The following is a 230,686-nucleotide window of genomic DNA, read 5'->3' on the forward strand; positions in this document are numbered from 1 at the left end:
GGACGGTGACCTACTACCTCGCGCCCTACATGGACACCACGTACGTGACGACCCCGCAGGTCACGGCCTTCGGCGGCACGTACGTCAACTCCCGTGACGTGACGATGAAGGCCACCGGCGGGAACGTCTCGGGCGAGCGCGTCGCGAGTGCGTACGAGATCTGGAACTGGTCCAACGGACAGAACACGTCGGCCGTCGCCAACGCGCTGTACAGCGCCTACACCGCGACCGGTGGCTCGTACACGTTCCGCGGCCTCGCCGACGGCACGTACGCCTGGCGCGGCGTGATCCGCAGCGAGCAGGGAGGCATGTGGTCCGGCTGGTCGCCCTGGCAGGTCTTCACCGTCGACGCCACCGCGCCGCCGAAGCCGACGATCACCTCCCTGGAGTTCCCCGGCTGGAACTACGGAGCCGCCTACAGCGATCAGGGCACCTTCAACCTCACCACGTACGACGTCGACAACGTCGCCGGATACGTCTTCGTCCTCGACGGTGACCTCGGCGCCACCACGTGGAGCCAGCAGTCGCAGCCGCCCACGTGGGTGGCCGGACAGCCCATCGTCCGTGGCAAGCAGTACTGGGTCGCGGCCGCCAACACCCTCGCGGCCGTCCGGTTCGCCCCCGGCCTCGTCGGACCGCACCACCTGAACGCCAAGGCGGTCGACAAGGCGGGCCTCACCTCCGCCCAACAAGGCGACCACTTGTTCTACGCCGGCCTGACACGCGCGGAGTACGTCTACGGCAGCCAACTCGCCAACGGCTACGCGAAGGACGGCATCGCCGCCGGGCCCAGTACCTGGACCACGGCCAACGGGGCCTCCGTCACGGTCCAGAACGGCTGCTGCGGCATCGCGTGGGGCAACGGGACACAGGCGATGCTCTCGGGACCGGTCGCCGTGGGCGACAAGGCCGTCTTCCGTTTCGTCCTGCCGCAGACCGGCTACTGGAACTTCGGCGCCAATCTGACCACTTCGTACGACTACGGCCGCTACAGCCTCACCCTCGACCAGGGCACCGGCACGGAGGCGCTCCTCGCCGGTGACGTCGACGGCTACAGCTCACGTGTCCTCACCACGTACCGGGACCTCGGCACGGCGAAGCGCGCGAACGACCAGCCGATCGAGCTGGCCGCGGGTGTGCACACGCTCACCCTGAAGATCATCGGGAAGAACGCGTCCTCGGGCGGGCACCAGGCCGGCCTCGACACGCTGCGCTTCTCCCTGATGAGCCCCACCTGCACGCTCACGGACCTGAGCAAGTGCCGCAACAACATCGCCGTCAGCCCGGACAACAACCACGACGCGGCCGACGCGGACGGAGGCGGAGTGAGCTTCTCCGCCGGCGAACTCGCAGCCGCGGGCTGGACGCCCGGAGCGGCGATCACCGTCAACGGCGCACCGATGTCGCTCCCCGGATACGGAGTCGGCAAGGCGGACAACATCCTGGCGAGCGGGCAGACGGTCACCGTCGACACCACTGGACCGGCGAACAGCGGCAACGCGATCGTGTTCCTCGGATTCTCCACCGCGGGCGCGGTCGAGGGGGCCACCGGGTCCATCACGTACCCGCTCGACCCGGACGGCACCAGCAGCTGCGGAGCCTCGACCACCCACACGTACACGATCGACAGCATGCCCGACTGGACCCAGGGCGATCCCGCGGCCAAGACGGCCGGCTTCGCAACGCGGAACCTGCGGGGCGGCGCCACCGACGCGTACAAGCCGCAGCTCTTCGCGGTCTCGGTCGCGCTGCCGTGCCCGGGCAAGCCGATCAGCGCCATCCGGCTTCCCGTCGTTACCGACAAGCTGACCTCGGGTACCAGGGCCCTGCACATCATGGGCGTCGGCATCCGGACCGCCTCGTACGTCCCGGGCACGGGTGACGGCCAGAACTGGAACGGCACCTGGGCCGCCCGACAGGACGGCAACGCTGGCACCTGGACCGACCAGACCATCCGGGTGCCCGCCCGGATCACCGTCGGCAACAGCGAGGGCGGCAAGGTCCGCATCCGGCTGTCGAACGCGTACGGCACCACTCCGGTGACCTTCCCGCACGTGTCCGTCGCCCCGCAGGCGGCCGCCGGCAGTCCGGCGGCCGGCGCACTCCCGCTGCCGGTGACGTTCGGCGGCTCGGCCTCCCTGACCATCCCGGTCGGCGGCGAGGCCACGAGCGACCCGGTGGAGCTGACCGCAGTACAGCAGAGCACCCTGCTGGTGAGCCTCCAGCTTCAGGGTGCCGTGCCGAACATCCCGGTCCACAACAACGCGCAGGCGAAGATCTGGGCCTCCGCCGCGGGAACCGGCGACCACACGGCCGACACGGCGGCCGACGCCTTCCCCGTGACCATGCCGTTCATCCCGTACCTGACGGCCGTCGACGTCACACCCACCGAAGGCAACACCGGCGCCTTCGCGCTCTACGGCGACCAGACGATCAACAGCGACACCGTGGTCGGCGACAACGCGCACCACCTGTCAGCCCTCATCTTCGACAACGTGGCCGCGCAGTACGCGGCCGACCCCATCGAGAACCCCACGCCGTACGGGGTGCTCAACCTCGGCCGGAACAGCTGGAACCTGTACAACAACTACCTTCCGGCCCTCTCGGGAAGCGCCAACAGGCTCAGCCCGCCGAGCGCCGGCAACCCGATCGACCGCGCCGTCCTGACCAACTCCAACGTGCGCGCGGTGCTCATCTCGACCGGTGCCTCGGACATCCTGAACAACGCCACGACCACGGACGTCCAACAGCGGCTCGTCGCCCTGGCCCAGCAGATCCGGCAGCGGTACATCGATGACAACGGCGTCTCACGCAAGATCGACGTCCAGGTCGCGACCATCCCGAACAGCCTGGCGATGACGACGGCCCAGGACACCGTCCGCCGCACGGTGAACAACTACATCCTCTGCGGCAAGTCCGACCCGACCGCCGGCGCCTGCACCACCGACGGCCCCGCGCTCGGCGGCAACGCCGACGGAACGGTCGACTTCGCGGCAGCGGTCTCCACCGACGGCTCCGCGACCGGCCCGCTGGACGAGAGCAAGTACATCTTCGTGGACTCGACCACCGGCAAGAAGTATCACGCCACGTCGTATTTCCAGGCCCTGGCCAACCGCTTCACCCTGGAGGTACGCGGCATCTGACCGAGTCGAGCCCGGGGGTGGCTCCGCACTTGCGGAGCCGCCCCCGGGCTCAGGCGAGACCCGTCAGCGGGTCGGTGTCACTTGCCGAACCACGCGTTGTGGATCGACAGCGTCGACTTGTTGCCCTGCTTGTCCGTGACCTCGGCGGAGAGCGAGATGCCGCTGTCCTTCGCCGGGCTCTTCACGGAGATCCGGCCGTTCGTGACCTTCACGGGCTGCCAGGTCTTCCCGCCGTCGTAGCTCACGGACACGGCGAGCTTCCCGAGGTTGCCGCCGGCCGCCGCGCCCTGCACGGTCACCGGGACCAGGACCGACAGGCCGGCCGGGGCGCGCGAGGCGAGGTCGACGGGGGCCGCGAAGCGGACCGTGGACACCGGAAGCGCCGTGGTGGCCGCGACCTGCTGGGAGCGGAACGTGAAGCTGGTGTCGATACGGCTGGAGGCCCCGGCGATGTTCGCCGGGCGTTCCGCGGAGGTCGTCAGCCGGTACTCGGCGTCGGCGGCGGCGACAGTGAAGGGCTTCGCGCCGGTCAGCGGGTCGTCGTTCTCGGCGATCCTGACGCCGTCGCGGTACAGCGTCGACGTGGCCGAGGTGTCCGTCGTGTAACCCGCGTGACCCTTGCCGTCGGCGAACAGAGGCAGGGAGCCGACGAGCTGCTGCTCGCCCGTGTCCGGGTCGGGAGCGGTCCTGAAGACACCCATGTTCTCGCCCAGCAGCGGGCCGAAGACGCCCGTGTTGAACGTCTCCCGGTACGTCGCGCCGGCCTCGTAGCGCTTGGGGCGGACCATCTCGTAGTTGCCCTCGAAGGCCGGGTACCCCCACTGGTCGGGCTCGCCGACCTGGTTGAACCTGGTCAGCCACGTGACGCCGTCGGCGGTGGAGACGTGGAAGGTGCGCGTACCCGGAGCCGGCTGCGGCGCCGAGAACCCGTTGCCCTCCGGCGCACCGGGCAGCTGGGCGTACGGGGAGACGAGCGTGTTCTTCCCGGAGGCGGAGGCACCGAGGCCGACCTTGACCGTGGCCAGCTCGTTCGCCTTCACGTGCTTGGAGTAGCCGGTGGCGACCCTGCTCGCCTTGCCGCCGAAGGCCACCGAGTACTGAGTGGTGTCGTCCTTGAGGAAGTGCGCGTCCCAGGTCTGCAGCAGCGAACCGTCGGTGACGGCCGGGCCCATGTGGGCGGTGCGGAAGCCGGTGAAGCCCCTGAGGACCCAGCCGTTGCCGACGCGGCCGATGTCGGTCGCGCGCTCGTAGTACGTGCCGCCGTAGTCGACACCACTGATGCCGGGCACGGTCATGTCCACCGGCTTGGTCGTGCGAGCGTCGGCGGTGACGGTGGTGTCGGCGGAGACGTCCAGCTTCGGCTGGGCGATCCAGTCGGTGCCCTTGGTGAAGTCCGACGGGTCCTCGTAGACGGCCGTGTCGAAGGTGTACGAGCCCTTGGGCACGCGGAGGGTGTGCGCGCCCGGCTCGCTGTCGATGCGGGTCTGGAAGCCCTTCGCGGGGCCGGAGACGCCGATCAGGGTGTTGGCGAAGTTCTCGGCGTCGGTGCCGTCGCGGCCGAGGGTCCTGACCGTGAGGTCGTAGGACTCCGCCTCGCGTACGGCGACCGCGGCCGAACGGACGGACTGGCCCGCGCCGGTGGCGGTGACGTAGCCCGAGTAGGTGCCGTCGGCGTCACCGATCCGGGTGTCGGCGATCAGGTCGACCTCGGCCGTGCCGCCGGCCGGCACGGTCACCTTCGAGGCGCCGAGTGCGAAGAACCCGGCCGGAGCCGGCTTGCCCGACGGGTCCACGGTGGACACCGAGAGGTCGAGGGTGACGTCGCTGGTACCGAGGTTGCGGTAGACGACCTTCTTGGTGAGGGGCTTGTCGTCGGTGTGGGGCCACAGCGCCACGCCGTAGTTCAGCGAGCCCGAATCGGCGATCACGCTCTGCGTCAGCGCCTTGTCGAGCTGAACGCGGCCCGTGCCCTGCTGGAAGGCGGTGTAGGCGCCGCCCTGGGCGGACGCGGTCAGCGCGCCCTTGAGCTCGGCGGACTTCCACTCCGGATGCCGCTGCTTCAGGATCGCCGCCGCGCCCGCGACGTGCGGGGTCGCCATGGAGGTGCCGTCGATCTGCAGGTAGCCCGGAGCCGGGTGCGGTGTGCCGGGCCGCGTGTCGATCGCGCTGCCGGGGGCGGCGGCCGCGGCGATGGCGACGCCGGGCGCCGTCACGTCGGGCTTGACGGCGCCGTCGCCGACGCGGGGGCCGACGCTGGAGAAGGCCGCCAGCTTGTCGTCCTTGTCGACGGCGCCGACGGTCAGCGCGGCGTCCGCGCTGCCCGGCGAGCCCACCGACGACTCGCCGCTCTCGCCCTCGTTGCCCGCCGCGACGGCGAACAGGATCCCCTTCTCGGCGGACAGCTTGTCGACCATCGCCTCCAGCGGGTCGACGCCGGGGTCGTCGGCACCGCCGAGGCTGAGGTTGACCACGTCCGCGCCTTCGGCGGCGGCCCACTCCATGCCCGCGATGACGGCGGAGTCGTCCCCGTAGCCCTCGTCGTCGAGGACCTTGCCGCTGATCACCTTGGCGCCGGGGGCGACGCCCTTGAACCGGCCGTCGGACAGGGCGCCGGTGCCGGCGGCGATCGACGCGACGTGCGTACCGTGCCCGACCCGGTCCACGGCGTCGGGAGAAGCGGAGAAGTTCTTCTCGCCGACGACCTGCGTCCTGAGGTCGTCGTGGGTCTTGTCGACGCCGGTGTCGAGGACGGCGATCTTGACGCCCGTGCCGTCGTACCCGGACTCCCACGCCTTGTCGGCGCCGATCTGCCGGACGCTGCGGTCCAGGCTCGCTCCGCGCACCCCGTCCAGCCACACCTTGCCGATGCCGGAGGAGGTGGCGCGCAGGCCGCTCTGCTGCGGGTTCGTCAGCGCGTCCCACACTCGGGCCACGTCGTCCTGCGACGTACTGATGGCGTCGGCGTTGAGGGTCGGGAACGTGCGCCGCAGTTCGGTGTCACCGGCCGCACGCACCTCGGCCCGTGCGGCACCGGCACCCCCTTCGTACTGCACGATCAGCTTGAGCCCGGCGCGGTGGCTCTCGCGCAGGCGCGGGTCGGTGAGGACGTCGAGGTCGAAGAGCCGCTGGTCCAGTCGGCCCGTGGCGATCAGGCGCCGCGCGTCGCCGGGCACCACCAGCGTGCGGTCCCCGGTGCGCTGCACCTGTACGGGTATGTGCTCACGGCCCGCGGCGGACTCGAAGCCCACCATCCGGCCCTTTGCGTCCACCACCACGCGGTCGCCCGTGACGAGCGGGATCCGCCGGCTGCCGTCGACGGGTGGGGTGGCGGGTGCGGTCGTCGCGTTCGCGGCGATCGCGGTCATGGGGCCGGTCATGCCTGCCACCAGGGCCACCGATGTGGCCGCTGCGATGGTGAAGGCGTGTGCCCTCTTCACATGTGCGCGCAAGTCTCCCCCAGGAGCTTGGGATGAGGTCGAGTGGTCGATTCCGGCCAGGGGCGCAACGGCGCCCGCCGGCGGTCAGCGCAGTATGTGAGGTGAGCGAGGTGTGATCAACGGCGGTACGGGCGTGGGGGATTGAATCGCATGGTTTCAAGCCATCCTGAAGTCCGCGAGTTCGATGGGACGACGACGGCGGTGTGACGACCGTGTGACCGCCGACCGATGCTTGTGCGACACCGGGGCATGACAGCCCCTCAGGATCGCGCCCCGGGCAGGCCCCGCCCGCTTTTCGAGGGCCGGCACCCTCGCGGTCGGAGCGTGCCCCTCCCATTGGCCCGAACTGCACCCGGAGGGAACGGCTCTCCCTCCGGGGCGCGGGAACACGGTCCGCCGGGCTGAATCCGCGCTTCTTCGGAGCCGGTCGGACCTGCCTGCCCTGTGCCGGCCGAGCATGGCGAGGTCCGGTCGGCACAGGGGCTGTGCCGACCGGACCGGGAAGGGGTGCGACCGGGAAGAGGGCGGGCCGGGAAGGGGTCAGGCGAGGGTGAGGAAGAGCTTCTCCAGTTCGTCCTGGGTCATGGGCGGGGCGTCGGAGTCGTCGGCGAGGCACTGCCGCATCCCGCTTGCCACGATCTTGAACCCGGCCCGGTCCAGGGCCCGGGAGACGGCGGCCAGCTGGGTCACGACGTCCTTGCAGTCACGGCCCGACTCGACCATCGCGATCACCGCGGCCAGCTGTCCCTGGGCCCGGCGCAACCGGTTCAGGACCGGCCGTACCGATTCTTCGTCCACGTGCACGGAGTTCCTCCTTCGCCCCCCTGACAAGAATACCCCAAGGGGTATAAATCGGGCCTTTACTGCGCTCTCTGCCGAGGGGTCCGCCACAGCCGTACCGCGATCGCGGCGGCGGATACGGCCCCGAGCCCCGCCCAGGTCGCCGGGTGCGCCCACACGGCGGTGTCGAGCTGCTGGGCGAGGACGAAGACGCCCATGACGACGACGAACCATCCGAACGCCGTGCGCAGTACGTCCTGCGGGATGCGCCCCGCGAGACGGCCGCCGGCCAGGCTGCCGACCACCGCGGCGGCTGTCACGGTGAGGGCGAGGCGCCAGTCGATCTCGACGCCCGAGAGGTGCCCGGCGAGTCCGGCGAAGGACTTCATGGCGATGACGAGGAGCGAGGTGCCGACGGCGATGTTCATGGGGAGCCCGCCGAGGAGGGCGAGGGCCGGCACGACGAGGAATCCGCCGCCGGAGCCGACCAGGCCCGTCACCGCGCCGACGACGAGGCCCTCGACCGCGATGTGCTTCAGCGGCAGATCGCCGTGCGCGGGCCGCTCCTTCGGCCGGCCGCGCCGGGGCCTGCGGAGCATCGCGACCGCGGTGGCCAGCATCATCAGGGCGAACGCGACGAGCAGGGCCGTACCGGGGACGTACGCGGCGAGCCGCCCGCCGCCGTACGCGCCGGCCATGCTGAAAGCGCCGAAGAGCAGCCCGGTCCGCCAGCGGACCCGCCGGGCCCGCGCGTGGGGGACCAGGGCGGCGAGGCTGGTGACGCCGACCACGAACAGCGAGGTCGCGATCGCCTCCTTCGTGTCGAGACCGGCCAGGTAGACCAGGATCGGCACGGTGAGGATCGAGCCGCCGCCACCGAGGACGCCGAGGCTGACACCGACGAGCAGGGATGCCGCGACGACGAGGGTGGTCACGGCGTGCCCCGCAGCTCCGCGATCACCGTGCGGAGGTCGGGGCGCGGCCCGCGGTTGTACGGCAGCTTGGACAGCAGGACGCCCATGGCGCAGGAGTTGCTGAGCGCCGCGTAGGTGAGCCCGGCGCCGATGGCGGTGCCGATCAGGTGCGCGCCGGGCACGAACACGCCGACGACGCCGGTGGCCAGGACGATCGAGCCGGCCACGAGCCGCACCTGACGCTCCATGTCCCACCGCTCGGGACCCCGGTTGACGGGGGCGCCGACGGTCTCCCAGGCGACGATGCCGCCTTCCAGGACGCGGAGGTTCGGCAGGCCGGCGTCGGCCAGCGCCTTCTCGGCCTGCGCGGCGCGGGCTCCGGAGCGGCAGACGAGCACGACGTCCTCGTCGAGGTGGGCGAGGAGCTCGGCGCGGTGCTCCCGCAGGGTGTCCAGGGGCACGTTGTACGAGCCCGGGATGTGAGCCGTACGGAACTCGCCGGACGTACGCACGTCGAGCAGGCGCGGCGCCCGCCCCTCCTGGACGAGCCGGTGCAGAACGGCGGGGGTGAGGGAGGGGGAGGGGGCGGGGGTGGTGCTCATGGGGTTCCATTCGATGTGCCCCCTTGAATACCCCGGGGGGTATTCAAGGGGGCGTGAGGTGCCCGGGCGCGGTGGGCCACGGGGTGAGCGGGGGACCGGTCAGGCGCTGACGGCCTGGGCCGACAGGGCCCAGGCGGCGTATCCGCCGAGGATGTCGGACACGTCGGTGAACCCCCGGTGGCGCAGCAGACTGGCCGCGATGGAGGAACGGTGCCCGCCTGCGCAGTGCAGGACGAGGGGCTGGTCGGCGGGCAGCTCGCCGCTGCGTGCGGGCAGTTCGCTCAGCGGGATGTGCAGGGCGGACTCGATGAAGCCGTTCGCCTCGCGCTCGCCGCAGGTGCGGACGTCCACCACGACGGGAGGCTCGTCGCCGGTGAGGGCGGCACGCAGCTGCGCGGCGGTCACGCGGCTCGCGGGAGCGACCTCGTCGGCGAGTTCCTCCAGGGCGTCCTCGGGGTTGCGCAGGTATCCCACGGCGCGGTCGAAGCCGATCCGGGCGAGGCGCGTGACGACCTCCTCCTCCCGGTTCTGCGGGGCCATGACGACCAGTTCGTCGGCCGGATCGAGCACCGTGCCCGCCTGCTCGGCGAACCGCCCGTCGGCGGGCACGTTCACCGCGCCGCGCAGGTGTCCGGCCGCGAACTCCTGCGGGTCGCGGGTGTCCACCACGACCGCGTCGGCGGCCCGAAGCTCACCGAACTCGGCGAGCGTCAGCGGGCGTGGGGCGGTGGAGGCGTCGTACCGGACCCGGTCCTTGCGGTTCAGCTCGGCGTCGTAGGCGAAGTAGCCGGGCGCGGTGGGCTGGCCGGCGGTGACGAGTGCGACGAACTCCTCCCGACCCATCGGCGCGCAGGCGTAGTTGGTCGCGCGCTGCTCGCCGATGGTCGACTGCTTCTCCGTCGAGAGGTTCTTGCCGCAGGCGGAGCCGGCGCCATGCGCGGGGAAGACCCGCACCTCGTCGGCGAGGCCCATCAGTTTGTTCTGCACGCTGTCGTGGAGCATGGCGCCCAGCTGCTCTGCGGTGACGCCGACGGAGGCGAGCAGGTCGGGGCGACCGACGTCGCCGATGAACAGCGCGTCGCCCGTGAGGACGCCGTACGGGACGGGGTCGTCGGCGTGTTCGTACACGAGGACGCTGATCGACTCCGGGGTGTGCCCGGGCGTCTCCATGATCTCCAGGGTGACGGCGCCGAGCGAGATCCGCTCTCCCTCGCCGAGCTCGCGGATCGGGTACTCGGTCTCGGCCCGCCGGCCGTAGCCGATCCAGGCGCCGGTCTCGTCCGCCATCTCCAGGTGACCGGCGACGAAGTCCGCGTGGAAGTGCGTGTTGATCACGCCGACCACCGTGAACCCGTGGGCGGAGGCATCGGCCAGGTACTCGGAGACGTCCCGGCGCGGGTCGACGACCACGGCCCGGCCGCTCTCCTCGTCGGCGATCATGTACGACGCCTGGGAGAGGCAGTCGAGGTAGTACTGGGTGAAGAACACGGCAATCCCTTCGTGTGGAACGGGCACCCCGAGTCGGGTGCGCCGGCCGCGCGCCGCGTACTCGTCGGACTCGCGGAGGTCGACGGCGAACGCGCCCTGAGCGGGTCGGCCGCGACGGCGTCCGGACCTGCTTCACGCATCGAGACATCCCTTGCTGGCGATACCCCCATGGGTATGTACGCCCTCGACCGTAAGGTGGCGCCACAGGGAAGTCAAATACCCCCCTGGGTATCCTGGATCGCGGTGTGGCGTACGCCTCGAAGTCTGGCTTCATATACCCTGCGGGGTATTCTGATCTGCAGGTACGTGCTTCCTGGCAGACAGGACTTCCTGGATGCCCCGGAGGGCCGGCGCCGTATGACCGCCCTCGCACGGCGTGCGCGTGCACGCGCTTCGGTGGACGACCGGGACCGTGTCCGGCGCCCCCGCGCCCGCAGCCCGCCATCCCGTCAAGGCTCGGAGGAGTCCGCTCGTGAATGCCACGCCCACGGTCGGCGCACCGACCGAAGCCCATCGGCGTCCGGTCCGCCTCGGTCTGCGCGAGAACTGGCTCCAGTTCTCCCTGCTCGTCGTCGTCAACATCGCCGTAGGCGGCCTGGTGGGCCTGGAACGAACCACCGTGCCGCTCATCGGCACCGACACGTTCGGCCTGACCAGCGACCTTGCGGTCTTCTCCTTCATCAGCGCCTTCGGCCTCACCAAGGCGCTGACCAACCTCGCCGCCGGAGCCCTGACGGCCCGCTTCCGCCGCAAACATCTCCTCGTCGTCGGCTGGCTGATCGGCATCCCCGTGCCCTTCGTCCTCGCCTGGGCACCCGCCTGGGGATGGATCGTCGCCGCGAACGTCCTGCTCGGCCTCAACCAGGGCCTGACCTGGTCGATGACGGTCAACATGAAGATCGACCTCGTGGGACCCGCCCGCAGGGGCCTGGCCACCGGCCTGAACGAGGCCGCGGGCTACACAGCCGTCGGCGCCACCGCTCTTCTCACCGGCTACCTCGCCACCTCCTACGGGCTGCGCCCCGTCCCCGAGCTGATCGGAGTGGTCTTCGTCGTCGCCGGTCTCGCCCTGGCCCTGGTCGTACGGGACACGGCCGCGCACGTCGCGCTCGAACTCGCCCAGCAGACCAAGCCCCTGCCCGCCGGCGAGAGCTCGGGACTGGCCGCCACGTTCGCCCGCACCTCCTGGCGCCACCGATCCCTGCGCGGGACCAGCCAAGCCGGGCTGGTCAACAACCTCAACGACGGCCTGACCTGGGGCGTCTTTCCGCTCCTGTTCACCGACCACGGCCTGGGCCTGGCCGCCGTCGGCCTCATCAAGGGGCTCTACCCCATCGTGTGGGGCATCGGCCAGATCCCCACCGGTCACCTCGCCGACCGCATCGGCCGCAAACCCCTGATCGTCACCGGCATGTTCGTCCAAGCCGCCGGACTCGTCCTCGCCCTCACGCTGCTGGACACACCACTCCTGGCAGGAGTCCTGTCCGCGATCGCCCTGGGACTCGGCACCGCCATGGTCTATCCCGCACTCATCGCCTCCGTCTCCGACCACGCCCACCCCGCCTGGCGCGCCAACGCCCTGGGTACCTACCGCTTCTGGCGCGACATCGGTTACGCCGCCGGTGCCCTGGTCGCCGGGGTCCTCGCCGGCATGGTCGGCCTCCACGGCACCGTCATCGCCGCCGCCGTCCTCACCGCGGCGTCCGGCCTCCTCGCCGCCCGCTGGATCACCGACACCGAGAAGGCCTGACGCCTGCCTCCTCCGGCGCCCCCAGTCGCAGGCCTCGGAGTTCGCCGGATTTCCTTTGCCTGCGCCGTCGATGGCGGTCTATCGTCGAGCGGTCCGATTCGCTTTCGTCCCGAAGGCGGCCCATGCCCCTCCGCCCTGCGATCGCCGGCGACGCCGACCTCCTCTGGAGCGTCCTGCTGGAGGCGTACAACTGGAACGGCGAGCAGAGGTTCCACGTCGAGGAGCTCGTCGCCGATCCGTATGCCGCGCGCTACCTCACCGACTGGCCCCGGGAGGGTGACTTCGGAGTGGTCGCCGAGACCGACACCGGCGAACCGATCGGAGCGGCCTGGGCGCGATACCTGTCCGAGGACAGGCCCGGGTACGGCTTCGTCGCGCCGGACGTCCCCGAGCTGACCCTCGGTGTGCTGCCTGGCCATCGTGGTCGCGGGCACGGGCGCGCGCTCATGGAGGAGCTGATCCGGACTGCCGCCGAGCGGCCGACTCCGGTCGCTCGGCTCAGCCTCAGCGTCGAGGACGGGAACCCCGCCGTACGCCTCTACACCTCTCTCGGCTTCACCCGAGTCGGGCGCAACGGCGACTCGGACACGATGGTGCTGACCCTCGGCGCGAACGGGCCGCTCGGGATCTGAGGCCGGTCCGCGACACCTCACCCCTTGCCCGAAGGCTCCGGGGAGGTGCGCCGAGCGCGGGCGTAGAGGCGGCCGACGGGCTCGGCGCTCAGGCCGTGCAGCACGATGCTCACCATGACGGTGATCACCATCACCCGGGAGACGAAGTCACCGCCACCGGCAGCGGGCAGTTCGATCGCGGCGAGGAGGCCGAAGACCACCGAGGTCACTCCTCGGGGCCCCATCCACCCCAGGAACAGCCTGTCGGACAGGGACAGATCCGTACCGATCAGCGCGATCATCACGGGCACCAGGCGCACCAGGGTGACGGCGAGGAGTGCGTACAGGACGACGGAGAGGTGGAAGCCGTCCCAGAACTCGTCACTGACCAACTGACCGAACAGGAACCACAGACCGAGCGTCAGCAGGGTGACCAGATCGTCGGTCATCTTCACGGTGTCCTCCGGCAGATGCCGCATCGCCGGCGCGATGCAGACGCCGGCGACGAAGGAGGCGACGAAGCCGTTGCCGCCCAGTGCCGTGGACAGGGTGTACGCGGCGATGGGCACGCTCAGCACCGCGAGCCTCGTCGCGGCGGACAGCATCCAGCCCCGCGCCCAGGACCGGCGCAGCAGCGACCCGGACACGTAGCCGACGAGTGATCCTGCTCCGACGGCCCAGCCCGCCGCTCCGACGGCGCCGAGGAGGGCCTCGGCGTAGTCGTCGCCCGCCGTGGGGGACTCGGCGGCGGCGGCGACGCAGAGCAGGAACACCGGCGAGACGATCCCGTCGCTCAGGCCGCCCTCGACGGTGAGTACTTCCCGGAGGCGTGCCGGGATGCGCTCGTCCCGCACGACGGCCGCGGCGGGCGCCAGATCGAGGGGGACGACGACGGTCGCCAGCACCGCCAGAACCCATCCGGGCCGGTCGGGGAAGAAGGCGAGCGCGACCAGAAAGGCGGCGCCCAGGGTCAACGGCAGCGCGGCGCCCAGGAGACGGGCGACGACGCTCCTCTCCCGTCGGATGACTCCCGCCGGAACCTCGGTCGCGTCGACGAAGAGCAGCAGGGCGAGGACGACCTCCACCGCGTGCTCGAAGCCGGCCATGTCACCGAGGTCGAAGACGAGGGGCGGGTCCGAGCCACTGGTGAGGGCGATGCCCGCCACCATCATGGCGATCGGCGCGGTGACGCTCCACAGCGCGAGCCGGCGCGACAGGACGCACCAGGTGAACAGAATGCCCGCGATGACGGTGACGGCGATCAAGACCATCCGCGCTTTCGGAGGGGTTCCCGGAGAGACGCAGCGTATGGCGAACTCCGGGCCGACTCGCGTCAGCACGCCGACAGCGGCCCTTCACGCCCGCGACCCGCCACCCGTCGGGCGACGCCCCGCGCCTGTCACCCGGCGCCCGTCACCCCGCTACCGCGGCGAGCACGTTTATCGGCTCTGGCCGGAGTTTCGTGATGTCCCGGTTCGCCCAGACCTGGCCACAGCAGATCCCCGGTGCGCCTATACGGGTCACTTCCGGGCGTCCCCCGAGCGAAAGACGCTCGGTGGGGGTAGGTCGCTTCGCGCAAGGTGACCTTGGGATCCGTGAGGAGATCAGCTGTGTACGCAGTAATTCGGCGTTACGAAGGAGTGACTGACTCTGCCGAGGCGGGACGCCGAGTGGATGAGGGATTCGTGCCTCTCCTCCGCCGAGTCCCCGGCTTCGTGGCCTACTACTGGGTGGACGCCGGGGACGGAGTGATGGTCTCTACCAGCGTCTTTGAAGACCAGTCCGGGGCCGAAGAGTCGATCGAGCGGGCGGCGGACTTCGTAAGGGACAACCTCGCGTCGCTGCTCCCCAACCGTCCTCAGGTCACGGCCGGCATGGTTGTGGCTGCTGGGTAGCGACCTACGAAGGGGGCCGCTGGATCCCAGCCACCTCCACTCCGACGACCTGGCCCTTCACGAAACTCCGGCCAGAGCCTCGAGTTTCCCCAGGCCCGCTCTCACTCCCCACTTGGTTGCGGACTTAACAAAAGTGATCATGTCGGGGTGACTCAACAACCTGGCCCGTCCCGGCAGCCGCTCCAACCCGATCCCGAGCTGTACCCCGATGTTGCTGCTGCGGGGAGTCTCCGTGCAGCCCTCGCCCAGTGCGCCGCCGAAAACGACCTGGACGTCGGTGAGGTTCGGTCCTCGTCCGACGGTTCGTCGCTCATCCACGCAGGGATCATCAGCCGCAGCCCACGGCTGGACCGATTCAGCGTGGACCTCGGATCCGCGGAGCGGGTGTTCCTCACCGCCGCGTGGGGTCAAGGTGTGAATCTCACCAACGGCTCCACCAGCGACCTCGCTGAACTCGCCGAAGCAGCCGCGGCCTGGCGTGCAGGCGTCACCCTGGCCGAACTACAGACCGCGGCACCATTCCTGGAAGTCAGCCCCCTCGCTCTGGCCCACGAACGCGGTCCCGAGTACGCCGTGGCAGAGAAGTGGAGTCGCTACCTGACACCGGACCCCTACGAAGACCTGGAAATGCTCCATGCAGCGCACGCCGAACCCAGACTGAGGGCACTCTTCCCCTTCACCAGCCACGGGGCCCTGATGTTCAGCAGGTGCACCGGGTTCCCGTTCTCCCAGGACGTCTCGGCGATCTACCCGCTCGGTGACCGCCGCTATGCGGTTCATCACCGCAGCGAGCCATTCTCGCGCGAACCCGGCTACACCGCCCAGGAAGCCGCAGCGGTGGTCGTCGCCCACATGCCGGAGACCTGGGGGCCGGCGGTCGCAGGTACCCAACACGACCTGCGTGACCGCGACGGCCAGTGACCACACAAGGGCGCCCCCAGCAAAGAGTGCCATCAGCGCCGCCCGACGAAGCGCTGGTTGTCAGTGCCGCGTGCCACCCTGGCGGGGCCCGGCGGCGCCCATCCTTGAAGTCGATGCTGCCGCCGGGTCCCACCCCAGGACAACGGAGGATCGCATGGACGTCTATCGGCTGACATAGGCGCGGGCGGGGCGGGACGAGCGGCAGGTCTCGGTCGTCAACTACGACGCGCCGAGCGCCGAGTACTACAAGGCCCGGAAGGCGGCCGAGGACGGCGTCAGCGACGTGGAGATCGTCCCGGTGGGACCGGGCCAGTAGCCCGCCTGGCCCGGGTTGTCGGTGCCGGCTCGTAGCGTCGTGAGCAGGAAGGCCGGTTGTGTCGACGGTCAAGTAATTCGGCTCTGTCGGGGATCTTGTGATGCCACGCGGCTGAGCTGGGCAGTCTCCGAGTGTGCGGTTCAGGGAATTTGGGGCGGTTGCTACCGCATTTGACGGGTGTGGTCGTGGAGTCGATCGAGCGGGTGGCCGGAGTGGTCACGTTTCGTACGTCGTGCCGGACGCTCCCGGCGAGATGTCCGGCATGCATGATGCCGTCGTGGCGAGTGCACGGTCGGTACTTGCGGCGACTCGCTGACGCTCCCGTCGGCGGTGCCCCGGTCGCGATCGAGCTGACGGTACGCCGTTTCAAATGCCTCACCGCCCGTTGTTCAGCGGTGACGTCCGCCGAGCAGATCCCCGGGCTGACCAGACCGCACGCCCGCTACACCCCGCTGCTTCGTGCCGCGCTCACCTCGATCGCGCTGACGCTGGCGGGACGACAAGGGGCGCGGTTAGCGGCCGAGCTGAGCATCCGGGTCGCGAAGGACACCCTCCTGCAGCTCCTACGCGCCGTTCCCGAACCACCTCCGACCCTGGTCAGAGTGCTTGGAGTGGACGATTTCGCACTCCGCAAAGGCGACTCATACGGCACCATCCTGGTCGACCTGGAGGCCCGGCGGCCGCTCGACGTGTTGCCCGGGCGGGACGCCGCGTCGTTGGCCGTCTGGCTGCGCGGCCACCCTGAAGTGGAGATTATCTGCCGGGACCGGGCTGGCGCCTACGCGGAGGGCGCCCGGGCCGGAGCTCCACAGGCCATGCAGGTCGCGGACGGGGGGGCATTTGTGGCGGAACCTCGCCGAGGCCGTGGAGAAGACGGTCGGCGCCCATTACGGCTGCATCCGGGCGGCGTTCGCGATACCCCCGGTCGCGAAGGAGTCCGCCGCGGGGGACCTGGCCACGAAGGAACCACCTACCGTCGAGACCACCTCATTCGTTCCTCAGGACGGAACACTCGACTCCTTGGGCCGCCCACGGTGCCTGGTGACTCGCACCAGCGAGCGATACGAAGCAGTCCAGCAGCGGCTAACCGAAGGGAAGACGCTGGCCGCGATCCGCCGTGAGCTGCGGCTCGACCACTCCACTGTGCGCCGCTTCACCCGAGCCCGCAGCCTCGACGAACTCCTGGTCAAGGCCACCAACCGGGCAACCATCCTGGACGAGTACAAGACCTACCCGCACCAGCGGTGGAATGCCGGATGCCACGACACTCCCCAGCTGCACCGTGAACTGCGCGAACGAGGCTTCACCGGAGACGTCCAACGCGTCCGCCGCTACTTCCGCCCGTTCAAAAAGCCCCACAGCACCCGGCCCAAGCACCCGCCCGCGCCCCTCCCGAGCCTCGGCCGGCACCGAAGCCCCGCCGTGTCGTCCGTTGGATCATGACGAACCCCGGACATCTCACCGAGACCGATGCGACCGAACTCAAGGAGATCCGGGCCACCTGCCCCGAACTCGACGCCGCCGCACGGCACGTCCGCGACTTCGCCCACATGATGCGTGACCTCCGCGGCGAGCTACTGCCCTCCTGGATGGAACGCGTCCTCGCGGACAACCTGCCCGCCTTGCATAGTTTGGTCAACGGCTTGCGCCGTGATCACGACGCGGTCACTGCTGCCCTGACCACCTCATGGAGCTCGGGCCAGGTCGAAGGCCAGGTCACACGCGTCAAGCTCCTCAACCGCATGGGCTTCGGCCGAGCCAACCTCGAGCTCCTCCGCCAACGGGTACTCCATAGTCCGTGATCTTTCCGAGGCCGCTCTCAGCTGCACGGACGAGGCCGGGATGATGGAGCAATGTTGGTCCACACGGAGAAGATCCCACAGCGGCCCACGGCAGTTCGGGTTCACACACCCATCGGATCCGCCGTGGTCCTCTGGCGTGGTGATCCGCAGGAAGCAGACGGCCACCACCTCGTCGAATGGACCATCGACGATGGTATCCACTGGGGGAAGAACACGCATTCAGCCTCTTGCGCCGAGCCGGGCATCCGGCAGGACGGCGACCGGCTGGTCCTGCGCGGTCGCCTCCAGCTCACGGGAGATGACGCGGCCTATCTTCAGATGGGCTACTGGCCGGTCCTGTTCGATGTCGCGTCACCGATCCCCGACAGCGTCGATGGCGCCTGGGTGGAGATCAGCGTCGAAGCAGGAAGCGTCGCCCTCCACCCCTATCAGACCTGACATCACAAGATCTTCGACAGAGCGCGTTTATCCTCTACTCCCCTTACGCGCCGGGGTGTTTCCCCTTAGCCTCTCCACTGCTCGCAAGTTACCCGCCGGTCAATGAAGCGTTGACGGGCGCCCTGGGCCCGGAGGTCGACATGAGTTCCGCGCAGTACCTTCTCGAGAACCGGCCGCACTCGGTGGCACACCTCTTCCTCTCAAGGGTCGAGGCCACGCCCGACAGGGAGGCCTACCGCTTTCCGGTGGCGGCCGACCACGGTGCTCCCGGCGCCGAGGAGTGGACCTCGCTGACATGGGCGCAGACCGCGGAGCGCGTGAAGGCGATCGCGGCCGGCCTGCTCTCCCTCGGGCTGCGACCCGAGGAGCGGGTGGCCATCTCCTCCTCGACCCGGGTGGAGTGGATCCTCGCCGACCTGGGCGTGATGTGCGCCGGTACCGCCGCGACCGCCGTCTACCCGAGCACCGACGCCGAGGAGACGGCGTACATCCTCGCCGACTCCGACAGCCGGGCGATCTTCGTCGAGAACGCCGCCCAGCTGGCCAAGGTGGCCGTCCACGCCGAACGCCTGCCCGAGCTCGGCCACGCGATCCTCTTCGACGCCGAGGGGGACATACCCCGGATCGAGGGGGTGGACGTACTGACCCTCGCCGAGCTGGAGAAGCGCGGCCGGGCTCACCTGCAGGAGCATCCGGACGCGATCGACACGACGGTCCGGGCCATCGAGCGGGATCGACTCGCCACCCTGATCTACACCTCCGGAACGACCGGCCGCCCGAAGGGCGTGCGCCTGGTGCACGACTGCTGGTCCTACCAGGCCGTCGCGCAGGAGGTCAGCGGGCTGCTGCTCCCCGAGGACGTGCAGTTCCTGTGGCTGCCGCTGTCCCATGTCTTCGGCAACGCCCTGATCTCCGGTCAGGTGAGGACCGGCAGCGTGATCGCGGTGGACGGACGCATCGACCGCATCATCACCAACCTGCCCGCCGTCCGGCCCACCGTCATGGCCTCCGCACCGCGGATCTTCGAGAAGGTCTACAACGGCATCGCGGCCAAGGCCAGGGCCGAGGGCGGCGCCACGTACAAGATCTTCCTGTGGGCGGCGAAGGTCGCCCGCGACTACGCCAGGACCGGGCAGGAGCAGATGGTCGCGACGGGAAGGCGCAAGGTGCCGCTGTCGCTCACCGTGCAGCACGCCGTCGCCGACAAGCTGGTCTACGGCAAGATCCGCGCCGCCTTCGGGGGCGAACTCCGCGGCAGCGCGTCGGGAAGCGCCGCGCTCGCCCCCGACATCGGCTACTTCTTCGCCGGCGCCGGCGTGCCCGTCCTGGAGGGCTACGGCCTGACGGAGACCAGTGCCGCCTGCACGGTCAACCCGGTCGACGACTTCCGGGTGGGCACGGTCGGCAGACCCCTGCCCGGCACCGAGGTCCGCGTCGCCGAGGACGGGGAGATCCTCCTGAGGGGCCCCGGTGTCATGCGCGGCTACCACAACCTTCCGGAGAAGACCGCCGAAGTGCTGGAGAGCGACGGCTGGTTCCACACCGGCGACATCGGCGAGGTCGACAAGGACGGCTTCGTCAGGATCACCGACCGCAAGAAGGACCTCTTCAAGACCTCGGGCGGCAAGTACATCGCCCCCACGGAGATCGAGAGCCGCTTCAAGGCCGTCTGCCCGTACGTCAGCAACATCCTGGTCATCGGCAACGGCCGCAACTACTGCACCGCCCTGATCACGCTCGACGAGAGCGTGATCATGCCCTGGGCGGCATCCCACGACCTGGGGGGCCGTGGCTACGCCGAGGTCGTCACCTCACCGGAGGCGCACGCGCTGATCGAGGGCTTCGTCCAGCGCGTCAACGGCGACCTGCAGCGATGGCAGACGATCAAGAAGTTCTCGGTGCTCCCGCGCGACCTCGACGTCGAGCACGGCGAGCTCACCCCCAGCCTCAAGGTCAAGCGGCCCGTCGTGGAGCGCCACTACGCCGAGGACATCGAGACCATGTACGAGGGGGCCCGCGAAGCGTGACGTCCCCGTCGACGGCGGTCTCCCTGTCGGCCGGCGGTCTCCCCGCCGTCGGTCGGCCACCCTGTCGGCCGGCGGTCTCCCCGTCGTCAGGCGCCGACGGCCGCACGCCGGATCGCGTCGAGCGTGCGCCGCACGTCGTCGTCGGTCGTCGACCAGTTGCTCACCGAGATCCGCATCACGCGTCTGCCGTGCCAGGTGGAGCCGCTGATCCACGCCGTGCCGTCGTCGAGCAGCCGGGCGAGGACCCGGTCCGTGCGTTCGTCGCCGCCGAACTCGGCGCAGACCTGTGTGAACACCACGTCGTTGAGGACCGTCGCGCCGTCGATCCCGGCGATGCCGGCGGCGAACGCGGAGGCATGACGGCACAACCGCTCGACGAGGTCGGTGACCCCTGACCGGCCGAGGGACCTGAGGGCGGCCCACACGGTGAAGGCTCTGCCGCGTCGCGAGAGTTCGGGCACCTTGTCGATGGGGTCGCCGTGTTCGTGCTGGATGAGGTAGTCGCCACGCTCACCCATCGCCGCCCGGACCGCGGACGGATCACGCACGATCGCGAGTCCGCAGTCGTAGGGGACGTTCAGGGTCTTGTGGGCGTCCGTCGCCCAGGAGTCCGCGTCCGCGCAGCCCGCCGTCAGATGGGCGTAGCGCGGTGAGGCGGCCGCCCACAGGCCGAACGCGCCGTCGACATGGACCCAGGCGCCTGCCTCGCGCGCGGCGCGCACGCTCTCGGCGAAGGGATCGAAGGCGCCGGAATGGATCTCGCCGGCCTGGAGGATCACGATCGTGGGGCCCTGCCCCCCGGCCGCCAGCGCGTGCCGCAGGGCCACGGGCTCGATGCGTCCCTGATCGTCCGCCTTCACCGGCTCGGGCCTGCCGAGCCCGAGGTAGCGCAGCGCCAGGTCGATGGCCATGTGCCGGGACTCGCCGGCGACGACACGCACGGGCGGGCCACCGGTGAGGCCGTCACGCGCGACGTTCCAGCCTCCTCGCCGCAGCACCTCGTCCCGTCCGGCGGCGAGGCACGTGAAGTTCGCCATCGTCGCACCCGTGGTGAAGCCGACGGAGCTGTCGCCCGGCAGGCCGAGCAGATCGAGCAACCAGGCGCCGGCGATCTCCTCCGTCGCCGTGTACGCGGGCGAGACGGCGCGCATCACGCAGTTCTGATCCCAGGCGCTGACCAGCCAGTCGGCGGCCAGCGCGGCCGGTTCGGTGCCTCCGACCACGAACCCGTAGAACCGGCCACTGGGGAACGCGGTGAGTCCCGGCTCGCAGGCCGTGGCCAACAGGTCGACGACGTCGGCGGGCGCGCTGGGTCCGTCAGGCAGGTCGACACCGAGCGCGCGCACGGTCTCGTCGACCGAGGCGCGGGCGGGAACCCGGCGGTCGGACAGACTCGCGAGCCACCGGACAGCATGGTCGTGCGCCTGCCGGAGCGCCGCTTCACGCGCGTCCATACCTCGGACTATGCGACCTCCGCCGGCACCACGCAACATCGGCGGGGTGGCGGGCGGGCCGCGTCGTCGAGGAGTCCGGCCCGCCGAGCACGCTCCGGCGGCAGGTGCCTCCGGAGCGGAAGGCGGGTGGCCGAGTGGCCGAGCGGCGGGACAGACTGGTCGCATGGGCGAGACCGGCGCCATCGAGCTGAGTCGGCTCTCGAAGCGCTACGGATCGGTCCTCGGGGTCGAGACGCTGTCCTTGACGGTGAGGACCGGGGAGGTCTTCGGCTTCCTCGGCCCCAACGGGGCCGGCAAGACGACGACACTCCGCTGCATGGCCGGGCTGCTCAGACCCACGTCGGGCCGGATACGGGTGCTCGGTCTCGACCCGGTCGCGGACCACTCACGGCTCGCGCCCGAACTCGGCTACCTCCCCGGTGAGCTGCGGTTCTACCCCGAACTCACCGGGGAGCAGACACTCGACCTGCTCACCGCCCTGCAACGGGCTCCGTCACCCCGCCGCGAGGAGCTCTGCTCACGCCTCGGCCTCTCCGGCGGAGACCTGCGACGTCCCGTCCTCGGCTACTCCCGGGGCATGAAGCAGAAGCTCGGGCTCGTCCAGGCCCTGCAGCACGATCCCCGCATCGTCGTCCTCGACGAACCGACGGAAGGCCTCGACCCGCTCGTACAGGAGACGTTCTACGCGCTGATGGCCGAGGCGGCCGAGGCCCGGCACACGGTGCTGCTCTCCAGCCACGTCCTGCCGGAGGTGCAGCGGGTGTGCGGCAGGGTCGCCATCGTCCGGGAGGGGCGCCTCGTCACCGTCGAGCGGGTGGACGCCCTGCGGGAGGCCCGGGCCCGCAGGATCCGGGTCTCCCTCGCCGGTGGATCCGCCGACCGTCCCCGGCGACTCGGGAGGGCCGAGCGCTGGAACCCGCGCTGGCAGGGCGACCGTGCCGAGCTGCTGGTCCCGCCGAGCGAGGTCACGGGCACACTGCGTGACCTCCTGGCGCTCCCCGTCACCGACATCACGGTGGAGGAGGCCGGCCTCGACGAGGCGTTCCTCGATCTCTACCGGGACCACACGTCCGAGGAACCGCCGTGAACGCGCGCCTGCCGTTGCTGTGGCTCGCGCTGCACCGCAGACGGCGCATGCTCGTCGCCGTCCTGATCGGCATGGTGGTGTTCGAGACGCTCATCGTCGTCGTGACGAACACGATCCCGCCCGGGCAGCTCTTCTCCGGCGGCCGGAAGGGGCCTCCGGCGGCGTACCGGGCGTTCAGCGGCTCCAGCGGTGACGTGTCGATCGCCAGCTACCCGGGGCTGCTCGGGGCGGGCCTCGTCCACCCCTTCTGGATCGCCCTCCAGCTGACCGTGATCGGCTCCCTGGCGGCCGCGGCCGTCGCCGCCGACGTGGAGTCCGGCACGATCGAGCTCGTCGTGGTCCGCCCCGTGACCCGCACCCGGCTCCTTGTCGAACGCACCGCCGCCCTCCTCATCGCCAGCGGAGCCCTGACCGCCGCCGCCACCCTGACCGTCGCCGCCGGTGTGGCGCTCTCCCCGGCGATCCACGCGGACGTCGGCCTCGGCGGAGTGTTCGCGGCCGGACTCATGGGGTACGCCTTCGCCCTGTGCCTGATCGGACCGGCTCTCGCCGTGTCGGCGGCCGGGCGAAGACGGTCCCAGGTCCTCGGTGCCGTCATCGGAATCGGCGCCGTGGGCTTCGCCGTCAATTTCATCGCCCTCGCCTGGGAACCCGCCGCGCCGCTGCGGTACGCCAGCCCCTTCCACTACTACGCCCCGGGAGACGCCCTCGCGCGGGGAGCCGTCCTGTGGCCGCAGCTCACGGTCCTGCTGGGTGTCGGAACGGTCGGCTTCCTCCTCGCCCACGCACTGCTCCGCCGCCGTGACCTGGCCCCCTGAAGGGCGGAACCACAGCGGCCTCCGCCGTCGGCGGCCCGCGCCGAGGGCCGTTCCCGCGAGTACCGGAATCCATGTCACCCCGGCACCGTCCGCCCCGCACCCGTCCGCGCCTCGATGCGGTGCCGGACGACGGTCGTCAGTGCCGAGAGCCGTGTCGACACCACCGGGACGGGCGGCACGGGCGCCTCGATGCGCCGGGCCTCGTCCGGCAGCGCGGCGAGATCGGCCTCGAAGCGGGCACGGGCGGTGTCCAGGGTCTCGGGCGGCTCGGTACGCAGTCCGCCGCGCATGACGGTCCGGAGCATGGGCTCCATGCCCTCGGGCGGTTCCTCGTTCGCCAGGCCGATGACGTCGCGCAGGCCGGGGCCACGGAAGACCTGCTTCAAGCCCGGCGCCGTCACCTTCGCCGACGACAGCTTCATGACCGGCCGGCCGTCGTACTCGACCAGCTTGTACGCCGCGTCCAGATAGGGGGCGTCGGCGGCCGTGCCGACCTTCGACCCCAGGGCGTAGGCGTCGATCGGTGCCCCCTCCCGTACGAGTCGGTCGACGCCGTACTCGTCCAGGCCGCCGCTCGCGATGATCCGCACGTCACCCAGTCCCACCGCGTCGAGGGCCGTACGGGCACGGCGGGCCAGCGCGCCCAGGTCACCGCTGTCGAGGCGGATCCCGCACCCCGGACCCAGCCCCAGGTCCACGAACACGCGCGCGGCCGTCGCGACGCCGCGCTCGGTGTCGTACGTGTCGACCAGGAAGGTCACCGGGCCCGGATGGGTGCGGGCGAAGGCCCGGAAGGCCTGCTCCTCGGAGCCGAAGGCCTCGACGTACGAGTGGGCCATCGTGCCCGCCGCAGGGATGCCGTACCGGCGCGCGGCGGCGACGTTGCTCGTGCCGGCGAAGCCCACCAGGGCGCACAGGCGGGCCGCCTGCATGCCCGCTTCCGGCCCGTGGGCACGGCGCAGCGAGAAGTCCACCAGCGGCCGCCCCGCTCCGGCCAGCACGCACCGCGCCGCCTTCGACGCGACCGCCGTCTGATGACACAGGAGGGACAGCAGGTACGTCTCCACGAGCTGCGCCTGCGGCAGTGGCGCGGTCACCTCCAGGAGCGGCTCACCGGCCAGTACGAGCCGGCCTTCGGGTACGGCACGTACCTGGCCGTCGAAGGACAGGCCCTGGAGCGGCGCCAGGTCCTCCACGGGCCGCCGCAGCGCCTCGGCGAACTCCTGGACGTCCGAGCGGCCGACGCGGAAGCGGGCGAGGTAGTCGAGGGCCGGTTCCAGCCCGGCGGCGACGAGGAACCCGCGGCCCGGCGGCAGCTCGCGCACGAAGAGGCTGAAGGTGGCCGACGCCCGCATGTCCTCCCGCAGGTACGAGAGCGCCATCGTGGCCTCGTACAGATCGGTGGTCGTCACCTGGGACATGCTTCGATGATGCGCGGGCGGCCGGTGCTCCGCACGGGGAGCACCTGCTCGACGGCGTTCCGGCGGATCTCGGTGTCGCGGTGGCCGGGTATCCCGGCGGATGTTCAGTCGAAGGTGAGTACCTCCGAGACGGGTCGGCGGGGGGTGGCCCGTCCGGGAGGGCCGTACCCCAGGCGGATCACCATGTGCACGAAGCCCGTCGTCGAAGCCGGATCCCGTACGACGGGGCGGAGCTCGGACCACTCCAGGGGCTGGGACATGAGGGAGGTCGACAGACCGTCGAGGGTCGCCCGGAGCAGTACCCGCTGCAGGGCCTGCCCCGCCTTCAGCCACTCCTCGGGGCCGTCCTCCGCCGTCCCGAGGAGCGCGATCCGGGGTCGCTTCTCGAAGGAGGCCGCGTCACGGGCCGTGACGCGGCGGGAGGGGTCGAAGTCACGGATGGGAGAGGTCACGTCGTACTGCCGCGGGCCGAAGGCATACGAAGGGATGCCCTCGGTCCCGGGGCCCTCGTCGGCCGCACCCGTGCGCGTCCAGGCGGCGATCTCCTCGCGAACCGCCGCGTGCGCGGCCTCGAAGTTCTCGGAGTCGTGGACGAGTCCGAGGACGGCTTCGGTGTGCCACGCTCCGGGAAGGACCAGTCGGCAGCCTTCCAGAAGGGCCGCGGCACAGAGCGCGTCGGTCACCTCGGAGGGGATCGGTTCCTCGGTGAAGGGGAACCGGCTGGTGTGCCGTCGTGGCAGAGCGGCGTGAAGCTCGACGAGATCGCGGTCGATGTCGTCCGGCCCGTGGAGTTCCACGTCGGCGAAGTGCCAGGGGTCTCCCGGGCGGGGGAGCAGCCTGACCTCGGCGTGCCGGTCCCTGTGCGCTGCGGCGACCCGCAGACCGAACAGGGCGGCGCCGCAGCCGAGGTGGAGGGCGCGGTGGTCGGGGTCCTCGTGAGGCATGCCGCGCAGCGGATCGCCATGCAGCTCGATGATGCCGGCGTCCGCCCTGCAGACGAACTTCCAGGGCTGTGCGTTGTGCATCGAGGGGGCCGTGACGGCGTCCTTCACCAACGACGTCACGAGGGGTGGGGTGAGATCGGTGGGGGACACGATGGGTCCTGTCTGTGAGGAGTCACCAGGAGATGTCGTGCGCAGTCCGTCACAAGGATTGTCCGTCAAGAAGCATCCGCATGGGCACTGGGAGGATCTCTTCGAGATCGTCCTCGGTGGCCGGTACGTGCTGCTGGACTCCGCGATGGGCGGGAGCGACGTCGACGAGGCGGACGTCCTCCGTGTCGACATCCCGGAGGGGCGGTATCGAGTGCAGTCCCTGGTGATCGCTCCGAGCGACGAGGCGGAGTTCCGGTTCGACCGGCTCGTCTCCGTAGACGTTACGCGTCAGGGTGCCCTGGGTGGTGTCCTCGATGATCCAGGGCGGCTCGTCGGAGTCGTCCCCGTAATGGTTGAGCTTGCTGGTCGAGTTGGCCCAGGTGCCGTCGGGCTGCTTCGTCTCGGTGGTGAACGCGGTGAAGCGGTGTGCCGGGTCGAGGCTCCGGGACTGGCGCTTGTCGCCCACCGCCAGGCCTTCCGCCGGGCCCGCGACCGGCGGGACATCGGGGCGTCGCCCATTTCATCTGCCGTACATGGAAACGGTGTTCCCGCTCGCCTACTCTCGTCGCCATGGCAGCAGGAATCCTCACTGCGCGCCGCCACGTCGACCAAGGTCACGTGGCGAGCGCCCTGTGTACGGTCGCCCCGGCGCGCTGAACGCGCCCTCTCCCCCCACGGGATCCCCACCTGGCGCCCCCGCCTGACTCCCGTCTCTTCCCTTCCGCATCGCGGCCGACGGCTCGTCCCTCGTCCGTTCGTCCGCCGTGCCCCCATGCGCAGACGCCCCAGGAGGAATGGACATCATGAGCGAGAACCAGCGCCCGCCGGTGAGCCGACGAGGCTTTCTCGGCGGTGCCGCCGCCGTCGCGGCCGCGACCGCCGTACCCGCCCTCGCGCAGGTCGCCGGAGCCGGGCCCGCCGCTGCCGCCGGCCGTCCGAACATCCTGCTGATCGTCACCGACGACCAGCCCAAGCACACCGAGTGGGCCCTGCCCAAGACCGTCGCCTGGCTCGCCGACCAGGGCGTGAGGTTCACCAACGGCCATGTCACCACGCCGCTGTGCTCGCCCTCGCGCTCCAGCGTGTTCTCCGGCCGTCACGCCCACAACCACGGCGTGCGCAACAACAAGGCCTCGCACGCGCTCGACCAGAGCACCACCGTGCAGAAGTACCTCAAGCAGGCGGGCTACCGCACCGGCCTGTTCGGCAAGTACCTCAACTCCTGGACCCTGGCGGACAACCCGCCGCACTTCGAGGAGTTCGCCCTCCTCCAGCCCGGATACGTCGACGCCCAGTGGAACGTCGACGGCGCCGTCCAGACGATCGACGGCTACACCACCACCATCGTCAAGAACCGCACGCTGAAATTCCTCGACAAGGCCGCCACCGACCCCCGGCCCTGGTTCGCGTACGTCACGCCCTACGCCTCCCACGGCCCCCGCACCCCCGAGGCGAAGTACGCCGGCACCCCGGTCCCGGAGTGGAACGGCCGCCCCTCCGTGCCCGAGAACGACCGCAGCGACAAGCCGGCCTACATCAGGAACGCGACCGGCACCCTCGCCGACGGCCGGACCATCCGCGCCCAGCAGCTGCGCACCCTGCTCTCCGTCGATGACGCGGTGCAGGCGTTCAAGGACAAGCTCCAGGCCCTGGGGCAGCTGGACGACACCCTCGTCATCTACATCGGCGACAACGGCTTCGGCTGGGGGGATCACGGCTGGACCGCCAAGTCGGTGCCCTACCGCCCGGCCCACGAGGTGCCGTTCTACCTCTCCTGGCCGGCCGGCGGGCTGGGCGCGGGAACGGTGGACGACCGCATCGTCGCCAACATCGACATCGCGCCGACCGTCCTCGACGCGGCCGGCATCACCCCGAGCGCCCCGCAGGACGGCCGGTCCCTGCTCACGACCCACAGCCGTGACCACCTGCTGGTGGAATGGTGGAAGCAGGGCACCGGCACCGGTGGGGCGCCCACCTGGTCCTCGTACGTGGCCAAGGACAAGCAGTACACGGAGTACTACGACCTGACGACCGACGTGAACGGCACCGTGTCCGGCACCGGCCAGGTGAAGTTCCGCGAGTACTACGACCTGGTGGACGACCCGTACCAGCTGACCAACAAGCTGTATCAGGCCACACCGGCCCAGGAGCAGGCTCTCGGCGTCCCCGCCCTGGCCGCCCGGCTCGCCGCCGACCGAGTGTCCTGACCCGCACGCGGTACCGCAGGCGGGCCCCCGTGCCTCGCGACACGGGGGCCCGCCGCCCATCGGGTGCGGCTACGTCTCCAGGAGGCCGGGGACGGGACGCGGCCGGCCGTCGGCGTCGATGGCGACGAAGCTCAGCCGGGCGGTGGCCATTTCCGTGGCGGGGCTGGTGGTGACGTTCCAGCGTTCGGCGGTGACCTGGACGGCGACGGTCATGGAGGTACGGCCGGCGCGTTCGAGCGTGGCGTGGACGGTGAGCAGGTCGCCCGTGCGGGCCGGGGCGAGGAACGTCATCCGGTCCACGGAGACCGTGACGGCGGGGCCGTCCGCGTGCCGGCCGGCCGACGCGGCCGCCGCGTCGTCGATGAGCTTCATGACCACGCCGCCGTGGATGGTCCCGTACAGGTTGGTGTCGTGCTCGCTCATGATGTGGGCGAGGGTCACACGGGAGTCGGCTGGCGCCTTGTGGGCCCGGGTGCCTGTGGTGATGTCCGCGGTCACGGAACTCTCCTTCGCGAGTCGTGTGGGGCGAGCCCGATGACGTACCGCGGACGCGAAGGAACGGCGGGCACGAGAGTGCCCGCTGCCGCCGACCCGCCCACGAGGCCACCGAGATGTCCGTGCGCATCCGTCGCGCACGGGCAGTGGCAGGTCTTCGGACTCGCGGGCACGCCGACGTACGCATGGCACGTACGGGGCATCTACTGGCCGTCGCTTCCCGGACCCGTTCGGGTCCAGTGCGTATGACGGCGGTCGTTCCCGCTCACCGCTGCGGGGCAGTCCCGGATTCCCACCGGGTTCCCTCTTACGACGCATCCCGCCTGGCGGACGGGGCGAACCAGCTGCACCTCACACCCTAGGCGGTGCCTTCGCGGGATCGTTCGCCGCTCGTACGTGACGCCCACCTCACCGGGGGCCTCTCCGGGGTCAGTCCGCCGGTAGTTCCTCCGCGGGCAGCCTGCCCGCGCGCACCGCGTCGACCAGGGCCTGGTGGTCACGCTCGTTCTGGTCGGCGTACGCCTCCGCGAAGGTCGCGATCGCTCGGTCGAACGAGGTGCCGCTGCCCAGGTACGCGGCGATCGCGATCCGGTCACCGGATCGCGCGTGCGCACGAGCCAGCGTGACCCCGCACAGTTCCCCGAACGCCTGCATGTCCTTCGGCCCCATCCGCTCGGGCATGGCGATGCCCTTCCAGTCGCGCAGCTGGCGGACGTAGAAGTCGCGCTTCTTGCCGTCGATCCCGTCCACGCGCTCCCAGCCGAGGAAGATGTCGCTCGTGGCCTGCATCAACCGCTGGCCCGAGACCACTCGCTCGCCCTGGTTGCGGTACGTGCTCGCGCCGACGTGCGCGGCGAGCACGGAGGTGTCCGCCTCCTTGGCCTGGAGGAAGAGCGGGTCCTGATCGTCCCGGCCGAGCAGGAGGAAGATCCAGCAGCGGGTGCCGACGCTGCCGACGCCGACCACCTTGCGCGCGACGTCCACCAGTCGGTAGTCCTCCAGGAGCGTGCGCCGGTCGGAGGCGAGAGTGCGGCCGTACCGCTCGACCAGGCCGCGGAACTGGCGCTCCAGCGCGCTGCGCTCGACGTCCGGCAGCAGGTCGCCGGCCGGGACGAGCAGCGGGGGATCCGCCGCGATCCTGGGTCGGCCGTCGACCGTCTCGGTGAGCTTGTCGAAGGCCTGCAGGCTGTCGTGGGTGCGGGCCTTCGCCATCGCGTGGGTCAGGTTCCTCCGACCGCGCTTCGTTCCGTGGAGCCGTCCCGCGAGCAGGGACTCAAGGAGGTTCGCGTCGATCTTCGCGTACCAGACGTCGATGGTGCGCATACCCGCGAAGCGGATCATCGCCTCGCGGTACGCACGGACCGTGCGCCGGACGATGCGTGCGCGCTCCGCGTCGTCGAAGCCGTTCGCCCGCGCCGCGATGACGAAGCTCGTCGACAGCCGCTTGACGTCCCACTCCCAGGGGCCCGGCAACGTCTCGTCGAAGTCGTTGATGTCGAACATCAACTGCCGTTCAGGCGAGGCGAGCAGGCGGAAGTTGAGAAGGTGGGCGTCTCCGCACAGCTGGGCCGTGAGTCCCGAGCGCGGGGTGCCGGCCAGGTCGGAGGCCATGATCGCGGCGGCCCCCCGGTAGAAACGGAACGGGGACTCCGTCATTCGGGCGTACCGGATCGGTACGAGTTCGGGCACCCGTGCCGCGGACTGCGCCTCCAGGATCTCCAGGGGATCAGCCCTCTCGGGGAACGGCTTGTACTCGGCGTGACTCGATCGCGGCACGCTCCCTCGGGCTTCCTTGCCGAGGGCCGCGCGTTCCTCGGGTGTGGCGTGGGCTGCCGCGCGCATCGCCGTGGTCGGGTTCTGGGGCATCGAAGACTCTCCTGCCTGGCCCTGCGGCCGTTCGGGGTGTCCGGCACAGGGCTGGGGCCTGTCCGGCAGATCAGTCGGACAGGCCCCAGCCCGCCTGGACGGCTCCGCGGGCCTCCGCCGATGTCGGCCGCGCCGAGTAGTCGATGCCGGTGGGCCTGCTGCCGTCGGATCGTCAGTCGGAGGTGTGCGACCAGCTGGAGCACAGCGCCCAGATGATGAACACGTCGATCGCCAGGAGGGTGATCGCCCACCACGGCTGGTACGGCAGCCAGAGGAAGTTGGCGATCATGCTGAGGCCGGCCAGGCCGATGCCGGCCACCCTCGCCCAGTTCGCGCCGCTGAACAGGCCCACTCCGGTGAGAACGATGACGATCCCGAGGATGAGATGGATCCAGCCCCAGGACGTCAGGTCGAACTCGAAGACGTAGTTGCCGACGCGGGCGTACACATCGTCCTCGGCGATGGCCGCGATGCCCTGGAGGAGGGCCAGGACGCCCGAGACGGACAGCAGCACCGCGGCGAACACCGTGCCCCCGTGGGCCACGCCGCCGCCTCCGGACCGGGGCGCACTGTTCGGCGTGGGGCCGGTGTTCCTGTGTCCTCCGGTCGGTGTTTGCTGGCTCATGGAAGTCACCTCGCAGCTTTCGATCCGGTGCCGGGCATCCCGTCGGCGTTGTGATCCGCGCGCGCCTCCTTAGGCATGCCGGTCCAAGGTGCCTAGCTCCGAGTATCGCAGTTGCCGGGCAGGCGTGCTCGGCCGCCGAACGGCCGTGGGGCGTATACGGAGGACGCCCGTCCGCGCGGCTCGGGCGCTCGGGGGAGGCGCCCGGTAGCGTGGATCGAGGGGAGGGCGAGACGCACCAGCCGCCGAACCGAAGGACAGGCCCTCATGCCCTGCCGCGACCCCGACGAGTGCGAGCGGCGTGAGGGACGAAGTCGTCGTGCCGGGGGCGATGGTCCACGGGGCCGACGCCTCGGACGGATCGGCACCTGGCCGGCCGTGGGACTCACGGTGGCCGTGCTCGTCGCCGCCAACCTGGCCTTGCACCGCTGGAGCGGCCTGTTCGGCCTGGTGACGGCTGTCGTCGTCAGCGTTCTGCTCCTCGGTGTACTCCGCTGGGCGGGGGGTACCTGGGCGGACGCCGGCCTGGCGCGTGGCACGCTGCTTCGCGGTACCCGGTGGGCCCTGGTCCTGATCGGCCTGGTCGGCGCCGTCTACCTCGTCGGTGCTCTGCTGCCGGCCACACGGACGTTGTTCGAGGATCGACGGTACGACGGGATGAGCGGGGGCGAGCTGATGATGCGCGTTCTCGTACGAGTCCCCGTCGGCACCGTCCTGGTGGAGGAGATCGCCTTCCGCGGCGTGCTCTACGGGCTGGTGTACCGCGCCCGGGGGGCGGTGTGGGCGACCACGGTGTCGAGCCTGCTGTTCGGCCTGTGGCACGTGCTGCCGTCCCTGGACCTGGCGACGGCGAAGCCCGCACTGAACACGGTCTTCGGCGACTCCGCGTTCGCTGCCGTTCTGGCGGTCGTGGGGGCCGTGCTGTTCACGGCGGCGGCGGGCGTCCTGTTCTGCGAACTGCGCCGCCGTAGCGGCAGCCTGCTGGCTCCGATGGGCCTGCACTGGGCGGTCAACGCACTCGGCTACGTGGCCGGGTTCGTGCTCAGTCTTCCGGGCGAATGATGTCCCTCAGCCGCTCCAGGTCGGGCTCCGTGAATCCGGCCGGCCGCATGACGGCGTTCCATCCGTCGACGTACGCGGCCTTGTACGTGTGACCGTGACCGTCCGGCACGCCCGTGGAGAACGGCAGGTCGGCGGTGACCTGCCAGAAGGTCACGAAGGGCATCCAGACCATGGATTCGAGCACGTCCGAGCCGGGGCGCTCTCCGATCCAGTCGGGTTCGGAGAAGGCAAGGCCGGGACTCCACCAGACGATCGGGTCGGAAGGGTGCATGAGGTAGAGCACCCTCGTCCCGTCCCAGGGCTGGTTCGCCGGAAGTATCCCGGTGGTCGGGTCGTCGGTGAACCGGACGGTCCGCCCCTCCTTGTAGACGGGCTCGATCTCGGGGCTCCCCGCGTCGCGGTGATCACTGAACTCGCGGAACAGGGTGTTGAAGTTCGGCGGACCGGCGAACAGGGTGCCGGCGGTGCGGTTGCGCAGGTCGTACTCCCCGCTGAAGGCCGTCTCACCGCCGAACGACCCCAGGCTCTCACCGGCCACGTACAGCCGTGGACGCTGGTCCTGGGGCAGCTTCGACCAGACGTCGTAGACCGCGTCGAAGAGTTCGCGGCCGGCCTCGCGCGCCTTGGACTGGTCGACGAGATAGGACAGCCACGACGGCAGGTACGAGTACTGCATCGCCACGGTGGCCGAGTCGCCGTTGCCGAGGTACTCGAACGAGTCCACAGCGGCGGGATCGACCCAGCCGCTTCCCGTGGTGGTCATCACGAGCAGGTTCTCGCGTGTGAAGCCGCCGGCCCGTTCGAGGTCCGCGACGGCTCGTTCCGCCCGGCTCTCCGCGTCGTCGGAGGTCGAAAGGCCGGCGTAGGCCCGGACGGGCTCCTGCGCCGTGCGGTGGGTGAACGCGCCGATGTCCCGGGCCGACGGTCCGCTGCCGGTGAACGCCCGGCCCTGCCTGCCCAGCGTGTCCCACGGCACCACAGAACCCGGCCCGCCCGAGCGCAGAGTGGACGTGGGCTGGTGCACGCCCTCCGGCGTCTCGGTGTCACGTACGGAGAACGCCTCGTTGGCCGCGTTCACGAAGCCGCCCAGCAGCACTCCGCTGAACACCGACCAGGCCAGTCCCGCCACCAGCACCCAGCCGACCACCCGTGCCGCGCGTGGGCCGATCCAGCGCCCGAGCAGGCGGGCGGCCCAGTGGTACACGCGTCGTAGCCCCCGCCCGGCGAGGAGGAGGAGCCAGAACACGAGAGCGGCGATGAACGGGCAGGCGACGACGGTGAGGACGTTGAAGTCGGTGACTCCCATGAGTTCACGGATCTCGTGCTGCCAGTACTGCCCGAACCCGAACGAGAGGCCGAACAGCGCGAGGGCGCAGACGAGCAGGACGAGCCATGACCTGCGCGAGGGGGTCCGAGGGTCCCGGTCGGCGAACGCGCGTCCCACATAGGCCGCGAGGACACCGAGCCCGTACCCGATGGCCGCGGTGATGCCGCAGATCAGCCCCTGGAGGACGCCCCCGCGGGGCAGCAGCGACGGAGTGAAGGACAGGCACGCCAGTACGAGCGCGCCCCAGCAGCCGGGCAGCGTGACCTGGGGCAGTCGGCGCGGCTTCCGCGAACCGGGGGACGGTTCGGTGCCGGAGGGGGGCGACGCGTCGGTGCCGGACGGGGGAGACGGCTCGACGTGCTCGGCACCCGACTTACCCGAAGCGTCCCCGGCGGCGCCGCTCCCGGTCGCGTCCATGCCGCCGGGCCGGTCCCGGCCGCCGCCCTCGCGCGATGGCGGACCGTCCGACGGAGACACTGGCGGGTCCTGGTTCATGGCTCTCCTCCGGGACAATCGTCGCAAGGACCTGCCGGCCGTGCCATCCGGGCCACGGCGCCTTGACCCCCACGTGCGGTACGGGTACGACGACGCCCCCGGCGCGCGGTCACTGCTCGTCGGCGGGCGGCGGGGGAGCGGCACCGGGGCCGGGCTCCGGGGGCTCGACGGGCTCGGACGGTCCCCCTGCGACCGGCGGCGCCCATTGCGCTCCGGTGCGCTGACGGAAGGCGGCGACCGCGGCCTCCACGGTGGGGAAGAAGTGCCGGGGGTCGATGGTGCGGGTGAGCTCGTACCGTTCGATCTTGCGCCGCACCGGGTCCTTGAGCTCGGCGAACACGAGGTGGACGTGGTGCGCGTTGAGCGTCTCGTCGAGCTCTTCGAGGACGTCCGCTGCGGTGGTGTCCACGTCGGTCATGGCCTCCGCCGCGATCACGATCCAGCTCGGCCGCGGGTCCGCCTCGGCGAGGCGTCTGATCTCGTCGCGGAAGGCCTTGGCGTTGGCGAAGAGGAGCGGCGCGTCGAACCGGTGGATCACCAGGCCCGGAAGCTGCCAGGCCTGCGGGTAGGAGCGGACGTCGTGGTAGCCCTCCAGGCCCTGCACCCGCCCGAGCACGGTGTGGTACGGCCACCAGGCGCGACGGAAGACGTTCAGCACGGACAGGGCGACGGCGATGCCGATCCCGGGCAGCACACCGAGCAGGGCCACGCCGAGGAACGCCGCGCAGCACAGCAGGAAGTCCGTCCTGCGCTGCCGCCACAGCCGTACGGCCCCCGGGATGTCGGCCAGGGACAGCGACGCGGTGATGACCACGGCGGCAAGGGCCGGTTGGGGGAGATTGCGGAACAGGCCCGGAGCCAGCACGAGCATGAGGACGATGAGAGCGGCTCCGACGACCCCGGTGAGCTGACTCCTCGCTCCCGCGCGCTCCGCCACCGCCGTACGGGAACCGCTCGTGCTGACCGGGAAGCCCTGGAAGAGGCCGGCCGCCAGGTTGGCCACACCGATGCCCGCCATCTCCTGGTTGCCGCGGACTTCCTGCCCGGTGCGGGCCGCGAAGGCCGACGCGTTCGAGATCGTGTCGGCCAGGGACACCAGGGCGATGCCCAGCGCACCGCCGAGCAGCAGCGACAGGTCGTCGAGCCGGACATCGGGGATGGTGAACGGGGGGAAGCCCTCGGGCAGTTCTCCGACCAGGCCGACGCCGTGCCCGCCCAGATCGAAGACCGTGGCCGCGGCGATCGCCAGGACCACCATCACGAGCACGGCGGGGACCTTCGGCAGCAGGCGTTGCAGGACCAGGATCAGGGCGATCCCGCCGCAGCCGACCGCTGCGGCGGCCGGCACCGCAGCCCCGTCGGCGAGTCCCCGCACGAAGCCTGCGCATTCGCCGATCAGGTTGTCCGCCTCGACCTTGAAGCCGAGCAGCTTGGGCAGCTGACCGATCAGGATGGTCAGCGCCAGGCCGTTCATGTAGCCGATCATCGTCGGCTTGGAGATCAGGTCGGCGATGAAGCCGAGCTTCGCCACCGAGGCCAGGATCATGACGGCCGCCACCATGAGCGCGAGGACCGACGCCAGCGCGACAGCGCGGCCGGGGTCCCCGTCGGCCGCCACCAGGGGCAGCACGGTGGCGGCGATCATCGGCCCCAGCGAGGAGTCCGGGCCCAGCACCAGGATGCGGGACGGCCCGGACACCGCGTATCCGAGCAGGCAGAGAATCGTCGTGTACAGCCCGGTGATGGGCGGCAGCCCCGCCAGCTCGGCGTACGCCATTCCCTGTGGCACCAGGAGCGTGGTCAGGACGACTCCCGCCACCAGGTCCTTGACCAGCCACTCCCGTCGGTACGACGTCACCGCCCGAACCCCGGGAACAGCCCGCAACCGCGCGAGAGGCTTCCGGCTCTTGTGGTGGCTGGTCACATGCCGTCCCTCCGTTCGGTTCCGCTGTTCCGGTCCTGTCCGAGGCCGGGCCCGACCCGCGACGAGGCGGGGTTCAGCCCGAGAGCTGGTAGAGGCTTCTGCCGACGAGCCACAGCCCGAGGACGAGGCAGGTGACGACGATCGCCGGGTCCTTGTGGCGTTCCAGCCACGAACGCAGGTTGGTCAGGGCGAGCAGGGCCTTCGTGGGCGCGAACACCATGTACAGCTCCATGGCCAGCAGAGTCGCGGTCGCCAGAACACAGAAGCCGAGGAGAGCCAGAAAGGACTCGGCATGGGACAGGTCGGCCTGCACGACGGTGGCCGCCGCGGCGCTGACCATGCCCCAAGGCTGCAGGAGAACGGCGAGTGCGGCCGCGGACCATCCGGTGGCCTGGTCCATCCGGGACGTGAGCGAACGCCCGGACCCCTTGGACCGCTTGCCGGACGCGGACGCGGACGCGGACGCGGATGAGGGGGAGGGGGAGGGGGAGGGGGAGGGGGAGGGGGAAGCGGAGGAAGCGGAGGAAGCGGAGGAAGCGGAGGACGGATGCGTACGGCGGCGCCTGTGCTCGCTGTAGACGATCAGGCCGACGCCGATGACGAGGGTGGCCGCGAGTGCTGCGATGGAGGGGGGAGAGCGGGGCGCGGGCGGTACCCCGCCGGTGAAGAGCAGTACCAGGGCGATCACGGCCACGAGGCAGCCGAGCCAGGCGAGGATGAACGCCAGCCCCTTGAACACCCCCCGGGGCGCGGACACGACCAGGACGAAGGCCATGATCGGCAGGGGGTAGAGCGTGATGACCAGGCCGATGAGGAACAGGTCAAGCACCATGGCCGCCCACCCTGTGGCCGCGGTCCTCTCCGGCGGGTGGGAGGGGCCGGTCAGTCGCAGCTGCCGCTCTCACCGAGGTGAGGCATCCGACCATGGGGTCCTCTCCCTCCGGGTCCGGCCCCGAGTCAGCCTTCCGCGTCGATGTCGGCGACGGCGATGGCGATGCCGAGCGCGGCGGTGATGTTGCCGGCTGCCGTCATCACACGGGCGGTACCCACGATGGGGGCGATGGCGACCAGCACGTCCTGCAGCTGCTCGACGGTCAGGCCGGCCTTGAGGGCGGGATCGACGTGGGCGAGGTAGGAGACCGGCGGAGCGTCCGAGGCGGCCAGGGCCGCGATACGGGTGAGCAGGAGCATGTCCGGAGCCAGCCCACACCGCTCGAGCGAGTCGTCCGTCATGGCGATGATGGTGTCCAGAACCGGGGTGTCGGATGCAGTGGCCATGGGGAATGTCCTCCTGGAAGGCCGGAGAGAGGGAGTGACATGAAAGCGGCGGATGCCGGCAGGCCGCCGGCATGCCTGTTCCCCAACTCTAGGACTCCTCCTGATCCTGCGCGCGGGGTGCGTGTCCGCGCCGAGGCGTTCCGCCGCCCCCGGCGAGCAGGGCGGGAAGGTCCGCGAAGGAGTCGAGGACGTGATCGGGCGTCCCGGATGCGGCACGGTGCGTCTCGGGGAGGTACTTGCCCGTCCTCACCAGTACGCCGGTGATGCCGGACCGTTGGGCGGCCAGCACGTCGGACTCGATGTCGTCGCCGATCATCAGCGCCTCCGACGCGTCGGCGCCGAGGTGGGCGAGTGCGCTCGCGAAGAACGCGGGAGCCGGTTTGCCCGTCACCTCCGCCTCGGTGCGGGCGGCCCTCTCCAGCCCTTCGAGGAAGGCCCCGGTGTCCAGGTCGAGGCCGCCCTCGGTGCGCCAGTACAGGTTGCGGTGCATCGACACGAGCCGCGCCCCGCGCTGCAGTTGCCGGAAGACCCGGTTGAGAGCCTCGTAACCGAACTCGGCCCCCGCGCCCCCGAGCACGACGACATCGGCGTCGCCCTCCTCGACGAGCGTGACGCCCGGCAGGTCGTCCCGTACGTCTCCGCTGTTGAGCAGGAGGCAGCGAGCGCCGGGGAAGTGCTCGCGCAGATACGCCGCCGTGGCCGCCGGGGCGGTCAGGATGTCCTCGGCACCGACGGGGAAGCCGAGGTCGGCCAGGCGCGAGGCGATGGCGGCCCGGGTGCGGGAGGTGTTGTTGGTGACCAGCGCGACGTGGAGGCCCGCGCCGCGCAGCTGCTCCACGGCCGACACCGTTCCCGGCAGGGCTTTCCAGGAGACGGTGAGGACGCCGTCGATGTCGACCAGGACCGCTCGGATTCGCTCCATGGAGCCGACGGTAGCCCCCGCACGCCCCGCACGCCCCGCACGCCGCGGTCGCCACGGCCACGGCCGCGGCGCCGCAGGTCGCGGCGTGCCGCGGTCGCTCCGTGAGGGGCGGACACCCGCCCCGTACCCGCGTCGACAGCGCTACCCGTCACCGCACCCTGGTCGTACGGGCGAGGGCGTCGCGGGCCGCTTCCTCGGCTGTGGCGCGGTCCTGCGGTACCAGGCCGATGCGGGTGCGCCGGTCGAGGAGGTCGGAGGTGTCGAGGGCGCCTTCGTGGCGGACGGCCCACAGGAGTTCCGCGCCGGTGACGGGATGGCCGGGTACGACGGGCTGGGCGAGGGCGGGGTCCTCGAGTCCGAGCGCGTGAACGGCCGGTGCCTCGACGCCGTAGCGGTGCACGAGGCGGGCCGGGACGTCGAGCCCGGCGAGGGTCTGCGGACGGGCGGCGCCGACGAGGGGGACGGACGCGGTACGGCACGGGCCGGCGGTCAGGCCACGGGCGGCCACGGCGGCGTCGACGGCGTCCTCGGCCATGCGGCGGTAGGTGGTCAGCTTGCCGCCGACGACGGTGACGATGCCGTCGGGGGAGGTGAGTACGGCGTGCTTGCGCGAGATGTCGGCGGTGCGGCCGCCCGCGTCCCGGGCGTCGAGCAGGGGGCGCAGGCCCGCGAAGGCCCCGACCACGTCGGACCGGTGGACGGTGACGTCCAGCGCGGATCCGAGCACGTCGAGGAGGAAGCCGATGTCGGTCTCGGGGACGTCCGGCACGTCGGGGACGTCGCCGTCGACGGGTTCGTCGGTGAGACCGACGTACACGCGTCCGTCCCCCTGGGGCAGGACCAGGACGAAGCGGTTCGTCTCGCCGGGGATCGGGATGTGCAGACCGGCGGAGAGCCGGCCGAGGGTCTCGGAACGCAGGACGAGATGGGTGCCGCGCGAGGGCCGCAGGCGTACGTCGTCGACGAGGCCGCCCGCCCAGACTCCGGCCGCGTTGATGACGGTGCGCGCGCGGATGCGCAGCTCCTGGCCGGTGGTCTCGTCGCGGACCGACGCACCGTCGCGGTGGAGTTCGAGGGCTCGGGTACGGGTGAGGACGCGGGCGCCGTGCGCGGCCGCGGTGCGGGCGATCGCGGTGACCAGACGTGCGTCGTCGGAGAGCCGGCCGTCCCAGGAGAGCAGTCCGCCGCGCAGTCCCGTGGGTCGCAGGGCCGGTGCGAGGTGGCGGGTCTCGACGGCGGAGAGCGTACGAGGCTGGGGCAGCGTGCCGCGCGAGGTGCGCGCGCCGACGCGCAGCAGGTCGCCCGCGAGGAACCCGGCGCGGGCGAGGGCGGCCTGGCCGCGGCTGACGAGCGGGGTCAGGGGCAGCACGAAGGGCTGGGCGCGTACGAGATGGGGGGCGGTGCGTTCCATGAGGATGCCGCGTTCGACGGCGCTCTCGTGGGCGACGTCGAGCTGTCCGGACGCGAGGTAGCGCAGTCCGCCGTGGATCAGCTTGGAGCTCCAGCGGGAGGTGCCGAACGCGAGGTCATGGGCGTCGATCGCGGCGACGCTGAGCCCGCGGGTGGCCGCGTCGAGCGCGGCTCCGGCCCCGGTGGCACCGAGTCCGACGACCAGTACATCGACCACGCTGTCGGCATCGCCGTCGGCGAGCCGGCCGAGTTCGCGCAGGCGCCGCTCGGCGTTGAGCGAGGAGCCGGGCAGGGCGGGGCTGCTCGTGGGGTTCATGGAACGAGGGTCCTCTCCAGCAGGGTGCGCAGCTCGTCGAGGAAGGCGGCTTCGCTCAGTTCGGGATCGGTCTCGTCGGTCATGGTGCGCAGCGAGAGCGTGAAGGACTGGACGACGAGCAGCAGGGACCGGGCCTGCAGGTCCGGCCGGACGCGGCGTACGGAGCCGTCTTCGTGACCGTCCTCGAGCGCCGTGTGGAGAAGCCCGAGCAGGGCGTCCTGGCTGGCACCCCGGCGGTCGAGGATGTACGGCAGCAGCAGCTCGGGGTCGACGTCGAGGATCTTGTGGAAGAGCGGGTGGGCCCGGAACGCCGCGGCTCCCGCGACGAGCCCCTCGACGATCCGGGCCCGTTCCGGCCGGTCCTCGTCGGAGGGAGGCATGGCGCCGGCGGCGACGGCGATCCACTCACGGGTCATCAGGTCGCCGACGAGGCTGCGTACGTCGGGCCAGCGCCGGTAGATCGTCATCCGGGACACGCCCGCGCGCCGGGCGACGTCGGTGAGGGTGGTGCGCCGTACGCCGACGGCGAGCATGCAGTCGCGTGCGGCGTCGAGCACGGGATCTGCGTCCGTATGGTTGTGACGAATGAGCGTCATCTGTCACAGTGTAATGCCAGAGCGGGCCGAGTGGCAGCGCCGTCCGTGGAACAGACCGTGAGGAACCCTTTCGACGTGGACATGTTGTGGAGCGGCTGGGGCGACCCGGCCAAGGCGGCACCCCTGCCCGACTCGGTGACCGGCTTGCTGCGGGACCTGCTCGGCGTCACCCCGCGCGAGAGCGGCCCGTCCGCCCTCGCCGACATCGAACCGCCCGCCCCGGCGCTGACCGACGAGGCCCGCACCGCGCTGCGCGCGGCCCTTGGCGCCCCCGACGACCTGCGGGAGGACGCCGAGAGCCGTATCCGGCACACCCGCGGCAAGTCGACCCCCGACCTCCTGCGCATCCGCGCCGGCGAGGTCGACGACATCCCGGCCGCCGTCGCGCTCCCGGGCAGCCACGACGAGGTCCTCGCCGTGCTGCGCGCCTGCGCCGACCACGGCGTCGCCGCCGTGCCCTTCGGCGGCGGCACCTCCGTCGTCGGCGGTCTCGCGCCCACCACGAAGCGGCCGTTCGTCGCCCTCGACCTGCGGCGGCTCGACCGGCTGCTGGCCGTCGACGAGGTGTCGCGTACCGCGACGCTGCAGCCCGGTCTGCGCGGGCCGCAGTGCGAGGCGCTGCTCAACGAGCAGGGCTGGACGCTCGGACACTTCCCGCAGTCCTTCGAATGGGCATCCGTCGGAGGCTTCGCCGCGGCCCGCTCCAGCGGCCAGGCATCAGCCGGATACGGCCGCTTCGACGAGATGGTCCTCGGCCTGACCGTCGCCACCCCCGAAGGCACCCTGGAGACCGGCCGTGCCCCGCGCTCGGCGGCCGGACCCGACCTGCGCCAGCTGATCCTCGGCTCTGAGGGCGCCCTCGGAGTGATCACGGCGGTGACCGTCCGCATCCGTCCGCTCCCCGCGAAGCGGATCTACGAGGGCTGGCGCTTCGCCTCCTTCGAGGCCGGCACGACGGCACTGCGCCGACTCGCCCAGGACGGCCCGCGGCCCACGGTGCTGCGCCTGTCGGACGAGTCGGAGACCTTCATCGGCCTCGCGCAGCCGGACGCCATCGGCAGCACCGAACTCCCGCAGAACCCGGGCTGCATGGCCATCGTCGGCTACGAGGGTACGGAAGAGGACACGGCCGCCCGGCGCGCCGCCGCCCGCGAGGTCCTCCTCGCCTGCGACGGCGAGTTCATCGGCGAGGAAGCCGGCGACCGCTGGGAGCACGGCCGGTACAACGCGCCCTACCTGCGCGACGCGCTGCTCGACGCCGGTGCGTTCGCCGAGACGCTGGAGACGGCGGCGTTCTGGTCCGCGATCCCCGGCCTGTACGCGGCGGTGCGCGACGCGCTGACGAACACCCTCAACGAGGCCGGTACCCCGCCGCTCGTCATGTGCCACATCTCGCACACGTACGAGAACGGCGCCTCGCTGTACTTCACCGTCGTCTCCGCGCAGGGCGAGGACGCCGTCGCGCACTGGGAACCGGTGAAGCGGGCGGCCAACGACGCGATCCTGGCGGCGGGCGGCACCATCAGCCACCACCACGGCGTCGGCACCGACCACCGCGACTGGTACGCACGCGAGATCGGCCCCCTCGGCATCCGTATGCTGCAGGCCGTCAAGGCCGAGGTCGACCCGACCGGCGTGCTGAGCCCCGGAGTCCTCATCCCCGTCCGCTGAACCCCCTCTTCTGCCGCCCGGAGGCCAGACCCATGCGACAGTTCACCGCCGTCGTCAACCCCACCGCAGGGGGTTCCAGCGGCGCCGCGGGCCTGCTCCCGCTGGCCCGGCTGCTGCGGGAGGCGGGCGCGCGGCTCGACACCGTCTACAGCCGCAGCCTGGAACACGCCCAGGAGCTCGCCCGGGACGCCGGAGCGAAGGGGCACGTCGTGCTCGCCGTCGGGGGCGACGGGATGGCCGGCTGCGTCGGCGGTGCGCTCAGCGGTACGGACACGGTCCTCGGCCTGGTCCCCGCGGGCCGCGGCAACGACTTCGCCCGCGCCCTCGGGCTTCCCACCGACGCACCCCGGCTCGCCGAGATACTGCTCGGAAACGAGCCGCGGGCCGTCGACACCATCGAGGTGGAGTCCGCCGCGCACGAGCGGATCTGCGTCCTGGGCAGCGTGTACGCGGGCGTCGACGCGGTCGCCAACCGCCACGCCAACGAGTCCCGGCTGCTGCGGGGCGCGGCGTCGTACTACGCGGGCGGCCTGCGGGCGGTCCTCGCCTGGAAGCCCGCCGCGTACCGGATCACCATCGACGGGGTGCTCCACGAGCGCACCGGGTACACGGTGGTCGCGGCCAACTCCGGCTTCTACGGCTTCGGGAGGAACATCGCACCGGGCGCGCGCCTCGACGACGGGCTGCTCGACGTCGTGGTCATCAAGAAGGCGCCGAAACGCCTCTTCTTCGCCATGATGAACGAGCTGAAGACGGGCGCGCACCTGAGCCGCCCGGAGGTCGAGATCCTGCGTGGCAAGGAGATCCGCATCGAAGCGGACCGCCCCCTCCCGTACGGCGCGGACGGCGAGGTCGACGCGGCCCTGCCGGTGACTCTCCGAGTGCGGCCCACCGCTCTGCAGGTCCTGGCCTGACCTCGGTACGGCGCACGGGGAGCGTCAGCTCCGCAGGAAACGGAGTGCTCGTCGGGCGTCGACGAGCACTCCGCGTCGTCCGAACCTAGCGTGGATGGGGGAACCGACCGATAAGACGGAGGTACCACGGGCATGAGTGGCGCCATGGACAAGGCCAAGGGCAGACTCAAAGAGATCACCGGAAAGATCACCGGCCACGAGCGACTGGAGGCCGAGGGCAAGACGGACCAGGCGAAGGCCAAGATCCGGCACACGGCGGAGAGCCTGAAGCACCGTGCCGAAGGGATCATGGACTCGCTCAAGCGCGACCGCTCGTGACGCGCCGACTCGCTCAAGCGCGACCGCTCATGACGCGACCTGCACATCGCGGGGTCGGGTCGAAGGCCGAGGGCGTCGACGTCGTCGCCGCCCCGCCGATGGGGCGACGAGTGATGTCGTGGAGGGAACCCCGGGTCACGGCCGGAGTCCGACGCGTTTGAGTGCGACCGCGCTGAGGTCGGTGACGGCCTGCCGGTCCCCCCGACGCCAGGCGTCGGCCCATCCGCCGGGCGGAGCCGGCAGCTTGGCGAGTGCGCCCGGAGGGCCGGTGAGGGCGCGCAAGGCGAGCAGGTCGGCCCCTCCGGGAGCCTCGGCGAGCCGGCGCAGAGTGCTGCTGCGTCGGATCCACAGCAGGCGTGGCGGGAGCCACAGCAGCAGGACGAAGAGCACCGGAACGACGATGAGGGCCGTCGTGATCACGTTGGCGACCTGGGTAACGGTCTCCTGGAGCGACACGCCGGCGTCGGCGAGGCCGGAGCCGGCATCGGCCGCGGCGTGGAGCGGCTTCTTCAGGACGCCGCCGATGAGCGGCACGTCCGACGCCGCGTCCCCCGCGTTGCCGAGCTCCCTGGCGAGGCTCTCACCGGAACTCTCCGCCTTCCGCCCCGGTTCGGCCAGCAGCATGATCGTCTCGCGGACGACGAAGGCCGCCCACACCGCGGTGGCGATCAGGGCCATGGCGAGCAGGTCAACGAGCACCTGGCGGTTCCGTCGTGCGGGTGTCTGGGCGTAGAGGCGCAACGGAAGGCTCCCGTTCGAAGGGTGCTGAGGAGGTCCGGCCGCCCCGGCCCGCGACGCGGCCGACCGGTCGGATTCAACTCTTCCACCGCGCCTCACGGGCAAACGTGCGAGACACGAGGCACGCCGGGAGTCCTCGCGTGGGCGCCCCGCCCCCACCGTCGTCCAGGAGCCGCTCCGTGAGCGGAGGAGATGCTCGTACGTGTCCCGGCACGGAGCCGACAACGCCGGTTCCCGCCTGAGGGCGGAAACCGGCGCCTCCACCGGCGGCTACGGGCCGACGCAGGCGATCGAGCCGACCGGAAGGTCGTTGCCGGTCGACGTCGCCGTGAACCCGAAGGTGACACTGCCGTCCGGCGGGACGGTCCGGTTGTAGTCGAGGTTCCTGACCGTGAGCGTGCCGTCGGATCCGGTGGTCAGCGCACCGTTCCACAGGTTGTCGACCCGGGTACCAGGCCCGGGCGTCCATCTCACGGCCCAGCCGTCACGCGCTGTCGTGCCGTGGTTCATGACCTCCACCGCCCCCTGGAAGCCGCCGCTCCAGGAGTTGGTCACCTGGTAGACGGCCATGCACCCGGTGTGCGGGTCGGACGGTGTGGTCGTGGGTGTGGGCGTCTGTGTGGGCGTGGGCGTGGGCGTGGGTGTGGGTGTGGGTGTCGGAGTCGGGGTAGGCGTCGGTGTGCTGCCCGAGCCGCGGATGCCGGTCACCTCTCCGTTGCCGCCGTCGAAGACGATGTCGGAGCAGGAGAAGAAGTTCTCCTGGCTGTCCGAGCGCACCCACTGGACGAACATCACCGCATCACCCGAACGGCCCGGGGGCAGGGGCAGATCCCAGTGGTAGTGGCCGCCGTTCGTGCCCGGCGAGCCCGTCTGCGGGGGATCGGTGACGGTCTGGATCAGCTCCAGGTCGTCCCAGCCCAGCTCGGTGTCGGGCGAGTAGCCGGGCTTGGACATGTACACCCGGAAGGAGCCCGGGTGCGCCGCCCAGTTGCTGTGCTTGACCTGGATCGTCCTGCCGGACGTCAGGTGCGTTCGGGGCCAGTCGGCGCGGGCGGCGTTGTAGCCGGTGAAGTCGTACGGCGACCGGTCGCCGGCGCTGCACAGCTTCCCGTCCGGGACGTAACCGGGGCCGCGTCCGCCCGCTTGGGAGTCGAGCACGGCGAACCAGTTGTACAGCGCGGTCGCGCCGCTCTGGTCGAGCGCCGCCCTGCATGCCGGGTTGGTCGGGTCCAGGGCACCGGTGCCGGTCCTGGCGTCCAGCAGACAGAGGTAGGTGCGCGATCCGGGCATCATCGTGACGCCGTGGGCCTGCGCGCTGCCCTGGCTCAGTAAGGTCAGGCCGATCCCGCCGAGCAGGGTCGCGAGTGCCGCGGCCAGGGAGGCGAGGAGTCTCTTGCGTCCAGCCATGGTGTCTCCTGTGCGTGGGTGGGGGACAGTCGTCCGGTGGGTGTTCTCCTCCTGCGGTGAGGGTCGGGTGGGGGAAGCCCCGCCCTTCCGGGGAGCGGTGCCACCGGAAGGGCGAGGTCATCCGTGGAGGGCTCGCGCGGATCGGATCACGCGCAGAGGGTGCCGTTGAGGCTGAACCCGGACGGCCGGGCGAACGGGCCGCTGGAGGTGCCCTGGAAGCCGAACGTCTGGCTGGCCCCGGCCGCGATCCGCCCGTTGTGGGCGAGGCCGGTCGCCGTCACGGCCCCGGAGGCCGGAGTGACGGTGGCGTTCCAGGCCTGGGTGATCCGCTGCCCGGAGGGCAGCGTGAAGGACAGCGTCCAGGGATCGACGGGGACGGAACCGGTGTTGGCGATGGTGACGTCGGCGGTGAAGCCGCCGGTCCAGACGTTCGTCGCGTACGTCACCCTGCAGGCCGTCGACGGCTCGGGTTCGCCGGTACCGGGGTCACCGAGGTTCACGGCCGAGGAGAAGGAGTCCACCGTGAGCCCGGCGCCGTTCTGCCACGGCTCGAAGCCCGCCTGGACACTGGTCAGGTACCAGTCGTTCCCGGCCATGCCGCGGGAGACGGTCTCCCTGACGAAGTCCATGACGTCGAAGCTCCAGCCGGTGATGGCCGACGGGGCGACGAAGGAGATGACGTCGTTGGAGCCGTTGCCGCCCGTCCACACCTGCCAGGCGCGCCCGGCCACGGTGGCGGTGCCGACCGGTGAGCCGATCGGCTGGATCGGACCGGCCTTGTGGAACCAGATCATGATCTCGGTCCGGTTCACCCCGTCGGTCCTGGGCGTGGGGTCCAGCCAGATGTCGTACGAGGCGTTGTACACGGCGTCGCCGACGTAGCCGTACGAGATGCCGGTGGGGGCACTGGCGATGCCGCTGACCTTCGCGGGGAGGACGGTCCCGGGCGAACAGTTGGTGTAGTGGCAGCCGTTGAAGACCGAGGGGTACGACTTCGGGGCGCCGTCGGTGGGCACGGCGCCGTCGGCTCGCGTCACCTGGAAGCCGGTGGCGGTGGCGGTGACGCACTGGGTGGCTCCCGTGCCCCAGCGGTTGTTCTGGACCACGTAGCGGCCCTGGATGGTGGTCGAGCCGTACTGGTCGCAGATCGGGGTGGCGGCCAGGGCCGCCGGCGCGGCGGTCAGGAGAGCCGCGACGGCGGCGAGAGCGAGGAGCAGCGCGCCGAGCATGCCGCGCGCGGCTCCGGGGCGATGCGATGACGCTTGCATGCGGGGGCCTCTCTGGGAGGGGGACCGATGGGGGTACGGGGAACGGGGGCGGCTCCGACCGTCCATGTTTGGGAGCGCTCCCACGACGGTTTCGGGGCACTGTAGGAGCTTGCGGTGCCCCTGACAACCCATCGGGCGAAGGTCTCGCCGGGGTTCGTCCGGATCGGTGCGCGGTCCGTGCGACCGGCTCGTCGACCGCGTCCAGGATCGCTTCTTGTCCGGGCCGTTGACGTTCCCGCACTCCGGCCGCGACGATGTCCATCGCCCGAATGGGAGCGCTCCCATCCGCAGCGCTCCGCACCCCCTACGAGGAGCCCAGACGTGAACAGACGCAGAACCGCCCTGCTGTCCCTGACGGCCCTGCTGGCGACGGGTCTCACCGCGGTGCCGGCCGGCTCTGCGGGGGCGGAGGAGGTCGAACAGATCCGGAACGGCACCTTCGACACCGCCGCCGACGCGTGGTGGACGAGCGGCGTCACCGTCGGGCTGTCCGACGGCAGGCTCTGCGCCGCCGTGCCGGGTGGCACGGCGAACCGCTGGGACGCCGGCGTCGGCCAGAACGACATCACCCTCGTCAAGGGGGAGTCGTACCGGTTCAGCTTCAGCGCGACGGGCGCCCCCGAGGGCAACTCCGTCCGCGCCGTCGTGGGCCTGCAGGTGTCGCCGTACGACGCGTACCACGAGGTCACCCCGCAGCTGAGCGTCTCCGGCAACACGTACACCTACACCTTCGCCTCCCCGGTGGACACCACCCAGGGCCAGGTCGCCTTCCAGCTCGGCGGCGGCACCGACCCCTGGGAGTTCTGCGTCGACGACGTGTCCCTGCTGGGCGGGGTGCCGCCGGAGCGGTACGAGCCCGACACCGGTCCCCGGGTCCGGGTCAACCAGGTCGCCTACCTGCCCCGCGGGCCGAAGAACGCCACCCTCGTCACCGACGCGACCGAGCGGCTGCCCTGGAGGCTCGAGAGCGCCTCCGGCGCCGTCGTCGCGCGCGGCTGGACGCTGCCGCGCGGCGTGGACCCCTCCTCCGGGCAGAACGTCCACTCGATCGACTTCGGCGAGCACCGCACGGCCGGAGCGGGCCTCACCCTGGTCGCCGACGGCGAGACCAGTCGCCCCTTCGACATCGGCACCGCCGCCTACGAGAAGCTGCGTCTGGACGCCGCGAAGTTCTACTACACCCAGCGCAGCGGGGTCGCCATCCGCGACGACCTGCGGCCCGGTTACGGCCGCGAGGCCGGCCACGTCGACGTCGCCCCCAACCAGGGGGACGGGAACGTGTCCTGTCAGCCCGGAGTGTGCGACTACACGCTCGACGTCACCGGCGGCTGGTACGACGCCGGGGACCACGGCAAGTACGTCGTGAACGGCGGCATCTCCGTATGGCAGCTGCTCGGCACCTACGAGCGCGCCCGGCACGCCCGCACGGGGCAGGCCGAGAAGCTGGGCGACGGCACGCTGGACATCCCCGAGAGCGGCAACAAGGTCCCCGACATCCTCGACGAGGCCCGCTGGGAACTGGAGTTCCTGCTCAAGATGCAGGTCCCGGACGGCAAGCCGCTCGCCGGCATGGTCCACCACAAGATCCACGACGAGCAGTGGACCGGGCTGCCGCTGATGCCCTCCGCCGACGCGCAGAAGCGCGAACTGCACCCGCCGACCACCGCGGCCACCCTGAACCTCGCGGCGACCGCCGCCCAGGCGGCGCGTCTGTACAAGCCGTACGACCCCCGGTTCGCCGCCACCGCGCTCGCGGCGGCCCGCAAGGCCTGGGCCTCGGCCCTCGCCCACCCCGACGTGCTCGCCTCCGAGAGCGACGGCGTCGGCGGAGGCACCTACGCCGACCGTGACGTCACCGACGAGTTCTACTGGGCGGCCACCGAGCTCTACCTGACCACGGGCGGCAGGGAGTTCCAGGACCACATCCTGAACTCTCCGCTCCACAGCGCCGACGTCTTCGGGCCGATCAGCTTCGACTGGGCGCGCACGGCCGTCCCCGCCCGGCTCGACCTGGCCACCGTCCCGAACCGGCTGCCCGGCCGCGACAAGGTCCGCCGGTCCGTCCGGCAGGGAGCCGACGGCTACCTGGCCACGCTGAAGGCGCACCCCTACGGCATGCCGTACGCCCCTGAGGGCCAGCGCTACGACTGGGGCTCCACCCACCAGATCCTCAACAACGCCGTCGTCCTGGCCACCGCCTACGACATCACCGGCGGCGCGAAGTACCGCGACGGGGCCGTGCAGAGCATGGACTACGTCCTGGGCCGCAACGCCCTGAACATCTCCTACGTCACGGGCTTCGGCGAGGTCAGCGCGCAGAACCAGCACAGTCGTTGGTACGCCCGCCAGCTCGACCCGAAGCTGCCCCACCCGCCTGTCGGCTCACTGTCCGGCGGCCCGAACTCCGGCATCCAGGACCCGCTCGCGCAGAGCAGACTCCAGGGATGCACCGGTCAGTTCTGCTATGTCGACGACATCCAGTCGTGGTCGACCAACGAGCTCACCATCAACTGGAACTCCGCCCTGACCTGGATGGCCGCCTTCGTGGCCGACCAGAGCTGATCCGACCGGGCCCGGTCCGGTTCCTCGGCGGAGGCCGGGGCGAGCGAGAGGCGCCTGACGGGGACGAGCCCGGCTCAGGCGCCTCTACCGGCCTTTCTCCCCGGGGAGTTGGAAACCCGCGCAGCCCGCACGGAGGTTCGCCCCCCCCGTATCGAAACTCGTTGACCGCTCCACATTGGATCGCCTTCATCATTGAACGGTGTGCAAGATCGGCACCCCAACTTGCGGGCAGGATTCAGGAGTGCTGGTCTGGAAGAGGTAGGGGGCGCATGGTTCGCGTGCAGGCCCGAGTATGTAGTGCGCGGCGGATCGAGACGTCGTCGAGGCCATGAGGGACTCCGATGTCGTCCGGCTACACGGGCCTGCCGGTCGAAGCGACCGCCCGCGCTGCCGTCCGGGCGGATGCTCTTCGGGATCTCGACCGCACCGGTGAGGGAGCCCATCGGCAAGACACGCTGCACGCGTCGTGTGACCACGGGATTGCCCCGCGCCGCCACCCGCCACCGGAGGTTCACGATGACACACGCCTCTTCGGTCCGCCGTCCGCTCCGCCAGATGATGGCCTTGCTCCTGACGGCCGCCTTGACGCTCTCCCTCTCGGTCCTGCTGTCGCTCAGCTCGGCGAAACAGGCATCCGCCCTGTGTGTCGCAAGTGGGTTCTCAGGAACATGGCGTTCATCCGATGACAGGCTGAGCCGCATCGACGTATGGCATGGCGAAGACTGCCGCCTCTACGCCAGAGCCTGGTCCACCTGCGAGCACGATGCGACGCGTGACTGCAGGTGGGGAAACAAGGAGCTACAAGCCACCGAGTCGAGGAACTTCCGGTTCTTCTCCTACAACTGGAGCAACGCGAACGAGGTGCTCCAGCTGAGGCTGAAGGACAAGACTCATATGTCGGTGTGGGACCACACCGACTACAACTCCGGCAAGAAGGTCAGCTTCACCGTGTTGATGGTCAAGAGCCGCTGAGTGCGCGTCGGCCCGATGCCCGGGTTGCACCGGGCTGCAGGCCTACCGCGGCGGGACGCACGGGCTCCGCGGTACGTGATCAATCGATCGGTGCGTGCTGTCCGCCGATGGTGGGGGGCTCGGGTTCCCACGGCTGGAACCACGGGTCGGGCCACGCCTCGGCCGCGGCGAGCAACGGGTAGTGAGTCGCGCCGTCGATGCTCTCGCGGATGACGTCGGCGTGACCTCCGTGCCGTGCCGTCTCCTCGATCAAGTGCAGGAGGACCCATCGGACCGACCATTCCTCGACCTCGGCGGGAAACCAGGGAAGCCCCCGCGGCACCGGAACGGCCTGCCCGAGGTCGGGAATTCCGGCGATCACCGCGTCGGTCCGTTCGGCCGCCTCCGCATACGCGACCAGGGCCTCCGCCAGGCTCTCGTCCGGAGCGAGCCGGAATTCGTCGGCGTCCGACTCGTCCGCCTTCCGCTGCGGCCCGCGCTGCTGATGAAGGATGAGGTCGGTCCAGAAGGTCTCGCACCGTGCGGCGTGCTTGACGAGTCCGCCGATGCTCAACTCGCCGGCGGAGGCCGCCGTACGGGCCTGCTCCTCGGTCAGACCGTGGGCGGTGACGCGCAGCGCGCGCCGCTGGTGGGCAAGGTAGGCGGTCAGTGCCGTGCGCTCATCGGCGACGGGCGGGGCGAATCCCGGCATGGCTGGACCTCTCGACGTTGCAAGAACTTGCAGCAAGTTTCGGCGGGACTCTACTGCCAGGTCCTGGCCGACGTACACCGGTTTGACCGATCCGCCGCGAACCCTGGCGCGGCGGTCCTGTTCGGCGGCCCCTGTGGCCACCGTCCTCCGGATCTCCGGACAGACCGAGGCGATCTCCGGCACCGAGGAGGGGCTCCCGCGCTGGACATGGCACGGAGGCCATGCCGCAGGGCTGGTCTCAGAGTCCTGCGAGGAGACGCCCGGTGTAGCCCAGCATGACGGTCCAGAACAGGCCGGTGTACCCGCGTTCCCCGATCTTGTTGTTGAACCGCCTGCCCAGGAACGTCGCGAGCAGCATGAGGGGCACGCACGCCAGGGCGACCAGGTAGTCCCCGCCGGTGAGGAGGGCCGCGTCCGTCCAGACCGCGGTCTTGGTCACGTCCCCGACGAGTGAGACGAGCGACAGGGCGCCCACGAGGTGCATGCGGTCCAGGTCCAGCCCACGGACGGCGAGCCCCTTCAAGGGCCCTGACGTACCGCTGAAACCGGAGGTCGCGCCGGACGCGAACGCCAGCAGCGGGGATCCGATCCGCCGGAAGCGGGTGAGGTCGAGGGATTCGACCAGGAACGCCAGCGCGAAGCCGACGATGACCGCGATCGTCACCCACTGCTCGGGTGCCGAGACGAACAACTTGGCACCCAGGAAAGTTCCGACCATGACGAGCGCGATCACCGGAAGCGCCTTCCGGTAGGGCAGGCTGCTCCGGTACGCGAAGACCTTCACCAGGTTGTTGGCGGCCAGAAGCAGCGCCGCCAGGGCCACGCCGGACTTCGTACCGAGCGCGAGGGCCAGCGTCGGCACGAGGATGAGACTGCCTCCGAACCCGGCGGAGGCGGACAGCGCGAACGCGGCGAAGACCGCCACGAACACGACCGGAAACAGATACGGCTCCATCGGCCCTCCTCGGTCGGTCGGCCCCACTCCATCGCCGCCCGCACCCCCGTCGTCACCGTCTGCGACCCCGAGCGGTGCGACCCTCTTCCTCCACGATGGAACGGTCCGCGTCGCCGCGCCACAGGGGCGGGCGGCCAACGCGCTGCCCGCCCCCAACTCGGCTGCTCCCACTGGTCAGCCGCCCACTTCCCCCGGTCGCCCACGGCGCGGGGCGGCATCGCACGGCTGATCGGCCCCGGGGCGCCTGGAACGCCACGGAATCCCGATGGTCCGCCGGACACCCCCTAGGTGGCGGCCCCGCCTGAGCAGCGCCTGGAGTCGGCAGCGGGTCACCCGCAGGCGGTGGCCAGGGCGGCGGTGAACTCCTCGGCCAGTTCGGTGATCACGGGGAGGTCGAAGGCCAGTGCGTTGTACTGCAGCCAGCACCGCAGGCCGCCGTCCGGCTGCTCGACGACGGTCAGCTCGGGCACGCTCCGGTCGCCGCCCGGCAGCGGCCAGGGCACGGTGTTCCCCCGCGGCAGCTCCCAGGGCTCGCAGGCCAGGCCGGGCAGGTGCGCGGGCGCGGCCCACGCCTCGTAGCGGAGCCAGGCCGCGAACGGCACGGACGGACTGAACTCGGCGAACGGGTACAGCTGGTGGTCCAGTGCCTCGCTGTAGACCACCCGCAGCCGGTCCACCAGCTCGGCGAAACCGGGTCCTCCGCTCGTGTCGACCCGGAGCAACAGCGACTGGACGAGGCAGCCCACCGTCCGCTCGGCGTCCGGGCGAGGGCGGCCGGGCACCGGGGTCATCACCACCAGGTCGGGATGGCCGCTGCGGCTCGCCAGCAATCCGGTCCAGGCCGCGGTGACGGCCAGGAACGGGGTGGCGCCCAGCTCGGCCGCCCGGGCCCGCAGGGCATGGGCCAACGGCGCGGACACCTCGAACTCATGGGCCGTCGTGAGCACTTCGTCCACCGCGCGGAGGCCGGCGAACGGCTCGACGGCCTCCGGCGCTCCGGCCAGAGCGGTTTCGAAGTGGGCCCGGGAGGCCGGCCAGTGCGCGTTCGCCCAGTCCACCAACTCCTGGTAGCCCGGGCCCGAGCGGGCGGGCGGCGCCGACCGGCCCCGCCGCAGCGCGGAGTAGAAGACGCCGAGGTCGGTCAGGAGCACACCGACCGACCAACCGTCGGACACCATGTGGTGCGTCGCGACCAGCACCACGTGGTCGGTCTCCGATCGGCTGACCACCAGGAGACGCGTCATCGGGTCGCGGGCCAGGTCGGAGTGACGGTCGCGTTCGGCCAGCAGCAGGGCGTCCACCTCCGCGTCCGTGGCCCCCGGGGCCCGGGTCAGCGTGATCCGCACCCGGGGCTCCTCGTCAAGCACCGCCCGCACGACCCCGTCCCCCACCGCCTCGAACCGGGTTCGCAGCGCCGGATGGCGCCGGACCACCTCGGTGAGTGCCCGGCCCAGGGTCTCCGGTTCGAGCCGGTCGGCGACCCGGAACAGCGCCGTCACCACGCCGGCGTCCCGCCCGGGGGCATCGGCCATCCAGCGGAAGAAGTTCTCCTGCTGCGAGGTGAGCGCGACGACGTGCGGCTGCGCACGGAGCGCGGCCAGGTAGGGCGTCACGGTCTCCGTCCCGGCCGACGCCCCGTCAGCAGAGGCCAGCCGCCGGTCGGGGTGGTCCACCCAGGCCGCCTGGGCCCGCAGCGAGGGCCGCTCGAAGATCACGGCGGTGCCCGCCCGGATCCCGAACTCACCGCTGATGCCGGTGGCGAGCTGGACCGCCCGGAACGAGTCGCCGCCGAGCGCGAAGAACTCGGCGGCCACGTCGGTGACCGGTCGGCCGAGCAGGCGCCGCCACAGTCCGGCCAGCCGCAGCTCCGTCGGGGTGGCCGGAGCGACCGCGGGACCGGTGGACTCGGCGGCCACGTCGAACAGCGGGCGGAGCCGGTGCTTGACCACCTTGCCGCTCGGGTTCCTGGGCAGGTCGCCCGCGAGCAGGATCCGGACCGGCAGCTCGGGCCGGCTCAACCGGGCGCTCAGGAAAAGCCGCAGCTCGTCCAGGTCCAGACCGCCGGGCCCGGCCACCACGACCGCCACCGGGACGGCACCCATCACGGGGTGCGGCAGGCCGAGCGCGGCGGCGTCGGCGACCGCGGGGTGCTCGTGCAGCGCCTCCTCGATCCGCAGCGTGGAGACCTTCAGCGCACCGCTCTTGATGACGTCCGTCTCCCGGTCGACCAGGTACAGGTAACCGTCCGGGTCGAGGCGTCCGACATCGCCCATCCGTACCCAGCCGTCCCGGAACACCTGGGCGCTCTGCCCGGCGGCGCCCAGGTAGCCACGTGGCGGTCCGGGCTGGCGCAGCCAGACCTCGCCGACCTGTCCTGCGGGCAGCGGCAGCCCGTCCGCGTCGAGGATCCGGAGGTCGCGGGGGTCCGCCGGGCGGCCCAGCGAGCCGGGGCGGCGGGTGTCGACCACGGTCGAGATCTGCGCGGGCGAGGCCTCGGCGGAGGTGTAGGTGTTGACCAGCGTCGCGTCCGGCAGTGCCGCGGCCAGCGCGGCCGCCACCGGCACGGGCAGCGCGGCGGCGGAGGAGTTGACGAGGCGCAGACTCCCGAGGTCGTACCGCCCGGCGGTGCCCGCGTTGACCAGCTCGATCACCATCGAGGGCACCAGGAAGGCGGTGCCGACCCCGAACTTCTCGACCGCGATGCCGAACCGGTCCGCGTCGAAGCGCGGCAGGCTGAGGGTGGTGGGCGCGGCGGTCAGCGCGTTGAGCAGCATCACCTGACCTGCGTTGGTCCCGATCGGGAAGGCGTGCAGGGCGTGCCGCGAGTGGGCGTAGGCGCGGCGGCGGGGGTGCGCGGTCAGGCCGGCGGTCAGGTTTCCGTGCGCGGCGACCACGCCCTTCGGCGCGCCGGTGGTGCCGGAGGTGCCGATCACCTGGGCCGGGTCGGCCGGGCCGACCCGGTGGGGAGGCTCGGCCGGCGGCTCGGGGTGCGCCGCCAGCAGGGCGTCCAGACGCAGCTCCACCAGTCCCGGTACGGCGGGCAGCCCACCGTCCGTCAGGACCGTGCCGGCTTCGGCCAGTGCGGCCAGGGCGGCGGCATCGCTCTCGGAGAGGTCCTCACGGACCGGGACGGGCACCGCGCCCGCGTACTGGACGGCGAGGAAGCCGACGGCGTACCGCTCCCAGCGCGTGTTGGAGAACCGCAGCACCACCCTGTCGCGCGGTACGACCCCGGCGGCGGCGATCCCGACGGCAGCGCGCAGCGCCTCCTCGCGCCAACGGCGGTAGCTGAGCTCCCCGCCGCCGACGACCTGCAGCGCCGTGTGGTCCGGGTGTTCGGTGGCCCGCGCGTCGAGGAGCTCCGGGACGGTCGTCGCGGCGGGCGGTGCGGTGGTGGCCATGGCGTTCTCCGGTGCGATTCGGTGGGAGGTCGGACAGGCGGAGTCGACCCGGCCGCCCGGCAGTGCCGAACGTCCGGTGGGGCGACGGGCCGCGAGGGAGGGGGCTGTGCCGAGGGGTCGGCGGCTGGTGAGGCTGTCGCGCCTCGGTGGTCCGCAAGAGGGAGCGGACCACACGGGGAACCGGCCGTGGAGTCCGAGCACGGCTGCTCGGACTCCACGGCATCGACGAGAGCCGTACCGGGATCCGAACGCGGAGTCAGTCCAGCCGGTCGGCGGCCTCCTCCTCGCTGAGGGCGTCGATCTCGGCGATCAGCAGTGCCTCGACCCGGGCCGCGAGGGCTGCCGGGGTGGGGCTCTCGAAGACGTCGCGGATCGGCACGTCGAGGCCGACGTCGGCCCGGATGCGGGCGGCGACCCTGGTGACCAGGAGCGAGTCCCCGCCGAGGGCGAGGAAGTCGTCCAGCACGCCGACCTTCGGTACGCCGAGCACCTCCTGCCAGAGATCGACCACCAGGGCCTCGGCCTCGGTACGGGGCGCGAGGTACTCGGCGGCCGCGCCCGCCGGGTCCGGGTCGGGCAGAGCCGCGGCATCGAGCTTGCCGTTGACGGTGAGCGGGAGGGTGTCGAGCAGCACCACGGCGTCCGGCACCATGAAGGCCGGCAGCCGCAGCGCCACGTGTTCGCGCAGTTCGCCCGCCTGCGGAGCGGCGGCGGACCGCTGTCCTGCGGTCGGCCGCAGGACGGCATAGGCGATCAGCCTGCGGCCGTCGCGGACCACCACGGCCGCACGGCCGACGGCCGGGTGGGCGGTGAGGGCGGCCTCGATCTCGGCGGGCTCGATCCGGTATCCGCGGATCTTCACCTGGTCGTCGGCGCGACCGAGGAACTCCAGCTGCCCGTCGGTGCGCCACCGGACGCGGTCGCCGGTGCGGTACATCCGGCCGTCCGGGGCGTCGGCGAACGGATCCGGCAGGAAGGCCTCCGCCGTCAGCTCGGGCCGGTTCAGGTACCCACGGGCGAGGCCGCTGCCGCCGATGTACAGCTCGCCCTCGGATCCGGCGGGCAGCAGGCTGCCGCGCTCGTCCAGGACGTAGAGCCGTACCCCCGGCAGCGGACGGCCGAGCGGCGGGCGCTGCTGGGCGGCGGGTCCGCCGACGGGGCGGCCGCCGAGATCGCCCGCGGTGACGATGACGGTGGCCTCGGTCGGGCCGTAGGTGTTGACCAGCCGTACGGTGTCGCCGTGCCGCTCCCGCCACTGGGCGAGGGTGACGGCGCGTGCCTCGGAACCGCCGAGGACCACCAGACGCAGCGCCGGCGGCCACGGGGTCAGGTCTCCGAGTGAGACCAGTTCCTGCCAGTACGCGGTGGGCAGGTCGAGTACGGTGACGGACCGTCCGGCCTCGCCGCGCAGCAGGTCGGGCAGGGTCCGGCCGCCGCCGGGCAGCAGGACGACGCAGGCGCCCGCGGTGAGGGCGGGCCAGATCTCCTCGGCGTGGGTGTCGAAGCCGATGGAGGCGAACTGGACGATCCGGTCGCCCGGCCCGAGCCGGTATCCGTCCGGTCCGGCCATCCACCGGACGCGCTCGGCCAGGGCGGCGTGTTCGACGGCGACGCCCTTGGGGGCGCCGGTGGAGCCCGAGGTGTAGAGGACGTACGCGAGGCCGTCCGGTTCGGTCCCGGGCAGCGCGGCCCCTGCGGACCCCGTACTCCCGGGCTCGGCGCCGGCGGCTCCGGCCCGCCCGGCCTCGGCGCTCGGATCGCCGACGGCCAGCACCGGGACCCCCAGCTCCGGACGCTCGCCTCCGGTGAGCAGCAGGGCGGCGTCCGCCTCGTCGAGCATCAGCCGCTGGCGCTGGGCCGGGTGCGCGGGGTCGAGCGGCAGATAGCCGGCGCCGGCCTTCCAGATCGCCAGCAGGGCGGTGACCAGGTCGAAGGAGGGCTCGATCCGGACGCCCACCGCACGGCCGGCGACCGGACCCAGTCGATGAGCCAACTCATCGGAGGCGCGATCGAGTTCGGCGTACGTGAGGACGCTTCCCGCGCACTCGAGAGCGGGAGCGTCGGGGCGGGCGGCGACGTGGTCGGCGAAACCGCGCAGGATCGGGCGGGCGTCCTCGGCGACGGCGGGTCCGGCGCCGAGGGCGAGCAGCGTGGCGCGCTCCTCGCCGGCCAGTAGCCAGTCACCGTGCAGCGGGACCTCCACGTCCTCGACGGCTCGGGCGAGCAGGTCGCGGACCCGGCGTGCCAGGGCCTCGACCGTGGCGCGCTCGAAGAGCTCCCGGTCGAAGCAGAACGAGAGCGTCATCCCGCCATCCGGTGTGCGCCAACTGTCCAGCAGCAGATCGGTCTTGGACCGATCGAAGCCGGAGTCCATGCTCGCCGTCCGGACGCCTGCGGGCAGTTCGGTCCGCTCGTCGGCGCCGGCCAGTTGGTACTGGCTCTGGTGGACGAACACCGCCTGGTAGAGGGGGCCGACGCCGGGCAGCACGGGCAGCCCCAGTGCGGCGGCCACCCGCTCGACCGGGACGTCCTGATGGGTCAGCGCGGCCATCGTGGCGGAACGCACCCGGCGCAGCACGGTGCGGAAGTCGGGGTCGCCGGTGAGGTCGGCGCGGATCACCCCGGTACGCGAGAAGTAGCCGAGCAGGGCTTCGTGGGCGGTCTCGTTGCGGCCGGCCAGCGGGGTGCCGACGGCGAAGTCGTAGCTGCCGCTCCAGCGTGCCAGCACGCACTGGTAGGCGGCGAGCAGCACCATGAACGGGGTGCAGCGCTGCTCGCGGGCCAGGGCGTCGAGTCCGGCGACGAGGTCGGACCCGAGGGCGAGGTCGGCGAAGCCGGCCGGGTGGGCGGGCTCGGCGGGCCTGGGGTGGTCCAGCGGCATCCGCAGGGCGCCGACGCCGGCCAGCCCTCCGCTCCAGTACCGGAACGCCTCCTCGGCCGCACCGCCGTCCAGCCTGGCCCGTTCGGCGACCGCGAAGTCGCCGAACTGGAGCTTGAGCTCCGGCAGTTCGGCCGGGCCCTCGCCGATCTCCTCGCGGTACAACGCGAGCAGTTCACGCCACAGCACGGTGAACGACCAGCCGTCGGAGACGATGTGGTGGACCACCACGCTCAGGGCGTGCTCGTGCTCGCCTGCGCTGACCAGGACGGCCCGCAGCGGCGGGCGCTCGCCCAAGTCGAAGGGCGTGTTGACGAAGGGGGCGCAGGCCGCGGTGAAGGACTCCTCCGCGGCGTCCGGTATCGGGACCAGGGTGAGTTCGACGTCCCGTACGGGCTCCACGAGTTGGACGGGCTGCTCGCCGTCCAGGGCGAACCGGGTACGCAGCACCCGGTGCCGTGCGGTGAGCCGGGTGAGCGCCGAGCCCAGCGCCCGCGGGTCGATCGGGCCGCTCCAGCGTCGGTTCAGGTACATGTTGAACCCGGCGTCCTCCGGGTTCAGTTGCTGGAGGAACCAGAGGCGGCGCTGCTCGTCGGTCAGCGGATGGCGGGCGATCGGGGTCGGGGAGGTCATGCGTTCATCTCGCTTTTCGCGCGGGCCTGCAGGGTCTCCAGGCCGATCAGGTCGTCGGACTCGGCGTCCGGGACGTCCCGGTCGAAGCGGGCAAGGACGGGAATGCAGAGACTGATCAGGACCAGGGCGGCCATGGCGAGGCCGAACACCAGATAGAGCAGGCCGATGCCGCGCCCCTCACCGGTGCCGATCAGCGCGCCGACGCTGGAGGCCAGCGCGCCGCCCTCGTCCATCAGGGGCTGGAGCAGCTCGGGGCCGGCCGGAGCGACCAGGGCGAAACCGATCGGCAGGGTGGACCAGGCGACCATGGTGTTCACCGCGATCACCCGGCCGTGGAAGCGCATCGGCACCTTGGTCTGGACGACCGTCGCGTATATGCCGTTGAGCAGCGCCAGCCCGTAGGTCATGCCGAACGCGCCGATGGCGACCACGGTCACCGAGGGCCGCAGGCCGGTGACGACGCAGGCGGCCGCGAGGCCGAGGGTGGCGAACAGGACGCCGCGCAGACGCATCCGGCGCGGGCCGCCCCAGACCAGCAGGGTGAGGCCGCCGAGGACGGCGCCCAGGCCGGCCGCGGTGGAGACCCAGCCCGCCGCGGCGGTCGAGGAGAAGGAGAGCACCAGCGGGGTCACGAGCAGGAAGAGCGGGGAGAGGAAGATGTTCAGCACCGCGAACCAGAACAGCATGGCCCTGAAGTGGCGACTCCCGAGAGCCCGTTGGAAGCCGGCCCGGATCTCGGCGCCGACGCTTTCGCGGCGGGCGGCGGCCATCGCGTCGGGGAAGCGCACCGCCAGGGTGACGCCGGTGGCGATCAGGTAGCTGACGACGTCGAAGACCAGGATGCCGCCGAGACCGATCACGTGCAGGATGCCGACCGCGATCAGCGGAACGAGGAACTGGGCCAGACCCAGGGCCATCTGGACCACACCGTTGGCGCGGCCGAGGAAGCGCTTGGGCACCAGCTGCGGCACGGCCGAGCCCCAGGCGACGCGCTGGAAGGCGAGCGCGGCGGAGAGCAGGGAGATCATCACGTAGCAGTGCCAGATCTCCAGCGAATCGCCGAGATACAGCACCAGCAGGACCGCCTGGGTCAGGCCGGCGGCGACGTCGCCCCACAGCATCACCCGGCGGCGGTCGCCGCGGTCGACGATGGCGCCGGCCAGCGGGGCGACCACGATGCCGGGCACCAGGCCGAAGGCGGCGAGCAGGCCGAGTTGGAACAGCGAGCCGGTCTGCAGATAGATCCAGATCGGCAGCGCGAACTCGGTCAGCGCCGAGCCGATCATCGAGAGCTGCTGGCCGGTGGCGACCGCCAGGAAGCGACCCATGGTCGGGCGGACGGGACGGCGCTCGCGGGACTTCCCCGGTGTCCCGGATCGCTCCGGCTGCCCGGGCTCCGCCTCAAGGGCCGGTGCCGTCTCGGCGGCGCCGCGGGACAGGCCTGCCAACCACCAGGTGGCGTCGGCGGTGCGTTCGTGGCGCGCCTCCTCGCCGGCGGCGATCGAGCGGTGCACCCCCGTCAGGATGTCGGCCAACTCCGCGGCGCGGTACTTGAGGTAGAAGTGGCCGGCTTCGTCCAGGACCACCACGGCGGCGGTCCCGGTGATCCGGTGCCACTCGCGGAACCGCTCCTGGTAGAACTCCGTCGCCGGATCGCGGTCGCCGCAGACGGCGATCACCGGCGCCGTGAGAGCGCCGCCCTCGCTCTCGTACAGCTCGCCGAAGTAGCGCTCGGCGCCCACGGTGCCGACCCGGCGGTTGTGCACGATCAGCCGCAGCTGCTCCTCGTCGACCTCGTCCACGTCCAGGCCCGCCGCGGCCAGGGCGTTGATCATGCCCTGGTCACTGCGCAGGCGGGCGGACAGCTCGGCGAAGCGCTCGGCCCACGCGGCGCCACGGCCCTTCGGGCGGGCGAACGGGAAGATGCCTCCGAGGTGGACGGCGTCGATCTCCCGGCCGGCCGCCTCCACCCGTCGGGCGATCTCCACGGTCAGCCGGACGCCGACCCCGCAGTGCCCGTAGAGCACCAGCGGTCCCACGACGTTCGCGACGATCTCCTCGGCGCAGAGCCGGGCGACCTCGTCGATGTCCATCGCCTCCTCGCCCAGCTCGTGGCCGGGGACGGCGATGGAGTGCAGGGCCCAGTCCGCCGGCATGGCCTCGGCGAGCGGCTTGTAGATCAGTGCGCTGCCCCCGCCGTAGGGGGCGCAGACCACACTGGCTGCCACCTCGCGGCGCTCGGGGGTGAGCAGATGCAGCAGCCGCCGCGGGCCCCGCTCGCCTTCGGGGGTGGCCACCAGTGCGGCGAGCCGACGGACCGTCGGGTACGTGAAGAGGTCCATGACGCCGACCGGGGTGGCCAGGTCGGGGAACGCCCGACGCATCCGGGCGACCACCTGGGTGGCGAGCAGCGAGTGGCCCCCGAGCTCGAAGAAGTCGTCCAGTGCGCCGACCCGGGGAAGATCCAGCAGGTCCGCCCACATGGCGGCGATCACCTGCTCGGTCTCGCCCTCGGGGTCGACATGGGCTCCGGCGGCCGGGCCGTCCACGGGCGCGGGCAGCGCCTTCCGGTCGACCTTGCCGTGGGCGAGCAGCGGCAGCCGCTCAAGCACCACGTACCGGGCCGGGACCATGTAGTCCGGCAGGACCTCGCCCAGGGTGGCGCGGAGTTCGGCGGCGGCCGGCGGTTCGCCGCCGGCGGGGCGCTCCAGGTAGGCGACGAGGTTCTGCTTGACGCCCTCGCCACGGGCCAGGACCACCGCCTGGGTGATGCCGGGCAGCGCGGTCAGCGCGGCCTCGATCTCGCCGGGCTCGACCCGGTAGCCGCGGACCTTGATCTGGTCGTCGCAGCGGCCGAGGTAGTCCAGTGCCCCGTCCGTCCGCCAGCGTGCCAGGTCACCGGTGCGGTACATCCGCGGACCGCCGCCGCTCCCCGCGGCGTCCCGGCCGGTTCCGGACGGATCGGCCCCGGACGGGTCCGCGCCCGCCGGGACGGCGTACGGATCGGGCAGGAACCGCTCGGCCGTCAGGTCCGGCCGCCCGAGGTAGCCACGGGCCAGCCGGTCCCCGCCCAGGTACAACTCACCCGTGACTCCCGGCGGAACGGGGTTGCGGGCCTCGTCCAGCACGTAGCAGCGCCCGCCGGCCAGCGGGCTGCCGATCGGGGTGCTGCCCGGCGCGTCCGGGCCGTCGGCGGTGACCTCGTGGACGGTCATCCCCACCGTCGCCTCGGTCGGCCCGTAGTGGTTGAACACCGCGCACCGGCCCAGCGCGGCGATGCCCGCCGCCCAGGACCGACTGCTGGCCTCGCCGCCGAGGACCAGCGCACGGCGCGGCAGCAGCCGCTCAAGCGGTGCGTCAGCGGTCAGCGCGGCCAGGTGGGAGGGCGTCATCTTCAGGTAGTCGATGCCGGCCCGCTCGATCTCCGAGGCCAGTTCCACGCCCGCGATCCGGCGCGGCAGCAGGTGCACCCGGCCGCCGGTCGTGAGCGCCAGGTAGAGCATGGTCATGCTGAAGTCGAAGGAGAGCGACTGCAACAGCCCGAAGGAGGCCCCGGGCTCGATCCGCAGACGATCGCCCGCGCCCGCAAGGTAGTTGAGGACCTGGCGGTGCTGCACCGCGACGCCCTTGGGCGCGCCGGTGGAGCCCGAGGTGTAGATCACGTACGCGAGGTGGTCGGCGCCGGAGACCTCCTCCAGCGGTGCCCCGTCCCACTCCGCAGCGTCGGTGCCGTCGTCGGTCAGCAGGTCGACCGCCGGGTGATCGCCGAACCGCGGTCGCAGCACGGTGTCGGTGATCAGGACCGTGGCTCCGGCGTCGGCGACCAGGTGGGCGAGCCGGGCGGGGGGCTGCTCGGGGTCGAGCGGCAGGTATCCGCCGCCGGCCTTGAGGACGGCGACCAGGGCGATCGCCAGCTCGGCGGACTGCTCCAGGCAGACGGCCACCCGGTCGTCCGCACCCACGCCCAGCGTGCGTAGGCGTCGGGCCATGGCGTTGGCGCGGCGGTCGAGGTCACCGTAGGTCAGCGTGCGGTCCTCGAAGACCAGCGCCGAGGCCTCGGGCGTCAGGGCCGCCGTCCGGGTCAGCGCCTGGGTGAGCGTGGCGGGACCGCCGTCCGGAAGGGCGGGACCGACGGCCCAGGTCTCCAGCACGGCCGTCCGCTCGGCCGCGGTGAGCAGCGGGAGCCGGTCGACCGGCAGCGCGGGGTCGGCGACGCCGGCCGCGGTCAGCAGCTCGAACCGCTCGGCGAAGCGCTCGACGGTGTCGGCGTCGAAGAGGTCGGTGCGGTAGGTGAACAGACCGTAGAGGCCGCCGTCCGACTCCTCCCGCATGTAGAGGGCGAGGTCGGCGTGGGTCGTGGTGGCCTCGTAGCCGAAGCCCTCGGAGTCCAGGCCCGCGGCGGGGGTGGTGGCGCGGTCGCCGTAGTTCTGGAAGGCGAAGGTGGTCTGGAAGACGGCGGCGCGGCTGACGTCGCGTTCCACCGCGAGATCGTTGACCATCTGCTCGAACGGAATCTCCTGGTGCGCGTACGCATCGAGCGTGGTCTCGCGGACCCGGCTGATCAGCCGGCCGAAGTCGAGCTCGGCGGAGAGCCGGGCGCGGATCGGCAGCATGTTGACGAACGCACCCACCACGCCTTCGAGTTCACGATGGAGACGGCCGGCGACGGCGGAGCCGACGGCGAAGTCGCGCTGGCCGGCGTGCCGGCCCAGCAGAGCCTGGAACGCGGCCATCAGCACCATGTACGTGGAGGCGCCGTGGGCCCGCGCCACTGCGCCGATCCGGCGGGAGAGTTCGGGGCTCCAGCGGAACTCGGTCGCGGCCCCGTCGAAGGTGAAGAGCGGTGGGCGGGGCCGGTCGGAGGGCAGCTCCAGGGCCGGGACGCCGTCGAGCTCGCCGCGCCAGTACGCACGCGAGGCGTCGAGCTGCCCGTTCTCCAGACGGTCCCGCTGCCAGGCCGCGTAGTCCCCGAACTGGACGTCGAGCGAAGGCAGTTCACCCGAAGAGTCGTGGGCGTGATGGGCGTAGCGGATGTCGAGCTCGCGGTTGAGGAGGTCGATCGACCAGCCGTCGCAGATGATGTGGTGCATCACCAGGGCGAGGACGTGGTCGTCCTCGGCGATGCGGACCACCAGGGCGCGCAGCAGCGGACCGACCTGGAGGTCGAAGGGTTCCGCGATCAGCGCGCCGAGTTCGGCGGCGGCGCGCGCCTCCGGGTTCGGGTCCGCGGTGGCATCCAGGTGCAGGGCGGTGAACGGCGCGGGCTCGGCGACCCGCACCTCGGCGGTGCCGGCCTCGGTGGTGCGGAAGGTCATCCGCAGGCTCTCGTGCCGGGCCACCAGGTCGGTCAGCGCGGCGTCCAGCGCGGCGCGGTCGAAGGTGCCCCGGAACCGGCGGGCCGGTGCCAGCGTGTAGGCCGTGGAGCCGGGAGCGAACTGGTCCATGAACCAGAGCCGTTCCTGACCGCTGGAGAGCGGCGGTGCGGTGTCCGCCGGGCGGGGGTCCACCACCCGGGCGGGGGCTGCGGCGCCGCGCAGCCGCTGGCTGAGCAGGGCGCGCTTGGCTGCGGACCAGCCGGTGGGCAGGTCCTGGGTATCCGTCATCGGGTTCCTGTTCGGGCGTACGGCGGGGGAGTCGGAGGGTGCGGGGCACGGACGTGCGGGAACGGAGGGTGCGGGCACGGAGGTTGTGGGCATGGAGGGGCCGGGCGCGGAGGTCGTGGGCACAGGAGGGGCCGGGCACGGCCGAGCGGCCTGTGCCCGGCGAAACGGGCGCGGGGCCTACTGACGCTCGCGGACCGCGGCGGCGATACCGGCAGGGGTCGGGACGTCGAAGAAGACGTCGAAGTCCACTTCCACGCCGAGCGCGTCGCGGATCCGAGCAGCGATCTGAATCACCGTCAGTGAGTGCCCGCCGAGGTCGAACAGGTCATCCTCGGGGCCGACATCGGGCAGGTTCAGCACCTCGGCCCAGATCCGGCGGACCGTCCCGGTCGTCTCGTCGCCGGTATCGGCGGCCTGGGGCACCGGAGCCTCGCGTGCCGGTACCGGCAGGGCCCGCCGGTCCAGCTTGCCGTTCGGGGTGAGCGGCAGACGTTCCATGGTGAGCCAGCGCTGCGGCGCCATCGCGGCCGGCAGCGTACGCAACAGGTGGTCGCGCAGGTCGGCGGGGGCGGGCGACCGGGCGCCGGCAACCGGGACCAGGTAGCCGGCCAGGAAGGGCTCCCCGTCTTCCTCGGTGTGGACGGCGACGGCGGCCTGGGCGAGGGCCGGGTGCTCCAGGAGGGCGGACTCGATCTCGCCGAGTTCGATCCGGTGACCGCGGATCTTGACCTGGTCGTCGATCCGGCCGAGGAAGTCGAGGTCGCCGTCGGGTGTCCGAACGGCCTGGTCTCCGGTGCGGTAGAGCCGGGTGCCGGGCGGGCCGAACGGGTTCGGTACGAAGCGTTCGTCGGTGAGTTCGGGTCGGCCGAGGTAGCCGTGAGCGACGCCGTCCCCGCCGATCAGCAGCTCTCCGGGGATGCCGAGCGGGGTGGGGCGCAGCTGCTCGTCGACGACGTAGGTCTGGGTGTTGGCGATCGGGTGGCCGATCCGGACCTGTTCGGGTTCGGCCGGGAGCTCGGCGCAGGTGGACCAGATGGTGGTCTCGGTGGGCCCGTACACATTGAACAGCCGGGCGGTGCGCGCGCGCAGTTCGCGGGCGAGCGGGAGCGGAAGCGCCTCGCCGCCGGCCAGGCCGGTGACGGAGGTGAGCGCGTCGACGCCGGTTCCCGCCGTGAGCATGACCCGCCATCCGGACGGGGTGGCCTGGACGTGGGTGACGCCCTCGGCGCCGATCAGCGAGAGCAGTCCGGGGCCGTCGACGGCGAGACCGTCCGGGGCCAGGACCAGGCGGCCACCGGTGATCAGTGGCAGGTAGAGCTCCAGCGCGGAGATGTCGAACGAGAGCGAGGTCAAGCCGAGCCAGGCGTGCCGAGGGCCGGAACCGAGCCGGTCGGCGAAGGAGGTGAGCAGGTTGACCAACGCCCGGTGGCCGACCGCGACGCCCTTGGGGCGGCCCGTGGAGCCGGAGGTGTAGAGGACGTACGCCACGTCGTCCGGACCGGGGGCGAGATCGGGGGCGGCGTCGGGGGCGGCCTCGGCCGGCTCCTGCGCCGATGGCGCCGGGAGCCGCAGGACCGCGGGGGCGGCTTCGGCGACCACGGGCGAGGGCTCGCGGTCGGCGAGCACCAGAACGGCTCCGGAGTCGCGCAGGACGAGGGCGAGGCGCTCGGCCGGATAGCCGGGGTCCAGCGGCAGGTACGCCGCGCCGGTGGCGAGGGTGGCGAGCAGCGCGGCGGGCAGGTCGGAGGTGCGGTCCAGGTGGAGAGCGACCAGATCGCCGGGCCGGACGCCCCCGGCACGCAGTACTGCCGCCAACTGATCGGTACGGAGAAGTAGTTCGCGGTAGCTGAGGTGGCGGCCGGCAGCGCTGACCGCGATCGCGTCGGGGGTGGCGGCGACCTGGGCGCGGACCAGGTCGAGCACGGTCCGATCGGCCGGATAGGGCCGGTCGGTGGCGTTCGGCGCGGTGGTGACGGCCCGGAGTTCGTCGGCGTCCAGGAGCGGCAGGTCCAGCAGCCGGGTACCGGGCGCGGCGACCGCACCGGCGAGCAGGGTGGCGTAGTGGCCGGCGATCCGGCGGGCGGCGGCCGGGGTGATCACGGCCGCGTCGTACTGGAGACTGAAGTCGATGCCGCCCCCCGGGGTGTCGGGAGTGTCGGGGGCCTCCACGATCTGGAGGTGGAGCGTGTTTCGGGCGGTGCGGTTGTACACGGCCCAGGCGATCCGGGCGCCGGTGTCGGCGAAGTCCGGGTCCGGTCCGCGCCGGCGGTAGCCGAGCGAGACCGCGGTCAGGCCGACGCGGGGGCCCAGTCCGGCGACGGCGGCGCCGAAGGGCACGCTGCGGTACGGGTATCCGGCCCGCAGCTCGCCCCGCACGGCGGCGGCGAAGGCGGTGAAGGTCTGTGACGCATCGGCCGCCGGTGCGTGGACGGGGAGTTCATTGACGAACATCCCTATTTCCCCGCTGAGTTCCGGCGTCCGCGTGGAGAGTGGAACGGACACCGGGACCGCCTCGCCGCCGTAGCGGCGCAGCAGCCCGTGCAGGGCCGCGAGCAGGAACTCGAAGACCGTGGTGCCGGCGAGGGTGGCCGCGGCGGCCAACTCACCGGCCTCGACGCCTTCGAGACGCCACTCGACCGCCTCACCGACCCCGGCCCCGACCCCGGCCGGGGTGCGCGGCGCGCCGGGGAGGACCGGTTCGGTGGCGGTGGCCCAACGCGGCCCGTACCACTCGGCAGCCCGCCGTACGGTGTCCGGTTCCGCTGTCGCTGCTCTCGCCGCCGTCGCCGTGGCCGGTGCGGTGGTCACAGGCAGGGGCGCCGAGCCGTACGCCGCCGCGAGGTCCCGAGTCAGGACGTCCTTGGAGTTGCCGTCGAAGACCGCGTGGTGAGCGGTGACCAGCAGCTCGGCGCTCCCGTCGGCGCGCTGGTGCAGGGTGAAACGGCTGAGCGGACCGGTCTCCAGAGCGAACGGACGAGCGGCTTCCTCCTCCAGACGCTTCTCCAATTCGGCCTCGTCCGCGGGTGCTTCGAGCCTCACCAGTTCGGGACGTCGCGCCGCGGGTTCCTGCCAGACCTGGCCGTCACGCTCCATCAGACGGGCGGCAAGGGCCGGATGACGCCTGGTCACGGCATCCACCGCGCGGACCAGCGCCGCCGTGTCGACCCGGTCGAAGGAGATCCGCACGGGCATGTGGAACGCCTCGCGCGCCAGCCCCAGCCGATCGGTCAGCCAGACCCCCTGCTGAGCCGGGGAGGCCGGAAATCGGTCGGGCAGGGAGAGGACTTCGGACATCGGCGGCTCACTTAGGACGTCGGAGCAGAGTGGAGGAGCAGCACGGGTGAACGTGCGGACGCGGGCTACCGCACGTCGGTGCTTCGGACGCCGACGGCGGTCTGTGGCAGCGGGGTTCGGTGACGGCATCGGCCGCCGTGTGACGCAGGCCCACCCCCCGTGGACCGGCCGACGGCCGTGAGCGGTCTGGGCCGCCGGACATTCCAGGATGCCCCGAGGCGTCTGGTATCTCCGGCCCCGCCCGATGAAGACCATTGGTCCAGACCTGTCGAGAGATTCGCACACCGCCAAAGCACCGTCAAGAGTCGTCCACCGCCCGGAATCAGCCTCCATGTCCGCACCGAGCTCTACCGACTTGCACCCAAACATCCGTGTGTATGATCGGCTCTGACTGTGCGTCAACATCCATGCGTCCAAGGGGAGATCGACCGCTTCCCGGACCGCCTCCATGCCGCCGTCCGGTCGTGCGGCCTGTCACCCACCGAGTGGAGCGATCTCTGCCTCAGGTCGTACCGCGTCGAGACTTCAGACAGATGCGCCCAGGGTGCTGCGGCAGCCACGGTGGCCGCATGACGAACGACAACGTGATGACACCTGCGGCCGGGTCCAGGCCCGTGCCCGTGGCCGTGAGTGCCGTGGGCGCCGCCGCTACCCTCGTGGCCTGTACCGTCCAGCCCTACCTGCCCGGCGGGCGGGACTACCTCAGTTCCCTGGGCATCGTCCCGGACTGGGCGCCCTGGGCCGCGGGCGTCCTGGGACTCGGCGTGGCGCTCGCCATCGCGCGTGGGGTGGCGCGGCGGCCCGTGGTGACGGTGGGCTGGATGGCGTCCGTGCTGCTGCTGTGGGCTGCGGTCGGTGTCGTCTTCGACGCCTTCCGTGCCTTCTTCTGGGTCACCGGTATCCCCGCCGGTGACTTCGCGCAGGTCGACTGGCCCGGGTTCCTGACACGAGCGGTGGCGTTCGTCGCGGCCGTGGCGCTGGCAAGGGTCGTACTGGCGTACCAGCGAGTGACGGGCGCCGGTTGCGACAGGTGCGGCCGCACGGCAGGCGCGGTGGCGTGGCAGGCGGTCTGGCCGGGATACGCGGCCTGCGCGGCGGCGTGCGTGTATCCGGCGGTGAAGCTCTACTGGTGGCTGGGCGGTGAGTTCGGCCGTTCCGCGGACTTCAAGGAGACCGGCGCCCCGGTCATGTCGGCGCTTCTCCTGGCCGGGAGCGTGCTGCTCGCTCTGGCGCTGGTACGGCCGTGGGGCCGCAGGCTCCCTCGGTGGATGCCGCTGCTCGCCGGATGGACCCTGGCCTCCGCGCACATCCTGCAGGGTCTGATCCCGGTCTTCGCCGGCGTCAACCGCATGCTCGGCGGACCCGAGCTGCCGTTCGGGTCCGAGGGCGACGACTTCCTCGTCATCATGGCCGTGTACGGCAGCTGGTCACTGTTCGGCCTCTCACTCGCCGGGGCCGTCCTCTCGTACGGGCGCCGCACCAGGACGGAGTGCACGCAGTGCGGCTACTGACACCACGTCCCGCTCCGAGGGACATCCTGCTCGCGGCCGCCGTCGCCGTGCCGGTCGGCGCCTGGTCCCTGACACTGCTGTGGCTGGCGGTACCGAGGAGCCGACTGCTGCCGCTCGCTATCGCGGTACTCGTCGGACATGGCGCCCTGGCCTGGCGACGCGTCGCGCCGACGCTGTCGTTCGCCGTGGTCACCGCGGCGGGAACCGCGCAACTCGCCGGAGCCGGAGGGCTGCCGCTGCTGCCCTCACTGCTGGTCTTCCCGATCGCGCTGTACGCCTACGCGGTCCATGGGGGAGACCGGTCCCGGCTCGTCGCCCTGGCCGTCGGCGCGATGGCAGCCGTCACGGCCGCGGTCTGGGCCGCCGCCGCAGGACCCGGACGGATGCCGGTCCCGGCGGCGTACTTGGGCGGCCTGCTCCTGGCCGTGGTAGCGGTCGCGGTCAGTCTCGGCGCGTACCGCCGTATGCAACTGGCCTACACCGAAGAGTTGTTGGCCCGCGCCGCACGTGCCGAGGCCGACCGCGAGGAACGGGCCCGCAACGCCGTGCTGAGCGAACGGGCGCGTGTCTCACGGGAGATGCACGACGTCATCGCCCACTCCCTGTCGGTGATCGTCAGCCAGGCCCAGGGAGGCCGCTACGCGGCGCGCACGAGGCCCGAGCGCGCCGCCGAGGTGCTCGGGCGGATCGAGGAGACCGGACGGCAGGCACTGACCGACATGCGCGGGTTGCTCGGGGTCCTGCGCTCCGGCACTCCCGAGGCCACGGAGGGCTGGGATCCACAACCCGGGCTCGCGGAAGTGCCGATGCTGCTGGACCGGGTCAGAGCCGCCGGGCTGACGGTGGATCACACGGTGAGCGGGGAGCCGTACCCGATGAGCGCTGCGGCCGGGCTGGTCGTGCACCGCGTGGTGCAGGAGGCTCTGACGAACACCTTGAAGCATGCGGGGCGCGACGCCCGGGCCCGGATACGGTTCGACTGGTCGGGCGGGGCGCTCGTGGTCGAGGTCAGCGACAACGGACACGGGCCGGGCGTGAGCGACGGGGCGGGGCAGGGGCTGATCGGGATGCGCGAGCGGCTGGCGGTGGTCGGTGGCACGGTGCACACCGGTCCTGCGGGCGAGGACGGCCGCGGCTTTCTGGTTCGGGCACGGCTGCCGCGGCAAGGGGGAGGGGAGACGCGATGACGATCCGGGTGGTCTTCGTGGACGACCAGGTGATGGTGCGGGACGGCTTCGTCATGGTGGTCGAGTCGCAGGACGACATGGAAGTCGTCGGCGAGGCGGGTGACGGCGTCGAGGCGCTGGATCTGCTCGCCGGCCGCCGTGCCGACATCGTTCTGATGGACGTCCGCATGCCCCGACTCGACGGGGTGGAGGCGACCCGAAGGCTGTTGGCCCGCCCTGACGCGCCGAAGGTGATCGTCCTGACCACCTTCGACCTCGACGAGCACGCCTTCGCCGCACTCCAGGCCGGGGCGAGTGGCTTTCTGGTGAAGGACGCGCCGGCCGAGGACCTGCTCGCGGCGATCCGTACCGTGCACCGCGGCGATGCGGTGATCGCCCCCTCCACCACGCGCCGCCTGCTCGACCACGTGGCCGCTGACCTCCCGGTAGGACACGGTGCGGGGGACCCGGTCGCGTCGCTCACGGACCGGGAGCGCGATGTGCTGCTGCTGATCGCGCGCGGCGCCTCCAACGCGACGATCGCTCGTCACCTGTTTCTCTCCGAGGGAACGGTGAAGACCCACGTCGGACGCATCCTGGCCAAGCTGGGGCTGCGCGACCGGGTACAGGCGGTGATCTACGCATACGAGCACCGCTTGATCCGGATCGGTTCCTGACTGCGGAAACCGGGCTCCCGGGGCGGGTACTCCGCATGGACGACGGTGCGAGGATGTCGCGCAGAGCCCGGAGGTCAGGAACCCGGCGGCCGCCCCGCGACCAGTTCCGCCGCCGGCTCCGGCGGCAACGGCCGGGAGCGCCCCAATCGGCCGGGAAGAGGTGCATGCTGGGCATGAGCGGGGGTCGAGTTCGCGTCTGGAGGCCGAAAGAGTGAACGGTGGTAAGGGGAGACGGCGCCTTGCAGGCCGTGCCTCGGCCGGGAAGAGTACCGCGGCGCACCGCTCGGCCGGTGCCCGCAGGCGGCTCGGCCGGAGCGGCGGCGAGGTCCCCCTCGACCGGCTCACCACGCGCGGTCGGCTCGCCTGGCTGAACTCCGCCGGCTCCAGGATCGGCACCACCCTCGACCTGGAGCGCACCGCTCAGGAGCTGGCCGAGTTCACCGTGCCCGGCTTCGCGGACGGCGCCGCCGTCGATATCCTGGAGAGTGTCCTGCGGGGCGAGGAGGGCTCACGGTGGACGGGCACCGGCGTCCCGCTCATGCGGGCCACCGCGCTGTGCGCCGTCGAGGCGCTGTCCTCCCTGGAGCCCACTCCGGTGGGTGAGACCTTCGCCCGCCCCGAAGAGGCGCACGAGACGCTGCTCCACCGTTACTGTCTGCGACAGGGCAGACCGGTGCTGGTGAGCCGCATGAGGCACGACGACTTCATCAAGGTCGCGCCGACGGAGAGCGCCGCGGCGAAGATGCGGGCCGCCGGAGTGCACAGCTATCTCGCGGTGCCGCTGATCGCCCGCGGGCTGCTGCTCGGCAGCGCGGACTTCGTCCGAGCCCCCGGAACACCACCCTTCTCCTCCACCGACCTCGCACTCGCGGAACACCTGGCCTCCCAGGCCGCCGTCTACATCGACAACGCCCGGCTGTACGGGCGCGAGCGCGAGCACGTCGTCTCGTTGCAGCGGACTCTCCTGCCGCGTGCGACCCCGGTGACGCCCGGGCTGCGTGTAGGGGCCGAGTACGCGCCCTCGACGGCCCACCACGGCGTGGGCGGGGACTGGTACGACGTCATGGCCCTGCCCGGCGGACGTACGGCCCTCATGGTGGGCGACGTCATGGGCCACGGGCTGCCCGCGGCCGCCACCATGGGACGTCTGAGGACGGTCGCCCGCACCCTGATGACCCTGGACATGGCCCCGGAGCGCGTCCTGGCCCGGCTCGACCTCGCCACGCGCGACCTGGAGGACGAACAGGTCGCCACCTTCCTCTGCGCCGTGTTCGACCCGGCCGACTCGACCTACACACTGGCCAGCGCCGGGCACCTGCCGCCGCTGCTCCTCGACGGACACGGTTCTGCCGAGTTCGCGGACGTACCCGTCGGAGCGCCGCTCGGCGTGGGAGTGATTCCGTACGACCCGATCCGTCTGAGAGTCCCGGCGGGCGGCAATCTGGTCCTGTACACGGACGGTCTCGTCAAGTCCCGGCACGAGGACCTGGACCACCAGTTGGAATGTCTGCGCTCGGCGGCGCGCGGCCTGGCACCGGAGGCTCTCGAAAGCGGCGGCCTGATCGAGTGCGCCCCCGCCGGCGACGCTCGTTTCGACGAGGCCGTGCTCCTCGTCGCGACGACCGACTCGACCGCCTCGGGCGCCTCGGCGGCCTCGGGCGGCCCGGCCGACCTGCGTGAGTGGCAGTTGCCGCAGGAAGGCCGCGCGGCGTCCGTCGCCCGGGGCCTGGTCACCGACCAGCTCGCCGCGTGGGATCTGACGGAGCTCGCCGACGTATGCGAACTCGTCGTCTCGGAGCTCGTGGGCAACGCCCTGCGATACGGCAACGGCCCCGGCCGACTCCGGCTGCTGCGCGGCGAGCGCCTCGTCGTGGAGGTCTCGGACACGGGCCCCGACCTGCCGCAGATCCAGCACGCGGACCTCAGCGACGAGGGCGGCCGGGGCCTCCAGCTCATCAACATGCTGTGCCGCCGATGGGGCTCCTGCCGCACCGTGAGCGGCAAGGTGGTCTGGGCGGAACAGAACCTGCCCTCCTGAGAGCGGTACGCACGCACCGCACCGTCCGGCGGCCACACGCAGGTCCGGCCGCACAGGGCTCCTCCGGAACCCACCGTCACCGAGGCGGCTGCACCCTCGCGGGACCGCCGAGCGAGACATCCGAATCCGCAGGCAGTCCCTTGGAACCCGCCCCGCGCCCCGCGGCCGCCATGTGCAGCGCCCGCAGGGCGACCAGAAGCACGCCGATGTCGTCCAGGTAGACCGGGTCCGGGATCAGGTCGATCGGCGAGACCGTGTAGAAGACCGCCGCCCAGAACAGGGCCTTGGACTGCAGCGGGACGCCGGCGTCCATGAGCAGCCTGCGGGCCCGGAAGACGCGCACGAGGAGAACAGCCGCGAATCCCGCCACCACGAGCAGGAGAACCACGACCACGATCAGCCAGAGGGCACTGTCCACGATGCTCTCCTACCCCGTGAGATCCCGATTGCGCCGGTCGTCGCGGCGATGACGACAAGCGTACGACGGAAGCCGGGACCTACGACGTGAACGCCGCCCCGCAAGCGGTGCGCCCGGCTGGACGTGCGGGACGGTGGCCTCGGGCGGCGCCGGTCGGCACGGATGCGGCGGACCGTGGTCCCGGTCCGCCGACCGTCGGCCGACCGGGACCACGGGCTCAGGCGAGGTCGAACCGGTCGAGGTTCATCACCTTGTCCCACGCCGCCACGAAATCACGCACGAACTTCTCTCCCGCGTCCTCGGACGCGTAGACCTCCGAGACCGCCCGGAGCTGGGAGTGCGAACCGAAGACGAGGTCCACGGCGGTGGCCGTCCACTTGGTCTTTCCCGTGGCGCGGTCCCGGCCCTCGAACACGTTCTCCGCCGAGGTCGACGGCTTCCACTCCGTACCCATGTCGAGCAGGTTGGCGAAGAAGTCGTTGGTCAACGTCTCCGGCCGGTCGGTGAGGACGCCGTGGGGGGATCGCCCGAAGCCGGTGTTCAGTGCCCGCATGCCGCCGGTCAGAACCGTCATCTCGGGAGCGGTCAGTGTCAACAGGTTGGCGCGGTCCAGGAGGAGGGTCTCCGGCGACAGCTTCTCGCCCGCCCGGAGATAGTTGCGGAACCCGTCAGCCCTGGGTTCGAGCACGGCGAACGACTCCACGTCCGTCTGCTCCTGCGAGGCGTCCGTGCGCCCAGGTGTGAACGGGACCGTCACGTCGTGCCCGGCGTTCTTCGCGGCTTGCTCCACGGCCGCGCACCCGCCCAGGACGATCAGGTCGGCGAGCGAGATCTTCGTTCCGCCGGAGTGCGAGCCGTTGAAGTCCTGCTGGAGCTGCTCGAGGGTCTGCACCGTCTCGGCCACCTCCGGCAGGGCATTGACCTCCCAGTCCTTCTGCGGCGCGAGGCGAATCCGCGCCCCGTTGGCCCCGCCGCGCATGTCGGTGCCGCGGAAGCTCGCCGCCGACGCCCAGGCGGTGGCGACCAGTTGGGAGACCGACAGTCCCGAGGCGAGGATCCTCGCCTTGAGGGCGGCGATGTCCTCGTCCCCGACCAGCCGGTGATCGACCTGGGGTACGGGGTCCTGCCACAGCTGCGGCTCGGGGATCCACGGACCGAGGTAGCGCGAGAGGGGGCCCATGTCACGGTGCAACAGCTTGTACCACGCCTTGCCGAACGCGTCCGCGAGCTTGTCCGGGTTCTCGTGGAAGCTCTTCGCGATCGGTGCGTAGATCGGATCCAGCTTCAACGAGAGGTCCGTCGTCAGCATCATGGGAGCGTGCCTCTTCGACGGATCGTGAGCATCGGGCACGGTGCCCTGCGCCGAGGGATCCTTGGGAGTCCACTGCTTCGCACCGGCCGGGCTCGTCGTCAGCTCCCAGTCGTACCGGAACAGGTTGTCCAGGTACCCGTTGTCCCACGTCGTCGGCGCGGAGGTCCAGGCGCCCTCGAGCCCGCTGGTGAGCGTGTCCGCGCCCTTGCCGCTGCCGTACGTGTTCTTCCAGCCGAGGCCCTGCTGCTCGATGGGGCAGGCCTCGGGTTCCGGACCGATGTACTCGGGGTCGACGGCGCCATGGCATTTGCCGAACGTGTGGCCGCCGACGATGAGCGCGACCGTCTCCTCGTCGTTCATCGCCATGCGCGCGAACGTCTCGCGAATGTCCTTGGCGGCCGCGATCGGATCAGGGCTGCCGTTGGGCCCCTCAGGATTGACGTAGATCAGTCCCATCTGTACGGCGCCGAAAGGACCGGTGAGTTCCCTGTCGCCGCTGTAGCGCTCGTCTCCGAGCCAGGTGTCCTCGGGCCCCCAGAAGATCTCCTCTGGATCCCAGATGTCCTCTCGCCCGAATCCGAAACCGAACGTCTTGAACCCCATGGATTCCATGGCGCAGTTACCGGCGAAAACCAGAAGATCAGCCCAGGAGATCTTCCGGCCGTATTTCTGCTTGACCGGCCAGAGGAGGCGACGCGCCTTGTCGAGGCTCGCGTTGTCCGGCCAACTGTTGAGGGGAGCGAAACGCTGGGCGCCGGTGCCGCCACCGCCTCGGCCGTCGGCGATGCGGTACGTCCCGGCGGCATGCCAGCTCATGCGGATGAAGAGCGGCCCGTAGTGTCCGTAGTCGGCCGGCCACCACTCCTGCGACGCCGTCATCACCTCGATGACGTCGCGCTTCAGCGCGTCGACGTCGAGGGTCGCGAACGCCTTCGCGTAGTCGAAGCCCTCGTCCATCGGATTGGCCTGGGGCGCGTGCTGGTGGAGTACCTGAAGGTCCAGCTGGTCGGGCCACCAGTCCCGGTTCGTTCTGGGCCGGGTCGGCGTGGGAGTGGGTGCGGGGATTACCGGGTTCTCGCTTTCGCTGCCGGACACGTTCGTCCTTCTTTCTGTCTCGGTGTTCGCGTCTGCCGTCTGTTTGCTCTGGATGTCGTACGTACTTCTCCGGTGCCGAGCGTCACGATTCGCGTCAGTCCATGCCATGACGCCCGTCGGCGTCCGTATGGTCGCGCACCGTGGACCGCACGGGCAGGGGAACACGCAGAGCGCCTCCGCATAACAAAGTAGAAATCCGGCGGATCCGGAGAATCGCTCTCTCCGCCTCCCTTCGGAAATCGGGCGGCTACCGGTAAACTCCCGTCACCCCGCCGAGTCTGAACAGGTGACCCCACATGAGCGACCTGCTGGAGCGAATGCGAGGGCGCGGCTGGCGGATGACGTCCCAGCGGCGTGTCGTCGCCGAGGTCCTCGAAGGCGAGCACGTACACCTCACGGCAGACGAGGTGCACGCCCGTGCCGCGCAGCGGCTGCCCGAGATCTCCCGAGCGGCCGTCTACAACATCCTGGGCGAACTGGTCCTGCTCGGTGAGGTGGTGGAAGTCTCCGCCCAGGGCCGCGCGAAACGCTACGACCCCAACGCGCACCGCCCGCACCAGCACCTGGTGTGCTCCGGCTGCGGCACCATCCGTGACGTCCACCCGACCGGCGATCCACTGACCGGCCTCCCCGAGGAGGAGCGCTTCGGCTTCACGGTGTCCGAGGTCGAGGTCACCTATCGCGGGCTGTGCCCCCGGTGTGTGTCCGGTCTGCCGCCCGTGTGAGGCGCTGTGCGCCCGGTCTCCCGCCCGTGTGAGCCGCTCCGGTCCGCTACCGCGCGCACACCGCCCGACAGCGTGAGCCGTAAACCGCCCTGGAGTGGGAGGCTGAAAGGTGAGGGCCCGTGTCGACGAGACCCGGGAGATCCGAAGGGGCGACGCCCCGTCTGCTGCGGCCGGCGGGAGGAGCACCTTGGAGGGCCGAGGACGTGACGCGTGCAGAGTGGTTCCTGACATCCGGTGAACGCGGTAATTCCGCGACGCGCCTGGACACGCGCCGCCAGGACGGGAAGGCCTGGTCCGAGGGGAATCAGGCGCGCCCCTTGGTTCACGGCGCCGCGTACTTCACGGAGCTCCTGGAGGCCATTCGCGTCATGCGCTCCGGCGACCTGCTCCTGTTCACCGACTGGCGCGGCGATCGCGACGAGCGGCTCGCCGGTCAGGGCACCGAGGTCGGCACGGTTCTGTGTGAGGCGGCCAGACGTCACGTCGTCGTGAAGGGGCTGTTGTGGCGCTCCCACCTGGACGGTCTCCGGTTCAGCCAGAAGGAGAACCGCCGCCTCGGCGCGCAGATCGAGGAGGCGGGCGGCGAGTGCCTGCTCGACATGCGGGTGCGGCCCGGAGGCTCGCACCACCAGAAGATGGTGGTGTTGCGTCACCCCGGCCGCCCGGAGCTGGATGTGGCGTACGTCGGAGGAATCGATCTCTGCCGCAACCGGAACGACGACGCCACCCACTCCGGCGACCGCCAGTCTCTGCCCCTGGCCTCCGCCTACGGTCCGCACCCGCCGTGGCACGATGTCCAGCTCGCCCTTCGCGGCCCGGTCGTCGGCGACGTCGAGGCCGTGTTCCGCGAACGGTGGCAGGACCCCGCTCCGCTCAGTCGTAGCCCGGCCACCCGCCTGCGCGCGCTGCTGCACCGCGAGGACACCGACGCGGATCGCCTCCCGCCGCAGGCCCCCGATCCCGTTCCGTACGGCACGCACACCGTGCAGCTGCTGCGCACGTATCCGAACCGACTGCTGCGCGGCTATCCCTTCGCCCCCGACGGAGAACGGAGCATCGCGCGGGGGTACCTCAAGGCGCTTCGACGGGCCAGGGCCCTGATCTACGTCGAGGACCAGTACCTGTGGTCCCCCAGGGTGGTGGCCTGCTTCGCCCAGGCTCTGGCCAGGCACCCCGGACTGCTGATGATCGGCGTCATCCCCACGATCCCGGAGCAGGCCGGCCGGCTCACGCTGCCCATGAACCTGGTCGGGCGGATCACGGCCATGGAGGAGTTGCGTCGCGCCGGCGGCGACCGGGTCGCGGTGTACGGGCTGGAGAACCATGCCGGGACCCCCGTGTACGTGCATGCCAAGGTGTGCGTGATCGACGACGTGTGGGCCTCCGTGGGTTCCGACAACATCAACCTCCGCTCGTGGACCCACGACTCCGAACTCAGCTGCGCCGTCGTCGACGAGATCCTGGACCAGCGGCAGCCACGCGACCCCGGAGGGCTCGGAGACGGCGCGCGCGTCTTCGCGCGAGAGCTGCGCCTGGGGTTGATGCGCGAGCACCTGGACGTGCAGGGGGCCGCGGGACAGCGGGCAGTGGCGGCGCCGGACGCGCTGTGCGACCCGGCGATCGCCTTCGGTGCCTTCGAGGAGGCTGCCGCGGCACTCGACGCATGGCATCAAACCGGCCGCCGTGGTCCACGCCCGGCGGGCCGTCTGCGCGGGTACACACCCCCGGATCTGTCCGGCGCGCAGAGGGCGCTGGTGACTCCGCTGTACCGCGTTCTGGTCGATCCGGACGGCCGTCCGCTGAGGCTGCGGCGCCGCAACGCGTTCTGAACAGGTCATTCCGCGGCTCGGTGAGGAAGACGTCAGGCCGCCACGGTCCATGTCCTCATCGTCCCGTCCCGTCGACGGGCGGGATTCCCGGTGCGTGACTAGCGTGACGTGTGGAACCAATCCGTAGGAAAGGGGTAGTCCCGTCATGGCTGGCAAGGGTACGGAGAAGGCGAAGGGCAAGCTGAAGGAAGTCGCCGGAAAGGCGACGGGCAACAAGCGCCTGGAGACGGAAGGCAAGACGGACCAGATGAAGGGCAAGGCCCGGGAAGCGGGCGAGGCGGTCAGTGAGCGCGCCAAGGGCGTCCGCGACTCCCTGGACCCCGAGAAGTAGACCGGCGCGCAGTCCAGGCGTCGAAGCGCCCGCAGCCCCCGCCGCCCTCTGAGGAGGCGGGGGCCGCATCCGCGGGTGGGCCCCCGGCTGTGAACGGGATCGCCCGCTCTCACATGTGCGGCTGGCCGTAGTACCGGGCGAACTGCTCAAGGTAGGTGGGTTCGCCGCCGTACGCGGCCTCGTCGAATTCGGGGGCGTCCTTGATCTGGTCCTTCGTCCGGTCGACGTAGACCTTCTTCTCCACGGTGTCGATCAGCTTGATGGTGCCGGCCGGCAGGAGCACGTGCTTGCCGAAGATCCACATCCCGGTATCGACGACCAGGTAGGAGGAACCCACCTCCTCGGAATGCTTGTCGATCTTCCCGATGCCACCGTCGGTGGCCTCGACCTTGTAGCCGATGAGATCGGTTCCCTGCTGGTATCCCGCCCTCGGGTGGTAGACCCAGATGTCGATGTCGCTCACGGCGATGCCTCTCCGTAGGTGATGGATCGCGGAGAATGTGCCGGATTTCGGCAATGGCGAAACGGGAGCTCGGAACTCCCACACGACTGCCCGCACGTTGTCACCGCTGCCGACGCGCGTCCGGACCCGCGTCCACGGGCGCCGGGGATCACCCCCGTCGCTTCGGCGCGGTCGTCAGGCGGGGCAGCTCGCCCTCGATGAGGCGGCCCGTCAGCGCACCGCCGAACACGACCACGCCCACGGCGACGAGCCAGGTCTGGATGACGAGGAACGCTCCGAACGGGCCGTAGGTGACGGCGCTGGACGCTATCAGCGGGGAGAAGACGAGCCGGGAGAAGATCCTGAGCCCAAGCAGTCCGAGAACGGTGGCCACCGCCCCGGGAAGCAGGGCGAGCCACGCGACCCGGCCGCCGAGCAGCAGTCGCTGTGACCACCAGAAGAACAGGACGCCGCTCAGCAGGGTGACGACGCCATGGGCCGGGCTGTCGCGCCAGAAGGAGGGGACCGCGAACAGGTAGAGGACCGCTATGAGGACCGCGAGCCACAGAACGTGCCGCCACCGGGCCCACCAGCGGGCCGGAGGGAGGTCCCAGACCTGCTCGTAGGCGCTCTGCACCACGGTGCCGAACGACAGGCCGAACACAGCGAGAAGGGCGAGGCCGAACGCCGTCGTGGTCCGCCGCACCTGGCCCGGCAGCGCGAACAACCGCTCGATCTCCGCCCTGGCCGCCTCCGACACTCCGAGGCCGTCCCCGAGCCACTGCGCGAACCCCTTCCCGCTCCCCGCACCCGCCGCGGACACGACGATCAGAAGCGGGACGAGCGTGAGGAACCCGAGTGCCGCGAACCCCAGCGCACGCTGCCACAGCTCGAGATCGCTCACCGGCCCCCATCGGTGCCCGGCCCGCAATCGGCGGAACACGCTGCTCACCCGCTGCAACGGAGACCGACGCCCGTCGGGCCGGGAGCCCATCATCGTGCCGGCGCCTGGCCAGGTGGGTCATGAGGGGCGACCAGGGTGAAGTGCGCCCCCTCCGGGTCGGCGAGATCGACCCATCGGCTCATGGGGGACGTGTGGACGGGAGAGGCGGTGCTGCCCCCCGCCCGGTCGGTGGCCTCGATCGCCTCCTCAAGATCGGGCACGGGAAAGCGGACGTGCCAGTCGGGGCGGACCTCGGGGTCCGGTGCCTCGTCGAGAGCTCCGCCGCCGATGAGGGCGACGGTGTCGTGTCCATGGCGCACAACGACATGATCGTGTTCGTAGGACGCCACGCAGCAGCCGGGGCGCTCACCGGACCAGTCGAAGACCTCGCCGTAGAAGGTCGAGGCGGCGTAAGCCTCACGTGTACGCAGTTCCAGCCAGGCCGGAGCACTGCCACGACCGACCGACCAGTCCGGGACCACGGCACCCTCCCAGAAGCCGAACACGGCTCCCGTGGGGTCGGCGGCCAAGCCCGCACGGCCGGTACCGAAGGCGAGGGGACCCACGGCCATGGTGCCGCCGCGTTCGAGGATCCGGGCCGCGGTGACGTCGGCGTCGACGACGGCGAAGTACGGCGTCCACGCCACCGGGATGACGAAACGCTCGGTGAGCGCCCCGATACCCGCCACCGGAGCCCCGTCGAGAAAGGCGACCGCGAAACCGTCACCGAGCCGACTGGCTCTGAACTCCCAGTCGAGCACGCCGCTGTAGAAGTGCTGCGCGGACACCATGTCCCGGGACATCAGGCTGACCCAGCACGGGGCCCCCGCGATCTCATGGCTCGACGTCGACACGGCCGCCACCCTTGTACGTCGCTGTCGGCCGCCTACCAGTAGTGCCGGCGCCCGCCGACCTGGTGACCGACCGCACCCATGATCCAGAGGATGGCGCCGACGGCCACGAGGATGATCCCGATGGTCCAGAGAATGCTGATGCCGGCCACGAATCCGATCACGAGCAAGATAATGCCGAGGACGATCATGGTGTCCTCCGATCCTGCTGAACGCTCCCTTTCAGGGTAGGTGTCTCCGCCGCTCGCAGCCTCCGGGAGCACGCGGCCTCACCAGGGAAGATCAGTGAGCGTGCTCCCGAAACGCGCGGGCGCCCCGCCCCCCTCAGGACCCCAGCACCTCCACGTGGTCGCCGATCGCGACCACCAGGACCCGCGAGCCCGGCTCGGTGGTACGCCAGCGGTGCCGGACACCGCCGGACAGCAGCAGGGTGTCCCCGCGCGTCAGTCGGTGGACCCGGCCGTCGGCCTCCACCTCCACCGCGCCGTCCGCCACGTACATCAACTCGTCGTTGCGGTGCCGGAACTCGCGGTCCGCCTCGTGCTCGCCGACGAACTCCAGGGCGTGCAGCTGGTGGCGGCCGCGTACCACCGGCCGGACGCCTGCCTCCCGGTCGAGGCCGCTGTCCTCGCCGGCGCGCACCACGTCGATCGTGCGGGTCTCGTCCGAGGCGGCGAGCAGATGTACGGCCGTCGTGCCGAGCGCGTCCGCGATCCGCTGCAGGGACCGCATGCTGGGGCGCGCCCGGTCGTTCTCGATCTGGCTGAGGAACGGGGAGGAGAGCCCGCTGCGTTCGGCCACGTCGGCGAGCGTCAGGTCGAGTGCCCGTCGCCGTCGGCGTACAGCGGCACCCACCCGCGGTGTGTTCACGGCCTCCATGGTGTCCCGTCCTTCCCCCACCCCACGGTGCCGTTCTCCCTGGTCGACGGCGCCTGACGGCACCCTACGCGGCGCGCGCCGGGAACCCGGAGACGGTTTCGTACTGCCGACACACGCCCGTCACACAACGTCTCTACCGTCAAAGTCGATTGATCACATCAAAGAAACTTTGATGACCGGCACCTGACGACTGACGACCGACGGCTGCCGACGACTGACGACTGGAGTTCCGACATGCCCCCGATCGACCAGAACTCGCGCCGCCGACGCCCCACCGGCCTCATCGCCTGCGACGAGACGGCGGTGTACGACGGCTACACCCTCTACGCGCCGCTCACCGGCACGGGAGAGGTCCACCTCGTCGACATCCACGGCCGTACCGTCCACCGCTGGGACCTTCCCTACCGGCCCGGCCGCCACGCCCGGCTGCTCGCCGACGGAAACCTCGCCTACAACGGCGTACTCCCGGGCGAGAGCGCCCTTTTCCCGATGTGGCACAAGTACCGGGGCGGCGTCATGCTCCGGGCGGCACCCGACGGAACCGTCCTCCGGGAGTACCGGGACCCCCTCCAGCACCACGACGCCCACCATCTCGACGACGGCCGCATCCTCTACACCGCTCTGGAGCCCCTGACCGGGGCAGAAGCAGCGACGGTACGAGGCGGGGTGCCCGGTTCCGAAGCCGCGGACGGCGTGGTCTGGGCCGACACCATCAGGGAGGTCGGCCCGGACGGCGAACTCCTGTGGTCGTGGCGCGCCGCCGAGCACCTCGACCGCGCGTCCTTCGCGCTCCACGAGGCGTACGCCCGCGAGCACTGGCCCCTGATCAACAGTGTCACGCCCCTACGGGACGGCAACATCCTCGTCAGCCTGCGCAGCGTCTCGGCGGTCGTCGTCATCAGCCGCGACACCGGCGAGATCCTCTGGCGCAGCCGACCCGGCACGACCAGCCAGCAGCACGCGCCCACCGAACTGGACGACGGGCGGCTGCTGGTCTTCGACAACGGCGTCTTCCGTCCCGGGCACGACGTGCCCTACTCCCGCGTCATCGAGATCGACCGGGGCGACGGCGACGTCGTATGGGAGTACCACGACCCTGCCCGCGAGTTCTTCTTCGCGCCCTTCATGGGCTCCGCACAGCGCCTGCCCAACGGCAACACCCTCGTCACGGACTCCCCGTCCGGGCGGCTCTTCGAGGTGACGAAGGACGGCTATCTCTGCTGGGAGTACGTCGTCCCCTACTTCGCCGGATACGAGGAGAGCGAGGTCCGCGGTCTCTTCCCGTCCGAACCCAACGCCGTCTTCCGCGCCTACCGTTACGCCGCGGCCGACATCCCGTGGCTGGAGGCGACGGCATGACGACCACCAGGGACACCCACTCCGCTTCCGCTTCCGTCTCGCCCCGGTCCGCCGCGGCCGCCAAGGCCGCCAAGGCCGCCAAGGCCGCCAAGGCCGCCGAGACTGCCGAGACTGCCGAGACCGGCAAGGTTGCCGAGACCGGCAAGGCTGCCGAGGTCGTCGAGTCCGTCGACGCCGTCCCGGCCGTCGACCCCGTCCAGGCGCGGGTTCCGCTGCGGCGACTCGCACCGCTGGCGGCCCAACACGTCCTGGCGATGATCGCCGCGCCGGTCTCCACCGTCTTCCTCGTCGCCGGCACCCTGAAGATGCCGCCGGGAGCCACGGCCTCACTGCTCAGCGCCGTCCTTCTGCTGTGCGGAGCGGGCGCCCTGCTCCAGTCCCTCGGCGTGTGGAGGATCGGCGGCCGCCTGCCGTTCGTCATGCTGCCCGGCGGCGCCGCGACCGCGCTGTTCCTCCAGATCGCCCAGGAACACGGCGCGCCGACCGCCACCGGTGCCGTCCTCCTGGCAGCGGCGCTGCTGCTCTCCGTACTGCCCTTGTACGCCCGGGTCGTTCGCCTTTTCCCGCCCCTGGTCATGGGCGTGACCGTGCTGCTCATCGGGATCGCGATGATCCGGGTCGCCGCCCGGCTCATCACCGGCCCGGACGGCACCGGGGAACCGCGCGCGGTGCTCCTCGCCGCGCTGACGGTCGCGGCGACCGTCGCCGCGTACGTGTTCCTGCGCGGCGTCTGGCGCCAGACCTCCGTCCTCATCGGGATGGTGACCGGCACCGTCGTGGCGGTGACGACCGGCCTCGGGACCTTCGGTCCGGCGGCCGGCAGCGGCTTCGCCCTGCCGGACCTCCTGCCGTTCGGGGCGCCCCGGTTCGATCTCGTGGCCGCCCTGCCGCTGCTCGTGTTCAGCCTCACGACCCTGGCCGAGATCACCGGACAGACGGTGCTCAACAGCGAGAACGTCGGCCGGACTCCCGCCCCCGAGCGTGACGTTCCGCGCGTCGCCCGCGCCGACGCCCTCGTCTCGATGGCGGGCGGACTGTTCGGGACGTCGCTCATGGTCACCAGCGCGGAGAACATCGGCATCGGCCGGCTCACCGGAGTCCGCAGCCGCTTCGTGACCGCCGGGGCAGGAGTCCTCCTCATCGGCCTCGGGCTCGCCACGCCGGTCTCCCGCGCCCTGGCCGGCATACCGGAGGCCGTCGTCGGCGGCTCGTCCCTCGTCGTCTACGCCGTCATCGCCGTGATGGGCGTCGAGATGCTCCGCCGGGCCGACCTGTCGGGCACGGGCACGGGCAGTCTGACGGCCGCGCTCGCACTCACCGCGGGACTGCTGCCGCTGCTCACCCCGGACCTGTACGCGGGATTCCCCGCCTGGGCTCGTACGATCCTGGGCAGCGGCGTCGTCGCAGGCACACTGGCGGCCGTCCTCCTCACCGCGCTCCTGCGCCCCCTCCGCGGCCATCCTGAGCAGGACGAGGACGAGGGCGAGGACGAGAACGAGGACGCCGACGTGGGAAGAGGCGACCGCTGACCCACCGGGGGAGTGGCGAGCCGGGGAGAGCCACGCGGCGCGTTCAGTGCACAGCCGGCCGACGCTACCCCTCCGTGTCGAACTCACCGCGCCCCTGCGGATACTTGACCGGTGATCTGCGAAACGGCTGTGTGGTGAACTGCTCCTCGGGACTGCTGGGATTCGCGGCCGGGCTGGCGATCTCGGTGGTGACGGCTCCGGCCGGAGTGTCCGGCGCGGTGTTCCTGCTGCCGGTGCAGGTCAGCGTCCTGGGCGTGCCGTCCCCCGCGGTGACACCCACGAATCTGCTCTACAACGTCGTCGCCGGTCCCGGCGCCCTGGTCCGGCACGCCCGCGCGGGCAGGCTCGGCGGTCCGCTGACCCGCCTCCTGCTGGCCGGAACCGTCCCCGGGGTCGTGGTCGGCGCGGTCATCCGCGTGTTCGCGATCCCCGGTCCGACGGTGTTCCGCCTGCTGATCGCGGCCTTCCTCCTGCCGCTCGGCCTGTGGCTGTGCTCGCGGACCCTGCGACCGGCCGCAGGGGAGAGGCCGGCACGCCGGCTGTCCGCGCGGACGACCGGCGGCCTGGCACTGGTGGTGGGGACGGTCGGCGGGATCTACGGCATCGGCGGAGGCTCCCTCCTCGGCCCGATCCTCGCCGGACGCGGGATGCCGGTCGCCGAGGTGGCTCCGGCAGCCCTCGCGTCCACGTTCGTGACCTCGGTCGTCGGCGCGGGCACGTACGCGCTGCTGTCCCTGACCACCGAGGGCGCCATCGCCCCCGACTGGCCGTTGGGGATCGCCTGCGGACTGGGCGGGCTCGTCGGCGGCTACCTCGGAGCCCACCTCCAGCCCCGTCTCCCCGAGACCTCGCTACGGCTCCTCCTCGGCACCCTCGCCACCGCCCTCGGCACGCTCTACGCCGCCCAGACACTCACCTGACCCGCCCCGCCCCTGACAAGGCGGGGCGCCAGAAACATCCACGGCCTGTCCGACAGCTCGTGCGAGGTGACCCGCCAGCATCTGTGCCCTCGGCGTCGAGCCCGACGGTCCGCGGGGGCCTAAAGCGGGTGTGCACCGGTTGCGGCGGCCGCGCGTTCATCGCGGATAGCGAGGAGTTCTGGGAGGACGCGGATCCTGGCGGGGCCTGCTGCCCGTGCGAGAACGAGGAGTTCGAGACCGCGGTCGCGTTCTCCCTCGCCGGTGACGGGTCGGTCCGCTGGGTGACCGTTGGGCTGCGGTGTCAGAAGGACGGTTGGTTCGCTGCGGCGTCTACGGTGCGCTGGGCGGAGTGCTCGACAAGTCCATGGCCGGGTTCTGAGCCGTTCCGGCGCAGGGCGCCTGTCGTTGTTCGGTGGCGAAGCGGGACAGCCCCGAGGTTCAGCGGGCGAGCCCTATCACGCTTGATGCCAAAGCCAGGGGTGCTCACAGAACTCTCTCGGGCAAGGGGCGTCGGGGTGGTGGGGTGTCCGTATATACGCCGGACATCCGCAACTCATGCACGAGGTGGGGCCGTCATCGATGCCCACTGCCTTCAGCCTCGCACGGGCCTGCTGTTGGGCCATCCGCAGTTGCTCCTCGGCCTTACCGAGGGCGGCAGCGTTCTCCTCGTACACGTCCTTTTGGGCGCCTGTCAGATCACTTTCACTTGCCATCGCTCTGTTCCTTGCCTGGGTGCCGGTATTAATCCTCGGCTGATATGAAGGCTAGATTGAGAGGTACCCCCAGCTCTCCACTCTGAAGGGCTCCGGAATCAGAGATGGCAGAGCCGTCCCGCGCGGTGTGCGAAGGGGTGCGGGATCGCCGGCCCCTGCCGTCCTGCGCGCCGGTCACGCGCCGGTCACGCGCCAACCTCCTTACAGAACGCCTGAAGGTTGTCCTGGTAGAAATATCCGACGAACACGGGATAGGCCTCTCGCATACAATTCTTGGGGTCCTCGTCATCGATGCCGCGTTCAGTCGCCAAATCCAGTAGCCAGTCAGCCATCGACGCGCCCGACTTGGAGGGTTTGCTGCCCACGCGGAACTCAAGTGGCAGAGAATGTGACTCGGCGACAGATCCGTAGAGATTCTCGTCGGTCTTGAGAATGCGAACGATGAAACCGCGGCACCCCAAGGCGAAATGCTCATCGCTTTCGAAAATTTGCGAAACCTACTCAATGTCTGTCATGAGGAGATCGAGCGCGATCGCTTCCTCTTTCTCGGACAGAACCCATGTCGGGTTTCGTATGCCGGAGAATATATCTAGTTCAACTTCCAGCATGACGGCACTCCTGGATGTTGGTTTATTCCAGTGTCACCCCGCAGACAGAGGAACTCCACACGTGAGTCTGCCCGTGAGATGGGGTCATGCTCCCGCCCCGGACAGAGTGGCCAGCACGGGCACCAACCCGTTCCGCCGGCACCAGCCCACGGTCTCCGTGATGCCCGAAGCCAAGGGAAGCCCATCGAGCCAGCCGGAGACTTGCTCTTCGGACACACCCGCCCAGCCCTTGGCGTCCAGCTCCGAGACTTGTCGATTGTCCAGGTCGCCGGAGGCGTAGGCATCCTCGGCCTTGGCCAACTCGTCCCGATGGCCAAGGAGGCCGGCCGGATAGGCCGACGAACTCGTGCCTGGGACGAGGGTGCCATCGGCATCGCAGAACACGGCGCCCGCATGATCGGATGAGGCCTGGCGGACTTCCTCCGCACCTGCAACCACCACCGCTGACGACTGCCTCGCGCATCCACGGCTCGTCGCGATCCACGATCCGCTCGACCGTTCACCCAACGGCGGGCCGGGGGAGGGCACCCGCGTCGGCCGTCGGTTCGCAGGACGCCGGTGCGAGGGCTCGGACGTACGCGCCAAGGGTGACAGTCACCCGTTTCCGCCGGTCAGGACTCTCACGTTGTCAGACTCCTGGGAGAGAACGCGCCGGTGGGGCGTGGGCGAGGCGGGGGCGGCGAGACACGGTGGGCGTGACCGAGCGCGGTACGACTGGACGTGCCGCTCCGGATGGGACGGGGCCGGGCGTGACGGACCACGGCGTCCCGAGCGCACGCGCGGTGACGGAGGACCGGCCGGACCGGCGACGCCGCGGCGAGGAGCCCGGCGGGCAGCGGCAAGACGATGGGCCGGGCAGGGAGGAGCGGAGCGAAGGGCCCGGCGAGCAGCGGCGGGACGACGGGCGGGTGCGCGCCGTGCCGCGGCACGTGGCCTGTGTGATGGACGGCAACGGCCGCTGGGCACAGCAGCGTTCGCTTCCTCGGACGGCGGGTCACCGGGCCGCGGAGACCACCGTCATCGACATCATCGAGGCGGCCCGGGCGGCCGGCGTCGAGTGGCTCAGCCTGTACGCCTTCTCCACCGAGAACTGGAACCGCCCTGGCGCCGAGGTCGACTACCTGATGCGCCTGGTCCGCCGGGTCGTGCGAAAGCACGCGCCGCTGCTGCTCGCCCGCGGCATCCGCTGCCGCTTCCTCGGGGCCGCCAACTCGCGCATCCCCCGTGAACTGGCCCAGGACTTCGAGGACTTGACGACGCTGACGGCCGACAACCGGGGGATGACGCTGACCGTCGCCTTCGACCACGGCGGGCGCCGGGACATCGTCGAGGCCGCAAGGTCGCTGATCCGTAGTGGGACGCCCGCAGGCGAGGTGACCGAGCAGCTCTTCGCGGACCACCTGCCGTTCCCCGACACCCCCGACGTGGACCTCGTCATCCGCACCTCCGGTGAGCAGCGCATCTCCAACTTCATGCTCTGGCAGGTCGCCTACGCCGAGTGGGTCTTCCCCGAGGCGCTCTGGCCGGACTTCCGGGCCCCCGACTTCCTCGACTGCCTGCACACCTACCGGCGCCGCGACCGCCGCTTCGGCGGTCTGCCGCTCCGGACGAACGGAGACCCATCATGACGACCGGAACCACGGGAACGGCCGACGAGGCAACCTTGTTCGGCCCGGATTCACAGTTCCGTGCCTTCTTCGACGACCCGCGCTGGGCGCTGGCCGTGATCCGCGCCACCGTACTGGAGGCCGCTCACCCGCAGATCGCCGCCGCCCTCGCCGACAACTCCACCTTCGTCGCCCACCCCTGGCGCCGGCTCCGCAACACCTTCCTCAGCATGCGGCGCATGTTCGACGCCGACCCGGCGGTACGCGAGCGGGAGGCCGCCCGGCTCAACCGGCTGCACACCCGCATGAGCGGCTCCGACGCCCGCGGCCGCGCCTACGACGCCATGGACCGCGCGACCCGCGCCTGGGTGGTCGCCACTCTCTTCGAGAGCGCCGTCACCATGTTTCGGCTGAGCGGCCAGCCGCTCGACCAGGACACCATGGAGCGCATGTACGCCGAGTACCGCGCGTTCCTCGCCGCGCTCGACGGCGACGCCGGGGAACTCCCGGAGGACCTCCACGACTTCTGGCGGTACTTCGACAAGGTCGTCGAGGACGAGCTGGAGAACACCGAGGCGGTGCGCATCATCCTCTACCGGCTCTTCGACCACCTGCCCGCCCCGGCGCTGCTCGACGGCGCGCCGACGCTGTGGGCGGCCGGCCGGGCCGTCGCCGGTCCGCTCCTCGGCGCGATCACCGTCGCCTCGCTCCCCGAGTCGTACCGGCGCCGGGCCGGCCTACCGGAGATGCCCGGCGCCCCGACCCTCATGCAGGGCGCCTACCTTGCCGCCGGGCTCGCCCGCTTCCTTCCCGTGGGCTGGATCAACGCCGAGAGCATCATCGACGTCCTCTCGCTCTCGCCCGGGAGCGACGACCCCCGCGCCCGGACCGTGACCGCCCTGCGCGCCCGTATGAAGCGGGCGTCGGCCCTGCTCCGCCTCCTCGCGCCGCTGGGCGGCGAGGCCGACCCCGACCCCGGCCCGGCACCTTCTGCGGCCACGGGGGAGGGCCGACGCTCGGCGGAGGAGTTCTTCCGCCGGGTGCTGGACCAGACCGGCGACGGGTACCTCGACTGGCCTGACCTCGCCGCCATGGCCCGCGAACTCTCCACCCGCCTCGACCTGGACGAACCCGAGGAGACCCGGCTCTACGACGCCTTCGCCGCCTGGTGGCGCGAGCTCCAGGCCGCCCTCGACACGGACGGCGACGGCCGAGTCAGCGCCGAGGAGTACGCCGCCGCCGTCCCCTCCCTCGCCGGACCCGCGCTCATCCGCGTCGCCGAGGTGCTCTTCGACGCCACCGACAAGGACGGCAGCGGGACCATCGACGCGGACGAGTACCGGACCCTGTTCCGCACCGCCTTCCACCGCGACCTCACCGCCACCGACGGCGCCTACGGCCGGAGCGCCTTCGTAGGCGACTTCCTCTCCTTCATGTCGGGCCGCCGCACGAGTGCCCAGTACGACCCCCTCCTCGCCGACGCCTGAGGCGTTTCGTTCGGATCACCGGGCCGGACCGGAGCAGGCCTTGGCGGCGTGCGAACGGGAGATCGTCGACATCGTGGCTGAGGGCCTCACCGTGCCCCTGGCTGCCGGGTGGCCCCACACCCGGTCGGGCAACGTTCTCGTACCGCCGGCCGGGGTGACAGACGTCGGGCCCGGTCCGTCGCGGTTTCTCGCGGTGGACCGGGCCCGGGGTCCCACGTGTGTGGGGTGCGGCGTGGGCGAGCGTTCAGATCGCTGCCGGGGAAGGTGCGATGGCGGTCGGCAGGTCGATGCGGATCGTCCGGTCGCAGAGGCGTTCCACCTGTGCCGGGTCGTGGGAGACGAGCAGGACGGTGCGGTTGCCGCGCAGGGCGGCCACCGACTCCTCGACCGTGTCGCGGCTCCGCTCGTCCAGGGCGCTGGTCGGCTCGTCGAGCAGGAGGGCCGCCGGCTCCAGGGCCAAGGCCCGTGCCAGGCACAGTCGTTGGCGCTGGCCGTTGGAGAGAGTCTGGGCCGGTGTGTCCAGGCGGTTGGAGACCTCGCCCCACAGGCCCGCCTCGCGCAGGGCCTGCTCCACGCGGTCGTGCATCTCGCTCCGGGAGGCTCGTACCAGGTGGCGGAGGCCGAACAGGGCGTTGTCGAGGATGCTGCCGCCGAAGACGACGGGGGTCTGCGGTACGAGGACGACCGTGCTACGCAGGCCGGCGTCGCCCTTGCCGTACAGGACGGGACGGCCGAGGACTTCCACCTCGCCCTGACGGCGGAGGCCGTGGGGCAGCAGGTCGACCAGGGCGCGGAGCACGGTGGACTTGCCGGCGCCCGAGGGACCGCACAGGCCGGTGGTGGATCCGGTGGCCAGCTCGAACGTCACCGGTCCGACGAGGCGCTTGGTGCCGGCGAGGATCTGCAGGTCGCGGACCGCGATGACGGTCTTGTCGACCGGGTCGTCCATGGTCGAGGCACCGGTTGTCACGTCGTCCATCGTCGTGCTCCTTCGAAGCGGTTGCGCAGGAAGACCGCCAGGCTGAGCAGGCCCGCGGTGATCAGGACCAGGACGAGGGCGCTGCCCCATGCCTGGGCGATCGCCTCGGGGGCGCCCGAGTCCTGCGACAGGGTGAAGATGTGTGTGGGCAGGGCCTGGACCGGAGCGTTGACGATGCCGGTCGGAAGGGCGGGTGCCCCGAAGAACACCGTGGCGGTGAAGATCAGGGGAGCCGTCTCGCCCGCCGCGCGGGCCAGGCCGAGCAGCAGACCGGTGAGCGTGGCCGGCCAGGTGTACGGCATGACCACGGAGCGGATGTACTGGGAGCTGGTGAGGCCCAGGGCCAGTGCGGCCTCGGTGATCTCACCCGGCATGCTCCGGATCCGGCCCGCGGTGGTGAGGGCGACCACCGGCACCACCACGGGCACCAGGACCACGGCGCCGGCCAGCCAGGAACGGCCCCATCCCATGGTCGTGCAGAAGAGGACGTACCCCGCGAGGCCCAGCAGGATGGTGGGCGTCCCGCCGATCGCCACGGTCAGCGTCTCCAGGACGCGGGCGGTCTTCGCGGAGGCACGCGTGCCGAGCACGATGCCCGCTCCGTAGCCGAGCGGCAGCGCGATCAGCGCCGTGGTCGCGAGGAGGAGGAGCGTACCGAGGATCTGGTCGCGTATGCCGCCACCCGCCGCGCCTTCGGAGGCCGAGAACCAGAAGGCCGGGTTGAGTGCCGCGCCGCCGCGGGCCAGCAGGATGCCGAGCATGCCGATGAGCAGGGCCCCCGGCAGCAGCAGGGCCCCGAGCCGGAGGACGGTGGTGAGCCGGTCCTTCGGAGTGCGCAGCCACGCGGCGGATCGCCGGGCACGTGGAGCTCGCGCCGCCCGCCCCGTGGAGCCGCGCGTGCCCCACACGGTGGCGACGGCGACCAGGGCCAGCAGGATGATGCCCAGCCCGCACAGGGCCGCGAAGTACGGGCCGGAGGTGCCCGCGAGCATCGGCTCGGGGCCGGCCAGCTTGGTGGTGAGAGTCTGGCCGGGGCGCACGAGGGAGGAGAAGGCGTCCCCCGGCGACTCCGGGAACCGCCCGTCGGCGCGGCCGATGACCATGAAGACCGCGATGGCCTCACCCAGGGCCCGGGCCAGTCCGAGGAGGACGCCGGCGCGCATGCCGGGACGGGCCTGGGGCAGGACGGCGGATCGGATGACCTCGCGGCGGGTGAGACCGAGGGAGTACGCGGCCTCGCGGTACCGGCCGGGTACGGCGGCGAGCGCGTCCACGCTGACGGCGACGATCGTCGGCATGATCATCACGGCGAGGACGATGCCGGCGGCGAGCAGACTGTCTCCGCCCGGCACGTCACCGAGGTCCGCGACGAACGGCCGGATCACCATGATGCCGATGAGGCCGTAGACGATGGAGGGGACCGCTGCCAGGAGCTCGATGCTCAGGCGCAGCGGCTTGGCGAGGCGGACCGGCAGGTACTCGGACAAGGCGACCGCCGCCGCCCAGCCGACCGGGACGGCGAGCACCAGTGCCAGGACGCACACGACCGCCGAGCCGTAGATCATGGCCAGGCCGCCGAAGGCGAGGTTCCCCGGACTCCAGGTGGACGAGGTGAACAGGGCCGCCCAGTCGACGGTTCCGCTCGCGATGCCCGTGACCAGGTAGCCGAGCAGGACCGCGAGGGTGAGCAGCACGGACAGGACGCCGCTGTACGCCCAGCCCCAGACCCATCTCGCCCGGCTGCCGCGGCCGCTCCGGGAGGAGGGCCGCGACACGGCGGGTCCGGGCGCCTGGGCGGGGCGCTCCAGAGTGAGACCCATGGTCAGAGGCCCATCTGCTCGCGCGTGAGGTAGCCGTGCGTGGGCAGCAGCTTCTGGCCCTCGGGCGAGAGGATGTAGTCGATGTACTGCTTGACGGTGCCCTGGGGCTTGCCGTTGGTGATCATGTACAGCGGACGGGTCATCGGGTACTTGCCGGACGCCACGTTCTCCAGGGTGGGCGCGACGCCCTCCAGGGGTACGGCGACCAGGTCGGGGTGGCCATCGATGAAGCCGGTCGACAGCGGGGCGATGGAACCGCGGGTGGACTTCAGCTTGTTGCGGGTCTCCAGGTTGCCGCCGACGACCGCGTAGTTCGCGGACTTGGGCGGGGCCGGCGGCTCGCCCTTGCCGTAGATGAACTTGTCGAGCACCTCACGGGTGCCGCGGCCGGGCTCCTTGTCGTACACGAAGACCTGGAGGTCGGGGCCGCCGACCTCCTTCCAGTTGGTGATCCTGCCCTCGAACAGGCCCGCCACCTGAGCCTTGGACAGGGCCTTGACGCCGCCGTCGGCCACTTCCTTGGTGATGATGACGCCGACGGCGTCCGCGCCGATCTGCGTGGTGACGAAGTCCGTGTCGGGGTAGGCCTTGTGGTCCTTGTCGGACAGGGGCTTGGAGCTGAGGGCGATGTTGATCTGTCCGGTGCCGAGCTGGGAGATGCCGCCGGCGGAGCCGCCCTGGGTGGCGACGGTGATGTTCAGGCCCTTGGCCTTCAGCGCCTCGGCGGCGTCGGAGGCGACCGGGGCGACCGTGGTGGAGCCGCTGGCCTGGATGGCGTCCGAGCCGGCCTTCGCGGAGCCGGCGCAGCCGGTCAGGGCGGCGGAGAGGAGGAGGGCGGCGGAGGCGACCGAGGCGCCCTGGCGGACACGCCGTCCGGTGAGGCGCGGTGCTGCGCTGCGGGTTTCCGTGGACAGGAAAGACATGGCGGTGCCTTTGCGGTGAGGGAAGGGGTGGGAATCGGGGAACGCGGCGGCAGTTCGCCGGCCCCGTGGACGTACAGGCCTGCTGTCGGCCGTCGGGAGCGAGTAGGGGAGTGGTCGAGTGCCCTGGCGATCCTTACCGCGTTCCCCGTCGAACTCACTCAGGACCGTGAGGGGCGCCGCATGGCGCTCATGCGCCTGAACGGCTGGTGACGGGCCCACTCCCCTTTGACGGGCCCAAGGCATCAGGCATCGGCCACCGTTCACCCGCTGACCCCGGGTGCGGACCGCGATGCCGTGGGCGAACGTTACCGCCTACGTGTCCTCCTGGCGATATCTCGACCGCTGAAATCATCGATGATCGGCGATTGAATTCGGGTCACGCGCCGGTGGGGCAGGTGCGTCGGATGGGGCCGGCAACTGATTTCGCAGGCGCCTGGATCGCCGCTCGAACCCTTCGCCCCGGACGGCTTCAAGCTGTGTATACGAACCGAATCAAGGGTTCGGCATCTCTTCGCAACCAGCAACAGACGAGGGCGAATCGGGGCAGCAGCGTTCCGTGGCGACGGTGGGGTGAAGAGGTGGCCTTCCAGGCCTTCATCGATCTATTGACATACATCGCTCAACGCTGGCAGGGTTCCGGCCGTCGGCCGACAGCGTCGTTGCCGACCTGGGCCCTGACCCGGCCCGATCTCGATCCGTCACGCTCCTTGATCACTCCCTGGGGGGAAGTGTGAGTAGTCCCCGTGTTCTGGTTGCCTCCGCGTTCGAAGCGGAGCTCCAGCCCTTGACGTCCGCGTGTGCGGCTGCGGCTCTGCAGCACCACGGTGCCGATGTCGTCGGCTGGGACGCGCACCTGCTTCCCGACGCCATCCCCGAAGGCCCCTTCGACCTCACGCTCGTCTCGGTCCAGCAGTTCGAGGGCCTGGAGCGCGGGATCGCCCTGGCGCGCCGGGTGTCGGAGGCGTACGGCACCACGGTCGTGACCTTCGGCCAGTACGCCCAGATGAACCACCGGGAGTTCCTGGAGGTCGCCGACGGCATCATCATGGAGGAGCCCGAGCTCATCAGCGAGGAGCTGGCCGGGCTCGCCGCCGGCACCCTCGCGCTCGACGAGGTGCCCGCCCTGATGACCCGTACGGGCATGCGACCCAAGCCCCCGCGTCGGCGCATCTCGGTCACCAGGCCCGCCCGCGACCTGTTCCCCTCCCTCGTGCACTACCCGGCGCACCACTCGCCGTTCGGCCTGATGGGCAACATCGAGGCGTCGCGCGGCTGCCACCACAAGTGCACGTACTGCTCCGTCTACGGCGCGTACGACGGCGGTGTCGCCGCCTACGACGCCGACAGCGTCCTGGCCGACGCCCTGCAGCTCGCGGAGGAGGGCGTCCGGCACTTCTGCTTCATCGACGCCGAGTTCTTCAACTCCCGCACCATCGGCATCGGCGTGGTCGAGCGACTGGTCGAGGCCATCGGCCCGATCACGTTCGAGTTCACGACCCGTGTCGACCACGTCCTCGACTACACCAAGGAGCTGGAGAAGCTCGTCTCGCTCGGGCTGCGCCGCGTCACCTGCGCGCTGGAGTTCCCCTCCAACCGCATCCTGCGCATCTTCGACAAGCACATCGACGTCGACCACATGCGCGAGGCGGTCGCCGAGGCCGAGCGGATCGGGTTCGAGCTCTACCCGACGTTCATCCCGTTCACCCCCTGGATCGAGTACGAGGAACTCCTCGGCTTCGAGGACTGGCTGGTCGAGACCGGGCTGGCCCGGGTCACCGACCCCACCGCCCTGCAGACCCGCCTGCTGCTGTTCAAGGGCTCGCCGCTGCTCTCCTCCCCCTGGATGGAGGACATCGCGACCGTCGACCGCGGCTTCTGGGTGGAGTGGACGCACCCCGACAAGCGCGTCGAGGAGCTCTGGCAGGAGCGCCGGACCGACGCCGAGGACGCGGGCAAGATCCGCTGCTGCGTGAAGTGCTGACCCACCCGCTCGACAGACAAGGACACTGACATGGGTGGATCACCCCGCGTCGTCATCTCCACCGGCCAGACCCTCCCGGACATGGACTGGACCGGCGAACTCGCCGGCCTCACCGACTCGTGGCCGTACCTCGGCCCCACGTGGCTCCGCGCCACGGAGAAGGTGCTCCCCGACATCCAGCCCTGGCACACCCTCGCCCACCGCGCCCGCGGCGAACTGGCCCTCCTCCCCGGCTACATCCTCACCACCCCGCCGGTCGTCGACCACGAACCGCGCACCTACCTGGGCTGGCAGGCCCCCTCCGGTGAAGAGGTGTGCTGCGGCGCCGAGACCGACGCCGCGCGCAGCGCCGAGGTCGACGCCCTGGGAACCGAGCCCTTCTTCCCGACGCTCCTGCTCGGCTCCCCGCTGGGCTACCGCACCGAGGTCGCCTACAACTTCTGGACCCCCACCCTGATGGGGTCCATCGTCGACAAGCTGGTGCCCGCCGCGTTCGAGGCCGGCATCAAGTGCATCGTCGCCCCCTGGATCCCCGCCCGGCGCGGCAACGACGCCCTGGTCGACGCGCTCGACGCGGCCGGCGGGCACAGCACGTTCTGGGGTTACGAGGACTTCATGAGCCTCGACGCGCCGAACTGGGAAGGCCACCTCGCGGCCCTGCCCCTGAAGAAGCGCCAGCGCATCAAGGGCGACGTCCGCCGCGCCGAGGCCGCCGGCGTGACGATCGAGCGCGTCGACGGCGCCGACATCCGCCCGTTCGTCGCCCGCATCGCCGAACTCACCTGCCTCAACCGGGAGAAGAACGGCGCCGGCGAGGAGCCCGGACACATCGTCGGTGTCCTCTCCGCGCTGATCGACGAGGGCGCGGACGTCCGCGCGTACCTCGGATACAAGGACGGCGCGCTCGTCGCCACCTGCGTCACCATCCGCAAGAACCACCGCCTCTTCCCGAAGTGGGCCGGCTTCGACTACGCCGCGATCGGCGAGCGCAGCGGCATCTACTTCGCGCTCGTCCTCGACGCCCCCGTCCGCGACGCCTACGCCGAAGGCCTGCGCACCGTCGAGTTCGGCGCCGGCGCCCACCAGGCGAAGGCCCTGCGCGGCTGCACCCCGCGCGCCGTCACCACCTCGATGCTGCTCGCCGACCCGGCGCTGCGGCCACGAGCGGCGGCCTGGCTCGACGCCTTCGGGAACAGCAGGCGCGTCGCGTTCGGCGCCGCCTCCGCCCCGGCCCAGCCCGCGAGCCTGCCCCTCCTCGGTGGCTCCGGCGACAGCGGCTGCTGCGCCTGATCCCGCCCGGCTCCACGACAAGGACGAGAAGGACCACATGATCACCTTCATCCCCCTGACCGGCTTCCTCGGGGCGGGCAAGACCACCACCATGACCGCCGCCGCCCTGGCGCTCCAGGCGCAGGGCCGCAAGGTCGCCGTCATCACCAACGACCAGGGCGTCGAGCTGGTCGACACCAAGCTCGTACGGAGCAAGCTCGACAGCGTCGCCGAGGTCACCGGCGGCTGCTTCTGCTGCAAGTTCGAGGACCTCGTCGAGGCCATCGTCGCCCTGGTCGCCTCCGACAGCGTCGACACCGTGATCGCCGAGGCCGTCGGCAGCTGCACGGACCTCCAGGCCACCGTCGTACGCCCGCTGCGTCAGTACTACGGCGACGACATGGTCGTCGCCCCCCTGACCACCGTCGTCGACCCGCTGCGACACCTGGCCTTCGCCCGCGCCGCCGAGCGCGGCGAGCCGGAGTCGGACCTCTCGTACCTCTTCCGCCAGCAGGTCACCGAGGCCGACGTCATCGCCGTGAACAAGCTCGACACCATCAAGGTGGACCGGGTCGAGGAGCTCCTCGCCGCGCTCCGTGCGAGCAACCCGAAGGCGACCGTCGTCGGCTACTCCGCCACCACCGGTGCCCACCTGGACACGCTGCTCGAAGCGTGGCAGGCACCCGCCACGAACGAGGACGTCGTCCTCGACATCGACTACGACCGCTACGCGGCCGCCGAGGCCCAGCTCGCCTGGATGAACCAGGAGCTCGACCTCACCGCCGTCGAGGGCGGCTTCGACGCGACCGCCTGGGCCCGCACCGTCCTGGAGAACCTGTCCGCCTGGTCCGCTGAGCACGACGCCGTGATCGGCCACGCCAAGATCACCGTGGAGACGGCCGACGGGGACTTCGCCAAGCTCAGCCTCACCGAATCCGGCGCGCAGCCCACGCTCGACCGCGCCACCGAGGCCGCCGCACCGACCGGCCGCGCCGTCGTCAACGCCCGCGTCGCCTGCGAGCCCGACGCCCTGGACGCCGCCGTCACCGAGGCGGTCAAGGCCGCCGACCTGGCCACCGCCGTCACCTCCTCGGCGACCACCCCGGTGTCGTTCAAGCCCTCCTACCCGCGCCCCGTGCACCGCCTCGCCCCCACCGGCGCCTGACCGAGAAGGACCACCTGTCATGAGCGAGACCACCACCGCCGGCAGCCTGCAGGAAGAGGTCCGGGAGTACTACCGGGCCAAGGCCGCCGAGGCCGAGACGAGCGGCGCCTGCTGCTCGCCCGACCCGCAGACCTTCGGACCCGCCGCGTACGACGAGATCGGCCCCGGCACCGCGCCCGACACCGCCCTTCTCGCCAGCCTCGGCTGCGGCAACCCGAGCGCCGTCGCCGAACTGCGCGAGGGCGAGACGGTCCTGGACCTCGGCTCCGGCGGCGGCCTGGACGTCATCCTCAGCGCCCGGCGCGTCGGTCCGGACGGCCGCGTCTTCGGCCTGGACTTCCTGGAGGAGATGCTCGCCCTCGCCGCCCGCAACGTCGCCGACGCCGAGGTCGACAACGTCGTCTTCCTCAAGGGCACGATCGAGTCGATCCCGCTGCCGGCCGACACCGTCGACGTGATCATCTCCAACTGCGTGATCAACCTGTCCCTGAACAAGCCGGCCGTCTTCGCCGAGATGGCCCGCGTCCTCACCCCCGGCGGCCGGCTCGGCATCAGCGACGTCGTCGCCGAGGACCGGCTCAGCCCCGAGGAGCGGGCCGAGCGCGGCGGACACAGCCAGTGCATCGCCGGCGCGCTGTCCGTCGCCGAGTACAAGGAACTCCTCGACGCGGTGGGCCTGAAGGACGCGGAGGTCGTCTTCACCCAGGAGGCCGCCGACGGTCTCCACGCCGCGATCATCCGCGCCCACAAGCCCCTGGACGCCGACACGCAGGAGTGCGCGCCCGGCGGCACCTGCTGCTGATCCGGCCGTAGGTCGTGGCCGGAGTCGAGACTCCGGCCACGGCCCGCACCGACGTGCACGCACGCATGCCGGTTCCTCCGCTCGCCGCCGGCCGGAGCGGCGGCGGTCTTCCACCTGGTCCGCAAAGGATTCCCATGTCCGAGACCTCGCTCGACCAGGAGACCGCCGAGGAGTACGCCGGCTGGTTCCGGGCTCTGGCCGACCCCACGCGCATCCGCATCATGCGGTTCCTGAGCGGCCACACGGACTCCGTGCCGGTGGGCGAGATCGTCGCCCACCTTCGACTCAACCAGTCGACCGTCTCCCATCACCTGAAGATCCTCCACACCGCTCGATTCCTGACCAGGCGCCGTGTCGGCGCCAGCATCCGGTACGCGGTCAACCCCCGCTGCGTCACCGAGTTCCCCAGCGCCGCCGATATCCTCCTCGGCGCCCCGGTCCGCTCCTGTCGGGAGCCGGGATCCAGCTGACGCTCCCTCACTCCTCCCTCGAGCATCGATGGCCGGCGAGGGAGAGCGCGTGGCGACGGCTTGGTCGCGAAGGCCGTCCCTTCGCGGTCGGGGCCGTCGCGGTGCTCACGCCTCTTGTCGCGCGTCGATCTCGGCGATGAGGCCCTCGATGAGGTCCTTGATCTCGTCGCGGATGGGGCGGACGGCCTCGACGCCCTGGCCGGCCGGGTCCTCCAGGGCCCAGTCGAGGTACTTCTTGCCGGGGAAGACCGGGCAGGCGTCGCCGCAGCCCATGGTGATGACGTAGTCGGACGCCTGGACGGCCTCGGTGGTCAGTACCTTCGGCTTCCGGTGGGAGATGTCGACGCCGACCTCCCGCATCGCCTCGACCGCGGCCGGGTTGACGCGGTCGCCGGGGACCGAGCCGGCGGAGCGGACCTCGACGCGGTCGCCGGCCAGGTGGTCCAGGAATCCGGCGGCCATCTGGGAGCGGCCCGCGTTGTGGACGCAGACGAAGAGTACGGAGGCGAGCGGAGCAGTGGGCATCAGTGGTTCTTCCTTGCCGTCAAGGGGTCGGCTCTGACTGGTGATCAGTGAATGGCGTGTGCCTGCTTGCACGTGAGCCGCGGTGGACGACTCATCTCCTCGGCGGCCTGGCCGGCGGGGGACGGGAAACAGCCCCGGCGCGGCATCCCCGCGGCTGAGGACCCGGACGCCACGTCTTCGGAGCGCTCAGAACTCGACGTCGCCTCGCCCGTGACCCGGCGGGCTGGGGACCGTGATCCGTGCGCGAACGGTACTCCCTCACCGCCCCCCTGGCGACCCTTGTGCCGACGGCTTGATCACGTCGGCCTCATGCTGGGCGTGGTCGCACCGGGGCCGCCTGGCCGCTCCTGGGGTATCGACAAGTGCCGATTGATCCCCGCCGTGTGTGACGCGGTTCGGGCAGCACCCCTTGGTGATGGCGCCCGACTCGGGGCGTCATGTTTCGTCATTCATCGATCTATTGACATACATCGCTTAATGCTGGCAGGGTTCCGGCCGTCGGGAGACAGCGTAGTTGCCGACCTGGGCTCTGACCCCGCCCCGTCGGCCGGCCCCGGCCCCGACCACACGTCGACACGAAGGTTTCCCACCATGGCCGCCACGTCCCACCCGCAGTCGTCCACCACCGAGGCACCGGTCCTGCTCATCATGGGCAGCGGTGACCGCCGCTACCGGGAGTACATCGTGGCGGCCGTCTCGCGTCACTTCCGACTGTGGCTCCTCGACGCGCACGAGCCGAGCTGGCAGCTGCCGTACGTGGAGGGGACCTCGCTCCTCGACACCAAGAACCTCGACGACCTTCTCGCCGAGGCGAGGAAGGTCGCGCAACAGCTCCCCGTCGTCGGGGTCTTCACCTACGACGAGTCGCTCGTACACGTCGCCGCACGGCTCGCCGAAGCCCTCGGCATGCCCGGAAGCGCACCCGACGCGGTGCTGGCGTGCCGCGACAAGGCGGCCACCCGGTCGCGCCTCGTGGCGGCGGACGTGCCGCAGCCGGCCTGCACGCCGGTCGCCACGGCCGCCGAGGCCCGCGCCGCGGCCGACAAGACGGGTTACCCCGTGGTGATCAAGGCCCGTGGCCTCGCCGGCAGCCTCGGCGTCGTCCGCGCCGACGACGGCGACGCCGTCGAGGCGGCCTTCGAAGCCGCAAGCTCCGCCAACTGGCCGGGAGTCCCCCGTTACGAGGCCGACGTCCTGGTCGAGGAGTACCTGACCGGTCCCGAGATCAGCATCGACGCGGTCGTCGTCGACGGTGTGTGCACCCCGATGATCGTGGCGCGCAAGCAGGTCGGCATGGACCCGTACTTCGAAGAGACCGGTCACACCGTCGACGCCGCCGACCCCCTGCTCCAGGACCCGGAGCTCCTGGACCAACTGCACCGCATCCACCAGGCGCTCGGCTTCGCACACGGCGCCACGCACACCGAGTTCAAGCTCACCCCCAAGGGACCCCGACTCGTCGAGATCAACGCGCGCCTGGGCGGTGACTTCATCCCTCTCATCGGCATGCTCGCCACCGGCACCGACCCGGCCGTCGCCGCCGCCCAGGTGGCGGCCGGGCTCACCCCCGACACCGCGCCGAAGACACAGAAGACCGCGGCCATCAGGTTCCTCTACCCGGAGCGCGACTGCGAGGCCGTCGAGGTGACCGTGCGCACCGACCTCTTCGGGCCCACGGTGCACAGCGCGGTCGCGACGGCCGGTCCCGGAACCCGGCTGGCCCTCCCGCCCCGGGCGTACATGAACCGCTACGGCTACGTCATCGCCGTCGGCGAGGACCGCGACCAGGTGACCGCCGACGCGGATGCCGCGCCCGCGCTCGTCGAGCTGCGCTCGCGTCCCCTGGCCGACTGACTCGTACCACCTCTCGGACCGAAGGAGCAGCCGACCGTGAGCATGGCCTCCGACCAGCCGTCACTGCGCTGGGACGGCGACGCGATCGTCACGCTCGATCAGCGCGCACTGCCCCACGAACGTCGACTCCTGCGTCTGACCACCGTGGACGACGTCATCACCGCCATCACGACACTCGCGGTACGGGGCGCCCCCTCCATCGGACTCGCGGGCGCCCTCGGCGTCGCGCTCTCCGCCTACGCCCACTGCTCGCCCGGCGCCGCCGACCACGGGCGGGAAGCCGTACACGCCGATGCTCGGCGGCTCGCCGCCGCCCGACCCACGGCCGTCAACCTCGCGTGGGCCGTCGACAGGGCTCTCGCGAAGCTCGCCGACGGCCCGGACGCGGTACTCGCCGAAGCGACCGTCATGATCGACGAGGACCGATCGGTCAACCGGCAGATGGTCGCCCACGCGGTCCAGGCCGTACTCGACCGCTGCCCTCAGCGGCCCCTGCGGATCCTCACCCATTGCAACACCGGCCGACTCGCGACCGCGGCCGTGGGAACCGCCCTCGGCACGATCCTCGCCCTCGCGGACGCCGGGAAGATCACCGAGGTCCTCGTCGGCGAGACCCGACCGCTCCTGCAGGGCGCCCGGCTGACGGCCTGGGAGCTGGCCGAAGCCGGCGTGCCGCACCGCGTGTGCGTCGACAGCGCGGCCGCCGCGGCCATGAGCCGGGGACTTGTCGACTGCGTCCTGGTCGGAGCCGACCGCATCACCGCCGGCGGGGACGCCGCCAACAAGATCGGCACCTACGCACTGGCGATCGCCGCCGCCCACCACGGCATTCCCTTCATCGTCGTCGCCCCCGAGTCGTCCTGGGACAGATCGCTCGCCGACGGACGGGACATCGTCATCGAGGAACGCGACGCCGACGAGGTGACCTCCTACGGAGGCGTCCGCACCACCCCGGTTGGTACGCGTGCGTACAACCCGGCCTTCGACGTCACCCCTGCCTCCCTGATCTCCGCCACCGTCTCCGAACACGGTGTGCACTCCGCATCCGAGGTGAGCGTATGAGTTACGCGCCGTCCACCGCCGCCGGCAAGCAGTCCGCCCAGCAGCTGGCCGACCTCACCCGCACCCTGTACGAGCGCGGATGGATGCCGGGCACCTCCGGCAACGTGTCCGTGCGACTGCCCGAGGATCCCGACAGGGCGCTGATCACGGCGAGCGGCCGGGACAAGGGCGAGCTGACCGCACGGGACGTGGTGGAGGTCGACACCCGCACCGGCGAGGCGTCCCTTCCCGGTCAGGCCCGCCCCTCGGCCGAGACCTCCATCCACGCGGCGGTCTACCGCGTCACCGGAGCCCGCGCCGTCATCCACGCACACTCTCCGTACGCCACCGTGATCGCCCACCGCGTCGGCGCCCACGGGGCGGTGTCCTCACTCCGGGTGGAACGCTTCGAGCTGCTCAAGGGACTGGGCCTCACGGACCCGGCAGCCATGGACCTGCCGGTGTTCCCCAACTGGCCCGAGGTGGAGCGGATCTCCGAGGACGTCGCCGCCCACCTCGCGGCGTACGGGGAAGGCCCGCCGGGGCTCCTCCTGGCCGATCACGGCATCACCGCGTGGGGCGACTCGCTCAACCAGGCCAAGAACAGGCTCGAATGCCTGGAGTCACTCTGCCAGCTGCTCGTGCTCGCCCAGTCCGAACTGCGCGTCTCCCGTGCCTGAAGGACCCGACGACAGGACCTCACCATGACATTGCTGCAGATCATGCCGGACGACGCACCGGACACCGTCCTGCTCCGTACGCGGGATGAGGCCGCCATCGCGCAGGCCCTGCGCGAGCGGTCGGTCTCCTTCACACGCTGGCCGTTGCGCACCCGCGTGACGCCGGAGACGACGTCCGACGAGCTGCTCGACGCCTACCGGCACGAGGTCGACGAGCTCTGCGCCCGCCAGGGGCTGCGCCTCGTCGACGTCGCCAGGCTCCACCCCGAGGAAGGGCCGGAGTGGCGGGAGCGAGCGACCAAGGCCCGGTCGACCTTCCTCGACGAGCACCGGCACGCCGAGGACGAGGTCAGGTTCTTCGCCCAGGGCACCGGCTGCTTCTACCTCCACCTCGACGACCGCGTCTACGCCGTCGTGTGCGAGGCCGGCGACCTGCTGTCGGTTCCCGCCGGCACCCGGCACTGGTTCGACATGGGTCCCGACCCGGACTTCTGCGCCATCCGCTTCTTCGAGAAGGAGGACGGCTGGGTGGGCGACTTCACCCAGGAACCCATCGCCGGCGGATTCCCTCGTCTCGACGCACTCCTGCGGGAAGACTGATGCCGGACAGCCGACTCGACCGGGTCCCCGACAACGGGCCGCGTGCCGTCGTCCTCGACATCGAGGGAACCACCGGGTCCCTCAGCCACGTACGCGACGTCCTCTTCCCCTACGCCCGCGCGCGGCTCGCCCCCTGGCTCACCGAACACCGCGGCACCGCACCCTGGCGGCAGATCCTCGACGCGGTCGCCGCCCACACCGGGGCGGCCCAGGACGAGGCGAGTGCTCTGGCGCTCCTGGAGCAGTGGGCCGACGCCGATGTGAAGGCGGCGCCGCTGAAGGCGCTGCAGGGACTGATCTGGTCCGGAGGCTACGAGGCGGGGGAGCTGTCCGGCCACGTCTACCCTGACGTACCGCCCGCCTTGGAGCACTGGAAGGCACAGGGCACCGGCCGCTTCATCTACTCGTCCGGTTCCGTGGCCGCTCAGCGCGACTGGTTCGGCCACACCGCGCACGGCGACCTGCGCCCGCTGCTCGACGGCTACTTCGACCTGACGACGGCCGGCCCGAAGGCGCACACCGACTCCTACCGCGCCATCGCGGCGGAGCTCGGGCACGACCCCGGGGAACTGCTCTTCGTCAGCGACGTCGGTGCCGAGCTCGACGCCGCCGCCGACGCCGGCTGGCAGACCGTGGCCGTGCGCCGCCCCGACGACGAACGCCCCGCCGTGCCCGGGCACGAGGCGGTCGCCTCCCTCACCCCACTCGTCTCCCGACCCGGCGCGGGCAGGCCGACGGCGCCGGATCGCACGTACACACAGGAGGACCGGAACCATGAGTGATCCATCCGAGGAGACGGCGAAGGCGGAGATCGCGGTCATCGGCGGCAGCGGCTTCTACGAACTCCTGGAGTCGGTGCAGCGGGTCGAGGTCACCACCCCGTACGGCGCGCCATCCGACGCGGTGTCCGTCGGCACCGTGGGCGATCGCCGAGTGGCCTTCCTGCCCCGGCACGGCAGCCACCACGAGCTTCCCCCGCACCGCATCAACTACCGCGCCAACATGTGGGCCCTGCGCTCGCTGGGGGTGCGGCAGGTCCTCGCGCCCTGCGCCGTCGGTTCCCTGCGCACCTCGCTCGGCCCCGGCAGCGTGGTCCTTCCCGACCAGCTCGTCGACCGGACCACGGCCCGCGTGCAGACGTACTACGACCACGGCGCGACGCACGTCTCCTTCGCCGACCCGTACTGTGACGCCGGACGAGCGGCCGTGCTCAAGGCCGCGGGCGAGGCCGGAGCCGACGTCCACGACGGCGGGGTGATGGTGGTCGTCGAGGGCCCCCGATTCTCCACCCGGGCGGAGTCCCAGTGGTACGCGTCCGCCGGCTGGTCGCTCATCAACATGACCGGGCACCCCGAGGCCGTCCTCGCCCGTGAACTCGCCCTCTGCTACACCTCCATCGCGCTCGTGACCGACTACGACGCCGGCGTGGAGCGGGGAGAGGGAGTCTCGCAGGACGAGGTCTTCCGCGTGTTCGCGGCGAACGTGGAACGACTGAAGGACCTGGTCCTGCGGACCGTCCCCGTCCTGGACCGCGACAGGGAATGCGCGTGCGCGGCGGCGCTCGACGGGATGGACCTGCCGTTCGATCTCCCCTGAGACGGCGATCGCCGCGTACCTGACCCGCATCGATCAGACCATCCGGACCGATGCCGGTCATCCGGGCACGTACCACCATGCGTGGTGAGACGGACGGTGATCGGCATCGCCCCCACCCCGGCCACCACGTGAGCATCCGGCCGCATCAGTCCTCCGGTGTCCGCACATCCCAGACGTGGAGGACGTCACGGGACTCGGACACCGTCGACCAGGCGCCGTTCCCCAACGCGGTCGGCTCGCAGGAGACCGGCGAGGGATAGGCAATCGGCACGAAGCCGAACGACCCCGCGATGTCGATCAGCCAGTGTCGGCCCTGACCCCACTGGTCGTCGCTCTCCGCAGTGGAGACGACGAGGGTCGTCTCGTCGAGGAAGCCGCCCGCCCAGTCCCAGCAGGCGGGCGGTTCGTCCTCATCGCCGGAGGTGGCATCAGGGTGTCCGGGGATGACTGCCTCGGCCTCCCATTCCCATGTCTCCATGACGGCTCCACGGGAGTCGCGTACGGCGAGCCGGTCCTGGTCGTGGGAGATGGTCATGAGCCGGTCACCCGAGGGGCTGACGCTCAGCAGGCAGAGGTCGCCTTCCAGGCAGTCCACGGCCGGCTCTTCCCCGTCCCATCGGCCCCAGCGCAGCGGAGCCCCGTCCTGCCCTTCGCCGATGCTCAGTCCCATCTGACGCGGATCGGTGGGGTGGGGCAGGTGGAAGCTGCCGGCGGCGGCTGCCTCGGCGTCGGCGCGTGCCAGCACGCGCCCGCTCACAGCGTCGATGACCAGCCACTCGTCGACCGCGTCAGGGTGCAGTTCGCCCTCGGGCAGCGGGCCGCGTACGTGGGCCCAGACGATGGTGCCGTCCGCCGAGAAACCGACGGAGCCGCCCTCCGGGTACCGATGGTCCGGCCGGTCCGCGTACTCGTCGTACGACGTGTGCATCTCCCGGCATGCGCCGTACCAGCATCCGTGCCGGACCTCCCAGCGTGTCGCACCCGACGGTTCCACCACCCGTACGGCGTGAACTCCGGCGAACACGACCACACTCGCGTCCGGCGCCACCTCCCACGTCCCGCGATGGCGCGGCCAGGGCGCGGGAAAGCGGACGTCCGCTCCGGCACGCGGGACGAAGGCGTCGTCCAGCGGCCGGGCCACGACCTCGTCGTCGTTCCGCTGGACGAGCATGCTGCGCCCCGGCAGTCCGGCGATCGCGGGTGGGCCGGCCTGTGAAGCGGGCATGAGGGAGGGAAGGGCGACACGGAGCCGAGCACGAACGGACAAGCGAACCTCCCAGGGCGATCAGACGCGGGGAAGACTACGACGCGCCTCGGACATCGGGCTGTTTGGGCGGGGAGGAGGTTGCGCGGTCACGCGTTCGTCCGCGGTGTGATCGGGCGCGCGCGGAACAGCGCGGACGCGGCCCACACCAGCCACGCCGTGCCACCGAAGCGGACGACGGGCAGCAGGTAGCCGAAGTCGATGGCGAGGAGCGTGAGGGTGGCCGCCAGTCCGGCGGCGGCGATGACAAGCCCGGTGATGACGCAGGCGCGCGGCAGCAGCCCGCTCTCACGGGCTGCCAGGCAGGCGCCTGCCGCCAGGAGAGCGAAGGACACGGCGTATCCGACACCGCCGGCGAGGAAGGACAGGTCCGCCAGGGTGCGGGCCAGGGCTGCGGGTGCGTCTTCCGGAAGCCGGCCGAGGGTCCAGGTGAGCGCGGCGCTGGCGCCCAGTGCGCCACTGGCCAGCAGCCCGCCGGCGAGGACCGTTGCCGCCGCGGCACCCTGCTCCCGCCCCCGCCGCACCAGCCGGGCCAGGGTGGCGGCCACGGGCACCAGGAGAACGGCGGCGACGAGCAGCAGGAAGGCTCCCAGGTCGATCGCCGTGCCGTGTTCGCGTACGTACTGGCTCAGGATGTCGCGGCCGGAGGCGTCGGGCTGTGGGGTGGCGCGGTTGGTGACGACGTACGCGGCGGTGAGTACGGCGTAGGAGAGCGAGACGGTGAGCAGCGCGACGGCGCCGCGCGGGCGCGGGGCCGCGTCCTGGAGCGAGGTCGTCCGGGGTGCGCTTACTGATGTGGGCATGACATCTCCTGTGGCGTCGGTGAAGGGATCCGGCGGGGACCGCGGCGGGTGGCGCGGGCAGGGAACCCCGGTGCGCGACAGCCAGAATGCCGCTGCGGGGGCGCCATGGTCGTCCCCCGGCGGAAGGCGCTGCGGCTACTCCGCGGGGAGTAGCCGCAGCGGTACGCGTCCGTCGACAGCGGCCGGCAGCCGCCGGGCAGTCGGTGTCGAGGCGACCGGGCCGAACACCTCGCCCTGGTTGCGTAGTACGGAGTGAACCCTGACGGCCTCGCAGCCGCAGGCGAGGATCACCGAGAGGCCGGTGGCGATCCGGCCCGGGTCATGGCCGGTGCCGCGTGCCCGAAGTCCCCGTGTCGGGCTCGTAGTCGTCCAGCTCGCTGCGCAACGAGCCTGCCCCTGAGGTGGGTTGCTCCCGGACGAGGTCGAGGAAGCCGCTGAGCGGGTGGTGTTGGGGGCGCGCGTCGTAGTCGATGCCCTCGGCGTCCTCGTACTCGTGCAAGCGCGTGAAGGGCACGATGACATAGGGGCGCTTGGACCAGGGGTGGGTGTCGGCGGGTTCGGGGTCCATCCGCCACTCGGTGCCGCGGGTGCGGTTGTGGACTTCACCGACGTACCAGCAGGCGACCTGAATCATCGGGGTGTGTTCGCGAGCGAACAGGTCGTCGACGGATGTGACGTGCTCACGGACGAGGGCTTCCATGCGATCGAGGGAGCGCTCGGTGAAGTCCCATCCGCCGCCGTGGCGGTGGTTCCAGCCGTCGAAGCGGTCTTGCTGCTCGGCCAGCCATGCCGCGAGGCGGGGGTTGTCGGCGTGCGCCGTGTCGATGCGCTCGGCGACGGCGTACTCATCCTCGTGGTCCCAGATTTCATCGCTCACAGCAGCTAAGCCTAGCCTGCGATGTGACACCAACAACCTTGGATCTGCACGCTTCTGACACATGAACTCCTCTTGATGCGCCGTTGCGGGGGCAAAGTGAGGCTCTAGGATCGGGTGCTTGTGCGGCGCTCACGTGAGCATAGGGGGCCCTGGCGCCGCACAGCCTGAATCGGACCGTGGGGCTCCCGGGGGAAAGCACTGTGAAGCCGGCTCGAACAACACGCCGCTGGCGTGCGCTCAGGAACAGTCTGATAGCGCTCGCCTGCGCCACCGTCATGACCCTCACCGGGCAGCCCGGTATCGACATCGCCGAGGCCGCGCCCAGGCCGCCGAAACCCGGCAAGCGCTGTGACGAGATGTACGGGGTGAGGAACGTACCCACCGGCGGTCTGCCCCAGGGGGACGCCTCCCGTGCGGTGGACCGCTGGGACACCTACGACTACACCAACCCGGGTCTCCAGTTCGACGGCCTCAACCCCACCCAGGCCGAACTGGACGCCGCGGGCAGCGACTACAAGAAGTACGACCACAGCGACCCGCGCCGCATCTACGCCCGGTTCAACGCGCAGAGGCGCTGGAAGAGCTTCGACGACTACCTGAAGAAGGTCTACATCCCGAACCAGGGATACGACGCCCGCGGCAAGGCGTTCATGGCCAAGGTCGTGCGGGAGATGGGTCTGACGGGTCCGGACTGGATCTGCGAGAAGGAGTTCTACTTCGTCGACCCCGACACCGGCGAACGCCATCTGCGCAGGCTGGACGCCTACAACAAGAGCACCCGGGAGATCGTGGAGGTCAAGTCCAACGGAAGCCCCGACGGCCGCGAGAAGCCCGCGGACCGGGCCTGGGCCAAGAACAGGGGCTGGAGCTCCTACAAGTACACCTACGTGTTCGCCGAGAACCAGACCGGCGACGCGAAGAAGTTCATGCAGGAACTGAAGGACAGCGCGGGCAAGGACTCGCTCGGCCGTGACCGGGTCCGTTCCTACGACTACCAGTCCCATCACAGGGGATTGCCCCCCAAGGGCACCGAGAACGGCCCGTACCGTGCGAACGGTACGACGATGTCGCCGGGCAACGGCACCTCCACCGGCTCCCGCGGCTCCGGCAACCAGGTGATCAACCAGTCACCGCCGAACCCCCAGACCCTCAAGGATCAACTCGACCGGCTGGGCAAGACCGGGCAGCGGTCATTGATGAACCGTGGACTCGGGGGCATCGACTTCACCACCCTCGACCTGCGGTACATCGGCAAGGGCAAGGGCGGTGAGGGCCTGGACTACGCCTTCTCCGCCAAGTCGGTCGAGGACGAGTACGCGGCCGGGTGGGGCGGCCAGGAGAAGGGCAACCTGATCTCCGACGCCTTCTTCACCTGGCTCGCCCTGGACCCGTCCACGTTCTGGGTGAATCTCAATCCGGACGAGCCGAACCGCATCATCGACGCCGACTTCGGCAAGACCGACGCCGGCCGCGTGCTTCTGGAAGCGGACCTGGAGCTGAAGCACGACATCTTCAAGGCCATGGACCCCGAGACGGAGGTCGGCCGCAACTTCATGAACGCCCTGCCCGAGCGCGACGGCTTCCCCTGCTGGGCCGGTTTCCGCTACTGGATCGAGCCGGAGACCGCCGTCGTGCGCGAGCAGGACGGCGGCATCCACATCCTCGACACCCCGCTGAAGCTGTCCACGGTGCCCCAGGAGACCGACACGCAGCCGCCCGGCGGCAAGGGCTGCGAGCTCACCGAGGCGGAGACGCAGCAGTCCGACCGTGTGCTCGACCGTTACATCACCCCCCTGGTCGAGGAGAAGGTCAACAACGGCGACTACTACGCCGACCTGCGCCGGGTCTACACCGCCCGCGTCGCCGCCGAGTGGGTCCGGCAGAACGCCTCCGACATGCCCGCCGAGTACCGCGAGATCATCAACAGCGGCGATGTGAAGCGCTGGTCACTGCGCGCCCCGCACAAGAACTGGACCGGCAAGCAGGTCTGGGACCGCTACTACAAGGCCTTCACCGAGGGCACCTTCAAGTACAAGTGGTCCAACGGCGAGGACGTCTACGTCTACACCGTGGGCGGGGTCGACTTCTCCAAGCAGCCCAAGCGCAACATGAACCCCGTGCGCTTCCGCACCGAGCAGCGCTACAAGCCCCGCACGGTCGGCTACGCCGTCGACACGATCGCCGACGACCCGCACAAGGAGGGCCACCTGATGTTCGGCGGCAACAGCGCCGGACACTCCGACGGCGGCACCCCCACCCCTACGCCCACGCCCACGACGACCCCGACTCCGACCCCCACTCCGACCCCGACCGCGTCCCCGTCCGGTACGGGGCAGCCGGAGCCAACCGCGACGCATCCGGCACCGACGGTCAGCCAGTCCCTCGAACCCACCACTCCGCCGGGCCCGAAGGACCCTGACGGCGACCTCGCGGACACCGGCAGCGACACGCCCGTGGCCCTGATCGGCGGCATCGCCGCGGCCGCGGTCGCCGCAGGCGGCGCACTCGTGTGGTGGCGCCGCCGCCGGACGCACACCGAGGGCTGACCTGCGCGCCGTCGGTGGAGCACCGGAGGGGCCCTTCCCGGGTGGGGAAGGGCCCCTCCTCATCTGGTGGGGGCACGTCGACCGCGGCGACTACGCGGTGCTCGATGACCGGCGCTCGGCCTTGAAGCCCGTGACGACCACCGTGACGAGGCAGAAGGCGATCACGGTCTCGGCCCAGAGGAAGGCGATGTAGTCCAGGAGGCAGCCGATGGGCGGTGTGCCCGGGGCGGTGTTGCGGAAGGCGGCCAGGGCGAAGAGCGTGGCGGCCATCCAGCCGAGGGCAGGCCAGGTCAGACCCTTCCCGCGCGTGACGAGGAACCATGCTCCGATGAGTACCGAGACGGCCAGGGCCCACATGGCGACCATCATGAAGACGGCGAAGATGAGGACACTGTCGGAGCGTCCCAGCGAGACGTCGAAGATCGCGGTCCCGGTGTCCTCCGAGGCGTCCACTCCTGCCGAGAAGAGCGCGTCGCCGTTGGTCAGCGTCATGTGGACGGGGACCTTCTCGCCTCCTTGGGTGGCGCTGAACTCGATGGCCGCGTCGTAGGTGTCGAAGGGGTAGTCCGTGATCGACCCGCCGGTCAGGGTGACGGGCAGGTCCATGGTCGCGATGCGGCTGTGCGCCTTGAAGGACAGGTCGCCCCGGGTGGAGGTCGAGGTCTGGAGCGTCAGGTCCTCGGTGGGGGAGACGCCGCCGGCCTCGGCCAGTTCTCCTCGCGGAGTGACCAGGACGCGCAGGACCAGCTCCCGGCCGGCGGCGTCGACGCGTTGGATCGAGGCCTGGACGTCCACGCGGTCGGGCGCCGAACCGCCGGCGCTGTACACCCTGTCCAGGGTCTGGCGCTCGCCGAACTGGAGCCAGGTTCCCAGGGCGATGGCCGCCACGATCAGGAAGCAGACCAGCGCGGCGGGGAAGACTCTGCCCCGGCCCGGTCGGTGGCGTCGGGTGGTGGACACTGAGGCTCCTTGGATCGCGGTCAGTCGACCGGCTTGCCGGGCTGATCGTGGGTGGCGCAGTGGATCCCGCCGCCTCCGGTGGCGATGGTGTCGATGTTCACCTGCACGATGTCCCGCTTGGGGAAGTGCTCCCGCAGGATTCCCCGTGCGCGGTCGTCGGCCTTCTTGTCGCCGAACTTGGGCAGGTACACCGCGTCGTTGCCGATGTAGAAGTTCGCGTAGGTCGACAGGAAGTCGTCGCTGTACCCGGAGATCCGGTCGGGGTCGGGCTGCGGGAGGTCGATGACCTCGAAGCCGCGGCCCTGGGCGTCGGTCGCCTCGCTCAGCACCGTGAAGGCCTCGTCCGAGGAGCGCGACCAGGAGTCGGCGGGCGTGCCCGGGAAGGCCCGGTCGAGGAGGATCACTCCGGGCGCGGTGAACCGTACGAGACTGTCGACGTGGGCGTCGGTGATGTCCTCGCCGCGTACGCCCTTCAGCCAGATCACCTTCTCCATGCCCAGGAGCTCCTTGAGCTCGGCCTCGATCCGGTCGCGGGACTTGCCCCGGTTGCGGTTGTCGTTGACGATCGAGCTCTCGGTGATGAGGAGGGTTCCCTCGCCGTCGGTCTCGAAGGAGCCGCCCTCGGCGACGAGAGGTGCCTGGATGCGGGGGATCCCGTACTTCGCCAGCAGCTTCCGGCCGACCTGGGCGTCGTTGTCGTGGACCTGCTTGTCGCCCCAGCCGTTGAAGTTGAAGTCGACTCCGAGGACCTTCCCGCCTTCCTCGACGAACACGGGGACGGTGTCACGGGCCCACAGGTCGTCGACGGCGAGGGGGATGACCTCGACGGCGGAGCCGCATGCCTTCTGGGCCGCTGCCCGCTGGTCCGGCCGGGCCATCATCACGACGTACTCGTACTCCGCGATGGCCCGTGCGATGCGCGCGATGTCCTGGCGTACGTAAGGGAGGTCGTCCTCCCAGACGGACTCCAGCGCGGGCCACGACATGAAGGTGCGGGCGTGGCTCTCCCACTCGGCGCCCAGGCGTCGCTCCTCGTCGGTTCCCGCGGTGGGGCCGGTGGAGCCTGCGGCAGGTGACGGGCCGGGGTCTTCGGGTCCGCAGGCCGCGGTGCCGAGGGTGAGCGCTCCGATTCCGGCGAGCACGCGCAGAGCCGATCGGCGGGAGGGGCGGAAGTCGGACATCGGGGTCTCCGATCGTGAGGGTGCGGGACCAGAGGGCTTCCGGTGGCGCTGCCGTGGGGCGAGGGGTGTCGATCGCCGCCCTGTGCCCGTGAACAGGGTGCATGCACGGTCCCTGGAATCGCCGGTACCGCCGGGCCGGACATGGTCGTCGTGTCGCCACTCTGGCATTGACTGAATATTCAGTCAAGTTTGCCTCCGTGTTGATGTGCCATGAAGTCGCCCCGCCCCGACTGAAGTCGCCTCACCCCGATGCCCCCATCGGGCCGCGTCATGGCCGATGCCGCGTGTCCGCTACTCCAGTCGCCGGATCTCGATGGAGACCGCCTCCTTCACCAGTTCGCGGGCATGGGTCAGGGGAAGGGTGCCGCTGAGCCAGCGCGTGCTGAGCCCCTCCAGGAGCCCGGTGAGTCTCTCCGCGGATGCCGTGAGGGCCGGGGCGGGGGCCGTCGGACGGATGCAGCTCATGAGATCCGCGACATCGTGGATCCAGGCCAGCGTGGCTCTGGCCAGGTCGCCGCGCAACTCGGGCTCGAAGACCGCGCTGGCGCGCAGCTCGCCCCACGCGGTGCTGTTCTCGCGCACGTCCGGGAGGTCCTGGAACTCCAGCAGCAGGGTCTGCTCCAGTTCCTGCCGGGCGTCGCGCGGTTCGCCCGGGGCGGTCTCGTCGGATGTGTACCGGTCGGCCCGGTCGCTGATGAACTCCAGGGTGTGGCGCAGGACGCCGGCCCGGTCCTTGAAGTGGTAGTAGATCAGCGCGGTGGACACCCCGGACTCGGCCGCCAGCTCCTCCATGCGCAGTCCGCGTACGCCTCGCCGGGCTATGACTCGGGCGGCACCTTCCAAGATGGCCCTTCGGCGGTCCGTCGCCACGTGTTCCCCCTCCTGAGTGGTCTGATCCACCAGTGTCGCATATTGACTGAATCTTTAGTTAGAGGCACTATGCGCCAGTGTGGTGTCAGCCGACACGCGCCATCCGTCCGCCGTGCCAACATCGTCGAAAGAGCCACCGCATGTCCGCTCAGCTTTCCGGTGCACAGCCCGCTCACGCGGCGCTGACGGCCGACGACCCCCGAGAGATCGGCGGATACCGCCTCCAGGCCCGACTGGGCTCGGGTGGCATGGGTGTGGTGTACCTGGCTCACACCCCCGGAGGCCGCCCGATCGCGTTGAAGGCGGTACGGGCGGAGTTCGCGGGAGATCCCGAGTTCCGCCTGCGCTTCGCCCAGGAAGTGGCCAGCGCCGAGCGCATCCACGGCCTGTTCACCGCGCAGGTGGTCGCCTCGGGGGTGGACGCCCCCACGCCGTGGCTCGCCACCGCCTATGTCCCCGGACCGTCCCTGCAGCAGGTGGTCCAGCGGCACGGCCCGCTCCCGGTGCGGACGGTGCTGCTGCTCGTGGCCGGCATCGCCGAGGCCCTCCAGGCGATCCACCGGGCCGGGGTCGTTCATCGCGACCTCAAGCCCGCCAACGTGCTGATCGCGGAGGACGGGCCCCGCGTCATCGACTTCGGTATCGCGCGTGCGGCCGACGCCGTCGCGCTGACGGGGAGGGGCATGAGCATCGGGACCGCGGCGTTCATGGCTCCTGAGCAGGCGCTGGGCCGTCCGGTGTCTCCGGCCACCGACGTCTTCGCACTCGGCGCGCTCATCGCGTACGTGGCGAGCGGCACGGGTCCCTTCGGGCCGGGGCCGGAGTCCGCCGCTCTGTACCGGGTGGTCCACGAGCAGCCCGATCTCACGCGCGTGCCGCACGACCTGCGGGATCTGCTGGCCTGGTGTCTGTCCAAGCAGCCGGAGGGCCGCCCCACGACGGTGGACCTGATCGCGGCCGTCCACGCCCATCCCCTGGTGGGACCCCGTCCGGAGTTCGCCGAGGGCTGGCTGCCCCGGTCGATCAGCAGCGAGGTCGCGGGGCGGGCGGTCCATCAGGCGCCGGTTCACGCGCAGCCCACCCTCGCCGCCCCGGCGTCCCCGGCCGCTCCGCCTCCGCCCCCCAAGGCCGACATCCCGGTCCGGCCCTCCTCGCGCCGGGCGCGGAACGGCGGTCGGCGGCGCCCGCTCGTGACGGCCCTCGCCGCGCTCGTGATCCTCGTGACGGCCGGTGGCGCCGTGTATCTCCTCGACTCCCCGCCGTGGGCGCCGGGCCGGGCAGGGGGTTCCGACGCCGACTCCGGTCCGTCGTACCCCGCGGCGGACTCCTATGTGCCGGGCAACAAGGAGGTCGAGCTGACCTCGCCTGATGCCTCCTACGAATTCGACCTGAAGGCCGGGAAGGTCGTTCCCGTGGACACGGCCGCCTGGTACCTGGCGCGAGACCGGTCGGAGTTCGTCCTCCCCGAAGACAGTGACGCCTTCGTGTCTCCCGGGGGAGATCTGGGACCCGCCGACTGCGTGCGGGGTATCGACACGGAGCCGGTCACCCGGATCCCCTTCGCGGACCTGGCCGACGAGCGCCCCTTCTGCGTCCGTAGCTCCGACGGGAAGGACCTCGTCATCGTGCGGCTGATAGAAGCCCAGGCGGATGGCGGGCCGGTCGCGGCGGCGTTCGAGCACTACCGCAGTGATCGGTAGAGAACGGGGTTCCGGTGGGAGCATGGTCCCGAAGTGATCATTGACTGAATTTTCAGTCTGCGGGAGCATGCGGGAAACATCCACCCCCTCCCTCAGACAGGAACCCCATGGACACGCCCACGACGTCTCGGCGCCGACTGCTTCGGCTCGGTGCGGCCGCTCTGCCGCTCGCGGCCCTTGGATCGGCACTGCCCACGGCCGCCCGCGCCGCCACCGGCCCCTCGGGCGCCACGCTGCGGATGCCCGCGGAGACCGACGCCCACGTGCGCACCTTCATGGCCTGGCCGGCGCTGTCGTCGGTCTGGTCCACGCAGCTCGGCGGCGTCCGCAGGGACATCGCGAAGGTCGCCGACGCGATCTCCCGCTACGAGCCGGTCGTGATGCTCGCCCGGCCCTCGCAGGCGGCGGACGCCCGGTACGCCTGCGGAGCAGGGGCCTACTACGGCATCGACGTCGTCGAGATCCCCAACGACGATCTGTGGATACGTGACTTCGGCCCCACCTTCGTCGTCGCCCCCGGCGTCGTCGCCGGTGTGGACACCAACTTCAACGGCTGGGGCAAGACCGGCACGCCGTACGCGCAGCCCTATGCCAACGACGCGGCCGCGGCCGCGACCCTGCTCGGCCACTACGGCGTCCAACGCGTGCGGGCCGGGTTCGTCGGGGAGGGCGGCTCACTGGAGACCGACGGCCAGGGCACCCTGCTGGCCACGGTCAGCTCGATGGTCAACCCCAACCGCAACCCGGGCATGACCCAGGATCAGGTCGAGCAGGCGATGAAGTCGGCGCTCGGCATCGACAAGGTGATCTGGGTACCGGGACTCGCCGGCCAGGACATCACCGACTGCCACATCGACTGCCTGGCCCGCTTCGTCGCGCCGGGACAGGTCATCCTGGACCAGCCCGGTCCCGGCACCGACCCCAAGTGGGTCGCCGTCTACAACGAGACCAAGCAGATCCTGCTGGGCGCGACCGACGCACAGGGCCGCCGCCTGACCGTCACCGAGCTCCCCGGTCCGGACCGCCTGTACATCCGTGGAGGAGGCTCCGGCTTCCTGTCCAGCTACACCAACTACTACACCGCGAACGGCGCTGTCCTCGTCCCTCAGTTCGGTGACACCCATGCCGACAGCGTGGCCTACGGCATTCTCGCGGCCGCCTACCCCGGCCGGAGCATCGTTCAGCTGAACATCGACAACATCGCGCGCGGCGGTGGCGGCATCCACTGCGCCACCCAGTCGCAACCGGTCGTTCCCCCGGCTGTCTGACCGGGCGACACCGGATGACCCGGCCGGCCGCTGCCCCTCGGCGGCGACCGGCTGGTCAGGGAGTGATTCCGGGCGCGGGAGGTGCCCGGTAAGGTTCGGGCCATGGCGTCTCGCAGCACTCAGATCCTCGAAGCCGCCGCGCGGGTCATCGCCCGGCGCGGGGTCCGCGGCCTGCGCGTGGAGGAGCTCGCCGCCGAGGCGGGCGTGTCCACCGCGTTGATCTACTACCACTTCAAGGACCGCGCCGGGATCCTGAGCAAGACGCTGGAGTTCATCAACGACCGCGCCGAGCGCTACACGACCCACCGCGATCCGGACGCCGCACCGCTCAGCCCGCGCGAGGAGCTGGAGGAAACGCTCCTCCTCGAACTCCAGGACTCGACCGAGGTCAGGGAGAACAGCAGCGCCTGGGGTGAATTGAGGGCCAGCGCCGTCTTCGACGATCTCCTGCGTGAGGACCTCGCGAGAGCCACCCTGATCTGGGTCCAGGAGGTGGCGGCCCTGCTCGGCCAGGTCCGGCCGATGGCCCCGGCGGTCGCTCTCACCGCCGCCGCCGAGCGGCTCACCGCCCTCCTGGAGGGCCTGAGCATGCGCTGGCTCAGCGGCACGCTCCGGATCGCCCACGCCCGGACCCTGATGAGCGAGGCCATCGACGCCGAGGTCGCGCGCCTCGGCCGTCCGTGACGCGGTCCCCGAGGGCACGCGTGTACGCCCCATAGGTGCTCACCGGTCGACACCCGCTGCCTGCCAGGTGCTGATCGCGTAGCCGGCTCGAACGCCCGCCCGCTGCGCCGGTTCCGTCCCCGTCGGCGGCCATATGACGCGGCGGCCGAGGTCTGTGACGGGCGGAACCCGGTCATCCGTCAGATCCAGGACAAGCACGCGCTGAACTCCGTCGAGCAGGAACGCGCAGTCGCTGTGCAACGGCAATCTTGACTGACATTTCAGTCAATGGGACAGTGGCCCCCACCCCACTTCTGACACTCCGTAGAAAGGAAGGGACTACTCATGCGTACGACCAGGCCCTTCAGCCAGGAGGCGACATGCCTCTGACCCCTACCGAGCGCGACCGGCTGCTCCTCTTCACGGCCGCCGAGCTCGCCCGTACACGTCTGGGGCGCGGGCTGCGTCTCAACGTGCCGGAGGCGACGGCGCTGATCGCCGACACGGTGTGCGAGGCCGCGCGTGACGGCCTCCGGCTGGCCGAGGCGCTCGACCGCGGCCGCGGTGTGATCGGTCCGGACGACGTACTCCCCGGTGTCACCGACATCGTCACGGAGATCCAGGTCGAGGCCGTGTTCGACGACGGCACCCGGCTGGCCGTCATCAGCGCCCCCTTCGGCGACGTGGAGCACGACGACGGCGCCCCCGGGGCCGTCCTGCCCCACACGGACGTCCTGCCGGAACCGGAACCGGCGATCACCCTGACCGTCCGCAACACGGCCTCGGTCCCGGTGAGCGTGACCTCGCACTTCCACTTCTTCGAGGCGAATCCCCGCCTGGACTTCGACCGGGCCGCCGCCTACGGCATGCGGCTCGCGGCCCCGGCCGGGTCGTCCACGCGGTTCGACCCCGGCGCCGCCGCGCAGGTCGGCCTCGTCCCGATGGGCGGAGAGCGGATCGCGATCGGCTTCGCGGGACTGGTCGACGGGCCGCTGGACGCGCCCGGCGCGAAGGAAGAGGCCCTGCGGCGCGCCGCCGCCTGCGGCTACCTGGGAGCGGAAGGTGCGGAGCGATGAGCAAGCCCAGCAGACACAGTGACCACTGCACGCCGGGGAGCAGCCGGCACATCGACCCGCACGAGTACGCCACCGTGCACGGCCCCCGCGCGGGGGACCGGGTCCGGCTCGGGGACTCCGGGCTCGTCGTACGGGTGGAGTCGGACTCGCAGGCGTACGGCGACGAGTTCCTGGCCGGCTTCGGCAAGACGGCCCGTGACGGGATGCACCTGAAGGCCGCAGCGGTACGCGACACCTGCGACGTCGTGATCACCAACGTGCTGGTGATCGACGCCGTGCTCGGCGTCCGGAAGGTGTCCATCGGTATCCGGGAGGGCCGGATCCACGCGATCGGGCGGGCCGGCAACCCCGACACCCTCGACGGCGTCGACGTCGTCGTCGGCACGGGGACGACGATGATCCCGGGGGAGGGGCTGATCGCGACCGCCGGTGCGATCGACACCCATGTCCATCTGCTCTCCCCACGGATCATGGAGGCGTCACTGGCCTCAGGCGTCACCACGATCATCGGGCAGGAGATCGGGCCGAGCTGGGGCGTCGGCGTCAACTCCCCGTGGGCGCTGAAGCTCGGGTTCAACGCGTTCGACGCGTGGCCCGTCAACATCGGCTTCCTGGCCCGGGGCTCCGCCTCCCACGAGGCGCCCCTGGTCGAGGCGCTGGCCGAGGGAGGCGCCTGCGGTTTCAAGGTGCACGAGGACATGGGCGCCCACACCCGGGCCCTCGACACCGCGCTGAGGGTGGCCGAGGAGCACGACGTCCAGGTGGCCCTGCACAGTGACGGCCTGAACGAGTGCCTGTCGGTGGAGGACACCCTGCGGGTCCTGGACGGCCGGACCATCCACGCCTTCCACATCGAGGGCTGCGGTGGGGGGCACGTACCGAACGTCCTGAAGATGGCGGGCGTGCCGAACGTCATCGGCTCCTCCACCAACCCCACCCTGCCCTTCGGCCGCGACGCCATCGCCGAGCACTACGGGATGATCGTCTCCGTCCACGCGCTCAAGACGGACCTGCCGGGCGACGCCGCGATGGCGCGTGACCGGATCCGGGCCGGGACGATGGGCGCGGAGGACGTCCTGCACGACCTCGGCGCGATCGGGATCACCTCCTCCGACGCGCAGGGGATGGGAAGGGCCGGCGAGACCGTACGCCGGACCTTCGCCATGGCCGGGAAGATGAAGGCCGAGCTGGGCCCGCTGGAAGGCGACGGCGCGCACGACGACAACGCGCGCGTCCTCCGCTACATGGCCAAGCTCACCATCAACCCGGCGATCGCCCACGGCCTCGCCCACGAGATCGGTTCCATCGAGGTCGGGAAGATGGCCGACATCGTGCTGTGGCGCCCGCCGTTCTTCGGGGCGAAACCGCAGATGGTCATCAAGAACGGCTTCCCCGCGTACGGGGTGACCGGCGATCCCAACGCCGCCACCGACACCTGCGAGCCCCTCGTCCTGGGCCCGCTGTTCGGCGCCCATGGGGCAGCACCCGCCGAGCTGTCCGTCGCCTTCGTCAGCCGCGCCGCCGCCGAGTCGGGCTCCTTCGGCTCGCCGTACGACACGCTGGGCACCCGGCGGCGACGTGTGGCCGTGCGGGGTACCCGTGGCATCGGCCCGGCCGACATGGTGCGCAACGCGCGGCTCGGACAGGTCGACGTCGATCCGCGTAGCGGCCTCGTGACCCTCGACGGCGCTCCCATGCGCTCCGAGCCCGCGCAGGACGTCTCGCTGAGCCGTCTGTACTTCCTGTGACCTCGTGTCCTGGCCTGACCTCGTGTCCTGGCTGATCTTTCAAAGCCATGCCCAAACTCTTGACTGAATTTTCAGTCGAGAGGATGCTGTTCACACCGCGTACCCGTTCCCGCGCTTCCGCCAGGCTGAGCCGGCCACCGCCGACGGGTACTTCTGGCGAAACGAAGAGAGACCCGTGATGACCGCATTCCGTATGCCTGCCGAATGGTCCGAGCACGAGGGCTGCCTGATGGCCTGGCCCGTCCGCGAGGATCTGTGGGGCAGTGTGCTGGACGACGTCAAGGAGGAGTACGCGAACGTCGCCCGGGCGATCGCCGAGTTCGAGCCGGTGACCATGGTCGCGCCGCCCGGCCACGGCGACGAGGCCCGCACGAGGTGCGGCGACGGGATCACCGTGGTGGAGCTGGAGCAGGACGACTCGTGGTTCCGCGACTCCGCCCCGCTCTTCGTGCTCGACGGTGACGGACACCGCGCCGGGGTGGACTTCCGCTTCAACGCGTGGGGCCGCAAGCACCACCCGTACGACTCCGACGACCTGGTCAGCGGCCTGCTCCTGGCGCACCTCGGAGTCGAGCGCATCCCCTCCGACATGATCCTCGAAGGCGGGGCGATCACGGTCGACGGCGAGGGCACGCTGATCACGACCGAGCAGTGTCTGCTCCACACCAACAGGAACCCCGGAATGAGCCGGGACGAGATCGAGACGGAGCTGAAATCCCAGCTCGGCGTCGACAAGGTCGTGTGGCTCCCGTACGGCGGTCTGCTGGACACGGAGACCGACGGGCACGTCGACGGCGTCTGCGCCTTCGCCGCCCCCGGCAAGGTCGTCGTCTCCCTGCCCGACGACCCCGCACACCCCGACTACGCCAGGATGCGGGCCAACCGCGCGGTCCTCGAGAACACCACCGACGCCCAGGGCCGACCGTTCGAGATCATCGACATCCCGCAGACGTCGTTCGTCGACATGGTCGACGGCGAGGTCGAGGTCTCCTACCTGAACTACTACGTCGCCAACGGCGGCGTGGTCGTCCCGGTGGCCGGTCTGCCCCGGGACGACGAGGCCCTCGCGGTCATCGCCACGGCGTACCCCGGTCGCAAGGTCGTCGGAGTGCGGGCGCTCGCGATCGCCTTCGGCGGTGGCGGAGTCCACTGCATCACCCAGCAGATCCCCGCCACCGCCTGAACCGGAAACGGTCCGCTCCCGGAGGGCCGCTCCTGCGACCCTCCGGCCCCCGCACCCCTCACGGAAAGAGAGCGCGACATGACCACACCCCAGCCCCCCGGGAGCAGACGCCTCCTCGGCAGGCGCGGCAGGCTCGCCGCGACGACGGCCGCCCTGACCTCCCTCGCCGCCCTCGCGGCCTGCTCCGGCCCGCCCAAGGGCGCCGACGCCGGCGGCACCGAGGTCAAGCTCTCCGCGTCCACGCCGAAGGCCCGCGGCGAGATCGACTCCTTCACCTGGGCCGTCTACGCCGAGCCGCCCACCCTCGACTACACGGTGGCCTTCGACTATCCGCAGAACACGGTCCTCTCCAACGTGTGCGAGAGCCTCATGCGCTGGACGCCGGGGCTCACCCTTGAGCCGGGCCTGGCGCGGAAGGCCTCGAACCCGGATCCCACCACCTGGGTCTACGACCTGCGCTCCGGTGTGCGCTTCCACGACGGCAAGGTGATGACCGCCGACGACGTGGTCTACAGCCTCGGCCGACAGCGCGACCCGGACAACGCCGCCGCCTGGGCCCAGAACTTCCAGAACGTGACATCCGTACGGAAGACCGGACCGCTCCAGGTCACCGTCAAGCTCACGAAGCCCGACTCCCAGTTCCCCCAGTACATGGCGACCGCCGCCGGAGTGGTCGCCTCCCAGTCCGGTGTCGAGGCGGCGGGCAAGGACTACGGCACCACCGGTGACCTCGCCTGCACCGGCCCGTTCAAGCTCGGCACGTGGAGCAAGGGCCAGTCGATCGAGCTGGAGCGCTTCGACGGCTACTGGGGTACCAAGGCCAAGGCGAAGAAGGCCGTCTTCCGCGTACTGACCGACCCCTCGGCCCGTACCAACGCCATGCTCAGCGGGGACGTCGACGGCGGCTACCTCATCCCCACGGAGAGCTACGGCCGCCTGCGCGAGAGCGGCCTCGGCACCCTGTACTTCGGCGAGGGCCTCAGCACGGTCAACGTCAACATCACCGACATGAAGGGCCCGCTCGGCGACCTCCGGGTACGCAAGGCGCTCTCCCTCGCCCTCGACCGGTCCGGGTTCGTCAAGGCCGGCCTCGGCGGCGCGGGCACCGTCACCAACTCCCTCACCACCCGAGCCGCCTGGGCCGGAGCCTCGGAGCAGACCCGGCAGGCCGCCTTCGACACGCTGCCACCGACCACCCGGGACATCGAGAAGGCCAAGGCGCTGATCAAGGAGGCCGGCGCCACGGGCACGTCCCTGACCGTCGCCACCAGCTCCATCGGCCAGGACGTCTCCCTCCTCGCCACCGCGATCCAGGCGGCCGGCACCCAGATCGGGCTGAGGATCAACCTCAAGACGATCGCCCCCAACGCCTTCACGGCGCTCTTCACCGACCCCGAGGCGCGCGAGGGCATCGACATGTTCCCGCTCACCTACTACGACTCGATCACCGACCCGCTGGACCTGCTGCAGAACTTCAAGACCGGCGCCTACATGAACTTCGCCGGCTACAGCGACAAGGGCTACGACGGGCTCGTCGACCGGGCCACCGCCGTCTACGAGCCGGACCAGCGGATGAGGATCGAGGCGGAACTGCAGAAGCACGCCGCCGAGCAGCTGCTGTGGATACCGGTCGCCGAGTGGCCCACCGCGGTCTTCCTCAACAAGCGGATCACCGGCGCCCCCACCACCATCGCGTACATGTACTACCCGTGGGCCGCCGACGTGGGGGCCGCGGAGTGAGCTTCCTGAGGTTCGCCGTACGCCGGGTGGCGGAGATGGCGGCCACCCTGCTCGCCGCGTCGTTCGTCGTCTTCGGCGCCATGTACCTGGCGCCGGGCAACCCGGCCAGCTTCCTGCTCTCCGGACGCTCCGCCTCGCCGGAGGCCCTCGCCGCGATCAACGCCCAGTACCACCTGGACGACCCCTTCCTCGTCCGGTACCTGCGCTGGCTCGGCGACGTCGTGCAAGGGGACTTCGGGCGCTCCATCACGTACCGCACCGACGTCTCCCGGCTCCTCGCCGACCGTCTTCCCACCACACTGCTGCTCGTCGTGATGGCGCTGGTCGTGGTCGCGGTGATCGGCCTGGTCCTGGGCTGGATCGCCGCCGTGCGCGGCGGCGGCACCGACTCCGCCGTCCTGGTCGGGACCACGTTCGCCGTCGGCACCCCGTCGTTCGTCGCGGCCGTCCTGCTCCAGGGACTCTTCGCCGTCAACCTCGGCTGGTTCCCCAGCAGCGGATCCGGCGACGGCTTCCTCGACAAGGTCTGGCATCTGACCCTGCCGGCGATCGCCCTCGCGCTCTATCTGATCGGCATGCTCGCCCGCGTCACCCGCTCCGCCATGCTCGACGCGCTCGACAGCGAGCACGTCGTGGTCGCCCGCAGCCGGGGCGTCCCCGAGAGCCAGGTCATCCGCCGCCATGTGTTCCGCAACTCGCTCGGCACCGTCCTCACGACCGGCGGACTGATCGTCTCGACCCTGCTCGTCTGCACGATCCTCGTCGAGACCGCCTTCAGCATCGGTGGCGTAGGCCAGCTCCTGGAACTGTCCACCACGACCAAGGACTTCCCGACCGTCCAGGCCATCTCCCTCATCATCGTGGCCCTGTTCATGGCGGTGAACCTGATCGTCGACCTGGTGCTGCCCCTGGTCGACCCCCGGATCACCCTCGGAACGAGGAGCACCTCCGCATGACCGCCGTCCTCACCCGCCGGCCCGGCCTCTCCAAGGTCCGCACGGCCCGGTCCCCGCTCTATCCGGTCTGCCTCGGCTTCGTCGCCCTCGTCACGGCCGCCGCTCTCCTCGCGCCGTGGCTGGTGCCGTACGACCCCAACGCGGTCGACCTCGGCAACGCACTGGCCGCTCCTTCCGCCGAGCACCCGCTCGGTGTGGACGCCGCCGGCCGGGACACCCTCTCCCGACTGCTCCTCGGCGCCCGCACCTCGCTCCTCGGGCCCCTCGGGGTCGTGGTCTTCTCCACCCTCGCCGGAGTCGCGATCGGCATGGCCGCGGGCTGGCGGGGCGGCTGGCTCGACTCCGTCCTCTCCCGCTCCACCGAACTCGTCTTCGCGTTCCCCGGCATGCTGCTGGCGATCCTGATCATCTCGATCCACGGCGAAGGCATGCTCGCCCCCGTCGTCGCCCTCTCCGTCGCCTACCTGCCGTACGTCAGCCGGCTGACCCGCTCCCTGGTGCTGGCCGAACGCGAGCGCCCCTACGTCAGCGCCTACCAGGTGCAGGGCCACTCGGCGCTCCAGATCTGCCTGCGCCACGTCCTGCCCAACATCGCCCCCGTCGTCCTCGCCCAGTCCACCATCAACTTCGGCTACGCCCTCATGGACCTCGCCGGCCTCTCCTTCCTCGGCCTGGGCGTGCCCGCGCTCACCCCGGACTGGGGCCGCATGGTCTTCGACGGCCAGACCGCCATCCAGCACGGCTACCCGCTGTCCGCGATCCTGCCCTGCGTGTTCATCGTGCTGACGGTCGTCGCGTTCAACGTGGTCGGAGAGCGCTGGGCCGACCGCGTCGCCAGGAGATCCCCATGAGAACGCTGCCCCCACCGACACCCACGCTCGACATCCAAGGGCTTCGGATCACCCTGCCCGGCAGCGCCCGCCCCGTACTCGACGGCGTCGACCTCCATGTCTCCGCCGGCGAGACCGTCGCGCTCGTCGGGGAGTCCGGCTCCGGGAAGACCCTGACCTCACGCAGTGCCCTCGGGCTGCTGCCGCCCGGCGCCGAGGTCGAGGGCGCCGTCCGCGTGAACGGCCAGGACGTGCTCACGATGAACGGCGACCAGCTGCGCGCCCTGCGCACCGGCACGGTGTCCATGATCTTCCAGGACCCGCGCGCCGCCCTCAACCCGCTGCGCCGCATCGGCGACTTCCTCACCGAGAGCGTGACCCTCACCGGGAGCATGAGCCGGACGGACGCCACCGCGCGCGCCACCGAACTCCTTCAGGCGGTGGGTCTCGACGACTCCGCCCTGCGCAAGTACCCCGGCCAGGTCTCCGGTGGCATGCTCCAGCGCGTCATGATCGCGGCCGCGCTGATGGGGGACCCCGCCCTCGTACTGGCCGACGAACCGACCACCGCGCTCGACGTCACCACCCAGGCCGAGGTCATCGCCCTCCTGGCGCAGCTCCGCCAACGCTTCGGCACCGGCCTGCTCTTCGTCACCCACGACCTGGAACTCGCCTCCGCCATCAGCGACCGCGTCTACGTCATGTACGCCGGACGGATCGCGGAAAGCGGCCCCGCCGAAGCCCTCTTCGCCGGGCCCCGGCATCCCTACACCTCGGCACTGCTCGCCTCCACCCCCCGGCTGGACGCCCCGCTGGGCAGGCTCGCCGCCATCGACGGCCAGCCCCCCGACCTGCGACAGGAACTCGCCGGCTGCCCGTTCGCCGCCCGCTGCCATCTGGCCACGGAGATCTGCGACCACCAGGCTCCCGCACCGCTGCCCGTGCCCGGGCGGCCGAACCACTCGGCGGCCTGCCACCACAGCGACCGTCTCGAAGGGAGCTCCGTCGATGCCTGAGACCGTCCTGGAGGCCGTCGGCCTCCGACGCGGATTCGGTGGCGTCCGCGCCGTCGACGACGTCTCGTTCATCCTGTCCGAGGGCGGCGCACTGGGCATCGTCGGCGGATCCGGTTCGGGCAAGACCACCACCGCCCGCATCATCGTCGGCCTGGAGCGGGCCGACGAGGGAGAGGTACGGGTGCGCGGCCGGGTCCGGCCCGTCCGTGTCCGCGGCAGGGCGCAACGGCTCGCCCGAGCCCGCGAGGTCCAGATGGTCTTCCAGGACCCCTATCTGTCCCTCGACCCCAGGACCAGCGTCGAACAGGTGCTGCGCGAAACCCTGCGCCTGCACTTCCCCGACACCGACCACGACCGACGGATCGGCGAACTCCTCGACCAGGTCGGCCTGGGAACCCGCGCCGCCGACGCGCGTCCGCGACAGCTCTCCGGCGGCCAGCGCCAGCGCGTCGCCATCGCCCGCGCCCTCGCCGTCGAACCGGCCGTACTCGTCCTCGACGAGGCGGTCGCCGCACTCGACGTCTCCGTACAGGCGCAGATCCTCAACCTCCTCGCCGACATCCGCGAGGAGACCCGGATCGGCTACCTCTTCATCACCCACGACCTCGGCGTGGTCCGGTGCGTCACCGACGACGTCATCGTCATGCGCCAGGGCCGCGTCGTCGAGGCCGGCCCCACAGCCGAGGTGCTCGCGGCGCCCCAGGACCCCTACACGCGGCTGCTGCTGGACTCCGTGCCCCGGCCCGGCTGGGACCCCGAAGCGATCGCCGCCGCCCGCAGGGCGCTCTGACCGCACCACACCGACGAAACCCCCACCGTCGTCTGACACAGGAGATCACCCATGAACGACTCCGTCGCCGGCCGTCACGCGCGCCGAGGACTGAGCAGGCGTCACTTCCTCGTGGCCGCCGGCCTGACCGCCGCCGCCGGCACCGCACTCGCGACGACAAGCCAGGGCAGCGCCAAGGCCGCCCGTGGCGCCTTCAGGGTCCCGGTCGAGGACGTCCGCCACACCCGTACGTGGATGGCGTGGCCGGACAGCACCGCGATCTGGCGCGGGAAACTGGGCGGCGTCCAGGCGGACATCGCCCTCATCGCCCGGACCATCGCGAAGTACGAGCCCGTCGTCCTGTGCGCGAACCCCGGCAGCGCCGCCAAGGCCCGCTCGATGTGCGGCCCCACGGTCACCGTCATCAGCGCCATCCCCGTCGACGACTGCTGGATGCGCGACACCGGACCCGTCTTCCGTACCGACGGCCATGGCGGCCTCGACACGGTGGGCCTCAACTTCAACGGCTGGGGTGACAAGCAGACCCACGCCAAGGACGGCCTCGTCGCCGAGCGGATCGCCGCCCATGTGGGCGTACCGTTCACCTACGCCGACCTCGTCGGCGAGGGCGGCGCCATCGAGCAGGACGGCGCCGGCACCCTGATGGCCACCCGCAGCAGCCTGGTGAACCGCAACCGCAACCCCGGGATGTCGGAGCGTCAGCTGGAGCGGGCGATGTGCGACGCGTACGGCGCGTCCAAGGTCATCTGGTTCGACGGCGTGTACGGGCAGGACATCACGGACGACCACGTCGACGCGACCTCCCGCTTCCTCGCCCACGGCGAGGCCCTCGTGCAGATGCCTCTCGCGTCGGACAACGACGCCTACGCCCGCGACGCCCGCCGGCAGTACAGCGCCCTGTCCGCCTCCACGACCGCCACCGGCCGCCCGATGGACACGATGCGCCTCCAGGGCCCGGACTACAACAAGATCCGCTCCACCGACCAGGGCTTCCTCGCCTCCTACGCCAACTTCTACCTGTGCAACGACGCCGTCATCAGCGCCCAGTTCGGCGACCGGAGGGCGGACGAGGCCGCCAGGGCGACCCTGGCCCGCCTCTACCCCGACCGTTACATCGAGCAGCTCGACATCGACCGCCTGGGCACGGGCGGCGGCGGCATCCACTGCGTCACCCAGCAGCAGCCCGTCGCGTAACCGGAACGCCGAGGGCACCCCGGGTCGGGCGGGGTCGCGGAGTTTCGAGCGGGGAGCCGTCCGCGCCCCTTACTGAAAATTCCGTCGATCCCTCCTGCTCGGACCATTGACTGAAATTTGAGTCAGTCTCTACGGTGAGCGCACCCGTACGGCGCCGCAGGGTCATGCACGCCGTACGGACTCATGGACACACCCTGGACAGGAGCCCACATGGGGCCAGTTGCCTCACACCCGCACGACTCCGCACCTCTCGCGGGCATCGAACAGCACTCGATCGACTGGGTGCCCCTCTCCGAACGGCATGGCAAACCCTCGAACGTCGGGGCCATCTGGTTCGTGGGCAGCCTCAATCTCACCGGTCTCGCGACCGGCGTCGTGACCCTGTCCATGGGAGCCTCGCTCGTGTGGACGGTGATCGCCACCGTCCTCGGATCGCTCTTCGGCACGTTCTTCATGGCGTTCCACTCGGCCCAGGGCCCCCAGTTGGGACTTCCCCAACTCGTGCAGTCGAGGGCGCAGTTCGGCTACCTGGGCGCCGCGCTCACGGTGTGGGTGTTCGCCTTGGTCAACTACATCGGCTTCAACACCTCCGACGCGCTGTTGTCCGGCCAGGCCATGAACCTGCTCACCGGGATCCCCAACGGGCTCGGATACGTGCTGGCCGCCGCGGTCGCGACGGTGATCGCCCTGTTCGGGTACGAGTGGATCCACCGGCTGAACAGGTGGCTCACCTGGCCCTTCGTCGTGGTCACCGCGGCCGTCACCGGATCCGCCCTGTTCGGGGGAGGGCTGCCGGAAGGCGTCTGGGACGCCGGCCCGTTCGACCTCGCGCCGTTCATGCTCGTGTTCGTCTTCGTCGCCGGCTTCCAGCTGGGCTGGGCACCGTACGTCTCGGACTACTCGCGCTACCTCAGACCCGACGTCCCCGTACGCAGCACCTTCTGGTGGACGTACCTGCCCAGTGCGATCTCCGGGATCTGGGTGTTCCTCCTCGGCGCCGTGGTCTCGGCCGGTGCCCCCGAGGGCACCGATCCGGTCACCGCCCTGAAGCTGTCGGCCGACCGGCTGTTCGACGGGTTCGGCACGATCGCGGTCGTCGTCCTGCTGGTCGGACTGCTCTCCATCATGGCGATCAACCAGTACGGCGGCAGCCTCACCATGATCTCGATCATGGACTCGTTCCGGCCGGTCAAGCCGACGCGGACCATCCGCGTCGCGACGATCGGGATCATGCTCGTGGCCGTCGGGACGGTCTCCACCGTCGTCGGCATCGACCAGTTCAACTGGTTCTTCGCCAACGTGGTCGTGGTGCTCACGTACCTGTTCATCCCGTGGACGGCCATCAACCTGGTCGACTTCTTCTTCGTCCGGCGCGGCCAGTACGTCGTCAAGGAGATCTTCAACCCGCACGGCATATACGGCCGTTGGGGCTGGAGAGGCAACCTCGCCTACGCCATCGGCCTGGCCTGCATGGCGCCGTTCATGGTCATCACCGGCCTCTTCGTCGGTCCCGTCGCCCAGCTTCTCGGCGGCGTGGACTGCTCGCTCTTCGTCGGCCTGCCCGTGGCCGGCGTCCTCTACTGGGCGTTCGCCCGAAGCCTCGATCTGGCGACCGAACGCCGGATGGTCCAGGAGGAGGGGCTGCTGGAACGACTCCACTGAGCCACCCCATGCCCGCACGGAACGAACCTTTGAGAGAAGGAGCACTACGTGAAGACAGCACACGACGGCGGCACGCCCGGCATCAGCCGCAGAACCCTCCTGGCCCGGACCGGAGCGGTCGCGGCCGGACTCGCGGTCGGACCGGTACTCGGCGGCATCCAGCCGGCCCAGGCCGCGTCCTGGCACGTGCCGGGGGAGGAGACGCTGCACAAGCGGACGTGGATGGCCTGGCCGTCCAGCTCCACGATCTGGGGCAGCCTGCTGTCCAAGATCCAGGCCGACATCGCCAAGCTCGCCAAGGAGGTCGCCAAGTACGAGCCGGTGATCATGTGCGCTGACGGCTCGTCGGCCGCCTCGCAGGCCAGGACGGCGTGCGGGTCCACCGTCACGGTGATCAGTTCCATACCGGTGTCGGACTGCTGGATGCGGGACACCGGCCCGCTGTTCCGGGTGGACGGGGCCGGCGGCCTCGACTCCTTCGGGCTGAACTTCAACGCCTGGGGCGAGAACGCCACGACCTTCTACGGCCTGCCCTACTCCGCCTACTCCAAGGACCGCGTGCTCGCCGGCCGGGTCGCCGCCTACACGGGCGTCACCTTCGCCAAGGCGTCCGTGGTCGGCGAGGGCGGCGGCATCGAGTACGACGGCGACGGCACGCTGATGGCGACCGAGAGCTGCTGGCTCAACAGCAACCGCAACCCCGGCAAGACGCGCAGCCAGGTCGAGGCCGAGCTGCTGGCACGGTTCGGCGCCACCAAGATGATCTGGCTGCCCGGCGTCACCGGGTGGGACGTCACCGACGGCCACATCGACGGAACCGCCCGCTACATCAAGCCCGGCGTGGTCATGGTGCAGCTGGCCGGTGCCGTGCGGCCGGACGTCTGGACCGACAACGCCCAGGCCATCCACGACGTCCTGGTGAACGCGACCGACGCCAAGGGCCGCCGCCTCCAGGTCCTCACCATCGAAGGACCCGACGTCCTGCCCCGTATCTCGGTCGGCAAGCGGGCTGACTTCCTCAGCTCCTACATGAACTGGACAGTGACCAACAACGCGGTGATCACCACCCAGTTCGGCGACACCGCCAAGGACGCGGCGGCCAAGACGGCGATCGCGGCCGCCTACGGCCGCCCCGTCGTCCAGCTCAACCTCGACAACCTCTACGGCAACGGCGGCGGTGGCGCCCACTGCGTCACCATGCAGGAGCCCAGCCGCTGACCTGGCCGCTGACCCGACCACTGACCCGACCGGCCCGGATCACCGCCCGCACACATCCAGGGACGGGAGGGCAGGGGCGTTACCGCATGCGGTCCAGGACGGTGTGGCTGTCCCGGGGCATGTCCGCCGCGAGATAGCCCCCGTCGACGACGGTGTTGGTACCGGTGACGAAGCTGGAGGCGTCGGACGCGAGCCACAGTGCCGCACCGGTCAGCTCGGACGTGCTGCCGAAGCGGTTCAGCGGGATCTGCGCGCGGGCCGTGCGGGAGAGGCGCTCGTCGTTGACGTAGGCGGCGTTGACGGGAGTGTCGATCCAGCCGGGGGTAAGGGCGTTGACGCGGACGCCGTGCGGACCCCATTCGGCGGCCATGGACTGCGTGAGGCTCAGCAGGGCCGCCTTCGCCGCGGAGTAGGGGGCGAGCGCCGGCCAAGCCGCGACCCCGCAGACCGTACTGATGTTGATGATCGAGCCGGACCCTCTCTCCACCATGGTGCGGCCGGCCCGCTGGGCGCAGCGGAACGCCGAGGTGAGATTCAGGTCCAGGACGCGCTCCCAGCCCTCCTCCCGGATGTCGAGAATCCGCGACTGGAAGATCGGCCCGCCCGCGTTGTTGACCAGGACGTCGAGGGGCCCGAGCTCTCGTTCCGCGGTGGCGAACGCCTCTTCGACCTGCGTGGGGGAGGTGACGTCGGCAGGAACGGACACGGCCCTTCGGCCCAGACCGCGTACACGTTTCGCCGTGTCCTCGAGTCCTTCGGCGGAGCGGGCGAGCAGGGAGACGTCGGCCCCCGCTGCGGCGAACCCCTCGGCCAGGGCGGCTCCGATGCCCTGTGAGGCTCCGGTGATCAGGATGTGGCGGCCGGACAGGGAGAACATGCTCTCCGGAGTGGCGGCTGTCATGGTGACACCTTTCGTCGCGATCGAGGGCGGCCGAGCGGCGGCCGCAGGAGCCCGACATGCGTATCCGTGGTCACAGGTTCCGGGTGTTGGGGGCCAGGCCGCAGAGCACCCGCCCGTACAGCTCGAAGGTCGTGTTCGGGTGCAGGGAGGCATGCTGGTGGACCGCTCGCATATCGCGCTCGATGCGCTGGATCGGCGCGGAGCTGTACAGCGACGACGCGCCGCTCGCGGTGGCGAGGATGTCGACCGATTCCTTCGCGCGCCGGCAGACCGCGCCGACGTCGGTCCGCACGCGTACGCGCTCGTCGACGGTCCACGTCTCGCCGCCGGTCGCCTTCGCGTCGAGCAGCTCCGCTGCCCGGCGGGCGTGGAACTCGGCCTCGTCGACGAGCATCGCCGCCTCGCCGACCTGGAGATGCGTGACCGGAGCCTCCCGCTGGCTCGCGTAGTCGGTGTAGGCGATCCGTCGCCCCGGAAGGCGTTCGAGAAAGGTCTCCTGGGCGGCTCGGGCCAGGCCCAGCGCGGTGCCGACGGTGCAGACCGCCACGGTGGGAAACAGCGGGGAGCGGTGAAACGGGCTGCCGGGGTCCAGCTGGGCTTCGGTGTGCCCCTTCAGCAGCGCTCGCATGGGCAGGGCGTGCGCGGAGGGGACGAAGACGTCCTTCGCCACCGACGTGACGCTGCCGGTTCCGCGGAGGCCGCTGGCGTGCCAGTCGTCGACGACCGTCATCTCATCTGCCCTGGTGAGCACGAGCAGGGGCAGGGCGTCACCCGCTGACGGGGCCGAAGCGGGGGCCGCCTCCGGAGTCGACGTCGGGATCGCCAGGAGCATGTTCCACCCGCTCTGGGTCACCCCCGTGTTGAAGGCCCAGCGTCCGCTGACCAGGTACCCGCCGTCCACCGGTATCGCGGTACCCGGCTTGCTCAGGATCCCGGAGATCCGCGCGTCAGGATCCGCGAACACCTCCTCCCGGACCTCGTGGGGATACATTCCGGCCAGCCACGCGAAGATCCCCCACACCGACACCGTCCACGCGGTCGAGCCGTCGCCCCGCCCGATCTGGGCGAGCACCTCCACCATGGTGCGCATGTCGGCCTCGTGGCCGCCGTATCGCGAAGGCACCCGCATCCGCAGCACGCCCGCGTCCGCCAGCGCGCCGATCGTCTCCTCCGGTAGCCGCCGTCCCTCCTCGGTCCGCTCGGACCTCTCTCGTAAGAAGGGGACGAGCTCGGCAGCACGTCCCACCAGGTCGTTCCTGAGGGGCGCTCGGGTGCTTTCCACCGGCAATCCTTTCGCCTCTTCCATCCCTCGGGCGGGAGATCGCGCAGCGGACACCAGGGATCGCTCTCCATGACACGCCCCCCGCCCCGACTCCGTGTCACGGACACCGCGCCAAGTGTGCCCACCTCACCCCATCGCGGCTAGAGCGCCTCCGGATCGTGGTGCCCGTGGCGCCCCGAGGGACGGGCCGTGGGGGGTCTGGGCAGCGCCTTCGCCGATACCGCCCTGCTCGTCATGCCTGCCGCCACCGCCGCGCACTCTCCGCGGGACCACCCGGCGATCACGCACGCGGACGCCACGGCCGTCCCAGCGCCGCCGGATCGCTCTTCACCGAACTGGCCGTGGACACGGAACCTGGCTTCACCCAGCAGGGGGGCCACCCAGCCCCTTGCCGTGTACGACACCGACACCGACAGCGGCTTCGAGTTCACCTTCGCCGGGATCTTCCCGGCGGGCGGTGAGGCGACGGCCAAGTGGACCTTCACCGCGGGCGGTACGGGTGGCATGGCGACCCCGGTCGGTCTCCTGAACGCCTCCTTCGACGCGTCGCTCGACGACATGAACCGGGCGCGCTCGGACCGTCCGCTGTCCGTCCCGGCCGATGTGTCGGGTGCGGTCGACGGTCTGAAGTCCGTACAGGCATGGGTGACCGCTGACGGCGGTGCCACCTGGCAGTAGGCGAAGCCGCATCTGGACGATGAGGGCCGCTACCGGTTCACCGTCCCGACCGACCTGCTGTCGACCGGAGGCTTCCTCGGTGTCCGCCTGACGGCCGAGGGCGGCGTGGGCAGCACGCTGACCTCGCGCTGCCGCCGCTTCGTACCGGAGCGGCGGCACCCCTTCGGGGCGTGCCGGGGTGATCTGTGCTCCGGGCCTCGCTCTTCGGTGCGCCCGTTGCGCTGAGCCCGTTACCGGACAATGCGATGGCGTGTGGTGAGGCGGGTGTCTACGATCCCCGGATGGCCGGAATGTCGATCACCGTATGCCTGCCCGGTTCGGTTGCGGAAAGGGTGGACGAGGCGGTTGCCGAAGCGATGGCGCCGTTTGCAAGTGACGGTGTGGGCGCCGTGGAGCGGGATGTGTGGGACAGCTATCGGATCTGCCGTTCCGCGGGTCTGCCGGTGCTGGCGGGTCACGAGGGCGATCCGCGGCTGATCGCTGATCGCCCCCGCTGGGACGGCTCGCTGGAGCCCGCGTCGCCCGGAGAGTGCGCGGGAGGGACGCGGAGGCTGATCGACTTCCGCGACGCCCTCAGGGGAGAAGCGGCTGAGCACGCGGGCCGGGTGTGGGATCGCTGGCAGGAGGTGGTTTCCCGTCACCTGGCCCCGGATGACGAGTCAGTGTTCTTCTCGCGTCACCTGGCCGCCGGAGGGACCAGGGACTCGTACGGGACATCGCGGGAGGCCGCCGACTACCGGGCGCAGCCGGCCATCCGCGCCTGGGCGGATGTGGCGCCGGTGCTGGCCAGGCCCGACATCGCGGACCACTTTTCCTTCGGCTGGGATCCGGTCGGAATCGGGCAACGCAGCCGCGAGGAGTACGTCGACACCTACGAGTTCAGCCTTCTGCCCGTGCGCAACGTGCTGACGCTCAGTGGATGGTGGTACGAACTCGGCGACGCTCCCCTGCACGGCGCCTGCCGCGGTCCCCTCGAATGTGTCCACGAACCGGACTTCGGCAGGGAGCACGTGGGGGTCCAGTCCTATCTCATCGGGCTGCCCGCCGAGACTCTGCTCGTCAACGTGCACTGCCACGTCTGATCCACCCCCTAGGGCGAGCGCCACTGCGACCGGGCACCAAACACATCGGCGGGCTCGCCGCTGCCGTGGCCTATCGGTGCCACCGGCACCTGACCGTCACGTCAGCTCCTGTACGCCGTGCGGCTCGAATGGCAGCGTTCCTCTCGGATCCGCCGGCGCTCGGCTGGGATCCAGGATCAGGGAACGACCACGCCACGAGCGTGTGTACGGCGGCACCGACCCGCTCAGCGAGGCCGTCGACCGGCTCACCGCCGAGACCGGCACCCTGTTCGTGATCGCCGCCGGCAGCACCGGGCCGGCATCGCCCGCCATCGGATCGCCCGGCGCCGCCGACTCCGCCCTGACCGTCGCCGCCGTCGACAAGCAGGACACGATCGCCCCGTTCTCCAGCCGTGGACCGCGGCTCGGCGACGACGCGCTCAAGCCGGACATCGCCGCACCGGGTGTCGGCATCGTCGCGGCCCGCGCGTCCGGCACCGCCATGGGCACGCCCGTCAACGAGGCCTGCACGGCGGCCAGCGGTACGTCGATGGCGACCCCGCACGTCGCCGGCGCGGCCGCCGTCCTCGCCCAGGCCCACCCCGAGTGGACGGCCGCCGAGCTCAAGGGCGCCCTGATGCCGGGCGCGAAGACGCTCACCGGCGGGGCGGTCGCTTCCGGAGCGCTCACCCTCGGCGCCGACACCGTGACCCTTCCCGAGGGCGGCAACGCCGACGTGGCCGTCACGATCGCCCCGGACCTCGCCCCCGCCTACGAGACGTACACCGGCACGATCACGGCGACGGGGGAGGGCGTCACGGCGCACGCCACCGTGGCACTGAACCGCGAACAGCCCACCGTCAAGCTGACGTTCAAGGGTCTGATGCACGACGGCAGCCCCGCCACCGCCGTCAGCGCGATCACGGTGCGCGACCTCGCGGACTCCGGCCCGCCGATGGGTCTCCGACCGGATGCCGGCGGTGTGGCCACGGCCGCCGCCGGCAACGGCTCCGCCGCCGACCAGACCTACGCCTCGGACGCGGACGAGCTCGCCGACATCGCGGTGAAGACCTACTCCCCGGCGGCGAATCCCGACGAGATCGTCAACAGCCAGGACGGCTGGCTCGGCGTCAGCACCGTCACCCAGCGGGGTGGGGGACCGTTCGCCCCGATGGCGTTCGGCACGTCGCAGCACGTGTACGTCAACGCCGAGGACGCGAAGTGGCAGCGGGTCGTGCTCCCCTGGAACGGCGCTGCCGTGACGTCCATGGTGCGACCGCACGAGCCCGGCGAGCAGGTCGCCTAGGACTGGTTCAAGCCGGTCCTGCGCCCGACGTCGCCGATCGACGTCCACGCGCCCGGAACTGACACGACGCCGTCGCGGAACGACGAGGGGATACTGGTCCAGATCCCCGTCTGGACCTCACCGGACGGGCACCCACACGAGGTCCTCGCTGCCGCACGGATGCCCGTCATGACGGCCTCGAAGCTGGTGCATCGCCTGCCGGGCCTGCGGTGACACGGGGAGGTCAGGGGCCGCGCGCATGGCTGTCGCCGGCGAGATGATCCCCGGACGGACAGGCCGGTAGCAGATGGCCTCAGACTGCGACGGAGAGCAGGTCCACCACGAAGACGAGTGTCGAGCCCGCCGGGATCAACGGCGAGGGTGACTGGTTGCCGTAGCCGAGGCGCGGGGGAACGATGATCTCTCGTCGGCCGCCGACCTTCATCCCTCTGACCCCGCGGTCCCAGCCCTTGATGACCTTGCCACCGCCCACGGCGAACTTGAACGTCTGGCCCCGGTCCCAGGAGGCGTCGAATTCCTTTCCGGACTCGAAGGTGACCCCGACGTAGTGAACCTGGACAACCCTGCCCGGCTTCGCCTCAAGCCCGTCCCCGACGACGAGGTCGCGGATCGTCAGCTCGGTGGGCGCGTCACCCTCCGGGAGGTCGACCTCGGGCTTCGTCAGTTCACTCATGGCAGCCTCACTCTTCATCTCTCCGCCGGAAGCCCTCGTGCCTCGTACGGACCGGCCAGGCACATGGTCACTCTATGCGGGAGATCATCATGCTGCCGTGAGCGCCGATCTCCTGCAGCACATCAACCCAACGGAGCACCATGCTCAGCGTGCCCGGAAGTGCTACGCCATCTACGCCATCGGTACGCTGCGCCATGAAGAACCGGCTCGCCCTGTCGAACGTGGCACCAACGTCGCTTGATCAATCGTCCAGCCCCGGCACTCAGGCCGCCGCCCACGGTTCAGTACGCCAGCCCGGCAGTTCCTTGTCCAGCCATTCCTCGACGGTCCGCCGCCAAGGGTCGGCGGAGTCGCTGTCGACGACGTCGGCCCAGGTGTCCTCAGCGACGTCCGGATCGACGACGAGGCTGTCGAGGTAGGTGTCGAAGTCGTGAGCGACGTTGGTGAAAACCCCCTTCGACAGGTATCCCGGGTGAGGGACGCCGTGTACGAAGGCGTGGAGCCGACCATGGGTGGCCGGGTTCAGGCACCCCGATGGCCCTGGCAAGATTTCGTAGCCGGAGATCGTCTCTTATCGAGGCGTGAACGATGACTCCGCCGAGTCACAGTGACCACCAGCAATACAGGCCCATGCTGCTCGCCCGAGCACGTGAGGCCAGGCCGGCCAGGGCTTCTAGAACACCGGTAGCGGTCTCGGCATCGACCTGGCTCTGCCGCAGTTCGTCCGTCCTGGACCATGGCTCGGCGAACCGCACGAGGTCATCCGGTGTTGCAGTGACGAGTGCCTCGATCAGCGAGTCCGAGAGGCTGAACACGAAGGGGCCGTCGGCTTCCGGTGGGGACAGCAACTGTCCGGATCGCGGACGCTTGCTGGCTTCCTCGTAGCTGCAGCCGGTCGCGATCCCTTCCAGTTGGGCAATGGCGACCACCGGGTCGATGCCCTTCAGAGAGGCCGTGTCGAGTGCGGCCTGGGCCGGTCCACCAGGCATGTGAGCCACGGCGGCGGCAGCCTGGTCGTCAGTGGCGGCGAAGTAGTCGCACAGAGTCATGCCGCCGATTCTGACATCCACGGCTGAAACCCCCGCCGAGGCGACGATGCATCCGTGACGACCAGACCACGGCGCCAGATTTTCAGGGGACAGACTGCCCGCCGCACCGACCGTGTCACCGAGATGATCTCCGGCTACGAAATCCTGCCAGAGCCACTCCGATGAGTACGCGGACAGCCTTCGCCATGATCAAGACCCAGCCCTGTCGACAACGCTCCTGCTCAACACACCCAGGACCCGTGCCGCCGTCTCCCGCAGCAGCAGTACGGCGGCCGTCGACGCCGCGGGACCGGAGGTCCGTGTCGCCAGAGACGCGCCCGCGCGGCGCACCGCGTCGAGGCGAAGACGCTGGACGCCGACGAGAGCCCGTACGAAGGGCCGATACGAAGGGTCCACCACGCTCGGGAGAGGTGCAGCCGCCGCCAGGTCACCGGCGGCCTGGTCCGCCTGCTCATCGACGAGCCGGCCCAACGCCGCGCCGGGCCGGGTGAGGTCCGCGCCGTGGCGTGCCACCGCGTCGACGGGGACGCCCGGCCGGCCCGCGCGCACGTCCTCGGACAGGTCCTCCAGGAAGTCGATGCGCTGCATGGCACGCATGAGCTGGTGGCAGCCGTCCGTGAACGCCACCCGCGCCGACGCCTCCGCAGGCGCGAGGAGACAGGCCGTGAGCATCAGCGCGGGCAGGGAGTACTCCCGCACGTACTGCTCCAGTTCCTCGTCGTCCGCGATGGTCCGCCACGCGACCTCACGCTCGCAGCCCCGCAGGAACTCGTCCACGTAGCCGCGCACGTCCGGGTGGCGCTCGGCGGTGCGTGCCAGGCAACGCAGCACGGGCAGCTCGGAGTCACCTTCGGCGAAGGCCTTCCGCACGAGACCGTCCCACTCGACCAGCGCGGCCGCCCGCTCTTCCGGCGCCCCACGGTCGATCCGATCGTCGGTGTCGTGCATGAACGCAACGGCGGCCACGACGTGCGGCAGCAGCGCGGCGGGGAGCAACAGCCGCGCGGCCGCGTACTCGGCCGTCGCGAACCTCCGAACCGCCCGCCGCTGCTCCGAGTAGTCCCGCCGCAGCCGAGGGTCCCTGACCCCGACCGGGTCGAGGGCCCGCTTCCCCATGCCGATCTCCTGTCGTCGTCGGCAGCGAGCTTACGGGTGCCCGAGCAGGAGACGCGGATGAGCCCCCGGCACCCTCTCTGGCGGCAGTTGCCTGATCTGTCGTGCCCGCTATCGGACGACACAGATGTCTGGCAGCAGCGAGGCGTCCGCGCCTTCACGGGCGAGAACCTGCTGAGCCAGCACGCGGGCACGGCCCCATCCCACGTCGCTGATCAGAGCCGCAGCTGCCCACCGATCCGTGGACTCGTCGCAGCTCATCTCATCGAAGATCGAGTCGATCAGCCGGAGCTCGGGCAGGGCATCACGGCTGAGGAATCCTTCCTCCACCAGACCCTCGGCCATGCGGAATGCGTGATCGAAGTCGAGTGCGATCTCGTCCGCCGCGACACCGTGCTTCTCCAGCCATGCTGTCTGGCCCCGTGCAGGTGCCGCCACTACCGTCAGAGCCTCGTTCAGGAGGCGACGTCGGAACGAAGGATCAGGAGCTGCCACAGGTCGTTCCACGGAACCGTCACCGCAACAACCATCCGCCTATGGCTCCCCCCGTGATCCGGGGGACAGGGACAGGATTGCCACCCTGATCCGAGACGGAAACGCTCAGCGCGCGTCGAATGCCGCCTGCAACGCGTCCTCCGTGGGGGCGATGACAACCGCGCTTCCCTGAAGTTCCGCAGGAAGGTGACGACGCTCCTTCTCGTGGAAGATCAGTGCCCCACCGCTTTGGGGGACGACCGAGGCTCCGAGGGCTGCCGCCAGCCGGGCGAGCACGCCGAGCATCGCGCCACGGGCAAAGCGCGTCGCCGTCACGCACGGCAACCCGCTTTCGCCGTGGGACTCGTGGTACAGGTCCGCTTCGCCCCCGTCCTCCGCGCGGAGTTGGGAGAAGCCCTCATCCTGACCGCCCGCCACCACGTACGGCTCCGTCACATGCCGAAACCGTTCGGCGTCCAACGCGACAACCTCGCCGTCCACGAACCGGAGCAGGAAGATGCTGTAACTCACGGCAACACTCTGCCATCGTCATGATCCGCCGGACAGGGCCTAGTCGAGGGCGGGAGCAACCTGGCAGGCATTGCTGGACGTGTGGGAACGCCCTTCACTGCCTGTGAGTGAGTGAGTGAGTGAGTGAGTCGAGGGGGGCGTCGACAACCTGCGTCGAGGCTCGACACGCTGTGTCGAAAGCCCGAGGGGGACAGCGGCTGCCGCCAAGACCGTGACACGCAGGAAGGCCGCGTTGACTGAGGTGTTCGGGGCCGGGCGTCCCTCGGCCGGCACGGAGAAACCTCGTGCACGGGGAGGTCGCCCCTGCCACAGTGATCGGATGACAACCCTGCCCAGCGACCCGGACATGGCAGATCGGGTCCTCATGGACGTCGGGCGAGAAGCGTTCAAGCACGCCCGGGATCTCCTGCGCGCCGCGCGGCTGATACTCGACGCCGGGATCTGGTCGGTCGCCTACGCCAACGCGGCCCTCGCCCTCGAAGAGATCGGCAAGGGGGTGATCTGCACCGGCATCCTCCCCATGCCCGACGAGGAGCGGAAGGCGGAAGTGGAGGCCTTCCAGCGCAGGTTCACCGACCACGAAGCGAAGTCCTACTTCGCGCACCTCGTCCTGCAGATGACCGAAGGCGACGGTCTCCAGACCATGGAGCAGGCCCACAAGGGGGCCGTACGGGACGCCAGGCGCACGAACAAGAACAAGTTCCGTGGCCTGTACGTGGACTACAAGGAAACCGGGCACATCCTCAAGCCGAGCGACATCACCAAGGCCCAGGCAACCGAGCTGATCTCCACGGCAGAGAAGGCCCTTGGCCTCTCCAAGGATGCCGAAGAGGCCCTGGCGCAGCCCGCCCTCTACTTGGCGCTCCTCCGCCGTGTCCGCGCGGCCGGCTCCCATGGCGTATGGGGTGACGTGGCCGGGGGGATCGACGCTCTCCTCCTCGCCATGCCGGCGGTCGCCCGGGACGAGGTGACCCCGCAGGAAGCCTTCCAGGGCACCCCCCTGGGGGCGATGATCGAGAGCCTGGTTCTCGACGACCTGGTGGAGGAGTTCGGCACCGTGCAAGGCGAAGGTTCCTGACCACAGTCGTCCGCACGGTGGGGGAGCGGCGGCCGAGGGGCGTGTACGTTCTCCGATCCCGACCCGTTCAGGCCGTCAGATGACGGGCGTGGCGGGGGAGGTCCACCGAGTCCCCGGCCCGGGATGAGTCGTGGGCCACGCAGGGGATCACGCCTGGTCGGGCGTGCCGGGCAGTCGGCCCGGCACGGGATCGCGAGGCTCGGCGAGGCGCCGGATGAGGTCTTCCTCGGTGCGTTCGGCTGCCGGGTCGTGCCAGAAGGAGACGGGAACACCGCGGATGCGGCGGCCTTGCGGGTCGAGGATCTGGCCCGCGAGTTTGAGCGGCCACAGGGTGACGGCCCGGTCGGTGATGGTGAGTTCGGGGAAGCGCGCGTACAGGCGGGTCTCGAAGGCGGACATGTCCTCCATGGAGCGCAGCCAGACGGTCAGCAGGAGGTTGTGCGGGCCGGAGAGCGAGGCACACAGGCGTGTTTCACGCTGGGCGATGAGCTGTCCGGTGATCCGGGCGGTGGCGTCGGGCGGTGCGACGCCCCAGAGGGTGACGGCGACGGGCCAGCCGGACAGGTACCGGGCGACTTCGCAACGGTAGATGAGGGCGTCCGCGCGGTGGAAGCGGTCCAGTCGCCGACGGACGGTGCTGGGGCTCGCGCCGGTGCGTTCGGCGAGGAGGGCGGCCGACGTGCGGCAGTCCTCGCCGAGGAGAGCGAGCAGGTGGTGGTCGAGCGCGTCGGCGGAGGAGAGACCGCGGCGGAGGACGGCGCCCCCGCCGGGCTGGTCCGGGGTGAGGGCCTCCCTGCCGTCGGGTGCGAGCCGGTCGAGTCGCCAGCGGCTGCCGACGGCGTGCACGGCGGAGGCGATCTGGGAGCGGGTCGCGGCGACCCCGGGCAGCGCCTCCAGACGCAGGCCGACGTAGCGGGCGAGCGCCGAGTGGTCGGGGAACACACCGGTGAGGATCAGGTCCCGTGAGCCGGTGACGTGGTCGATTGTGATCAGGTGCGGGTCGTCCACGATGGCCGCGGCCACCTGGTGCAGGGAGCCGGCGGTGCAGTCGACCTCGACGATGGCGACCACCGGCGGGACCGGGCCGATGCCGGCGGGGTGGCAGCTCAGCCATGCGTGTCCGGCCTCGGTCAGCCTTCTCCAGCGGCGTGCCGCCGTCGTGGCATCGACGCCGATGGCCGCGCCGATCTGCTCCCAGCGCGCTCGCGGCGAGGTCTGGAGCGCGGTGACGAGCTGGTGGTCGAGGCCGTCGAGAACATCGGCCTGGATGGTCGATTCCGGCTGCATGTGACTCATGTGCGGCGGTTTCCTGCGGATGATCTCTGCCGATGGTGCGGCTCGCCACGATACGCCCATGTCACTGCTGAACGAAGCCCATGCTCTCGCTCCCGTCCTGACCGAGCTGCGTCACTCCCTGCACCGGGAGCCCGAACTGGGCCTGGACCTTCCCCTCACTCAGGCGAAGGTGATCGCCGCCCTGGCGGAACTGGGCCTGGAGATCACGCCCGGCCGGGCCCTCAGTTCGGTCACGGCCGTGCTGCGCGGCGGCCGGCCCGGGCCGGCCGTGCTCCTCCGGGGGGACATGGACGCCCTGCCCGTCCACGAGGACAGCGGTGTCCCCTACGCGTCCGTCATCGACGGGCGGATGCACGCCTGCGGTCACGACCTGCACACCGCCGGGCTCGTCGGCGCCGCACACCTGCTCGCGGCCCGTCGCGAGCAGCTCGCCGGTGACGTCGTCTTCATGTTCCAGCCCGGTGAGGAGGGCCAGGGCGGCGCCAGGATCATGATCGACGAGGGGGTGCTCGACGCGGCCGGTGAACGGGTCGTCGCCGCGTACGCGTTGCACGTCGTCTCCCGTGGCGCCCCGACCGGATTCGCCGCCACCCGGCCGGGCCCCATGCTCGCGGCGTCCGACACCGTCCACGTCACCGTGCGCGGCGTGGGCGGCCATGGTTCCTCCCCGCACGCCGCCGTCGACCCTGTGCCCGCGCTGTGCACGATGGTCACCGTGCTGCAGACCCTCGTGACGCGGGAGATCGACATCTTCGACCCGGCCGTCGTCACGATCGGCTGCCTGGAGGCCGGTACGGCGCCGAACGTCATCCCGGAGTCGGGCCGCTTCTCCGCCACCGTCCGGACCTTCTCCGACGCCTCGCGGGCCGCCGTCCGCACGGCGTTCGAGCGGACCGTGCACGGCATCGCCGCCGCCCACCGAGTGAGCGCGGACATCGACTACGTCCACCAGTACCCGCCGACGGTCAACCACGACGGCGAGACCGCGTTCGCCATCGAAACCGCCCGGGACGTCCTCGGCGAGGACCGGGTCTTCCTTGCGCCGACGCCGCTGGCGGGCTCGGAGGACTTCTCCTTCGTGCTGCGCGAGGTGCCGGGCGCGTTCCTCGGGCTCGGCGCCTGCCCCGCCGGCACGGACCCCACCACGGCCCCGATGAACCACTCACCCCAGGCCGTCTACGACGACGCCGCACTGCCCCACGCCGCGGCGCTGCTCGCCGGACTGGCCCTGCGGCGCCTCGCCCCCGCCACCTCCGGCCCGTCGGATCGGTCCTCCTCCGCCTCCTCGGATCCGTCCTCTTTCGCACCCTCCGCACCCTCCGTGACCTCCGATTCCTCCGTCGGATCCCTGGTCTCGCCTTCCTCGCAGGAGTGATCCATGACCCACACCAACAGCCCGGCCAGACCGGTCGCACAGGTCCCCGCGCGTGCCGTCACCGCCGTCGTCGGCCTGCTCGTGTTCTTCGAGCTCACCAGCGGGATCCTCCAGGCGGGCATCACACCGCTCCTTCCCGACCTCGCCGCGCACCTGGGCATCGGCACCGCCGACACCAACTGGATCATCTCCGTCCAGCTGCTTGCGGCCGCCGTGTGTGTCCCCCTGTTCGGACGCCTCGGCGACCTGTACGGGCACCGGCGAATGCTCCGGATCGCCCTCGCCGTGACCGCGGCGGGAACCCTGATCGTGGCACTGGCGGACAGCTACCCGGTCCTGCTGGCCGGGCGGCTCCTCCAAGGACCGCTCGCCGCCCTGCTGCCGTTGGAGATCGCCCTCGTACGCGACCGGCTGCCCGTCGCCGAGGCGCGGCGGGCCATCGCCCTGCTCGTCGGCTCGCTGGCGCTCGGCTCCCTCGTGGGCGGCCTGGCCCTGGCCCTGGTCCACTCCGCCTCGGGGGACCTGCGCCTGACCCTGCTCATACCGGCCGCGCTCGCACTGGTCTGCGTGCCCGTCTCGTACGTCGCCGTTCCCGAGTCCGCCCATCGGGCGACCGGCCGGGTCGACTGGCCCGGCGTGGCACTGCTCAGCGCGGCCGTCCTCGCCCTGCTGAGCGGCGTCGGCGCGGCGAAGAACGGGGTATGGGGCAGCCCTGCGGTCCTCGGCCCGCTCATCCTCGGTGTCGTTCTCCTGGCCATCTGGATCCTCGTGGAGCGGCGCACCGCCGAACCGCTGGTGGACCTCCGCGCCCTCACCGGCCGCGAGGCCGGCCCCTTCTACCTCGCCGCCTTCCTCTTCGGCGTCTTCTACTTCGGGAGCCAGGCTCCCAACACGATGTTCTTCGCCGCGGATCCGGCGACGACGGGATACGGCTTCGCCCTGTCCGCCCTGGCCATCTCACTCGTTTCACTACCGGGCTACGTCGCCGCCGTCCTCGGCTCCTTCGCCACCGCGGCGGTCGCCCGGTGGATCGGCTACCGAGCCACCCTGGTCACGGCGTTCGGGCTGGTGGCCACCGCGTTCCTCCTGTTCGCGCTGGTCCACGACGCGGTGTGGAAGATGGCGGCGGAGTCCTTCCTCCTCGGGCTCGGGATGGGCCTGTCGCTCGGCGCCATGCCCACCGTGATCGTCGAGGCGTCGGACGCCTCCCGCACCGGGATCGCCGCCGCCCTCTACAACAACGTCAAGACCCTGGGCGGCGCGGTCGCCGGCGGTCTCTTCGCCTCCCTCCTCAGCGCCTTCGTCTCTCCCACGACCGGCCAGCCCGGCGAGAACGGCTACCGCACCGTCTGGCTCGTCGGTGCGCTCTGCGCCCTGGCGGCCGCAGCACTCAGCGGGCTGGCCCGCCGTCACGAGGGACAGGCGCCGGGGAGCGCCGACCAGTAACTCGTAGCACGATCACGGTGCTTGCCCGTGGAGCCGTCCCAGGAGTTCGATTCCGTCCGGGGGCCATCCCCCGGACGAAGAACACCGAACCGCACTGACCCGATCCGATCCGATCCGATCCGATCCGACCCGACCTGTCACCGAAGGACACCGAGCACCCCAGGAACGGAGCCCTACCGTGCCCAGCCTGACCAGCAGAGCCATGCCGACGGTGCTGAGGCTTCGCGGCGCCAAGAAACTCTTCGGCTCGGCGGAGGCCGTCCGCGAACAGGTCCTCGCCCGTTCGGTGCGCCCGGTCGGGTACGCGCCGCCGGCCGGCCTGGAGCGCTCCGTCGACCTTGCCGTACGCCGGGTGGCCGGATGGCCGGTGTACGAGGTCACCCCGCGTGGCCGCGGCCCCCGACGGCGCGCGATCTACCTGCACGGTGGCGCGTACATCAACGAGATAGCCCCTCAGCACTGGAGGCTGATCGCCCGGCTCGCCGTCGAAACCGACACCCGGGTCACGGTGCCGATCTACCCGCTCGCCCCCCTGGCCACCGCGGCCGAAGTGGTACCGGCCGTGACCGACCTGGCCGCCGAACTCCTCGAAGACGGCGCCGACACGGGTCCGATCCTCATCGGAGACTCCGCAGGCGGCGGCATGGCGCTCGCCGTCGCCCTCCACCTGCGCGACCGCCGACTGCCCCCGCCCGCCCGTACGATCCTCATCTCGCCCTGGCTGGACATCACCCTGACGGACCCGGCCATCGCCCCGCTCGAAGACCGCGACCCCTGGCTCGCCGTCCCCGGCGCGCTACGCCGGGGAGCTGTACCGCGGAGACCTCCCCGCCGACCACCCGCACGTCAGCCCCCTTCTCGCCGACCTCACCGGGCTGAACCCGATCACGCTGTTCAGCGGAACCCGCGACATCGTCAACCCCGACGCCCGCCGACTGGCCGCCCGAGCCACAGCCACCGGCGTCACCGTGGACTTCCACGAGGCGCCGGAGATGCTGCACGTCTACCCCCTCCTGCCGATCCCCGAAGGCAGAGCGGCCCGCGCCACCCTCTGCGCCGCCCTGAGGACGAGCTGACGACGCACCGCGCGTGCGCTCCCCGCCAGGAGGCCCACCGTCCCCGCCCGCGAGTTCGCATCGAACGCGCCGACCGGGCGATGGGCCACCTCTCCAGCGTCCGAACGACGGTCAGCCCGTCAGGGACGTCCACATGGTCAGGGGCCGGTCGTCGACCGAGATCTGGTCCTCGTGGCCACCGCCGTCGCGGATCACGATGATCCGGTACGTGTCCTGGTGGAACACCCAGAACAGACTCAGGCCGTTGATCCGCTGCATGTCCGGCACCGCGAGGAACTCGTCGACCTGGGTGATCCCGTTCAGCGATCGCCACAGGTCGAGCCCGCGGTCGCCGCGCTCCAGGGCGTCCTGGTGCATTCTGCCGTCGGCTACCGAGATGAGCCGGTAGACCTGACGGCCCATGAGGGTGTGGAAGACCCAGTAGTGGCTCTTACCGTTCACCCGCTGCATGTCGGGCACCGGAAGGAAGGCGTCCACCCTTTCGACGCCGCTGAGCGAGACCCAGGCGGAGAGCGAGCGATCCGGGATGTCGGTCCCGGCCGCCTGCTCGGGAGCGAGCCCGGACTCGGCGCCGTCGGCGATCCAGATCCGCCGGTAGACCTGACGGCCCTCGACGGTGTGGAACAGCCAGAACCGGCTGCGGCCGTTGATCCGCTGCTCGTCCGGGACGGGCAGGATCGCGTCGACCTTCGTCACCCCGGCGTAGCACGGCCACATGGTCAGTGGCCGGTCGGGGCGTTCCCGGACGTCGATGTGCTCGTCGCCGTCGGCGATGGAGATGGTCCGGCAGACAGCGCCGTCGCTGCCCGCGCCGTATGCCCAGTACCAGCTCTTTCCCTGGTCCCGCTGCATCCCGGGGATGGGCAGGAAGGCGTCGGTCGGCCGGACGACGGCGGGCGGCTTGTCGGTGAGCCGGCCGTCACCGAGGTGCCGCAGCAGGGTCAGCGAAGGGACGAAGGCATAGACGGACCCCTCTGTGAAGACGAACTGGCTGAGGCTCAGCTGAGTGGTCTTGCCGGGGGTCTCGTAGCTGAGCTTGCCGGCGGCGCCGACCATTCCGTCGGGGCCGGGCTTCTCGGTCCGGTTGGGCGGAAAGTCCGGGCTGTCGATCCATGACTTCTGGATGAACTCGAACTGTTGCACGAGGTCCGACTGGTAGCAGACAAAGAGCAGGCCGCGCTTCTCGTCGGGCCCGCCGGGGCCCTCCGAGGCGGGGTCGAAGGGTGCGCCGTACGGGGCGCCCCGGCGGATGATCCGGCGGCGGTCCATCACCGGGTTCTCGTCGAACGGCGGATCGCCGGGCTTCTCCTGCAGGCCGTCCCGGGGGTTGGTCTTGCGCAGGTGCGAGAAGAGCGGCGTGACGAAGCCCTCGGGGTCGTTGCGGTAGCCGAAGTCGTTGTCGTCGCCGGCCAGCGCGTTGGAGGGCCTGTCGGCATGGGGACACGTGGCGACGGGCGTGCCGGAGCGCCACCGGCCGACGAGGCGGGCGGCCAGCCACTCCGAAGTGGCCTCGGGCGGCACCACCTTGGCCTCCTTGAGTGCCTTCAGCTGGACGGCGACCTGGTACCAGAAGCCCGGGACGTCCTGGCCGAGCCGCCGCACCACCTGGAAGGTGCCGTTGTCGGCCCAGTCGGGCGTCTCGTGCGGCACGCCGCCGACCCGGTCGAGCCCGACGACGAACTCGCCGGGCGGGATGAGCCGGGTGCCGTGATGGCCCTTGACGTACTCGGGCTTGACGGGGTCGGGCTCGTCGAAGCCGGTCACGCCGGGCTCGCTGACGCCGTCCTTGAAGCCGAAGTGCTCCTTGCCTCTCCGGCTGCCGGGCAGGGTGGCGGCGTCCTGCTGGAACACGATCACGATCTTTGCCGAGGCGGCCGCCTCGCGCTGCTGTCTGACCGCCGCCTGGAGGTCCTGGACGGTGTCGGAGGCGACGGTGAGGACGGCGTGGACGACCTGGCCCTTGCCGTTGCCGAAGAGCCACATCTCCGGCGAGCTGTCGCCGGTGTCACCGAGTGCCCGCTTGTCCGAGCCTTGTGTGAAGGCCTCCAGGCCGCTGCCGGGCTTGACGGAGGGCAGCGGGTCCTTCCCGGTCAGCTCCCGCAGGCCCGCGCAGGTGAAACTGACGTTGATCCACGTGGCTTTCAGTGTCTTCGGGTCGTCGCCGGCCGAGGCCTTCCTGGCCTTGCTGAAGGCGGCGTTGAAGGTCGCCACCTGCCGCGTCGTGGAGATCTGCGGTTCCAGGCTCTTGACCCAGGTACGCGCCCGCGCCGGGTCCTCGAACTTGAGGAACAGCAGGGTCATCTGGTCCTTCTTGAAGCCGGCGATCACATCGCCCTGGATGTCATCGCTGTCACGCAGCTCGAGGTCGTCCACCATGCTCACTCCAGAAGATCGACACCTCCGCGCATCTGTTGCGCAGAGTGATCTGCAACGTACGCGGCACCCGTGTGGGCTTCCGGTAGCCGACGGGCCGACGAAGCGACCCATCACCCGTTTGTTGTCCGCAAACGTGCTGGTCAGGGGGCGCACGAGGCGCGATGGGGCGCGTTCGAGGCTCGCGGTCACCCGCCTGCATGCCCCGGGGTGACAGCCGGGCATCCCGCCGGAATGCTGAAGCCTGTCACTTTGCGTGAACAGGTGGCAGCCCTGGCTCTGTCCGTCCCCGACGCGTCCCCTGGTCGGGGCTTGTACGCCTTCACCTCTCCGACAAGGAGTCCCATGCCCCGCAGTAATCCGCCCCTGCCCACTCGCCGACGGCTCGCCGCGGCGATCTCGGTCTGCGCCGCCACCGCGATGGCCGCGTCCCTGGCCCTGGTGTCGGCCGGCCCCGTACTCGCCCACACCGGCCACGGCGAGGAGGGCGAGGCCTTTCCCTACGGCCCGGCCTCCCGGGCGGCGACCGTACCGGTCACCGTCGACCCGGCCGAGGCGGCGACGCTCGGCAAGGAGCACGCCGAGGAGCACGCCCGTACACGGAAGGCCATGGCCGACGTCGGCGACTACCCGCAGACGACCCGTACGGAGCGGCTCAAGGCGCTGACCGCCTCCCAGGAGAAGGCCAACGCGTCCTTCGACGCCGCCGAGTTCGGCCGCTTCCGGGAGTACTTCCAGTCCCCTGACTTCGCGGCCCACATCGCGCTGCTGCCCACCGGCAAGGTCCTGCTGTTCTCCTTCGAGCGGATCGAGACCAACCCGCAGAAGGAACCCGCCCCCACCAACACCATCGGCAAGGAGAACGCCGGCCGCGCCTGGATCTGGGACCCGACCAAGGGGACGGGCCCCGGCGCGTTCTCCGAGAAGAAGCCGCCGGTCATCAATATGCCCGACGGTACGAACGAGCCCCGTCCGGCCCCGTTCTTCTGCGCCGGTCACTCCTACCTGCCCAACGGCATGCTCGGCGTCTTCGGCGGCAACCTCGGCGGCAACGGAGGCTCCGGCGCCAAGCTGTCCCTGGTCTTCGACCCCTGGGCGGAGGAGTGGTACCTGAACAAGGACATGTCCGTCGGCCGGTGGTACCCGAGCGTGGTCACCGGCGCCGACGGACGTCAGGTGATCATGTCCGGCCAGTCGGAGCTCGGCTGGGGCACCCCCACCCCGGTCGTCGAGCGATTCCCCGCCGCGACCCAACAGGTGCCGTTCGACAAGTCGGTCAAGCCGATCGGCTGGGGGGTGGACAAGCTCACGACGGAAGCCCCGTTCAAGTGGGACTATCCGCACCTGTTCTCGCTGCGCGACGGAAAGATCTACGGTCTCGGCCGCTCCGTGGACCAGCAGTGGCTCTTCGACACCGTCGCCGACACCAGGAGCGACCTGCCGAACCGCCCGGACATCAACAAGGACAAGCCCGGCCCGGACGGCGGGGAGTGGAGGCGTAACTACGGCTCCGCGGTCCCCCTGCCGGCCGGCTTCAGAGGTCCCGACTCGGTCCTGGTGCTCGGCGGTGACCGCAACGACCCGAACACCTACCGCCTGGCCGGCGGCAAGTGGAACACCGAGAAGCCCCGCGCCTTCGGGCGGACCCAGGACGACACCCTGCTCCTGCCGAACGGCAACCTGCTCACCGTCAACGGCGCCTTCGACATCCGCGACTACGGCAACGGACCGTACAACCCGAACGCCGACCTGAAGTACCGCCAGGTCGAACTGCGCGACGAGAACGGCGACTGGAAGCTCGGCCCCGTCCAGCGGCTGCCGCGCGGCTACCACTCCAACGGCGTGGTCCTCCCGGACGGCCGCGTCATGATCACGGGCGACGAGCTCCAGCAGCTCGCCAACGACCCCGACGTCACCGACAACAACAACGGCAGTATCGAGATCTACGAACCGGCCTACCTCCACCAGGGCAGCCGTCCCGCGCTCGGCCTGATCTTCAACCCCAGTGTCGGCTACAACGAGAAGATCACGGTGAGCACCAGCACACCGGGCGAGGTGACCCGCGCCGTACTGCTGGCCCCGACCACCGCCACCCACTCGATCAACACCAGCCAGCGTCACCTCGAACTGCGCATCAAGAGCCGCAGCGGCAACTTCCTGGAACTTCAGGCCCCGCCGTCCGCCGCCGCGGCCCCGCCCGGCCACTACATGCTCTTCCTCCTCAACGAGGAGGGCGCACCGAGCAAGGCCGGCTGGGTCCAGCTCAAGCCCCCGGCGTAGGCCGCCGCCAAGGTGAAGGCCGGCGACTGACACCCACTGTCCCCTTCGGGGCGGGCCCCCAGCCTGGTCATGGGCACGGCTGGGGGCCGCCCTCGGAGGGCACCGCGCCGGTGCCGGTACGGGCGGGTCGGACCGGCTCGTGGATCTCACCGGGCGAGGGCCGCTGCCGTCGTCGGTGATCTCCGGCGAGCTTCAGGGCAACGGCGCCGATGGGGAGGATGGCGATCATCAGCGCACCGCAGCCGACGAGGACGACAGGGGCGCTGGTCCGGTCAAGGAGGAATCCGCCGCGCATTGCCCCGAGGGGGGAGGCCGTCAGGAGTACGCCGCTTCGTGCGGCCAGAACCGTGGTGAGCGACTCGGCGGGTGCGCGGCCCTGGATCAGAGTGAGGGAGAGCGCGGAGTAGGGGCCGTAGACGAGTCCGGCGAAAGCGAAGCCGATCACGGAGCTTCAGCGTTGCCGCTCCAGTGTGAGGATGGCCTTGGCGATTGACGTCATGCGGTTGGGGCTGCATCGGGACCTGCGGAAGATCCGCCAGGACTTCAGCCTTGCGACGCCGCGTTCGACGGGTGCTCGCGCTGCGGCCAGTGCTTGATTGAGGCTTTTCTCTGTGGGGGTGAGTTCCTGCAGGGGTCTGCGTTTGATGCCGGTGGTCAGCCATGGGCCAGCACCCTGGTAAGCGAGATCGGCCACGACGGCAACGCCCTGGCGCTCGCAAATTCCGGATGATTCGGTGGGTACGAGCAGCGGGCAGGTCGTGGGCGCGACCCGGCAGAACGGGCGAGAGCCACAACAGCCGGCCGCGCGGGTCGGTGACGACCTGCACGTTTACGCCGTGCCGCCGGTGCTTGGCGGAGTAATCGGCCCGGCCGTCGCCGACCCGGTCGCACTCGACGAGGGTGCCGTCCAGGAGGACGAAGTCCGGTTCGTGCTCGCGCAGCGTCTTCAGCAGGCCTGGCGTCTGGCCGGCGAGCAGATCGACGACCGCTCTGGTGTAGGCGTGAGCGGTCGACTCGCTGATCCCGAAACCGGCTGCGATCTTCGCCAGAGTAGTGTGCTCGCGCAGGTACACCAGTGCCACCATGGCGCGTTGAGACGGACGGAGCTTGCAGCGGCGGTGCCCTCACGGGTGACGATCAGCATGGTGACCCACTCCACGAGTGCATGCGGCAGGTCGAGTGCGGCAGGATGGACGACCAACGAGTCCTCCGAACAACATGATTGAGACGTCAGACATCTCGATCAACAGGCCGGGGGCTTCGCTCGTTGCGCTTCATGATCCATCACTGTGATTGAGTGTTTTGTCTGGCCATAACCGCCACATGAAGCGCTCACGCGGAACCGAAACCCCTGGGGTCAGTCCTGACCTTGGGTGTACTGAGCCGCGTACCAACTGGAGTCGATGGCGGGGTTGCGCAGCGCCCCCCAAAACCGCTCGTCAGGTATCGGTGGCAGTGGCGGATTGCCCAGGTCCGCATGCAGATCCGCACGCCAGTCGAGAGTGAAGTGACTCCGGTTCTCCGCGCTCTCGCACACGGATCTGTAGGGGGACCCCCAGATCCCGAGGGCTATCTTCTCCGCGGCCCACCTGCGAATGACGTCTCGGTCGGTGTCGGCCTGTGCGAGCACCGCACGGAGTCGCATGGCGAGCGGGCCGGTTTGGTCTGGCTGCGGTAGGGCCACACCACGCTCCCACGCGTCCAGGGCTCCCTTGACCTCCGGGTAGTTGTTCAGCCCCGTTTCGACCGCCAGTCTGCGCAGCTGCCTCTGCGCAGCCTCAACCACCTGCTCATACGGCAGTACTGCGATCAGTGCACCGAGTTCCTCATGCCCGTCCAGGTGGCTCACGTGGAGGATGTCGGTGGGACCGTGGGACAGGTCCAGCTCTGGCAGCTGCTCATCCGGTGCGGGAAGGGGCTCGTCGGCACTGCACTGCGGCCTGGCAGGCAGAGGCGCCTCCCAGAACAGTCGGCCGTTGAAGGTGACGACACCAGCGTCCTGGCCGCGCTCAAGTGTGTCGGCCAGTTCGGCCAGATGCCCACCCAGCGAGTCGGCCTGCCCAAAACGGGTGCCGGTCTCGTCGAAGAACCGTCCGATCGCACCGAAGGAGTCCCGCTCAGTACGGCAATCCATCAGGAGACCGTCCGATGTCACGTCATAGGAACCGAACTTTACGTAACTGCGAAGCCAGTAGTCCTCGGTCTCCCCGTCGGGGCCTTGGTCGATGCCGCGCATGAACTCGGTATCCCCGAGGATTCCGCTCACTCCGAGCAGCCGGTCGCCCGTGCTGAACCGGAAAGCCTCAGGTCCCTCCAGCGCCCCGTTGTGTCGGAGGAGTGAAGCGACCAGGTCCGGAGGAAAGGTGACCCCCAGTTCCTGTTGCGCTGCTGCGATCTCCTCGTCTCCTGCGGGCGGCCGAAGCGTGGCGAAAGTGCGGGGCGTGTGCTCGCGCAGCCACGCGTCGATGCGAGTCCATGAGTCCTGGACCAGGTCTGATGTCATAGGGCCGACCTTAGAGCCAGCGGCTGACAACAGCTTGATCGTCGCTCACCGGCCTTGCCGCCGGGTTGGCGTTCAGGCCGGCAAGCTCGAGTGGACCCTTGTCCCGGCTCACCAAGCTGCAGGCACCGGACGCTGCAGCCACCCACTCGACACTGAAGCGCTCAATCGCAATCACCCGATCGGTGGCCAACTCGAAGAAGCTCACGGAAGGGAGCGCAGTATGCGTGAAGGAGAAGGGGAGCAAGCCGATGCCGTGGCCCGCGATGATGCCGAGCACGGCCGACCACAGCGGTAGTCGTCCGGCCGCGCCCAGCGCGAGGGCGCCGATGACGGCTCCGATGCCGAAGGCGACCCAGTAGGCGCCGAGCAGCCCCACGTCGGCGTGGAGTTCGGCCGTGACGAACAGAGGCAAGGCGACTTCCACGGGGCCGAAGGCGAGGTTGAACACCCAGGTCACGGCGAGCAGACCGAGGAGTTCCGGCTGACGGAGCAGAATGCTCAGCCCCCGTGGTGCGCTGTCGGTACTGGTACCGGTACCGACAGCGCTTCCGGCGATGGGGGCAGGGTGGTGCGGCTGGTCTGGAGGGCGAGCAGGGCGAACGTGGCGGCATCGAACCCGATGATCCAGGCCGGGGACGCCACTTCCGTGAGGAGGCCCGCGAGAGCAGGGCCCGCGATGGTCGCACTCCACAGGCTGGTGCTGAGCACACTGTTGGCCGTCAGACGCTGGTCGTCGGAGAGCAGGGGGACGAACAGGGCGTGCTTGCCTGCCCTGCCCCAGGCGTGAAGCAGCGAGGAGGTGCTCAGAAGCCCGATGTACACGTCCGGTGTAGGGCATCGTCAGGATGTCGCTGTGGGCCACCTCGCCCCTGACCTTCGGCCTGCCCAAGCGCAAGCACCACCTGGCCACCGCGCCGAAGGCGTCCGCTGCCGAGCAGGTGGTCGCGTAGCCGCCAGGTCGCGCTTCACTATCTCGAGCCACTCGACGCCGTGGTCACCGGTGAATCCACCGTTGCAACCGGCAAACGGCCCTCATTCCCCGCCTGCCCTGGCGCTCCGTGTCGAGAAGGTCCGCATCAGCTGCTTCCGCTACGTCCGCAATCCGAGAGGAACCGTCCCGCGTCGCGTCCGGAACCCCGTTCACCCGGCGAAGAACTCCCTCCTCTGAAGGAGAAGACATGTCCACCCAGGCCGCGCCCGCAGTCAACGCGTCGCCCTCCCCCTGGCTGGCCGCCGCCAGGGCGATCGCCTTGCTCACGGTGAGCCCGGGGCCATAGCCCTGACCATCCTCGGTCTTGAGTCGCTGCTCGGGTACGTCGGCTTCGGCCTCGGCGCCGCCACCATGATGCTCATCGGCAACCCCTCTCGGGCACCGCGACCGCACCCGAGATGTTGCCCAGCTGGTCCGGCGCCCTCGGCCAACTGCTCTCGCCCGGTGCCGGAGGCCAACTGCTGCGCTCCACCGCCTTCTTCGACGGTCACGCCGCCGCCTGCTCCGCCACCGTCCTGGCGACGTGGCTCATGCTCGGTCTGGTGCTGTGCCTGGCCGGCAGCCTGCGCCGCCGCCCTACCGCCACCGTCGAGGACACGGCCGCGCAACCGGCCGCGCACGCGACGGTCTGACCGCCTCCTCGCCCACCGACTCGGCGCGCAACACCCCACCCGCTTCAAGCCCACGCCGGCGAAGCGGCGACTGGTCGGCGGCACACCGGCCATCCACTACGCGGTCGTCAACGGCGCCCCCGCCATCCTGTTCGTCCTCGGCGATCGGGTCATCGGCGCCGTGACGTTCGACAACGCAGGCGGCAGGATCGCGACCGTGCGCGGCATCTCCGCCCCCGCCCGCCTCACCGCAGCCTGGCGGGAGAACGGACCGGACGCGCCGCTCGTCGCCCAGTGGTGACCCCTGACGGTCAGGTGAGGCCCATCGGACCGTGCGCTTCTCCTTCCGTGAATGCCGCAGCACCCCGAGGTGTGAATCACATAGGAAATGTTCAACCCTGTCAGGCGGCGTCGCGGTCACTCTCATCACTCACACGTCAGTGACCTCGACTCTTCGGCGATAGGGCGGATATGTCATGGACCTCCAGGTCCAACCATTGGGAGCGCTCTATCTCGATAATCGTCCTTTCCCATAGGAAATTCGCGCAGGATCCCTTGACAGCCCTTCGGCCTGCCCGCTGCACTGCTGCCCTGTTGCCGGGCCCCGGCAGTCTCTCCGAAGGAGCCCTCACACCGTGTCAGACCGTTCCGCCTTCCTGCCGCCCTCCTCCGCCGACGCCCCGTCGGGGCTGTCCCGCCGCGGCCTGCTGCGCGCCTCCGCGTCCGTCGCCGCACTCTTCGCGCTCGCCTCGCTCCCCGAGTTCACCTCGCCCGCCGGCGCCGCGACCCGCCCCGACACCCTGTCCCTGGTGCCGGAGGCCGAGGCCGTGACGCTCTGGTACAAGCAGCCGGGCAAGGCGAGTCTGATCATGAACGAGGGCCTGCCCGTCGGAAACGGCCGGCTCGGCGCCATGACGACCGGCGACCCGAGCCATGACACGCTGATCGTCACCGACGGCACCCTCTGGACCGGCACCGCCAACACGAGCCTCGGCTCCGACGGTCAGTTCCCTTACGACACAGTCCGCTTCGGCTCGTTCGGCATGCTCGCCAAGGCTTACCTCGACCTGCCCGCCCACACCGCCGGGGCGATCACCGACTACCGCCGAACCCTCGACCTGAGCAACGGCCTGGCCACCGTCACCTACCGGCTCGACGGGGTCACCTACCGGCGCGAGGTCTTCGCGAGCCGGCCCGACGATGTCCTGCTCGTCCGCCTGACCCAGAGCGGCGGCGGCTCCCACACCGGCTCGATGACCCTGGCCGGCACCCGCGGCGAAACCGTGACCGCCGACTCCTCCACCGCCGAAGTCTCGTTCGCCGCGGCGCTCCCCAACACGCTCAAGTACGCCACCGTGGTGAAGGCCGCCGGCGTCGGCGGCATCCTGTCCGCGACCGGCGCACAGGTCACCTTCACCGGGTGTACCGAAGTGCTCCTGGTCGTCTCGGGCGGCACCAACTACAAGGCCGACGCGTCCGTCGCGTACAAGGACGCGTCCCTCGTCCCGCTGACCGTCGCCCGTGCCAGGGCCGCGACGGCCGCCACGGTCTCCGGCTCGTCGCTGCTCGCCACCCACGTCGCCGACTTCCAGCGGCTCCAGGGCACGATGACGCTCGACCTCGGCACGTCCACGACCACACAGAAGGCCATGGACACCCCGTCCCGCCTCGCGGCACGCGCCGCAGGTGCCACGCCCGACCCCGAACTGGAGGCTTCCTACCTGCAGTTCGCCCGCTACCTGACGATCTGCGGCTCGCGCGACGCGATGCCGACCAACCTCCAGGGGCTCTGGGTCGACACCAACACCCCGGAGTGGATGGCCGACTTCCACACCGACATCAACGTCCAGATGAACTACTGGCTGCCCGACCGGGCCGGGCTCGCGGAGTGCTTCGACGCGTTCACGGACTACTGCGTGGCCCAGCTGCCCGGCTGGGAGGCGGCCACCAGGAACCTCTTCCAGGAACCCCGCAACGGCTTCCGCAACTCCAAGTCCAAGGCGGCCGGCTGGACCCTGGCGATCTCCACCAACATCTGGGGCGGAAACGGCTGGTGGTGGCACCCGGCCGGCAACGCCTGGGTGTGCAACTCGCTCTACGAGCACTACGAGTACACCCAGGACACCGCCCACCTGGCGAGAATCTATCCCTTGCTGAAGGGCGCCTGTCAGTTCTGGGAGGCTCGCCTGATCACCACCACCGTGACCGACGCCGTCACGGGCGCCCGGCGTCAGGTGCTGATCGACGACCACGACTGGTCGCCCGAGCACGGACCGACCAACGCCCGTGGCATCACCTACGCCCAGGAGCTGGTTTGGCAGCTGTTCCACAACTACCGGGCCGCCGCCGCAGCCCTCGGCGTCGACGCCTCGTACGCCTCGACTGTCGCGGGCCTCCAGAGCCGGCTGTACCTGCCGCAGGTCAGCGCCACCAGCGGCTGGCTCGAGGAGTGGATGACCGACGACAACCTCGGCGAGACGGCCCATCGCCATCTCTCCGCCCACGTCGGACTGTTCCCCGGGGACCGGATCAACCTCCAGGACTCTCCCGCCACGCTGGTCGCCGGTGCCGCCAAGCTCCTCGAAGCACGCGGCATGACGAGCTTCGGCTGGGCGAGCGCCTGGCGGGCGATGTGCTGGGCCAGACTCAAGTACCCGGAGAGGGCGTACCAGTTGGTGACCGAGGTGATGCGGCCGACCGTCAATCACAGCAACGGCAGTGCCATCAACATGTTCGACTTCTACGCGCTCTCGGCAGGCGGATCGGTCTTCCAGATCGACGCCAACTTCGGTACGCCCGTGGCGATGCTGGAGATGCTCGTCCAGTCCCGCCCAGGCCGGGTCGAGCTGCTGCCGGCGCTGCCGAAGGCGTGGGCCGGCTCGGGATCGGTCACCGGAGTCGGCGTACGGGGCGGCTTCACGCTCGACCTGTTCTGGTCGTCCGGCCAGGTCACCGGCGCCACTCTGCACGGCGCCCCCGGCCGCTCCACGACCGTCGCCTTCGGTGACTGGTCCCAGGCGGTCACCGTCCCGGCGGGCGGCTCCGTGACCGTCTCGCCGTCGGCCCGGTACACGGTCTTCCAGCTGGTCAACCGCAGGACCGGTACCACCGCGACCGTGCCCGGCGGCGCCTCGTCGGCGGGCACCGGCCTCACTCTGGCCGCGCCCGGTTCCGGGGCGAGCCAGCAGTTCCGCTTCGTGCCCGTGGGTGACGGCCTGTACGAGATCCACACCACCCACGGCGCGACCCCGCTGGCCTGGGACGTCAGCGGGGCCTCCACGGTCGACGGCTCCCGGCTGATCCAGTGGCAGCCCTCGCACTCCGCCAACCAGCGGTTCTGGCTCACCGACACCGGCGGCTACGCGACGCTCACCTGCGCCCACAGCGGAAAGGTCCTGGCTGCCACGGCCGACGGCTCGGCCATCGAGCAGCGCACCCCAAGCGGCGACCTCGGCCAGCAGTGGCGCCGCGTCGGCGCCTGACCGCCCGTACCCGCAACACGCCGGCTTCCAGGCCGGTGACGTCATCGGCCTGAGCCTGGGCGCCTACCTGGCCTGCGAGGAGCGGGCGGTCGGGCTACCCGGTTGACCACGCGATCCGATCGACCGACCCACCTCTTCCGAAGGAGCACACATGTCCCGGGCGCAAGCCTGCCGTACGGCCCTCACGGCCGTCCTGATCCTGTTGCTGGGAGCGCTGACGAGCATCGCGGCTCCCACCGTCGCCGTCGGCGCCGGTCCCACCAACTCGATCACGCTCAACGGGACCAAGCCAGGCCGCGTCTTCGACGGCGTCGGCGCCATCTCCGGCGGCGGTGGCAACTCGCGGCTCCTGGCCGACTACCCCGAGCCGCAGCGCGGCCAGCTGCTCGACTACCTCTTCACACCCGGTTACGGGGCCTCACTCCAACTGCTCAAGCTGGAGATCGGCGGCGACACGAACTCCACGGACGGAGCCGAGCCGAGCATCGAGCACACCCGGGGCCGCGTCGAATGCGACAACGGCTACCAGTGGTGGCTGGCGGAACAGGCGAAGGCCCGTAACCCCGAACTCGTCCTGGCGGCCCTGGCCTGGGGCGCGCCGGGCTGGATCGGCGACGGGAACTTCTGGTCCCAGGACATGATCGACTACTTGGTGACCTGGATGGACTGCGCGCGCTCGCACGGTCTGACCGTCGGCTACCTCGGCGGCTGGAACGAGCGCGGCTTCGACAAGGTCTGGTACCGGAACCTCAAGAGCGCGCTGGTGGAGCACGGCTACGCCGGGACGAAGGTGGTCGGCGCCGACACCGGCTGGGAGGTCGCGGACGCCATGGCGAAGGACCCGGCGTTCGACGCCGCGGTGGATGTCGTGGGCGTGCACTACCCCTGCGGCTACCTCGGCGCGTACACCACCTGCCCGAGCACCCAGACCGCCCAGCGCCTGGGCAAGCCGCTCTGGGCCAGCGAGAACGGCTCCCAGGACGCCGACGGCGGAGCGGCGGCCGTGGCGCGGTCCGTCAACCGCGGTTACCTCGACGGGAGGATGACGGCCTACTTCAACTGGCCGGTGATCGCCGCCCTCTACCCGAACCTGTACTTCTCCACCGACGGCATGTCGATCGCCAACCAGCCGTGGTCGGGCAACTACCACATCGGCAGGACCACTTGGGTGACCGCGCACACCACGCAGTTCACCCGCGTCGGCTGGCGCTACATCGACTCGGCCTCCGGCTACCTCGGCGGCAACCGCACCAACGGCAGCTACGTCACGCTGCGCGCCACCGACGGCGCGGACTACAGCACGGTCATCGAGACCATGGACGCCACCGCCGACCAGACGGCGAGCTTCACCGTCAGTGGCGACCTCTCCCAGGGCCAGGTCCACGTGTGGGCCACCGACGTCAACTCCCCTGACAGCACGCGGCACTTCGTCCACCAGCAGACCGTCACCCCGGTCGCCGGCAAGTACACCCTCACCCTCCGGCCGGGTCACGTGTACACCGTGACGACCACCACCGGCCAGGGCAAGGGCACGGCCACCCCACCGGCCCGCTCCGCGCTCGCCCTGCCGTACACGGACGACTTCCAGACGCCCGCGACCACCACCTCGCCCCGCTACTTCTCGGACATGAACGGCGCCTTCCAGACCGTGCCGTGCGGTGGCGGCCGCACCGGGACCTGTCTGCGCCAGATGGCCGCGACGAGCCCGATCCGCTGGACCGACGAGCCGTACAACGCCCCGTACACGATCATGGGCGACGGCAACTGGAGCAACTACACCGTCTCCGCCGACGTCCTCTTCGAGCAGGCCGGCTCGGTCGAACTCCTCGGCCGGGTCAACCAGCAGGGCCGTAACAACAACGGCCTCAACGCCTACCACCTGCGATTCAGCGACACGGGCGCCTGGTCCATCGACAAGAGCGACACGGCCTGGAACTTCACCACGCTGGCCTCCGGAACGACCACCGCGCCCGGCACGGGCGGCTGGCACACGGTGTCCTTCACCCTCCAGGACGCCACCCTCACCGCGTCGATCGACGGCGTCGCGGTCGGCAGTGCCACGGACTCCTCGTTCACCCACGGCCAGCCCGGTCTCGGCGTCACCGGTTACCGGACCGACCAGTTCGACGACTTCTCCGTCACCCCCGGCACGCCCGGCACCTCCCGGACCGGAGCGGTCGCTTCGGCCCTGCCCGGCAAGTGCGCCGAAGCCCTGGACGACTCCTCCGCCGACGGAGCCGTGGTCCGCGTCGCCGCCTGCGACGGCCGGCCCGCGCAGACGTGGACCTGGGCGAACGGCCTCCTCACCCACAACGGCAAGTGCATGGACGTCTCCGGCCAGGGCACGGCCAATGGCACCCTCGTGCTCCAGTGGGCGTGCAACGGCGGCCCCAACCAGCAGTGGACGCCGCAGCCCGACGGCACCCTGAAGAGCGCCCAGTCGGGCCGCTGCCTGGACGCGCCGACCTCCGGAACGAGCGACCAGCTGAGGATCTGGGACTGCACCGCCGGCGAGAACCAGCGCTGGATCCTGCCCTGATCGCCTGATCGCCTGACCCCGGTCCGGATTCCGGGCATCGGCAGGCTATTGCCCGCCGATGCCCTGGTGGTCCGCCTGTTCCGCGATGGCTCGGCGGGCCGGGTCGGTGAACTCCCGCTCGACCGCCTCCTGCAGGAGGAGCGACTGCGCGCGTACGGCGGCGTGCTGCGAGGCCGGCAGCGCGTCGAGCAGGCCGTCGAGCATGGCTCGGAGCCTTCGGCAGATCTGCACGGACGAACTTCCGTAGTCACGGATCTCGCAGACGGCGAGTTCGAGGTAGTCGTCCCAGTCCCGGCCCGGGAGCACGAGCCGCGCGTGCCCGGCGCGATCGGCCAGGACGTACCGTCCGGGCAGCCGCGTGGTGCCGACCGTGTGCAGGAACCACTCGATGTAGTTGATGACCTGCACCGCGGTCGTGGGGTCGTTCACCGCAGGGGAGAGGGCCCTGATCGCGACGTCGACGAGGACTCTCAGCGCGAAGGCGGGATCCTGTTCGATCGTACGCTCGGCCCCGAGGGCGACATGGCTGTTCACCCGCTCCGGGTCGGGTCGGGAGGTGCCTCCATGGACCTCCACCAGCACGGTGCCGGGCGGTATGAAGTCCCCGATCAGCCGGGTCACGACGAAGACGCAGTCGTGGCGGGCCGCCTCCGCGACCAGACCGGCCACGTCGAAGGCCTGAATGGCTCCACCGCGCATGGTACGGATCTGCAGCACCGAACCGTCGGACGGTACGCCTCCGTATCCGCGGGGCGCGGCACCCCGGATCGCCGCGGCGCCCTCGGTGAAGACGGTCTCTCCCATGCGGGCGACCAACTCCGCGACGGCCACCGGTCGGAGGCTGTGGGTGAACCGGTTGAGGTAGACGAGCAGGAGTACCAGGCTCACGGCCACCGCAGCGCCGGCCAGGGTGACCCCGAGGTCGGGGACCGACGCGGATTCGACGCTCCGCAACAGGGAGAAGGCGAACGCGAACGTCCCCGTGAAGGTCGCCAGAACCGCTTTCTGCAGCCGGTCCCGGTACCACAGGCGCATGTACCTGGGGGAGAGGGTTCCCGTGGCCTGCTGCACCACCAGCACGCCGATCGTGACGACGAACCCGAGCAGCGCCACCATCGCGCCCACGATGGCGGTGAGCACGCCGCTCGCCGTCGTGGCGGAGTAGTGCCAGCCGCTCGGCGGCCAGTCCGCGCTGTCGGCGGCGAGGGCGGCCTCGGCGAGAACGGCTCCGAGGACGAGACCGATCATCGGCACGATCCACAGACTGGCCTTGACGTACTGCCGCAACCTGAACCTGTCCGCCCAGGACGTCATGACACTCATGCCACGCTCCTTCGCGGGAGGAGTCAGGTATTTGTGAGGCACGACGCGACGACGGGTCCCCTCCACCTCACGGTAGGACGATTCCCGGACCGGCGCGCTGTGGCAGCGCCATCACCCCGCGTCACCGGCTCGCCAGGACGGAGCGACACCCTCGGCCTAAGCTGATCGGGTGCCGTCCGGTCCACCTCACCCCCGGTGCGCAGGTGCGCCGCATGTGGTCGACCGGGCTGAAAGGGGCCCGCGATGGAGGACTATCCCCTGATCGAGGACCATGGTCTGATCGGTGATCTGCAGACCGCGGCGCTCGTGACGACCGATGGGACGATCGACTGGTTCTGTTGTCCCCGGTTCGATGCGCCCAGTGTCTTCGGCTCTCTGCTCGACCGGCGCAAGGGCGGCCACTTCAGCGTGCGGCCGGTTGCGGAGACGTACACGACCAAACAGCTCTACCACCCGGACACGGCCGTCCTGGTGACGCGCTTCATGACGGAGGCCGGAGCGGGGGAGGTCGTCGACTTCATGCCGGTGACCGGAACCACCGCGACGGACCGGCACCGTCTCGTCCGCATGCTCCGCTGCGTACGCGGCAGCATCACGTTCGAAGGGGAATTCGCTCCGCGCTTCGACTACGGCCGCAAGCCGCACGAACTGCACGTCTCCGAGCACGGCGCGCTGTTCACCTCGGAAGACCTGGACTTCGCCGTCCACCCCGTTCGCGAGCCGCAGGACGAGCGGCTGCTGCGCATCCGCCGGGGAGACGACGACGACCTGTGCTTCTCCTTGAGCCTGCGGGCGGGGCAGCAGCGCGGCCTGGTCATGGAATCCGCCCCCGACGGGCCTCCGCGTGAGATCCGCCTGGAGGAGTTCGAGCGCCTCTTCGACGAGACGGTCGGCTTCTGGCGCTCTTGGCTGGGGCAGTCCACCTACTCCGGACGGTGGCGGGAGGCGGTGGAACGTTCGGCCGTGACGCTGAAGCTCATGACCTACGCGCCGACCGGCGCCCTGGTCGCCGCGCCCACGGCGGGCCTCCCCGAGCAGCTGGGCGGGGAGCGCAACTGGGACTACAGGTTCACCTGGATCCGTGACGCCTCGTTCTCGGTGTACGCCCTGCTGGGCCTGGGATTCAAGGAAGAGGCGTCCGCGTTCATCACCTGGTTGCAGGACCGGGTGAAGCAGGAGGCCGGACAGGGGAACGGCTCCGGGCCGCTGAACATCATGTACCGGGTCGACGGCTCCGCCGACCTGGTCGAGGAGACCCTCGGCCACTGGGAGGGATACCGCGGTTCCGCGCCGGTCCGCATCGGCAACGGAGCGGCGAGCCAGCTCCAGTTGGACATCTACGGCGAGGCGCTCGACAGCATCTACTTCGCCCACCAGCACGGCATGCATCTCGACCACAGCGGCTGGAAGGCGCTGCACACCCTGATCGACTGGTTGGCCGACCACTGGGATCAGCCCGACGAAGGGCTCTGGGAGACTCGCGGAGGCCGGAAGGACTTCACCTACGGTCGCGTCATGTCCTGGGTGGCCTTCGACCGCGCCCTGCGGATCGGCTACGACGACGGCCGTCCCGCGGCCGGCGGACGCTGGGTTGACGCGCGGGACGAGATCTACGCACAGGTGTACGACCGTGGCTGGGACCCGGGGAAGCGGGCCTTCGTGCAGCACTACGACGACGACGTGCTCGACTCGTCGCTGCTGCGTATGTCGACGGTCGGCTTCATCACGCCGGGCGACCCCCTGTGGCAGTCCACTCTGGACGCGATGGACCGCGAGCTGGTCAGCGACAGCCTCGTCTACCGCTACAACCCCGAGGCGTCCCCCGACGGGCTGCGCGGCTCCGAGGGAACCTTCTCCCTGTGCACGTTCATGTACGTCGACGCCCTGGCCCGGGCCGGACGCACCGACATGGCCAGGCTGGTGTTGGAGAAGATGCTCACGTACGCCAACCACCTGGGGCTGTACTCCGAGGAGATCGACCTGACGGGACGGCAGTTGGGCAACTTCCCCCAGGCCTTCACTCATCTGGCGCTGATCGACGCCGCGATCACGCTGGACTCGATGCTCCAGGACAAGCGGCGCGCCGGACGGTAGGCCGCGAGAGTCTCAGCGCGATGCGGTGGTGGGCGCGGGCCCGAGGAGAACGACGGTGTCACCGTCCTGTGGCACGGTTTTCCTTCTCTCCGTGACGGGGTCCAGCCGGTGGTCGGCGCGTACCACGAACAGCGTGTCGGATTCCGGCGGCAGCGGGGCGGTGGCCGGCTGCACCATGAACCGGGCGCCCCGTCCGTAGCGCTCCGCGAGGGCGCGGCCGACCAGGGAGTGGCCGAAGAGGATGTCGCCGCCGGTGTACGGAGCGACCACGCCGTGGCTGTCGTGCGGTGGACCCACCCGGTAGACGGGGCCTTCGACGTTGTCCTGCATCACGATCGAGGCGAGCGCGTTGAAGTCGTCGTCGTCGGTGGCCAGGAAGACGGCCGTCACGCCCTCCAGGCGAGCCCCGGGGTTGATGGCCGTGGCCAGCAGATCGCCCTTGGCCAGCTCGAGGCCCGCCCCCTTGATCCGTTCCCGTTCCTCGTCGAGTCCCGCCCACATCAGCACGTCGAGGCCGGCGGACCGCAGCGCCCTGCCCAGGTCGACCACCCAGGACTCGCCACCCACCAGGAGTACGCGGGTGCCCTCCGCCTTGACGACCCCCAGCCGTCTGGCCACCGGCGCCGCCGTCAGCGCGTAGAGCAGAACGGTCCCCACGATCACCAGGAAGGTGACGGGGAGGACCTTCGCAGCCCCGGGCACACCCCGTTCCACCAGGCCGGCGGAGAAGGCCGAGGCCGTCGCCGCCGCGACGATGCCGCGTGGGTCCATCCATCCGACGAAGGCGCGCTCGCCGCGTGAGAGGTCCGTGCGCGCCGCGGCGCCGAAGGCCACGATCGGGCGGACCACCAGGACGAGGATCGCGATCAGGCCGAGCGAGGGAAGGAGTACCGGCACCAGGGACGCCGGGGTGACGGTGGAGGAGATGGAGACGAACAGCAGTCCGATGATCAGCTGGACCAGGGTCTCCAGGAACGGGCGGCGCGCGGGCATGTCGAAGCCACGGATGTTGGAGACGGCGAGGCCGGCCAGGATCGCGGCGATGAGCCCCGTGTCGTCCCGCACGATGTCACAGCCCGCCGAAACGCCGATCACGATGGCGAGCTGTGCCAGTGTTCCCAGGGTCTCGCCGAGCCGCAGGGTGCGCAGCGTGAACCACAGCAGAGCGGTTCCCACGACCCCGCCTACCAGCCCGACGGCGAGGCTGAGGGCGAACTGACCCAACTGGTAGCCCCGACCGATGTCGATCCGGTGTGACGAGGCGACCGCGTGGAAGGTGAGGGCACCGAGGATGGCGCCGATCGGGTCGGTCAGCGTTCCTTCCCAGATCAGGATGCGCCGTACCTTGTCGCTCGGCCGCACGAAGTCGAGGATCGGCCCCACGACCGTGGGCCCGGAGACGACGAGGATCATGCCGAGCATCGCGGCCACGCGCAGGGGCATGTCGAACATCGCCGGCGCCACCGTCCCCGTGACGAGGAAGGTGAGCAGCACGCCGTACACGAGCAGCCTGCCCACGATCCCTCGGGTGTGGTGGGCCAGTTTGCGCAGGTCGAGTCCCAGGCCGGCGTCGTAGAGGATCACCGCGACGGACAGCGACACGATGGCGGAGAAGTCCGGCCCCAGCAGCTTCTCCGGGTGAATGACGTCCGTGATCGCTCCGGCGGCGAACCCGACGGGAAGCAGGATGATCAGGGCGGGGACGCGCAGCTTGCTCGCCAGGATCTGCGATCCGGTGGCGAGCACCACCGTCAGGGCGAGCCCGAGAAGGATCTCGTCGTCGGTCACAGCGGCTTCCTTCCTCGGAATCTGGGCGTGAGGCGCGTCGCCAGGGTCAAGGTGAACTCGCGGTCAGAGGTCGGGTGCCGCACCGTCACCTGTAGTGCCGTTCTCTCTTCGCAGTTCGGCATCGGTGAGCTCTTCGAGCTCACCGTGGGTGTCGAGCCAGTAGAGGAGGACGACGGCCGGAACGACGAGCACCAGGGCCACCAGGGTGACGATCGCCAGCCACGTCAGCGTGGCGGGCGAGCCCGCGGCGTCGGCCACGGTCAGCGAGGTGGGGAGGAGATAGGGGCGCTGGGCCGTACCCCAGGCGATGACGGCCGACGCGACGACGGCGATCGCCGTGACACGCATCCAGGCGCTCGGGGGCCGCAGGAGCAGCACCATGGTGGCGAGGGCGGCCGCTCCGGCCACGACGAGGAAGAACAACCCCAGGCCGTGGGTGAGTCCGTGCCACACATAGGGGGAGTCCTCGTGGGTGACGAACCCGGTGACCACCGCCAGCACGGTGAGTACGGCGAGACTGCACAGCGCCCGCCGCCTGAAGTAGCCGACCAGATCGGGCGCGTCGAACCTGCGGGCGTCTCCGGTCAGGAACACCGCGCCGAGGAAGGCCGTGGTCGCGACGGCGACGAGCCCGAACACGAGGGAGGTGGGGTTCATCCAGGCGTCGGCCGAGGCCTCGGTGCCGGGAGCCACGCGCTCCGACGCGACCCCGCCGACGGCGGCACCGAGGAAGAACGGCGTGACGAGCGAGGCCACGGCGAACACGGCACCGTACAGGCGTCGTCCGGCGAGCCGCCGGGTGGGCTTGCGGAAGGCGAAACCGGCGCCACGCAGGACCATGCCCACCACAGCCAGGGCCAGCGGCAGCCACATCGCGGAGAACACCGTCTGGAAGAGGGTGGGGAAGCCGGTCCACATGACGACGAGGACGAAGACGAGCCAGACGTTGTTCACCTCCCACACCGGAGCCATGGCGTGGTCGATGAGCCACCGGGGGCGCCGACCGCGTTCCGTTCCTCCGGCGGTCAGATCCCAGAAGCCCGCCCCGTAGTCCGTGCCACCGGCGCAGGCGTACGCGGTCACGGCCAGGAGCAGCACCACGGCGATGAGGTCGGCTGTCACGAGCGGTCACTCCCGAGTCGGCCGGTCCCGTCCCCGGCGGGGGGGACGTCTCCCACGGGAAGGGGGGCTCGCGGTCCGTAGGGGAGGTCGTCCTCCGGCGGATGGCCCGAACCTGCCGCGGCCTGCTGCAGGTCGGCGAAGCGCCACCGCGTGCGCATCTTCAGCAGGACGACGAGGAACGAGCAGAAGAGGAACGCGTACACCACCATCACCACACCGAGCATGATCCACAGGCTGGTGGAGCGGGTCGACGTCACCGCCTCGGCGACCCGCATGTTCTGGTACACGATCCAGGGCTGGCGTCCCACCTCCGTGGCGACCCAGCCGCACTCGACCGCCACCACGGAGGCCACGCCCGCACAGGCCGCCGAGCGGTAGAACCACGTCGAGGCGGGCAGCCGGCGGTGCCGCAACCAGACGAACCCGTACCAGAGGGCGAGCAGCACCAGCGCGGATCCGATCAGGACCATGATGTCGAACGCCCAGTGGGTGATGTTCGCCTGTGCCACGGTGGGGCGCTGGTCCGCCGGGACGGAGGTCAGTCCCACCACCTCGGTGTTCGGACTGAACCCGGCCAGCACCGAGTCGAGCAACGGGACCTTGATGCCGCCCGAGACGGTGCCGTCCTCGTTCAGGCGCCCGAAGAGGTACTCCGGCACCCGGGTGTCGGTCTTCCAGACGATCTCCATGGCGGCGAACTTCACCGGCTGCTTGTGGAACACCGACCGGGCGATGGAGTCGCCGAGGACGAGCTGGACCGGGGTGGCGACGGCGGCGATGGTGAAAGGAACGGTGAAGCCGAGCCGGTGGTAGCGGTCCCGGCGGCCGCGCAGCCATCCGACGGCATAGACCCCGGCCACCATGAAGCCCGCGGTGAGAACCATCGCCACGACGAAGTGCCAGTACTGCGGCCCGAACATCGGTGTGAAGATCGCCTTCCAGACGTTCACGTCGACCGGGTTGCCCTCGGAATCGAGCGAGAAGCCCTGCGGCGTGTTCATCCAGGAGTTGGCGGCCAGGATGCCGAACGCTCCGAGCAGCGCGGCGAACGGCAGGGGCAGTCCGAGGAGGAAATGGGTCCGCGGCTTCAGCCGCCGCCATCCGTAGAGGTAGATGGCGATCAGCACGGCCTCCAGGAAGAAGGCCCAGGCTTCGACGCCGAATCCGATGCCGAAGACATCACCCCACCGTCCCATCAGGCCGGGCCAGAGCAGACCGAACTCGAACGACAGCACCGTGCCGGTGACGATGCCGAGCGCGAACTGCACCGCCATGACGGCCGACCAGCGCCGTGCCAGGAGCAGTGCCGTGGCGTCCTTGTGGCGCAGCCCGCGGTAGTGCATGACCAGGGTGATGAAGGGGAAGGCGACGCCGAGGGGTACCAGGATGATGTGGGAGGCCAGCGTGAAGGCCATGAGTTCCCGGGCCGGCAGGAGTTGGGCCGGGGCATCCGCCAGCAGGTGGAGCGAGGTGGACATGCAAGCCTTCGCTGTTCGGGAACGAGAGTGTCTGGGAGAACGTCATCCACCCGTGGCGAAGCCTGGGAAGAGGGTCATGCCGCCGTCGACGTACAGGGTGGTTCCCACCACGTAGTCCATGAGGTCGGAGGCGAGTGCGACGACGGCGTGGGCGATGTCCTCGGGGTCGCCGATCCGGTCGTACGGAATGAGCCGCAGGAGGTCCTTCCGTGCTTCGGGCGTCTCCCAGGCAGCGCGGTTGATCGGCGTCCTGATCGCCCCCGGGGCGACCGCGTTCACCCGGATCTTCTCCGGTGCCAGCTCCTGGGCCAGGGTCTGCATCATCATCTGCACCCCGCCCTTCGAGGACGCGTAGTTGACGTGGCCCGACCAGGGGATGAGCTGGTGCACCGAACTCATGCAGATGATCTTCCCGGCGGAGCGGGAGACCTCGGGGACCACGCCCCGGCGCCGGAACTCCCTGGTCGCCTCCCGGGCGCACAGGAACTGACCGGTGAGGTTGACGTCGATGACCTTCTGCCATTGGGCGAGTGTCATCTCCGTGAGCGGGGCGTCCCGCTGCAGTCCCGCGTTGGCCACGAGAACGTCGATGGTGCCGAACTCCTGGACCATCCGGTCCATCATGGCGACGACCTGGTCCTCCTGCGACACGTCGGCCTCGTACGCCGCGGCGCGCACACCGTACGAGGTGATCTCCTGGACGACCTCTTCGGCGGCCTCTCGGCCTGCCACGTAATTCACGACCACGTCGGCACCCGCTCGGCCCAGACCGATGGCCGTGGCCTTACCGATGCCCGAATTGGCACCGGTGACCAGCGCCTTCTGGCCGTGCAGCAATCGCGCCGGGATCACGCTCTGCGGGGCACCCGCTGTGGACTCCATGCCGCCCTGCCTTCTCGTTACACGGTCGCGCCGGCCCGGGACCGGGATGGCCGGGCCTCTCACGCAATCACCCGATGAGATGGGCGGCATTTCCTGGGAAGCGTCTTTGGGTCATTGGGCCCAGCAACTTCGTCCGGACGGGCCAGCGGCCGGCCGTCGGTCTCAACCCAACCGGGCCAGAAGGTGGTCGCCGACCCGCAGGGCATTGGCGATGGCCGTCAAGGACGGGTTGACCGCGCCGATGCTCGGGAAGAAGCTCGTGTCGACGACGTACAGGTTGTCGAGATCGTGGGCCTTGCAGTCGACGTCCAGAGCGGAGGCGGCGGGGTCGGTGCCGAATCGGACCGTGCCCGCCTGGTGCGCGGTCGCACCGATCGGCATGCCCTTGTGCAGGTAGATGCTGCGGGACAGCAGGTGGTGCTCGTGCATGCCGAGGTGGCCCAGCATCCCCTGCAGTTTGCGCCTCAACCGCCTCAAGCCTTCGACATTGTTCTTCTCGTCGAGAGTGAGTCGGATACGGGCGTCACCGTCGAGAGTGACCCGGTTGTCGGGCAGGGGGAGATCCTCACCGCACAGCCAGAAGTCGACGGCATGATGAGCCAGCACCTCGAACGGCATGTCGGGTGCCGCCGCGCCCGCCCACCGGGGCGCCTCGCCGTGGATCTGATCCGCGTCCGACTTGCCCAGCATCTGGATGCCGCCCAACGGGAAGTCCCAGTCGTCCGCGCCCAGGTACCAGTCGTTGAGGGCGAGGGTCTTCTGGAACCGGGTGTCATTGGGTTCCTTCGACACGGCCATCAGAGCGAGGTTGTTGTGCCGCATGTAGAACCGGCCGACCACGTCCGAGCTGTTGGCGAGGCCACGGGGATGGTGCTCGTTCGCCGAGGCCAGAAGCAGCGCGGCGGAGTTGACCGCCCCGCAGGAGACGACCACCATGTCCGCCGTGTACCGGACCTCAGAACCGTCCGCCAGCCGGCCGACGACCGCGCTCACCCTTCGTCCCCGGTCGTCGGTCTCCAGGCGGACCACCTGAGTGCGCGTGACCATATCGACGTTGGGGTACTCGAGGGCCGGTTCCACACAGATCACCTCGGCGTCGGACTTCCCGCGCACCAGACACGGAAAGCCGTCGACCCGGTCGCACCGGATGCAGACGCTGGAGTGGGTGGCCCGCCCCCCGTTCTCCTGGCTCAGATTGACGCCGATCGGCAGGTGGAACGGGTGCAGGCCCCGCTTCTCGAGATCGTCGCTCAGCTGCTGGATGCGCGGCTCGTGCTCCACCGGCGGATGGGCGTACTGCGCGCTCACCGGGCCTTCGCCGGGATCCTCGCCGTGCCGTCCGTGGACGAGGTACAGGTGCTCGGCCTGCGTGTAGTACGGCTCCAGATCCTCGTACCGGATCGGCCAGGGCGGGGAGATGCCGCCGTGATGACGGATCTCGCCGAAGTCCTCCGGACGCAGCCGGAAGAGGGCGGCCCCGTAGAACTTGGTGTTGCCGCCGACGTAGTAGTTGACCTCGGGCGGGAACTCGTCGCCGTTCCTGTCCAGCCAGAACTCCGGCGCACGGTACTTGCCCCTGACGAACACGGCCGTCGAGTCCCAGTTGTCCCGCTCACGCGGAAGGTAGCCGCCGCGTTCGACGAGGAGGACGCGCTTGCCCGACGGGGCGAGCCGATGGGCGAGAGTGCCTCCACCTGCGCCGGTGCCGATGATGATGACGTCGTAGTGAGGGGCGTCGCTCATGGCGACCACCGTCCTTGCAATCACGGCCCCGACCCGGCGTCAGGCACCTGGTGCCCCGCTGGGCGAGGGTCCGGCGACCTCACTCTCGAACGTAGCCGCGCTCCTCGTGGACGGCGACCGGAGCGGCGCTCCCCGGCACGCGTCCGCTTCACAGCACCGCTATGGGGTTCACGGGCGACCCCGTGGCTCCGGCCAGCCGCAGGGGGGCGACCACACACAGGAAACTCCAGCGCCCGGCCTGAGCGCAGAGGGGGACGAGGTCCTCGAACCGCAGGTAGTCCATGAGGTGGACCCCGATGGCGTGGATGGCCAGCACGTGTACGGGGAAGGCGACGTCCTCCACCACACTGGGCGCGGTGTCGTTGTTGCCGTCTCCGCCCAGAGCGGTGACCTTGCGCTCGGCCAGGAACTCCATGGCGGTCGGGTGCAGACCCACCCGTGCCTCGGCCGAGTCCCACGGCCCGAGTGCGGTGCGCCGAAGACGATGCCCCACCCTGACGAACAGCAGGTCTCCCGGTCCGACACGGACCCCCTGCTCGGCCTCGGCGGCTGTCAGGTCACCCGAGGTCACATGGTCGCCCGGTTCCAGCCAGCGCACGCCACGCAGCCGCGGGATGTCCAGCAGGACACCCCGGCCGACGATGCCGTTCTCGACCACGTCGACGGAGAGCCGACGTGCCCCTTCGGCGGTCAGGGTGCTCGCGGGCACCCCGCCGTACAGCTCCCCGTCGAACACCACATGACAGAGGGCGTCGAGATGGCTGTCCGCGTCGCCGTGCACGTTCATGGCGAAGCGGTCGGTGGCGAAGTGGAGCGCGTCGGAGCCGAGTTCCCCCGGGCTCGGTCCGGTCATCCGGTGTACCGCGGGGTCAGGGTCGTCCGGGCCCGGTACGGTCTCGATCGGAGCCGCCAGCGACACCGTGCGTCCGAGGCGGACTTCCGCGGCGGCCGCCGCCACCCGCTCAGGCGTCAGATGACGGAGCGCGCCACACCGGCCGTCCACCGCCGGCGGCGCGGCCTGGTTCCGGAGCCGCTCGTAGAGCGCCCGGAAATCGTGCGCGGTCATGCCGCTCGCCGTCGGCGGCTCCTCGGACGGGGTCATGAGTACCCCCAGGGGCTCAGCCCCCAGCGGAGCACGTGGGTCGCGCCCGGCTGCAGCACGGTGAGGTCCGTGCCGCTACGGAAGGCGTCCGGCGGACAGGACATCGGCTCCACGGCGACTCCCCGCCGTCGCCGCTCGGGTTCGGCCAGGGTGTCGCCCGTGTACACCTGCACGCAGCGGGTTCCCTCGCCGAGCCAGAGATCGACGCCTCGCAGTTCGGAGGGGTGTGTCAGCCGCACGATCGCCCGCCCTTCGGGGTCGCGGTCGAGCCCGGTGAAGGCAGTGTCCAGCCGCAGGTCGCCGATGGGGCGGGCGGTACGGAAGTCGTACGGGGTGCCGTCGACGGGCTCCTGGCCTATGGGCAGGCCCCTGTCGTCGGTACGCAGCAGGTTCCGCGCGGGAACGGTCAGCACGGCGTCGTCGACGAGATCGGTACCGACCGTGAGATAGGGATGCTGGCCCACACCGTAAGGTGCCGGTTCCGTACCGGTGTTGGTGGCCCGGACCGTCGTCCCGAGCCCGTCGGGCCCCAGCCGGTACTCGACACGGACATCGAGGAGGAACGGGTATCCGGGTTGGGGACAGAGCGTCGTGCCGAGCGTCACCGAGCCATCGGTGCGGGCGAGTAGCTCCCACAGGGTCCAGCGAAGCAGTCCGTGGATCGCGTTGTCCTTCTCCACCTCGGTCAGAGGGAGTTGCAGATCCCTGCCGTCGAAGCGGTAGCGTCCGCCGTCCACGCGGTTCGGCCAGGGGACGAGCAGTTGCCCGCGCCCGCCCGTGATGGCGGATCCCGTGGAGAACCCGTCGAGCAGTGGTCGGCCGTTCACGACGTAGTCGCGCAGGGCGCCGCCCAACCGGACCACTTCCACGCTCTGCTCTCCCCGGACCAACCGCCACGACCCGCCCGTGGGGCTGGGGGACGCGGAAGAGCCCTCGCGCGCGACGGCGTGGACGGCCCGCTCCGTGCCCGTCCCTTCCGCCGGTACCCCGGCATCGGATTCCCGGCGCATCCGCGACAGTACGGCTGTGACGACGGCCTCCGGAGGCCGGTCGATCTCCACCACCAACGGGTGCTCGTCGGGCTCCGGCTCCTGGAGGACCGCGAGCTGGCTGTCCAGCAGGTCCGCCGGGAAGAAGTGACCGTGCCGCGCGGCCAGCCGGGACTCCAGCAGCTCGCGCGAGCCGTGCAGGTACACCAGAACAGCGTCGGGACGCCCTGCCAGCAGCTTGTCCCGGTAGTCACGCTTGAGCGCCGAGCAGGCGACGACGGCCCGCTGATCGGCCGCGGTCACCCGGTCCATCCACTCCCCGATGGCTTCGAGCCACGGCTCCCGGTCGCTGTCCGTGAGGGCATGGCCTGCGGCCATCTTGGCTCGGTTGGCCTCGGAGTGGAACGCGTCAGCGTCGCCGTACGCCCAGCCCAGACGTTCGGCGAGAAGACGACCCACCGTCGACTTTCCGGACCCGGCGACGCCGACGACGAGAACCAGCCGCGGTGGCTCCGCTGTCGCTCCTTCGCGTGCCATGGTCTGACAGGCTCCTCCATGTCGTCTGCCCGCCGAGGCGTCTCCGTCCGGTGGGTCGGATACCTCCAATCTGACCCCCGTCGTCCCCCGGCGCATGTCGGCACCCGCGTCCGCACCACGTCTTTCCGCCCGGAATCGCGCGTTTCACGGTCGGCAAGCCTTTGCCATGGCGAGGACTTGCCGTCATGAGGCCTTCACGACGGCGTTCACCGGTCGATAGACCCATGGCATGGACTCCCCTTCTCGACCTTCCGCCTTCCGGCGCGGGCGCCGGCAGCTGATCTCGGCGGCCACCGTGGTGCCCCTGCTGGCCTCGGGACTCGTCGTTCTGCAGGCACCCGCGCAGGCCGCTCCGGCCAAGCCCACCGTCCCCGCCAAGCTCTCGGCGTCCCACAAGGTCACCCTTGTCACCGGCGACGTCGTCACGGTCACCACGACCGCCGACGGCAAGCAGATCGCCGACGTCGACCGGCCCGACGGCGCCGTCGGCGGCGTGAAACTCCAGGAGGTCAAGGGCGACTTGTTCGTCATCCCGGACGAGGCCGTACCGCTGCTGGGAACGGACAGGCTGGACCGGCGGTTGTTCAACGTCACCGACCTGATCGAGATGGGGTACGACGACGCGAAGTCGGCCGCCGTACCACTGATCGCGACGTACACCGAGTCCACGTCCCGCACGGCCACCGAGCCGACGGCCCCCCGCGGCAGCAAGCTGACCCGCAAGCTCAAGGGCATTCGCGGCGCGGTGCTCAGCACCGACAAGCGGCAGACCCGCACCTTCTGGACCTCCGTCGCGCCCCAGGGCGGCGACACACTGGGTGCGGGAGTCGCGAAGCTGTGGCTCGACGGCCGCGTGAAGGCCAGCCTGAAGGAGAGCGTGCCGCTGATCGGCGCGCCTGAGGCCTGGGCGGCCGGTTACACCGGCAAGGGCGTCAAGGTGGCCGTGCTCGACACCGGGATCGACGCCAACCACCCCGACTTCGCCGGTCTGATCGACGGCACGGCCAGTTTCGTGCCGGGTGAGGGCGTCACCGATGTCAACGGGCACGGCACGCATGTGGCCGGCACGATCGTCGGTTCGGGCGCCGCCTCCGGAGGCGACAACAAGGGCGTCGCGCCCGGCGCCGACCTGTACGTCGGCAAGGTGCTCGGCGGCGCGGAGGGTTACGGCCAGGACTCCTGGGTCATGGCCGGCATGCAGTGGGCCGCCGAGTCCGGTGCCGACGTCGTCAACATGAGCCTCGGCGACTCCTACCCGACCGACGGCAGCGACCCGATGTCGCAGACGGTCGACGCGCTCTCCGCGCAGTACGGCACGCTGTTCGTCATAGCCGCCGGCAACGCGGGCCCGGAGAGCATCTCCGCCCCGGGCGCGGCCGCCGCTGCGCTGACCGTGGCCGCCACGGACAAGCAGGACCAGCTCGCGTCCTTCTCCAGCACCGGCCCGCTGGCCTGGTCCGGTGGCATGAAGCCGGACATCGCGGCGCCGGGCGTGGACATCACCGCCGCCCGGTCACAGGCGATGACCGAGGGCGGGGAGGGCCTCTACCGCACGATCAGCGGTACGTCGATGGCCACCCCGCACGTCGCGGGCGCGGCGGCGATCCTGGCCCAGCAACACCCGGACTGGTCCGGCGCGCAGCTCAAGGAGCACCTGACGAGCACCGCGAAGGGTCTGGACGGCGGGTACTCGCCATACGAGGTCGGCACCGGCCGCCTCGACGTGGCCGCCGCCGTGCGCACCACGGTCAGGGCAACGGGGTCGCTCTTCTTCGGCAACCACACCTGGCCGCACCAGCCGAGCGACGTCGCCGTCACGAAGGACCTGACCTTCACGAACGCCGGTTCCGCCGACGTCACTCTGCACCTGGCGCTGACCGACGACGACGGGCCGTTCACGCTGGGAGCGGCCGAGGTGACCGTCCCCGCGGGCGGCACGGCCGCGGTCCCCGTCACCGGTGACCCGCGGACCGCCTCCGCGGGCCGCCACGCCGGCTACGTGACGGCCACCGACGCGGCCACCGGTCGGTCGGTGACCCGCACCTCGGTGGCGCTGCTCAAGGAGGAGGAGCGCTACGACCTGAACATCACGCTCGTCGGCAAGGACGGCAAGCCCGCCGTCGGCTGGGTCGGCATCAACCTCGCCGGCGACCCCTGGCCGTGGAACGTCTACGTCGAGGGCTCGACCACGATGCGCATGGCGCCCGGCCTGTACACCGTCGCGGGATACGTCGACGTGACGGGCGAGAAGGCGGACCGCTCCGGTCTGGCCGTGCTGGTCGACCCGGAGACCGTGCTCAAGGACGGCTCCGCGGACGTCGTGCTGGACGCGAGCCGGGCACGCCTGCTGCAGACCGAGGCGCCGCAGCGCACCGAGGACCGCCAGCGCAAGGTCGACTTCAACGTCCACTACAAGGGCCTCGACCCGTACATGGACTACCGCAGCGCGTATGTGCTGCCGCCGACGTACGACGATGTCTACGTCGCGCCGACGGAGCCGATGAAGCAGGGCGAGTTCATGCTGATCACCCGCTGGCGCAAGGGCGAGCCGCAGCTCGCCCTGAGCGCGTTGGGCGGCCGGCTCCGGTTCGAGGCGCGGGTGCAGGCGGGCAGCGCCCTGGGCACCTCCACGGACACGCTCCGCGCCGTGTACGCGGGCGACGGCGCGACGGCCGCGTACGAGCAGGTCAGCGCCAAGGGCAAGGTCGCCGTCGTCGAGCGGAGTGACGAGGTCTCGCCTCAGGAGCGGACCGAGGCCGCGGTCGCGGCCGGTGCGAAGGCGCTGATCGTGGTCAACGACGGTACCGGTGGCCTGATGGAGTACGTCGGGGAGTCGGCCATCCCGGTCGCCACCGTGCACCGCGACGCGGGCGAGGGCCTGGTCTCGTTGGCCAAGGCAGGCACCCTCAAGCTGACCGTGAAGCAGACCGAGCACACGCCGTTCGTCTACGACCTGACCCGGGACTACCCCGGCCAGGTGCCGGACCGGGACCTGGTCTACAAGCCGAGCAAGAGTGACCTCGCCCGGATCGACGCCCGCTACTACGCGGCGGCGGGCGGCCGGCTCGCGGAGGGCTACCGGTCCGACTTCACCCTCAGCCCGTCCTTCAACATGCCCGAGGTCGAGTGGCACCCGGGCACCCGCACGGAGTGGGTGACCCCGGGCCAGGTCTGGAGGGAGTTCCACACGCAGGGCGTCGACGGACCGCTGCCGTGGTCGATGGTGTCGGGCGACAACACGTACGGCAAGGGCAGCACCACCCGCCTGGACTGGTTCGCCCCGGCGATCAGGCCCGCCCAGAGCGAGTCCTTCGGTGTGTACAACTCGCGCTGGCAGAACTACATGACCTGGAACGTGCAGGCGTGGGCCTCCGCCAGCGACACCATGCGTCTCGGCGGCTACCTCCCGTGGGGCGAGACACCGTCCCACCTGCAGGTCTTCCAGGGCGACACGCTGATCCACGACAACCCCGTCAGCGGAGACATGCAATGGGTGGAGGTGCCGGCCGGCAAGCTGCCGTACCGCGCCGTGCTCGACGTGGAGCGGCCCGGTGACCTCTTCCGGCTGTCGACCCGCACCCGCACCGAGTGGACCTTCCTGTCCGACACCGTCGACTCGGACTTCTTCGAGCCGTTCTCGGTGCTGAACCTGGACTACGAGCTGGAGACGGACCTGCACGGCGACGTCAAGGCCGCCACGACCCAGAAGATCACGCTCAGGCCGGTGTCCATGGACCTCGGGACCGTGCCGGGCACCGTCACCGAGGTGACCCTGGACGTCTCGTACGACGACGGCGCCGACTGGCAGAAGGTGACCCTGGCCAAGCGTACCGACGGCTCCTGGACGGGTTCGTTCAGGACGGCCGAGAAGCCCGGCGGCTTCGTCTCCCTCCGCGCGAGCGCCGGGACGGACAGCGGCTTCGGCGTCAGGAACGAGATCATCCGGGCGTACGGCCTGCGATGAACCGCACCGTCGGGCCCCGGGGAGGAGAATCCCCGGGGCCCTTCCCCGCACACCCGCTCCCAGCAGGGACTATTCAAGGTCTGCCGCCATGGCGCATACTCTCCCCGCTACGGCAAGGGGAGGAGAGTCGAACGCCGATGCTGGATGTCCTCGGCTTCGATCCCGATGACGAGCGTGTCTACCGGGCGCTGCTCGGACGGCCGAACGCCACCGCGATCCTTCTCGCCGACCCGAGCGGCCTGCCGCAGGCCCACGTCGACAAGGCGTTGTCCCGCCTCGTCGAGTGGGGACTGGCGACCAGGTCGGTGGACGAGCAGTTCACCGCCGCGCCGCCGGCCATGGCGCTCGGCGCGCTCATCAGCCAGCGCCGGGACGGGCTGCGCACGGCCGAGCATGCCCTGGTGACGTTCGCCGAGGAACACCGGGCGGCGATGACCGGAAGCAGCATCAACGATCTGATCGAGGTCGTCACAGGCGTCGACGCCATCCGGCATCGTTTCCTCCAGGTCCAGCAGGCGGCCCGCACGCAGGTCCGCTCCTTCATCACCGCGCCGTTCGTCGCCCTGCCGCCCGGCGAGAACACGGCCGAACCCGTGGCCATCGGCCGGGGTGTGCACTTCCGCGCCGTGCTGGACCGGGCCGTACTGGCGGAACCCGGCATCATCGACGACGCGATCGATTCCCTGGGCAAGGGCGTGCACCTGCGTGTCGCCGACGAACTGCCGATGAAGCTGGTCCTGGCCGACGCCGACCTCGGACTCGTCCCGCTCGCGGTCACGGCGGCCGGAGAACCCGGCGCCGTGCTGCTGCACCGCAGCGGCCTCCTGGACGCGTTGGACGCACTCTTCGAGACGGTGTGGCGCACGGCCCGACCCCTCGAACTGACGGGCACCGGCGGAGAGACCGATCCGACCGTCGAGGTCGGTTCGGAGGGTCCCACCGACCTCGACCGAAGGATCCTCGCCCTGCTCCTGGCCGGTCTGACGGACGTGACGGCCGCGACACAACTCGGCCTGTCACCGCGCACGCTGCACCGGCGCCTGCGGCATCTCATGGACATGGCCGGAGTCCGGACCCGGATGCAGCTCGGCGCTTACGCCGTGCGCCACGGTTGGACGGAGCCCCTGTGAAAGGGACCCGAGAAGGTGCAGCGAGACAAGGCGTCGTCCACGTTTCGCTTTCTGCGGGGCAGCGGAGCTGGAACTAGGCTCGTGTCGTGGAACCGCCTGAGCACCGCGCCGAAGGCGCGGGACCGTTCGTCACCCGGCTCACCTGGCACCGCCCCGAAGGGGGGACGCTGGTCTGGGAGTCGCGGCTCGCGCGCAAGCGTGGGGCGCTGTCCGTCCGCGGCCCGGGGGGTACGGTCGTCATGTCCCCGACTGCCGATGCCGAGGCCCTCGACCGTCTTCGGAGGCTCAACTCCGTAGCCTCGGCTGCGTTCTTCCTCGGCGGAATGCTCTTCGCTCTCGGCGCCGGGGTGGCCCAGCTGGGCTCGGGCGACGCCGTCGAGAGCGCCTCGATCTACTTCGTGGGCGGGCTGTTCTTCACTCTCGGGGGCTACACGTCGCTCCTGCAGGTGCTGAACGCACCTCGCCACTCCCCAGGGGGCGGCTCACTGGCCACGGTCGGCTGGCGGTGGTGGGGGTACGAGCCGATGCGTTTGGACTGGCTCAGCACGTTCGTGCTGTTCGCCGGGACGCTCGTCTTCGGAGTCAACCTGCTGGATTCCTTCCTGCAGGGGCTCACCGTCCAGCAGACCAACCGGCTGATCTGGACTCCCGATGTGGTGGGTTGCGTACTGTTCCTGGTTTCGGGTCATCTCGCGTTCGTCGAGATCTGCCATAGGTCCCGGCCCTGCGTCCGCTCGCGCAGCCTCGGCTGGTGGGTGGTCGCGGTGAATCAGTTCGGGTCGGTGCTCTTCATGATCTCTGCGTTGGCCGCCTTCACCCGTCCCACCACCCAGAGTCTGGTCAATACCGACATCGCCAACTGGGGGACCCTGTGCGGTGCGCTGTGCTTCTCCCTCGGCGGCGTACTCCAGGCCTTCGAGCGACCTTAGGGCTCGTCTGTCCGTCGAGGGCTCGTCTGTCCGTCGTCGGGTCCGACGGACGTGATGATCGCGCGCTGGTCCAGCCCGCCGCTCACGACGGTCCATCAGCCGCTGCGCGAGATGGGCGAAGAGGCGGTCCAGATGCTGCTCCGCCTGCGGGCGGGGGAGCCCTCGGCGACGCGCAGGGAGCTCGCGACGTCGTACGGCGTCTTCATGGGCGCCCGAGATCCGTCAGAGCGGGCGGCGGCTCGACGACAGGGTCAGGGAGCGCACCCACGGTTCGTGGGAGAGCTCCTCGACCACGCGGCGCGAGAGCATGCCGCTGGCGACGGTCCGGTCCGCGGTCCCGACGTCCACTCCCGCGCCGCGGAGCACCTCGCGCTGCGCCTCCGTGGGTGCCGGCTCCAGGACAACGGTCACCAGGAGGTTCCTGTCCTCGGGACCGCCGTCGCCGGCTTCCACGGCGGCGGAGAGGGAGGGATCGAGCTTGGCATGGTCCATGGCCCGATTCTGCCCCAGCGGGTCACAGGCGGGACGCGTCGACGAGCCCGTGTCCCCACTTGGGGTCGAAGGATCCCGGGGCCCCACCGGGGACCGCCGCCGCGGCCGTCAGGAAGGAGCGGATCTTGTCGGGATCGGCGCTGGGGTCGCCCTCCAGGAGCAGCGCGGTGAGTCCCGCGACGAACGGGCAGGCCATGCTCGTGCCTTGGAGCGCCAGATGGCGGTCGTCGATCATGAAGGCCCGGCGCAGTCCGACGGCGTCACGGGAGAGCGCGGAGACGACCATCGCTCCCGGGGCCGTGACGTCGGGTTTGGGCATCCCGTCCCGGCGCGGCCCTTCGCTGCTGAAGCCCGCGATGTCGTCCGCGACCAGCCAGGTGGCCAGGCGCTGCGTGCCGTCGATGTCCCGCCACTGGGTGCGGGTCGTGGACGCGGCCACGGTGATCGCCGACGTCGCCGCTCCCGGCGAACCGATCTTGAGCGCGTCGTGCACCGCCGGACCACTGAACTGCGGCGGGGGCTGTGCCTCCTGCCTGCCCAGTATCCACACGTCCGCTCGGCAGCTCTGGCCGCTGACGTTCGCTCCGCGCAGGACGAGCCGCCACCGCGGTGCCCCGGCGGCCGGGGCGGGCGAGGTGGGCTCCACGGCCACGAAGAAATTGTGGTCCCCGTTGGCCGGATCGGGGCCGGGCGTGACGATCTGCACGACGCCGTCCGCCAGTTCGTACGCACGGACCGGCGAACCGGCCGTCAGTACGGCCTGGAAGTCGGTCGAGTCGCCGGACGGCGAGGCGACGGCGACCTCCAGCCGGTCCCCGCCCGAGTACCAGCCGTTCAGCCAGAACAGATCGGGGGAGCCGTCGATCCGCCCGGGATGGCAGGGCACGGACAGCGTGGCGCCCTCGGTCACCGCGAGCCGCGCGTGGATGTCGTCCTCGCCCTCGTTGCCGGCGGCGCAGCAGACGATCCTGCCGGGGCCGCTCTCCTCCTCGATGGCGAGGGACATGACGTCCGTGCCGTCGTGCGGGTCGGAGTGGCCGCCCAGGCTGAGGTTGACGACCGCGGGCATGTCGAGCTCGTCCGCCAGGCGGAACACGTACTGGATGCCGTCGATGATGTGGGCGTCCTGGAAGTCCGTCTTGACCGCGACGATCCGGGCCTCGGGGGCGACCCCCTCGGTGCCGGCCGCGATCCCCGCGACATGGGTGCCGTGGCCTTCGACGTCCCGGGACAGCACTTCCGCGCCCGCCGCGAGGTCGGTGAACTCCGCCCCGTACCGGCCCTCGGGGACCCCGTTCCCGCCGACGATCGTCTGGTCCCAGATACGCTCGACCCGCCCCGAGAACTCGGGATGCCCCAGGAAGATGCCCGTGTCCACCACTCCGACGAGCACGCCGTCCCCGGTCCGGTCGAGGCGGGTGCGGAACTCCGGCACGCCGACCTTCACCAGGGCCTGGTCCAGACACGGCCGCAGTTGCGCGGCCGGCACGATCCGGCGCACACCCGGCTGCGCGGCCAGTTCCTCCAGGGCGTCGAGCGGAACGATGCCCGTACGGATCGACCGTCCGCCCTCGTTGATCTCGGTGTCGCCCGTTCCGACGGGCGGGGCGTCGGGGTCGCACTCCACCGAGACGACGACCCGCACCGGCTTGCCGCGCTGCTCGACGGAGACGAGCCCCATCATGCCCGCGGGCCTTCTCAGCGGGGCACGGCGGCGACCTTCCTGTACATAGCGCTCATACGCCGCTGCCAGCGGCGGCGCCAACTTCTCGACGGTCATGACCGTCTCCTTCTTGTGTGTCGTTCCCCGTTTGTCGTGTCAACGCTCCACGTGGCGAGGGCCGCCACCAGGGGTCATGGCCGGAAGCTCACCCTACGTATGCGGCATATGCGTACTTCATACGTTTATGTCGTATATGCTGCTCCGGTAGGGGGTCAGTCGTCAAGGGTGGTCCTGATCATGAGCGGCGAACCATCGACACCGCGTCGGGAACGGCTGACCCGCGAGCGTGTGCTGCGTGCCGCGCTGACGGTGGCGGACGCCGAGGGCCTGGCCGCCCTGAGCATGCGCCGGGTGGCGGTGGAGCTCGGCGTGGAGACCATGGCGCTGTACCGGTACACGGTGAGCAAGGACGATCTGCTCGACGGGCTCGTCGAGACCCTCTTCCTGGAAGTGGAGGAGCGGCTGTCGAGCGCCCTGCATCCGATGGGCACTGTGGTGCCCGAAGGGCCCCCTGTCGGCCTCCCGGACCTGCGTGACGCGCTGCACGGCATTGCCCGCGAGTTGTACCGGGTCGCCGTGGCGCACCCGAACATCATCTCCCTGTGCGCGAGCCGCCCCCTGACGGTCCCTCTGGCACGCCGGCCCCAGGCGGTGCTGCGCGTCCATGAACGCCTGCTGGCGCTGTTGCGGGCGGCCGGCCTGGACGAACGGGCGGCACTGCGGGTGTACCGGGCCTTCATCTCCTGGGTGTTGGGCTACATCGTGATCGATCTGCGCGCGGTGGTCGACGATCCGGACGAACCCGACCCCGCCTTCCGGCTCGGACTGCACCGCCTCCCGGCCCGCGACTTCCCGATGCTCCGGGCGTACGGCCCCGCTCTCGCCGAACGCGGCGGCGAGGAGGAGCTCACCGCGGGACTCGACGCCCTGCTCGCCTCGCTGGGTTCGGACACGGTCCGTTAGGGCCTGTCCGGCGGATCATGGCCGGGGTGTTTCTCGTAGCGGGTGGCGATGCCGCGCCACTGTTTGAGGCGGTGGAAGCAGCGTTCGACGATGTTGCGACGCCGGTAGGCAGCCTTGTCGAATCCGCAGGGCCGTTCACGGCGCCGCTTCCGTCCCGCGAGCTGGTCGACGCGCTCGGGGATCGTTGTCCTGATCCCGCGCCGGCGGAGGTGGGCCCGGAAGGTCCGGGCCAGGAAGGCCAACGGCCGGCCCTGTCCGTCGCAGGCGAGGTGGATCTTGCTGGTCAGTCCACCGCGGGAGCGGCCGAGTCCGCGTTCTTCGAGCCCCCTTTGGCCGCGGTGTGCTGGTGGGCCCGCACGATCGTGGAATCGATCGCGACCAGCCAGTCCACCTCCTCGCGGTCAGCCCTGACCGTGCCGCGCGATCACGACGGGCTCCTCGATCAGCCGCACGGTCGGCGCCGGCTCGGGCACCGGACGCTTCCACACGCCCTCTGCGCCCGCGACCTCGTCGAACTCCCAGCTCCGGCAAGTCCCGTCGAGTGCCAGCGGGTAGAGGGTGAGCGTGCCGTCCCGTGCGAGGTGCATCCGGAGGAAGCCCTTGTGGTCGTCGATGGACTGCCCGGACATCTGCCAGTCGGCGACCAGGCCCCGGTTCGTCCACAGCACCCACAGGGCGAAGAACTGGGAGCCGAAGGAGGCGCCCATCACGGCGGCGACGACCAGCAGAATCGCCAGGAACGCGAAGCCGTTCCAGGAGGACGGGACCGACCGGGCGATGGCGACGGTGACGGTCAGGGCCGTGGCGGCGACCGCCGCCTGGAACAGCACGGCCACGACCGCACCGGACGGCGCCCTGGGGCGCCGTTCGCGCAACAGCCCCCTCCACCAGCCGATCACGAAGGGCAGGACGAAGAGGGCGGCACTCGTGCAGAGCAGGCCGAGCAGGTCGTCGGCACCGGCGCCCCGCAGGGCCCCGACGGGATGGCGTCTGCCGTCTGCCAGTGCGAACGCGCCGCTCATGATCAGGACGAGCACCATCTGTACCGCCCCGGCCAGGACGGCGAATCCGGGGTTGCGGCGCGGGAGCCAGTACCGCGACCAGGGCTTGGCGATCGCGCGGGCGAGCGAGCGGGACTCCACCGCGTCCGGGTACGTGTGCTGGGCGAGGGCGAACGCCGTCGGCGGCTGGTCCTTCTTCTGCATGCGCGAGGTGGCCGGCGGCAGGGGCAGGGCCTTCGGGAGCCTGTGGGTGGACGAGAGGAACGCCCCGCCCAGGCCGCACGTCACCATCTGACGCCGCCGGGGGTCCGGGGGCAGGGCGTCGTCGGCCCCGGCCCCGTCGTCGGGCAGCCGCTCCGCGTAGCGGGCGTAGTGGTGTTTGTCACCGGTCAGCCACAAGCGGATCGAGGCGCCCGTCTCCTCGTGCCTCCGGGTCGTCCGGTCGAAGCGGGAGCGCACGATGTTGCGGTCGAACCAGTGCAGGGAGTTGAAGGCGTCGGGCCGCTCATCGCTGTTTACCCAGGTGGGCTCGGCCGAGCAGACGATCACGCTGTCACCCGGGCGCAGCCGCGGCGAGAGGTGGGTCTCGAAGTAGCGCCGCTGCGGATCGTCGAAGTAGGTGCCGAGCTGGCTGTCCAGCCCGACGAGCCACCAGCGCTGTGGCAGTTCCACGGCGAAGTAGCTCCGGGTCTGCCGGGTCTGCCAGCCACCGATCGCGCTTTCCTGGGCGAACATCCGCAGGAACGCGGTGAGTCCGTCGTACCAGTCGTGGTTGCCCGGCAGCGCGACCATCAGCGGCTCGTCCGTCGCCGACGGAAGCGCCGCGCGGTAGGGCCCCTTCATCCGGTCCTCGTACGCGGTCGCCGACGCCACCGGGTACACCTGGTCGCCGCCGAGAACGAGCAGCGAGCCACGGGGGAGCGAGCCGGGCCCCTCGACGGCGAGTCGGTCCGCCCCGAGGGCGGATGCCACCGAGGCCGTCGCCTCGAATCCGTCGCCGAGGTCCGCGACGAAGTCGATCCAGATCTCCCCGGCGGCGGGATCCGCCAACGGTGCCCGCAGGAGACCGGCCTCCAGCGCGCCCTGGATCTCTCGCTTGTCCGAGTAGCCGGCGAAGACGGCGGCCAGGTAGACCTTTACCGCCGTACGCGCCAGCTCCTTCGGCGCGAGCCAGCGCACCGGCTCCTGAGGAGTGAACCGGAGCCCCTCCGCGTGTCTGCGCAGCTCATGGAAGTCCACGTCGGCTCCTCCTCGGTCACAGCGGGGACCAGGGCAGGACGTTCTGCGCGTACACGTCCCACAGCTTGCCGAGGAAGAACTGCCCGAACCGTCCCAGGGTGGTCACCCTGCCGGGCAGCGTCGGCGCTTCGACCCGGAAGGTGGTGAGTTGCCGCAGGAAGTCGGCGGGGCGGATGCGAACGGTTCCGGCAGCCACCGACTCGGCTCCGGACTCCTCGTCGGCGTCGACGTGACCACGGAGGACGTGCGTGTAGAGGACCGACGTGTCCTTCCAGATCCCCCGACGGGAGTCCTCGCTGACATCCTTGTACCCGCTGAGGGTGAGCCGGTGACCGGCCCGGTCGGTGAAGAACAGGCGGTAGCGCATCCGCAGGTGCTGCGGGTCGGAGTGCTCCACGAACAGCTGGAAGGTTCCGCGCTCGACCGGAAGGCGCCCGCCCAGCTCTTGGCAGAGGATCTCTCCGCGCAGCTCGGCCTCGTGCTCCGGGCCGGCGAGGAAGCGGTCCATTCCCCGGATGTCCACGGTCAGGTGCACGGCGATGTCAGCGGTGGCTCCGTCCGCCGACGGGGCCGCCTTCCGGGCGTCGTCCTCCCCGAAGACGACATGGCCGACCATGCGTTCGGTGAAGCGCATACGGGTCGGGTCGTCGGGGCGGTCCGAAGGTTCACCGGGCTTCCAGGGGATCCCCTGGTCCGTGCACCAGCGGCGCGCATGCTGGACGCCGAGTTCCACGGCTTGGGCGAAACGGTCCCGGCTGAAGTTGACGAGGTAGTTCAGGGGGACCTCGCCGCTCAGCAGCCGGACCTCGATCGGGCGCCCGAACTCTCCCTCCTCCCCGTCGCGGATGGCCGCGTTGCTGGTCTCGATCCGGCGCAGCCAGTCCTGCAGCCGTCCGTTGGCCGTTGTCTCGATGATGTGGAAGTAGTTGGCCACGAAGCCGTTGCGCCACCGGTGCCTTCGGCTGACCGTCCAGATGATCCACAGTTCGTCGCAGCCCCGCCGGATCGCCTCCTCGACGTTCGCGTCGGTCAGATAGACCGGGTCGATGTACGTCTGCCCGTCGATGACGACCGGAGGGAACCACATGGGCAGCGCCACCCCGGCACAGAACCGGTCCTCGTCCATGCGGTCGGCGGTCACCGGCTCCAGTTCGTTGGCACTGAAGTTGTAGAGGTTGAAGGTGGCTTCGCGATCGGTGGCCCGGATCCGCTCCCAGTCCAGCCCCCAGTCCGGGAAGACGCGACGCCGGTATCCGTCCAGGGTGAAGAGGGAACGGGCGTAGGGCCCCTTCGGCAGCTCGCGCCAGTTCGGGGTGACGCCTCTCAGCGGAGAGAGCTTGCGCCAGTTGTCCGCGATCTCGCGCCCGGACATCCCCTGGCAGTACATCGCGAGGTTGAACACGCCTCCACTGGCGCCATCGGCGTGGTCGAACGTCAGGTCGGCCTCGTCGAGCAGGACCTGGAGGACGCCGGCCTGGTAGGCCACCTTCAGCCCGCCGCCGGCGAGGAGGAGGGATCTGCGTGGGGATCCGCTGCGGGGTGTCGTGCCCTGTCCGGTCGTCATGAGGGATTCTCGGATTTCTGCCGGTGGTCCTCGATGATGCGGTCGGCCGACCGGTCGGCCAGCGCCGCGATGGTGAGCGAGGGGTTCGGGCCGACGGGACCGGGCAGCACCGAGCCGTCGGCGATCGACAGTCCCGGACAGCCGTACACGCGGCCGAAGGAATCCACCACGCCTTCCCTCGGGGTGTGCCCCATCGGAGCACCGCCCACGGGATGCACCGTGATGAGGCGGTTGAGCAACCACAGGGGATTGGCGGCGTAGCGTCCCCCGAGACTGCGGGACACGCGCTCCATGGTCTCGTTCATCTGGTCGAAGTACTGGTCGGACGCGGCCAGTTTCCAGTCGAGGTCCAGATGCCCGTCCCGGAGGAACATCCGGCCGTTGGGGACGTCCCTTCCCATGCCGAGCAGCGGCATGGACGTCGCGGTGAGCAGGCCCTTGCCCATGGCGTCACCGAGCTGTCGTCCCACACGGCTGCGTGCGGTCCCGGTCAGCTGCGACCACCCTCGGCGCAGCAGGAATCTCGCGACCCTGTGGGACATGGTGAGGACGTTGTGCTCGACGAGCCAGTCGAGGAATTCCGGGTACCCGGCGTCCTCGATGTAGAACCCCCGGTCCCTCCCGCCGCTTCCCTTCCGGTCCACCCGCATCGCACTCGTGATGACCGGTCCGTAACTCGGCTCCAGCAGGCGCGGCTCCGTTTCCCCCGGCCGGTCCTGACGCCTCTCCCGAGCCTTGAGCACCAACCCGAGGAAGTCCCCGTTCCCGGAGAAGTGTGTACCCAGCGCCGGGCTGAGCGCCGGGAAGGCGCTGCGGTTCCGCAACAGCAGATAGGTCGTGCCGAGCGTGCCGGCGGAGAGGATCAGCCGCTTGGCCCTGACGGTCCGCCGTACGGGAGGAACCGACGGATCCTCGTCCCCGGCGGCGCGGTGCTCGAAGTACGAGACCTGGAAGCCCTCTCGGACCGGTTCGAACGAGCGGACTTCGCAGAGGGTTCGGATGTCCGCTCCGAGTCGCTGCGCGGCGCTGAGGTAGGTGAAGTCCAGACTGTTCTTGCTGCCGAAGTTGCAGCCCAGGTCGCATTCGCCGACGAGCCTGCACGCATAGCGCGGGCTATGGTGCAGATTCTCCTCACCGCCGTCGAGGGGGGCGCCGGGCACCGGGGGGTCCCCGAAGGAGACGGCCAGCAGCGGAAGTTCCCACGGCAGGCCCAGTCGCTCGGCCGCCTGGCGCATGGCGAGGGTCTTGGGCGTGCTCCGGTAGGGCTCCACGTCGAAGGGGTACTTCCGCGCGCCCAGCATGGTCTCGACGGACTGGTAGTGCGGATCGAGGTCCTCGCGGCTGACCGGCCAGTTCTCGTAGCCGCCGTCGAACGACTCGTGCACGAACCAGCTCTCCGGCTTGCGGATCAGCACGTTCGCGTAGATCAACGAGCCCCCGCCCAGGCCGCTGGACACGAGCGCGTCCAGCGTGGAGAAGCTCCACATGTCGTACAGCCCGTACAACCCGGAGTCCGGGTCCCAGAAGTTCTTGGCCGCTTCGTGGGGGCTACGGGGAAAGGACCCGGGCGGGAACGCCTTCCCTCTTTCGAGGACGCATACGCGGAGGTCGGCGTCGGCCAGGCGATACGCCGTCACGGACCCGCCGAAACCCGACCCGACGACGACGGCATCGAAAACGTCCACGCTCGCCACCTCTGGAAGTCGGAGCCGGAACAGCTGCCTTGACTTCCCCCTCGTCTGCGGCTGCCGCACGCACGACCACTCTCCATGGTTCACCCGCGTGTGGTGAAGCGCATGTCGAATCGTCCGTCGTCACTGGTCGACCCCGTGGTACTGAACTCGCGCAGGTCCACGGGCCGAGGCCATAATGGAAAAACGGTTGGGACCTCATGAGCAACCGAGGCCCTTACTACATGGCGCCACACCCGGTCTACACGCAGCTGGACAGCAACGGGCGACCGATCTGGCGGATCGGCCCCGGCCTCAATGCCGCCACCATGGGAGGCCGAGGCCGGCTCGACGCCTCACGCGTCTGGCAAGCCGGTTCCACCGAGACTCAGTGTGACGCGGTGGCCATGACGAAGGAGGCCGCGGATCGTGTCGGCGATCGGGTCGGCGACGCCGCTGATCGCTCCGGCCCTGCGGCAAGTGGACATCCTCGACATCGGCGGTGTCGCCGCTCTCATCGTGGACGTCGACGCCTTCCCAGGAGGCGTCGGCTGATGCGTGGGCGCTCCAAGGTCACTGGCAGCCCTGGTGCCGCGCACGGCGAGAGCGTGTCAGCGTCGCAGGGCCGTTCGGAGCGTGAGTCCGTGGTTGCGCCGCAGCCGGTACAGCTCCCAGCACGACAGGGCCGTCACCGTGACGGGGGCGCCGAGGATGAAGATCATCCGGGCGCCCGGCGGGATCTGGGCGTAGGTTCCGGTGAGCACATCCAGGAGGGCCATCTCCCACACCAGGACGCCGGCGAGGATCGGCGGTAGCACTTCGTGGATGTCGGCGGTGCGGAACACGTGCACCAATGACAGTCCGATGCCGTAGAGAGCGAAGCCGATCGACCACAGGCACAGCACGACGATGACGATCCTGCCGGGAAGCCCCACGGCGTCCCGCAGTCCCGCCAACTCCGGGGCCATGGCGAGGGCGGAGGTGCCCATGGACGCCATGATGGCCAGTACCGAGCCGAGGGGGCGCAGGGCCCGGCGCAGGTACACCCGTCGCAGGCCGTCCCGTGCGGCTGCCACGAAGGCGCCGACCACCACGGGGAAGGTGCAGACGAGAACCAGCACACTGGACCAGCTCTGGTCGAGGCGTTCGCTCGCCACGCCCTGGACGTCGTCGGCGCTCGCGATGGCGTTGTAGGTGAGCATCAAACCCACCCAGGCGACGAGTCCCAGCCCGGTCCGCCACAACTGGAGCTTGCGGACCTCCCGATCGTCGACGATCCCGGGGCGTGAGGGACGGAAGGTCCGCTGGGCGGCGTACAGGGGGTTGTAGAGGCCGCGCAGGATGTTCCGGGCCCGCGAGGGTTCTGCGCGCGGAGGCGGGACCGTGGTGTAGGTCGGCGCGTATGGGTATCCCGGCGGAGGGCCGGATTGTGCGTATGGGTATCCCGGCGGAGGGCCGGACTGCGCATACGGGTACCCGGGCGGAGGGCCGGACTGCGCGTACGAATATCCCGGCGGCGGACCGGGTGGGGAGTTCGGTTGTCCCTGTGGGGGGACCGGAGGAGCGTGGGGGTGTCCCTGCGGTAGGTGCGCGCCGCTGCTGCCCGCCGGGTCACCGGACCCACCGCTGCCGTAACCGCTCATGCCATGTACCCCCGACGTCCTGCACGTTCGAACCCGGGCATCCTAGGTCCTGGACGGCCGGCGTCGGGTCGTCGGCCAGGGGATCGTTCCCCGGAAGCCGGCGGACGCTCGTCCTATCATCTGCCGTAACCGGTAGGCAGAGGGCACCGGTGAGCGAAGGGACGGGCATGTCGTCGCTGAACGAAGCACGTGCTTGGCTGTTGCTGTGTCCTGGGCTCCGCCGGGGCGCAGACGGTGCTGCCGGCAGTAAGCCCGGTTCGGTCACGTCGTCGCTCATGGCCTCCTTTGCCGCGGAGCTCGGGCACCAGGCCGCGGTTGTCCACAGCAGTCAGCTGGTACTCGGCGTGGAAGGCGGACGGCTCACACTCGCCGACACGAGCGGGCGACCCGTCCCCGCGCCCGCCGTGGCCTACGCCCGCCTGTCGACGCCCCGACTCTCACCCGACAGAGAAGTCACCCTGCTGCGACACCTGGCCGCAATGGGCACGCAGCTGATCAACCCCGCCGAGGCGGTTCTGGCGTCGGTGAACAAGTTCTGGCACCTGCAACAGCTCACTGCCGCAGGCATCCCCGTCCCCGACACCCGCACGCACACCGACGCCCCTTTGGAGGACGTACTCGACATCGGTGTGCCGCAGCCGTGCGTGGTCAAGGCCGTGCGCGGCCACCGTGGCCGACGGGTCTTCCTCGCCGCCGACGACAAGGCGCTGCGAGGTGTGGCCGGCAGTCTGGACGACCGGCACCCCTATCTCCTTCAGCGGTACGTCGCCCACTCCCACGGCCGGGATCTGCGCGTCATCGTGGTCGACCGCATGGCCGTGGCCGCCGCCCTGCGCACAGCCGGCGACGACCGCCTGGTCTCCAACCTGGCGCAGGGTGGGACCCACACCGTCTGCACGGGCCGGTATCCGGACGCAGAGGCACTGGCCGTCGAAGCGGCGGACGCCATCGGCCTCGGCGTCGCCGGCGTCGATCTCCTCTTCGAAGCAGACGGTTCCTTCACCGTGTGCGAGGTGAACTGCAACCCCACCTGGCGGCCCGACATGCTCGGTATCGCCGAAGCCATCGCCAACGCCTGCCGCAGCCGTCTCGAAGCGTCCGGCTGAGCGCCGCCGAATCCGGTCCACGTCCTGAACAGGCCTTCCGGGAATCGACCTGGCGCGGCATGACTTCAGACTCCGACCGCTTGTCGATCGATCGAGGAAAATCCTTGGACGGTGCGCGTGTCCGCGCGGAACACTGCCAACCCTGTCCAGTTCGGTCTGACAAAGCAAGGTTGGGATGGAAAAGCCTGAATCGCGCAAGAGTTCGCCAGGCAGGGGCCCCGTGCTCCTCGCACTTCGTTACTACGGAAAGGAGTTGGTCCGGCTCAAGCGGCTGACAGTGCCCGCGATGCTGCTTCCGGCGCTGGGCAACATCGGCATCTTCTACATCGCGCCGCTCGTCGTCGCGAAGCTCGTCGGCCGCATCGCGGGGGGCGCCGACGGCGGCATCGGCCCGATGCTGCCCTACGTCCTCGGCTTCGCCGGCGTACTCCTGCTCGCCGAGACGCTCTGGCGCGTCGGACTGCACTGCCTGAACCGCCTCGACGCAGGCGGCATCGAGCACCTGTACGTGATCGGCATGGACGAGCTGTTCGCCAAGGACGCCGCCTTCTTCCACGACAACTTCGCCGGCTCGCTGACCAAGCGGGTCCTGAGCTTCGCCTCCCGCTTCGAGGAGTTCGTCGACACCCTCACCTTCTCGGTCATGGGCAAGCTGGTCCCCCTCGTGTTCGCGTCGGTGGTGCTGTGGACGTATGACCCCCTGCTCGTCGTCGGGCTCCTGGTGATGATCGCGGTGACGGCCCTGTGCGTACGGCCCCTGATCCGACGCCGGCAGGCGCTCGTCGCCCAGCGCGAGGAGGCCATCGCCCGGGTCTCCGGCCACGTCGCCGACTCCCTGATGAACATGGACACCGTCCGGTCCTTCGCCGCCGAACACCGCGAGGCCGCCGAACACCGCTCCCGCGTCGCCGAATCGCGGCGGCTCAGCGTGCGTTCGTGGGACTACGGCAACCTGCGCATCGACACCGTGGTCGCACCGATGTCCGTACTGACCAACGTCCTCGGACTGCTGCTCGCCCTCTCGCTCGGCGCGGGAGAGCACGGCGTCGAGGCGGTCGTCGTCGCCTTCACCTACTACTCCAACGCCACACGGATCATGTTCGAGTTCAACCAGATCTACCGCCGCCTGGAGAGCTCGATGACCGAGGCCGCGCAGTTCACCGAACTGCTGCTGACGCCGCCGACCGTACGGGACCCGGCTGTGCCGGAGCCCCTTCTCGTCAAGGGCGCCGACGTGCGCTTCGAGAGGGTGAACTTCGCCCACGCGGGCGCGAAGCCGCTCTTCGAGGGCCTCGACCTGGCCGTGCCCAGCGGGGCGAAGGTCGGATTCGTCGGCAGGTCCGGCGGCGGCAAGACCACGCTCACCCGGCTGCTGCTGCGGATGACGGACATCGACGGCGGCCGCATCACGATCGGCGGACAGGACATCAGCAGGCTGCGGCAGGCCGAACTGCGCAGCCTGATCGCCTACGTGCCGCAGGACCCGGCGATGTTCCACCGCACCCTGCGGGAGAACATCGCGTTCGCCCGGCCGGACGCCACCGATGCCGAGATCCGCCGTGCGGCCGAGGCGGCGCACGTCACGGAGTTCGTCCATGCGCTTCCCGACGGCTTCGACACGATGGTGGGCGAGCGCGGAGTGAAGCTCTCCGGCGGCCAGCGCCAGCGGGTCGCCCTCGCGCGGGCGATTCTGCGCGACGCGCCGATCCTGCTGCTCGACGAGGCGACCAGCGCGCTGGACTCCGAGAGCGAGGTCCTCGTCCAGGACGCGCTCTGGCGCCTCATGGAAGGGCGGACCGCGCTGGTGGTGGCACACCGGCTGAGCACGGTCGCCACCATGGATCAGCTCGTCGTTCTCGACCGCGGACGGATCGCCGAGCAGGGCACGCATCACGAGCTGCTCGCCGCGGAGGGCGCGTACGCGAAACTGTGGCGGCACCAGTCGGGCGGCTTCCTCGACGACGACCCTGCCGGAGCGCCGGCGTGACATAGGACCCGGCAGGGGCGCGGACGTACCTCGGCCACGGGGGGCGAGGGATGCGAGACGGCTCGCGCGGTCGCCGTGAGCCGGGCCGTCGCCGGCCTCACGACTGAGGGCGCGGTATCAGTTCGTCGACCACGAAGTTGAAGTTTCCGGCAGGGGCGGCGTCCGACCTGATCAAGCGGTCGAGGAAGAGCGCGACCCCTGCCGTTCCCGTCGCGAGGTCGGCGCTTTCCCGGACCGCCTGCTCTCCGGGAAACCCGGCTCCCTCCGGGCAGTCGATACGGAAGAGGAGAACGCCTTCCGCCACCGTCCAGGCGGCTTCGCGGTACTGCGGATCCCCCGTGAACTCCCACACGTCGAGCAGCACGTTCCCCATGCCCGACAGACCGTGGAACAGCTGGGGGAAGACGGCGTACTTGTGATGGACGTTGTCGACGAGGGGCGCCAGCCACGGCTGTAGCGCGTCGTCGGGCCGGACGGCGAGGTAGCGGATCAGAGCGGTGAGGACGCCTGCCGAACCGGAGTCCCAGTAGCACCTCGGGACGATCCGGCCCGCCTCCGACTCGTGGGGAACCAAGGCCGGGAACCCCTCGAACTCCTCGCCGTGCCGGACCGCATGGGCCAGATCGTGGCCGAGGGCGGAGCGCCCGAGGGCGAAGGCACGCTCGTCCCCCGCCGCCCGGGACAGGTAGAGAAGGAACAGTGCGATTCCGCTGCCGCCGAAGGCGTAACCGAGAGGCACATTGCCCTCCGCGTCCGGCCAGTGGGCGCCCTGGGGGCCGCGGACACAGGTGGCCGCGAGACCCTCTCCGACCCGGACCGCGGCGTCGAGGAAATCGTCCCCGTACCCGTCGAGCCAGAACCTGAGGCAGGCGATCCCGTAACCCGCCGCCCCGAGGAGCACGTTCGGCGAGGCGCTGAGCAGGGGGTGCCGGCCGGCCTTTCGCATGAGGTCGGCGGCGGCGTCCGGCCGGCCGATCTCGTGAAGCACCCATGCGATGCCGGATTCTCCGAGATAGAGACCCGGCGGGTACGACTCGTCGGTGACGTTCCGGTCGGCCATCCAGGCGGCGAGGTGGGGCGGAACCGCGACGCCGGCGTGGTGGAACGCGTGCAGGACGCCGGCGGCACCGTAGGCGACGGACAGCGGATTGGTCTCGAACACGGTGGGGTCCGCGGGGAACAGCCTGTCCTGGCGCTCCGGTGTGGCCGTGTTCTCCAGGTAGCGCAGAGCGGCGTCCCGGGTCTCCCGGGCGAGTTCACGCGTGCCGTCCCTCGATGGTCGGCGCGGTCCCCGGCTTCGTATGGTGCCGCCCGTTGCCCCGCGACTCCGCCGAACCGGCTTCGGTGCGGTGACGGGGACGTCGGTCAGGGCGGCGATGACCTGGTCGATGTCCGGGGCGTGCCCGACAGCGGGCCCCTCCATGAGCTCGTCGAGCAGCCCCAGGAACCGGTCGGACAGCCTGAGGTCGTCACTGAGGTCGGCAAGGAAGCGACGGCGTGACGGCGGGTACAGCTCGGACATCCCGTTCGCCAGCATGACGCTTCCGAAGACCAGGGCCCCCAGCGCGTAGATGTCGTTGTCGCGGTCGCTGATCCCCGAGCGCACCGCCCCGGGCGTCGCCATCCCGGGGGTGTGGAGGCCGACGGGCGGGTCGATGCCCTCCTCGACGGCGCATTCGAGGTCGATGACGCGAATCGTGGACGGGTCCTGGACGATGACGTTGCCGAAGGAGAGGTCCCCCAGCACGATGCCGCGGCGGTGGGCCGCCTGGACCGCCCTGGCCATCTGCAGCCAGAGGCCGCGGAGGCCGGCGTAGTACTCGTCCAGGACGGCTGCGGTGACGCCCGTCCGGTAGAGCGGGTTCCGCTGGATGCTGTAGCGGCCCAGATGGTCGCCGGGCAGGTACTCCTCCACGAGGAAGGCGTGCCCGCCCTCTTCGAAGATCTCGACCGCGCGCACGTACAACCCGGAGTCGGCGAGGTCGCGCAGGATGCGGTGCTCCTTCTGGAGCAGTTCCACGGCGTCGAGGCGGTTGAGTCCCACTTCGATGTGGGGTCGGGCCTCCTTGAGGACGACGGTCCCTCCGCCGACCGCGTCGTCGGCGAGGTAGACCCCGCCCCGGTTGGAGAAGTTGAGCGCCGATGTCACATGGAAGCGCCCGTCGCAGAGGGACGGCGTCACTTCTCCGAGCGGTGGCCGGTCCTGGACGAGCGGGTCGGTCAGCCATTCGGGCAGGTGCCAGAACGGGCGGCGGACGTCGGGCACGTACGAGCCGTGGGAGTCGAGGATGACGAACTGGCGGCTGCCGTCCGGCTGCAGCACCGTCCGCGGGCTGAATCCGCCGTACCGGTAGTACACGCAGGACGAGTCCGGCCACCGTCGGTCGGAGAGGATGTACGGGCCGGTGAATGCGCTCAGTTCGGCTGCCAGGGCGTCTCCCAGGCGGAGGAACGCCCGGTCGTCGGGCGGATAGAACGTCATGAACTTCCCGCTGGAACCGCGCGGCCACAACTTGCCGTTGACCTCCGCCAACGTCTGCGCGTCCAGCAGGAACTTGAACGACACGGACGCGTCCAGGGCGCAGCGGGCCGCTCGTTCCAGACAGGCGAGGGAGTCCTGGGAGCGTACCGCCACGTGGATCTTCCAGCCCTGCTCGGGCACGGAGACCCGGGGCGACCCCGCGATGTACCACAGGCCGCTGCGACGGAGCGTCCAGTCGGGCGGCGCCAGGGCCTCGAACGTCTCGACGTGCTCCGACGTCGGTGTGTACCCGTCTGCGCTCTCGAACCACCTGGGGTGGTACCGCGCATAGGCGTTGACGATTTCCCAGTCGTGCATGGCACCGCCCCGTGCAGTTGTCGTCGGAGGGTTCGTCGGCGGCCGGAACAGGCGCTGTACGCAGTGATGCCGAGTACGCGACGCCCCGAGGGCCGCGTGGATCGCTCTCACAGCGGCCGCTCGGGGGGAGCTGCCCCACGAATGGGGTCCTGTCACATGATGGTGCCGCCGCCTCCACCACCGGGGCCGCCGCAGCTGTGATGATCACAGGAGGTGAGGCTGACGTATCCCACCTCGTGCTGGAACTGCCTGGAGTTCCTCGCGTTCTGGACCAGAACCTTCTGCAGTTCCAGGATCGAGGGCATCACCTGCTTGGCGAGTTCCTCGTCTGACATTCCCTTACCGGTCGGTTCCGTCATCTCACCCACTCCTCGACGTATGACGGATGTCGGATGCCTTGGAAATCGAACCCAGGATCGGTGGCGACCAACGCCTCCCGAGCCTGGTGGGCCACCCCCTTCCAGACTGCGCTGCGTACTCTGCTCCCGCAATCTCAGGTCAGGGTCGTCGACGTCGTCAGACCGCGTACTCATGAGGACGAGCGGCGTGACCGGCCGGGGGTGAGCCACGTCTCAGGGGCTCCGTCGCCCTTGCTATGCAACTCGTTGCATAGCAAGATCGGGCGCATGGCGCTCGACCACGCGATCCTCGTGTCCCTTCTCGAGAAGCCCGGGTCCGGCTATGAACTGGCCCGGCGCTTCGAGCGGTCCATCGGCTACTTCTGGACCGCCACCCACCAGCAGATCTACCGCGTTCTCAAGCGCATGGAGAGCGACGGCTGGGTGGACGTCCGGGACGTCCCGCAGCAGGGGCGCCCGGACAAGAAGGAGTACTCCGTCGCCGGGCCCGGCCGGGACGCGCTCTCCGCGTGGCTGCACGAACCGATCGAGCCCGAGAGTGTGCGGCACGACCTCGCGGTGAAGATCCGGGGTGCCGCCTTCGACGATCCGGCCGCACTGATCAGCGAGGTCCAGCGGCATCGGCACGCGCACACGGAGCGCCTCGCCCACTACCTCGCGGGCGAGGCGAGGGACTTTGGGGAGGCGGCGGAGAGCGGCCCGCTCGACGCCGAACGGGAGCTCCAGCACGTCGTGCTGCGCGGCGGCATCGCGTACGAGCGGATGATGATCGCCTGGCTCGACGACGTCCTCGCCACCCTCGGCCGGTTCCACGCCGGTCCGTGAACCGAGCCGTACGACCGGGTCGGTACGGGCCACCTCCCGTACCACCACATGCGTACGACCACCTCCCGTACCACCACGTGCGTACGACCAACTCCGTACGACCACACCAGCTCCACCACACCCAGCTCCACCACACCCAGCACCATCACCCTCATCCCGAGCCGGAAAGGCGGACGTCATGGCCGACCCGCTGCTGTTCAACCCGCACACCTACGACCCGGCTCACTTCGACCCGGAGACCCGCCGGCTCCTGCGTGCGACCGTCGACTGGTTCGAGGCGCGCGGCAAGCGCCGGATCATCGAGGACTACCGGAACCGGGCCTGGCTCGGCGACTTCCTCGCCTTCGCCGCCGAGGAAGGGCTCTTCGCGACCTTCCTGACGCCGTCCTCCTCCGCCGGTGAGCACGAGGGCGACAAGCGCTGGGACACCGCCCGCATCGCCGCCCTCAACGAGATCCTCGGCTTCTACGGGCTCGACTACTGGTACGCCTGGCAGGTCACCATCCTCGGCCTCGGCCCGGTCTGGCAGAGCGACAACGCCGCCGCACGTGACCGCGCCGCCGAACTCCTCTCCCAGGGAGAGGTGTTCGCCTTCGGACTCTCCGAGAAGACGCACGGCGCCGACATCTACTCCACCGACATGCTCCTGGAGCCCGACGGCCAGGGCGGCTTCCGCGCCACCGGCTCCAAGTACTACATCGGCAACGGCAACGCGGCCGGGCTCGTCTCCGTCTTCGGTCGCCGGACCGACGTCGAGGGCCCCGACGCCTACGTCTTCTTCGCCGCCGACAGCCGCCACCCGGCGTACCACCTCGTCAAGAACGTCGTCGACTCCTCGAAGTACGTCAGCGAGTTCCGTCTGGAGGAGTACCCGGTCGCGGCCGAGGACGTCCTGCACACCGGTCGCGCCGCCTTCGACGCCGCCCTCAACACCGTCAACGTCGGCAAGTTCAACCTGTGCACCGCCTCGATCGGCATCTGCGAGCACGCGATGTACGAGGCCGTCACCCACGCGCAGAACCGCATGCTGTACGGCCGGCCGGTCACCGCGTTCCCGCACGTGCGGCGTGAGTTGACCGACGCGTACGTCCGGCTCGTCGGCATGAAGCTGTTCAGCGACCGCGCCGTCGACTACTTCCGCACCGCGGGTCCCGACGACCGCCGCTACCTCCTCTTCAACCCGATGACGAAGATGAAGGTGACGACGGAGGGCGAGAAGGTCATCGACCTGATGTGGGACGTCATCGCCGCCAAGGGCTTCGAGAAGGACAACTACTTCGCCCAGGCGGCCGTGGAGATCCGCGGTCTGCCGAAGCTGGAGGGCACGGTCCACGTCAACCTGGCGCTGATCCTGAAGTTCATGCGCAACCACCTCCTCGACCCGGTCGCGTACGAGCCCGTCCCGAGCCGTCTGGACGCGGCCGACGACACGTTCCTCTTCCGCCAGGGACCGGCCCGCGGCCTCGGCTCGGTCCGCTTCCACGACTGGCGCGCGGCCTACGACGCGTACGCCCACCTGTCCAACGTCGCCCGCTTCCGCGAACAGGCCGACGCCCTCTGCGAGTTCGTGCTCAAGGCCGCTCCCGACGAGCAGCAGAGCCGCGACCTCGACCTTCTTCTCGCCGTCGGGCAGCTGTTCGCGCTCGTCGTCCACGGGCAGCTGGTCCTGGAGCAGGCCGCCCTGACCGGTCTCGACGAGGACGTGCTGGACGAGCTGTTCGCCGTCCTCGTGCGCGACTTCTCCGCGCACGCGGTCGAGCTGCACGGCAAGGACTCGGCGACCGAGCCGCAGCAGCTCTGGGCGCTCGGTGCCGTCCGGCGCCCCGTCGTCGACGAGGCGCGGTCGGAGCGTGTCTGGCAGCGCGTCGAGGCGCTCTCGGGTGCGTACGAGATGACGCCCTGATCTCGGTGTCCTGAGGGTCGTCTCCGGAGCCTGTGCCCGGGTCCCGGAGACGACCCAGGCCCCTGAGGCGACCCGGCGGTGGTCCCCGACTCCGCGGATCTGGACTCTCGGGTCACTTCTTGGATCTTCGTGGCTTCCTCTTGAGTGAGCGCGCCGACGTCGTCAGGGTGGTGTCATGACCTTGGAATCCACTCTGTTGAACGCTCGGCACTGGGCAGAGCCTCCGGCCGCCCTCGAACTCGACGACGACGTGCTGACCGTGGAGGCCGGTGCCAGGACGGATGTCTTCACCAACCCGTTGACCGGAGAGGTCAGGAACGACGCGGCACGTGCTCTCCTGGTCCCTCCTCCTGGCGACTGGCAGTTCTCGGCCCGTCTCCGTGTGGACTTCCGAGCGCCGTGGGACGCCGGCGCCGTGGTCGTCTGGTCAGCGCCGGACGTCTGGGCCAAGCTCAACTTCGAGCAGTCGCCTGACGGCCCGCCCACGTTGTACTCGGTAGTCACACGGGGGCTCTCGGACGACGCCGTGGGGTGGCCCCTCCACCACGGTCCGGTCTGGTTGAGGATCAGCCGTGTCGACGGCGGTTTCGCCTTCCACGCCTCGCTCGACGGCGACTCCTGGCGCCTGGCACGCCAGTTCAGTCTGGACAGCGCGCCCGACGTGCGGGTCGGGATCGAAGTCCAGTCCCCGGTCGGAGACGGCTGCGTCGTGAGATTCGACCGCATGACGCTGACGCCGTCGCGGCTGCCCCATCTCTTCGACGGGCGCTGACCGGTCCCGCCACGGCTTCGACAACCGCTACGCGCCCGGCGCCCGGTACTGGACTTGTTCGGCTTTGCGCAGGGCATCCAGGGTTTCATCGACGGTCAGGAGAACCGTCGTCTCGAACGAGCTGAGCGCGCCGCCTCCACTGATCGCCAGCGCGACCGCGGCCATGGACACGTTGTCGGGGGCCTCCCACAGGTTGTAGCCGTCGTGAGTGCCGAAGGCGTACCAGAAGCCGTGGAGCTTCCCGCCAACGGACTCGATGTACGCCTGAGCGGCCTTTGCGCGGTCCTCGGGGTGGACGGTCAGCCTCGCCCAAGTCTCCGGTGTGTAGCTGAACCTCGATAGATAGAGCGGCATCATGTCTCCCTTTCGTTCCAGCAAGGGATGCCCCGGCGGTCGGGAAACGCGCCGGATGTGGGCCGCGTGTCCCCCGAACGGCTGTGGCCAATGACCGGCATGGCCACAGCCAACGGGGTGAGCGACCTCCCGTGCGCGCCGGCCCGGCTGTCCCGCCACCCGGTGATGTGGCCATCGTGGGCCTGGGCCTGGGCCTGGGCCTGGGCCTGGGCGGGGGAGCGGGTGTGGATGAGGAGCCGGCCGTGGTGGATGTCGCCATGGATCTTCTGGGCCGAGTCGGAGACCGCGGATCTCACGGCGTGTGCACCAGGCCGGTCAGTGGAACGTGACTGGTCGCTCCGGCTGTGACGGTCGATCAGGCTCGCGGAGCGCGTGGCTCCAGCCGGAACTCGAAGCCGAGGGTGCCCGGGTCGAGTGCGGTCGCGCCGCCGTCGACGGTGAGCACCGCACCGTTCACGAACGAGGCGGCGGGCGACAGCAGCCAGGCGATGGCCTCCGCGACCTCTCGCGGCTCACCGGGCCGCCCGGCGGGCAGGACCCGGGTCACCTCCTCGTACGCCGCTTCCAGACCGTTGCCCTCCAGGCCCGCCTCCTCGGCGAACCGGTTCATTCGTCGGTCCGCCATGTCGGTGCGCACCCAGCTCGGGCACACGGTGTTGGCGCGCAACCCCGCGCCCCCGTAGTCGACCGCGAGTGAGCGGCACAGCTGGAGCAGCGCCGCTTTGGAGGTGGCGTAGGCGGCGTTGCCGACGCCGTTGCGCAGGGCGGACACCGAGGCCACGGCGACCACCGCGCCGCGGGCGTCGAGGAGGTGCGGGAGCGCGGCGCGCAGCAGCAGGAACGGACCGGTGAGGTTGGTCCGCATGACCTCGTCCCAGTCCTCCAGGGTCACCTCGCCCACGCCGCCACCGCGCCCGATGCCGGCGTTGAGCACCAGACCGTCGAGCCGCCCGTACGTGCCGACCACTGTCTCGACCAGCGAGGCCACCGCGGCGGGGTCCCCGATGTCCGACGGTACGGGCAGGGCGCCGGTCTCCTCGGCGACCAGCCGCAGCGGCTCGGGGCGGCGCCCGGACACCGCCACCTTGTGTCCCGCCCGGGCCAATGACTGCGCGGTCGCCGCCCCGATCCCCGTTCCGCCCCCGGTCACCAGGTACACGCGCTCATGTGCCATGTCCGCCGCCTCTCCCGTGTCGCGTCCGCTTCCCCGCGTCCCGGTGATCTTAGGCGCGCGCGACCCCGGGCTGGAGGTTCTCGGTCTGCTGGTAGGGATCCGGCATCATGCGGTGGATCTCGCGGCCGATGCCCGACCGAGGGACTGGTGGAGGGCGTCGAGGCCGTCACGGTAGATGCCCGCGAACAGGTCCTCGGCTTCGGTGTCGGTGACGTTGTCCGGGGTGAAGCGTCCGGACCACTGGACCTCGGCGAGGTCGTCGCGGCCGGGGACCGCGTGGACGCGGAGGGTGGACACGTAGCCGTTGACGGGGAACGGCGCCTCGAGGATGGCGTAACTGTAGTGACGTTCGGCCTCGTTGAAGTCCACGAGGCGCTCGATGATCACGTCGCCGTCGGGGTTGGCCAGGCGGCGGACGCGGCCACCTTCGAGCGCGGTGCTCTCGGGGATGTAGGGGAGCCAGTCCGGGAGGGAGTCGAAGCCACCGATGAGGTCCCAGACCTTCCGGGGCGGGGCGGGCACGACGCGGGAGACGGACGTGGAAGCCATGGTCTTCTCCTGTTGCAGTGTGTGTGCAGTGCAGTGCAGTGGGGTGCGGGGGTGATCAGGCGCCGTGGGGGAGCGGCGCGGTCGGGCTGACCAGGCCGGCGGCGCGGAGGTCGGTCCAGAACGCGGCCGGGACGGTCTCGTTCAGGGCGGCGACGTCCTCGGCGATCCGGCTGGGGCGGGTGGCACCGGGGATGACGGCGACCGCGACCGGGTGGGCGAGGGAGAACTGCAGAGCGGCGGCCTTGATGGAGATGCGGTGGCGCTCGGTGAGGGCCTTCAGCTTCTCGACCCGCTCGACGATCTCCGTCGGGGCCTGCTGGTACTCGAAGTGGGCGCCGCCGGCGAGGATGCCGGAGCTGTACGGTCCGCCGACGACCATGTCGACGCCCTGCTCCCGGGCCATGGGCAGCAGGCGCTCCAGGGCATGCTCCTGGTCGAGCAGCGTGTAGCGGCCGGCGAGCAGGAAGCCGTCGGGCTGCGGCTCGTCGAGGGCGAGGGTCAGCTCGATGGGCTCGGTCCTGTTGACGCCGAGGCCCCAGGCCTTGATGACGCCCTCGTCGCGCAGCCGGGACAGCACGCGGAAGGCTCCGGTGCGGGCTTCCTCGAACTTCTGCAACCACAGGTCGCCGTGGAAGTCCTGGGCGATGTCGTGGACCCAGACGATGTCCAGTCGGTCGGTGCCGAGGCGCTTGAGGCTGTCCTCGATGGAGCGCTCGGTGGCCTCGGCGGTCCATTCGTGGACCATCTTGTTGGGGTTGCCGTGCTCGAACAGGCCGCCCTTCTCGCCGAGGTCGCGGGCGGCGGTCTCGTGCTCGTCGAGGATGACCCGGCCGACCTTGGTGGACAGGACGTAGGAGTCGCGCGGCTTGTCGGCGAGCACCTGGCCGAGCCGCTCCTCGGCCAGGCCCGCGCCGTAGAACGGGGCGGTGTCGTAGAAGCGGATCCCCTGGTCCCAGGCGGCCTCGACGGTGTCCAGGGCCTCCTCGTCGGGGATGGCCCGGAACATGTTGCCGAGCGGGGCGGTGCCGAAGCCGAGTCGGCCGGGGAGGATTTCAGTGAGCGACATGGCGTTTGTCTTCTCGGTTCTCTGGGGTGAGGGGGGCGTGGGGGAGGTGGGGGATGTGGGGGATGCGCCGGTGGGCGCGCGGGTCAGTTCAGTTCGTCGGGGTGCGGGCCGGTGCGGAGGCCGCGGTCGAGACCGGCGATCGCCGCCATCTCCTCGTCGGTGAGGACGAAGTCGAACACGTCGACGTTGGCGCGGATCCGGGCCGGGGTCACCGACTTGGGGATGACCACGTTGCCGAGCTGCAGGTGCCAGCGGATGACGACCTGCGCAGGCGACTTGCCGTGGGCTGCGGCGATCGAGGTGATCGCCGGGTCGTCGAGGACCGCGCCCTGCGCCAGCGGACTCCACGCCTCGGTGGCGATCCGGTGCTCGCCGTGGAAGGCGCGCAGCTCGGACTGCTGCAAGGCGGGGTGCAGCTCGATCTGGTTGACAGCCGGGGTCAGCGCGGAGCCGTCCATCAGCCGGCGCAGGTGCTCGGGCTGGAAGTTGGAGACGCCGGCGGCGCGGATCCGGCCCTCCGTGGCGAGCCGCTCCAGGGCGCGCCAGGAGTCGCGGTACAGGTCACGGGACGGGGCCGGCCAGTGGATCAGGTACAGGTCGACGTAGTCCAGCTCGAGCTTGGCCAGGCTGTCGTCGAAGGCGCGCAGCGTGGCGTCGTAGCCCTGGTCGGCGTTCCACAGCTTGGTGGTGACGAACAGTTCCTCGCGGGCGAGCCCGGAGGCGCCGAGGGCGCGGCCGACGCCGGCCTCGTTGCCGTAGATGGCGGCGGTGTCGATGCTGCGGTAGCCGGCCTCGAGGGCGGAGGTGACGGCGGCGGTGGTCGCGTCGTCGGCGACCTGGAAGACGCCGAAGCCGAGCTGCGGGATCTCGACGCCGTTGTTCAGCGTGACCGTGGGGACGGCGGGAGCGGCGGGGGTGGTGGACGGTGCCATGGTGTGCGGATGCTCCTTCAGTTGGTGCGGGTGGAGAGGGTGTGGCGGACGGTCTGGGCGCTGATGAGGTCCAGGTCGCCGGTGCCGAGGCGCCGGCCGTGGTCGGCGAAGACTTCCTGTGGAGTGCGGGTGCGCGGGGTGCTCATGGCGGGTTGCTCCCGGGGATCAATGGACCGGTTCGCGTAGAGGGGATGGGGGGTCAGTGGTGTACGGGGATGCGGGCGCCGGCAGCATCGGCGCCGGTGGCATCGGCCGCGGGGGTCCGGCGCTCCAGTGCGGCGGACCAGAAGGCGAGGCCGAGCGCGGCGGCGGCGAGGACGGCGCCGACCCAGTTCGGGGCGGTGTAGCCGAGGCCGGCGGTGATGACGAGGCCCCCGAGCCAGGCGGCGAGCGCGTTGCCGAGGTTGAAGGCGCCGATGTTGACGGCGGAGGCCAGGGTCGGCGCGCCGTGGGCCTGGTCCAGGACGCGCTTCTGTAGCGGCGGCACCGTGGCGAAGCCGAGCGCCCCGACGAGGAGGATGGCGAGCGCGGCGAGGATCTTGTGGTGGGCGACCACGGTGAACAGGGCGAGGACGGTCGCGAGCCCGCCGAGGGCGGCGTACAGCAGGGGCATCAGCGCGCGGTCGGCGTACCGGCCGCCGATCAGGTTGCCGAGGAACATGCCGACGCCGAAGAGGACCAGGAGCCAGGTGACCGCGCCGTCCGAGTAGCCGGCAACCTCGGTCATCATCGGTGCGATGTAGGTGATCGCGGCGAAGACACCGCCGAAACCGAGGACGGTCATCGCCATGGCGAGCAGTACCTGGGGGTTGCGGAACGCCCTGAGCTCCCGGCCCAGCCGGGCACCCTCGGGGCGGGGCATGGCGGGTACGAGCCTGACGATGCCGAGCAGGCCGATCACACCGAGCACGGCGACGATCGCGAAGGTGGTGCGCCAGCCGACCGCCTGCCCGATGAAGGTGCCGAGCGGCACGCCGACGATGTTGGCGACGGTCAGTCCGGTGAACATGGTGGCGATGGCGCCGGCCTTCTTGTCCGGGGCGACGAGGTCGGCGGCGACGACGGACCCGATGCCGAAGAACGAGCCGTGGGCGAGCGAGGCGATCACGCGGCCGGTCAGCATCATCCCGAAGCTCGGGGCGAGGGCGGAGAGCACGTTGCCGAGTACGAACAAGCCCATCAGCAGCATGAGCATGCGCTTGCGGCTCACCTTGTTGCCGAGAACGGTCAGCAGCGGTGCGCCGACGACGACGCCGAGTGCGTAGCCGGTGACCAGTAGGCCCGCGGTGGGGATGGAGACGCCGTAGTCGGCGGCGATCTGGGGCAGCAGCCCCATGATCACGAATTCGGTCGTGCCGATTCCGAAGGCCCCGACTGCGAGAGCGAGTAGTGCGAGCGGCATGGGCTCACCCCTTCCTGGTTGCTTGAGCGAGCTCCTAGCGTGCTCTCACAATAATTGCATGCGCGTGTTAAATGCAAACGCGGGCATGCCGTGCGATCTGGGAGTGGGCGTGCGCGGTGCGCGCGACAAAGAACCCCCGTTCGGGCGTAGAGCTCGAACGGGGGTTGGGGTGTCGCCGACGGGGCGGCGGGCGGATGGGGTGTGGCGTCAGGCGCGCTGCGCCGGTACGTCGACGGCCTCGACCGCCGCGACCAGGGAGGCCAGCTCGGGGTTCTCGGCGGCCTCGTCCAGTGCCCGGCGAAGAGCTGCGTCATTGGTCGGCCGGGCCTCGTCGAGGAGCTTCCGGCCGTCCTCGGTCACATTGGTGTAGATGCCGCGCCGGTCGGTCGGACACAGGTACCGGGACAGCAGCCCGCGGTCCTCCAGGCGGGTGACCAGGCGTGTCGTGGCGCTCTGGCTCAGGACGACCGCGTCGGCGACCTGCTTCATCTGCAGATGCCCGCCTTCGTCGTCGTGCTGCCGGCTGAGCACGTCGAGCAGCGAGTACTCCCGCACGCTCAGATTGTGCCCGGACTGCAGGGCGCGCTCGATGCGCGACTCGATCCGGCCGTGCAGGAGGGAGAGTGCGCCCCAACCGCTGGCGAGTGCGGTGAGCGCGGGGTCCGTGGCGGTCATGGGATTCCGGTCTCCTTCCAGTGGTCTGCGAACCCAGGATACGCCACCGGAGCAAAAATCGGCTAGAGCGTATAGGGCGCGGCTGCAAGCATGTGGGGGTGCCCTGGGGCTGGGGGGCGTCGGGGCCGTCGGGCACGAGGGCGGCGACGGCACCTCACCCGCGGCCAGGTACTTGCCGACACGGCCGCCGCCGACCACGACCGGCCCCGGCTGACCGGACCGGCCGGCGCCGAAGCCTGCCTCACCGCCCTCGCCCAGCACACCGTCTTCGACGGCCAGGTCGTCACCGACGAAGCCCGCCTGCGCCGCATCATCGCCCGCCTCGCCCCCTACCTCCGCCACCGGCTCACCGAACAGCGGTCGCACGGAGGAGAACCTGAGCCGGCTACGGCGGGAACACACCGATCTGGACGAACGCCCGATCAGCCATTGCGGGCCCCTCATCCCGTCCGGGGGTTCTTCGTTTACCCGCTCAGATCGGTCAACGGCGCACGCGATAGCGCAGGTGAAGCACCCGGTTGCCCTGAATCACCACGTCAGGATCCTCCAACAGGTGCTGCGCCTGGACCGACCCGAAGTAGCGCTTGCCGGACCCGAACACGACGGGTACGACGTCCATGCGCACCTCGTCGACCAGGCCCGCGGCAAGCACCTGGCCACCGACGTCGCCGGCGGCAACCTCGACCATGCGGTCACCCGCAAGCTCCTGCGCCTTGGCCATGGCTGCCTCGACGCCGTCGACGAAGTGAAACGGCGCCTCGGGGTTCCAGCCCTCGGGCTTCGGCCGGTGCGTCACGACGACCATGTGGTCCATCCCGCCCGGCGGCTTTCCGTCCCAGCCGTCCGTCAGATCGAAGACATGGCGGCCGACGATCGTGACTCCGATCTGGTCCCAGTACGGCCGGATGTAGTCGTAGGACGTCTGCGACACCTTCAGCTCGCCGCTCTCGTCCAACGGGACGTCACCGCTGGACAACCAGTCGAACAGCGGTCCGGGCTGGTCATTCTCGTCCGCGACGAAGCCGTCCACCGACACCGAGCTGTACATGACCACCTTGCCCACGGGGCTCTCCTCTGCGTTGGGGTGCCCCAAATTAGCGTGTCGTGAGCTGTCGCTCTTGTAAGGAATCAAGCGGCCGGCAATGGCCAGCAGGCCGGCGCGTGGCCGGGGTGTTCGCGCAGGAACCCTCGCCGGACTTCGACGTACCGGGTCGGCGTGAGCCCGGTGAACGCCCGGAACTCGTGGCCGAAGTAGCCTGCGCCACTGCCGCTACGCCACCAAGTGGATCGCCATCAAGCTCCGCTGGAACCTGAACGTCGACCCGGCCGAGGTCGACGCCCTTGCAGACGCTCGCGGCCAGCTGCCCGGGGACGATCCTGGAGTTCGAGCCCGCTCCGTAGAACCCGGCCGTACGCCGCCCGGCCCGCGCATCGTGGCGAGGACGGCGTACGGAACGTCAGCGCCGGCCCGCGAGGCGCCGGTCGCCGTACGAGCCGCCGTCCGTCGGGCGCGGGGCGCTGGTGATCACCGGGGTATCGGCCCATCGTCATGCACCCGTTCCCGGGCGGGCCACCTTCTTCGAGGCCCACCCGGTTCCCACCGCCGCCGGGGCGGACGGCCCGGTCCGCCGCCTGCCTCCGCCCGTGTCGAGGAGCTGTGCTTCGACGCCGGGGCGGACGTCTTCAGGCACTGCGCCCCCGCTTGGGACGGCGAGGACGACCTGTTCGACGTCCGCTCGCTCGACGACCTCGCCCTGCTGCCCAACCTGCGGGAGGTCACCTTCGTGGAGGACGGCGTCCTTGCGGTGCCGGACGCGGCGGAGGCCTTCGCCGCGCGCGGCATCGACACCGACTGAGCCCCCGGCACCCGTTCGTCGTCCGCTGCCCCGGCGGGCCTTCGGGGGCCCAAACCGGTCGGCGGGCCGAGGTTCACCGGAGACACCTCACGAAGCCAGGCGTCAAGTTGACGTTGCGCAGCAGGCTTGGGCTGTTTGAAGGGAGATGTGGGCATGGCAAGATTCGAGGCATGACCATCCGAAAGGCCCATGCCTCGTAAGTCCTCTGGCCGACTCCGACACAAGGCGTCTCATCCCAGCCGACAGTCCCGCTCCAAGGCAGCGGCAGCGTCCTTCTGGGGCACCCCGGCCTTCACACCTGGAAACGCATTCGGACAGGTGCGCAATGACGCACTGCTCCCGGCGGAGCCGTATGAGGCCTGGGGCCCGCTGGCCTCCTTGCTCTACGGACACCCGCCTGGCCGCCGAGAACCGTTGATCTATGTGAACTGCACTCGGCTGATGCGGGCGAGCCCGTTCAGCCTCTGGGTGCGGCTACGAGAGCTGCTTGCCGAGCGCGGGCTGACCATCTCCACCACCGTCCTCGTCTATCTCTTCCCTGATGGGGGCTATGCGGAGACCGGTGTCGTTCTGTCAGACGGGGGTCGTGTCTACGAGTTCGATATCGGCTACAGCCGGATGAGGGCGGGAAGCGAACGCAACGCCGTCATCGAGAACTGGCACGACATCACGAGCTCCTGGCAGACTCATCCCTTCCGCTCCGAAATCGCCGACGCGTTCATTTGGCGTCCCCCAGCAAGGCGTACCTAAGGGCTGTCCCGTAATCCCCGGTGGATCAGCGCGCGGCGTCAGATGCGGTGCATCGCAAGGCGGAGGGGCGTCCGCATACTGGATGTATGCGGACGTTCCGACAACGCGGCGAGGCGCCGTAGCTGACGTCGCGCGCCCGCCGGGGATTACGGGACAGCCCTTACCTTGGCCTCGCCAAGGAGACAATTCAGGCCAGCTGATCATCGCCTCACGCTGCCTGTGGCGCCTGCTCCGCGATGGTTGAAAAGGCCGTCTGTTCATCGAATGGTTCACGATGCTGGAGGCAGTGGTGGAGCTGGCCGATCAGGCTGTTGAACACGTTGCGTAGGGCGGAGGCGTGTCAGTCTCCGCGTTCGTCGCGGCGGTGGCGGTGGCGGTAGCGGGCCATGGCCCCGGGTGACGCGCGAATGGCGGAGAAGGCCCAGAGATAGCCGGCGTGGTGGGCGACGACCCGGCATAGGCTTTCAGCCCGCGGGCATCGGCGAACCGGTTCCGGTCGTCGCCGAGCTCGGCCAGCACGCGGGCTCCGAGCTGGGTCCCGAGCCCCGGGAAGCTCAGGATGATCTCCGCGTCCTCGTGTGGGAGGAAGGCCTCCTCTGCGGCCTGGGCGAGGTCGTCCACGGCGGTGCAGGCAGCTTCCAGCTGGGCGAGGAGCGCGAGCATCTGCTGGCCCAGGGCCTTCTCCACCAGCGGCGGATGGTGAGCCCACTCGGCTCGAAAGATCTCCCGGAGCCGCTCGGTCTCGGCCTCGATTCCCCGCCGGCGGCCGGCACGCCGAAGGGCTGCGGCGATCTGGGGGCGGGTCAGGCGGGCGGCGTCGGCGCCACCTTGAGCAGGGCGAGGGCCTCCGGCCGGCCGGGTCGTCGGTGATGCGGCGCTTGGCCAGCAGCTGGCCAGTCCCGTCGACCATCACGACGTCGTGATGGTTCTCGGCCCAGTCGATTCCGCAGTAGATCAAAGGGTCCCTCCCCGGAAGGCTCGATGTCTGCGCTGGTCACGAGCGCATGCGGGCCACGCAGCGTTCTCATTCCAGGCCTCGGCCACGAGGGCCGGACCGCCACCTCACTAGCTGTTCGTGACACCAGCGCGCCGCGCGGGCGCGGTCTACCGTGGGAGCTCGACAGGCTCGGATAGTTCGAGAGGTCGCCGTGCGACGGGCTCGCACCACAACCACCAACGAGTGAACGATGGCTGAGTGATGACGACCGGCCAGATCAACGCGACCCGGTCTCCGGTAAGGCCTCAAGGGCCCGAAACGATCTAGATCTCCGCCCAGATCTGCCCGGCCGTCACCACGCCACACGCCGGAGAAACCTCACCCAGGCAGCTGGAGCAGTACTCCGGCTGGTTGAGCTGACCGGGCTGCTAAGAACGAATTAGTACCGGTCCAAGCCCGCTTTCCAGCGACGCTGCTGCGTGAGCCAGTGCACGTAGCGCGGTATTAGCGCCGTGAAGAGCGATGGCGAAGTATGTCGTCCGGGTTGATGTCGAGGCCCTACTCGCCGGTCGTGCCGTCGAGCATCTCGCGCAGGATGTCCAGGTGGCCGTTGTGGCGGGCCGTCTCCTCGGTGAGGTGGAGGAGGATCCAGCGCAGGTCGACATGGAGGCCGTCGCGGATGGCTCGCTGGGCCTGCTTGTCCAGGCCGTTCCCGGCGACCAGTTCGCGGTAACGGGCGCTCTGTTCGGCGTACTCGTCGAGCAACTGCGTGAGCGGGAACTCGACGGCGATGCGCATCTCGCGGTCGGGGTCCTCCTCCGTCCAGGGGCCCTGGTCTTCCTCGCCGAGGAACACCACCTGGAACCAGTAGTACTCGACCCAGCGGAGATGGTTGATCACTCCGCTCATGGTCATCAGCGGCGAGCCCGGCAGGAGCGCCTTGCGGGCGTTCTCCGCCGAGACGCCATGGCACTTGGCACGGGCGGTGGCACGTGCGTAGTCGAGAAACGTGGTGAGCTGGGTGCGCTCGTCCCACGCGGACGGCGTGTCGTCGATTCTTGTCATCGCGCGAAGCGTCCCCGATCACCGCGCCCGATGTCGAGGCATTTAACGGCGGGCCCAACCTGCCCACCAGCTCCTAGTCCGGTGGTCGCCACAGCCGGTCAGCGCCGGTGGGCCGCCCGGCAAGATCCGCCGGACAGACCCTAGGCGCCCTGGGCTCAGTGTCCGGACGCGGCTCATCCTCAGCTACGCCGGATTCTCACCGTTGCGGGCGTCCTGCTGCCGGCCGTGGTGTGGGGCTTCCTCCTGCGATTCATCCCCGATGACCCCCGGGGCCTCCTCGGGATCTCGCCCAACGGCTACTTCCTCGTGCGTACCTTCGCCCCGGCGGCGGCGATGGGCTTCCTGCTCCTGCCCGGTCTCGTCGAGGGCCGGCTCCTCGCCGGCCGAATGCGGGCGCTGCTCACCTGGATCGAGGCGGCAGTCCTGTGGGCGTGGAGCGGTTCGCCTCCCACCGGATCCGGAGGGAGGGCCCGGCGTGACGAGTTCCGCGAACTCGCCGACGCCTTCGGCATCATGCTCGACCGGCTCGCCTCGCACGTCGCCGAACGTCGCGGCATTGCCCTCGACGTCACCGACGGCCCGGCACCGGCCTCCGGCTCGGCGGAACTCCTGCTGCGTTTGGTGACGAACCTCGTCCGGAACGCCGTCGTCCGAACCTCCCGGCGGCGGCACGGCGACGGCCCACACCGAACCCTTCCTGCGCGGCTATGGCCGCGTCCGCACCGGCGAACATGCCGACATCGGCCTCGCCTTCGTCCACAGCATCGTCCGCGCCCACCGGCACCCCCGCCACCCGCACCCCGCCCACCGGCGGCCTCACCGCCACGATCCGCCTCCCCGAGGCCCCCGAAGGAAACGCCTCGGGGCGGAAATATCCGGCTCGCCGGTTACTTCCCACGTGCTTGTCCACCGGTCAGCCGTTAGTGGCACGTTATCGAAACGACAGCAGGATGCGGGATGCTCACGAAAGGCCTGTCGCCCTACGGGGAAGAAGCTCCGCCTCTTCGTCCTCCTGAAGATTATCAAACCCCGTACGAGGCATCGAGGACAGATATGCGTGAACGCTTTCTTGGAGACTTTGCGTGAGAGATTACGTTGCGAAGAGGGCCGGGTGGCACAGAGTTGTCGCCCTGCTCACGACACTCATAGCCATGACCGGAATTCTCGCCGTCCTGGCCCCTGGAACGGCATGGGCGCTGGATGACGACACGGACAACCCGGCCTACCGGTCGCTGGGAAAGGCGAACAATCCCGACTGGATGAAGGGTATCGACGGTGAGACGCCGCTCGGCTGGCTGTCCGTGCCCGGCACCCACGACACGCTCTCGATCCGCGGCGGCGACAGTACGTACACGCAGCAGAACGGCGGCCCCAGCGCCCAGACGCTCGCCGCTCAGCTCCAGGCGGGCATCAGGTCCATCGACATCCGCGTGCGGGCCATCGGTGGAAGTTTCACGATCCACCATGGCGCGGTGTACCAGGACGCGAACTTCGGCGATGTCCTCAAGGTGCTGAACGACTTCCTGTCGGCGCATCCCTCCGAAACAGTCATGATGCACATGCGGGCCGAGTGCGACAACAGCAGCGAAGCCATCGAAGTCTGCAATGACGAACCGCAGAGTACGACCGACGCGCAGCGCGCCGCGATTTTCCGCACGTACATCGACGGAGACCCGAACGCCAAGAGATTCTGGGGGCCGTCGGTCAGCGGGACGGGTCAGGCTGCCGTTCCGAAGTTGAGTGAAGTACGCGGAAAGATCGTCCTGGAGCGCTTCCGAAATATAGGTGAGGACAGCGGCAAGTACGGCATCGACGGCGGTCGCCTCTCCATCCAGGACGACTGGAAGGTAGCGACCATCCTCCCCGGTGACATCGACGCGAAGGTCCAGAAGGTCACGGACCACCTCACCGCGGCGGACAACGACAACGACGCCTCACGTATCTACGTGAACCACACGAGCGGCTCCAGCGCCTTCGCCTATCCCAAGGCCGTCGCGGACCGGGTGAACGAAAAGGTTCTCGGGCCGCTGGGTGAAGTGAAGAACCGTACCGGCGAAGTCATGATGGACTACCCCGGCTACGCCATGATCAATACGATCATCGCCGCCAACCGGCCGTGGGACGGCCTCACTTGGCAGGTGCCCCGACTCACGGTCATGCCGCTGGGTGATTCGATCACCTTGGGCGTGGGCAGCACCACCCGGACCGGTTACCGGCCCGCCCTGGCGGAGAGACTCGTCAACCGTTCGGGCGGCGTGGTGGAGTTCGTGGGTTCGATGGTCGACGCCGATGGCGTGACACGCCACGAGGGGCATTCGGGCTGGCGCATCGACGAGTTGCAGGCGAACATCGAGACCTGGCTGGCTGCGGCGAAGCCCAATCTGATCACGCTGCACATCGGCACCAACGACATGAACCGCAACTACCAGGTGGCGACCGCGCCCCAACGGCTGGCTGCGCTCATCGACCAGATCCATGCCGCCTCGCCCGACACCGTGGTCGTGGTCGCCACCCTTGTGCCGGCCACCGACCCCGCGGTCCAGGCCCGGATCGACACCTACAACCAGGCGATCCCGGGGATCGTCCTGGACCGCTTCCAGCGGGGCTACAAGATCCAGCAGGTCGGCATGGGCTCATTGACCACGGACGACCTCAACGACAACCTGCATCCCAACAACAGCGGCTACGCCAAGATGACGAACGCGTTCATGCGCGGCATCGGGGAGGCCGCCGGCAAGGGCTGGATCAAGGAGACCGTCGAGGTCAAGCCCGCGCCGCCGCGCCAGGGAGCCGACTCCGGCGACTACGACGTGGACATCAACGGCGACGGCCGGGCCGACTATCTGGTGGTGGACGACAACGGGGCCGTCCGCGCCTGGCTCAACACGGCCAATCCCACCACTGGCGCCGTCGAATGGACCGACCAGGGCTTCATCGCCTCCGGCTCCAACGACTGGTCGGCCCATCAGGTCCGCTTCGCCGACGTCGGCGGCGACGCCCGCGTCGACTACCTGGTCGTGGACCCCGCCAACGGGGCGGTCCGCGCCTTCGTCAACATGGGCGGCGACGGCCGCGGCGGCTGGCAGGACAGGGGCTTCATCGCCACCGGGTCCAGCGGGTGGACCGGCGACCAGGTCCGCTTCGCCGACGTCGGCGGCGACGCCCGCGCCGACTACCTCGTCGTCGGCCCCAACGGCGCCACCCGCGCCCTGCTCAACACCACCGACGTCACGACCGGCGTCATCAAGTGGACCGACCAGGGCGTCATCGCCTCCGGCTCCGCTGCGTGGACCGGTGGCCAGGTCCGCTTCGCCGACGTCGGCGGCGACGCCCGCGCCGACTACCTCGTCGTCGGTGACCAGGGTGCCGCCCACGCGTACGTCAACACCGGTGGAAACGGCCGTGGTGGCTGGTCGGACCAGGGCGTCATCGCCACCGGCTCCTCCCTCTGGCTCGCCGGCCAGATCCGTTTCGCCGACATCAACGCCGACGGCCGCGCCGACTATCTCGTCCTGGACGACAACGGCGCCATCCGCGCCTACCTCCACACCACCAGCACGACCGGCACCGTCAAGTGGTCCGACCAGGGAGTGATCGCCGCCGGTACCGGAGCCCCCGGCTACCGCGTCCGCATCTAGGAACCGCTCCGCTCCGACCGCTCGCCCCGCCGGCTCCCCGGCGGGGCGAGCGTTTCTTCCGGATCACCCTGCCGGCCGGGCAGCGGCTCACTCCGGCGGGTGGGTGCGTAGCCACTCGGCCCAGGTGATGGTGCCCCGGTTGCCATCGGGACAGGTCAGGTCGCGGGCCGCCCGCTCGACCGCGGACGGTACCGGGACACGCAGGAGGCGTCGCTGCCTGCCGCGGATCTGCTGCCACGTCGCGAGGAGTTCGCCGAGCGTGAGCACCTCCGGACCTCCGAAGTCCACGCACTGCCCGCCGGGACCTTCGACGACGCGTCTGGCGAGGTAGTCGGCGAAGTCGCGCGAGTCCGCCGGCTGGGTCCGCAGATCGGTGGGCAACGGCACTACGGGCAGCCGGGCCGCCTTGCCCAGCATCCGGTCGGTCAGCCAGTGGAACTGGGTGGCGCGGAGGATCGACCAGGGCACCTGCCCGGCTCGTACCAGCTCCTCGGCGGTGTGCTTGACGCGCATGTACGGGATGCGGGCCCGGTCGACGCCGACGATGGACACGTAGGCGAAGTGGGTCACCCCGGTGTGGACGGCCGCGGCGAGGAGTCGGCGGGTGCCGTCGACATCGACCTCCGGCGGGCTGCGCCAGAAGTCGACCGGCAGGAGAAAGCCTCGTCTGGCAGCCGGGGAGAGCGTTGCCGCGTGAACGATGACCTGGGACCCGGACACCGCCGCCGTTATCCCCTCGCCGGTGGCGAGGTCTCCTCGGATCCACTCCACATCCGGATCCGATCCCGGTGAACGGGCGAGCACGCGCACGTGGTGCGACGGCTTCAGCCGGGCGACCACGTCGCGTCCCAGATGCCCGGTACCGCCCGTGACCAGCACGGTTGCCATCGGCAGCACCTCCGGATCGAGCACCTCGGTCCCCTGCTTCACTGTCTCACCCTGGTGGGTCACCGGCATTCGCGCGGCGCCCGGACCCGTCTCTCCCTCACCTGCCCGACGACCTCGCGTCGGCGTACCGCAGCAAGGCGCCCACGCCCTCGTACAGCCTCAGCTCGCTCTCCGGTACGACGACCAGCTCGGCACGGGTGCCGACGAGGGCCCGGACAAGGGCGTCGTCGGCGCGTTCCTCGCGTGGCGCCCGTACACCGAAGGACGTCAGCTCCGCCTCGGTCAGGGCGAGCTGGGTGGGCTGGGAGCCCACCCAGAGCCGCGGTGAGGACCCGGGCGGCCGGTTCAGCAGCAGTGCTGCCACCTGGCCCCGCTGGAGGGCGGCGACGGTGGCGGCCAGACCCTCCGCCACGGGCCCGTTCAGGGCACGCCGACCGATGAAGACGTCCACGAGCTCCCGGTCGTGCGCGGCCATGTGGCCGCGGAAGACGCCGTCGAGCTGCGGCTCCAACAGGGCGCGTCCGGTGTCGGTGGGGGTCGGGCCGCTCACGCGTACGATCTTGTCCCGCAGGGCGTGCGGCAGGCGGCGGATCAGTACGTTGCACGCCCACTCGTCCCCGCCCACGACGACGGCGTCGGCATGGGCGCGCCGCGCCCGTTCGTCCAGCCGGTGGCCGAGCCGGACGCAGGTGCGATGCCAGGTCGCCACCGCGACCCTGCGGCGCAGCCGCTCACCCGGGGTGACGGTGGACGTGGGCCAGGTGCCGGTCTCCGCCTCCAGCGCCACCCAGCCGTGGGTCTCGGCGGTCGGAAGGCCGCCGTAGTGGACGACCACGGCCATGTACGGGATCTCCGGAACGTGCTGGGTGACCAGGGGCATGGCGTCCGGCAGGGTGCTGTACCGCGCGGAGTCGTGCTCGGGTGGCTCGGGAAGCTCCCCGTCCAGGACGAGCGTGCCGTGGGCGGCGAAGATGGCCTGCCCGTGCACCCCCGGAACTTCTGCGTCGGCGCCGACCACCTCCTCCAGCACGTTCGTCAGCGCCTCGTCCGCGCCCTGACGGGTCAAGCTCTCCCGCAGCCGCTCCCAGCGCAGCGCGATCGCCCGCTCGGGATGCTCGACGTCCCGGGAGGTGTCCAGATACACGGAGGCGTACGGGCCCGGCTCTGCGTAGAGGGGCTCAAGGAACGACAGCCTCATCGCCACTCCTCGTCGACGGCCCCCCACCTTCGATGATGCCCGAGACCAGTCGTCGGAGGCACTCACGGCATCCGGTGCGCGAGACGCCGTCGATCACCGGACGGCGGGATACTGCGGCCATGAGGGTAGCGGTGATGACAGCCGGGTCGCGTGGGGACGTAGCGCCGTACACCGGTCTCGGGCACGGGCCTTGACCGCAGCTCTGAAAGAGGTGACCAGCGAGCCGGTCTACCGCCGTCGTGCCCTGGCACTCTCCGAACGGATCCGGAGCGAGGACGGGGTCGCACCGGTCGTCGCCGCGGTGCGCCGGGATGGCGGGGAGCCGGAGCGGCCAACGGCCGAAGGCGTCGCCGAGCATCACCGGTCGTTGCCCGATGTGCCGGTGAGAAGTGGCTGTTCGGTCCAGATGACCTTGCCGTCCGCGGTGTAGCGGGTGCCCCAGCGGCCGGCGAACTGGGCCACCAGGAACAGGCCCCGTCCGCCCTCGTCGGTGGTCGCCGCGCGCCGCAGGTGTGGAGCGGTGCTGCTGCCGTCCGAGACCTCGCAGATCAGGGCGCGGTCGCGGATCAGACGTACGCGGACGGGCTCGGCGGCGTAGCGGATGGCGTTGGTGACAAGCTCGCTGAGGATCAGCTCGGTGGTGAACGACTCCTCCTCCAGACCCCATTCGGCCAGCGTGCGGGCGACGGCGGCGCGAACCTGCCCGACGGCCGACGGTTCGGACGCGACGTCCCAGGCGGCTGTACGGGCGCTGTCGACCGCACGCGTGCGGGCGACCACCAGTGCGATGTCGTCCGAGGGATGCTCGGGCAGCAACGCGTCCAGAACCGCGCCGCAGGTCTGCTCGGGCGTGCGGCCGGGGTGCGCCAGAGCACGCCGCAGCAGTTCCAGCCCTTCGTCGATGTCGCGGGTGCGGTCCTCCACGAGACCGTCGGTGTAGAGCACGAGGCTGCTGCCCTCGGGGAGTCGTATCTCGGCTGTCTCGAAGGGGAGTCCGGAGAGCCCGAGGGGTGGTCCGCCCGGTACGGCGGCGAACGCCGCGCTGCCGTCGGGGTGCACGACGGCGGGCTCGAGGTGGCCGGCGCGGGCCATCGTGCACAGCTGGGAGCCCGGGTCGTAGAGCGCGTACAGACAGGTGGCACCCGTGACCGGCGCGATGTCGCCGTCGCCGCTCTCGTCCTGGTCGATCCGAGTGACCAGTTCGTCGAGGTGCCACAGGAGTTCGTCGGGCGACATGTCCAGGGAGGAGAAGTTGTGGACCGCGGTGCGCAGCCGGCCCATGGTGGCGGCGGCGTGCAGCCCGTGGCCGACCACGTCCCCCACGACGAGCGCGACGCGGGCGCCGGGCAGCGGGATGACGTCGAACCAGTCTCCGCCGACACCGCCGCTGCCCGCGTGCGCGGGCAGGTAACGGTGGGCCACGTCGAGCGCGTTCTGCTCCGGCAGGGCGCGGGGGAGCAGGCTGCGCTGCAGGGTGACCGCCATGGTGTGCTCGCGCGTGAAGCGCCGGGCGTTGTCGATGGTGACCGCCGCACGGGCGGCCAGTTCCTCGGCGAGTGTCACGTCGTCGTGCTCGAACGGCTCGGGCTTGCGCGACCGCCAGAACGTGACGACACCCAGGATGACGCCGCGGGCACGCAGCGGAGCCGCGATCATCGAATGGATGCCGGCCTCGACAAGTCCCCTGGCCCGTTCGGGGTCTTGAGCCTGCCAGCCGGAGAAGGCGGTCATGTCCGCCTCCAGGACCGTCTCGCCCGAGCCGTAGCCGAGGCTCTGCGGGGTGGACGGGACGAACTGGATCAGTTTTCCGGGCGGGTAGAGCGGTGTGTCGTCCCGGATACCCCGGAACGCGACACGGCGCATCGCCGCACCGTCCTGCGACGGCTCCTCGCCCCGCAGGACCGGGTCGGCCAGGTCGACGGTGACGAAATCGGCGAACCGGGGGACGGCGAAGTCCGCCAGCTCCTGGGAGGTCCGTTCGACGTCGAGGCTGGTACCGATCTCCCATCCGGCGGTGAACAGCAGTTTCAGGCGTTCCTGCGCCACATCGGCCCGGCCGGTGACGGCCTGCAGTTCGGTGGTGTCCCGCAGCGTCGCGACACAGCCGGACGGCCCCCCTCCGGGGTCGGTCGGCCGCTGGTTGACGGCGAGCAGCCGGTCTCCGGCCAGGTGCACCTCGTCGGTGGCCGAGCGTCCGGAAGTCAACAGCCGGGCGATGTCCGGGGCGAGTCCCAGCTCATGGGCGAGCAGGCCCTCCGCCTCCGGGCTCAGACCGAGCAGCCTGCGGGCCTCGTCGTTGGCCAGCGCCAGCCGACCGTCGCCGTCGAGGATCAGAACGCCTTCGCGCACGGCGTGCAGTACCGCGTCGTGGTGCTCGTACATGCGGGTCATCTCGGCGGGCCCCAGGCCGTGGGTCTGGCGGCGCAGCCGCCTGCCGACCAGAGCGGTACCGAAGGTGGCGACTGCCAGCGCGGCCGCCGCGGCACCGAGCAGCAGGGGCAGCTGATGCTCGACGACACCGCTCACCGCTTCGAGCGTGACCCCGGCGGACACCAGAGCGATCACGTCGCCCTCGGCGTCGGTCACGGGGACGACGGCGCGGGTGGACGGGCCGAGGGTGCCGGTCACGGTCTCCCTGACGATCCCGCCTGCTGCCGCAGGGCCGATCGTGCCGATGTAGTGCTTTCCGATCTGTGCCGGATCGGGGTGGGTGATGCGGATCCCGTCCTTGGTCATCACCACGAGGAAGTCGACGCCGGACGCCTTTCGCGCTTCCTCGGCGCGTGGCTGGAGCTCCGCGGTCGGGTCGGGACCGGCCAGGACCTCCTCGATGCCCGGCGCGCTGGCGAAGGTCTCGGCCACGGCGAGGGACCGGTTGCGCGCTTCCCGCTCGCTGTCGGCACGGGACTGCAGGACGAGAGCAACCACGGCGGCGACGACGAGGAGCACCACGATCGCCGCCTGTAGGGAGAAGACCTGGCGGGCGACGGTGCGGACGCTCAACGCGGAGCGCAGGCGGCCGAGGAGTCCGGCCATAGTCCATGTCTAGCACCGGCCCGAACGGCGGGCGAGCGGGCTGCCCGGGCACGGAACGGACCGGCCCACGGAACGGACCGGCCCACGGGCACGTACCGCGCTGTGGGGCCGGCGGACGCCTCCCGGGTGCGATGCGCACCGAGGGTGGTGACACTGGTGCCATGGCGCACAAGGTATTGCTGGAAGGCGGGCCGGACGACCTCCCCGAGCGGATCGTCACGGTCGAGACCCCCGGCGAGGACGTGAAGATCCCGCACCTCGGCGGATACGAGCACTTCAGGGAGACCGAACGCCGGCACGACACCGCGGAGGGAACCCTGCGGGTGTACGAATGGTGGGAGCGTACGGAGATCGCCGAGTAGGGCGGCCGGACACACGCCGTGACGGGTGTCGTGGACTCGGATCACGTCACCGAGTCGATTCGCCCGGTACGTGCGTCCCGGTCTTCACCGAACCGGCAGGCCGGTCCGCCGACGGGAGCGGACCGCGATCGAGGCTGGAGAGCAGTTCCGCCGGCCGGTCGGCGAAGACTGTCAGCCCTTGCGGACCTCGCGCGGTGCGTGGCTGTAGTGGGCATGGCCGCGTTCGAGCGCGACGAAGGTCAGTCGAGCGTTGTCGAGCAGGGGGGAGAGGTCTCCGTCGACCACTCGCGTCGAACCGGAGACGATCACCTCGCGGAGTGCCGGATGGTCCGCGACAGGGGCGAGCGAGGCGATGTCACCGCTGTTCTCCAGCTCAAGGCGGTGCAGGAGAGCGAGACCGGAGACAAAAGCGATCGCGTCGGTCCTCGCGGAGAGCAGGGATACGTCCTCCAGTGCCGCGGCCCCGGCCAGCAGCTCGGAACGGGCGAGCCGGCCGTCGTAGAGGCGGAGTTCCCGCAGGGCCGGGAAGAGCGCGGCACCTTCCATGTCGGTGACGTGCTTCCGGCTCGCTTCGAGGCGGAGCTTCCGCAGGGCCGGCTTGGGCCCGAGCGCGGAAAGGGATGCTCCCTTCCACTCCGGCAGGACGAGGTCGTCGAGGGAGGCGAGCAGGGAAAGGGACCGGGCCACGACCGGCCACGGGGCCTCCAGCTCCCGGAGCTCCGGCAGCCCGGCCAGGTCCAGCTCCTGGGTGGCGGACGCGGGCAGCCGCAGGCGTACGAGTCCGGGGCATCGCGTCACCGGGGAGAGGTCCGGGACACCGCTCAGGACGCGGAGACTGCGCAGTCCGGCAAGGTCGGTCAGGAAGGCGAGGTCGACGGCGGGACCGGTCTTCCGGCGTGCGGGCGCTCCGATGACCAGCCCGTCGCACGTACCGTCCTCGAACCGCTCGGTATATGCGGGATCCCACGGTTCGTCGGTCACGAACATCTCGGACCACCCGTCGCGCCGTCGGGCGATCTTCATGCGTACTCCTCCGGGAATAGAAGAAAAAGGAGGTGGGGACGTTCCGTCCCCACCTCCTCTCCGTCAGCAGTACGGAGGCGCCCCGCCCGTGTCGTGTCGTGGCCGTCCGGACCGGACCGAGCGCACTGCGGTCGCGACCGCACGGAAGGATGATAGGACCATGGAAGGGCTACCTTTCACTCCTCCCGCCGGGGCGGACGAAGGCGGGCACCTCGGTCCGCCCCCGGCCGCTATCGCCCTGATTGCCGCAGACGGAGAGCTCGTCGGGTGGAGTAGTGAGGCCGAGGCCCTCCTGGGATATCCCGCTTCGGAGGTACTGGGACGCCGGGCGGCGGACCTGCTCGTCACCCCGCACGCCGATCGCGACGGATCGGAGGAGCGGCGACCGGATCAGCGACTGTGGTTCGGTGGGACACCCAGTGCCGTCGTGGACGCGCGCCACCGTAGCGGACACACCCTCCGTGTGGCAGTGGCTCTGCGCCCCCTGGCTCCCGCCTCCGACGGGGACTCCACCGGCCGGGCCCCCACCGCCGTCCTCATGGCCACCGAGCTGGAGGGACTTCGCTGGTGGGAGACCCGACAGGCGATGCTGCAGGGGCTCGTGACCCAGTCACCCGTGACACTGACCATCTACGGCCCCGGCGCGCGCCTCTTGTGGGCCAACGCATCCAGTGTCCAGGAGCTCGGCGGCGACCTCGCAGCATCGCTGGGCCGCTCCATGACCGAACTCTTTCCCGGCGATGTCCTCACCACCGAGCATCTGGCGTCGGCCGAGGACTTCGTCCAACAGATCCTCGAGACCGGTGAGCCGGTCATCGACGTGCATTTCCGAGGGCGCGCCCCGGCCGACCCGCGGCGTGAGCACGTCTGGTCCTCGTCCTACTTCCGACTGCTGGACGGCCGGGGAGAGCCGGTGGGCGTGTGCGAACAGTCCATCGACGTCACCGACCACTACCGTGCGCAGCAGCGCCTCGCTCTCCTCGCGGAGGCCGGTGCACGGATCGGGGCGACACTCGACCTGTCCGTGACGGCAGCGGAGCTCGCCAAGATCGTCGTGCCGCAGTACGCCGACGCCGTGCTGGTCGACGTGGCGGCAGAGGTGCTCGAAGGAGAGGAACCGAAGCCCGTCACGGCATGGGACCTGGTGCGCGTGGCCGATTCCGACGGAGAACCCTCTCGGGTGGGCGAGCAGGTCGCGTACGCCACCGGATCGTCGCAGGCCGAAAGCCTGGCAGGGGGCCGTGCGACCGCGGACGCCGTGGTCGCGCCGACACGGCTGTACGTCCCGCTGATCGTGCGGGGGACGCCATTGGGTCTTGTCACCTTCGTGCGGGGCGAGGACTCGGAACCCTTCGGCGACGATGATCGGGCGGTGGCAGAGGAGCTGGCGTCGCGGACCGCCGTGTGCATGGACAACGCCCGGCGGTACCGGCGAGAGCGCACCGCAGCGTTCATGCTCCAGCGCAGTCTGCTGCCACGGTCGCTGCCCGAGCTGAGCGCGGTCGAGGCGGCGAGTCGCTACCTGCCCGCCGACAGCCACCTCGGCGCCGGCGGCGACTGGTTCGACGTCATTCCGCTGTCCGGCGCACGTGTCGGACTCGTCGTGGGGGACGTCGTCGGCCACGGGCTGGGAGCCGCTGCCACGATGGGGCGCCTGCGCGCGATGGTGCGCACCCTGGCCGAGCTGGACCTCGCGCCCGACGAACTCCTGGCCCGGCTGAACGATCAAGTCGGCAAGGACGCGTCGGACCAGAAGGTGCAAGGCTCGGAGGGCAGTGGCGCCGTCGGAGCGACGTGTGTCTACGGGGTCTACGATCCAGCTTCTCGAACGAGCACCTGGGCGGCGGCGGGACACCCGTCGCCGGCTGTGGTGCAGCCGCACGGCCCCGTCAGCTTCCTTCGTCTGCCACCGGGGCCTCCTCTGGGCGTGGGACGGCTTCCGTACGAGGGCGCGGAAGTGACGCTCGCCGCAGGAAGCCTGGTCGTTCTGTTCACCGACGGCCTCGTGGAGGCGCGGGGGCAAGGCATCGACGTGGGGTTGGGCCGCTTGGCGGCTGTACTCGGGGAGCAGCGAGGATCGTCGTCCGACCTGTTGTGCGCCCAGATCGTCGCGGAGCTGGTGCCGGACCATGTGCGGGACGACGCGGCGCTCCTTGTCGTGCGCACCCGTGCGCTGGACGCACGCCAGGTGGCGGCCTGGGAGCTGCCCTCGGACCCCGCGCTCGTCGCACGCGCACGTTCGATGGCCGCGGAACAGCTTGTGCGGTGGGGACTGGACGATCTGGCGTTCACCACGGAACTGGTGGTCAGTGAACTGGTCACCAACGCGATCCGTCACGCCTCCGGCCCGATCGGTCTGCGCTTGATCCGGGACCGTTCTCTCATCTGTGAGGTCTCCGACTCGCAGCACACCTCACCCCATGCCCGCTACGCAGGCAACGACGAGGAGGGCGGACGTGGACTGTTCATGGTCGCCCAGCTCACCGAGCACTGGGGTACGCGTTACATGCCGACGGGTAAGACGATCTGGGCGGAACAGGCCTTGCCCGTGCCTTGACGGCTCACGGCGTGTGCAGGCGTACGGCCAAGGCGGCGATGTCATCGTCGAGGCTGCCTCTGCTGTGACGGAGGAGGTCGTGGTGCAGCGCCGTGAGCAGATCACGGGGAGGTGTGGGGGGCTGTCGGCGCATCCACGCTGTCAACGGGAAGAACTCACCGTCCCGGGCGCGGGTTTCGGCGATCCCGTCCGTATAGAGGAGGAGAAGTTCTCCGGGAGCGAAGTCGAAGGCGTCCGCACGGTACTGGTCGCCGAGCATTTCCGCGAGGCTGAGCAGAGGCGAGGGGACGGACGGCTCGAGGGTGCGCACCTCCTTGAGGCTGTGGATCAAGGGCGGGGGGTGTCCGCAGTTGACGATGGTGATGTGGCTGCCTTGATGCGGGATCTCGACGAGCAGCGCGGTGGCGAAGCGTTCCATCGGCGCCTCGGGTGGATGGGCGGCGTTGTGCCGGGCGCAGCTCGCGTCGAGCTTGCGGGCGACGTCGGCCATGGAGGCCTCGCCGTGTGCCGCCTCCCGGAAGGCGTTGACGATCGCCGCGGCCGCCCCCACCGCCGGCAGGCCTTTGCCCCGCACGTCGCCGATGAGCAGCCGTACTCCGTACGGCGTATCGACCACCTCGTAGAAGTCCCCGCCGATGCGGGCTTCCGCGGCGGCCGCGAGGTACAGCGATTCGATCTCGACGTTCCGGAAACGGTGCGGCAGGGGCCGCAGTACCACCTGCTGGGCCGCGTCGGCGACGAGCCGTACCTGAAAGAGCGTGCGCTCCCGTTGAAGCCGGACATGGCTTCCGTATGCGGCGGCCACGGTGACCGCGATGATTCCCCCGCACGTCCACCACGTCCCGAGATCGGGGAAGACGAAGCTGAGGCCGATCATCAGAAGGAGGCAGACGGTCCCGAGGAGGACAGTCGGGAGGACCGGCCACATGGCGGCGGCCAGAGCCGGCGCCGCGGGCAGGAGGCGGCTGAAGGCCATCTCCGGCGGAGTGGCGTAGGCCAGGCTGGCGATCACGACGGTCAGAATCACCGGCGACAGCCGCACGAGCCTGCCGTAGCCGTAGCTCCGACGGAGCCGCGGCCGTCCGGACTCGATCATGAATCCCAGAGTATCCGCGAGGGGCTCGCTCAGCGACGTGACAAGTGGGCTCCGCGTGTGACAGAGCCCGCCGGCGGGCTTGCGAGGGCGCGACCGCATGATTCGTCCTTGACTCGCGGAAACGGGGCGGTCACGGACGGTGTCATCGAGATGCGCTCGTCGCGCGGCAGTGACCGCTGGCTGAGCGGTGCGACTGTCCCCGCGGGCGTGAAGACGCTCACCGAGCTCTCCGCGCCCGCCAAGGCGACGGTCCGCGACGTCCTCGACATCGCGGTGTGCTCCCCGTAGGGCTGGGCGCAGTGGAACGTCGGCGACCCGGAGGGCGAAGACGTCCACGTCGCACCATCGGGCGGCCGCTATGCCGGGAACGAGGCGTGGGCCGGTAGCCGGCGAACTCGATCGGTCAGGTCCTCTTGATCGGATCAGGCCGAGATGCGGGTCCCTGCGCCGCCGACCCTGATCCGCCGGTCGCCCGCCCGCAGTTCCACCGTCAGGACGCCAGGACGTCCCATGTCCTCCCCTTGGTGGAGGGTGAGGACCGTCGCCTCGGGCACGAGTCCGAGCTCACGGGCGTACGCGCCGAAGGCGGCCGCCGCCGCCCCGGTCGCCGGGTCCTCCACCACACCGCCCACCGGGAACGGCCCGCGGACGTGAAAGACCTCCGCAGAGGCGCGCCAGACCAACTGCAGCGTCGTCAGGTCGAGCCGGTGCATCAGGGCCTCCAGGCGGGCGAAGTCGTACGCCAGGCGGGCCAGGCGCTCTCGGCTCGCGGCGGCAAGGATCAGATGACGGGCGCCCGCGAAGGCGATGCGGGGAGGCAGGGCGGGATCGAGGTCGCCGGCCGGCCAGTCGAGCGCGGCGAGTGCCTCTGCCAGGTCATCGGCCGCGACCTCCTCGATGTGCGGCTCGACGCTCGTGAGCGTGGCCCGCAGTACCCCGCCCTCCCGCGTCACGGTGACCGGCACGGTCCCGGCACGCGTGGTGAACACCAGATCGCCGGGGCCGATGCGCTCAGCGAGGGCCACCGCCGTCGCGACGGTGGCGTGACCGCAGAAGGGCACCTCCGCCTTGGGGCTGAAGTAGCGGATGGTGTACGTGCGCCCGGCGTCCGATGCGCCGGAGCCCGCTCCCTCGAACGGCGCTGTCAGGAACGCGCTCTCGCTGTAGCCGACTTCGGCCGCGATCGCCAGCATCTCCTCGTCGCCGAGGCCCGTGGCATCGAGGACGACTCCAGCGGGATTGCCCCCCTCGGGATCGTCGGAAAAAGCGGTGTAACGCAGGACGCCGGGGGTTTCCCGTACGGAGTTCATGCCGGGAGAACGGCGCGGAGCCCCGAGGTAGTTCCCCGGGTCCGGGGACCGTCCCGGAGCTCCGTGCCCGGACACGACCTACGGCGGTGCACCATCGACAGGGTCGTGAGGAAGCCGGTTCCTCCCCGCGACAGGGGGAGGGACCGGCTTCCGCGATCCGCGGGAGACGGCGCTAGGAACGGTCGAGTGCGCGGGCGAGGAAGCGCCGCGTGGCCTGCTCCCGCGGAGCGGTGAGCACCTGCTCCGCGGTGCCCTGCTCCACGATCACGCCGCCCTCCAGGAAGCAGACCCGGTCCGCGACCCGCCGGGCGAAGTCCATCTCGTGGGTGGCCATCAGGATGGTCAGGCCGCGCCGCTTCAGGTCGGCGACGACGTCCAGGACCTCGCCGACCAGTTCGGGATCGAGGGCCGAGGTGATCTCGTCGAAGAGCAGCAGCTCCGGCTCGGTGGCCAGGGCGCGGGCGATCGCCGCCCGCTGCTGCTGTCCGCCGGAGAGCCGGTCGGGGTGTTCGTGCACCTTGTCCGCGAGCCCGAGGCGGTCGAGCAGCTCGCGGGCCGAGGCCTCGGCCTTCCTGCGCGGGACGCCGTGGACCTGGCGCGGCGCGAGCGTGATGTTGTCCAGCACGCTCAGATGCGGGAAGAGGTTGTACGCCTGGAAGACGATGCCGATCCGACGGCGGGCGACGTCGGGGTCGAGACGGGGATCGGTCAGCTCGGTCTCGCTCAGGTGGACGGTCCCGTCGTCGACGACCTCCAGCAGGTCCACACAGCGCAGCAGGGTCGACTTGCCCGAACCCGAGCCGCCGATCAGACAGACGACCTGGTGCTCGGCGACGTCCAGGTCGATCGAGCGCAGCACCAGCCGCTCCCCGTACTGCTTGCGGAGGCCGCGGATGCGCAGCAGCGACTCGCTCATCGGCCCGCCCCCGCCCAGGTGCGCTGCGCCGCCCGCCGCTGGAGCCGGTCGGCGAAGCGGGTCAGCGGGATGGTCACCGCGATGAACAAGAGGGCCGCTCCCAGGTACGGGGTGTAGTTGAAGTCGTAGTCCGCCTTGATCTGCGCGGCCCGCAGCGCCTCGAGCGGACCGAGGACGGCGACCAGTGCCGTGTCCTTCTGCAGGGCGATGAAGTCGTTGAGCAGGGGCGGCAGCACGTTGCGCACGGCCTGGGGCAGGACGACGTGCCGCACGGTCTGCCGCTCGTTGAGGCCCAGGGCCCGGGCGGCGTTCCGTTGGGCCGGGTGGACCGAGTTCAGTCCCGCCCGGAACACCTCGGCGACGTACGCGGTGTAGGAGAGGGTGAGGGCGATCACGCCGAGGATCCAGGGCTCGGAGGGGGTGCCCTGCAGTTGCAGCGCCGGTAGTCCGAAGCCGACGAGGAAGATCAGCAGCAGGGTCGGTACGCCGCGGAAGACGTCCACGTAGACCGTGGCGGCGAGCCGCAGCGGCTGGAGACCCGGTGCGCGGGTCACCCGCACCAGGGCGATCAGCAGTCCCAGGACGAGGATCAGCACCTCGGCGACGAGGAACATCTGGATGTTGAGCCAGAAGCCCCGGAGGAGGTCGGGGAAGGCGGAGCGGAGCTCGGCGCCGTCGAAGAACAGACTGTCGACGCGCTCCCAGCCCGGTGAGGCCACCGCGGCCGCGCCTACCGCCACCAGGCCGAGCAGGGTGCAGAGGGTGGAGACCCAGGTGTGGCGGCGTTTGCGGGAGCGGCGGTACCGCTGCCGCTCCCGTTCGTGGTCGCTGGGCCGGTAGTCGGTGTCGTACGTGCCCGGAGAGGCGGCCGACCGGTCCGGTACGGCTGTCTTGCCGATGTCCACAGCCGGCCCGTTATCGCTTCAGCTCGGGGACGTTCGCCGAGGCGGAAAGCCACTGCGTGGTGAGCCTGGCGAGAGTGCCGTCGGCCTTGAGTTCGTCGAGGGCCTGGTTGACGCACGAGGTGTACCCGCTGTCCTTCGGCAGCAGCAGACCGAACTTCTCGGGGGTGCCGCCCGCGTAGCCGAACTGGCCGACGATCTCGCCGTTCTCCAGCTCCGCCCCGGCCAGGTAGAAGACGGTGGGCAGGTCGGTGACGATCGCGTCGATCTGACCGTTCCGCAGCGCGGTGACCTCGTCCTTGGTGGTACTGAAGACGCTCGGCTGCTTCGAGGGCTTGATCTGGTCGAGCACGGCCTGGTAGCTGGTCGTCGCGACCTGCACGCCGATCTTGGCGTCCTTGAAGGCGCTCAGGGACGTGGCCTTCGCGAACGCGGATCCGTCGAGTGCCAGGATGGCCTGATTGGCCGTGTAGTAACTGGTGGAGAAATCGACGGCTTTCGCGCGCTGCGGCGTGATGGAGATCTGGTTGATGTCGAAGTCGAAAGCCTTGGGGCCGGGGGCGTACGAATGGGCGAAAGGCTCGACGACCCATTTCACCTGGTCGCGTTCGAAGCCCAGCTTTTCGGCCACTGCATAGGCCACGGCGCTTTCGAAGCCTTTTCCGTTCGACGGGGTGTTGCTGTCGAACCACGGTTCATAGGCCGGGGAGTCGGTCGCGACGGTGAGCCGGCCGCGCTTGTGGAGGCTCGGGCTGTCGGTCGTGCACAGGGCGGCGTCCTTGGCGCCGGCCGCTGCGGGGGTGTTCTGCGGCTGCGGCGCGCAGCCGGCCGCCGCCAGCGCGACGAGGGCGGCGGCGGAGGCCGCCAGGGATATGCGGGTACGGGACATCAGAGGTCCTTCGGGAGAAGTCCGGGAAAGGTACGGGAAAGAGGGCCGGTGCTGTGCGCTCAGCGACACAGATCGGCCGCACAGCGCACGTTGTCCACGTGGAGGCGGCGTACCAGCAGGAGAGTTCCGGACATGCTTTTCAGCATTCCGGCTCACGGAGACCGGCGTCAATCGGGAAGACCGTTGCCGGGGTAACGCGTTGATAACATGTCAGCTGGTGAGATGGAATACCCGGTCGCCTTGACGCAGTCCGAATGCCTCCGCCGCGGAACCGCCGCGGACCACCAGTTCGGCGAATCCGACCCCGGAACTCCCGACGGTGATTCCGGGCTCGCCGAGCGGGACGTCGGGGAGTCGGTCGTAACAGCGCACCCGGATGTCGCGGCCGTCGAGCCGGTTGCGCACGAGAAGGCTCTCGGCGGTGTCGTAGCCGGGCAGTTCGGCGGCCGGGCGGTCCAGCTTGCAGTTGCCGAAGTTGTCGACGACGGCGATCCGCACGTCGTCGGCGACGGACGGGCGCACCGCTGTCGGCTGCGCGGGAACGGGGTGGCCGTCCACCAGCCAGCGGGCCAGCAGGGGCGCGTACCAGAGGCTCCGGAACTGGGTCCGTACCATCTCCTCGATCTCGGCCGGCGTCAGCTCGGCCCAGTCGTCGGCGGCGGCTTCCAGCACTTCGCGGACATCGGTGACCTGGACCTCCGTCAGACCCAGGTAGGTCGCCAGCGGGGCGAGGACCCGCTGGTTCAGCGTGCTGACGACCAGGTGGTTCCCGTGGCGGAAGGAGCAGAAGGGCACGCCGTTGGGCCAGTGTCCGTCCCTCGGTGCGATGTTGACGAGGACCACGACCGGTCGGCTCGGGCCGCCGATCAGGTCCGTGGAGCGGAGCAGGTCGAGCAGGGTGAGGGCGGCGGCGCCCTCCGGGTCCGGTCCGCCGAGCGGCAGGACGGTCGGCGTGGAGCCGAAGAGGGCGGCGATCCGGGTGGACTGGCGAGCGAGCGCGTTGGGGTCGGCGCAGTCGGTCAGGGAGACGACCGGGGGAAGAGGCATGGCGGTACTTCGCCCTTCTGTCGAGGGAGACACGGGGTGGGTGGGGTTCGAGGTGCAGGGGTCGACATGCTCGGTGGCGGGCCGGGACGACAAAAAAACGGACCCTCCGTCTCCGGAGGGTCCGTCGCGTCCTGCGCGCACACGGCTTCGCTAGCGAAGCGCCTCCGGGGGCGGGGGCATCATTCGCATCATGGCGAGGGTGGCGGTGTGCTGCATGAGGTGGACGCTAGCACCGGGTGGAATCGCCGCAGGCGCCGTTCCACATA

General features: G+C 70.6%; 182 protein-coding genes, 10 pseudogenes and 1 riboswitch (1 of these 193 cut by a window edge). Of the genes and pseudogenes, 90 read left to right on the plus strand and 102 right to left on the minus strand.

The genetic code is table 11. From position 1 onward, the window contains the following. Positions 1–3,143, plus strand: the 3' portion of a protein-coding gene (locus OG580_RS33590; RefSeq protein ID WP_267047427.1) for a hypothetical protein. 1,567 nt of this gene lie to the left of the window's left edge; the window shows 3,143 of its 4,710 coding nt (coding positions 1,568–4,710); its start codon lies off the left edge, out of view; the stop codon is at positions 3,141–3,143. A gap of 77 nt (positions 3,144–3,220) precedes the next feature. Here the strand turns inward: OG580_RS33590 and OG580_RS33595 are convergent, their stop codons facing one another. The 5 genes from OG580_RS33595 to OG580_RS33615 all read right to left on the minus strand — a co-directional run bounded on the left by OG580_RS33595 (position 3,221) and on the right by OG580_RS33615 (position 10,364). Further along, entirely contained in the window at positions 3,221–6,520 is a 3,300-nt protein-coding gene (locus OG580_RS33595) for a S8 family serine peptidase (RefSeq protein ID WP_267047428.1), read from the minus strand. A gap of 600 nt (positions 6,521–7,120) precedes the next feature. Continuing rightward, positions 7,121–7,384: a metal-sensitive transcriptional regulator gene (locus OG580_RS33600; RefSeq protein WP_267047429.1), complete on the minus strand. Its 264-nt coding sequence runs from the start codon at positions 7,382–7,384 to the stop codon at positions 7,121–7,123. Between the two features lie 56 nt (positions 7,385–7,440). Then, positions 7,441–8,295 carry a sulfite exporter TauE/SafE family protein gene (locus tag OG580_RS33605; RefSeq protein WP_267047430.1) on the minus strand — a complete coding sequence of 285 codons (855 nt, stop codon included), beginning with the start codon at positions 8,293–8,295 and terminating at the stop codon, positions 7,441–7,443. Then, positions 8,292–8,876, minus strand: coding sequence for a rhodanese-like domain-containing protein (locus OG580_RS33610; RefSeq protein WP_267047431.1), 585 nt, complete (start codon positions 8,874–8,876; stop codon positions 8,292–8,294). Before OG580_RS33610 ends, OG580_RS33605 begins: the two co-directional genes overlap by 4 nt. 99 nt (positions 8,877–8,975) lie before the next feature. Continuing rightward, the gene (locus OG580_RS33615; protein WP_267047432.1) at positions 8,976–10,364 is read right to left on the minus strand and encodes a rhodanese-like domain-containing protein; all 1,389 of its coding nucleotides are present in this window, start codon (positions 10,362–10,364) and stop codon (positions 8,976–8,978) included. A gap of 472 nt (positions 10,365–10,836) precedes the next feature. Here OG580_RS33615 and OG580_RS33620 point away from each other — a divergent pair, with 472 nt between their 5' ends. Next, entirely contained in the window at positions 10,837–12,114 is a 1,278-nt protein-coding gene (locus OG580_RS33620) for an MFS transporter (RefSeq protein WP_267047433.1), read from the plus strand. Positions 12,115–12,236: 122 nt separating this feature from the next. Next, positions 12,237–12,746, plus strand: coding sequence for a GNAT family N-acetyltransferase (locus OG580_RS33625; RefSeq protein WP_267047434.1), 510 nt, complete (start codon positions 12,237–12,239; stop codon positions 12,744–12,746). A gap of 17 nt (positions 12,747–12,763) precedes the next feature. Here the strand turns inward: OG580_RS33625 and OG580_RS33630 are convergent, their stop codons facing one another. After that, positions 12,764–13,996, minus strand: a complete 1,233-nt coding sequence (locus OG580_RS33630; protein WP_267047435.1) for a cation:proton antiporter — start codon at positions 13,994–13,996, stop codon at positions 12,764–12,766. 399 nt (positions 13,997–14,395) lie between these two features. On the opposite strand from OG580_RS33630, the gene OG580_RS33635 reads away from it, so the two are divergent. The 7 genes from OG580_RS33635 (at position 14,396) to OG580_RS33665 (ending at position 20,124) form a co-directional block, all read left to right on the plus strand. Beyond that, complete coding sequence (locus tag OG580_RS33635; protein WP_267047436.1) at positions 14,396–14,620, plus strand: hypothetical protein; 225 nt, start codon at positions 14,396–14,398, stop codon at positions 14,618–14,620. Positions 14,621–14,767: 147 nt separating this feature from the next. Continuing rightward, positions 14,768–15,541: a DUF6193 family natural product biosynthesis protein gene (locus tag OG580_RS33640; protein WP_267047437.1), complete on the plus strand. Its 774-nt coding sequence runs from the start codon at positions 14,768–14,770 to the stop codon at positions 15,539–15,541. A 528-nt stretch (positions 15,542–16,069) separates the two neighbouring features. Then, positions 16,070–16,978 (plus strand): ISL3 family transposase, encoded by a 909-nt coding sequence (locus OG580_RS33645; RefSeq protein ID WP_267048216.1) that lies wholly within the window; start codon positions 16,070–16,072, stop codon positions 16,976–16,978. Continuing rightward, complete coding sequence (locus tag OG580_RS33650; protein ID WP_267048249.1) at positions 16,899–17,300, plus strand: hypothetical protein; 402 nt, start codon at positions 16,899–16,901, stop codon at positions 17,298–17,300. The genes OG580_RS33645 and OG580_RS33650 overlap by 80 nt, the downstream gene beginning before the upstream one ends. Further along, positions 17,297–17,659 carry a transposase gene (locus OG580_RS33655; RefSeq protein ID WP_267047438.1) on the plus strand — a complete coding sequence of 121 codons (363 nt, stop codon included), beginning with the start codon at positions 17,297–17,299 and terminating at the stop codon, positions 17,657–17,659. Before OG580_RS33650 ends, OG580_RS33655 begins: the two co-directional genes overlap by 4 nt. A 51-nt stretch (positions 17,660–17,710) precedes the next feature. Further along, positions 17,711–18,097 (plus strand): hypothetical protein, encoded by a 387-nt coding sequence (locus OG580_RS33660; protein WP_267047439.1) that lies wholly within the window; start codon positions 17,711–17,713, stop codon positions 18,095–18,097. Positions 18,098–18,237: 140 nt separating this feature from the next. Beyond that, positions 18,238–20,124: a long-chain fatty acid--CoA ligase gene (locus OG580_RS33665; protein ID WP_267047440.1), complete on the plus strand. Its 1,887-nt coding sequence runs from the start codon at positions 18,238–18,240 to the stop codon at positions 20,122–20,124. Positions 20,125–20,210: 86 nt separating this feature from the next. Here the strand turns inward: OG580_RS33665 and OG580_RS33670 are convergent, their stop codons facing one another. Continuing rightward, entirely contained in the window at positions 20,211–21,578 is a 1,368-nt protein-coding gene (locus OG580_RS33670) for a pyridoxal-dependent decarboxylase (RefSeq protein ID WP_267047441.1), read from the minus strand. Positions 21,579–21,741: 163 nt separating this feature from the next. Between OG580_RS33670 and OG580_RS33675 the strand changes: the two genes are divergently transcribed. Continuing rightward, positions 21,742–22,665 (plus strand): ABC transporter ATP-binding protein, encoded by a 924-nt coding sequence (locus OG580_RS33675; protein ID WP_267047442.1) that lies wholly within the window; start codon positions 21,742–21,744, stop codon positions 22,663–22,665. Further along, on the plus strand, positions 22,662–23,483 hold the full coding sequence (locus OG580_RS33680) for an ABC transporter permease subunit (protein WP_267047443.1): 822 nt from the start codon (positions 22,662–22,664) through the stop codon (positions 23,481–23,483). Before OG580_RS33675 ends, OG580_RS33680 begins: the two co-directional genes overlap by 4 nt. A gap of 74 nt (positions 23,484–23,557) precedes the next feature. Here the strand turns inward: OG580_RS33680 and OG580_RS33685 are convergent, their stop codons facing one another. From OG580_RS33685 to OG580_RS33695, 3 genes are all read right to left on the minus strand, one after another. Next, a complete protein-coding gene (locus OG580_RS33685) occupies positions 23,558–24,904 on the minus strand; it encodes a nicotinate phosphoribosyltransferase (RefSeq protein WP_267047444.1) in 1,347 nt (448 codons plus the stop codon). Between the two features lie 104 nt (positions 24,905–25,008). Further along, positions 25,009–25,998, minus strand: coding sequence for a nitroreductase (locus tag OG580_RS33690; protein ID WP_267047445.1), 990 nt, complete (start codon positions 25,996–25,998; stop codon positions 25,009–25,011). Positions 25,999–26,047: 49 nt separating this feature from the next. Further along, positions 26,048–26,464: a hypothetical protein gene (locus OG580_RS33695; protein WP_267047446.1), complete on the minus strand. Its 417-nt coding sequence runs from the start codon at positions 26,462–26,464 to the stop codon at positions 26,048–26,050. A gap of 337 nt (positions 26,465–26,801) precedes the next feature. On the opposite strand from OG580_RS33695, the gene OG580_RS33700 reads away from it, so the two are divergent. Next, a complete protein-coding gene (locus OG580_RS33700; RefSeq protein WP_267047447.1) occupies positions 26,802–28,205 on the plus strand; it encodes a sulfatase in 1,404 nt (467 codons plus the stop codon). A gap of 69 nt (positions 28,206–28,274) precedes the next feature. On the opposite strand, the gene OG580_RS33705 is transcribed toward OG580_RS33700, so the two are convergent. From OG580_RS33705 to OG580_RS33715, 3 genes are all read right to left on the minus strand, one after another. Next, positions 28,275–28,703: an acyl-CoA thioesterase gene (locus OG580_RS33705; RefSeq protein ID WP_323182654.1), complete on the minus strand. Its 429-nt coding sequence runs from the start codon at positions 28,701–28,703 to the stop codon at positions 28,275–28,277. A gap of 127 nt (positions 28,704–28,830) precedes the next feature. Beyond that, a riboswitch (cobalamin riboswitch) is annotated at positions 28,831–29,060 on the minus strand. A gap of 69 nt (positions 29,061–29,129) precedes the next feature. Next, positions 29,130–30,566, minus strand: a complete 1,437-nt coding sequence (locus OG580_RS33710; RefSeq protein WP_267047448.1) for a DUF2252 domain-containing protein — start codon at positions 30,564–30,566, stop codon at positions 29,130–29,132. Positions 30,567–30,738: 172 nt separating this feature from the next. Continuing rightward, on the minus strand, positions 30,739–31,191 hold the full coding sequence (locus OG580_RS33715) for a hypothetical protein (RefSeq protein WP_267047449.1): 453 nt from the start codon (positions 31,189–31,191) through the stop codon (positions 30,739–30,741). A gap of 375 nt (positions 31,192–31,566) precedes the next feature. Between OG580_RS33715 and OG580_RS33720 the strand changes: the two genes are divergently transcribed. After that, complete coding sequence (locus OG580_RS33720; RefSeq protein WP_267047450.1) at positions 31,567–32,250, plus strand: CPBP family intramembrane glutamic endopeptidase; 684 nt, start codon at positions 31,567–31,569, stop codon at positions 32,248–32,250. On the opposite strand, the gene OG580_RS33725 is transcribed toward OG580_RS33720, so the two are convergent. From OG580_RS33725 to OG580_RS33755, 7 genes are all read right to left on the minus strand, one after another. Next, entirely contained in the window at positions 32,231–34,072 is a 1,842-nt protein-coding gene (locus tag OG580_RS33725; protein WP_267047451.1) for an alpha/beta hydrolase, read from the minus strand. The genes OG580_RS33720 and OG580_RS33725 overlap by 20 nt on opposite strands. Positions 34,073–34,181: 109 nt before the next feature. Next, positions 34,182–35,996, minus strand: coding sequence for a SulP family inorganic anion transporter (locus tag OG580_RS33730; protein WP_267047452.1), 1,815 nt, complete (start codon positions 35,994–35,996; stop codon positions 34,182–34,184). A 73-nt stretch (positions 35,997–36,069) separates the two neighbouring features. Further along, positions 36,070–36,828: a GAP family protein gene (locus OG580_RS33735; RefSeq protein WP_267047453.1), complete on the minus strand. Its 759-nt coding sequence runs from the start codon at positions 36,826–36,828 to the stop codon at positions 36,070–36,072. A gap of 125 nt (positions 36,829–36,953) precedes the next feature. Further along, entirely contained in the window at positions 36,954–37,274 is a 321-nt protein-coding gene (locus OG580_RS33740) for a carboxymuconolactone decarboxylase family protein (protein WP_267047454.1), read from the minus strand. Positions 37,275–37,362: 88 nt separating this feature from the next. Then, on the minus strand, positions 37,363–38,196 hold the full coding sequence (locus tag OG580_RS33745; protein ID WP_267047455.1) for a TIGR01458 family HAD-type hydrolase: 834 nt from the start codon (positions 38,194–38,196) through the stop codon (positions 37,363–37,365). A 148-nt stretch (positions 38,197–38,344) separates the two neighbouring features. Beyond that, a complete protein-coding gene (locus OG580_RS33750; protein WP_267047456.1) occupies positions 38,345–39,922 on the minus strand; it encodes a glycerol-3-phosphate dehydrogenase/oxidase in 1,578 nt (525 codons plus the stop codon). Further along, positions 39,919–40,518: a TetR/AcrR family transcriptional regulator gene (locus OG580_RS33755; protein WP_267047457.1), complete on the minus strand. Its 600-nt coding sequence runs from the start codon at positions 40,516–40,518 to the stop codon at positions 39,919–39,921. Before OG580_RS33755 ends, OG580_RS33750 begins: the two co-directional genes overlap by 4 nt. A 75-nt stretch (positions 40,519–40,593) precedes the next feature. Here OG580_RS33755 and OG580_RS33760 point away from each other — a divergent pair, with 75 nt between their 5' ends. The 3 genes from OG580_RS33760 to OG580_RS33770 all read left to right on the plus strand — a co-directional run bounded on the left by OG580_RS33760 (position 40,594) and on the right by OG580_RS33770 (position 43,421). Further along, entirely contained in the window at positions 40,594–42,189 is a 1,596-nt protein-coding gene (locus tag OG580_RS33760; RefSeq protein WP_267047458.1) for an FAD-binding oxidoreductase, read from the plus strand. 32 nt (positions 42,190–42,221) lie between these two features. Beyond that, positions 42,222–43,103 carry a diacylglycerol kinase family protein gene (locus tag OG580_RS33765; protein WP_267047459.1) on the plus strand — a complete coding sequence of 294 codons (882 nt, stop codon included), beginning with the start codon at positions 42,222–42,224 and terminating at the stop codon, positions 43,101–43,103. 132 nt (positions 43,104–43,235) lie between these two features. Continuing rightward, positions 43,236–43,421 carry a CsbD family protein gene (locus tag OG580_RS33770; protein WP_267047460.1) on the plus strand — a complete coding sequence of 62 codons (186 nt, stop codon included), beginning with the start codon at positions 43,236–43,238 and terminating at the stop codon, positions 43,419–43,421. A 135-nt stretch (positions 43,422–43,556) separates the two neighbouring features. Here OG580_RS33770 and OG580_RS33775 read toward each other — a convergent pair whose 3' ends face one another. The 3 genes from OG580_RS33775 to OG580_RS33785 form a co-directional block, all read right to left on the minus strand. Then, positions 43,557–44,120: a hypothetical protein gene (locus OG580_RS33775; RefSeq protein WP_267047461.1), complete on the minus strand. Its 564-nt coding sequence runs from the start codon at positions 44,118–44,120 to the stop codon at positions 43,557–43,559. A 309-nt stretch (positions 44,121–44,429) separates the two neighbouring features. Then, complete coding sequence (locus OG580_RS33780) at positions 44,430–45,566, minus strand: lytic polysaccharide monooxygenase (protein WP_267047462.1); 1,137 nt, start codon at positions 45,564–45,566, stop codon at positions 44,430–44,432. A gap of 146 nt (positions 45,567–45,712) precedes the next feature. Next, positions 45,713–46,834 carry a cellulose binding domain-containing protein gene (locus OG580_RS33785; RefSeq protein WP_267047463.1) on the minus strand — a complete coding sequence of 374 codons (1,122 nt, stop codon included), beginning with the start codon at positions 46,832–46,834 and terminating at the stop codon, positions 45,713–45,715. A gap of 321 nt (positions 46,835–47,155) precedes the next feature. On the opposite strand from OG580_RS33785, the gene OG580_RS33790 reads away from it, so the two are divergent. Both OG580_RS33790 and OG580_RS33795 read left to right on the plus strand, forming a co-directional pair. Continuing rightward, positions 47,156–49,396: a glycoside hydrolase family 9 protein gene (locus tag OG580_RS33790; protein WP_267047464.1), complete on the plus strand. Its 2,241-nt coding sequence runs from the start codon at positions 47,156–47,158 to the stop codon at positions 49,394–49,396. A gap of 402 nt (positions 49,397–49,798) precedes the next feature. Beyond that, complete coding sequence (locus tag OG580_RS33795; RefSeq protein ID WP_267047465.1) at positions 49,799–50,368, plus strand: hypothetical protein; 570 nt, start codon at positions 49,799–49,801, stop codon at positions 50,366–50,368. A gap of 79 nt (positions 50,369–50,447) precedes the next feature. Here OG580_RS33795 and OG580_RS33800 read toward each other — a convergent pair whose 3' ends face one another. The 6 genes from OG580_RS33800 to OG580_RS33825 all read right to left on the minus strand — a co-directional run bounded on the left by OG580_RS33800 (position 50,448) and on the right by OG580_RS33825 (position 67,823). Further along, positions 50,448–51,059, minus strand: a complete 612-nt coding sequence (locus tag OG580_RS33800; protein WP_267047466.1) for a DinB family protein — start codon at positions 51,057–51,059, stop codon at positions 50,448–50,450. 238 nt (positions 51,060–51,297) lie between these two features. Continuing rightward, the gene (locus tag OG580_RS33805; RefSeq protein WP_267047467.1) at positions 51,298–52,014 is read right to left on the minus strand and encodes a sulfite exporter TauE/SafE family protein; all 717 of its coding nucleotides are present in this window, start codon (positions 52,012–52,014) and stop codon (positions 51,298–51,300) included. A 329-nt stretch (positions 52,015–52,343) separates the two neighbouring features. Beyond that, on the minus strand, positions 52,344–55,415 hold the full coding sequence (locus tag OG580_RS33810; RefSeq protein ID WP_267047468.1) for a class I adenylate-forming enzyme family protein: 3,072 nt from the start codon (positions 55,413–55,415) through the stop codon (positions 52,344–52,346). A 256-nt stretch (positions 55,416–55,671) separates the two neighbouring features. After that, positions 55,672–58,926 (minus strand): amino acid adenylation domain-containing protein, encoded by a 3,255-nt coding sequence (locus OG580_RS33815; protein ID WP_267047469.1) that lies wholly within the window; start codon positions 58,924–58,926, stop codon positions 55,672–55,674. Next, a complete protein-coding gene (locus tag OG580_RS33820) occupies positions 58,923–64,529 on the minus strand; it encodes a non-ribosomal peptide synthetase/MFS transporter (RefSeq protein ID WP_267047470.1) in 5,607 nt (1,868 codons plus the stop codon). The genes OG580_RS33815 and OG580_RS33820 overlap by 4 nt, the downstream gene beginning before the upstream one ends. Before the next feature lie 177 nt (positions 64,530–64,706). Beyond that, positions 64,707–67,823 carry an amino acid adenylation domain-containing protein gene (locus OG580_RS33825; protein ID WP_267047471.1) on the minus strand — a complete coding sequence of 1,039 codons (3,117 nt, stop codon included), beginning with the start codon at positions 67,821–67,823 and terminating at the stop codon, positions 64,707–64,709. A 569-nt stretch (positions 67,824–68,392) separates the two neighbouring features. Here OG580_RS33825 and OG580_RS33830 point away from each other — a divergent pair. The 4 genes from OG580_RS33830 (at position 68,393) to OG580_RS33845 (ending at position 73,215) form a co-directional block, all read left to right on the plus strand. Continuing rightward, on the plus strand, positions 68,393–69,334 hold the full coding sequence (locus OG580_RS33830; protein ID WP_267047472.1) for a hypothetical protein: 942 nt from the start codon (positions 68,393–68,395) through the stop codon (positions 69,332–69,334). After that, on the plus strand, positions 69,322–70,521 hold the full coding sequence (locus OG580_RS33835) for a sensor histidine kinase (protein ID WP_267047473.1): 1,200 nt from the start codon (positions 69,322–69,324) through the stop codon (positions 70,519–70,521). Before OG580_RS33830 ends, OG580_RS33835 begins: the two co-directional genes overlap by 13 nt. Next, entirely contained in the window at positions 70,518–71,177 is a 660-nt protein-coding gene (locus OG580_RS33840) for a response regulator transcription factor (RefSeq protein ID WP_267047474.1), read from the plus strand. Before OG580_RS33835 ends, OG580_RS33840 begins: the two co-directional genes overlap by 4 nt. A 211-nt stretch (positions 71,178–71,388) precedes the next feature. Next, entirely contained in the window at positions 71,389–73,215 is a 1,827-nt protein-coding gene (locus tag OG580_RS33845; protein ID WP_267047475.1) for a SpoIIE family protein phosphatase, read from the plus strand. Positions 73,216–73,291: 76 nt separating this feature from the next. On the opposite strand, the gene OG580_RS33850 is transcribed toward OG580_RS33845, so the two are convergent. Beyond that, positions 73,292–73,633, minus strand: a complete 342-nt coding sequence (locus OG580_RS33850) for a YkvA family protein (RefSeq protein WP_267047476.1) — start codon at positions 73,631–73,633, stop codon at positions 73,292–73,294. Positions 73,634–73,850: 217 nt separating this feature from the next. Further along, positions 73,851–76,040: a catalase/peroxidase HPI gene (gene katG / locus OG580_RS33855; RefSeq protein ID WP_267047477.1), complete on the minus strand. Its 2,190-nt coding sequence runs from the start codon at positions 76,038–76,040 to the stop codon at positions 73,851–73,853. 296 nt (positions 76,041–76,336) lie between these two features. On the opposite strand from katG, the gene OG580_RS33860 reads away from it, so the two are divergent. The 3 genes from OG580_RS33860 to OG580_RS33870 all read left to right on the plus strand — a co-directional run bounded on the left by OG580_RS33860 (position 76,337) and on the right by OG580_RS33870 (position 78,925). Further along, positions 76,337–76,765: a Fur family transcriptional regulator gene (locus OG580_RS33860; protein WP_267047479.1), complete on the plus strand. Its 429-nt coding sequence runs from the start codon at positions 76,337–76,339 to the stop codon at positions 76,763–76,765. A gap of 203 nt (positions 76,766–76,968) precedes the next feature. Beyond that, positions 76,969–78,594 (plus strand): phospholipase D family protein, encoded by a 1,626-nt coding sequence (locus tag OG580_RS33865; protein ID WP_267047480.1) that lies wholly within the window; start codon positions 76,969–76,971, stop codon positions 78,592–78,594. A gap of 145 nt (positions 78,595–78,739) precedes the next feature. Beyond that, a complete protein-coding gene (locus OG580_RS33870) occupies positions 78,740–78,925 on the plus strand; it encodes a CsbD family protein (protein WP_267047481.1) in 186 nt (61 codons plus the stop codon). A 109-nt stretch (positions 78,926–79,034) separates the two neighbouring features. On the opposite strand, the gene OG580_RS33875 is transcribed toward OG580_RS33870, so the two are convergent. The 5 genes from OG580_RS33875 to OG580_RS33895 all read right to left on the minus strand — a co-directional run bounded on the left by OG580_RS33875 (position 79,035) and on the right by OG580_RS33895 (position 82,040). Continuing rightward, positions 79,035–79,388, minus strand: coding sequence for a PRC-barrel domain-containing protein (locus tag OG580_RS33875; protein ID WP_267047482.1), 354 nt, complete (start codon positions 79,386–79,388; stop codon positions 79,035–79,037). Between the two features lie 148 nt (positions 79,389–79,536). Beyond that, positions 79,537–80,364, minus strand: a complete 828-nt coding sequence (locus OG580_RS33880) for a YhjD/YihY/BrkB family envelope integrity protein (protein ID WP_267047483.1) — start codon at positions 80,362–80,364, stop codon at positions 79,537–79,539. Beyond that, the gene (locus OG580_RS33885; RefSeq protein ID WP_267048217.1) at positions 80,361–81,113 is read right to left on the minus strand and encodes a VOC family protein; all 753 of its coding nucleotides are present in this window, start codon (positions 81,111–81,113) and stop codon (positions 80,361–80,363) included. The genes OG580_RS33880 and OG580_RS33885 overlap by 4 nt, the downstream gene beginning before the upstream one ends. An 83-nt stretch (positions 81,114–81,196) precedes the next feature. Next, a complete protein-coding gene (locus OG580_RS33890) occupies positions 81,197–81,352 on the minus strand; it encodes a DUF6131 family protein (protein ID WP_267047484.1) in 156 nt (51 codons plus the stop codon). A 133-nt stretch (positions 81,353–81,485) separates the two neighbouring features. Continuing rightward, the gene (locus OG580_RS33895; RefSeq protein WP_267047485.1) at positions 81,486–82,040 is read right to left on the minus strand and encodes a helix-turn-helix domain-containing protein; all 555 of its coding nucleotides are present in this window, start codon (positions 82,038–82,040) and stop codon (positions 81,486–81,488) included. A gap of 234 nt (positions 82,041–82,274) precedes the next feature. Between OG580_RS33895 and OG580_RS33900 the strand changes: the two genes are divergently transcribed. The 3 genes from OG580_RS33900 to OG580_RS33910 all read left to right on the plus strand — a co-directional run bounded on the left by OG580_RS33900 (position 82,275) and on the right by OG580_RS33910 (position 85,848). Continuing rightward, positions 82,275–83,399: an aryl-sulfate sulfotransferase gene (locus OG580_RS33900; protein ID WP_267047486.1), complete on the plus strand. Its 1,125-nt coding sequence runs from the start codon at positions 82,275–82,277 to the stop codon at positions 83,397–83,399. Then, positions 83,396–84,928: a uracil-xanthine permease family protein gene (locus OG580_RS33905; RefSeq protein ID WP_267047487.1), complete on the plus strand. Its 1,533-nt coding sequence runs from the start codon at positions 83,396–83,398 to the stop codon at positions 84,926–84,928. Before OG580_RS33900 ends, OG580_RS33905 begins: the two co-directional genes overlap by 4 nt. A gap of 134 nt (positions 84,929–85,062) precedes the next feature. Continuing rightward, a complete protein-coding gene (locus OG580_RS33910) occupies positions 85,063–85,848 on the plus strand; it encodes a sulfite exporter TauE/SafE family protein (protein WP_267048218.1) in 786 nt (261 codons plus the stop codon). 898 nt (positions 85,849–86,746) lie between these two features. On the opposite strand, the gene OG580_RS33915 is transcribed toward OG580_RS33910, so the two are convergent. Together OG580_RS33915 and OG580_RS33920 are read right to left on the minus strand one after the other, a co-directional pair. After that, positions 86,747–86,926: a hypothetical protein gene (locus OG580_RS33915; RefSeq protein ID WP_267047488.1), complete on the minus strand. Its 180-nt coding sequence runs from the start codon at positions 86,924–86,926 to the stop codon at positions 86,747–86,749. Between the two features lie 342 nt (positions 86,927–87,268). After that, positions 87,269–87,553 (minus strand): annotated as a pseudogene (locus tag OG580_RS33920) (haloacid dehalogenase); the annotation flags it as partial. 524 nt (positions 87,554–88,077) lie between these two features. Here OG580_RS33920 and uppS point away from each other — a divergent pair. Both uppS and OG580_RS33930 read left to right on the plus strand, forming a co-directional pair. After that, on the plus strand, positions 88,078–88,797 hold the full coding sequence (gene uppS / locus OG580_RS33925; protein WP_267048219.1) for a polyprenyl diphosphate synthase: 720 nt from the start codon (positions 88,078–88,080) through the stop codon (positions 88,795–88,797). After that, the gene (locus OG580_RS33930) at positions 88,794–90,263 is read left to right on the plus strand and encodes an oxygenase MpaB family protein (RefSeq protein ID WP_267047489.1); all 1,470 of its coding nucleotides are present in this window, start codon (positions 88,794–88,796) and stop codon (positions 90,261–90,263) included. Before uppS ends, OG580_RS33930 begins: the two co-directional genes overlap by 4 nt. 244 nt (positions 90,264–90,507) lie before the next feature. Here the strand turns inward: OG580_RS33930 and OG580_RS33935 are convergent, their stop codons facing one another. The 3 genes from OG580_RS33935 to OG580_RS33945 are packed head-to-tail and all read right to left on the minus strand — an operon-like array spanning position 90,508 to position 93,985. Next, positions 90,508–91,212, minus strand: a complete 705-nt coding sequence (locus OG580_RS33935) for an ATP-binding cassette domain-containing protein (RefSeq protein ID WP_267048220.1) — start codon at positions 91,210–91,212, stop codon at positions 90,508–90,510. Between the two features lie 17 nt (positions 91,213–91,229). After that, positions 91,230–93,062 carry a phosphate ABC transporter permease subunit PstC gene (gene pstC, locus OG580_RS33940; RefSeq protein WP_267047490.1) on the minus strand — a complete coding sequence of 611 codons (1,833 nt, stop codon included), beginning with the start codon at positions 93,060–93,062 and terminating at the stop codon, positions 91,230–91,232. A gap of 2 nt (positions 93,063–93,064) precedes the next feature. Then, positions 93,065–93,985 (minus strand): phosphate ABC transporter substrate-binding protein, encoded by a 921-nt coding sequence (locus tag OG580_RS33945; protein WP_267047491.1) that lies wholly within the window; start codon positions 93,983–93,985, stop codon positions 93,065–93,067. Between the two features lie 730 nt (positions 93,986–94,715). On the opposite strand from OG580_RS33945, the gene OG580_RS33950 reads away from it, so the two are divergent. The 5 genes from OG580_RS33950 (at position 94,716) to OG580_RS33970 (ending at position 99,672) form a co-directional block, all read left to right on the plus strand. Continuing rightward, entirely contained in the window at positions 94,716–95,966 is a 1,251-nt protein-coding gene (locus OG580_RS33950) for an RCCLKC-tail radical SAM protein (protein ID WP_267047492.1), read from the plus strand. Positions 95,967–95,996: 30 nt separating this feature from the next. Then, positions 95,997–97,256: a GNAT family N-acetyltransferase gene (locus tag OG580_RS33955; protein ID WP_267047493.1), complete on the plus strand. Its 1,260-nt coding sequence runs from the start codon at positions 95,997–95,999 to the stop codon at positions 97,254–97,256. A gap of 37 nt (positions 97,257–97,293) precedes the next feature. Continuing rightward, positions 97,294–98,400 carry a GTP-binding protein gene (locus OG580_RS33960; RefSeq protein ID WP_267047494.1) on the plus strand — a complete coding sequence of 369 codons (1,107 nt, stop codon included), beginning with the start codon at positions 97,294–97,296 and terminating at the stop codon, positions 98,398–98,400. A gap of 19 nt (positions 98,401–98,419) precedes the next feature. Next, complete coding sequence (locus OG580_RS33965; RefSeq protein WP_267047495.1) at positions 98,420–99,202, plus strand: methyltransferase domain-containing protein; 783 nt, start codon at positions 98,420–98,422, stop codon at positions 99,200–99,202. Between the two features lie 134 nt (positions 99,203–99,336). After that, the gene (locus tag OG580_RS33970; protein ID WP_267047496.1) at positions 99,337–99,672 is read left to right on the plus strand and encodes a helix-turn-helix transcriptional regulator; all 336 of its coding nucleotides are present in this window, start codon (positions 99,337–99,339) and stop codon (positions 99,670–99,672) included. Positions 99,673–99,777: 105 nt separating this feature from the next. On the opposite strand, the gene OG580_RS33975 is transcribed toward OG580_RS33970, so the two are convergent. After that, positions 99,778–100,197, minus strand: coding sequence for an arsenate reductase ArsC (locus tag OG580_RS33975; RefSeq protein ID WP_267047497.1), 420 nt, complete (start codon positions 100,195–100,197; stop codon positions 99,778–99,780). 591 nt (positions 100,198–100,788) lie between these two features. Here OG580_RS33975 and OG580_RS33980 point away from each other — a divergent pair. Genes OG580_RS33980 through OG580_RS34005 form a run of 6 tightly spaced genes read left to right on the plus strand, consistent with a single transcriptional unit; the run spans position 100,789 to position 105,968 of the window. Continuing rightward, a complete protein-coding gene (locus tag OG580_RS33980; protein WP_267047498.1) occupies positions 100,789–102,051 on the plus strand; it encodes an ATP-grasp domain-containing protein in 1,263 nt (420 codons plus the stop codon). Between the two features lie 42 nt (positions 102,052–102,093). Continuing rightward, entirely contained in the window at positions 102,094–103,113 is a 1,020-nt protein-coding gene (gene mtnA, locus OG580_RS33985) for an S-methyl-5-thioribose-1-phosphate isomerase (protein ID WP_267048221.1), read from the plus strand. Further along, on the plus strand, positions 103,110–103,772 hold the full coding sequence (mtnB, locus tag OG580_RS33990) for a methylthioribulose 1-phosphate dehydratase (RefSeq protein ID WP_267047499.1): 663 nt from the start codon (positions 103,110–103,112) through the stop codon (positions 103,770–103,772). Before mtnA ends, mtnB begins: the two co-directional genes overlap by 4 nt. A 24-nt stretch (positions 103,773–103,796) precedes the next feature. Further along, positions 103,797–104,372, plus strand: coding sequence for an acireductone dioxygenase (locus tag OG580_RS33995; protein WP_267047500.1), 576 nt, complete (start codon positions 103,797–103,799; stop codon positions 104,370–104,372). Beyond that, positions 104,372–105,154, plus strand: coding sequence for an acireductone synthase (gene mtnC, locus OG580_RS34000; protein ID WP_267047501.1), 783 nt, complete (start codon positions 104,372–104,374; stop codon positions 105,152–105,154). Before OG580_RS33995 ends, mtnC begins: the two co-directional genes overlap by 1 nt. Further along, positions 105,147–105,968, plus strand: coding sequence for an S-methyl-5'-thioadenosine phosphorylase (locus tag OG580_RS34005; protein ID WP_267047502.1), 822 nt, complete (start codon positions 105,147–105,149; stop codon positions 105,966–105,968). Before mtnC ends, OG580_RS34005 begins: the two co-directional genes overlap by 8 nt. Positions 105,969–106,113: 145 nt before the next feature. On the opposite strand, the gene OG580_RS34010 is transcribed toward OG580_RS34005, so the two are convergent. The 3 genes from OG580_RS34010 to OG580_RS34020 all read right to left on the minus strand — a co-directional run bounded on the left by OG580_RS34010 (position 106,114) and on the right by OG580_RS34020 (position 108,912). Continuing rightward, on the minus strand, positions 106,114–107,193 hold the full coding sequence (locus OG580_RS34010; RefSeq protein ID WP_267047503.1) for a hypothetical protein: 1,080 nt from the start codon (positions 107,191–107,193) through the stop codon (positions 106,114–106,116). A gap of 128 nt (positions 107,194–107,321) precedes the next feature. Beyond that, a complete protein-coding gene (locus OG580_RS34015; protein WP_267047504.1) occupies positions 107,322–108,035 on the minus strand; it encodes a DUF4386 domain-containing protein in 714 nt (237 codons plus the stop codon). A 319-nt stretch (positions 108,036–108,354) separates the two neighbouring features. Then, entirely contained in the window at positions 108,355–108,912 is a 558-nt protein-coding gene (locus tag OG580_RS34020; protein ID WP_267047505.1) for a hypothetical protein, read from the minus strand. 275 nt (positions 108,913–109,187) lie between these two features. Between OG580_RS34020 and OG580_RS34025 the strand changes: the two genes are divergently transcribed. Next, positions 109,188–111,458, plus strand: coding sequence for an LPXTG cell wall anchor domain-containing protein (locus tag OG580_RS34025; protein WP_267047506.1), 2,271 nt, complete (start codon positions 109,188–109,190; stop codon positions 111,456–111,458). Positions 111,459–111,548: 90 nt separating this feature from the next. Here OG580_RS34025 and OG580_RS34030 read toward each other — a convergent pair whose 3' ends face one another. From OG580_RS34030 to OG580_RS34040, 3 genes are all read right to left on the minus strand, one after another. Next, the gene (locus OG580_RS34030) at positions 111,549–112,418 is read right to left on the minus strand and encodes a DUF4436 family protein (protein ID WP_267047507.1); all 870 of its coding nucleotides are present in this window, start codon (positions 112,416–112,418) and stop codon (positions 111,549–111,551) included. A gap of 20 nt (positions 112,419–112,438) precedes the next feature. Next, positions 112,439–113,599, minus strand: coding sequence for an agmatine/peptidylarginine deiminase (locus OG580_RS34035; RefSeq protein WP_267047508.1), 1,161 nt, complete (start codon positions 113,597–113,599; stop codon positions 112,439–112,441). 291 nt (positions 113,600–113,890) lie between these two features. After that, entirely contained in the window at positions 113,891–114,469 is a 579-nt protein-coding gene (locus OG580_RS34040; protein ID WP_267047509.1) for a TetR/AcrR family transcriptional regulator, read from the minus strand. 140 nt (positions 114,470–114,609) lie between these two features. Between OG580_RS34040 and OG580_RS34045 the strand changes: the two genes are divergently transcribed. From OG580_RS34045 to OG580_RS34110, 14 genes are all read left to right on the plus strand, one after another. After that, complete coding sequence (locus OG580_RS34045; protein WP_267047510.1) at positions 114,610–116,169, plus strand: serine/threonine-protein kinase; 1,560 nt, start codon at positions 114,610–114,612, stop codon at positions 116,167–116,169. A 107-nt stretch (positions 116,170–116,276) separates the two neighbouring features. After that, the gene (locus tag OG580_RS34050; RefSeq protein ID WP_267047511.1) at positions 116,277–117,437 is read left to right on the plus strand and encodes an agmatine deiminase family protein; all 1,161 of its coding nucleotides are present in this window, start codon (positions 116,277–116,279) and stop codon (positions 117,435–117,437) included. Between the two features lie 102 nt (positions 117,438–117,539). Then, complete coding sequence (locus OG580_RS34055; RefSeq protein ID WP_267047512.1) at positions 117,540–118,121, plus strand: TetR/AcrR family transcriptional regulator; 582 nt, start codon at positions 117,540–117,542, stop codon at positions 118,119–118,121. A 359-nt stretch (positions 118,122–118,480) separates the two neighbouring features. Continuing rightward, on the plus strand, positions 118,481–119,176 hold the full coding sequence (ureA, locus tag OG580_RS34060; protein ID WP_267047513.1) for an urease subunit gamma: 696 nt from the start codon (positions 118,481–118,483) through the stop codon (positions 119,174–119,176). Continuing rightward, a complete protein-coding gene (locus OG580_RS34065) occupies positions 119,173–120,924 on the plus strand; it encodes an urease subunit alpha (protein WP_267047514.1) in 1,752 nt (583 codons plus the stop codon). Before ureA ends, OG580_RS34065 begins: the two co-directional genes overlap by 4 nt. 178 nt (positions 120,925–121,102) lie before the next feature. Further along, positions 121,103–122,107 carry an agmatine/peptidylarginine deiminase gene (locus OG580_RS34070; RefSeq protein ID WP_267047515.1) on the plus strand — a complete coding sequence of 335 codons (1,005 nt, stop codon included), beginning with the start codon at positions 121,103–121,105 and terminating at the stop codon, positions 122,105–122,107. A gap of 78 nt (positions 122,108–122,185) precedes the next feature. Beyond that, a complete protein-coding gene (locus tag OG580_RS34075) occupies positions 122,186–123,847 on the plus strand; it encodes an ABC transporter substrate-binding protein (RefSeq protein WP_267047516.1) in 1,662 nt (553 codons plus the stop codon). Beyond that, the gene (locus tag OG580_RS34080; protein WP_267047517.1) at positions 123,844–124,803 is read left to right on the plus strand and encodes an ABC transporter permease; all 960 of its coding nucleotides are present in this window, start codon (positions 123,844–123,846) and stop codon (positions 124,801–124,803) included. Before OG580_RS34075 ends, OG580_RS34080 begins: the two co-directional genes overlap by 4 nt. Further along, positions 124,800–125,654 (plus strand): ABC transporter permease, encoded by an 855-nt coding sequence (locus OG580_RS34085; protein WP_267047518.1) that lies wholly within the window; start codon positions 124,800–124,802, stop codon positions 125,652–125,654. Before OG580_RS34080 ends, OG580_RS34085 begins: the two co-directional genes overlap by 4 nt. Then, complete coding sequence (locus OG580_RS34090) at positions 125,651–126,649, plus strand: ABC transporter ATP-binding protein (RefSeq protein WP_267047519.1); 999 nt, start codon at positions 125,651–125,653, stop codon at positions 126,647–126,649. The genes OG580_RS34085 and OG580_RS34090 overlap by 4 nt, the downstream gene beginning before the upstream one ends. Continuing rightward, positions 126,642–127,439, plus strand: coding sequence for an ABC transporter ATP-binding protein (locus OG580_RS34095; protein ID WP_267047520.1), 798 nt, complete (start codon positions 126,642–126,644; stop codon positions 127,437–127,439). The genes OG580_RS34090 and OG580_RS34095 overlap by 8 nt, the downstream gene beginning before the upstream one ends. Positions 127,440–127,490: 51 nt before the next feature. Then, the gene (locus tag OG580_RS34100; RefSeq protein WP_267047521.1) at positions 127,491–128,633 is read left to right on the plus strand and encodes an agmatine/peptidylarginine deiminase; all 1,143 of its coding nucleotides are present in this window, start codon (positions 127,491–127,493) and stop codon (positions 128,631–128,633) included. Between the two features lie 210 nt (positions 128,634–128,843). Continuing rightward, on the plus strand, positions 128,844–130,295 hold the full coding sequence (locus OG580_RS34105; protein WP_267047522.1) for a cytosine permease: 1,452 nt from the start codon (positions 128,844–128,846) through the stop codon (positions 130,293–130,295). Positions 130,296–130,343: 48 nt separating this feature from the next. Beyond that, entirely contained in the window at positions 130,344–131,513 is a 1,170-nt protein-coding gene (locus OG580_RS34110; RefSeq protein ID WP_267047523.1) for an agmatine/peptidylarginine deiminase, read from the plus strand. 79 nt (positions 131,514–131,592) lie between these two features. Here the strand turns inward: OG580_RS34110 and OG580_RS34115 are convergent, their stop codons facing one another. After that, a complete protein-coding gene (locus OG580_RS34115) occupies positions 131,593–132,414 on the minus strand; it encodes an SDR family NAD(P)-dependent oxidoreductase (RefSeq protein WP_267047524.1) in 822 nt (273 codons plus the stop codon). Between the two features lie 70 nt (positions 132,415–132,484). Continuing rightward, positions 132,485–133,696 carry an acyl-CoA dehydrogenase family protein gene (locus OG580_RS34120; protein WP_267047525.1) on the minus strand — a complete coding sequence of 404 codons (1,212 nt, stop codon included), beginning with the start codon at positions 133,694–133,696 and terminating at the stop codon, positions 132,485–132,487. 393 nt (positions 133,697–134,089) lie between these two features. On the opposite strand from OG580_RS34120, the gene OG580_RS34125 reads away from it, so the two are divergent. From OG580_RS34125 to OG580_RS34135, 3 genes and pseudogenes are all read left to right on the plus strand, one after another. After that, positions 134,090–134,374: a hypothetical protein gene (locus OG580_RS34125; protein WP_267047526.1), complete on the plus strand. Its 285-nt coding sequence runs from the start codon at positions 134,090–134,092 to the stop codon at positions 134,372–134,374. Positions 134,375–134,655: 281 nt separating this feature from the next. Further along, positions 134,656–135,456 (plus strand): hypothetical protein, encoded by an 801-nt coding sequence (locus OG580_RS34130; protein WP_267047527.1) that lies wholly within the window; start codon positions 134,656–134,658, stop codon positions 135,454–135,456. Positions 135,457–135,532: 76 nt separating this feature from the next. Continuing rightward, a pseudogene (locus OG580_RS34135) lies at positions 135,533–136,093 on the plus strand (S8 family serine peptidase); the annotation flags it as partial. A 940-nt stretch (positions 136,094–137,033) separates the two neighbouring features. Here OG580_RS34135 and OG580_RS34140 read toward each other — a convergent pair. Then, complete coding sequence (locus tag OG580_RS34140; protein ID WP_323182657.1) at positions 137,034–137,414, minus strand: FKBP-type peptidyl-prolyl cis-trans isomerase; 381 nt, start codon at positions 137,412–137,414, stop codon at positions 137,034–137,036. Between the two features lie 97 nt (positions 137,415–137,511). On the opposite strand from OG580_RS34140, the gene OG580_RS34145 reads away from it, so the two are divergent. Then, positions 137,512–137,655 (plus strand): hypothetical protein, encoded by a 144-nt coding sequence (locus OG580_RS34145; protein WP_267047528.1) that lies wholly within the window; start codon positions 137,512–137,514, stop codon positions 137,653–137,655. A 21-nt stretch (positions 137,656–137,676) separates the two neighbouring features. Here the strand turns inward: OG580_RS34145 and OG580_RS34150 are convergent, their stop codons facing one another. The 5 genes from OG580_RS34150 to OG580_RS34170 form a co-directional block, all read right to left on the minus strand. Further along, complete coding sequence (locus OG580_RS34150) at positions 137,677–137,961, minus strand: hypothetical protein (RefSeq protein ID WP_267047529.1); 285 nt, start codon at positions 137,959–137,961, stop codon at positions 137,677–137,679. A 55-nt stretch (positions 137,962–138,016) separates the two neighbouring features. Then, positions 138,017–138,463 carry a hypothetical protein gene (locus OG580_RS34155; protein WP_267047530.1) on the minus strand — a complete coding sequence of 149 codons (447 nt, stop codon included), beginning with the start codon at positions 138,461–138,463 and terminating at the stop codon, positions 138,017–138,019. A gap of 189 nt (positions 138,464–138,652) precedes the next feature. Next, positions 138,653–139,579 (minus strand): squalene/phytoene synthase family protein, encoded by a 927-nt coding sequence (locus OG580_RS34160; protein ID WP_267047531.1) that lies wholly within the window; start codon positions 139,577–139,579, stop codon positions 138,653–138,655. Positions 139,580–139,687: 108 nt separating this feature from the next. Continuing rightward, a complete protein-coding gene (locus OG580_RS34165; RefSeq protein WP_267047532.1) occupies positions 139,688–140,071 on the minus strand; it encodes a hypothetical protein in 384 nt (127 codons plus the stop codon). Positions 140,072–140,176: 105 nt separating this feature from the next. Beyond that, a complete protein-coding gene (locus OG580_RS34170) occupies positions 140,177–140,581 on the minus strand; it encodes a hypothetical protein (RefSeq protein WP_267047533.1) in 405 nt (134 codons plus the stop codon). A 319-nt stretch (positions 140,582–140,900) separates the two neighbouring features. On the opposite strand from OG580_RS34170, the gene OG580_RS34175 reads away from it, so the two are divergent. Next, positions 140,901–141,659 (plus strand): AbiV family abortive infection protein, encoded by a 759-nt coding sequence (locus OG580_RS34175; RefSeq protein WP_267047534.1) that lies wholly within the window; start codon positions 140,901–140,903, stop codon positions 141,657–141,659. A 147-nt stretch (positions 141,660–141,806) separates the two neighbouring features. On the opposite strand, the gene OG580_RS36290 is transcribed toward OG580_RS34175, so the two are convergent. Then, positions 141,807–142,955, minus strand: a complete 1,149-nt coding sequence (locus OG580_RS36290) for an Lrp/AsnC family transcriptional regulator (RefSeq protein WP_354006210.1) — start codon at positions 142,953–142,955, stop codon at positions 141,807–141,809. Between the two features lie 58 nt (positions 142,956–143,013). Here OG580_RS36290 and OG580_RS34190 point away from each other — a divergent pair, with 58 nt between their 5' ends. The 4 genes and pseudogenes from OG580_RS34190 to OG580_RS34200 form a co-directional block, all read left to right on the plus strand. Then, positions 143,014–144,330 (plus strand): M20 family metallopeptidase, encoded by a 1,317-nt coding sequence (locus tag OG580_RS34190; protein ID WP_267047535.1) that lies wholly within the window; start codon positions 143,014–143,016, stop codon positions 144,328–144,330. Positions 144,331–144,333: 3 nt separating this feature from the next. After that, on the plus strand, positions 144,334–145,776 hold the full coding sequence (locus OG580_RS34195; protein ID WP_267047536.1) for an MFS transporter: 1,443 nt from the start codon (positions 144,334–144,336) through the stop codon (positions 145,774–145,776). 202 nt (positions 145,777–145,978) lie between these two features. Continuing rightward, positions 145,979–146,515 (plus strand): annotated as a pseudogene (locus OG580_RS36295) (alpha/beta hydrolase fold domain-containing protein); the annotation flags it as partial. Between the two features lie 61 nt (positions 146,516–146,576). Continuing rightward, positions 146,577–146,852: pseudogene (locus OG580_RS34200) on the plus strand (alpha/beta hydrolase fold domain-containing protein); the annotation flags it as partial. 111 nt (positions 146,853–146,963) lie between these two features. Here OG580_RS34200 and OG580_RS34205 read toward each other — a convergent pair. After that, positions 146,964–149,228: a Dyp-type peroxidase gene (locus tag OG580_RS34205; RefSeq protein ID WP_267047537.1), complete on the minus strand. Its 2,265-nt coding sequence runs from the start codon at positions 149,226–149,228 to the stop codon at positions 146,964–146,966. A 342-nt stretch (positions 149,229–149,570) separates the two neighbouring features. Here OG580_RS34205 and OG580_RS34210 point away from each other — a divergent pair, with 342 nt between their 5' ends. Continuing rightward, positions 149,571–151,505, plus strand: coding sequence for a galactose oxidase early set domain-containing protein (locus tag OG580_RS34210; protein WP_267047538.1), 1,935 nt, complete (start codon positions 149,571–149,573; stop codon positions 151,503–151,505). Between the two features lie 67 nt (positions 151,506–151,572). On the opposite strand, the gene OG580_RS34215 is transcribed toward OG580_RS34210, so the two are convergent. The 5 genes and pseudogenes from OG580_RS34215 to OG580_RS34235 form a co-directional block, all read right to left on the minus strand. Continuing rightward, a complete protein-coding gene (locus OG580_RS34215; protein WP_267047539.1) occupies positions 151,573–151,950 on the minus strand; it encodes a hypothetical protein in 378 nt (125 codons plus the stop codon). Between the two features lie 6 nt (positions 151,951–151,956). Next, positions 151,957–152,590, minus strand: a pseudogene (locus tag OG580_RS34220) (transposase family protein). 272 nt (positions 152,591–152,862) lie between these two features. Further along, positions 152,863–154,008: an SMI1/KNR4 family protein gene (locus OG580_RS34225; RefSeq protein ID WP_267047540.1), complete on the minus strand. Its 1,146-nt coding sequence runs from the start codon at positions 154,006–154,008 to the stop codon at positions 152,863–152,865. A gap of 10 nt (positions 154,009–154,018) precedes the next feature. Continuing rightward, positions 154,019–154,465 (minus strand): hypothetical protein, encoded by a 447-nt coding sequence (locus OG580_RS34230; protein WP_267047541.1) that lies wholly within the window; start codon positions 154,463–154,465, stop codon positions 154,019–154,021. Between the two features lie 41 nt (positions 154,466–154,506). Further along, positions 154,507–154,830 (minus strand): hypothetical protein, encoded by a 324-nt coding sequence (locus OG580_RS34235; RefSeq protein WP_267047542.1) that lies wholly within the window; start codon positions 154,828–154,830, stop codon positions 154,507–154,509. A gap of 567 nt (positions 154,831–155,397) precedes the next feature. On the opposite strand from OG580_RS34235, the gene OG580_RS34240 reads away from it, so the two are divergent. The 4 genes and pseudogenes from OG580_RS34240 (at position 155,398) to OG580_RS34260 (ending at position 161,631) form a co-directional block, all read left to right on the plus strand. Then, a complete protein-coding gene (locus tag OG580_RS34240) occupies positions 155,398–155,631 on the plus strand; it encodes a hypothetical protein (RefSeq protein ID WP_267048250.1) in 234 nt (77 codons plus the stop codon). Positions 155,632–155,674: 43 nt separating this feature from the next. Continuing rightward, positions 155,675–155,911: pseudogene (locus OG580_RS34245) on the plus strand (RNA polymerase subunit sigma-70); the annotation flags it as partial. Between the two features lie 334 nt (positions 155,912–156,245). Next, positions 156,246–159,092 carry a glycoside hydrolase N-terminal domain-containing protein gene (locus OG580_RS34250; RefSeq protein ID WP_323182661.1) on the plus strand — a complete coding sequence of 949 codons (2,847 nt, stop codon included), beginning with the start codon at positions 156,246–156,248 and terminating at the stop codon, positions 159,090–159,092. 151 nt (positions 159,093–159,243) lie between these two features. Beyond that, entirely contained in the window at positions 159,244–161,631 is a 2,388-nt protein-coding gene (locus tag OG580_RS34260; RefSeq protein WP_267047543.1) for a ricin-type beta-trefoil lectin domain protein, read from the plus strand. Positions 161,632–161,676: 45 nt separating this feature from the next. On the opposite strand, the gene OG580_RS34265 is transcribed toward OG580_RS34260, so the two are convergent. After that, positions 161,677–162,954, minus strand: coding sequence for a DUF2254 domain-containing protein (locus tag OG580_RS34265; protein ID WP_267047544.1), 1,278 nt, complete (start codon positions 162,952–162,954; stop codon positions 161,677–161,679). Positions 162,955–163,197: 243 nt separating this feature from the next. Between OG580_RS34265 and OG580_RS34270 the strand changes: the two genes are divergently transcribed. Continuing rightward, positions 163,198–165,048 carry a glycoside hydrolase family 15 protein gene (locus OG580_RS34270; RefSeq protein WP_267047545.1) on the plus strand — a complete coding sequence of 617 codons (1,851 nt, stop codon included), beginning with the start codon at positions 163,198–163,200 and terminating at the stop codon, positions 165,046–165,048. A gap of 12 nt (positions 165,049–165,060) precedes the next feature. On the opposite strand, the gene OG580_RS34275 is transcribed toward OG580_RS34270, so the two are convergent. From OG580_RS34275 to OG580_RS34305, 7 genes are all read right to left on the minus strand, one after another. After that, positions 165,061–166,836: a sodium:proton antiporter gene (locus OG580_RS34275; RefSeq protein WP_267047546.1), complete on the minus strand. Its 1,776-nt coding sequence runs from the start codon at positions 166,834–166,836 to the stop codon at positions 165,061–165,063. A gap of 63 nt (positions 166,837–166,899) precedes the next feature. Then, positions 166,900–167,958 carry a cytochrome d ubiquinol oxidase subunit II gene (locus tag OG580_RS34280; RefSeq protein WP_267047547.1) on the minus strand — a complete coding sequence of 353 codons (1,059 nt, stop codon included), beginning with the start codon at positions 167,956–167,958 and terminating at the stop codon, positions 166,900–166,902. Continuing rightward, the gene (locus tag OG580_RS34285; RefSeq protein WP_267047548.1) at positions 167,955–169,436 is read right to left on the minus strand and encodes a cytochrome ubiquinol oxidase subunit I; all 1,482 of its coding nucleotides are present in this window, start codon (positions 169,434–169,436) and stop codon (positions 167,955–167,957) included. Before OG580_RS34285 ends, OG580_RS34280 begins: the two co-directional genes overlap by 4 nt. A gap of 42 nt (positions 169,437–169,478) precedes the next feature. After that, positions 169,479–170,318: an SDR family oxidoreductase gene (locus OG580_RS34290; protein ID WP_267047549.1), complete on the minus strand. Its 840-nt coding sequence runs from the start codon at positions 170,316–170,318 to the stop codon at positions 169,479–169,481. Between the two features lie 162 nt (positions 170,319–170,480). Continuing rightward, on the minus strand, positions 170,481–172,061 hold the full coding sequence (locus tag OG580_RS34295; protein ID WP_267047550.1) for a GMC oxidoreductase: 1,581 nt from the start codon (positions 172,059–172,061) through the stop codon (positions 170,481–170,483). A 148-nt stretch (positions 172,062–172,209) separates the two neighbouring features. Then, positions 172,210–173,127 carry a cyclase family protein gene (locus OG580_RS34300; protein WP_267048225.1) on the minus strand — a complete coding sequence of 306 codons (918 nt, stop codon included), beginning with the start codon at positions 173,125–173,127 and terminating at the stop codon, positions 172,210–172,212. A gap of 32 nt (positions 173,128–173,159) precedes the next feature. Next, positions 173,160–174,689, minus strand: a complete 1,530-nt coding sequence (locus tag OG580_RS34305) for a gluconokinase, GntK/IdnK-type (RefSeq protein WP_267047551.1) — start codon at positions 174,687–174,689, stop codon at positions 173,160–173,162. A 229-nt stretch (positions 174,690–174,918) separates the two neighbouring features. On the opposite strand from OG580_RS34305, the gene OG580_RS34310 reads away from it, so the two are divergent. The 4 genes and pseudogenes from OG580_RS34310 to OG580_RS34325 all read left to right on the plus strand — a co-directional run. After that, positions 174,919–178,653 (plus strand): S8 family serine peptidase, encoded by a 3,735-nt coding sequence (locus OG580_RS34310; protein WP_267047552.1) that lies wholly within the window; start codon positions 174,919–174,921, stop codon positions 178,651–178,653. A gap of 137 nt (positions 178,654–178,790) precedes the next feature. Further along, complete coding sequence (locus tag OG580_RS34315) at positions 178,791–179,783, plus strand: helix-turn-helix domain-containing protein (protein WP_267047553.1); 993 nt, start codon at positions 178,791–178,793, stop codon at positions 179,781–179,783. An 86-nt stretch (positions 179,784–179,869) separates the two neighbouring features. After that, complete coding sequence (locus OG580_RS34320) at positions 179,870–180,712, plus strand: hypothetical protein (RefSeq protein WP_267047554.1); 843 nt, start codon at positions 179,870–179,872, stop codon at positions 180,710–180,712. A 48-nt stretch (positions 180,713–180,760) separates the two neighbouring features. Then, positions 180,761–180,904, plus strand: a pseudogene (locus tag OG580_RS34325) (substrate-binding domain-containing protein); the annotation flags it as partial. A gap of 30 nt (positions 180,905–180,934) precedes the next feature. Here OG580_RS34325 and OG580_RS34330 read toward each other — a convergent pair. Beyond that, entirely contained in the window at positions 180,935–181,204 is a 270-nt protein-coding gene (locus OG580_RS34330; protein WP_267047555.1) for a hypothetical protein, read from the minus strand. Between the two features lie 22 nt (positions 181,205–181,226). Beyond that, the gene (locus OG580_RS34335) at positions 181,227–182,984 is read right to left on the minus strand and encodes a S8 family serine peptidase (RefSeq protein WP_267047556.1); all 1,758 of its coding nucleotides are present in this window, start codon (positions 182,982–182,984) and stop codon (positions 181,227–181,229) included. 180 nt (positions 182,985–183,164) lie between these two features. On the opposite strand from OG580_RS34335, the gene OG580_RS34340 reads away from it, so the two are divergent. Next, entirely contained in the window at positions 183,165–183,890 is a 726-nt protein-coding gene (locus OG580_RS34340) for a TetR/AcrR family transcriptional regulator (protein ID WP_267047557.1), read from the plus strand. Here OG580_RS34340 and OG580_RS34345 read toward each other — a convergent pair. The 4 genes and pseudogenes from OG580_RS34345 to OG580_RS34360 form a co-directional block, all read right to left on the minus strand. Then, positions 183,887–184,281 (minus strand): annotated as a pseudogene (locus OG580_RS34345) (transposase); the annotation flags it as partial. The gene OG580_RS34340 and the pseudogene OG580_RS34345 sit on opposite strands and share 4 nt — an antisense overlap. Before the next feature lie 10 nt (positions 184,282–184,291). After that, positions 184,292–186,130: a hypothetical protein gene (locus tag OG580_RS34350; protein ID WP_267047558.1), complete on the minus strand. Its 1,839-nt coding sequence runs from the start codon at positions 186,128–186,130 to the stop codon at positions 184,292–184,294. Between the two features lie 16 nt (positions 186,131–186,146). Next, a complete protein-coding gene (locus OG580_RS34355; protein WP_267047559.1) occupies positions 186,147–187,694 on the minus strand; it encodes a patatin-like phospholipase family protein in 1,548 nt (515 codons plus the stop codon). Beyond that, complete coding sequence (locus tag OG580_RS34360; RefSeq protein ID WP_267047560.1) at positions 187,691–189,379, minus strand: GMC oxidoreductase; 1,689 nt, start codon at positions 189,377–189,379, stop codon at positions 187,691–187,693. The genes OG580_RS34355 and OG580_RS34360 overlap by 4 nt, the downstream gene beginning before the upstream one ends. Before the next feature lie 414 nt (positions 189,380–189,793). Between OG580_RS34360 and OG580_RS34365 the strand changes: the two genes are divergently transcribed. Continuing rightward, entirely contained in the window at positions 189,794–189,919 is a 126-nt protein-coding gene (locus OG580_RS34365) for a hypothetical protein (protein WP_267047561.1), read from the plus strand. Positions 189,920–189,975: 56 nt separating this feature from the next. Here OG580_RS34365 and OG580_RS34370 read toward each other — a convergent pair whose 3' ends face one another. Beyond that, positions 189,976–190,566 (minus strand): hypothetical protein, encoded by a 591-nt coding sequence (locus OG580_RS34370; protein WP_267047562.1) that lies wholly within the window; start codon positions 190,564–190,566, stop codon positions 189,976–189,978. A gap of 716 nt (positions 190,567–191,282) precedes the next feature. Between OG580_RS34370 and OG580_RS34375 the strand changes: the two genes are divergently transcribed. Beyond that, positions 191,283–192,113: a RimK family alpha-L-glutamate ligase gene (locus tag OG580_RS34375; RefSeq protein WP_267047563.1), complete on the plus strand. Its 831-nt coding sequence runs from the start codon at positions 191,283–191,285 to the stop codon at positions 192,111–192,113. Between the two features lie 220 nt (positions 192,114–192,333). Then, the gene (locus OG580_RS34380; protein ID WP_267047564.1) at positions 192,334–194,100 is read left to right on the plus strand and encodes an ABC transporter ATP-binding protein; all 1,767 of its coding nucleotides are present in this window, start codon (positions 192,334–192,336) and stop codon (positions 194,098–194,100) included. A 97-nt stretch (positions 194,101–194,197) separates the two neighbouring features. Here OG580_RS34380 and lanKC read toward each other — a convergent pair whose 3' ends face one another. After that, on the minus strand, positions 194,198–196,939 hold the full coding sequence (gene lanKC / locus OG580_RS34385) for a class III lanthionine synthetase LanKC (RefSeq protein WP_267047565.1): 2,742 nt from the start codon (positions 196,937–196,939) through the stop codon (positions 194,198–194,200). A 152-nt stretch (positions 196,940–197,091) separates the two neighbouring features. Next, positions 197,092–197,298, minus strand: coding sequence for a hypothetical protein (locus tag OG580_RS34390; protein ID WP_267047566.1), 207 nt, complete (start codon positions 197,296–197,298; stop codon positions 197,092–197,094). A 267-nt stretch (positions 197,299–197,565) separates the two neighbouring features. On the opposite strand from OG580_RS34390, the gene OG580_RS34395 reads away from it, so the two are divergent. The 3 genes from OG580_RS34395 to OG580_RS34405 all read left to right on the plus strand — a co-directional run bounded on the left by OG580_RS34395 (position 197,566) and on the right by OG580_RS34405 (position 200,798). After that, positions 197,566–198,123 carry a PadR family transcriptional regulator gene (locus OG580_RS34395; protein WP_267047567.1) on the plus strand — a complete coding sequence of 186 codons (558 nt, stop codon included), beginning with the start codon at positions 197,566–197,568 and terminating at the stop codon, positions 198,121–198,123. A gap of 178 nt (positions 198,124–198,301) precedes the next feature. Further along, complete coding sequence (locus OG580_RS34400) at positions 198,302–200,026, plus strand: acyl-CoA dehydrogenase family protein (protein ID WP_267047568.1); 1,725 nt, start codon at positions 198,302–198,304, stop codon at positions 200,024–200,026. Between the two features lie 175 nt (positions 200,027–200,201). Continuing rightward, the gene (locus tag OG580_RS34405; protein WP_267047569.1) at positions 200,202–200,798 is read left to right on the plus strand and encodes a DUF1349 domain-containing protein; all 597 of its coding nucleotides are present in this window, start codon (positions 200,202–200,204) and stop codon (positions 200,796–200,798) included. A 27-nt stretch (positions 200,799–200,825) separates the two neighbouring features. Here the strand turns inward: OG580_RS34405 and OG580_RS34410 are convergent, their stop codons facing one another. The 9 genes from OG580_RS34410 to OG580_RS34450 form a co-directional block, all read right to left on the minus strand. After that, complete coding sequence (locus OG580_RS34410; protein WP_323182695.1) at positions 200,826–201,152, minus strand: GYD domain-containing protein; 327 nt, start codon at positions 201,150–201,152, stop codon at positions 200,826–200,828. A gap of 355 nt (positions 201,153–201,507) precedes the next feature. Next, positions 201,508–202,326: an SDR family NAD(P)-dependent oxidoreductase gene (locus tag OG580_RS34415; protein ID WP_267047571.1), complete on the minus strand. Its 819-nt coding sequence runs from the start codon at positions 202,324–202,326 to the stop codon at positions 201,508–201,510. A gap of 105 nt (positions 202,327–202,431) precedes the next feature. Continuing rightward, the gene (locus OG580_RS34420; protein ID WP_267047572.1) at positions 202,432–202,875 is read right to left on the minus strand and encodes an SRPBCC family protein; all 444 of its coding nucleotides are present in this window, start codon (positions 202,873–202,875) and stop codon (positions 202,432–202,434) included. A gap of 55 nt (positions 202,876–202,930) precedes the next feature. Further along, positions 202,931–203,941: an aldo/keto reductase gene (locus OG580_RS34425; protein WP_267047573.1), complete on the minus strand. Its 1,011-nt coding sequence runs from the start codon at positions 203,939–203,941 to the stop codon at positions 202,931–202,933. Between the two features lie 83 nt (positions 203,942–204,024). Further along, the gene (locus OG580_RS34430) at positions 204,025–204,873 is read right to left on the minus strand and encodes an aldo/keto reductase (protein ID WP_267047574.1); all 849 of its coding nucleotides are present in this window, start codon (positions 204,871–204,873) and stop codon (positions 204,025–204,027) included. 17 nt (positions 204,874–204,890) lie between these two features. Further along, positions 204,891–205,019, minus strand: a complete 129-nt coding sequence (locus OG580_RS34435; protein ID WP_267047575.1) for a hypothetical protein — start codon at positions 205,017–205,019, stop codon at positions 204,891–204,893. A 53-nt stretch (positions 205,020–205,072) separates the two neighbouring features. Next, on the minus strand, positions 205,073–206,275 hold the full coding sequence (locus tag OG580_RS34440; RefSeq protein ID WP_267047576.1) for an MFS transporter: 1,203 nt from the start codon (positions 206,273–206,275) through the stop codon (positions 205,073–205,075). 207 nt (positions 206,276–206,482) lie between these two features. After that, on the minus strand, positions 206,483–206,950 hold the full coding sequence (locus OG580_RS34445) for a MarR family winged helix-turn-helix transcriptional regulator (protein WP_267047577.1): 468 nt from the start codon (positions 206,948–206,950) through the stop codon (positions 206,483–206,485). A gap of 481 nt (positions 206,951–207,431) precedes the next feature. Then, positions 207,432–208,013 carry a dihydrofolate reductase family protein gene (locus OG580_RS34450; RefSeq protein WP_267047578.1) on the minus strand — a complete coding sequence of 194 codons (582 nt, stop codon included), beginning with the start codon at positions 208,011–208,013 and terminating at the stop codon, positions 207,432–207,434. Between the two features lie 370 nt (positions 208,014–208,383). Here OG580_RS34450 and OG580_RS34455 point away from each other — a divergent pair, with 370 nt between their 5' ends. Next, a complete protein-coding gene (locus tag OG580_RS34455; RefSeq protein WP_267047579.1) occupies positions 208,384–208,806 on the plus strand; it encodes a hypothetical protein in 423 nt (140 codons plus the stop codon). A 318-nt stretch (positions 208,807–209,124) separates the two neighbouring features. Beyond that, positions 209,125–209,556, plus strand: a complete 432-nt coding sequence (locus OG580_RS34460) for a hypothetical protein (protein ID WP_267047580.1) — start codon at positions 209,125–209,127, stop codon at positions 209,554–209,556. Positions 209,557–209,764: 208 nt separating this feature from the next. Here OG580_RS34460 and OG580_RS34465 read toward each other — a convergent pair. The 3 genes and pseudogenes from OG580_RS34465 to OG580_RS36205 all read right to left on the minus strand — a co-directional run. Further along, positions 209,765–210,410: pseudogene (locus tag OG580_RS34465) on the minus strand (transposase); the annotation flags it as partial. A 641-nt stretch (positions 210,411–211,051) separates the two neighbouring features. Next, a complete protein-coding gene (locus OG580_RS34470) occupies positions 211,052–211,558 on the minus strand; it encodes a DinB family protein (protein WP_267047581.1) in 507 nt (168 codons plus the stop codon). 183 nt (positions 211,559–211,741) lie between these two features. Next, positions 211,742–212,245, minus strand: a complete 504-nt coding sequence (locus OG580_RS36205; protein ID WP_323182662.1) for a hypothetical protein — start codon at positions 212,243–212,245, stop codon at positions 211,742–211,744. A 464-nt stretch (positions 212,246–212,709) separates the two neighbouring features. Between OG580_RS36205 and OG580_RS34480 the strand changes: the two genes are divergently transcribed. Continuing rightward, on the plus strand, positions 212,710–215,196 hold the full coding sequence (locus OG580_RS34480; protein WP_267047582.1) for a phosphatidylinositol-specific phospholipase C domain-containing protein: 2,487 nt from the start codon (positions 212,710–212,712) through the stop codon (positions 215,194–215,196). Between the two features lie 87 nt (positions 215,197–215,283). On the opposite strand, the gene OG580_RS34485 is transcribed toward OG580_RS34480, so the two are convergent. The 3 genes from OG580_RS34485 to OG580_RS34495 all read right to left on the minus strand — a co-directional run bounded on the left by OG580_RS34485 (position 215,284) and on the right by OG580_RS34495 (position 220,318). Next, on the minus strand, positions 215,284–216,084 hold the full coding sequence (locus tag OG580_RS34485) for an SDR family oxidoreductase (RefSeq protein WP_267047583.1): 801 nt from the start codon (positions 216,082–216,084) through the stop codon (positions 215,284–215,286). Between the two features lie 97 nt (positions 216,085–216,181). Then, on the minus strand, positions 216,182–217,282 hold the full coding sequence (locus OG580_RS34490; protein WP_267047584.1) for a hypothetical protein: 1,101 nt from the start codon (positions 217,280–217,282) through the stop codon (positions 216,182–216,184). 357 nt (positions 217,283–217,639) lie between these two features. After that, positions 217,640–220,318, minus strand: a complete 2,679-nt coding sequence (locus tag OG580_RS34495) for a SpoIIE family protein phosphatase (protein ID WP_267047585.1) — start codon at positions 220,316–220,318, stop codon at positions 217,640–217,642. Between the two features lie 161 nt (positions 220,319–220,479). Here OG580_RS34495 and OG580_RS34500 point away from each other — a divergent pair, with 161 nt between their 5' ends. Beyond that, the gene (locus OG580_RS34500; RefSeq protein ID WP_267047586.1) at positions 220,480–220,680 is read left to right on the plus strand and encodes a DUF5988 family protein; all 201 of its coding nucleotides are present in this window, start codon (positions 220,480–220,482) and stop codon (positions 220,678–220,680) included. A gap of 171 nt (positions 220,681–220,851) precedes the next feature. Here OG580_RS34500 and OG580_RS34505 read toward each other — a convergent pair whose 3' ends face one another. After that, positions 220,852–221,703 (minus strand): hypothetical protein, encoded by an 852-nt coding sequence (locus tag OG580_RS34505; protein WP_267047587.1) that lies wholly within the window; start codon positions 221,701–221,703, stop codon positions 220,852–220,854. Positions 221,704–221,863: 160 nt separating this feature from the next. On the opposite strand from OG580_RS34505, the pseudogene OG580_RS36210 reads away from it, so the two are divergent. Both OG580_RS36210 and OG580_RS34510 read left to right on the plus strand, forming a co-directional pair. Next, a pseudogene (locus OG580_RS36210) lies at positions 221,864–222,181 on the plus strand (PAS domain-containing protein); the annotation flags it as partial. Between the two features lie 60 nt (positions 222,182–222,241). Continuing rightward, positions 222,242–224,260 (plus strand): SpoIIE family protein phosphatase, encoded by a 2,019-nt coding sequence (locus OG580_RS34510; RefSeq protein ID WP_323182696.1) that lies wholly within the window; start codon positions 222,242–222,244, stop codon positions 224,258–224,260. Between the two features lie 4 nt (positions 224,261–224,264). On the opposite strand, the gene OG580_RS34515 is transcribed toward OG580_RS34510, so the two are convergent. After that, the gene (locus OG580_RS34515; protein ID WP_267047588.1) at positions 224,265–225,356 is read right to left on the minus strand and encodes a PP2C family protein-serine/threonine phosphatase; all 1,092 of its coding nucleotides are present in this window, start codon (positions 225,354–225,356) and stop codon (positions 224,265–224,267) included. 108 nt (positions 225,357–225,464) lie between these two features. On the opposite strand from OG580_RS34515, the gene OG580_RS34520 reads away from it, so the two are divergent. After that, on the plus strand, positions 225,465–225,644 hold the full coding sequence (locus OG580_RS34520) for a hypothetical protein (protein WP_267047589.1): 180 nt from the start codon (positions 225,465–225,467) through the stop codon (positions 225,642–225,644). 134 nt (positions 225,645–225,778) lie between these two features. On the opposite strand, the gene OG580_RS34525 is transcribed toward OG580_RS34520, so the two are convergent. The 5 genes from OG580_RS34525 to OG580_RS34545 form a co-directional block, all read right to left on the minus strand. Beyond that, positions 225,779–226,666 carry a PhzF family phenazine biosynthesis protein gene (locus OG580_RS34525; protein WP_267047590.1) on the minus strand — a complete coding sequence of 296 codons (888 nt, stop codon included), beginning with the start codon at positions 226,664–226,666 and terminating at the stop codon, positions 225,779–225,781. A gap of 172 nt (positions 226,667–226,838) precedes the next feature. Beyond that, the gene (locus OG580_RS34530) at positions 226,839–227,582 is read right to left on the minus strand and encodes an amino acid ABC transporter ATP-binding protein (RefSeq protein ID WP_267047591.1); all 744 of its coding nucleotides are present in this window, start codon (positions 227,580–227,582) and stop codon (positions 226,839–226,841) included. After that, positions 227,579–228,487, minus strand: a complete 909-nt coding sequence (locus OG580_RS34535) for an amino acid ABC transporter permease (RefSeq protein WP_267047592.1) — start codon at positions 228,485–228,487, stop codon at positions 227,579–227,581. The genes OG580_RS34530 and OG580_RS34535 overlap by 4 nt, the downstream gene beginning before the upstream one ends. A 10-nt stretch (positions 228,488–228,497) precedes the next feature. Beyond that, positions 228,498–229,373 (minus strand): ABC transporter substrate-binding protein, encoded by an 876-nt coding sequence (locus tag OG580_RS34540; RefSeq protein WP_267047593.1) that lies wholly within the window; start codon positions 229,371–229,373, stop codon positions 228,498–228,500. A gap of 210 nt (positions 229,374–229,583) precedes the next feature. Further along, the gene (locus OG580_RS34545; protein WP_267047594.1) at positions 229,584–230,420 is read right to left on the minus strand and encodes an SAM hydroxide adenosyltransferase; all 837 of its coding nucleotides are present in this window, start codon (positions 230,418–230,420) and stop codon (positions 229,584–229,586) included. Positions 230,421–230,686: the final 266 nt, after the last annotated feature.

Source organism: Streptomyces sp. NBC_00094 (assembly GCF_026343125.1).
Classification (GTDB): domain Bacteria; phylum Actinomycetota; class Actinomycetes; order Streptomycetales; family Streptomycetaceae; genus Streptomyces.

Bases quoted from the DNA above. Each gene is read 5' to 3' on its own strand.
- OG580_RS33595 (WP_267047428.1), bottom strand. From the start codon at position 6,520: ATGACCGGCCCCATGACCGCGATCGCCGCGAACGCGACGACCGCACCC.
- OG580_RS33610 (WP_267047431.1), bottom strand. From the start codon at position 8,876: ATGAGCACCACCCCCGCCCCCTCCCCCTCCCTCACCCCCGCCGTTCTG.
- OG580_RS33625 (WP_267047434.1), top strand. From the start codon at position 12,237: ATGCCCCTCCGCCCTGCGATCGCCGGCGACGCCGACCTCCTCTGGAGC.
- OG580_RS33630 (WP_267047435.1), bottom strand. From the start codon at position 13,996: ATGGTCTTGATCGCCGTCACCGTCATCGCGGGCATTCTGTTCACCTGG.
- OG580_RS33655 (WP_267047438.1), top strand. From the start codon at position 17,297: ATGACGAACCCCGGACATCTCACCGAGACCGATGCGACCGAACTCAAG.
- OG580_RS33660 (WP_267047439.1), top strand. From the start codon at position 17,711: ATGTTGGTCCACACGGAGAAGATCCCACAGCGGCCCACGGCAGTTCGG.
- OG580_RS33665 (WP_267047440.1), top strand. From the start codon at position 18,238: ATGAGTTCCGCGCAGTACCTTCTCGAGAACCGGCCGCACTCGGTGGCA.
- OG580_RS33670 (WP_267047441.1), bottom strand. From the start codon at position 21,578: ATGGACGCGCGTGAAGCGGCGCTCCGGCAGGCGCACGACCATGCTGTC.
- OG580_RS33675 (WP_267047442.1), top strand. From the start codon at position 21,742: ATGGGCGAGACCGGCGCCATCGAGCTGAGTCGGCTCTCGAAGCGCTAC.
- OG580_RS33685 (WP_267047444.1), bottom strand. From the start codon at position 24,904: ATGTCCCAGGTGACGACCACCGATCTGTACGAGGCCACGATGGCGCTC.
- OG580_RS33700 (WP_267047447.1), top strand. From the start codon at position 26,802: ATGAGCGAGAACCAGCGCCCGCCGGTGAGCCGACGAGGCTTTCTCGGC.
- OG580_RS33710 (WP_267047448.1), bottom strand. From the start codon at position 30,566: ATGCCCCAGAACCCGACCACGGCGATGCGCGCGGCAGCCCACGCCACA.
- OG580_RS33715 (WP_267047449.1), bottom strand. From the start codon at position 31,191: ATGAGCCAGCAAACACCGACCGGAGGACACAGGAACACCGGCCCCACG.
- OG580_RS33725 (WP_267047451.1), bottom strand. From the start codon at position 34,072: ATGAACCAGGACCCGCCAGTGTCTCCGTCGGACGGTCCGCCATCGCGC.
- OG580_RS33735 (WP_267047453.1), bottom strand. From the start codon at position 36,828: ATGGTGCTTGACCTGTTCCTCATCGGCCTGGTCATCACGCTCTACCCC.
- OG580_RS33740 (WP_267047454.1), bottom strand. From the start codon at position 37,274: ATGGCCACTGCATCCGACACCCCGGTTCTGGACACCATCATCGCCATG.
- OG580_RS33745 (WP_267047455.1), bottom strand. From the start codon at position 38,196: ATGGAGCGAATCCGAGCGGTCCTGGTCGACATCGACGGCGTCCTCACC.
- OG580_RS33750 (WP_267047456.1), bottom strand. From the start codon at position 39,922: ATGAACCCCACGAGCAGCCCCGCCCTGCCCGGCTCCTCGCTCAACGCC.
- OG580_RS33755 (WP_267047457.1), bottom strand. From the start codon at position 40,518: ATGACGCTCATTCGTCACAACCATACGGACGCAGATCCCGTGCTCGAC.
- OG580_RS33765 (WP_267047459.1), top strand. From the start codon at position 42,222: ATGCGACAGTTCACCGCCGTCGTCAACCCCACCGCAGGGGGTTCCAGC.
- OG580_RS33770 (WP_267047460.1), top strand. From the start codon at position 43,236: ATGAGTGGCGCCATGGACAAGGCCAAGGGCAGACTCAAAGAGATCACC.
- OG580_RS33780 (WP_267047462.1), bottom strand. From the start codon at position 45,566: ATGGCTGGACGCAAGAGACTCCTCGCCTCCCTGGCCGCGGCACTCGCG.
- OG580_RS33785 (WP_267047463.1), bottom strand. From the start codon at position 46,834: ATGCAAGCGTCATCGCATCGCCCCGGAGCCGCGCGCGGCATGCTCGGC.
- OG580_RS33795 (WP_267047465.1), top strand. From the start codon at position 49,799: ATGCTCTTCGGGATCTCGACCGCACCGGTGAGGGAGCCCATCGGCAAG.
- OG580_RS33800 (WP_267047466.1), bottom strand. From the start codon at position 51,059: ATGCCGGGATTCGCCCCGCCCGTCGCCGATGAGCGCACGGCACTGACC.
- OG580_RS33805 (WP_267047467.1), bottom strand. From the start codon at position 52,014: ATGGAGCCGTATCTGTTTCCGGTCGTGTTCGTGGCGGTCTTCGCCGCG.
- OG580_RS33810 (WP_267047468.1), bottom strand. From the start codon at position 55,415: ATGGCCACCACCGCACCGCCCGCCGCGACGACCGTCCCGGAGCTCCTC.
- OG580_RS33815 (WP_267047469.1), bottom strand. From the start codon at position 58,926: ATGACCTCCCCGACCCCGATCGCCCGCCATCCGCTGACCGACGAGCAG.
- OG580_RS33820 (WP_267047470.1), bottom strand. From the start codon at position 64,529: ATGACGGATACCCAGGACCTGCCCACCGGCTGGTCCGCAGCCAAGCGC.
- OG580_RS33825 (WP_267047471.1), bottom strand. From the start codon at position 67,823: ATGTCCGAAGTCCTCTCCCTGCCCGACCGATTTCCGGCCTCCCCGGCT.
- OG580_RS33830 (WP_267047472.1), top strand. From the start codon at position 68,393: ATGACGAACGACAACGTGATGACACCTGCGGCCGGGTCCAGGCCCGTG.
- OG580_RS33840 (WP_267047474.1), top strand. From the start codon at position 70,518: ATGACGATCCGGGTGGTCTTCGTGGACGACCAGGTGATGGTGCGGGAC.
- OG580_RS33860 (WP_267047479.1), top strand. From the start codon at position 76,337: ATGAGCGACCTGCTGGAGCGAATGCGAGGGCGCGGCTGGCGGATGACG.
- OG580_RS33870 (WP_267047481.1), top strand. From the start codon at position 78,740: ATGGCTGGCAAGGGTACGGAGAAGGCGAAGGGCAAGCTGAAGGAAGTC.
- OG580_RS33880 (WP_267047483.1), bottom strand. From the start codon at position 80,364: ATGATGGGCTCCCGGCCCGACGGGCGTCGGTCTCCGTTGCAGCGGGTG.
- OG580_RS33885 (WP_267048217.1), bottom strand. From the start codon at position 81,113: ATGTCCCGGGACATGGTGTCCGCGCAGCACTTCTACAGCGGCGTGCTC.
- OG580_RS33890 (WP_267047484.1), bottom strand. From the start codon at position 81,352: ATGATCGTCCTCGGCATTATCTTGCTCGTGATCGGATTCGTGGCCGGC.
- OG580_RS33895 (WP_267047485.1), bottom strand. From the start codon at position 82,040: ATGGAGGCCGTGAACACACCGCGGGTGGGTGCCGCTGTACGCCGACGG.
- OG580_RS33900 (WP_267047486.1), top strand. From the start codon at position 82,275: ATGCCCCCGATCGACCAGAACTCGCGCCGCCGACGCCCCACCGGCCTC.
- OG580_RS33905 (WP_267047487.1), top strand. From the start codon at position 83,396: ATGACGACCACCAGGGACACCCACTCCGCTTCCGCTTCCGTCTCGCCC.
- OG580_RS33930 (WP_267047489.1), top strand. From the start codon at position 88,794: ATGACGACCGGAACCACGGGAACGGCCGACGAGGCAACCTTGTTCGGC.
- OG580_RS33935 (WP_267048220.1), bottom strand. From the start codon at position 91,212: ATGGACGACCCGGTCGACAAGACCGTCATCGCGGTCCGCGACCTGCAG.
- pstC (WP_267047490.1), bottom strand. From the start codon at position 93,062: ATGGGTCTCACTCTGGAGCGCCCCGCCCAGGCGCCCGGACCCGCCGTG.
- OG580_RS33945 (WP_267047491.1), bottom strand. From the start codon at position 93,985: ATGTCTTTCCTGTCCACGGAAACCCGCAGCGCAGCACCGCGCCTCACC.
- OG580_RS33955 (WP_267047493.1), top strand. From the start codon at position 95,997: ATGGGTGGATCACCCCGCGTCGTCATCTCCACCGGCCAGACCCTCCCG.
- OG580_RS33960 (WP_267047494.1), top strand. From the start codon at position 97,294: ATGATCACCTTCATCCCCCTGACCGGCTTCCTCGGGGCGGGCAAGACC.
- OG580_RS33965 (WP_267047495.1), top strand. From the start codon at position 98,420: ATGAGCGAGACCACCACCGCCGGCAGCCTGCAGGAAGAGGTCCGGGAG.
- OG580_RS33970 (WP_267047496.1), top strand. From the start codon at position 99,337: ATGTCCGAGACCTCGCTCGACCAGGAGACCGCCGAGGAGTACGCCGGC.
- OG580_RS33975 (WP_267047497.1), bottom strand. From the start codon at position 100,197: ATGCCCACTGCTCCGCTCGCCTCCGTACTCTTCGTCTGCGTCCACAAC.
- OG580_RS33980 (WP_267047498.1), top strand. From the start codon at position 100,789: ATGGCCGCCACGTCCCACCCGCAGTCGTCCACCACCGAGGCACCGGTC.
- mtnA (WP_267048221.1), top strand. From the start codon at position 102,094: ATGGCCTCCGACCAGCCGTCACTGCGCTGGGACGGCGACGCGATCGTC.
- mtnB (WP_267047499.1), top strand. From the start codon at position 103,110: ATGAGTTACGCGCCGTCCACCGCCGCCGGCAAGCAGTCCGCCCAGCAG.
- OG580_RS33995 (WP_267047500.1), top strand. From the start codon at position 103,797: ATGACATTGCTGCAGATCATGCCGGACGACGCACCGGACACCGTCCTG.
- mtnC (WP_267047501.1), top strand. From the start codon at position 104,372: ATGCCGGACAGCCGACTCGACCGGGTCCCCGACAACGGGCCGCGTGCC.
- OG580_RS34005 (WP_267047502.1), top strand. From the start codon at position 105,147: ATGAGTGATCCATCCGAGGAGACGGCGAAGGCGGAGATCGCGGTCATC.
- OG580_RS34010 (WP_267047503.1), bottom strand. From the start codon at position 107,193: ATGCCCGCTTCACAGGCCGGCCCACCCGCGATCGCCGGACTGCCGGGG.
- OG580_RS34015 (WP_267047504.1), bottom strand. From the start codon at position 108,035: ATGCCCACATCAGTAAGCGCACCCCGGACGACCTCGCTCCAGGACGCG.
- OG580_RS34025 (WP_267047506.1), top strand. From the start codon at position 109,188: ATGACCCTCACCGGGCAGCCCGGTATCGACATCGCCGAGGCCGCGCCC.
- OG580_RS34035 (WP_267047508.1), bottom strand. From the start codon at position 113,599: ATGTCCGACTTCCGCCCCTCCCGCCGATCGGCTCTGCGCGTGCTCGCC.
- OG580_RS34045 (WP_267047510.1), top strand. From the start codon at position 114,610: ATGTCCGCTCAGCTTTCCGGTGCACAGCCCGCTCACGCGGCGCTGACG.
- OG580_RS34050 (WP_267047511.1), top strand. From the start codon at position 116,277: ATGGACACGCCCACGACGTCTCGGCGCCGACTGCTTCGGCTCGGTGCG.
- OG580_RS34055 (WP_267047512.1), top strand. From the start codon at position 117,540: ATGGCGTCTCGCAGCACTCAGATCCTCGAAGCCGCCGCGCGGGTCATC.
- ureA (WP_267047513.1), top strand. From the start codon at position 118,481: ATGCCTCTGACCCCTACCGAGCGCGACCGGCTGCTCCTCTTCACGGCC.
- OG580_RS34065 (WP_267047514.1), top strand. From the start codon at position 119,173: ATGAGCAAGCCCAGCAGACACAGTGACCACTGCACGCCGGGGAGCAGC.
- OG580_RS34070 (WP_267047515.1), top strand. From the start codon at position 121,103: ATGACCGCATTCCGTATGCCTGCCGAATGGTCCGAGCACGAGGGCTGC.
- OG580_RS34075 (WP_267047516.1), top strand. From the start codon at position 122,186: ATGACCACACCCCAGCCCCCCGGGAGCAGACGCCTCCTCGGCAGGCGC.
- OG580_RS34085 (WP_267047518.1), top strand. From the start codon at position 124,800: ATGACCGCCGTCCTCACCCGCCGGCCCGGCCTCTCCAAGGTCCGCACG.
- OG580_RS34090 (WP_267047519.1), top strand. From the start codon at position 125,651: ATGAGAACGCTGCCCCCACCGACACCCACGCTCGACATCCAAGGGCTT.
- OG580_RS34095 (WP_267047520.1), top strand. From the start codon at position 126,642: ATGCCTGAGACCGTCCTGGAGGCCGTCGGCCTCCGACGCGGATTCGGT.
- OG580_RS34100 (WP_267047521.1), top strand. From the start codon at position 127,491: ATGAACGACTCCGTCGCCGGCCGTCACGCGCGCCGAGGACTGAGCAGG.
- OG580_RS34105 (WP_267047522.1), top strand. From the start codon at position 128,844: ATGGGGCCAGTTGCCTCACACCCGCACGACTCCGCACCTCTCGCGGGC.
- OG580_RS34115 (WP_267047524.1), bottom strand. From the start codon at position 132,414: ATGACAGCCGCCACTCCGGAGAGCATGTTCTCCCTGTCCGGCCGCCAC.
- OG580_RS34130 (WP_267047527.1), top strand. From the start codon at position 134,656: ATGGCCGGAATGTCGATCACCGTATGCCTGCCCGGTTCGGTTGCGGAA.
- OG580_RS34140 (WP_323182657.1), bottom strand. From the start codon at position 137,414: ATGAGTGAACTGACGAAGCCCGAGGTCGACCTCCCGGAGGGTGACGCG.
- OG580_RS34155 (WP_267047530.1), bottom strand. From the start codon at position 138,463: ATGACTCTGTGCGACTACTTCGCCGCCACTGACGACCAGGCTGCCGCC.
- OG580_RS34160 (WP_267047531.1), bottom strand. From the start codon at position 139,579: ATGGGGAAGCGGGCCCTCGACCCGGTCGGGGTCAGGGACCCTCGGCTG.
- OG580_RS34175 (WP_267047534.1), top strand. From the start codon at position 140,901: ATGACAACCCTGCCCAGCGACCCGGACATGGCAGATCGGGTCCTCATG.
- OG580_RS36290 (WP_354006210.1), bottom strand. From the start codon at position 142,955: ATGAGTCACATGCAGCCGGAATCGACCATCCAGGCCGATGTTCTCGAC.
- OG580_RS34190 (WP_267047535.1), top strand. From the start codon at position 143,014: ATGTCACTGCTGAACGAAGCCCATGCTCTCGCTCCCGTCCTGACCGAG.
- OG580_RS34195 (WP_267047536.1), top strand. From the start codon at position 144,334: ATGACCCACACCAACAGCCCGGCCAGACCGGTCGCACAGGTCCCCGCG.
- OG580_RS34205 (WP_267047537.1), bottom strand. From the start codon at position 149,228: ATGGTGGACGACCTCGAGCTGCGTGACAGCGATGACATCCAGGGCGAT.
- OG580_RS34210 (WP_267047538.1), top strand. From the start codon at position 149,571: ATGCCCCGCAGTAATCCGCCCCTGCCCACTCGCCGACGGCTCGCCGCG.
- OG580_RS34225 (WP_267047540.1), bottom strand. From the start codon at position 154,008: ATGACATCAGACCTGGTCCAGGACTCATGGACTCGCATCGACGCGTGG.
- OG580_RS34240 (WP_267048250.1), top strand. From the start codon at position 155,398: ATGTTGCCCAGCTGGTCCGGCGCCCTCGGCCAACTGCTCTCGCCCGGT.
- OG580_RS34260 (WP_267047543.1), top strand. From the start codon at position 159,244: ATGTCCCGGGCGCAAGCCTGCCGTACGGCCCTCACGGCCGTCCTGATC.
- OG580_RS34265 (WP_267047544.1), bottom strand. From the start codon at position 162,954: ATGAGTGTCATGACGTCCTGGGCGGACAGGTTCAGGTTGCGGCAGTAC.
- OG580_RS34270 (WP_267047545.1), top strand. From the start codon at position 163,198: ATGGAGGACTATCCCCTGATCGAGGACCATGGTCTGATCGGTGATCTG.
- OG580_RS34285 (WP_267047548.1), bottom strand. From the start codon at position 169,436: ATGTCCACCTCGCTCCACCTGCTGGCGGATGCCCCGGCCCAACTCCTG.
- OG580_RS34290 (WP_267047549.1), bottom strand. From the start codon at position 170,318: ATGGAGTCCACAGCGGGTGCCCCGCAGAGCGTGATCCCGGCGCGATTG.
- OG580_RS34295 (WP_267047550.1), bottom strand. From the start codon at position 172,061: ATGAGCGACGCCCCTCACTACGACGTCATCATCATCGGCACCGGCGCA.
- OG580_RS34300 (WP_267048225.1), bottom strand. From the start codon at position 173,127: ATGACCGCGCACGATTTCCGGGCGCTCTACGAGCGGCTCCGGAACCAG.
- OG580_RS34305 (WP_267047551.1), bottom strand. From the start codon at position 174,689: ATGGCACGCGAAGGAGCGACAGCGGAGCCACCGCGGCTGGTTCTCGTC.
- OG580_RS34310 (WP_267047552.1), top strand. From the start codon at position 174,919: ATGGACTCCCCTTCTCGACCTTCCGCCTTCCGGCGCGGGCGCCGGCAG.
- OG580_RS34315 (WP_267047553.1), top strand. From the start codon at position 178,791: ATGCTGGATGTCCTCGGCTTCGATCCCGATGACGAGCGTGTCTACCGG.
- OG580_RS34330 (WP_267047555.1), bottom strand. From the start codon at position 181,204: ATGGACCATGCCAAGCTCGATCCCTCCCTCTCCGCCGCCGTGGAAGCC.
- OG580_RS34335 (WP_267047556.1), bottom strand. From the start codon at position 182,984: ATGACCGTCGAGAAGTTGGCGCCGCCGCTGGCAGCGGCGTATGAGCGC.
- OG580_RS34340 (WP_267047557.1), top strand. From the start codon at position 183,165: ATGAGCGGCGAACCATCGACACCGCGTCGGGAACGGCTGACCCGCGAG.
- OG580_RS34355 (WP_267047559.1), bottom strand. From the start codon at position 187,694: ATGACGACCGGACAGGGCACGACACCCCGCAGCGGATCCCCACGCAGA.
- OG580_RS34370 (WP_267047562.1), bottom strand. From the start codon at position 190,566: ATGCTCACCTACAACGCCATCGCGAGCGCCGACGACGTCCAGGGCGTG.
- OG580_RS34375 (WP_267047563.1), top strand. From the start codon at position 191,283: ATGGCCTCCTTTGCCGCGGAGCTCGGGCACCAGGCCGCGGTTGTCCAC.
- lanKC (WP_267047565.1), bottom strand. From the start codon at position 196,939: ATGCACGACTGGGAAATCGTCAACGCCTATGCGCGGTACCACCCCAGG.
- OG580_RS34390 (WP_267047566.1), bottom strand. From the start codon at position 197,298: ATGACGGAACCGACCGGTAAGGGAATGTCAGACGAGGAACTCGCCAAG.
- OG580_RS34395 (WP_267047567.1), top strand. From the start codon at position 197,566: ATGGCGCTCGACCACGCGATCCTCGTGTCCCTTCTCGAGAAGCCCGGG.
- OG580_RS34400 (WP_267047568.1), top strand. From the start codon at position 198,302: ATGGCCGACCCGCTGCTGTTCAACCCGCACACCTACGACCCGGCTCAC.
- OG580_RS34405 (WP_267047569.1), top strand. From the start codon at position 200,202: ATGACCTTGGAATCCACTCTGTTGAACGCTCGGCACTGGGCAGAGCCT.
- OG580_RS34410 (WP_323182695.1), bottom strand. From the start codon at position 201,152: ATGCCGCTCTATCTATCGAGGTTCAGCTACACACCGGAGACTTGGGCG.
- OG580_RS34415 (WP_267047571.1), bottom strand. From the start codon at position 202,326: ATGGCACATGAGCGCGTGTACCTGGTGACCGGGGGCGGAACGGGGATC.
- OG580_RS34420 (WP_267047572.1), bottom strand. From the start codon at position 202,875: ATGGCTTCCACGTCCGTCTCCCGCGTCGTGCCCGCCCCGCCCCGGAAG.
- OG580_RS34425 (WP_267047573.1), bottom strand. From the start codon at position 203,941: ATGTCGCTCACTGAAATCCTCCCCGGCCGACTCGGCTTCGGCACCGCC.
- OG580_RS34430 (WP_267047574.1), bottom strand. From the start codon at position 204,873: ATGGCACCGTCCACCACCCCCGCCGCTCCCGCCGTCCCCACGGTCACG.
- OG580_RS34435 (WP_267047575.1), bottom strand. From the start codon at position 205,019: ATGAGCACCCCGCGCACCCGCACTCCACAGGAAGTCTTCGCCGACCAC.
- OG580_RS34440 (WP_267047576.1), bottom strand. From the start codon at position 206,275: ATGCCGCTCGCACTACTCGCTCTCGCAGTCGGGGCCTTCGGAATCGGC.
- OG580_RS34445 (WP_267047577.1), bottom strand. From the start codon at position 206,950: ATGACCGCCACGGACCCCGCGCTCACCGCACTCGCCAGCGGTTGGGGC.
- OG580_RS34470 (WP_267047581.1), bottom strand. From the start codon at position 211,558: ATGACAAGAATCGACGACACGCCGTCCGCGTGGGACGAGCGCACCCAG.
- OG580_RS34480 (WP_267047582.1), top strand. From the start codon at position 212,710: ATGACCGGAATTCTCGCCGTCCTGGCCCCTGGAACGGCATGGGCGCTG.
- OG580_RS34485 (WP_267047583.1), bottom strand. From the start codon at position 216,084: ATGGCAACCGTGCTGGTCACGGGCGGTACCGGGCATCTGGGACGCGAC.
- OG580_RS34490 (WP_267047584.1), bottom strand. From the start codon at position 217,282: ATGAGGCTGTCGTTCCTTGAGCCCCTCTACGCAGAGCCGGGCCCGTAC.
- OG580_RS34495 (WP_267047585.1), bottom strand. From the start codon at position 220,318: ATGGCCGGACTCCTCGGCCGCCTGCGCTCCGCGTTGAGCGTCCGCACC.
- OG580_RS34500 (WP_267047586.1), top strand. From the start codon at position 220,480: ATGGCGCACAAGGTATTGCTGGAAGGCGGGCCGGACGACCTCCCCGAG.
- OG580_RS34505 (WP_267047587.1), bottom strand. From the start codon at position 221,703: ATGAAGATCGCCCGACGGCGCGACGGGTGGTCCGAGATGTTCGTGACC.
- OG580_RS34510 (WP_323182696.1), top strand. From the start codon at position 222,242: ATGGCCACCGAGCTGGAGGGACTTCGCTGGTGGGAGACCCGACAGGCG.
- OG580_RS34515 (WP_267047588.1), bottom strand. From the start codon at position 225,356: ATGATCGAGTCCGGACGGCCGCGGCTCCGTCGGAGCTACGGCTACGGC.
- OG580_RS34525 (WP_267047590.1), bottom strand. From the start codon at position 226,666: ATGAACTCCGTACGGGAAACCCCCGGCGTCCTGCGTTACACCGCTTTT.
- OG580_RS34530 (WP_267047591.1), bottom strand. From the start codon at position 227,582: ATGAGCGAGTCGCTGCTGCGCATCCGCGGCCTCCGCAAGCAGTACGGG.
- OG580_RS34540 (WP_267047593.1), bottom strand. From the start codon at position 229,373: ATGTCCCGTACCCGCATATCCCTGGCGGCCTCCGCCGCCGCCCTCGTC.
- OG580_RS34545 (WP_267047594.1), bottom strand. From the start codon at position 230,420: ATGCCTCTTCCCCCGGTCGTCTCCCTGACCGACTGCGCCGACCCCAAC.